This is a genomic window from Brevibacterium antiquum CNRZ 918 (genome assembly GCF_900169145.1).
GTDB classification, from domain to species: Bacteria; Actinomycetota; Actinomycetes; order Actinomycetales; family Brevibacteriaceae; genus Brevibacterium; species Brevibacterium koreense.
The window spans coordinates 1-224898 of record NZ_FXZD01000007.1; the positions used below are offsets into that span (position 1 = coordinate 1).

At 62.3% G+C, this 224898-nt stretch carries 245 protein-coding genes, 4 tRNA genes, 4 pseudogenes and 1 riboswitch (1 of these 254 only partly in view); of the genes and pseudogenes, 179 read left to right on the top strand and 74 right to left on the bottom strand.

Annotated elements, in window-relative coordinates; all coding sequences use genetic code 11:
- Positions 1-68: 68 nt before the first annotated feature.
- Positions 69-470 (bottom strand): hypothetical protein, encoded by a 402-nt coding sequence (locus BANT918_RS10720; protein WP_101620245.1) that lies wholly within the window; start codon positions 468-470, stop codon positions 69-71.
- A 155-nt stretch (positions 471-625) separates the two neighbouring features.
- On the opposite strand from BANT918_RS10720, the gene BANT918_RS10725 reads away from it, so the two are divergent.
- The 5 genes from BANT918_RS10725 (at position 626) to BANT918_RS10745 (ending at position 4450) form a co-directional block, all read left to right on the top strand.
- Positions 626-907: a type II toxin-antitoxin system RelE/ParE family toxin gene (locus BANT918_RS10725; RefSeq protein WP_101620246.1), complete on the top strand. Its 282-nt coding sequence runs from the start codon at positions 626-628 to the stop codon at positions 905-907.
- Positions 882-1202 carry a HigA family addiction module antitoxin gene (locus BANT918_RS10730; protein ID WP_101620247.1) on the top strand — a complete coding sequence of 107 codons (321 nt, stop codon included), beginning with the start codon at positions 882-884 and terminating at the stop codon, positions 1200-1202. Before BANT918_RS10725 ends, BANT918_RS10730 begins: the two co-directional genes overlap by 26 nt.
- A 16-nt stretch (positions 1203-1218) precedes the next feature.
- Positions 1219-1572, top strand: coding sequence for an RES domain-containing protein (locus BANT918_RS10735; RefSeq protein ID WP_233430450.1), 354 nt, complete (start codon positions 1219-1221; stop codon positions 1570-1572).
- Between the two features lie 425 nt (positions 1573-1997).
- Positions 1998-2363, top strand: coding sequence for a Cd(II)/Pb(II)-sensing metalloregulatory transcriptional regulator CmtR (cmtR, locus tag BANT918_RS10740; protein ID WP_101620249.1), 366 nt, complete (start codon positions 1998-2000; stop codon positions 2361-2363).
- 68 nt (positions 2364-2431) lie between these two features.
- Positions 2432-4450: a heavy metal translocating P-type ATPase gene (locus tag BANT918_RS10745; protein ID WP_101620250.1), complete on the top strand. Its 2019-nt coding sequence runs from the start codon at positions 2432-2434 to the stop codon at positions 4448-4450.
- Positions 4451-4868: 418 nt separating this feature from the next.
- Here the strand turns inward: BANT918_RS10745 and BANT918_RS10750 are convergent, their stop codons facing one another.
- Positions 4869-5501, bottom strand: a complete 633-nt coding sequence (locus BANT918_RS10750) for a class I SAM-dependent methyltransferase (RefSeq protein WP_101620251.1) — start codon at positions 5499-5501, stop codon at positions 4869-4871.
- Between the two features lie 424 nt (positions 5502-5925).
- Between BANT918_RS10750 and BANT918_RS10755 the strand changes: the two genes are divergently transcribed.
- Positions 5926-6156: an alpha/beta fold hydrolase gene (locus tag BANT918_RS10755; RefSeq protein ID WP_101620252.1), complete on the top strand. Its 231-nt coding sequence runs from the start codon at positions 5926-5928 to the stop codon at positions 6154-6156.
- 34 nt (positions 6157-6190) lie between these two features.
- Here BANT918_RS10755 and BANT918_RS10760 read toward each other — a convergent pair whose 3' ends face one another.
- The 7 genes from BANT918_RS10760 to BANT918_RS10790 form a co-directional block, all read right to left on the bottom strand.
- Entirely contained in the window at positions 6191-7399 is a 1209-nt protein-coding gene (locus BANT918_RS10760) for a N(5)-(carboxyethyl)ornithine synthase (protein ID WP_101620253.1), read from the bottom strand.
- Positions 7400-7510: 111 nt separating this feature from the next.
- Positions 7511-8494, bottom strand: coding sequence for an ArsA family ATPase (locus BANT918_RS10765; RefSeq protein ID WP_101620254.1), 984 nt, complete (start codon positions 8492-8494; stop codon positions 7511-7513).
- The gene (locus BANT918_RS10770; RefSeq protein ID WP_418904347.1) at positions 8485-8790 is read right to left on the bottom strand and encodes a cory-CC-star protein; all 306 of its coding nucleotides are present in this window, start codon (positions 8788-8790) and stop codon (positions 8485-8487) included. The genes BANT918_RS10765 and BANT918_RS10770 overlap by 10 nt, the downstream gene beginning before the upstream one ends.
- Before the next feature lie 3 nt (positions 8791-8793).
- Positions 8794-10521, bottom strand: coding sequence for a carbon starvation protein A (locus BANT918_RS10775; protein WP_101620255.1), 1728 nt, complete (start codon positions 10519-10521; stop codon positions 8794-8796).
- Positions 10522-10627: 106 nt separating this feature from the next.
- On the bottom strand, positions 10628-11131 hold the full coding sequence (locus BANT918_RS10780; protein ID WP_101620256.1) for a DinB family protein: 504 nt from the start codon (positions 11129-11131) through the stop codon (positions 10628-10630).
- Positions 11132-11197: 66 nt separating this feature from the next.
- Positions 11198-11638 (bottom strand): alternative ribosome rescue aminoacyl-tRNA hydrolase ArfB, encoded by a 441-nt coding sequence (gene arfB, locus BANT918_RS10785; protein WP_101620257.1) that lies wholly within the window; start codon positions 11636-11638, stop codon positions 11198-11200.
- A gap of 42 nt (positions 11639-11680) precedes the next feature.
- Complete coding sequence (locus tag BANT918_RS10790; RefSeq protein ID WP_101620258.1) at positions 11681-12256, bottom strand: 1-acyl-sn-glycerol-3-phosphate acyltransferase; 576 nt, start codon at positions 12254-12256, stop codon at positions 11681-11683.
- A 79-nt stretch (positions 12257-12335) separates the two neighbouring features.
- Between BANT918_RS10790 and BANT918_RS10795 the strand changes: the two genes are divergently transcribed.
- On the top strand, positions 12336-13532 hold the full coding sequence (locus BANT918_RS10795; RefSeq protein ID WP_101620259.1) for an MFS transporter: 1197 nt from the start codon (positions 12336-12338) through the stop codon (positions 13530-13532).
- Positions 13533-13637: 105 nt separating this feature from the next.
- On the opposite strand, the gene BANT918_RS10800 is transcribed toward BANT918_RS10795, so the two are convergent.
- Positions 13638-14186: a GNAT family N-acetyltransferase gene (locus tag BANT918_RS10800; protein WP_101620260.1), complete on the bottom strand. Its 549-nt coding sequence runs from the start codon at positions 14184-14186 to the stop codon at positions 13638-13640.
- Positions 14187-14375: 189 nt separating this feature from the next.
- Here BANT918_RS10800 and BANT918_RS10805 point away from each other — a divergent pair, with 189 nt between their 5' ends.
- Positions 14376-15062, top strand: coding sequence for an SDR family oxidoreductase (locus tag BANT918_RS10805; protein WP_101620261.1), 687 nt, complete (start codon positions 14376-14378; stop codon positions 15060-15062).
- A gap of 79 nt (positions 15063-15141) precedes the next feature.
- Here BANT918_RS10805 and BANT918_RS10810 read toward each other — a convergent pair whose 3' ends face one another.
- Positions 15142-15795, bottom strand: a complete 654-nt coding sequence (locus tag BANT918_RS10810; protein WP_101620449.1) for a dihydrofolate reductase family protein — start codon at positions 15793-15795, stop codon at positions 15142-15144.
- Between the two features lie 84 nt (positions 15796-15879).
- Between BANT918_RS10810 and BANT918_RS10815 the strand changes: the two genes are divergently transcribed.
- The 3 genes from BANT918_RS10815 to BANT918_RS10825 all read left to right on the top strand — a co-directional run bounded on the left by BANT918_RS10815 (position 15880) and on the right by BANT918_RS10825 (position 17306).
- Entirely contained in the window at positions 15880-16380 is a 501-nt protein-coding gene (locus BANT918_RS10815) for a winged helix-turn-helix transcriptional regulator (RefSeq protein WP_101620262.1), read from the top strand.
- A gap of 96 nt (positions 16381-16476) precedes the next feature.
- Positions 16477-16809, top strand: coding sequence for a VOC family protein (locus BANT918_RS10820; protein WP_101620263.1), 333 nt, complete (start codon positions 16477-16479; stop codon positions 16807-16809).
- Between the two features lie 2 nt (positions 16810-16811).
- Entirely contained in the window at positions 16812-17306 is a 495-nt protein-coding gene (locus BANT918_RS10825; RefSeq protein WP_101620264.1) for an SRPBCC domain-containing protein, read from the top strand.
- Here BANT918_RS10825 and BANT918_RS10830 read toward each other — a convergent pair.
- Positions 17235-18122 carry a carbohydrate kinase family protein gene (locus BANT918_RS10830; protein ID WP_101620265.1) on the bottom strand — a complete coding sequence of 296 codons (888 nt, stop codon included), beginning with the start codon at positions 18120-18122 and terminating at the stop codon, positions 17235-17237. The genes BANT918_RS10825 and BANT918_RS10830 overlap by 72 nt on opposite strands.
- A 121-nt stretch (positions 18123-18243) precedes the next feature.
- Between BANT918_RS10830 and BANT918_RS10835 the strand changes: the two genes are divergently transcribed.
- From BANT918_RS10835 to BANT918_RS10855, 5 genes are read left to right on the top strand one after another with little or no spacing between them, the layout of a single operon-like run.
- Positions 18244-18702 (top strand): DUF2695 domain-containing protein, encoded by a 459-nt coding sequence (locus tag BANT918_RS10835; protein ID WP_167389448.1) that lies wholly within the window; start codon positions 18244-18246, stop codon positions 18700-18702.
- Between the two features lie 35 nt (positions 18703-18737).
- Positions 18738-19877 (top strand): nucleoside hydrolase, encoded by a 1140-nt coding sequence (locus BANT918_RS10840; protein WP_101620266.1) that lies wholly within the window; start codon positions 18738-18740, stop codon positions 19875-19877.
- Positions 19874-20737: a histidine kinase gene (locus BANT918_RS10845; RefSeq protein ID WP_101620267.1), complete on the top strand. Its 864-nt coding sequence runs from the start codon at positions 19874-19876 to the stop codon at positions 20735-20737. The genes BANT918_RS10840 and BANT918_RS10845 overlap by 4 nt, the downstream gene beginning before the upstream one ends.
- Entirely contained in the window at positions 20738-21553 is an 816-nt protein-coding gene (locus BANT918_RS10850) for an energy-coupling factor transporter transmembrane component T family protein (RefSeq protein WP_101620268.1), read from the top strand. It begins immediately after the preceding gene.
- Between the two features lies 1 nt (position 21554).
- Positions 21555-23042, top strand: coding sequence for an ATP-binding cassette domain-containing protein (locus BANT918_RS10855; RefSeq protein ID WP_101620269.1), 1488 nt, complete (start codon positions 21555-21557; stop codon positions 23040-23042).
- A 51-nt stretch (positions 23043-23093) separates the two neighbouring features.
- Here BANT918_RS10855 and BANT918_RS10860 read toward each other — a convergent pair whose 3' ends face one another.
- On the bottom strand, positions 23094-23384 hold the full coding sequence (locus tag BANT918_RS10860) for a YrhK family protein (RefSeq protein WP_101620270.1): 291 nt from the start codon (positions 23382-23384) through the stop codon (positions 23094-23096).
- A 153-nt stretch (positions 23385-23537) separates the two neighbouring features.
- Here BANT918_RS10860 and BANT918_RS10865 point away from each other — a divergent pair, with 153 nt between their 5' ends.
- The 4 genes from BANT918_RS10865 to BANT918_RS10880 all read left to right on the top strand — a co-directional run bounded on the left by BANT918_RS10865 (position 23538) and on the right by BANT918_RS10880 (position 26395).
- Positions 23538-24326, top strand: a complete 789-nt coding sequence (locus tag BANT918_RS10865) for a hypothetical protein (RefSeq protein WP_101620271.1) — start codon at positions 23538-23540, stop codon at positions 24324-24326.
- 143 nt (positions 24327-24469) lie between these two features.
- On the top strand, positions 24470-24931 hold the full coding sequence (locus tag BANT918_RS10870) for a VOC family protein (RefSeq protein WP_101620272.1): 462 nt from the start codon (positions 24470-24472) through the stop codon (positions 24929-24931).
- 73 nt (positions 24932-25004) lie between these two features.
- Positions 25005-25700, top strand: a complete 696-nt coding sequence (locus tag BANT918_RS10875) for a PepSY domain-containing protein (protein ID WP_101620273.1) — start codon at positions 25005-25007, stop codon at positions 25698-25700.
- A 62-nt stretch (positions 25701-25762) separates the two neighbouring features.
- A complete protein-coding gene (locus BANT918_RS10880) occupies positions 25763-26395 on the top strand; it encodes a thymidine kinase (protein WP_101620451.1) in 633 nt (210 codons plus the stop codon).
- 10 nt (positions 26396-26405) lie between these two features.
- Here BANT918_RS10880 and BANT918_RS10885 read toward each other — a convergent pair whose 3' ends face one another.
- Positions 26406-27050 carry a mismatch-specific DNA-glycosylase gene (locus BANT918_RS10885; RefSeq protein WP_208618086.1) on the bottom strand — a complete coding sequence of 215 codons (645 nt, stop codon included), beginning with the start codon at positions 27048-27050 and terminating at the stop codon, positions 26406-26408.
- Between the two features lie 70 nt (positions 27051-27120).
- Between BANT918_RS10885 and BANT918_RS10890 the strand changes: the two genes are divergently transcribed.
- Positions 27121-27624, top strand: coding sequence for an SRPBCC family protein (locus tag BANT918_RS10890; RefSeq protein WP_101620274.1), 504 nt, complete (start codon positions 27121-27123; stop codon positions 27622-27624).
- On the opposite strand, the gene moeB is transcribed toward BANT918_RS10890, so the two are convergent.
- From moeB to thiO, 4 genes are all read right to left on the bottom strand, one after another.
- On the bottom strand, positions 27562-28782 hold the full coding sequence (gene moeB, locus BANT918_RS10895; protein ID WP_101620275.1) for a molybdopterin-synthase adenylyltransferase MoeB: 1221 nt from the start codon (positions 28780-28782) through the stop codon (positions 27562-27564). The two genes, BANT918_RS10890 and moeB, sit on opposite strands and share 63 nt — an antisense overlap.
- Positions 28779-29546, bottom strand: a complete 768-nt coding sequence (locus BANT918_RS10900; RefSeq protein WP_101620276.1) for a thiazole synthase — start codon at positions 29544-29546, stop codon at positions 28779-28781. The genes moeB and BANT918_RS10900 overlap by 4 nt, the downstream gene beginning before the upstream one ends.
- Before the next feature lies 1 nt (position 29547).
- Positions 29548-29796, bottom strand: coding sequence for a sulfur carrier protein ThiS (gene thiS, locus BANT918_RS10905; RefSeq protein ID WP_167389446.1), 249 nt, complete (start codon positions 29794-29796; stop codon positions 29548-29550).
- On the bottom strand, positions 29793-30977 hold the full coding sequence (gene thiO / locus BANT918_RS10910) for a glycine oxidase ThiO (protein ID WP_101620453.1): 1185 nt from the start codon (positions 30975-30977) through the stop codon (positions 29793-29795). The genes thiS and thiO overlap by 4 nt, the downstream gene beginning before the upstream one ends.
- Positions 30968-31070: riboswitch (TPP riboswitch) on the bottom strand. Its footprint overlaps the gene before it by 10 nt.
- A gap of 23 nt (positions 31071-31093) precedes the next feature.
- On the opposite strand from thiO, the gene thiE reads away from it, so the two are divergent.
- Both thiE and BANT918_RS10920 read left to right on the top strand, forming a co-directional pair.
- Positions 31094-31762, top strand: a complete 669-nt coding sequence (gene thiE, locus BANT918_RS10915) for a thiamine phosphate synthase (protein WP_101620454.1) — start codon at positions 31094-31096, stop codon at positions 31760-31762.
- Positions 31763-31798: 36 nt separating this feature from the next.
- Positions 31799-32740 (top strand): 2-dehydropantoate 2-reductase, encoded by a 942-nt coding sequence (locus BANT918_RS10920; protein WP_101620278.1) that lies wholly within the window; start codon positions 31799-31801, stop codon positions 32738-32740.
- Here BANT918_RS10920 and BANT918_RS10925 read toward each other — a convergent pair.
- Positions 32694-33272, bottom strand: a complete 579-nt coding sequence (locus tag BANT918_RS10925) for a histone deacetylase (RefSeq protein ID WP_101620455.1) — start codon at positions 33270-33272, stop codon at positions 32694-32696. The genes BANT918_RS10920 and BANT918_RS10925 overlap by 47 nt on opposite strands.
- Before the next feature lie 500 nt (positions 33273-33772).
- Between BANT918_RS10925 and BANT918_RS10935 the strand changes: the two genes are divergently transcribed.
- Positions 33773-35044 carry an alpha-hydroxy acid oxidase gene (locus BANT918_RS10935; protein ID WP_101620279.1) on the top strand — a complete coding sequence of 424 codons (1272 nt, stop codon included), beginning with the start codon at positions 33773-33775 and terminating at the stop codon, positions 35042-35044.
- Here the strand turns inward: BANT918_RS10935 and BANT918_RS10940 are convergent.
- Complete coding sequence (locus BANT918_RS10940; protein WP_167389449.1) at positions 35022-35609, bottom strand: TetR/AcrR family transcriptional regulator; 588 nt, start codon at positions 35607-35609, stop codon at positions 35022-35024. The genes BANT918_RS10935 and BANT918_RS10940 overlap by 23 nt on opposite strands.
- A 154-nt stretch (positions 35610-35763) precedes the next feature.
- Between BANT918_RS10940 and BANT918_RS10945 the strand changes: the two genes are divergently transcribed.
- From BANT918_RS10945 to BANT918_RS10955, 3 genes are all read left to right on the top strand, one after another.
- Positions 35764-37053: an FAD-dependent oxidoreductase gene (locus BANT918_RS10945; RefSeq protein WP_101620280.1), complete on the top strand. Its 1290-nt coding sequence runs from the start codon at positions 35764-35766 to the stop codon at positions 37051-37053.
- A gap of 61 nt (positions 37054-37114) precedes the next feature.
- The gene (locus BANT918_RS10950; protein ID WP_101620281.1) at positions 37115-38590 is read left to right on the top strand and encodes an amino acid permease; all 1476 of its coding nucleotides are present in this window, start codon (positions 37115-37117) and stop codon (positions 38588-38590) included.
- Between the two features lie 92 nt (positions 38591-38682).
- A complete protein-coding gene (locus tag BANT918_RS10955) occupies positions 38683-39642 on the top strand; it encodes an iron-siderophore ABC transporter substrate-binding protein (RefSeq protein WP_101620282.1) in 960 nt (319 codons plus the stop codon).
- 32 nt (positions 39643-39674) lie between these two features.
- Here the strand turns inward: BANT918_RS10955 and BANT918_RS10960 are convergent, their stop codons facing one another.
- Positions 39675-40133: an NUDIX hydrolase gene (locus BANT918_RS10960; protein ID WP_101620283.1), complete on the bottom strand. Its 459-nt coding sequence runs from the start codon at positions 40131-40133 to the stop codon at positions 39675-39677.
- A gap of 61 nt (positions 40134-40194) precedes the next feature.
- On the opposite strand from BANT918_RS10960, the gene BANT918_RS10965 reads away from it, so the two are divergent.
- From BANT918_RS10965 to BANT918_RS10995, 7 genes are all read left to right on the top strand, one after another.
- Positions 40195-40383, top strand: a complete 189-nt coding sequence (locus BANT918_RS10965; RefSeq protein WP_208618087.1) for a hypothetical protein — start codon at positions 40195-40197, stop codon at positions 40381-40383.
- A gap of 23 nt (positions 40384-40406) precedes the next feature.
- Positions 40407-41195 carry an alpha/beta fold hydrolase gene (locus tag BANT918_RS10970; protein ID WP_101620284.1) on the top strand — a complete coding sequence of 263 codons (789 nt, stop codon included), beginning with the start codon at positions 40407-40409 and terminating at the stop codon, positions 41193-41195.
- Positions 41196-41327: 132 nt separating this feature from the next.
- The gene (locus tag BANT918_RS10975) at positions 41328-42236 is read left to right on the top strand and encodes a sulfurtransferase (RefSeq protein ID WP_208618088.1); all 909 of its coding nucleotides are present in this window, start codon (positions 41328-41330) and stop codon (positions 42234-42236) included.
- Complete coding sequence (locus BANT918_RS10980; protein ID WP_101620285.1) at positions 42236-42730, top strand: SufE family protein; 495 nt, start codon at positions 42236-42238, stop codon at positions 42728-42730. The genes BANT918_RS10975 and BANT918_RS10980 overlap by 1 nt, the downstream gene beginning before the upstream one ends.
- 85 nt (positions 42731-42815) lie before the next feature.
- Positions 42816-43883, top strand: a complete 1068-nt coding sequence (locus BANT918_RS10985) for an iron chelate uptake ABC transporter family permease subunit (RefSeq protein WP_208618089.1) — start codon at positions 42816-42818, stop codon at positions 43881-43883.
- Positions 43880-44986, top strand: a complete 1107-nt coding sequence (locus tag BANT918_RS10990; protein ID WP_101620286.1) for a FecCD family ABC transporter permease — start codon at positions 43880-43882, stop codon at positions 44984-44986. Before BANT918_RS10985 ends, BANT918_RS10990 begins: the two co-directional genes overlap by 4 nt.
- A complete protein-coding gene (locus BANT918_RS10995; protein ID WP_101598422.1) occupies positions 44983-45843 on the top strand; it encodes an ABC transporter ATP-binding protein in 861 nt (286 codons plus the stop codon). The genes BANT918_RS10990 and BANT918_RS10995 overlap by 4 nt, the downstream gene beginning before the upstream one ends.
- A 65-nt stretch (positions 45844-45908) precedes the next feature.
- Here BANT918_RS10995 and BANT918_RS11000 read toward each other — a convergent pair whose 3' ends face one another.
- The 3 genes from BANT918_RS11000 to BANT918_RS11010 are packed head-to-tail and all read right to left on the bottom strand — an operon-like array spanning position 45909 to position 47755.
- Positions 45909-46973, bottom strand: a complete 1065-nt coding sequence (locus BANT918_RS11000) for a DUF808 domain-containing protein (RefSeq protein ID WP_101620287.1) — start codon at positions 46971-46973, stop codon at positions 45909-45911.
- Positions 46974-47294 carry an META domain-containing protein gene (locus tag BANT918_RS11005; RefSeq protein WP_101620288.1) on the bottom strand — a complete coding sequence of 107 codons (321 nt, stop codon included), beginning with the start codon at positions 47292-47294 and terminating at the stop codon, positions 46974-46976. It lies immediately after the preceding gene.
- Complete coding sequence (locus tag BANT918_RS11010) at positions 47291-47755, bottom strand: META domain-containing protein (RefSeq protein ID WP_101620289.1); 465 nt, start codon at positions 47753-47755, stop codon at positions 47291-47293. The genes BANT918_RS11005 and BANT918_RS11010 overlap by 4 nt, the downstream gene beginning before the upstream one ends.
- 245 nt (positions 47756-48000) lie before the next feature.
- On the opposite strand from BANT918_RS11010, the gene BANT918_RS11015 reads away from it, so the two are divergent.
- The 3 genes from BANT918_RS11015 (at position 48001) to BANT918_RS11025 (ending at position 52505) form a co-directional block, all read left to right on the top strand.
- The gene (locus BANT918_RS11015; RefSeq protein WP_101620290.1) at positions 48001-49074 is read left to right on the top strand and encodes a S1 family peptidase; all 1074 of its coding nucleotides are present in this window, start codon (positions 48001-48003) and stop codon (positions 49072-49074) included.
- Positions 49031-49915 carry an LPXTG cell wall anchor domain-containing protein gene (locus BANT918_RS11020; RefSeq protein WP_167389450.1) on the top strand — a complete coding sequence of 295 codons (885 nt, stop codon included), beginning with the start codon at positions 49031-49033 and terminating at the stop codon, positions 49913-49915. Before BANT918_RS11015 ends, BANT918_RS11020 begins: the two co-directional genes overlap by 44 nt.
- Before the next feature lie 271 nt (positions 49916-50186).
- Positions 50187-52505: an LPXTG cell wall anchor domain-containing protein gene (locus BANT918_RS11025; RefSeq protein ID WP_101620292.1), complete on the top strand. Its 2319-nt coding sequence runs from the start codon at positions 50187-50189 to the stop codon at positions 52503-52505.
- Between the two features lie 85 nt (positions 52506-52590).
- On the opposite strand, the gene BANT918_RS18020 is transcribed toward BANT918_RS11025, so the two are convergent.
- Entirely contained in the window at positions 52591-53571 is a 981-nt protein-coding gene (locus BANT918_RS18020) for a GNAT family N-acetyltransferase (RefSeq protein WP_324761571.1), read from the bottom strand.
- Positions 53572-53607: 36 nt separating this feature from the next.
- Here BANT918_RS18020 and BANT918_RS11040 point away from each other — a divergent pair, with 36 nt between their 5' ends.
- From BANT918_RS11040 to tpx, 6 genes are all read left to right on the top strand, one after another.
- Entirely contained in the window at positions 53608-53835 is a 228-nt protein-coding gene (locus tag BANT918_RS11040; protein WP_233430451.1) for a hypothetical protein, read from the top strand.
- A gap of 36 nt (positions 53836-53871) precedes the next feature.
- Positions 53872-54705: a thioesterase family protein gene (locus BANT918_RS11045; protein WP_101620293.1), complete on the top strand. Its 834-nt coding sequence runs from the start codon at positions 53872-53874 to the stop codon at positions 54703-54705.
- Positions 54706-54798: 93 nt separating this feature from the next.
- On the top strand, positions 54799-55191 hold the full coding sequence (locus BANT918_RS11050; protein ID WP_101620294.1) for a VOC family protein: 393 nt from the start codon (positions 54799-54801) through the stop codon (positions 55189-55191).
- Complete coding sequence (locus tag BANT918_RS11055) at positions 55188-55706, top strand: DinB family protein (protein ID WP_101620295.1); 519 nt, start codon at positions 55188-55190, stop codon at positions 55704-55706. The genes BANT918_RS11050 and BANT918_RS11055 overlap by 4 nt, the downstream gene beginning before the upstream one ends.
- Before the next feature lie 72 nt (positions 55707-55778).
- Positions 55779-56771, top strand: a complete 993-nt coding sequence (locus tag BANT918_RS11060; protein ID WP_101620296.1) for a DUF368 domain-containing protein — start codon at positions 55779-55781, stop codon at positions 56769-56771.
- Positions 56772-56930: 159 nt separating this feature from the next.
- Positions 56931-57431 carry a thiol peroxidase gene (gene tpx, locus BANT918_RS11065; protein ID WP_101620297.1) on the top strand — a complete coding sequence of 167 codons (501 nt, stop codon included), beginning with the start codon at positions 56931-56933 and terminating at the stop codon, positions 57429-57431.
- A gap of 38 nt (positions 57432-57469) precedes the next feature.
- Here tpx and BANT918_RS11070 read toward each other — a convergent pair whose 3' ends face one another.
- Positions 57470-58186, bottom strand: a complete 717-nt coding sequence (locus BANT918_RS11070; protein ID WP_101620298.1) for a PIG-L deacetylase family protein — start codon at positions 58184-58186, stop codon at positions 57470-57472.
- Between the two features lie 115 nt (positions 58187-58301).
- Between BANT918_RS11070 and BANT918_RS11075 the strand changes: the two genes are divergently transcribed.
- Entirely contained in the window at positions 58302-58970 is a 669-nt protein-coding gene (locus BANT918_RS11075; protein WP_233430452.1) for a hypothetical protein, read from the top strand.
- Here BANT918_RS11075 and BANT918_RS11080 read toward each other — a convergent pair.
- A complete protein-coding gene (locus tag BANT918_RS11080; RefSeq protein ID WP_101620299.1) occupies positions 58967-60178 on the bottom strand; it encodes an NAD(P)-binding domain-containing protein in 1212 nt (403 codons plus the stop codon). The two genes, BANT918_RS11075 and BANT918_RS11080, sit on opposite strands and share 4 nt — an antisense overlap.
- Positions 60179-60256: 78 nt before the next feature.
- Between BANT918_RS11080 and BANT918_RS11085 the strand changes: the two genes are divergently transcribed.
- Complete coding sequence (locus BANT918_RS11085) at positions 60257-61756, top strand: DHA2 family efflux MFS transporter permease subunit (RefSeq protein ID WP_267892100.1); 1500 nt, start codon at positions 60257-60259, stop codon at positions 61754-61756.
- A 39-nt stretch (positions 61757-61795) separates the two neighbouring features.
- Here BANT918_RS11085 and BANT918_RS11090 read toward each other — a convergent pair whose 3' ends face one another.
- The 3 genes and pseudogenes from BANT918_RS11090 to BANT918_RS11100 form a co-directional block, all read right to left on the bottom strand.
- Entirely contained in the window at positions 61796-62287 is a 492-nt protein-coding gene (locus BANT918_RS11090) for a hypothetical protein (RefSeq protein ID WP_101620301.1), read from the bottom strand.
- Between the two features lie 374 nt (positions 62288-62661).
- On the bottom strand, positions 62662-63303 hold the full coding sequence (locus tag BANT918_RS11095) for a hypothetical protein (RefSeq protein WP_145996976.1): 642 nt from the start codon (positions 63301-63303) through the stop codon (positions 62662-62664).
- Between the two features lie 134 nt (positions 63304-63437).
- Positions 63438-63938: pseudogene (locus tag BANT918_RS11100) on the bottom strand (HhH-GPD-type base excision DNA repair protein); the annotation flags it as partial.
- 27 nt (positions 63939-63965) lie between these two features.
- On the opposite strand from BANT918_RS11100, the gene BANT918_RS11105 reads away from it, so the two are divergent.
- The 7 genes from BANT918_RS11105 (at position 63966) to BANT918_RS11135 (ending at position 70704) form a co-directional block, all read left to right on the top strand.
- Positions 63966-65504, top strand: a complete 1539-nt coding sequence (locus tag BANT918_RS11105; protein WP_096177394.1) for a recombinase family protein — start codon at positions 63966-63968, stop codon at positions 65502-65504.
- A 289-nt stretch (positions 65505-65793) separates the two neighbouring features.
- Positions 65794-66096, top strand: coding sequence for a helix-turn-helix domain-containing protein (locus BANT918_RS11110; protein ID WP_096177393.1), 303 nt, complete (start codon positions 65794-65796; stop codon positions 66094-66096).
- A 182-nt stretch (positions 66097-66278) separates the two neighbouring features.
- Complete coding sequence (locus BANT918_RS11115) at positions 66279-68045, top strand: Rep family protein (RefSeq protein ID WP_096177392.1); 1767 nt, start codon at positions 66279-66281, stop codon at positions 68043-68045.
- Positions 68042-68575 (top strand): plasmid mobilization protein, encoded by a 534-nt coding sequence (locus tag BANT918_RS17555; RefSeq protein ID WP_205677238.1) that lies wholly within the window; start codon positions 68042-68044, stop codon positions 68573-68575. The genes BANT918_RS11115 and BANT918_RS17555 overlap by 4 nt, the downstream gene beginning before the upstream one ends.
- On the top strand, positions 68572-69663 hold the full coding sequence (locus BANT918_RS11125) for a relaxase/mobilization nuclease domain-containing protein (RefSeq protein WP_096177391.1): 1092 nt from the start codon (positions 68572-68574) through the stop codon (positions 69661-69663). The genes BANT918_RS17555 and BANT918_RS11125 overlap by 4 nt, the downstream gene beginning before the upstream one ends.
- The gene (locus BANT918_RS11130; RefSeq protein WP_096177390.1) at positions 69596-70153 is read left to right on the top strand and encodes a hypothetical protein; all 558 of its coding nucleotides are present in this window, start codon (positions 69596-69598) and stop codon (positions 70151-70153) included. Before BANT918_RS11125 ends, BANT918_RS11130 begins: the two co-directional genes overlap by 68 nt.
- Entirely contained in the window at positions 70150-70704 is a 555-nt protein-coding gene (locus BANT918_RS11135) for a hypothetical protein (RefSeq protein ID WP_133067128.1), read from the top strand. The genes BANT918_RS11130 and BANT918_RS11135 overlap by 4 nt, the downstream gene beginning before the upstream one ends.
- A gap of 47 nt (positions 70705-70751) precedes the next feature.
- On the opposite strand, the pseudogene BANT918_RS11140 reads toward BANT918_RS11135, so the two are convergent.
- From BANT918_RS11140 to BANT918_RS11150, 3 genes and pseudogenes are all read right to left on the bottom strand, one after another.
- Positions 70752-70859, bottom strand: a pseudogene (locus BANT918_RS11140) (Fe-S cluster assembly protein HesB); the annotation flags it as partial.
- Between the two features lie 84 nt (positions 70860-70943).
- The gene (locus BANT918_RS11145; RefSeq protein WP_096177388.1) at positions 70944-71330 is read right to left on the bottom strand and encodes a DUF3021 family protein; all 387 of its coding nucleotides are present in this window, start codon (positions 71328-71330) and stop codon (positions 70944-70946) included.
- A 100-nt stretch (positions 71331-71430) separates the two neighbouring features.
- Positions 71431-71529, bottom strand: a pseudogene (locus BANT918_RS11150) (Fe-S cluster assembly protein HesB); the annotation flags it as partial.
- 55 nt (positions 71530-71584) lie between these two features.
- Here BANT918_RS11150 and BANT918_RS11155 point away from each other — a divergent pair.
- From BANT918_RS11155 to BANT918_RS11180, 6 genes are all read left to right on the top strand, one after another.
- Positions 71585-71965 carry a YchJ family protein gene (locus BANT918_RS11155; RefSeq protein WP_101620303.1) on the top strand — a complete coding sequence of 127 codons (381 nt, stop codon included), beginning with the start codon at positions 71585-71587 and terminating at the stop codon, positions 71963-71965.
- A 134-nt stretch (positions 71966-72099) separates the two neighbouring features.
- A complete protein-coding gene (locus BANT918_RS11160; protein ID WP_267892104.1) occupies positions 72100-72279 on the top strand; it encodes a DUF2087 domain-containing protein in 180 nt (59 codons plus the stop codon).
- Positions 72280-72316: 37 nt separating this feature from the next.
- Positions 72317-72826, top strand: a complete 510-nt coding sequence (locus tag BANT918_RS11165; RefSeq protein WP_101620305.1) for a phosphoribosyltransferase — start codon at positions 72317-72319, stop codon at positions 72824-72826.
- A gap of 10 nt (positions 72827-72836) precedes the next feature.
- Positions 72837-74144: a carboxylesterase family protein gene (locus tag BANT918_RS11170; RefSeq protein WP_233430454.1), complete on the top strand. Its 1308-nt coding sequence runs from the start codon at positions 72837-72839 to the stop codon at positions 74142-74144.
- 54 nt (positions 74145-74198) lie between these two features.
- Positions 74199-75281, top strand: coding sequence for a winged helix DNA-binding domain-containing protein (locus BANT918_RS11175; RefSeq protein ID WP_101620306.1), 1083 nt, complete (start codon positions 74199-74201; stop codon positions 75279-75281).
- Positions 75282-75288: 7 nt separating this feature from the next.
- A complete protein-coding gene (locus BANT918_RS11180; protein WP_167389451.1) occupies positions 75289-76224 on the top strand; it encodes a diacylglycerol/lipid kinase family protein in 936 nt (311 codons plus the stop codon).
- Positions 76225-76286: 62 nt separating this feature from the next.
- Here the strand turns inward: BANT918_RS11180 and pdxT are convergent, their stop codons facing one another.
- The gene (gene pdxT, locus BANT918_RS11185) at positions 76287-76868 is read right to left on the bottom strand and encodes a pyridoxal 5'-phosphate synthase glutaminase subunit PdxT (RefSeq protein ID WP_101620308.1); all 582 of its coding nucleotides are present in this window, start codon (positions 76866-76868) and stop codon (positions 76287-76289) included.
- On the bottom strand, positions 76865-77746 hold the full coding sequence (gene pdxS, locus BANT918_RS11190) for a pyridoxal 5'-phosphate synthase lyase subunit PdxS (RefSeq protein WP_101620309.1): 882 nt from the start codon (positions 77744-77746) through the stop codon (positions 76865-76867). The genes pdxT and pdxS overlap by 4 nt, the downstream gene beginning before the upstream one ends.
- A gap of 168 nt (positions 77747-77914) precedes the next feature.
- On the opposite strand from pdxS, the gene BANT918_RS11195 reads away from it, so the two are divergent.
- Both BANT918_RS11195 and BANT918_RS11200 read left to right on the top strand, forming a co-directional pair.
- A complete protein-coding gene (locus tag BANT918_RS11195; protein ID WP_101620310.1) occupies positions 77915-79345 on the top strand; it encodes a PLP-dependent aminotransferase family protein in 1431 nt (476 codons plus the stop codon).
- Positions 79346-79376: 31 nt separating this feature from the next.
- Positions 79377-79784 carry a hypothetical protein gene (locus tag BANT918_RS11200; protein WP_101620311.1) on the top strand — a complete coding sequence of 136 codons (408 nt, stop codon included), beginning with the start codon at positions 79377-79379 and terminating at the stop codon, positions 79782-79784.
- A 47-nt stretch (positions 79785-79831) separates the two neighbouring features.
- Here BANT918_RS11200 and BANT918_RS11205 read toward each other — a convergent pair whose 3' ends face one another.
- From BANT918_RS11205 to BANT918_RS11215, 3 genes are all read right to left on the bottom strand, one after another.
- A complete protein-coding gene (locus tag BANT918_RS11205; protein WP_101620312.1) occupies positions 79832-80476 on the bottom strand; it encodes a 4'-phosphopantetheinyl transferase family protein in 645 nt (214 codons plus the stop codon).
- A 3-nt stretch (positions 80477-80479) separates the two neighbouring features.
- Positions 80480-80950 carry a LapA family protein gene (locus BANT918_RS11210; RefSeq protein ID WP_101620313.1) on the bottom strand — a complete coding sequence of 157 codons (471 nt, stop codon included), beginning with the start codon at positions 80948-80950 and terminating at the stop codon, positions 80480-80482.
- 89 nt (positions 80951-81039) lie between these two features.
- Positions 81040-83268: an NADP-dependent isocitrate dehydrogenase gene (locus BANT918_RS11215; RefSeq protein ID WP_101620314.1), complete on the bottom strand. Its 2229-nt coding sequence runs from the start codon at positions 83266-83268 to the stop codon at positions 81040-81042.
- Positions 83269-83408: 140 nt separating this feature from the next.
- On the opposite strand from BANT918_RS11215, the gene BANT918_RS11220 reads away from it, so the two are divergent.
- The 5 genes from BANT918_RS11220 (at position 83409) to BANT918_RS11240 (ending at position 88263) form a co-directional block, all read left to right on the top strand.
- Positions 83409-84050 carry a thymidine kinase gene (locus BANT918_RS11220; RefSeq protein WP_101620463.1) on the top strand — a complete coding sequence of 214 codons (642 nt, stop codon included), beginning with the start codon at positions 83409-83411 and terminating at the stop codon, positions 84048-84050.
- A 63-nt stretch (positions 84051-84113) separates the two neighbouring features.
- Positions 84114-84881, top strand: a complete 768-nt coding sequence (locus tag BANT918_RS11225; protein ID WP_101620315.1) for an alpha/beta fold hydrolase — start codon at positions 84114-84116, stop codon at positions 84879-84881.
- Between the two features lie 37 nt (positions 84882-84918).
- The gene (locus tag BANT918_RS11230) at positions 84919-86499 is read left to right on the top strand and encodes an SLC13 family permease (protein ID WP_101620316.1); all 1581 of its coding nucleotides are present in this window, start codon (positions 84919-84921) and stop codon (positions 86497-86499) included.
- A 29-nt stretch (positions 86500-86528) separates the two neighbouring features.
- Entirely contained in the window at positions 86529-87599 is a 1071-nt protein-coding gene (locus tag BANT918_RS11235; protein WP_101620317.1) for an NADH:flavin oxidoreductase/NADH oxidase, read from the top strand.
- Between the two features lie 7 nt (positions 87600-87606).
- Positions 87607-88263 carry an MBL fold metallo-hydrolase gene (locus BANT918_RS11240; protein WP_101620318.1) on the top strand — a complete coding sequence of 219 codons (657 nt, stop codon included), beginning with the start codon at positions 87607-87609 and terminating at the stop codon, positions 88261-88263.
- Positions 88264-88297: 34 nt separating this feature from the next.
- Here BANT918_RS11240 and BANT918_RS11245 read toward each other — a convergent pair whose 3' ends face one another.
- Entirely contained in the window at positions 88298-88837 is a 540-nt protein-coding gene (locus tag BANT918_RS11245; RefSeq protein ID WP_233430455.1) for a hypothetical protein, read from the bottom strand.
- Positions 88838-89136: 299 nt separating this feature from the next.
- On the opposite strand from BANT918_RS11245, the gene BANT918_RS11250 reads away from it, so the two are divergent.
- The 7 genes from BANT918_RS11250 (at position 89137) to BANT918_RS11280 (ending at position 100826) form a co-directional block, all read left to right on the top strand.
- Positions 89137-90942, top strand: coding sequence for an ABC transporter family substrate-binding protein (locus tag BANT918_RS11250; RefSeq protein ID WP_101620320.1), 1806 nt, complete (start codon positions 89137-89139; stop codon positions 90940-90942).
- Between the two features lie 102 nt (positions 90943-91044).
- Positions 91045-92589 (top strand): ABC transporter permease, encoded by a 1545-nt coding sequence (locus tag BANT918_RS11255; protein ID WP_101620321.1) that lies wholly within the window; start codon positions 91045-91047, stop codon positions 92587-92589.
- Positions 92586-93617, top strand: coding sequence for an ABC transporter permease (locus BANT918_RS11260; RefSeq protein ID WP_101620322.1), 1032 nt, complete (start codon positions 92586-92588; stop codon positions 93615-93617). The genes BANT918_RS11255 and BANT918_RS11260 overlap by 4 nt, the downstream gene beginning before the upstream one ends.
- The gene (locus BANT918_RS11265; RefSeq protein WP_101620323.1) at positions 93617-95545 is read left to right on the top strand and encodes an ABC transporter ATP-binding protein; all 1929 of its coding nucleotides are present in this window, start codon (positions 93617-93619) and stop codon (positions 95543-95545) included. The genes BANT918_RS11260 and BANT918_RS11265 overlap by 1 nt, the downstream gene beginning before the upstream one ends.
- A 227-nt stretch (positions 95546-95772) precedes the next feature.
- A complete protein-coding gene (gene typA, locus BANT918_RS11270) occupies positions 95773-97683 on the top strand; it encodes a translational GTPase TypA (RefSeq protein WP_101620324.1) in 1911 nt (636 codons plus the stop codon).
- A 40-nt stretch (positions 97684-97723) separates the two neighbouring features.
- Positions 97724-99055: a PIG-L family deacetylase gene (locus BANT918_RS11275; RefSeq protein ID WP_101620325.1), complete on the top strand. Its 1332-nt coding sequence runs from the start codon at positions 97724-97726 to the stop codon at positions 99053-99055.
- 13 nt (positions 99056-99068) lie between these two features.
- Positions 99069-100826 carry a VanW family protein gene (locus BANT918_RS11280; RefSeq protein ID WP_101620326.1) on the top strand — a complete coding sequence of 586 codons (1758 nt, stop codon included), beginning with the start codon at positions 99069-99071 and terminating at the stop codon, positions 100824-100826.
- Positions 100827-100883: 57 nt separating this feature from the next.
- Here the strand turns inward: BANT918_RS11280 and BANT918_RS11285 are convergent, their stop codons facing one another.
- The gene (locus tag BANT918_RS11285; protein ID WP_101620327.1) at positions 100884-101957 is read right to left on the bottom strand and encodes a GNAT family N-acetyltransferase; all 1074 of its coding nucleotides are present in this window, start codon (positions 101955-101957) and stop codon (positions 100884-100886) included.
- 200 nt (positions 101958-102157) lie between these two features.
- Here BANT918_RS11285 and fdxA point away from each other — a divergent pair, with 200 nt between their 5' ends.
- The 3 genes from fdxA (at position 102158) to BANT918_RS11300 (ending at position 105094) form a co-directional block, all read left to right on the top strand.
- On the top strand, positions 102158-102481 hold the full coding sequence (gene fdxA / locus BANT918_RS11290) for a ferredoxin (RefSeq protein ID WP_101620328.1): 324 nt from the start codon (positions 102158-102160) through the stop codon (positions 102479-102481).
- 3 nt (positions 102482-102484) lie between these two features.
- Positions 102485-103606, top strand: coding sequence for a succinyldiaminopimelate transaminase (dapC, locus tag BANT918_RS11295; protein WP_101620329.1), 1122 nt, complete (start codon positions 102485-102487; stop codon positions 103604-103606).
- A gap of 204 nt (positions 103607-103810) precedes the next feature.
- Positions 103811-105094: a citrate synthase gene (locus tag BANT918_RS11300; protein ID WP_101620330.1), complete on the top strand. Its 1284-nt coding sequence runs from the start codon at positions 103811-103813 to the stop codon at positions 105092-105094.
- Positions 105095-105390: 296 nt separating this feature from the next.
- On the opposite strand, the gene dapD is transcribed toward BANT918_RS11300, so the two are convergent.
- Positions 105391-106335: a 2,3,4,5-tetrahydropyridine-2,6-dicarboxylate N-succinyltransferase gene (gene dapD, locus BANT918_RS11305; protein WP_101620331.1), complete on the bottom strand. Its 945-nt coding sequence runs from the start codon at positions 106333-106335 to the stop codon at positions 105391-105393.
- Positions 106336-106378: 43 nt separating this feature from the next.
- On the opposite strand from dapD, the gene dapE reads away from it, so the two are divergent.
- The 6 genes from dapE to BANT918_RS11335 all read left to right on the top strand — a co-directional run bounded on the left by dapE (position 106379) and on the right by BANT918_RS11335 (position 111103).
- Positions 106379-107545, top strand: a complete 1167-nt coding sequence (gene dapE / locus BANT918_RS11310) for a succinyl-diaminopimelate desuccinylase (RefSeq protein WP_101620332.1) — start codon at positions 106379-106381, stop codon at positions 107543-107545.
- 50 nt (positions 107546-107595) lie between these two features.
- A complete protein-coding gene (locus BANT918_RS11315) occupies positions 107596-108372 on the top strand; it encodes a TIGR00730 family Rossman fold protein (RefSeq protein ID WP_101620464.1) in 777 nt (258 codons plus the stop codon).
- Complete coding sequence (gene folP / locus BANT918_RS11320; protein WP_208618090.1) at positions 108369-109268, top strand: dihydropteroate synthase; 900 nt, start codon at positions 108369-108371, stop codon at positions 109266-109268. Before BANT918_RS11315 ends, folP begins: the two co-directional genes overlap by 4 nt.
- A 31-nt stretch (positions 109269-109299) precedes the next feature.
- Complete coding sequence (locus BANT918_RS11325; protein ID WP_101620333.1) at positions 109300-109569, top strand: DivIVA domain-containing protein; 270 nt, start codon at positions 109300-109302, stop codon at positions 109567-109569.
- Positions 109566-110801, top strand: coding sequence for a hypothetical protein (locus BANT918_RS11330; protein ID WP_101620334.1), 1236 nt, complete (start codon positions 109566-109568; stop codon positions 110799-110801). The genes BANT918_RS11325 and BANT918_RS11330 overlap by 4 nt, the downstream gene beginning before the upstream one ends.
- A 131-nt stretch (positions 110802-110932) precedes the next feature.
- Complete coding sequence (locus BANT918_RS11335; protein WP_101572516.1) at positions 110933-111103, top strand: DUF3117 domain-containing protein; 171 nt, start codon at positions 110933-110935, stop codon at positions 111101-111103.
- 123 nt (positions 111104-111226) lie between these two features.
- On the opposite strand, the gene BANT918_RS11340 is transcribed toward BANT918_RS11335, so the two are convergent.
- Complete coding sequence (locus BANT918_RS11340; RefSeq protein WP_233429323.1) at positions 111227-111889, bottom strand: O-methyltransferase; 663 nt, start codon at positions 111887-111889, stop codon at positions 111227-111229.
- Positions 111890-111901: 12 nt separating this feature from the next.
- Entirely contained in the window at positions 111902-112234 is a 333-nt protein-coding gene (locus BANT918_RS11345; protein WP_101620335.1) for an MGMT family protein, read from the bottom strand.
- A 131-nt stretch (positions 112235-112365) separates the two neighbouring features.
- Between BANT918_RS11345 and BANT918_RS11350 the strand changes: the two genes are divergently transcribed.
- Positions 112366-112839, top strand: a complete 474-nt coding sequence (locus BANT918_RS11350; RefSeq protein WP_101620336.1) for a twin-arginine translocase TatA/TatE family subunit — start codon at positions 112366-112368, stop codon at positions 112837-112839.
- 9 nt (positions 112840-112848) lie between these two features.
- Here BANT918_RS11350 and BANT918_RS11355 read toward each other — a convergent pair whose 3' ends face one another.
- From BANT918_RS11355 to BANT918_RS11370, 4 genes are read right to left on the bottom strand one after another with little or no spacing between them, the layout of a single operon-like run.
- On the bottom strand, positions 112849-114291 hold the full coding sequence (locus BANT918_RS11355; protein WP_101620337.1) for a polysaccharide deacetylase family protein: 1443 nt from the start codon (positions 114289-114291) through the stop codon (positions 112849-112851).
- A gap of 5 nt (positions 114292-114296) precedes the next feature.
- Positions 114297-115421: an Mrp/NBP35 family ATP-binding protein gene (locus tag BANT918_RS11360; protein WP_101620338.1), complete on the bottom strand. Its 1125-nt coding sequence runs from the start codon at positions 115419-115421 to the stop codon at positions 114297-114299.
- A gap of 41 nt (positions 115422-115462) precedes the next feature.
- The gene (locus BANT918_RS11365; protein ID WP_101620339.1) at positions 115463-115996 is read right to left on the bottom strand and encodes a DUF1003 domain-containing protein; all 534 of its coding nucleotides are present in this window, start codon (positions 115994-115996) and stop codon (positions 115463-115465) included.
- 2 nt (positions 115997-115998) lie between these two features.
- The gene (locus BANT918_RS11370) at positions 115999-117273 is read right to left on the bottom strand and encodes a magnesium transporter MgtE N-terminal domain-containing protein (RefSeq protein ID WP_101620340.1); all 1275 of its coding nucleotides are present in this window, start codon (positions 117271-117273) and stop codon (positions 115999-116001) included.
- Positions 117274-117465: 192 nt separating this feature from the next.
- Between BANT918_RS11370 and BANT918_RS11375 the strand changes: the two genes are divergently transcribed.
- Positions 117466-119397, top strand: coding sequence for a calcineurin-like phosphoesterase C-terminal domain-containing protein (locus tag BANT918_RS11375; RefSeq protein WP_101620341.1), 1932 nt, complete (start codon positions 117466-117468; stop codon positions 119395-119397).
- A 147-nt stretch (positions 119398-119544) separates the two neighbouring features.
- On the opposite strand, the gene BANT918_RS11380 is transcribed toward BANT918_RS11375, so the two are convergent.
- Both BANT918_RS11380 and BANT918_RS11385 read right to left on the bottom strand, forming a co-directional pair.
- Positions 119545-120615 carry a P1 family peptidase gene (locus tag BANT918_RS11380; RefSeq protein ID WP_233430456.1) on the bottom strand — a complete coding sequence of 357 codons (1071 nt, stop codon included), beginning with the start codon at positions 120613-120615 and terminating at the stop codon, positions 119545-119547.
- A 2-nt stretch (positions 120616-120617) separates the two neighbouring features.
- A complete protein-coding gene (locus BANT918_RS11385) occupies positions 120618-122132 on the bottom strand; it encodes an aminopeptidase P family protein (RefSeq protein ID WP_101620343.1) in 1515 nt (504 codons plus the stop codon).
- A 79-nt stretch (positions 122133-122211) separates the two neighbouring features.
- Between BANT918_RS11385 and BANT918_RS11390 the strand changes: the two genes are divergently transcribed.
- Positions 122212-123069 carry a PHP domain-containing protein gene (locus tag BANT918_RS11390; protein WP_101620344.1) on the top strand — a complete coding sequence of 286 codons (858 nt, stop codon included), beginning with the start codon at positions 122212-122214 and terminating at the stop codon, positions 123067-123069.
- A 33-nt stretch (positions 123070-123102) separates the two neighbouring features.
- Here the strand turns inward: BANT918_RS11390 and BANT918_RS11395 are convergent, their stop codons facing one another.
- Both BANT918_RS11395 and BANT918_RS11400 read right to left on the bottom strand, forming a co-directional pair.
- Positions 123103-124083 (bottom strand): acyltransferase, encoded by a 981-nt coding sequence (locus tag BANT918_RS11395; RefSeq protein WP_101620345.1) that lies wholly within the window; start codon positions 124081-124083, stop codon positions 123103-123105.
- A gap of 261 nt (positions 124084-124344) precedes the next feature.
- Entirely contained in the window at positions 124345-125814 is a 1470-nt protein-coding gene (locus BANT918_RS11400; RefSeq protein WP_101620346.1) for a DEAD/DEAH box helicase, read from the bottom strand.
- A 61-nt stretch (positions 125815-125875) separates the two neighbouring features.
- Between BANT918_RS11400 and BANT918_RS11405 the strand changes: the two genes are divergently transcribed.
- Positions 125876-126508 (top strand): ferritin-like fold-containing protein, encoded by a 633-nt coding sequence (locus tag BANT918_RS11405; protein WP_101620347.1) that lies wholly within the window; start codon positions 125876-125878, stop codon positions 126506-126508.
- A 126-nt stretch (positions 126509-126634) separates the two neighbouring features.
- On the opposite strand, the gene BANT918_RS11410 is transcribed toward BANT918_RS11405, so the two are convergent.
- The gene (locus BANT918_RS11410) at positions 126635-126856 is read right to left on the bottom strand and encodes a DUF3107 domain-containing protein (RefSeq protein ID WP_101620348.1); all 222 of its coding nucleotides are present in this window, start codon (positions 126854-126856) and stop codon (positions 126635-126637) included.
- A 90-nt stretch (positions 126857-126946) separates the two neighbouring features.
- Entirely contained in the window at positions 126947-127540 is a 594-nt protein-coding gene (locus BANT918_RS11415) for a TetR/AcrR family transcriptional regulator (RefSeq protein ID WP_233429325.1), read from the bottom strand.
- Between the two features lie 97 nt (positions 127541-127637).
- Between BANT918_RS11415 and BANT918_RS11420 the strand changes: the two genes are divergently transcribed.
- Both BANT918_RS11420 and BANT918_RS11425 read left to right on the top strand, forming a co-directional pair.
- Positions 127638-130916 carry a PD-(D/E)XK nuclease family protein gene (locus tag BANT918_RS11420; protein WP_101620349.1) on the top strand — a complete coding sequence of 1093 codons (3279 nt, stop codon included), beginning with the start codon at positions 127638-127640 and terminating at the stop codon, positions 130914-130916.
- A complete protein-coding gene (locus tag BANT918_RS11425) occupies positions 130916-134137 on the top strand; it encodes an ATP-dependent helicase (protein WP_101620350.1) in 3222 nt (1073 codons plus the stop codon). Before BANT918_RS11420 ends, BANT918_RS11425 begins: the two co-directional genes overlap by 1 nt.
- Positions 134138-134162: 25 nt before the next feature.
- Here BANT918_RS11425 and BANT918_RS11430 read toward each other — a convergent pair whose 3' ends face one another.
- Positions 134163-135290 (bottom strand): aminoglycoside phosphotransferase, encoded by a 1128-nt coding sequence (locus tag BANT918_RS11430; RefSeq protein WP_101620351.1) that lies wholly within the window; start codon positions 135288-135290, stop codon positions 134163-134165.
- A 106-nt stretch (positions 135291-135396) separates the two neighbouring features.
- On the opposite strand from BANT918_RS11430, the gene nudC reads away from it, so the two are divergent.
- Both nudC and BANT918_RS11440 read left to right on the top strand, forming a co-directional pair.
- Entirely contained in the window at positions 135397-136374 is a 978-nt protein-coding gene (nudC, locus tag BANT918_RS11435) for an NAD(+) diphosphatase (RefSeq protein WP_101620352.1), read from the top strand.
- The gene (locus BANT918_RS11440; protein ID WP_101620353.1) at positions 136371-138410 is read left to right on the top strand and encodes an ATP-dependent DNA helicase UvrD2; all 2040 of its coding nucleotides are present in this window, start codon (positions 136371-136373) and stop codon (positions 138408-138410) included. Before nudC ends, BANT918_RS11440 begins: the two co-directional genes overlap by 4 nt.
- Here the strand turns inward: BANT918_RS11440 and BANT918_RS11445 are convergent.
- Entirely contained in the window at positions 138387-139289 is a 903-nt protein-coding gene (locus BANT918_RS11445; protein ID WP_101620354.1) for a hypothetical protein, read from the bottom strand. The two genes, BANT918_RS11440 and BANT918_RS11445, sit on opposite strands and share 24 nt — an antisense overlap.
- A 516-nt stretch (positions 139290-139805) precedes the next feature.
- Between BANT918_RS11445 and BANT918_RS11450 the strand changes: the two genes are divergently transcribed.
- Positions 139806-140363 (top strand): M48 family metallopeptidase, encoded by a 558-nt coding sequence (locus tag BANT918_RS11450; protein ID WP_101620355.1) that lies wholly within the window; start codon positions 139806-139808, stop codon positions 140361-140363.
- On the opposite strand, the gene BANT918_RS11455 is transcribed toward BANT918_RS11450, so the two are convergent.
- Both BANT918_RS11455 and BANT918_RS11460 read right to left on the bottom strand, forming a co-directional pair.
- Complete coding sequence (locus BANT918_RS11455; RefSeq protein WP_101620356.1) at positions 140341-140910, bottom strand: NUDIX hydrolase; 570 nt, start codon at positions 140908-140910, stop codon at positions 140341-140343. The two genes, BANT918_RS11450 and BANT918_RS11455, sit on opposite strands and share 23 nt — an antisense overlap.
- The gene (locus tag BANT918_RS11460) at positions 140911-142341 is read right to left on the bottom strand and encodes a zinc-dependent metalloprotease (protein ID WP_101620357.1); all 1431 of its coding nucleotides are present in this window, start codon (positions 142339-142341) and stop codon (positions 140911-140913) included.
- 171 nt (positions 142342-142512) lie between these two features.
- Between BANT918_RS11460 and BANT918_RS11465 the strand changes: the two genes are divergently transcribed.
- Both BANT918_RS11465 and BANT918_RS11470 read left to right on the top strand, forming a co-directional pair.
- Positions 142513-143652, top strand: coding sequence for a PDZ domain-containing protein (locus BANT918_RS11465; RefSeq protein ID WP_101620358.1), 1140 nt, complete (start codon positions 142513-142515; stop codon positions 143650-143652).
- Between the two features lie 32 nt (positions 143653-143684).
- Complete coding sequence (locus BANT918_RS11470) at positions 143685-146660, top strand: UPF0182 family protein (protein ID WP_233430467.1); 2976 nt, start codon at positions 143685-143687, stop codon at positions 146658-146660.
- 126 nt (positions 146661-146786) lie between these two features.
- Here BANT918_RS11470 and BANT918_RS11475 read toward each other — a convergent pair whose 3' ends face one another.
- The 3 genes from BANT918_RS11475 to BANT918_RS11490 all read right to left on the bottom strand — a co-directional run bounded on the left by BANT918_RS11475 (position 146787) and on the right by BANT918_RS11490 (position 148519).
- Positions 146787-147782, bottom strand: coding sequence for an ABC transporter substrate-binding protein (locus BANT918_RS11475; RefSeq protein ID WP_233430458.1), 996 nt, complete (start codon positions 147780-147782; stop codon positions 146787-146789).
- Positions 147783-148013: 231 nt separating this feature from the next.
- Positions 148014-148087, bottom strand: a tRNA-Met gene (locus BANT918_RS11480).
- A gap of 358 nt (positions 148088-148445) precedes the next feature.
- A tRNA-Met gene (locus BANT918_RS11490) sits at positions 148446-148519 on the bottom strand.
- Between the two features lie 188 nt (positions 148520-148707).
- On the opposite strand from BANT918_RS11490, the gene BANT918_RS11495 reads away from it, so the two are divergent.
- Positions 148708-149256 (top strand): YceI family protein, encoded by a 549-nt coding sequence (locus BANT918_RS11495; RefSeq protein WP_101620361.1) that lies wholly within the window; start codon positions 148708-148710, stop codon positions 149254-149256.
- Between the two features lie 140 nt (positions 149257-149396).
- Here BANT918_RS11495 and BANT918_RS11500 read toward each other — a convergent pair whose 3' ends face one another.
- The 5 genes from BANT918_RS11500 to BANT918_RS11520 are packed head-to-tail and all read right to left on the bottom strand — an operon-like array spanning position 149397 to position 154373.
- On the bottom strand, positions 149397-150668 hold the full coding sequence (locus BANT918_RS11500) for an aminotransferase class I/II-fold pyridoxal phosphate-dependent enzyme (protein ID WP_101620362.1): 1272 nt from the start codon (positions 150666-150668) through the stop codon (positions 149397-149399).
- Between the two features lie 43 nt (positions 150669-150711).
- Positions 150712-151518, bottom strand: coding sequence for a histidinol-phosphatase (gene hisN / locus BANT918_RS11505; RefSeq protein WP_101620363.1), 807 nt, complete (start codon positions 151516-151518; stop codon positions 150712-150714).
- 9 nt (positions 151519-151527) lie between these two features.
- Positions 151528-152565 (bottom strand): ribosome small subunit-dependent GTPase A, encoded by a 1038-nt coding sequence (gene rsgA / locus BANT918_RS11510; protein ID WP_101620364.1) that lies wholly within the window; start codon positions 152563-152565, stop codon positions 151528-151530.
- A gap of 1 nt (position 152566) precedes the next feature.
- Complete coding sequence (gene aroA, locus BANT918_RS11515; RefSeq protein WP_101620365.1) at positions 152567-153883, bottom strand: 3-phosphoshikimate 1-carboxyvinyltransferase; 1317 nt, start codon at positions 153881-153883, stop codon at positions 152567-152569.
- Complete coding sequence (locus tag BANT918_RS11520) at positions 153876-154373, bottom strand: DoxX family protein (RefSeq protein ID WP_101620366.1); 498 nt, start codon at positions 154371-154373, stop codon at positions 153876-153878. Before BANT918_RS11520 ends, aroA begins: the two co-directional genes overlap by 8 nt.
- A 149-nt stretch (positions 154374-154522) precedes the next feature.
- Between BANT918_RS11520 and BANT918_RS11525 the strand changes: the two genes are divergently transcribed.
- Positions 154523-155179 (top strand): sigma-70 family RNA polymerase sigma factor, encoded by a 657-nt coding sequence (locus BANT918_RS11525; RefSeq protein ID WP_418904357.1) that lies wholly within the window; start codon positions 154523-154525, stop codon positions 155177-155179.
- Positions 155176-155448: a mycothiol system anti-sigma-R factor gene (gene rsrA / locus BANT918_RS11530; RefSeq protein ID WP_101620368.1), complete on the top strand. Its 273-nt coding sequence runs from the start codon at positions 155176-155178 to the stop codon at positions 155446-155448. The genes BANT918_RS11525 and rsrA overlap by 4 nt, the downstream gene beginning before the upstream one ends.
- Positions 155449-155532: 84 nt before the next feature.
- Here rsrA and BANT918_RS18110 read toward each other — a convergent pair whose 3' ends face one another.
- From BANT918_RS18110 to BANT918_RS11540, 3 genes are all read right to left on the bottom strand, one after another.
- Positions 155533-155607, bottom strand: coding sequence for a 50S ribosomal protein bL37 (locus BANT918_RS18110; RefSeq protein WP_371860662.1), 75 nt, complete (start codon positions 155605-155607; stop codon positions 155533-155535).
- Positions 155608-155729: 122 nt separating this feature from the next.
- Positions 155730-156344 (bottom strand): GDSL-type esterase/lipase family protein, encoded by a 615-nt coding sequence (locus BANT918_RS11535; RefSeq protein ID WP_101620369.1) that lies wholly within the window; start codon positions 156342-156344, stop codon positions 155730-155732.
- Positions 156341-160108, bottom strand: a complete 3768-nt coding sequence (locus tag BANT918_RS11540) for a multifunctional oxoglutarate decarboxylase/oxoglutarate dehydrogenase thiamine pyrophosphate-binding subunit/dihydrolipoyllysine-residue succinyltransferase subunit (protein WP_101620370.1) — start codon at positions 160106-160108, stop codon at positions 156341-156343. The genes BANT918_RS11535 and BANT918_RS11540 overlap by 4 nt, the downstream gene beginning before the upstream one ends.
- Positions 160109-160209: 101 nt before the next feature.
- On the opposite strand from BANT918_RS11540, the gene BANT918_RS11545 reads away from it, so the two are divergent.
- The 30 genes and pseudogenes from BANT918_RS11545 to murA all read left to right on the top strand — a co-directional run bounded on the left by BANT918_RS11545 (position 160210) and on the right by murA (position 191619).
- Positions 160210-161667, top strand: coding sequence for a GuaB1 family IMP dehydrogenase-related protein (locus tag BANT918_RS11545; RefSeq protein WP_101620371.1), 1458 nt, complete (start codon positions 160210-160212; stop codon positions 161665-161667).
- 131 nt (positions 161668-161798) lie between these two features.
- Positions 161799-163127 (top strand): hemolysin family protein, encoded by a 1329-nt coding sequence (locus tag BANT918_RS11550; RefSeq protein ID WP_101620372.1) that lies wholly within the window; start codon positions 161799-161801, stop codon positions 163125-163127.
- Positions 163127-164182 (top strand): hemolysin family protein, encoded by a 1056-nt coding sequence (locus BANT918_RS11555; protein ID WP_101620373.1) that lies wholly within the window; start codon positions 163127-163129, stop codon positions 164180-164182. Before BANT918_RS11550 ends, BANT918_RS11555 begins: the two co-directional genes overlap by 1 nt.
- A gap of 277 nt (positions 164183-164459) precedes the next feature.
- Positions 164460-165497: a M15 family metallopeptidase gene (locus BANT918_RS11560; protein ID WP_101620374.1), complete on the top strand. Its 1038-nt coding sequence runs from the start codon at positions 164460-164462 to the stop codon at positions 165495-165497.
- A 101-nt stretch (positions 165498-165598) separates the two neighbouring features.
- Positions 165599-165674: transfer RNA gene (locus tag BANT918_RS11565), tRNA-Arg, on the top strand.
- 82 nt (positions 165675-165756) lie between these two features.
- Positions 165757-166522, top strand: a pseudogene (locus BANT918_RS11570) (ABC transporter ATP-binding protein).
- Complete coding sequence (locus tag BANT918_RS17755; RefSeq protein ID WP_233430459.1) at positions 166519-166962, top strand: hypothetical protein; 444 nt, start codon at positions 166519-166521, stop codon at positions 166960-166962. Before BANT918_RS11570 ends, BANT918_RS17755 begins: the two are co-directional and overlap by 4 nt.
- A complete protein-coding gene (locus BANT918_RS11575) occupies positions 166959-169067 on the top strand; it encodes an FtsX-like permease family protein (RefSeq protein WP_233430461.1) in 2109 nt (702 codons plus the stop codon). The genes BANT918_RS17755 and BANT918_RS11575 overlap by 4 nt, the downstream gene beginning before the upstream one ends.
- A 45-nt stretch (positions 169068-169112) precedes the next feature.
- Positions 169113-170288 carry a CynX/NimT family MFS transporter gene (locus tag BANT918_RS11580; RefSeq protein ID WP_101620375.1) on the top strand — a complete coding sequence of 392 codons (1176 nt, stop codon included), beginning with the start codon at positions 169113-169115 and terminating at the stop codon, positions 170286-170288.
- 97 nt (positions 170289-170385) lie between these two features.
- Complete coding sequence (locus BANT918_RS11585) at positions 170386-171288, top strand: DALR anticodon-binding domain-containing protein (protein ID WP_101620376.1); 903 nt, start codon at positions 170386-170388, stop codon at positions 171286-171288.
- Positions 171288-172712 (top strand): diaminopimelate decarboxylase, encoded by a 1425-nt coding sequence (gene lysA, locus BANT918_RS11590; protein WP_101620377.1) that lies wholly within the window; start codon positions 171288-171290, stop codon positions 172710-172712. Before BANT918_RS11585 ends, lysA begins: the two co-directional genes overlap by 1 nt.
- Positions 172713-172755: 43 nt before the next feature.
- Complete coding sequence (locus BANT918_RS11595; protein ID WP_101620378.1) at positions 172756-174063, top strand: homoserine dehydrogenase; 1308 nt, start codon at positions 172756-172758, stop codon at positions 174061-174063.
- Between the two features lie 2 nt (positions 174064-174065).
- The gene (thrC, locus tag BANT918_RS11600; RefSeq protein ID WP_101620379.1) at positions 174066-175154 is read left to right on the top strand and encodes a threonine synthase; all 1089 of its coding nucleotides are present in this window, start codon (positions 174066-174068) and stop codon (positions 175152-175154) included.
- Complete coding sequence (thrB, locus tag BANT918_RS11605) at positions 175151-176086, top strand: homoserine kinase (RefSeq protein WP_233429491.1); 936 nt, start codon at positions 175151-175153, stop codon at positions 176084-176086. The genes thrC and thrB overlap by 4 nt, the downstream gene beginning before the upstream one ends.
- A gap of 197 nt (positions 176087-176283) precedes the next feature.
- Positions 176284-178431, top strand: a complete 2148-nt coding sequence (rho, locus tag BANT918_RS11610) for a transcription termination factor Rho (protein WP_101620381.1) — start codon at positions 176284-176286, stop codon at positions 178429-178431.
- Position 178432: 1 nt separating this feature from the next.
- Positions 178433-179512, top strand: coding sequence for a peptide chain release factor 1 (gene prfA, locus BANT918_RS11615; protein ID WP_101620382.1), 1080 nt, complete (start codon positions 178433-178435; stop codon positions 179510-179512).
- Positions 179469-180434 carry a peptide chain release factor N(5)-glutamine methyltransferase gene (prmC, locus tag BANT918_RS11620; RefSeq protein WP_233429490.1) on the top strand — a complete coding sequence of 322 codons (966 nt, stop codon included), beginning with the start codon at positions 179469-179471 and terminating at the stop codon, positions 180432-180434. Before prfA ends, prmC begins: the two co-directional genes overlap by 44 nt.
- A gap of 54 nt (positions 180435-180488) precedes the next feature.
- A complete protein-coding gene (locus tag BANT918_RS11625; protein WP_101620469.1) occupies positions 180489-181139 on the top strand; it encodes an L-threonylcarbamoyladenylate synthase in 651 nt (216 codons plus the stop codon).
- Complete coding sequence (locus BANT918_RS11630) at positions 181140-182249, top strand: MraY family glycosyltransferase (RefSeq protein ID WP_101620384.1); 1110 nt, start codon at positions 181140-181142, stop codon at positions 182247-182249.
- The gene (locus tag BANT918_RS11635) at positions 182246-182692 is read left to right on the top strand and encodes a hypothetical protein (protein WP_101620385.1); all 447 of its coding nucleotides are present in this window, start codon (positions 182246-182248) and stop codon (positions 182690-182692) included. The genes BANT918_RS11630 and BANT918_RS11635 overlap by 4 nt, the downstream gene beginning before the upstream one ends.
- 206 nt (positions 182693-182898) lie before the next feature.
- Entirely contained in the window at positions 182899-183711 is an 813-nt protein-coding gene (gene atpB, locus BANT918_RS11640; RefSeq protein WP_233429489.1) for a F0F1 ATP synthase subunit A, read from the top strand.
- Between the two features lie 81 nt (positions 183712-183792).
- Positions 183793-184017 (top strand): F0F1 ATP synthase subunit C, encoded by a 225-nt coding sequence (atpE, locus tag BANT918_RS11645; protein WP_101620387.1) that lies wholly within the window; start codon positions 183793-183795, stop codon positions 184015-184017.
- Between the two features lie 19 nt (positions 184018-184036).
- Positions 184037-184588 (top strand): F0F1 ATP synthase subunit B, encoded by a 552-nt coding sequence (locus BANT918_RS11650; RefSeq protein ID WP_101620388.1) that lies wholly within the window; start codon positions 184037-184039, stop codon positions 184586-184588.
- The gene (locus BANT918_RS11655) at positions 184588-185394 is read left to right on the top strand and encodes a F0F1 ATP synthase subunit delta (RefSeq protein ID WP_101620389.1); all 807 of its coding nucleotides are present in this window, start codon (positions 184588-184590) and stop codon (positions 185392-185394) included. Before BANT918_RS11650 ends, BANT918_RS11655 begins: the two co-directional genes overlap by 1 nt.
- A gap of 83 nt (positions 185395-185477) precedes the next feature.
- A complete protein-coding gene (gene atpA / locus BANT918_RS11660; protein ID WP_101620390.1) occupies positions 185478-187112 on the top strand; it encodes a F0F1 ATP synthase subunit alpha in 1635 nt (544 codons plus the stop codon).
- Between the two features lie 31 nt (positions 187113-187143).
- Positions 187144-188076: a F0F1 ATP synthase subunit gamma gene (locus BANT918_RS11665; protein ID WP_101620391.1), complete on the top strand. Its 933-nt coding sequence runs from the start codon at positions 187144-187146 to the stop codon at positions 188074-188076.
- A 27-nt stretch (positions 188077-188103) separates the two neighbouring features.
- Positions 188104-189552 carry a F0F1 ATP synthase subunit beta gene (atpD, locus tag BANT918_RS11670; RefSeq protein ID WP_101620392.1) on the top strand — a complete coding sequence of 483 codons (1449 nt, stop codon included), beginning with the start codon at positions 188104-188106 and terminating at the stop codon, positions 189550-189552.
- 3 nt (positions 189553-189555) lie between these two features.
- The gene (locus tag BANT918_RS11675; protein WP_101620393.1) at positions 189556-189816 is read left to right on the top strand and encodes a F0F1 ATP synthase subunit epsilon; all 261 of its coding nucleotides are present in this window, start codon (positions 189556-189558) and stop codon (positions 189814-189816) included.
- Positions 189817-189838: 22 nt separating this feature from the next.
- A complete protein-coding gene (locus BANT918_RS11680; RefSeq protein ID WP_009884056.1) occupies positions 189839-190306 on the top strand; it encodes a DUF2550 domain-containing protein in 468 nt (155 codons plus the stop codon).
- Positions 190306-191619 carry a UDP-N-acetylglucosamine 1-carboxyvinyltransferase gene (murA, locus tag BANT918_RS11685; protein WP_101620394.1) on the top strand — a complete coding sequence of 438 codons (1314 nt, stop codon included), beginning with the start codon at positions 190306-190308 and terminating at the stop codon, positions 191617-191619. Before BANT918_RS11680 ends, murA begins: the two co-directional genes overlap by 1 nt.
- A 3-nt stretch (positions 191620-191622) precedes the next feature.
- Here murA and nucS read toward each other — a convergent pair whose 3' ends face one another.
- On the bottom strand, positions 191623-192318 hold the full coding sequence (nucS, locus tag BANT918_RS11690) for an endonuclease NucS (protein ID WP_101620395.1): 696 nt from the start codon (positions 192316-192318) through the stop codon (positions 191623-191625).
- 30 nt (positions 192319-192348) lie between these two features.
- On the opposite strand from nucS, the gene BANT918_RS11695 reads away from it, so the two are divergent.
- Positions 192349-192645, top strand: a complete 297-nt coding sequence (locus BANT918_RS11695; RefSeq protein WP_233429488.1) for a hypothetical protein — start codon at positions 192349-192351, stop codon at positions 192643-192645.
- A gap of 126 nt (positions 192646-192771) precedes the next feature.
- Here the strand turns inward: BANT918_RS11695 and BANT918_RS11700 are convergent, their stop codons facing one another.
- The gene (locus BANT918_RS11700) at positions 192772-194343 is read right to left on the bottom strand and encodes a cell division protein (protein WP_101620396.1); all 1572 of its coding nucleotides are present in this window, start codon (positions 194341-194343) and stop codon (positions 192772-192774) included.
- A gap of 227 nt (positions 194344-194570) precedes the next feature.
- Here BANT918_RS11700 and BANT918_RS11705 point away from each other — a divergent pair, with 227 nt between their 5' ends.
- The 4 genes from BANT918_RS11705 (at position 194571) to BANT918_RS11720 (ending at position 196738) form a co-directional block, all read left to right on the top strand.
- Positions 194571-195761, top strand: coding sequence for an acetyl-CoA C-acetyltransferase (locus tag BANT918_RS11705; protein WP_101620397.1), 1191 nt, complete (start codon positions 194571-194573; stop codon positions 195759-195761).
- A gap of 55 nt (positions 195762-195816) precedes the next feature.
- The gene (locus BANT918_RS11710; RefSeq protein WP_009884061.1) at positions 195817-196131 is read left to right on the top strand and encodes a thiamine-binding protein; all 315 of its coding nucleotides are present in this window, start codon (positions 195817-195819) and stop codon (positions 196129-196131) included.
- A 185-nt stretch (positions 196132-196316) separates the two neighbouring features.
- Positions 196317-196523 (top strand): hypothetical protein, encoded by a 207-nt coding sequence (locus tag BANT918_RS11715; protein WP_009884062.1) that lies wholly within the window; start codon positions 196317-196319, stop codon positions 196521-196523.
- A 141-nt stretch (positions 196524-196664) separates the two neighbouring features.
- Positions 196665-196738: transfer RNA gene (locus BANT918_RS11720), tRNA-Arg, on the top strand.
- 57 nt (positions 196739-196795) lie between these two features.
- Here BANT918_RS11720 and BANT918_RS11725 read toward each other — a convergent pair.
- The 4 genes from BANT918_RS11725 to BANT918_RS11740 all read right to left on the bottom strand — a co-directional run bounded on the left by BANT918_RS11725 (position 196796) and on the right by BANT918_RS11740 (position 199092).
- Entirely contained in the window at positions 196796-197968 is a 1173-nt protein-coding gene (locus BANT918_RS11725; protein ID WP_167389452.1) for a tyrosine-type recombinase/integrase, read from the bottom strand.
- Positions 197961-198314, bottom strand: coding sequence for a hypothetical protein (locus BANT918_RS17410; RefSeq protein ID WP_101620399.1), 354 nt, complete (start codon positions 198312-198314; stop codon positions 197961-197963). The genes BANT918_RS11725 and BANT918_RS17410 overlap by 8 nt, the downstream gene beginning before the upstream one ends.
- 99 nt (positions 198315-198413) lie before the next feature.
- Positions 198414-198740 (bottom strand): hypothetical protein, encoded by a 327-nt coding sequence (locus BANT918_RS11735; RefSeq protein WP_145996978.1) that lies wholly within the window; start codon positions 198738-198740, stop codon positions 198414-198416.
- Positions 198733-199092, bottom strand: a complete 360-nt coding sequence (locus tag BANT918_RS11740; protein WP_101620401.1) for a helix-turn-helix domain-containing protein — start codon at positions 199090-199092, stop codon at positions 198733-198735. Before BANT918_RS11740 ends, BANT918_RS11735 begins: the two co-directional genes overlap by 8 nt.
- 193 nt (positions 199093-199285) lie before the next feature.
- On the opposite strand from BANT918_RS11740, the gene BANT918_RS11745 reads away from it, so the two are divergent.
- The 49 genes from BANT918_RS11745 to BANT918_RS11950 form a co-directional block, all read left to right on the top strand.
- Positions 199286-199543: a helix-turn-helix transcriptional regulator gene (locus BANT918_RS11745; protein ID WP_101620402.1), complete on the top strand. Its 258-nt coding sequence runs from the start codon at positions 199286-199288 to the stop codon at positions 199541-199543.
- Positions 199540-200100 (top strand): GIY-YIG nuclease family protein, encoded by a 561-nt coding sequence (locus BANT918_RS11750; RefSeq protein ID WP_145996979.1) that lies wholly within the window; start codon positions 199540-199542, stop codon positions 200098-200100. The genes BANT918_RS11745 and BANT918_RS11750 overlap by 4 nt, the downstream gene beginning before the upstream one ends.
- Positions 200101-200159: 59 nt before the next feature.
- Positions 200160-200672 (top strand): hypothetical protein, encoded by a 513-nt coding sequence (locus BANT918_RS11755; protein WP_101620404.1) that lies wholly within the window; start codon positions 200160-200162, stop codon positions 200670-200672.
- Entirely contained in the window at positions 200669-201358 is a 690-nt protein-coding gene (locus BANT918_RS17245) for a hypothetical protein (RefSeq protein WP_145996980.1), read from the top strand. Before BANT918_RS11755 ends, BANT918_RS17245 begins: the two co-directional genes overlap by 4 nt.
- 1 nt (position 201359) lies before the next feature.
- On the top strand, positions 201360-201608 hold the full coding sequence (locus BANT918_RS11770; RefSeq protein ID WP_101620407.1) for a hypothetical protein: 249 nt from the start codon (positions 201360-201362) through the stop codon (positions 201606-201608).
- Positions 201605-201745 (top strand): hypothetical protein, encoded by a 141-nt coding sequence (locus BANT918_RS17415; RefSeq protein ID WP_167389453.1) that lies wholly within the window; start codon positions 201605-201607, stop codon positions 201743-201745. The genes BANT918_RS11770 and BANT918_RS17415 overlap by 4 nt, the downstream gene beginning before the upstream one ends.
- Complete coding sequence (locus tag BANT918_RS17420) at positions 201742-201882, top strand: hypothetical protein (protein ID WP_167389454.1); 141 nt, start codon at positions 201742-201744, stop codon at positions 201880-201882. The genes BANT918_RS17415 and BANT918_RS17420 overlap by 4 nt, the downstream gene beginning before the upstream one ends.
- Positions 201879-202139 (top strand): hypothetical protein, encoded by a 261-nt coding sequence (locus BANT918_RS11775; protein WP_101620408.1) that lies wholly within the window; start codon positions 201879-201881, stop codon positions 202137-202139. The genes BANT918_RS17420 and BANT918_RS11775 overlap by 4 nt, the downstream gene beginning before the upstream one ends.
- The gene (locus BANT918_RS11780; protein WP_101620409.1) at positions 202136-202321 is read left to right on the top strand and encodes a hypothetical protein; all 186 of its coding nucleotides are present in this window, start codon (positions 202136-202138) and stop codon (positions 202319-202321) included. The genes BANT918_RS11775 and BANT918_RS11780 overlap by 4 nt, the downstream gene beginning before the upstream one ends.
- Positions 202318-202557 carry a hypothetical protein gene (locus BANT918_RS11785; RefSeq protein ID WP_101620410.1) on the top strand — a complete coding sequence of 80 codons (240 nt, stop codon included), beginning with the start codon at positions 202318-202320 and terminating at the stop codon, positions 202555-202557. The genes BANT918_RS11780 and BANT918_RS11785 overlap by 4 nt, the downstream gene beginning before the upstream one ends.
- A complete protein-coding gene (locus BANT918_RS11790; RefSeq protein ID WP_101620411.1) occupies positions 202554-202742 on the top strand; it encodes a helix-turn-helix domain-containing protein in 189 nt (62 codons plus the stop codon). The genes BANT918_RS11785 and BANT918_RS11790 overlap by 4 nt, the downstream gene beginning before the upstream one ends.
- Positions 202735-203004: a hypothetical protein gene (locus tag BANT918_RS17425; RefSeq protein WP_167389455.1), complete on the top strand. Its 270-nt coding sequence runs from the start codon at positions 202735-202737 to the stop codon at positions 203002-203004. Before BANT918_RS11790 ends, BANT918_RS17425 begins: the two co-directional genes overlap by 8 nt.
- Positions 202997-204043, top strand: a complete 1047-nt coding sequence (locus BANT918_RS11795; protein ID WP_167389456.1) for a YqaJ viral recombinase family protein — start codon at positions 202997-202999, stop codon at positions 204041-204043. Before BANT918_RS17425 ends, BANT918_RS11795 begins: the two co-directional genes overlap by 8 nt.
- Before the next feature lies 1 nt (position 204044).
- The gene (locus BANT918_RS11800) at positions 204045-204815 is read left to right on the top strand and encodes a hypothetical protein (RefSeq protein WP_101620413.1); all 771 of its coding nucleotides are present in this window, start codon (positions 204045-204047) and stop codon (positions 204813-204815) included.
- Entirely contained in the window at positions 204812-205120 is a 309-nt protein-coding gene (locus BANT918_RS11805; RefSeq protein ID WP_101620414.1) for a hypothetical protein, read from the top strand. Before BANT918_RS11800 ends, BANT918_RS11805 begins: the two co-directional genes overlap by 4 nt.
- A complete protein-coding gene (locus tag BANT918_RS17430) occupies positions 205117-205299 on the top strand; it encodes a hypothetical protein (protein ID WP_167389457.1) in 183 nt (60 codons plus the stop codon). The genes BANT918_RS11805 and BANT918_RS17430 overlap by 4 nt, the downstream gene beginning before the upstream one ends.
- Positions 205296-205601 (top strand): hypothetical protein, encoded by a 306-nt coding sequence (locus BANT918_RS11810; protein ID WP_101620415.1) that lies wholly within the window; start codon positions 205296-205298, stop codon positions 205599-205601. Before BANT918_RS17430 ends, BANT918_RS11810 begins: the two co-directional genes overlap by 4 nt.
- A complete protein-coding gene (locus tag BANT918_RS11815) occupies positions 205601-205837 on the top strand; it encodes a hypothetical protein (RefSeq protein ID WP_101620416.1) in 237 nt (78 codons plus the stop codon). The genes BANT918_RS11810 and BANT918_RS11815 overlap by 1 nt, the downstream gene beginning before the upstream one ends.
- On the top strand, positions 205834-206136 hold the full coding sequence (locus BANT918_RS11820; protein ID WP_101620417.1) for a hypothetical protein: 303 nt from the start codon (positions 205834-205836) through the stop codon (positions 206134-206136). Before BANT918_RS11815 ends, BANT918_RS11820 begins: the two co-directional genes overlap by 4 nt.
- Positions 206136-206801 (top strand): DNA-methyltransferase, encoded by a 666-nt coding sequence (locus BANT918_RS11825; protein WP_101620418.1) that lies wholly within the window; start codon positions 206136-206138, stop codon positions 206799-206801. The genes BANT918_RS11820 and BANT918_RS11825 overlap by 1 nt, the downstream gene beginning before the upstream one ends.
- Positions 206798-206947, top strand: coding sequence for a hypothetical protein (locus BANT918_RS17435; protein ID WP_167389458.1), 150 nt, complete (start codon positions 206798-206800; stop codon positions 206945-206947). Before BANT918_RS11825 ends, BANT918_RS17435 begins: the two co-directional genes overlap by 4 nt.
- 99 nt (positions 206948-207046) lie before the next feature.
- Positions 207047-207205 (top strand): hypothetical protein, encoded by a 159-nt coding sequence (locus tag BANT918_RS17440; protein ID WP_167389459.1) that lies wholly within the window; start codon positions 207047-207049, stop codon positions 207203-207205.
- Between the two features lie 45 nt (positions 207206-207250).
- Positions 207251-207652: a hypothetical protein gene (locus BANT918_RS11830; protein ID WP_101620419.1), complete on the top strand. Its 402-nt coding sequence runs from the start codon at positions 207251-207253 to the stop codon at positions 207650-207652.
- Between the two features lie 11 nt (positions 207653-207663).
- Positions 207664-207828 (top strand): hypothetical protein, encoded by a 165-nt coding sequence (locus tag BANT918_RS17445; protein ID WP_167389460.1) that lies wholly within the window; start codon positions 207664-207666, stop codon positions 207826-207828.
- Between the two features lie 121 nt (positions 207829-207949).
- The gene (locus BANT918_RS17450; protein WP_167389461.1) at positions 207950-208117 is read left to right on the top strand and encodes a hypothetical protein; all 168 of its coding nucleotides are present in this window, start codon (positions 207950-207952) and stop codon (positions 208115-208117) included.
- A gap of 83 nt (positions 208118-208200) precedes the next feature.
- Positions 208201-208941 carry a hypothetical protein gene (locus BANT918_RS11835; RefSeq protein WP_145996981.1) on the top strand — a complete coding sequence of 247 codons (741 nt, stop codon included), beginning with the start codon at positions 208201-208203 and terminating at the stop codon, positions 208939-208941.
- A gap of 3 nt (positions 208942-208944) precedes the next feature.
- The gene (locus BANT918_RS17935; protein ID WP_267892102.1) at positions 208945-209073 is read left to right on the top strand and encodes a hypothetical protein; all 129 of its coding nucleotides are present in this window, start codon (positions 208945-208947) and stop codon (positions 209071-209073) included.
- The gene (locus tag BANT918_RS11840) at positions 209066-210361 is read left to right on the top strand and encodes a replicative DNA helicase (RefSeq protein WP_101620421.1); all 1296 of its coding nucleotides are present in this window, start codon (positions 209066-209068) and stop codon (positions 210359-210361) included. Before BANT918_RS17935 ends, BANT918_RS11840 begins: the two co-directional genes overlap by 8 nt.
- A 17-nt stretch (positions 210362-210378) precedes the next feature.
- On the top strand, positions 210379-210933 hold the full coding sequence (gene ssb, locus BANT918_RS11845) for a single-stranded DNA-binding protein (RefSeq protein WP_101620422.1): 555 nt from the start codon (positions 210379-210381) through the stop codon (positions 210931-210933).
- A gap of 11 nt (positions 210934-210944) precedes the next feature.
- Complete coding sequence (locus BANT918_RS18115; protein WP_418904418.1) at positions 210945-211163, top strand: hypothetical protein; 219 nt, start codon at positions 210945-210947, stop codon at positions 211161-211163.
- 92 nt (positions 211164-211255) lie between these two features.
- Positions 211256-211456, top strand: a complete 201-nt coding sequence (locus tag BANT918_RS11850) for a hypothetical protein (RefSeq protein ID WP_101620423.1) — start codon at positions 211256-211258, stop codon at positions 211454-211456.
- On the top strand, positions 211453-211830 hold the full coding sequence (locus BANT918_RS11855) for a hypothetical protein (RefSeq protein ID WP_101620424.1): 378 nt from the start codon (positions 211453-211455) through the stop codon (positions 211828-211830). The genes BANT918_RS11850 and BANT918_RS11855 overlap by 4 nt, the downstream gene beginning before the upstream one ends.
- 236 nt (positions 211831-212066) lie before the next feature.
- Positions 212067-212414, top strand: coding sequence for a hypothetical protein (locus BANT918_RS11865; RefSeq protein ID WP_101620426.1), 348 nt, complete (start codon positions 212067-212069; stop codon positions 212412-212414).
- Entirely contained in the window at positions 212407-212991 is a 585-nt protein-coding gene (locus tag BANT918_RS18120) for an HNH endonuclease signature motif containing protein (RefSeq protein ID WP_101620427.1), read from the top strand. Before BANT918_RS11865 ends, BANT918_RS18120 begins: the two co-directional genes overlap by 8 nt.
- A gap of 400 nt (positions 212992-213391) precedes the next feature.
- Positions 213392-213694: an HNH endonuclease gene (locus tag BANT918_RS18125; protein ID WP_101620429.1), complete on the top strand. Its 303-nt coding sequence runs from the start codon at positions 213392-213394 to the stop codon at positions 213692-213694.
- 204 nt (positions 213695-213898) lie between these two features.
- Positions 213899-214396, top strand: coding sequence for a terminase small subunit (locus BANT918_RS11885; RefSeq protein WP_101620430.1), 498 nt, complete (start codon positions 213899-213901; stop codon positions 214394-214396).
- Positions 214393-215916, top strand: a complete 1524-nt coding sequence (locus tag BANT918_RS11890) for a terminase large subunit (RefSeq protein WP_101620431.1) — start codon at positions 214393-214395, stop codon at positions 215914-215916. Before BANT918_RS11885 ends, BANT918_RS11890 begins: the two co-directional genes overlap by 4 nt.
- A 103-nt stretch (positions 215917-216019) precedes the next feature.
- Positions 216020-217963, top strand: coding sequence for a phage portal protein (locus BANT918_RS11895; protein WP_101620432.1), 1944 nt, complete (start codon positions 216020-216022; stop codon positions 217961-217963).
- A gap of 4 nt (positions 217964-217967) precedes the next feature.
- On the top strand, positions 217968-218837 hold the full coding sequence (locus tag BANT918_RS11900) for an HK97 family phage prohead protease (protein ID WP_145996982.1): 870 nt from the start codon (positions 217968-217970) through the stop codon (positions 218835-218837).
- Positions 218812-219987 (top strand): phage major capsid protein, encoded by a 1176-nt coding sequence (locus BANT918_RS11905; RefSeq protein ID WP_167389462.1) that lies wholly within the window; start codon positions 218812-218814, stop codon positions 219985-219987. Before BANT918_RS11900 ends, BANT918_RS11905 begins: the two co-directional genes overlap by 26 nt.
- Positions 219988-220079: 92 nt before the next feature.
- Positions 220080-220277 carry a hypothetical protein gene (locus BANT918_RS11910; RefSeq protein ID WP_101620435.1) on the top strand — a complete coding sequence of 66 codons (198 nt, stop codon included), beginning with the start codon at positions 220080-220082 and terminating at the stop codon, positions 220275-220277.
- Positions 220277-220801, top strand: coding sequence for a hypothetical protein (locus BANT918_RS11915; protein WP_101620436.1), 525 nt, complete (start codon positions 220277-220279; stop codon positions 220799-220801). The genes BANT918_RS11910 and BANT918_RS11915 overlap by 1 nt, the downstream gene beginning before the upstream one ends.
- The gene (locus tag BANT918_RS11920; protein WP_101620437.1) at positions 220798-221157 is read left to right on the top strand and encodes a hypothetical protein; all 360 of its coding nucleotides are present in this window, start codon (positions 220798-220800) and stop codon (positions 221155-221157) included. The genes BANT918_RS11915 and BANT918_RS11920 overlap by 4 nt, the downstream gene beginning before the upstream one ends.
- Before the next feature lie 2 nt (positions 221158-221159).
- Positions 221160-221405 carry a hypothetical protein gene (locus BANT918_RS11925; protein WP_101620438.1) on the top strand — a complete coding sequence of 82 codons (246 nt, stop codon included), beginning with the start codon at positions 221160-221162 and terminating at the stop codon, positions 221403-221405.
- Positions 221402-221830 (top strand): hypothetical protein, encoded by a 429-nt coding sequence (locus tag BANT918_RS11930; RefSeq protein ID WP_101620439.1) that lies wholly within the window; start codon positions 221402-221404, stop codon positions 221828-221830. The genes BANT918_RS11925 and BANT918_RS11930 overlap by 4 nt, the downstream gene beginning before the upstream one ends.
- Positions 221831-221916: 86 nt before the next feature.
- On the top strand, positions 221917-222486 hold the full coding sequence (locus tag BANT918_RS11935) for a hypothetical protein (RefSeq protein ID WP_101620440.1): 570 nt from the start codon (positions 221917-221919) through the stop codon (positions 222484-222486).
- 105 nt (positions 222487-222591) lie between these two features.
- Positions 222592-222906, top strand: a complete 315-nt coding sequence (locus tag BANT918_RS11940) for a hypothetical protein (protein ID WP_101620441.1) — start codon at positions 222592-222594, stop codon at positions 222904-222906.
- Positions 222906-223328 (top strand): hypothetical protein, encoded by a 423-nt coding sequence (locus BANT918_RS11945; RefSeq protein ID WP_101620442.1) that lies wholly within the window; start codon positions 222906-222908, stop codon positions 223326-223328. Before BANT918_RS11940 ends, BANT918_RS11945 begins: the two co-directional genes overlap by 1 nt.
- Before the next feature lie 2 nt (positions 223329-223330).
- On the top strand, positions 223331-224898 hold the 5' end (the start) of the coding sequence (locus BANT918_RS11950) for a tape measure protein (protein WP_145996983.1). The gene runs 2167 nt beyond the window's last position; the window shows 1568 of its 3735 coding nt (coding positions 1-1568); it begins with the start codon at positions 223331-223333; its stop codon lies beyond the right edge, outside the window.

Below are 224898 nucleotides of genomic sequence, written 5' to 3' on the forward strand. Positions count from 1 at the left end.
CACGACATACACCCCTTGACGGTGTAGTCCATGCCCCCGGCTGTTGACGCAGCGCGGGGGCCCTTACGTCACCCGACCCTACCCGGCAGACCGGCCCCGTCCATCGGCATCAAGATGGATACCCCTTTTGGGATTACTCCGAGGTCGCAAAGCTTGTGTGCCTGGGCGAAGACGAAGTCGAAGTCGGCGCCCTGCGCTGACAACGACGCCGGCTTGCCGGGATGACGCGACAGTGACCGGATGGTGTGCTCGGGTAGCAGTGTGTGCACCAAACCGTCGGCGATCACACGCAGCAGATGCCGGTGCAGTTTCGCTTCTGCCCGGTCGATCCCGGCGTCGGGATGTTCCGCGTCAATGATCGCGTCTGCCAGACGCCGTTGCCACTGCATGGCATCACCCTTGACGGGCAGCGCCGCCAACTCGAGTAATAGCGTGCGCCGGGTCTGTGCCCACGCTTCCGAAACGGACATGCTTGCATTATTGCCTCCTAGCAACCAGATACTCGCGCGGACTCGCCAAGCGTAGGCTGCTGCTCGCGAGCTCAAAGGTTATTTGGTTACGGAACGCGGTGGAGTTTCGGTTTAACGTATAGCGTTAATGACGGCGTCCGTTATACACTGGACTCGTGATCAGATCGTTCGGCAGCAAGGACGCCGAGCGCATCTGGCATGAGCAGTACGTCAAACGGGTTGACTGGAAGGTGCAGCGGGCGGCCCTGCGGAAGCTCGAGTTGATCCATGCGGCGAAGAATGTCGAGGACCTCCGGGTCCCGCCGGGCAACCGCCTGGAGCGTCTGACTGGCGGCCGCCGCGGGCAGCACAGCATCCGGGTCAACGCGCAATGGCGTCTCTGCTTCGTCTGGAGAGAGGGAGGTGCGGACAATGTCGAACTCGTCGACTACCACTGAGAGCGACTTGATCGAGCCGATACACCCGGGGGAGGTCCTCATGGAAGACTTCATCGAGGGATTCGGGATCACGCAGAACAAGCTCGCCGTGTCCATCGGCGTGCCGCCGCGGCGGATCAACGAGATCGTGCACGGCAAGCGGGGCATCACGGCCGATACCGCGATCCGTCTGGCGCGGTACTTCGGGACGTCCGAGGAGCTCTGGATGAACTTGCAGTCGAACTACGAGCTGCGGCTCGAGCGTCGCGCTCTGTGCGGCAAGCTCGCCGCGATCACGCCACTAAAGGTCGCATGAACGGCAAAGCTGCATGATGATGCGCACCATTCGCGGGGTCTTCTACCGTGCGATTGATCCAGAGTTCCGTGAGTTCGCGCTTGGGGGATCACGTTCGGCGGGTCGATACTCGAGGCCCGACGAACCGACCCTGTACCTGAGCTCGTCGGTCGCGGGCGTCAACGCTGCGATGATCGCCCACAAGGGCGTGCGGTCGCCGTTGCTCGAGATCCTTGAGGTCGATGTAGAGGCATCCCACATCGTCGACCTCCGTGATCCTGCTGCTCTAGAACGGGTCGGAATTGATCTGTCTGATGCTCTCGCTCCGTGGCAGACGGTCGCTTCGTCTGGTGGCATCCCAGCGTCGTGGATGGTCGCTGATGCTGACTGACGCGGGCAGCGAAAGAGGTTGGTCCATGCCGGAACGCGGTGGAGTCCAGAATCAACGTGTGAATGAACGATGCGAGTGGGGCGAGCGACCAATCAGGTGGCCGACCCGAACTCGGGTTGGGGGCGTTTTCGTCGTAAACCGGGCGGCGCGTGCACGAGTTGTGGAATGGGTCATTGCCATCGCGATGGGACTGTGCACTGATCCTTCGAGTGCGTGATCCTCAATCATTGTTTCGCTGCTCGCTGCATATCGCTGAGGCGCACGTGAGCTCTGCCCGCTCGGCGGTGGCTCGATTCCGGTCGTTGGTAGGTTCGGGGTTGTCGCTCAGAGCAATATCACCAAACTCTGCATCAGTCCCTAACTTTGCCACTCCGGCCACCATCTGCGCGTAGAGGATAGGTCATCGATTGCTGTATGGTCAGTGTATGCTGACTATTGCTTCGCGGGTAGAAGTCATGAACCGGCTCGGCCGCGCCATGGCGGACACGACTCGCTCTCGCATCCTTCTGGCCCTCCTCGACGAGCCCGGATACCCGGCGAAACTCGCCCGCGAGTTGGAGCTGACGCGTACGAACGTGTCTAACCATCTGTCCTGCCTGCGGGGCTGTGGCATTGTCGTATCCGAGCAAGAGGGGCGCCAAACCCGGTATGAGATCGCCGACCGCCACATTGCTGCGGCGCTGACCGCGCTGGTCGACGTGACGCTGGCAATCGATGAGAGTGTTCCTTGCCTGGACCCGCAGTGCACGGTGCCGGGTTGTCGCGCAGCCTGCGAGGGGGAATCGCAGTGAGCGACGAGTGCTGCGGGGTCGATGAGCCGATTCGTCCGAAGAGGAGCAGCCGTCGAACGCTCCTGCGCATGCTTGACGGGGGCGCCTCGAATTCCTCGGGAGATGCCTGCTGCGGCGGCGAGGAGGCTGCGGATGTGAGGCGCGATGAGGGAGATGCGTGCTGTGGGCCTGACCCAGTACGAGGCCCGTCAGAACCGGGCGAGGAGCCTGAAGCCCGCCCACAGTGGTGGAAAGATGCTGCCCTGTTGCCCTCGGCGATCTCGGGGGTGTTCCTCCTCGTCGGGTATGTGCTGGTCTGGTCAGGCCTGGATATCTCTGCACTGGTGACGCAATGGATTGCTCTGCTGGCCGGCGCCTGGACGTTCGCGCCCGGCGCGGTGCGCGGACTGCTCCACGGACGGCTCGGTGTCGGTTTGCTGATGACGATCGCCGCGGTCGGCGCGGTGCTGCTCAGCCACGTTCCCGAGGCTGCCGCACTGGCGTTTATCTTCTCCTTGGCAGAAGCTTTGGAAGATCGCGCGATGGCTCGCGCGAAGGAGGGTCTTCGCGCGCTGCTGGCTCTGATCCCTGAGACTGCTCGCATCTCCCAGGAGGGAGGCGACACGGTCGTTCCGGTGGCAGATGTGCGCAAGCTCGATCTCCTTAGGGTCGGCGCAGGCGAGCGTTTTGCGACTGATGGTGTCGTCGTTGAGGGGCGGTCCAGTATCGACGCCTCCGCTGTCACCGGGGAGTCGATCCCCGTCGAAGTCGGGCCCGACGAACCAGTGCCCGCAGGGTCTGTCAACGGCTCAGGCTCACTGCTTATCGAGGCTACGGCTGACGGGCGTGAGAACTCGCTGACCCAGATCGTCGAGCTGGTCGAGCAGGCACACGCCCGTAAGGGAGAGCGCGCCCGGCTGGCTGACCGTATTGCCCGGCCCCTCGTCCCTGCTGTGCTGGTGGCCGCCGGACTCGTGGCGCTGTTCGAGGTTGTCGTCGGCGACCCCTGGACATGGGTCGAGCGGGCGCTCGTCGTGCTGGTCGCCGCCTCACCGTGCGCGATGGCGATCGCCGTGCCCGTCACCGTCATCAGCGCTATCGGCTCAGCGTCCAAGTTCGGTGTGGTCATCAAGTCAGGGGCCGCCTTCGAGCGCTTCGGCACCCTTCGCACAGTCGCGTTCGACAAGACCGGGACCCTCACGCAGGGCCATCCTCAGGTGACCGAGGTCCGCACCGTCAGCGGAATCGCCCGTGAGACCTTGCTGACATGGGCGGCCGCAGTTGAAGCGGCCAGCACGCACCCGTTGGCCTCCGCCATCAGCGCCTCCGTGCCCAATGCCCAGGTGGCGAGTGATGTGAGTGAAGACGCGGGGCGCGGAGTTCTCGGCCGTGTCGACGGGCGCGTGATCAGGATCGGCAGCCCCAGGTGGATTGATCCGGGTGGTCTGCGTACCGATGCTGATGAGCTGGCTGAGGCCGGCATGACCGTCGTGGTGGTTGAAGCCGACGGGGGAACCGTGGGCCTGATCGGCGTGCGCGACGAGCTCCGACCCGAGGCCGCTGAAACCGTGCGGATGCTCCACGCTCAAGACATCAACACTGTCATGCTCACCGGAGACGACGCCCGCACCGCCCGCGCGCTGGCTGTCGAGGCCGGCATCGATGATGTGCGCGCCGAACAGCTCCCGACCGACAAAGCCGACGCGATCACGCGCTTGACGGCGGAGCGCCCGACTGCGATGGTCGGCGATGGCATCAACGATGCCCCCGCGCTGGCGTCTGCGACCGTGGGCATTGCTATGGGAGCGACGGGCTCCGCGGCCGCGGTGGAGTCGGCCGACATCGCCTTCACCGGCCACGACCTGCGACTGCTCCCTGCCGCCATTGCTCACGCCCGCCGAGGCAGGCGCATCATGACGGCCAACATCGCCCTGGCGCTGGCGATCATCGTCGTCCTGTTCCCTCTCGCTTTGTTCGGCGTGCTCGGTCTGGCCGGTGTCGTTCTCGTCCACGAGGTCGCCGAGGTCGTCGTAATCCTCAACGGCGTCCGCGCCGCGCGCAAACCGGCTGCGGTGCGGGTGCACGGCGCGATGGCACAATCGGTATAACCATGCGCCTGATCGTGGCCTGCTCGTCTCGGGACGGACACGATGGTCGCTGAGGTGTCATTCGACTGCCGACAGCGGTGGAGTTCCGATTCGACGGCTGTCGTTATTGCCGTATTCCGTCCGAAGTTGATTCCGTGATCGGATCGTCTGGCGCCAAATGTCGGGAAACTGCCTGGGTGTGAGCAGCACATCAAGGGCGGTGATCGAAAAGCACAGAGAGTGGGGCGGCGCGTGCTGCGGGGAATAGGCCGTCGAGGGCACGCCGCTGAAGGTTGCTTGAAGACTCGGCTGGGACACGCGGGGGCGGACCACACCTGTACAACACACCATGGGATCGAACGCGGAGTTTTCGCGTCTCGCAGATGCCGCTGTGCCGGCCCCGAACACTGTTGACGAGCAGCCTGCAGCAGGGCTGGGGTCAGGGCATCGTTCCGCAGGCGGCCTGGATGTGCCCGCCGCGAAGACTGCGGACCTGAACCTGGCGCGCGTCGCGCTGCAGGAGCTGCCACGGTTTGGCCTCGATATCAGAACGGCCCATTGAGCAGGCAAGTCGTGCCAGCGGAGTGAACACCTGAGCCCACCCGGTCGGTTTCTGCATGTCGACCACACACACCCGAGCCCCGGGTTTCGCAACGCTTTTGATTCGCCGCCAGGCGGCGTCAGGATCGCCTGTGACGCTGAGTGCGTAGGTCGCCAGCACTGCGTTGATGTGATCGGCAGGGAGCTGGTCGGCGGTGAAGCAGGTCGCGTCGGCGCGAACCAGGGACACATTCGTCCACCTGTTCCGGTCGATGCGGTCGTGGGCGACGCGCAGCATGTGCTCGCTGCGGTCGAGTCCTATCACTCGCCCTGTTGGACCCACTGCCGTTTTCAGGCGTTCGAAGTTCAGGCCGGTGCCACAGCCAACGTCGAGCACAACCTCGCCCGGCTGCAGACCCAGCATTGCAATCCCAGCGACGCGGCCGGTCCGGTAGAAGACCTCACCCGAAAACAGGTCATAGAACCGTGCACCAGATGTGTAAGGGTCCCACGAGGAACGGTGTTGTGCCATGTTGCCAGGCTACGCCGACGAACTCTACAGGTTCTGTGTGCGCGGTCACCGACGTCGCGGCTTGCGGTCGCCCTGGTCAACTTGGCTCGCCGTCCTTCCTCCGTCATCGGGGCGCTTGGCTGCCACGTGGTGATCGATCGACACGACGAGGTTCGCGACCGGGTGACATTGGCTGCACCGCGGATGATGAACGCAGCTTGTGACGGCGAAGCCTCAGCCAGCACCTGGTGTTATCGTGCCATACGGCTTCGATGAGAGTGAACGGCGTCGAGCTCGGTGTGGAGAGTTTCGGTCGCGATGAGGATCCCCTGCCCGACCACGATCAGGCCATCTTGTCGAGCCTGTTCGCTCGCCCGGCGCCGGACGAAACTGGGAGTGGCCCCTCGCCCGGGAGAGGCAACGCCACGAGGTGAACCAGTTGGGCATGATCTTCTCTCGACTCGACTGCTCACCGCGCTGGCGTGAGCGCTCGGGCAATCTGCGAATCCCGACTCTGATCGTCCGCGGCCGAGCGGACCTGTTCTTTCCTGTCGGTCACGATGAAGCCCTCGCAGCAGCGATTACCGGCGCGCATCTGCTGCTCCGCGAGGAGATGGGAACACTGGGGCCAGGGGGAGCGAGCGGTGCGGTCACTACGGCAATGCTCGCTCTCTGAGGGGCGAAGCAATGTTCGCCGTTGTGGTGCGGGCTCAGCCCTCCCCGGCAGCACGGGGATGCGGGTACTCGGGCTTCCGGTCCTGAAAACTCAGGATGTACGGATTCTTGATCACTCCGCCCTCGATTTCGATGGCCCGAGAGATGGTGGGAATCTGTGCCCACGCATCCGGTCCTTCCAGGACTGTGCGGAGGTAGGGCAGGAGTGCTTCGCTGACCTCCCACGTGGCCGAATTCCACAGGTACGACGGACTGTGGTCGACGGCGTAGTAGCTGATTCCCTGGCCGACGGTGAACATCGGGTCGTCGAATGTGGTGGGTTTCGCCCATTCGAAGCCCATTCCCTCATCGCACGAGACGTCGATGATCAGGCTGCCTGGGGTGAATTCCCTGAGATCCTCTGTGCGCAGGTAGGTCATCGGCGCGGAGACGTCCTGGAGCGTGCAGTTGAGCACGATGTCGTGTGAGGCGAGGAAGGTCGGGAGCAGAACGTCGCCGTCGTCGGTGACCACCGTACTCAGATGGGTGGGACCCTCGTCGGTGTTGAGCTGGGTGATGTGTGCGCTGTGGATCGGCGATCCGACGGCTGCGGCCCCTCGCTGGGTCAGCACTTGGATGTCGTAGATTCCCTGTGCCTTGAGTGCGGTCACGGCACCACGTGCCGTCGCACCGAATCCGATGACGACCGCGCTGAGTCGTGGGCCGTAGTCACCGGTCGAACCGCGGAGGCTCAGAGCGTGCTGGACAGAACAGTAGCCAGCGAGCTCGTTGTTCTTGTGGAACACGTGCAGACTGAAGTCTCCCTGACGTGTCCAGTGGTTCATCGCCTCGAACGCGATGAGTGTGAGTCGGCGGTCGATCGCGGTCTGTGTCATCTCGGCATCTTGGACACAGTGCGGCCATCCCCACAGGATGCGGCCTTCGGGAATGGACTCCACATCGTCGGACTGGGGCTTGGGCAGGAGCAGCACCTCAGCGGAGGCGATCACCTCGGAGCGTTCCGCGACTCGTCCGACACGCGCTTCGATATAGCCGGGTTCCAGTTGGAAGTCGGCACCGTAGCCGCGTTCGACGATCATCCGGGCTCGGACCTCGGGGTCGATGCGGTCGAGGTGATGGGGATGGATCGGCAGTCGCCTCTCGTTCTCCATCGAGGAGTCGGCGAGGAGGCCGAGGCTGAGCAGATCGTTGTTCGGCGCGTCAATGTTCGCCGAGGTTCTGGTCGGTTGAGCGGTGCCGGGCATCCGGCCTCCAATCGTCGTGGAACTGCAGTCAGCTCCTCTTCGACTATACGCGCAACCGCCTGGGATCTGACCTTCTGCCGAATCAGGCCCGATGCGAAGCGGTGAGAGCGCTCAGGACAGCAGGTGGGCGAAGTCCACGAGCGCCTGGCTTCCCACCAGCTCACCTGGCATCAGCGGGAGCTCAGACAGAGGAATGTCGGGCAGCGTCAGCTTCACGCGTTCCACCTGTGAGTCTTCGGCGTCGCGGCGGTCCCTGAGCAGCTGACCGGCATCCGCGGGCGAACGCCGATTAGCCACCAGCGCCGACAGTGGGATCTTGATGTCCGTGAGGGACTTCGCCAGCTCCAGGGTCTCGGCAACGGGCATTCTCTCAGGGGTGAATACGATGAGGAAGCCGGTCCGTGCCCGGTCGGTGACCACCGTGCGCAGATTCTCGAAACGGTCCCGGCGCTGAATCAGGGTCCGACGCAGCTGCGCATCCGCCTCGGTCGAAGGATCATCACCGGATGTCCCTGCAATGCTGCGCATCGCCGCCGAATAGCGTTCTGAGCGGTCACGGTTCTTCAGCAGCGACTCTGTCCACGTCGTCAGCTGCGCAGGGAGGGCGAGGAGCCTGAGCGTATGTCCCGTCGGCGCGGTATCGAAGACAACGAGATCGTAGGCCTCCATGCCCAGTGCCGCCGCGTCGGCGACACGTTCGAGGACAGCAGATTCGAAGCTGCCGGGAGCCTCGCGCGCCAAAGCGAGGTGGCGTTCGGCATGGGGACGCATGCGTTCGGGAAGCATCCGCTTCATCGTGCGTTCGACGGAGGCCAAGTGTCGTTCAAGCGTCGCTTTCGGATCGATCTCCATTCCATCGACATATCCGCCGGAGGTGTCGTTCTCGGTGAAGCTGGTCAGTCGCACGGGTGCGTCACCGACCTCACGGTCCCAGAGGTGCCCGAGGTTGTGGGCAGGGTCCGTGGAGACGACGAGAACTCGTTTGCCGCGCAGTGCGTGAGCCACGGCCAGGGACGAGGCGACCGTCGTCTTCCCGACGCCGCCCTTACCACCGACGAAGACCACTCGGAGGCCGTCTATTGATTTCAGCAGCATGCGATGTGGTCCAAAGGTGAGTCGGGCATGCCCATGCGACGATGCCATGCGTGGAAGTCCTGGTAGAGGCTGGGGAGGAACTCAGCCGTGTAGTACGCGGCGGGATCGGGCACACCGAGTGCTTCGCCCAGAACGATCAGGGTGAAGAAATCATCCTCATTCTGCTTCTCCCGGGCGAACATCTGACGGTAGGGCCCCTTGTAGAACTCGTCCAAACCGTCACGGAACGCGGCCCAGCGCTGAGCGAGTTCCCTCGTCCAAGGCTGAGCCGCGTCCATGCCGCTGGTGTCAGGCAAACGTCATACCTCTTCGCGTACCGCTTCGAGCTGCTCATCGGCATCGTCGGACTCCGGCGGTTCCTTACGAGCCCGGATGATCGCCTTGATGCCTTCGATCGCGACGAACACACTGCTGATGATGATGATGCAGTCGATGATGAACAGCAGCCAGTCAGCGCTTCCCGGGGCCGCGAAGCTGAAGAGCTGATCGATTGCTGCCCAGAACGACATGACGAACACGATGGCCAGCGGGATGAGCGCCGGCCACGGGTTGCGCCGCTTCCGAATCAGCATCACCGCGAGGATCATCAGCGTCAGTGATGCCATCAGCTGGTTGGTGGTGCCGAAGAGCGGCCAGATGCGCAGACCGCCTTCTCCTCCCAGCCCCTGTGAGAAGGTCAGACCCATGCCGAGCACGACGACGACTCCGGTTGCGGTGTACTTGCCGATCTTGAGGTTGACGCGTTCGCCCATCTCCTGGACGACGAACCGCATGAGTCGGAATCCGGTATCGAGCGAAGTCGCAGCGAACAGCACTGCCATCGTGGCGAGCAAAGTGGTGCTCAGCGACGCAGGCAGGCCCAGTCCGGATTCCATGAGCATGCCACCGCCCTGGACAAACGACTGCACGCCGGCTTGGCCGAATTCGCTGTAGAGCTCTTTCCATTCGGCAACCGTGCGCAGCCCGGCGGAGATCGCAATGATCGTGCCCAGTGCCAGGAGGCCTTCGCCGACGGCACCGAAGTAGCCGACGAATCGGGAGTCAGTCTCTTTGTCCAGCTGTTTGGAACTGGTGCCCGAGGAGACCATGCCGTGGAAACCGGAGATCGCGCCACAGGCAATCGTGACGAAGAGGAGCGGCACCATGCTGGGAGTACCCTCGGGAACGTTCATGTTGATGGCCGGTGTCACGATGTTGTGGGCACCGTCGGTGACGAACATGCCGACGACCACCGCTCCGTAGAGCAGGATGAGGCCGATGAACAGCTGAACGCCGTTGATGTAGTCGCGTGGCTGCAGCAGCACCCACACCGGAAGCAATGACGCGAAGGCTCCGTAGACGAACAGCGTCAGGATCCAGAAGACCGTCGGGGTCATGCCGAGGAACGTCTCCGGCAGGACGACGGGAACAGCATTGCCGAGGGCGATGAGACTGTAGAGCGCGATGACGCCCACAATGGTGACCCACACCAGTGGCATGCGCAGACGATAGACGGCCAGGCCGACCAGCAGAGCAACGCCGATCGCACCCCAGGTCGGAATGACCGCAGTCGGAGTCGAGATGAGCAGGCCGGTGATGACGACGGCGAAGGCCGCGATCACCATGAGCAGAAGGATGAAGATCACGACCAGGAACAGGCCGGCTCCGCGTTTGCCGATGTAGCGGCCCGACAGGGCACCGATCGATTGACCCTTATTCCTCACCGAGGCCCACAGTGCACCGAAATCGTGCATCCCGGCGAAGAAGACCGTGCCGAGTGTGACCCAGAGGAAGGCGGGGACCCAGCCCCAGATCAGCGCGACGGCCGGACCGACGATGGGTGCGGCTCCGGCGACCGAGGTGAAGTGGTGGCCCCAGAGGATGAATTTGTTGGTGGGGACGTAGTCGACCCCATCTTTGAGTTCGTGGGATGGGGTGCGGAATTCGTCATTGAGGCGATACACGCGTTTCGCGAGGTACTTCGAATACACGAGGTATCCGAGTGCCAGGATCGCGAGACCGATCACCATCAGGAGGACGGGACTCATCAAGTATGCCTTTCGTCATTGCGTCATTGCGCAGACGGATTGAGGTTCAGCCGTTGCTTTCCGTCAGTGTACCAACATCAGCGTTTCGTTTGAACTTCCTCAGCATTCAGTGTGAATGAGTGATGGCTCCTGCGGCGTAGGCGGCCTGGCCGACGTGGACTGCGGCGTCATCGACGATGGAGACCAGTCGCGCGCCGCGGGTGACCGGGGGAGTCCAACTGTCATCGATGACTTCGCCGAGGGCGGAGTCCGTGAGGCTCTCGACATATTCACTCAGCGCGGTGAGGGTGGCCTCCAGGTAGGCGACGAGCAGCTGCTGGTCGGTGACCCTGATCTGGCTGGCCTGCTCCGGGGAATGACCGAGGCCGACAGTGTCACCGAGGTCTCCCAGCTCGAATCTCGGCCGGAACTGCTGCCACTGCTGTGCCGCGCCGGTGAGGTCGGACAGCTGAACGTCGACCTCACGTCCGCTGTGCCACAACAGCCAGGCGATGGAATTGGGGTGGTCGGCCGGATGTGCGTTGAGTTGGGTTGCGGTGAGGTGGGGGAGTCGTTTGGCCGCATCGACAGGTCGCTGGGCCATGTCGGTGAGAATCTCAATGCTGTTCATAGGGCCCATTGTGCTCTTCGGCACCCGAGTTGTCATTCGGCGACGAGGCTGGCGTCGGCAGAGGTGTCAATCGAGTTGCGGTCGTCGACGATTGCGCTTGATCTCGGAGCGACGACGCTCGGCTCTGACCCTCCGACGACGAGAGTTCCTCGACGGTCGAGTCGGTCGGCGATCGACGGGCGGGGCGAGAGCCTCTCGGAGAAGTTCGGCCAGTCGCTGCCTGGCGGCGTTGCGGTTGCGCAGCTGAGATCTCTGCTCTTCTGAGCTCACGGTCAGCACCACCCCGGAGAGCTTGGCAGAAAGCCGTTGGAAGACCTGCTCCCGTTGTGCCTCGGTCAGCACGGTCGTCGTTCCGATGTCGAAGCGCAGCTGCACCCGAGAATCGGAGGTGTTCACATGTTGCCCACCAGGACCCGACGAGCGAGAGAACTGCTCCGTCATCTCGCCGGCGGGTATCACGAGGCCATGGGGGATCCCCGGTCCGGCCGGCACGCGCAGGTCGTCCATGGCACCCAGTCTACTCGGGGCAGACTCCCATCCGGTACTCGTTCAGTCGGTCTCGAGTTCCTCGCGCAGGCGTGGTTCGACGCGGTTCTCGGGGCGGATGCCCGACTTGTCCGCGTAGAACGAGCGGATGCGATCCATGTCCGCAGTCACATTGCCGGTGACCTCGATCGTGGGTCCGAGCCCGGTGGTCAACGTAGTCCGATCGACGAAGCCGAGGGTCACCGGCATTCCCGTCTGTTGGGCAATGCGGTAGAAGCCCGACTTCCAGTGGGTGTGCCCCTTGCGGGTTCCATCGGGGGTGACGACGAGGCCGAAGACGTCACCCGAATGGACTCGGTCGATCATCTCGGCGACAACACGTTTCGGATCTGCACGGTCGACGGGAATGCCGCCGAGCCCACGCATGATCGGACCGCGCCAGCCGGTGAACAGGCTCTTCTTCCCCAACCAGTGCACCTCGATACGTTGGCTCCAGGCGATCGCGAGCATGACGACGAAGTCCCAATTGGAGGTGTGCGGAGCCCCGATGAGTACGGTGGGTCGATCCGGTGCCGGCTGGGTGACAAGCTTCCAGCGGCTGAAGGTCCAGAAGGCACGGGCAGCGAGACGTCGGAGCATGCTCACTACCGTAGAGCATTGTCGAGTCCGCAGCTCCCAGCCCTCTACACGTGGCGCCCGTCACTATAGGATGGCGGGAATGTCACTCCCTCGCGCATTCAGGATTCTGTGGACGGCGAATGCCTCCTCGAACCTTGCCGACGGGTTGGCCTTCGTCTCGATGCCGCTGCTGGCGGCATCGCTGACCGAGGATCCACGGCTGGTCGCCGGCCTCGCGACCGTCTATGGACTGGTCAGACTGCTGGTGACCGCGCCCGTCGGCGTGTGGGTCGATCGGACGGATCGGCGGACACTGCTGGCGCTGGCGAATATTCTGCGCGGCACCGGCGTTCTTGCGCTGGCACTGTGCATCCACCTCGGCGTCGGTGGTCTTCTCCTGCTCTATGCAGTCTTCGCCCTGGTCGGAACTCTGGAGAGCGTGGCTGACAACGCCGGCGTCTCGCTGGTGCCTGACTTCGTTCGCGCGTCTGAGCTGGATCGGGCGAACGGACGCATCTCGGCGACACAGCTTGTGGCGGATGAATTCCTCGGCCCTCCGCTGGGAGGGTTGCTCTTCGCCTTCGCCGCCTCGGCGCCGATCTTCGCGATGGGTGGGCTCTGGGCAGCGGCCGGAGCGATCGCCCTTGCCCTGCCTGTGCGCAGACGGAAGGCGGACCTGGTTTCCGAACCACGACAAGCCTCCGTCTGGCACGAGGTGGTCACGGGCTCACGCTGGCTGCTGCAGAATCGGACGGTCCGGGGCCTCGCCCTCATCGGGGGACTGGCGAGTGTGGGCTACATGCTTCCGTTCTCGATTCTCGTGCTCTTCGTCCAACGGCAGCTCAACCTCGGCGATGTCGGATATGGTGCGATTCTGGCCGTATCTGCTCTGGGTGGACTCGTCGGCTCCGGCCTCACGGCGCGAATCCGCGGACACATCGGATATCGCTGGACGATCGTTGCCAGCCTGGCCACCGGAGCCGCCTCACTGCTTGCCCTGGCCCTCACCACGAACCCGATCCTTGCCGCCATCCTGCTCGCCGTCTACATCTGCCATGCGGTCGTCTGGGGAATCTGTGCCACCTCGCTGCGTCAACGTCTCGTCCCGGATGAGCTGCGCGGTCGGGTCAACGCCAGCTCACGCATCATCGGTCTGATCGGACTCACGCTAAGTTCGGCGATCGGCGGAGGACTCGCCCTCATTCACATCGCTTTGCCCGTGGCCGCGGGCGGTGTGGTGTTCGCACTGTGCTCCGTGATCGCGATGCGTCTCATCCGGGCCGACTCAGCTGCCTGAACGGGGAGACTGCAGCCGGAGCAATCCGACAGGGACGATCACTGCCACCGCCGTGAGCATCGGTCAGGAGTCTGGCTCCGCTACGGTCGAGTCGCTGAAACGCAGTCAGCGCATCACAGGTCGACTGGGATATGTGCGGCCTATTTCACTGAATCCGGCCCGAAGGAACATTGACACGGTGCCGGTGAAGACAGCGGAGGGAGCAGAGGAGCCGCGAAGGGCATCGACGTCGACTGGATGACCGTCGATAGAAGATGCACCATGCTGAAATGCCCACTCGGCCCCACCGCGCAGAAGCGCCACCCCGACCCCTTTGCCTCGATGCTCCCGTCTGACGACGAAACACGACACCCACCACGCAAGGGCAGCGTCATCGAGGAGCTTCGACAGGGCACGATTCTCGACAATGCCGGGCAATGAAGCTCGGGGAACAACCCTCGTCCACCCGGCTACCTCTCCATCGGCCAGTGCCAGGAGTCCGACGGGCACCTCTGTCTGCTCGATCTCCCGACGCAGTGCCGTCCGATTGTCGGGAGCATCGTGTCGACGGAACCGTTGACACCAGCATGAGTCCGGGTTCTTCTCACGGGCCCCGTAGACATGTCCCACTCGCGGCCAGAGATCCGAGGTCGCAGGTACGATGTCGAAGCTCACAGTACGACCCGACGGTCTGTTGTGCGGGTCTCGACGGCGCTGTCACTGAGCGGAGTCATCATCGCGTCCATGGCACTAGGGTACAAGCGCCTGTATGCCGTCGGCATCGGCCGACGGGAATAATCGAGCGCCGATATTGGCTGTCGTGAGAGTAAGCGTCACCAGAAGATAGCGACGAAGGAGAAGTACATGTCTGATGCAGACCGCGTAATCATTCTCGGCGGACACGGCAAGATCGCACTCATGGCCACACCCAAACTGAAGGAAGCTGGGTACTCGGTGGATTCGGTCATCCGCAACCCGGACCAGACCGCCGAGGTCGAGGCCGCAGGTGCGAACCCCGTTGTCCTCGACATCGAAACAGCCGACACCGACAAGCTCGCCGAGCTCTTCACCGGTGCAAAGGCTGTGGTCTTCTCCGCAGGTGCCGGAGGTGGCAGCCCCGAGCGCACGCGTTCAGTCGACTTCGAGGCGGCCAAGCGCTCCATCGACGCCAGCGCCCAAGCCGGAGTCGATCGGTACGTCATCGTGTCCTACTCGACCGCAGCAATCGACCTTGATCGTGTGGATCCCGACAGCTCGTTCTACCCCTACGTCGAAGCCAAGCACGGTGCCGATGAGTACCTGCGTGCCAGCTCACTCGACTACACCATCCTCGGTCCCGGCGGACTCACCCTCGAACCGTCGAATGGCAGCCTGACTCGGGCCGATGATCGTGGCGAAGTTGACGGACAGACGCCGGAAAGCGACTCGAAGGTCACCTCACGTGAACTCGTCGCCGACGTGATGACGCACGTCATCGCCAAGAACGCCGCAGTCGGAGAGACCGTGAACTTCTACGACGGTGACACTCCGATCGCCGATGCCGTCAAGTGACACCAGTCTCTAGCTGATAGACGGTTTCGATGTGCACCTGCACGCAGGCGGCACGACAAAAGGCAAAGATCGGGCGGGTTCAGGGCGAACCTGCCCGATCTTTTCTGTTCCACAGCTGATGGGTCAGGCCACTCGCGGAACCGATCGTTTCGACGCTGAACCGGTCTTCGACTCCGTCGGCGCCCTCCCACAGCGAGGTTCCGTGCCCCAGGACGATCGGCACGATCGCCACATGCATGAAGTCCACAAGGTCAGCGGCGAGGAACTGCCGCACCGTCGATGGTCCGCCGCCTATACGCACGTCGAGGCCATTCGCTGCCTTTTTGGCCTGCTGCAGAGCCTGATCCGGTGTGACGTCAATGAACTCGAAACTAGTCCCGTTCGGGAAGCGCATGGGTTCACGCCGATGATGGGTGAGGACGAAGCAGGGGGTTTTGAACGGAGGTTCCTCACCCCACCAGCCACGCCACCCGTCATCAGGCCACGGCCCTTCCTGCGGACCGAATTTCTTGCGCCCCATGATCTCGGCACCGATGCCCTGTCCCCACATCGCGAACAGTCCACGATCGAGGGTCACCGGAGCATCGACACTATGGATGCCCTCTATGCCATGGCCGTCGAACCAGCCGAAGAAGGCCTGAGCGTCTCCGATGGGCTTGTCGAAAGTGACGTAGTCGCCAGCGGAGAAGCCGTCGAGTGAGACGAATTGGCTGTGCACGCGTGCACGAAACATGATCACTCCGATGTGATTGGCAGCGAGAATTGTCTCCAGCGTAGAATGCGGTGATTGTAGAATGCAACCAGTTAAGGGGATGATGTGCGAAGCGAACCGCGCTCGGGCTGTGCGATCAATGCCGCCGTCGAGGTCCTGGGGGACTCGTGGAGTCTGATTGTGCTCCGAGATATCGTCTTCGGTGGCCGGCGGTATTTCCGTGAGTTGCTGACTCTCAACGATGAGGGCATTGCCTCGAACATGCTGGCCGACCGTCTGCGCAAACTCGTCGACGAGGGTCTGCTGACCCGTGCGGATGCCGTCAGAGGGCAGCGGGTGGCCTATTCCCTCACCGAGGCGGGGATCCAGGTCGTTCCGGTGATGGTCGCACTCGGCACCTGGGGGATGAATCATCGCGCCACCACGCCCGAGCTCACGGTGCGAGCCCGCATCCTTGCCGAATCGCCCGAGCTCGTCGCTGACCTCATGAGCGAACTGCGCGAGGTCCACCTCGGCGCTGCCCGCCCTGATGCGGTTCAGCCGCGGGCCTCGGCACGGCTGCAGGCTGAGTATGAGGCGGCTCTCGGGGGCGAGGCAGACGCTTGAGGGGAAGGTCTTGTCGCGAAGGACGATCCGTGGTTGTCTTGAATAAGCGATTGCAGAATACAACTGCTCGACACAGCCGATCTCATAGGAGCGACCATGTTCACGGGTGTCGTGGCCAACGCCACCGTCAAGGATTCGAACCGCGCACAGGATTGGTATACGAGGCTGTCCGGTCGAGAACCTGACACGGCACCGATGGCGGGGCTGATCGAATGGCACCTCGGGCCGGGAATCGGCGTCCAGATCTGGGCCGATCCCGATCGCGCCGGATGCTCGAGCGTCGTCATCCACGAATCAGTTCTCGACGCCCTTGCCGATCGGCTCACCGCCGTCGGCTTCGAACATGGGGGCCCGGAGCCAGGCGGTGGGCAGCGGATTCTGCGGATCACCGACCCGGACGGCAACCACATCGTCTTCGCCGGTGAGTGAATATGCATCCGCTGACCGAGACCCTGCACCTGACAACGCACATCGCCTGCCCCGTCGGCGAAGTCTGGTCGGCATTCGCCGACACCGATGTGAGACAGCAGTGGAGCGTGCCCGCTGGTGAAGGCCTCAACTATGACTACGACGATTTCCGTACGGGCGGCAGTGCTCGATACCGGTGTGGGACCCCGGGCGAATTGCAGTTCAGCGCCGCCATTGACTATGTCCGCGTCGAAGAGCAGTCGTATGCCGTTCATACGGATACCGTGTGGCGCGACGAGGACCTTCTGGCCACGGCCCTGATCACCTGGACCTTCTCCGCGGTCCCGGAGGGAACGAGAGTCTCGATCGTCGACCAGGTCGTGTCGTTCGTCGGCACCGGCATGATCGACGGCCACCGTAACGGTCACCGAATCGCCCTTGAGCAGCTAGGCGTTTTCCTCACTAGCCCAGGGGAGGTCGGCACCGGCGCGACCCACCGTGATGGCAGCCCGTCGTGAGGCATTCTCACCGAGGTGCGCAAGCGTGTCCTCGTTCATGTCCTCGAGTCGTGGATGGGTGCCCTGCAGATCGTGCACAAGGGAGGTCATGAAGGAATCTCCGGCGCCGATGGTGTCCCTCACCTTCACGGCCCCTGCCGGAACCCTCACCCTCGCCGAGGCGGTCGAGAGGATCGAGCCCTCCGATCCGCAGGTCAATGCCACCGCTTGGGCCCCGAGGCGAAGGATCTGATCCATCTGAGCATCGGAACTCTGCCCGGGGTAGAGCCAATCCGCGTCGACATCACTGAGTTTGATGACATCAACCCGTGAGGCGAGGGACTCGAACCGAGCCAGCGCCTGCTCCTGGTCGCCGATGATGGTGGGCCGGATGTTGGGGTCGAAGCTCAGCAGTGCGGAGGAGGCTCGTCCGCGCTGGAGAAGCGAATCGACGGCAGCGGCACCGGGAGAGAGGAATGCTGCAATCGAACCGACATGGATTGCCGACCAGTCTGCGCTCTCGACCAGCGACGCATCCGGAGCCCAGCGCAATGAGAAATCGTATTCGGCAGAGCCGTCCGGCGACAGCCGTGCCCGAGCCGTCGAGGTCGAACCAGTCGGGCGCGCATGCACCCGAACAGCCGACTCCCGAAGATGAGCCAGAAGGTACCCGCCGTGAAAGTCATCTCCGACATCGGTGAGCAGCTCAACGTCGGCACCAAGGCGGCCAAGGCCCAGTGCGACGTTCGCCGGAGCTCCGCCCGGGGCATAGCGATCCGGTGCTCCGGCCGAGGAGACGATGTCGATGAGAGCCTCACCGACGACAAGAATGCTCATGGGCTCGATTCTAAGCGCACAGAAGACGATCGAAGGCCTCATCAGCGCTAATAGGACAGATTTCGGTCAGGGTACGACGTTGATTGTGTTTCGTGTCAGTGCCGTCTGGAATCGTTGCCGCATGGACAAAGACACCATGGAGTCAGAAGTCAGAACGATCGTCGATGCAGCCTCAGCTCGCATCCTCACTCCGCGGGAGGGAGAGTGCTTGGTCTGCTATGTCTTCCGCCAGCTCGGCGAATTCGGCTGCGACGGGACACCTCGCTTCGCCCTGACATTTCGGGACCGAACAGCGCCTCGGGCCACTGCGCTGATGGAACGCTTGGGCAGCATGGGCGCCTGCTGCTGTGACTGCGAGGTATTCAACAACGCCTACACATTCGCATCACGCCCGTGGATCACCGGTGCTGCGTTCGGTGCGGACATCGGCACAGGGTTCGAATCTCCAGAGCCAGTCGACCTGCGTGAGGAGTTCGGTATCAACGAGCCGCCCGCGAAGGTCTTCTACCTGTGCTGCCAGTTCGTGCGTCGGGGCTCGACGCAGCCGTGCCCGAACTGGGTACGAATGGGTCGGTGGTGAGAAGAGGGAAGCGAGACTCCGGCAGAATAGGGCACATGTCTCCACGCCTGCCGCTGTTTCTCGACTGTGATCCCGGAATCGACGACGCCATCGCCCTCGGATATCTGCTGTGCCAAGACGACGTCGACATCATCGGCATCGCAGCTTCAGGCGGCAACATGTCCACCGCGCAGGTCAGCGTCAATGCCCAGGGCTGGCTCGAACTCGCCGGACGTACGGATATCCCCGTCCACCCGGGAAGCGAGTTCCCCTCTGCTTGGCCCTCGGAGGACACCGACGGCCAATCCGCGATGTCGCCCAATGTCGAACCCGAATACGCCGACCTCACCCACGGACCCGCGGGGGCCGGATATGCTCAGCTTCCACAGTCGGCGACACCGGTCAGTGCCATCAGCGCCGCTCAGGCCTGGGTCGACGCGGCACGGTCTCACCCCGGTGAACTCATCGGAGTGGTCATCGGACCGACGACGAACCTGTCCCTGGCCCTTGCCATCGAGCCCGAACTGCCCCGCCTGATGAGACGACTCTTCATCATGGGCGGTGCCTTCAACTATCGCGGGAACACTCGGCCGACCACCGAATGGAATGTCACCTTCGATCCCGAGGCGACGGCGAACGTCATCTCCGCTTTCGATCACGCTCAAACTTCTCAGGCCCTGCCGGTGATCGCCCCGATCGAAGCCACCGAAGCTCTTGAGATGACTCCTGCACGGTTGAGAGAGATCCTCGACGGGGCACTGGAACCTCACGACGAACAAGAGGAACCGTCCGCCGTTGGTGAGACATGGAGTCATTGGCTGGCCCAGATGGCCGAAGCCCTGCGCTTCTACTTCGAATTCCACGAATGGGATGGCCTGGGCTACATCGCCCACATCCATGACCCTTTCGTCCTCGCCTGCGCGCTCGAATGGGCACGCAGCGACGAAGTCACACCCACCTCGGCGGGCAGCGACGCACCCATTGTGAACGGAACTCGAGGCACACTGCCCTGGGCGACGACGATCTGCGCGCCCGTCGACGTCGAACTCACCGGTACACTCACACGTGGCGAAACCGTCGCCGATTGGCTGGGACGGTGGGGGAAGGGCGTCAACGCCGAGATCATTTCCACGATCGATGCGCAGACCTTCCTCGACCACCTCGGCGAGACACTGAGCAAAGGACCCCCATCATGACCATGAAATCCCAACAGTCTGGGCAGGGGCCGGCACACACCGTCGGTCCCGCACAAAACCAGAGCATTAAGAATGACAAAAGCCATACACTTCCGCTGACACTGACCTTCCTCGGCACACTCGTCATCCTCGGCACCTATATCGCGGTCCTCCTGACGCAACCGGCCAACCTCGGCACCGATCTGGGACATACGACCCTGTGGGTCATCCTCGGCTACCTGGTCGGAGGAGTTCTCCTGGCAGCCGGCACACTGCCGCTCATCCCGCGCAGCATTCTCGCCCTCATCCCTGTCGCCATCGCCGCCAACATCGTCATCGGGCAGGTCGTCGGCAACGTCACCCCCATCCCGCTCTACCTCGACTCGATCGGAACCGTGATGATCGGCGTCCTCGCCGGCCCCGCAGCCGGTGCATTCACCGGCATCATCTCCAACCTCATCTGGGGAGTCACCCTGAGCCCCAGCGTCATCGCTTTCAGTTCTGGGGCGGCCTTCATCGGTGCCGCAGCAGGGTGGGCCGCACGGCTCGGTGCCTTCCGCACCCCCTGGTTCGCCGTCATCACCGGGGCGCTCGCGGGAATTCCGGCCGGAGCGCTCGGCGCCCCCGTTGCCGCCTACGTCTTCGGCGGCGGTCTGGGCTCGGGCACCGGCGGCGTCGTCGCCATCCTGCAGGCAGCGGGCCTCGAAATGCTCAACGCGACCTTGGCGCAGAGCCTGTTCTCCGACATCATCGACAAGGCGCTGATCTTCGCTTTGGCCTATACGGTCGTGCGCACCCTGCCTCGGCGAATCCTCGACCGGTATCCGTTCACCGACCACAGTCTTTCGCGCAGTTCCCGCGCACCGGTGCGGGTCGGCTGAATGACCGCGACTGTTCTCGACCGGGAACAGCAGGCCAGGCACCGACTTCATCCAGTCACGGAGATCATCGTTCTCGCATGCTCTCTGCTGCTCGTATTCGGCATCCCGTCTCCGGTCGTGCCCACCGCCATCATCGCTGCCACGTTTGTCGCCGCGGTGGCTTCTCCCACGGTGAGACTGCGCGCCTGGGCGATCGGCGTCGGTGTGCTGTGCCTGCCGACGCTGATCGTCCTGTGTCTCGTGCAGGGTCTGTTCTACCCTGGCGCTGAGGTGAGCGTTCTGTGGGAATACGGTCCAGCCCAGCTCACTGTCGAAGGTCTGGCGATCGCCGTTCAGATCTGGTTGCGGGTCACTGCGCTCGTGTCCCTGAGCGCATTCTTCGGTCTCGGCGCCGACTCGGCGCGCCTCTTCGACGGGCTGCGGGCCCTGCGACTGCCCTCGTCGGTGGCCTATGTCTGCGCCTCTGCGATTGGCCTCATCCCGCTCATCCGTACCCGTACTCAGCAGATCATCGAGGCCCGTGCCAGTCGTGGTTGGGACGTCAGCAATTGGACGGTCCGTACACGGCTGCTCCCGAGCATCGTCACCGGCCTGTTCACCTCCGTCCTCATTGAGGTCGAACAGCGTCATGACGTGCTCGAACAACGCGGCCTCGGAGAAGCAACACAGGCGACGTCACTGCAGGATCACCACGACGGGCCGGGCCAACGATTGTTGCGCCGAGGTGTTCCCATCCTCACCTGCGTCCTCGTCGTGTGCTCCGTGGCCGGTGTTCTGCCCCTGCCCACTGCCGACCAGCTGATCGGGGGTGTCTGAGATGATGTCTCTCGAACTCCTCGGAGCCGGCTTCACCTACCGCGGCGGCGCCTCGGCAGCACTGACCGGCATCGACCTTCGCCTGGCCCCAGGACAGATGCATGCGATCCTCGGACCGCTGGGCTCGGGCACGTCCACTCTGGGTAGGCTGATCACAGGATTGTTGAGCGACCGTGGAACCAGCGTGGGGCGCATCCGCGTCGAGGGGGCTGCGGTGATGCTCGGCGATGACCCCGAGGCGCAGCTGAGCGGAATGACGAGCCTCGTCGGTGATGAGGTCCAGCTGCCTGGGCGGCTGCATGGTGATGAGGTCTCGGTGGTCGAGGAGCGTGCGCGGCAGGTCCTGCGCTCACTGGGCATCGGCGATCTGTGGGGGCGACGCCTCGACACTCTCTCGGGTGGTCAGCGGCAGCTGGTCACACTGGCCGGGCTGCTGACCGTGAATCCGTCGCTGCTGGTCCTCGACCAGCCCTCACTGTCCCTGGATCCCGACGCTCGGCGGCGCCTCGGCACGGTGCTGCGGGCTTTCTGCTCCGCTGGAGGCGCGGTTCTCATCACCGCCCATCAGTTCGACGAGGTGACTGAAGCCTGTGACCACCTGAGCGTTTTGGATTCCGGTCGGCTGATCACGACCGACATCTGTCTTGCAGCCCACGAGCTTGAACGATGCGGGATCTGGGACACTCGACCACGTGAACCACATGAGTCATATGAGCCACGCGGGCAGGACCCCTCTGAGCCAGTTGGATCGACTGCTCCGGCAACTGTCGCACTCTCCGTGCGCGGGCTGACTGTCGCCCGGGCTGGGGCCACCGTCCTCAAGCACATCGATCTCGACGTCGCATCCGGTGAGATCGTCACGATCAGGGGATCCAACGGTGCTGGGAAGTCCACCCTCCTGCGCAGCCTCGCCGGTCTCCTCGGAGCTGGAGACCGAACATCGGGCATGATCACCGTTGATGGCAACGGAACCCGGGTCAGCCTCGGTGATGCTCGCGCGCATGAACGAGCACAGCACCTTGGCTGGGTGGGGCAGGACCCGGGCAGTCAGCTTTCAGCCGCGACCGTGCGCGATGAGCTTTTGCATGCCGTGCCCCTGCCCTCACACAGACGCCGCGACCGGGCAACGATCCGCGCCCGGCGACAGGCGGCGGTCACCTCGGCCATGGAGACGACTCATCTGGACACGGTGAGTGAGACCCACCCCTATGATCTGAGCATCGACCTGCGCAAGGACCTGGTGATGGCTTCGGCGCTCATCATGAGCCCGCGGATTCTCCTCCTCGACGAGCCGACTCTGGGCAGAGACGGCAAGGCCATCAACAGGCTGAACAGTTTCATCCGGGATTTCCTCCGCCGAGGCGGGTCCATCCTGGCCACCACCCACGACCGGCGATGGGCCGCAACGACAGCGGATCACATCCTGGAACTGGACGAGGGGCGGCTGCGTGAGGACCGGGAGACCGGGGAGAGGGCAGGAGGGGGATGAGAGGACCGAATCTGCCCCTCCCTCAAGTCGAGGTCACTTCAGCCGGTCAGTTCAGAAGTCGTACGTGGAGTCCGCAGTCGGGGTTTCAGGTCCGTGGATCTTCTGCAGGTGCACGTGTCTGATCAGGCGGATGACGGGACGGATGAGCATCTCGACGCTGCCCAGGACGAATAGGCAGGTTCCCGTGAACACCCATTTGTCGGAGAAGAACATGAAGCTGCCGATGAGGAACCAGATGCCGATGAGAACATCGTTGACGATGCTCAACACCTGATACCGCTGACGGACGACGAGTTCGTCATGGCCGATGCGGATCGTCAGAATGTGGTCGTCATCGGTCATATCGTCCTCCTGGGATGAATTCGCGTGGGACCGATCCGCTGGCGCGAGACCGCGACACGTCCCTGATTCGGTGTTACGTGCGACCAGCGCTGCTTGACCATATCCTCAGACGTTTGCCTCTGCCGTGTCAGTGCCGCGTCGTAGCGTGAGGTCATGGATAAGAACCTGAATTCGTTTGATGCACTGTACGCCGAAGTCGGCAGTCACAGATCCGTGATGCCATGGGACGAGCTGCTCGGCTTCGTCCGCCGATTTCCCCAGATTGCCGCGTTCAACGCGGCTCTCATCGCGCAGCAGAATGCCGGAGCAATCTTCGTCGAAACAGAGCACGCTTGGCAGCAGAAGTACGGCAGGCTGCTCAAGGACGAAGCGGTGGCGCTGATCGTGCTTCACCCCTTCGCTCCGGTGCGCTTCGTCTATGATGTCGAAGACACTCACGGGCCTCCAGTCCCCGATGCCGCGATCAACCCATTCAAAGCAGTTGGTGCACCAACGTGGGACGGGCACCGTCTCGTCATGGATGTCCTTCACCGAAAGGGCCTGGATCTCGCCGGCCTGCCGAAGACGCAGAGTCCCACGGTGAAGTTGCGGCACGTGCTCGATGAGCTGGCGCTGGTCTTTGCCGGCCATCGCGGAGCCTTCCCGAAACTGGGTATAGCCGCTGGTGAGACAGACATCGACGGAAGACAGGCCCGCTTTGAAGCCGAATGCATCACCTGGTTGATAGCCGGACGCCTCGGTCTGAAAATGGCGGCAACCGGATCGTTGAAGGGCTATCTCAAGCACGGCGAACTCTTGCCCCCACTGTCCAGGGACAGGGTCCTGCACGCGGTGAATGCCATCGAGAAGCTCTTTGGTGGGGCACTGAGATTCGCTCAGATTGTCCGCGAGGACGTACCGAGCCTGTTTCCGCTGACCGAACAGTGGTCTCTCTCGTCATAGCCGGTGACACCCACCTGCTGGTACTCGGCGGGAACCCGTGAACCGACCTCTGCAGCTCCCTGGTCAACTGGGCGTTGGACGAGCAGTGGCCCTTGTTGGAAAAGCAGGTATCCTTGATCGAACTATCTCAATGAGGAGACACAATGAGCCGAGCAGTTCAGATCACCTTCGATTGCCACGACCCGATCAAGCTGGCCACCTTCTGGGCAGAGACGCTCGGATATGTCATCCCTGGCCCACCTGGCGTCAGGCTGGACGCCGGCGATGATCCTTTTGCCGCATGGCACGAATTCATCTCGGGTCTGGGCATGAATATGAAGCCGGAGGACTTCCGTGCTGCGATCGAGGATCCGCAAGGACGCGGCCCCCGAATATTCTTCCAGATCGTGCCTGAGGACAAAGCCGTCAAGAACAGAGTCCATCTCGATGTGCGCGCGGCTCCCGGGCTGCAGAATCACGAACGGATGCAAGCGCTGGAAGACGAATGTCGCCGCTTGCAGGACCTAGGTGCACAGCGACTCGAGCGGGTTGATCCCAACCCGCCGATGGAGATTGGATTCATCGTCATGGCCGACCCCGAGGGAAACGAGTTCTGCCTCGACTGACGAGGGCTCTCACCAGCATGAGAACCCTCTGAGAAAGGGGCGGAAAGCGTACCCCCTTGCTACGGTGAAGAGTATGAAGACACAGAGATGGGCCACGCGGGCCGCTGCAGGGACCATGATCCTCGCCTTCGCCCTCACCGGCTGCTCAAGTGAGGACTCAGGCGAGGATCAGACCTCGGGAGCCGAGGACCAGGCCTCGGAGACAGCCGAGTCTCAGAGCGAATCAGGCGACGACGCCGAATCTGGCGACGACGATGCCAGCAGCGATGACGGCGCTGAAGATGCGAAGTCGCAGGACTCGACGACATCCGGCTCCTCAGGGTTGGCCAGTGACGCCGATCTGAGCAAGGAATCACCATCGGTGACCCCTAAGGATGCCATTGCCACCGCGAAGAAGGAAGGAAAGGACGGCACCGTACACGGCATCGAACTCGACTTCGACGAACGCGACAAGGCATGGCAGTACGAGGTCAAGATCATCAACACCACCACTGACTTCGACGTCGAGATCGACGCCGAGACCGGTGACGTCGTCGACGTGGAGAAGGACTCCACGGACGACAAGGAGAAGGCCATCGACCTGAACGACCCGATGACCTTCGACGAGGCGCTCACACTCGCCCAGGACAAGGCCTCGGGTCGACTCGAAGGGTGGAAGCTGGAATCAGACGATGGTCGTATCGAATACCAGTTTGATTTTGATGACAAGGGCCAAGAGATCGAGGTCTCCGTCGACGTCGAATCGAAGAATGTCACCGTCGACGACTGACCACTGCCGCCTCCCGGGCACTGTCAGGACGCAACGTCGCGGCGTAGGCTGGCGCCATGCCCATGCACCCAGTAGCTTCGCCACGGCCGTCGGGGCGTCTCGAGGTCATCGCCGGCCCCATGTTCTCCGGCAAGTCCGAGGAGCTCATGCGCCGAGTCCGGCGAGCAAAGATCGCTGGTGTCAACGTCCTCGTCCTCAGCCACTCTCTCGACACCCGTTCCGATCTCTCGGCGATCACCTCTCACGACGGGATCAACATTCCCGCCGTGCCCGTCGGTGACGTCAGGTCCCTCGGCGAGGTGGCTCGCGCAGAGGATTATGATCTGGTGGCCATCGATGAGGCCCAGTTCTTCGGGCCTGACCTGGTGCCGACCGTATTCGAATTCGTGGAACGTGGTGCCACCGTCATCGTCGAAGGGCTGTGCGTGACGTTTGACGGCGAGCCCTTCGAGCCGATGCCGACATTCATGGCCGTAGCCGAGGACGTCCTCAAACTGACTGCGGTGTGCACGATCTGCGGCAGGGATGCCGTCTTCCACCAACGTGTGGGCACGCCCGGCCTCACGGCTGAGGGCTCGGAATCCCGTGCCACAGACATCGATGCCAGCCATATCGGGGGTCTTGATTCCTATGTCGCACGCTGCCGGGAGCATTTCGCTCCGACGCCTGAGAAGCGAATGGTCCCGATCGTGTGAGAGAAGATGGTCAGTCCTTGATGCTCTCCCACACCCCACGCCAGATCCGGGCCAGGTCCGGAACCTGATAATGGGCATTGAGGCCGCTGGGCTGAGGCACGACATGAAGCGCGATCTCCTCGGGCCAGCCATCGATGAGAGACGTGTCCTGTTTGCCGAGGTGAGCCTTGGGCTGTAGGTATCCGATCCGGAACGAAGTGATCCCAGCGACCGCGACCACCCGAGGGCGGATGACGTCGAGTCGGCGGACAAGCCTGGCCGCACCGTCGCGCAGCTCCTGCTTGTCCAGCTCATCAGCCCGCGCCGTGGCTCTTCCGACGAGGTTGGTGATGCCGATGCCGCGTGCCAGCAGCTGTGCCTCGTCTTCGGCGGCGAGCCCCAAGGAGGCATCGACAAGATGATCGGTCAGACCCGCCTGATGCAGAGACGGCCAGAAGCGGTTGCCCGGTCGGGCGAAGGGCGCATTGACCGCGGCCGTCCACAGGCCCGGGTTGATTCCGACGATGAGCATCGACAGCTCACCCGGGCGCTCGGGGAGGACATCATCGATGGCGTCGGGATTGTCATTGGCGAACTCAGCGAGGTCGCCCTTCGTCGGCTTTCGTCCGCCTAAGGGCGACGGTCGCCGGGAGCTGATGAAATTTTCCTCAATCACGCTGTCCACACTACCGTCGAGTCAGACCGGACGAATCAGCGCCCGCCGACTCAGCACCATCGGGAGACCCATGACCTACGAACACGGGCAGCAGCCTCATCAGCACGTGCGAACGCACGCCGGCGAGTCCGCACCCTTCCACTTCGAGAACAGGTGGAGGGTCAATGCTCGTCTGGCAGACGTATGGTCCGTGCTCTCCGAAATCGAGTCGTGGCCGCAGTGGTGGCCGGGCCTGCCAGTCGCGGTACCCGCCGATGACGAGATCGTGCCCGGAAGCCGCGCCGACATTCAGGTCGACAGCCCGATCGGTGTGACGTTGAGTTTCGGCATCGAACTTCAGGACACAGACCCGCCGAACTTCGTGATGTTCTCCGCCGCCGGCGACCTGAGAGGGACCGGTGTGTGGTCGCTGCAGCAGACGGGCCCGATTACCACGATCAGCTCCGTGTGGTGCGTGACCACCCGGCGCATGTCCATTCGCATGATGCGTCCCGTGGCAACGTGGATGCACTCACGTGTGATGAGCGCCGGGCACCACGGTTTGGTCGCACGACTCAACCGTCTCATGCCCTGAGGCCGACCAGGCATCGATGCCGCCGGTCAAGGACCTCAGACGCACGGACTCCGGTGCCGCGTCGCGCAGCAGCTGCACGGTCTGAGCGGAGCGAGCCCCCGACTTGCAGTGGATGACGATGTTGGCAGAGTTCAGTTCAGACACCGTTTCTAGCGCCTTCCACCCCTTAACCTGCAGCACGCACAGCGGCAGGTGGACGGATCCGGGTATAGCCGCCAGCTGCCGCTCCCATCCGGCACGCACATCGATGAGGAGGCTGGGGGAAGGATCAGCCAGATACTCGTCGACACTGATCTCGTCCTCCCGATCTGCACCGTCATCGTCTGGTTCAAAACGGTCAGCGGCACAGGCCAGCGTCACCTCGGCGAGGTCGGTGACCGGTTCGCGGTCAGGGTCGGGTGAGAACCTCAGCGTGGAGTAGTCGGACTCCAGTGCGTCATAGCGCAGAAGGCGACCGATCAGCGGTGTGCCGATGCCGCAGATGAGTTTCACAGCCTCCGTGGCCATCGCCGAACCGATGGTGCCGCACAGCACCCCGAGCACACCGCCGTCGGCACAGTTGGGTACGGAGTCGGCCTCGGGGATGTCGGGAAACAGGTCGCGCAGCAGCGGCCCATGCCCGGGAACGAAGGTGCTCACCTGACCGGCGAAGCGAAAGATCGTGCCCCAGATGAGTGGGGTGCCGGTGAGTTCGGCCGCATCATTGGACAGGTACCGGGTCGCGAAATTGTCTGCACCGTCGAGGACCAGATCATGGGCACGAAACAACTCGAGCGCATTGTCGGGACTCAACCGCTCCTCGACGGTACGGACCTCGAGCAGCGGATCGAGACGCAGCAGGGCATCACGGGCGGAATCGACCTTGGCCCGCCCGATATCAGCCTCGCGGTGAAGGACCTGGCGCTGCAGGTTCGAAGCTTCGACCACATCATCGTCGATGATCGTGATCGAGCCGATCCCGGCCGCGGCCAGATAGTGCAGGACCGGTGCCCCCAAACCTCCCGCACCGACGACCAGCACCGAGGCGGCCCGGAGTCTGCGCTGTCCCTCGACTCCGATCCCCGGCAAGCTCAGATGCCTGGCGTAGCGGTCGAGCTCCCGCGGGCTCAGAGAATCGGTCGGTTCGACCAGCGGACCCGGATTGTTCGCCGCATTCATGCCGGGGTCACCATCCCGTCGAAGGTCGACGAGGCTAGGGCCAACGGTCGTTTCGGGATGCGCCCGGCGTGGGCGGCCAGGTGACCCGACTCCACGGCAAGGGACATCGCCCGAGCCATGGAGCTGGCATCATGCGCCCGGGTCACCGCAGAGGCCAAAAGGACACCGGTGCAGCCCAGCTCCATCGCCAAAGCCGCATCAGAGGCGGTGCCGATGCCGGCATCAAGGATCACAGGCACCTGGGCGCGGGTGACGATCGTGTCGATGTTGTGAGGGTTGAGGATGCCCAGCCCGCTGCCGATCGGAGCACCTGCGGGCATGACCACCGCGACCCCGGCATCCTCAAGCCTCTTGGCCAGGGCCGGATCGTCGTTCGTATAGGCGAAGACCGTGAAACCGTCGAGGACGAGTTCCTCCGCCGCCCGGAACAGCTCCACCGGATCGGGCAGCAACGTCTCCTCATCGGCGATGACCTCGAGTTTCACCCAGTTCGTCTCGAGCGCCTCCCGAGCCAACTGAGCAGTCAGCACAGCATCCCTGGCCGTGTAGCACCCGGCAGTGTTGGGCAGGATGCGGATACCGAGTCGCTGCAGCAGGGCGAAGACCGAGTCCTGGGCATGACCGTCGTAGCGGCGCAGTGCCACGGTCGTAAGCTCGGTGCCCGATGCTTCGAGGGCTTGTTCGAGGATGCTCAGCGAACGTGCGCCACCGGTGCCCATGACGAGCCGTGAGTTCAGGGTCACCTCGTCGACGTTCCAGCTCATATCAGCCTCCCTGCACTGCGGTGACGATGTCGACGCTGTGTCCCTGGGCGAGGGTGAAGTGCGACCACTGTCCGCGCCTGATCACCTCACCGTCAACGGCGACGGCGATGCCCAGTCGGCTGCCGTCGACGGGGGTGCCATCGGCAGCGATGTCCTTGTCGACGATGCCGGAGACGAGGTCCCTGGCCGTGGTGGGACCGGCGAGTGCGTGGGCCTCGCCGTTGAGCGTAATGGTGATGGTATCGGTCACGGATGGCTCCCTGCTGGTTGCTGGATCAAAACGGTGTGCTGTGTCGCCGGTGCGTTGCTCGGTAGGTTCTGTGAGCCGAAGCGTTCTGGTCCCACCGCGGCCAGGGACCCCGATGGCGCCCATGCTGTGTCGCCTCCGGTGGCAAGGTCGGCGGTGAGATCCGAACCCAGTGGGGCAAGGAGGATGCCGTGCCGGAAGAAGCCGGTGGACACCACGCAGCCGGGATCGATGCGTCCGATGATCGGCACATCATCGGGTGAGCCCGGCCTGGCGCGCGTGGTGATGTCGGTGATGTCGCAGTCGAGGATGGCCGGAACAAGCCGTTCGGCATCGCGGAGCAGCTGGTGGACGCCCCCTGCGTTGGTCCCTGACCGACCGTCCTCACGGCTCGTGGCCCCGAGGACGAGTTCGCCGTCGGGACGGGGCACAATATAGACGGGCCGAGCATTGACCAGACCGCGGATCGTGCGAGTCAGCAGCGGCGTCAGGGCCTCGGGTACCCGGAGCCTGATCACCTCACCCCACACCTGGCGCAGAGGCAGGCGCGGAACCCCCGATATGTCATTGCAGGAGCTGCCCGCGGCGACGATGACCTGATCAGCGGTGAGCCTCGTCCCATCCTCGAGCTCGACGCCGACGGTCCGCCCCGCCGCATTGATCAGAGTGTTGACGCGGGCCCGAACGGTATCGTCACGAAGCACCGCTAGCAGTGCGGCGGTGACCCGACGGGGATCGATCGAATGATCTCCGGGGATCGTCACCGCTCCGCACACCCCGGGGGCCAGAGACGGTTCCAGATCCCGGGCTCGGGACCCGGCGATGAGGGAGACGTCGAAACCGCTGGAACGCTGCAGATCGACGAGTTCACGCAGTGAGGCGAGGTCGGCGCGGTCACCGGCACAGACGAACGTCTCGGCCCTCGAATACCCCAGATCATGACCCGAGGCAGCAGCCAGGTCGGCGGCGAAGTCAGGGTAGAGGTCTGCCGAAGCGCGCATGAGCGGATACAGGGGAGACTGCCCCCACACCACCTCAGCGGCCGGGGCCAACATTCCCGCTGCTGCATGGGAAGCACCCATGGCGGGATTAGGATCGACGACGGTGACGCTGACGCCGCGACGACGCAGCTTCCAGGCAGTGGACAAGCCGATGATTCCGGCTCCCACAACAATGACGTGCACGTGCTTCTCCCTCCGGCGGCATCATCCGCATCAGGTTGAACGGTCGGCACACAGCCCTCTCAGCCTCTTTATGAGGCTCCCGCGAACTCCTCTACTCTAGGAGCATGGTCGCAGATATGACAACGGACGCCGCAGTCCGAGACTCAGACAGAGCCTCCCGACTCGCCCGACTTCGCGATGCCAGGCTCTATGTCTGCACCGATTCCCGCAGCGCGCAGGGTGACCTTCCCGAGTTCCTTGATGCCGCTTACGCCGGTGGTGTCGACATCATGCAGCTGCGCGACAAGGGCCTCGAAGCCCGCGCCGAGATCGAAGCACTCGAAGTGCTCAGGGACGCAGCCCACCGTCATTCGAAACTGTTCTCCGTCAATGATCGCGCGGACGTGGCGCTGCTCGTCGGCGCCGATGTCTTCCACGTCGGGCAGGGAGATCTCACCAGCACGCAGGCCCGCGCGGTCCTCGGCCCGGATGTGATCCTGGGCCGCTCGACCCATTCCATCGACCAGGCGCTCGCCGCCGAGGCAGACCCCGAGGTCGACTATTTCTGCTTGGGCCCCGTGTGGGAGACCCCGACCAAACCCGGCAGGCCAGCCATCGGCACTGACCCCCTGCGTGCGCTCGCCGCCACCGCGAGAAAGCCCTGGTTCGCGATCGGCGGGATCTGCGCGGGCGAGCACCTCGCGAAGGTGAAGGCCACGGGCGCGCAGCGCATCGTCGTCGTCCGTGCGGTGACCGCAGCAGATGATCCCGCGGCCGCGGCCACGGAACTCAAAGAGGCATTGTGAGAGCGCACAGTGTGACAGCGAAGGAATCCAACTGACATGGGAGAGCACGCAGTGAAGATACTCATCGCCGGAGCCGGCGCGACCGGCGGGGCATTCGGAACCCGCCTGTTCGAAGCAGATCGAGATGTGACATTCCTCGTCCGGCCTGCCCGAGCAGAGACGATGCGTGCCGACGGCCTGCGATTCGTGTCTCCCGGAGAGGACCGGACGAACCACATTCCCGTCCTCACCGCGGCGGAGTTGGCCACTGCCGAGGGCCCAGGCTCCACTCGTTTCGATCTTGTGATCGTGGCGGTCAAGGCCAACGGGTTGGAGTCGATCATCGATGACATCAGACCCGCCGTGGGTGAAGGCACACGCATCCTTCCGTTCCTCAACGGCATGGCTCAGATCGACCGGCTGGTTGAGGAGTTCCCCGGCCAGGTGCTCGGCGGTCTGGTCAAGATCGTGGGAACGGTCGAGGACGACGTCGTCCACCAGATGACAGACATGGCGATCATGACCATCGGTGAACTCGGCGGGGGAGCAGTTCCAGAACCCGTTGCTCAGGCTCTTGATGTCCCCGGCTGCAGACTGCAGATCATCGACGAAATCACGAACGCACTGTGGGAGAAATGGATCTTCATCGCCGCTGCCGGAGTCGTCACCTGCCTGTTCCGGGCCCCTGTCGGCGCAATCATGGCAGCCGGGGGCCGGCCGCAGGTCATCCGGATCGTCGACGAGCTCGAAGCCGTTGCGGTGGCCGGGGGACACCCGGTGTCGGCCAAGGCCAGGGACATGACACTGTCCATGCTCACCGCCGAGGACTCCTCATTCACCTCATCGCTCTACCGTGACGTGACTTCGGGACTGCCCAGCGAAACCGAGCACATCCTCGGTCATTTGGCGAGCACGGCTGCTGACCTCAGCGTGGAGACGCCCCTGCTCGACCTCACACTTGTGCAGCTGCGGGCTGGGGAATCGCTGCGACAGAGCTGACTTCCTCGGCGCCGAGGCGCAGCATTGTCAGATACGGTTCACCGGGGACGGTGTGGGTGACTGCATCGGATCCGTGCGGAGCCGTGAACGTCACCATCGGGATCGAATCTCTGCGGTCGAGGACCAGAAGAGTCTCGTACTTGCCTGGTCCGACGGAATGGGCAGAACCGACGGGAAGTTCGCAGGCCAGCGCCTCCAGCGGATTGGCAGATGAGGGTGGCCGATTCATCTCCTGATCGGCGACATCGGCGAATTGTTCGGCAGTGATGAGATATGCCTTTGCAGGTGTGGGGCCCGGTACACGATGGTCGTAGAAGGCCATTCCTCCGCCGCCCCACACGGTGGAGCTGCCAGCGAAGTAGATGGATCCGGGAAGTTCGATGCCCATCTCTGCCAACGGCAGATCGGTGTTCCTCGCGCCGGGATAGGTGACGAATGCACCTGGGGGACGGCCGCCCTGCAGGTAACAGGCGAGCCTGTCACGATGCATGTTCGAACCGTAGCTGACATACCACACGAATGCTTGAGACATCTCTTTCATCATGCCACGTCAACGGTTGGCACTGTCCGATCTGCAGTGTCTCGGTGTGCCGTCCGACCGCCGTCTGCTCGAGCCTTCCTCCTGGCCAAGAGCCCGCGCGTGACTTTCGCAACACCGGTGATGGCAAATGCGATTCCGGATCGAGCGGGACCTCCACGACTGAGTGCAGCAGAACGTCGTCACCTTGCCCGTGCTCACGCCTCGTGAGAACGAGTTCTTCAAGCCAACAGCCCGATCTTCGACAAGCTCGGGCTGCACGCGGGGGAGACGATCAGTTGTCGAGTTGCTTCCGTCCTGCATTGCCTCGACCGCTCCTGAGTGGACCGAGATATTCCCACCTATCTCCACAAGTGGAAATATCTCTCATACTGATCCCCGTTCCAGTGAATATGGACCCCTCGCTAGACTCGCAGCTCAGGGACGCCAGCAGCTGCTGGAGGTCGCAGACGTCTCGAGCCCGATCAGATTCAGTGCTGAATACGAGGAGAACGATGAAACGGCAGCTGCCCGACGTGAAAGAACTCGCCCCTCTCCTGCAGTTCGGTCTGCCCAGGCTCGACCGAGTGGCTGCGCGGCTCGACTCCGCTGCTGATATCTGGGACCTGCGTCGTATCGCGAAGCGGGTGACCCCCACAGCTCCCTTCGACTACGTCGACGGCGGGGCACTCGATGAGTACACGCTGCGCAAGAATCGTCAGGTCTTCGCCGATGTCGAACTCCTCCCACGGATTCTGCACGGGGTCGACGCTCCGAACACATCGACGACGATCGCCGGGCAGCACACAGCGCTGCCATTCGGCATCGCCCCGACCGGCTACACGCGGATGATGCATTCCGAAGGTGAGACAGGGGGAGTCAGGGCGGCGACGAAGGCCGGCATTCCCTTCTCCCTGTCAACGATGGGCACACGGTCCATTGAAGAGGTCGCGCAGGCAGCACCGGGATCCACGCGGTGGTTCCAGCTCTACCTGTGGAAGGACCGCGAGCGCAGCCTCGACCTGCTTCAACGAGCCCAAGCCAGCGGGTATGAGACTCTTCTCGTCACCGTCGACACCCCGATCACCGGACAGCGTCTGCGCGATCACCGCAATGGACTCTCTATCCCGCCGAAGCTGACCCTGAAGACCATGCTCGACGCCTCCTATCGTCCCGGCTGGTGGTTCAACTTCCTCACCACCGAACCACCGAAATATGCCTCCTTGTCGAATACCTCGCAGTCCCTGGCCGAGATGACGCGGACCATGTTCGATCCGACCCTCGACCTTGATGACCTCAAATGGATCCGCGAGCAGTGGAAGGGCTCACTCTTCGTCAAGGGAGTCCTCACCGCCGACGATGCCAGCCGAGCCCGGTCCATCGGCGCCGACGGTCTGGTCGTGTCCAACCACGGAGGACGCCAGCTCGATCGCGCACCCGATTCCCTGACTGCACTGGCAGAGGTGCGAGCGGCGGTCGGAGAAGATATGGAGCTCATCCTCGACTCCGGAATCATGTCCGGTACCGACGTCGTGGCCGCGCTGTGCGCCGGAGCGGACTTCGTGCTCATCGGCCGGGCCTATCTCTACGGCCTCATGGCCGGCGGGCAGCGCGGCGTGGAGAAGGCCATCGACCTCATCCGGGCAGAGATACGAACTGCCATGGGCCTGATGGGTGCCCGAACCGTCTCCGACCTCGGGCCCCACCTCGCCAGGGGACTGCCAACGGTTCCCGACTTGCCCGCTGATATCGCAGGGAAGCGCCTCACGCCTGGAGCAGGCGCTTGAGCAGACGGAACTGCTGACCGGCGGCGGACTCCAGGCCGTCGCCGGTCCGGCTGCTGGCCTCGGTCTGGTGCAGCGCCCATTCGTCGAAGGCCGCCAGCATTGTCGCGGCCGCCAGGGCCTGGAGGTCCGCCGGGCAGTCCGCATCGATCGCACCAGTCTCTCGCCCGATGCCCAGCACCGACGAGATCCACTTCCTGTAGCTGTACTCAAGACTGCTGACGCTGGGATCGGCACGATTGGCATGCACGATCCGCCACAGCAGTCCTAGTGCTTGACTCGTCGGCCAGACACGCAGCACATCATCGAACACGCGTGCCGCAGTCGCCCAGAAGTCCGGGATGAAGTCCGGCGGTTCCGGGGGAGTCCAATCTTTCCTCGCTTGCTCGCGAAGCTCATGGACGACCAGCGACAACAAGGATTCCTTGGAGTCGATGACGTGGTAGAAGGAGCTCTTGCTCATCCCAGCTCCGGAGATGATGCCGTTGAGGGAGGCCTGTTCGAAGGGGCTGGAGGCGAATTCCTTCGCGGCGGCGAGGATCAACGCCTGCCGCTTGGTGCTCGACATGCGTGCGAAGGCAGAAGCTGACGTGATCTTTTCCTCTCCATCCCTGGACCACCCGGTCCAGACAATGCTACCGTGATTGGACCAGGCGGTCCACTTCGCATGCTGACTGCGGACATCGTGACCAGTCGAGGAGATGGCGGCGCGAGGAGATGCGATGATCACGGAAATGCCCTTCGAAGAGCAGTATGAGGCCACGGTGGCCGAGGATGTGCGCATTCTCGTCGTGGGCGCCGGAATCGCCGGGATCACGGTCACCCAGCTGCTGCGCAGGCAAAGCAGACACCCGGTGCTCATTGAGCGTTCGCGCGACTCAGAGACGATGACCGATGACGATCATGCCGGATACATGCTCGCACTCATGCCCATGGTCGACCCGGTCTTCGATGATCTCGGTGTCCGCGAGCACTATCGAGAGAACAGCGTGGCAATCGATCGGTACGCATTCCACGCTCATACCGGTGAAATGCTGCGCGAAGACCGTCTGGGACGTCTGCTGGCCCGCTATGGGGAATACAGAGGAATTGCCAGGGGAGAACTCATCGCTGTCCTCTCGGCCGGCACATGTCCCGTCTCCTTCGACTCATCGCTGGTCTCCCTTGCTGCAGCTGACTTCGCAGCCGAGCCTGCAGCCGACTCGGTACCTCGCCCGACCCGGGTGGAGGTACGCACAGGCGTCCACAGCGAGGACAATCATCTGCACAGCGCGGAGTTCGACCTCGTCATCATCGCAGACGGTCTGGGTTCCCACAGCAGACGCCTCGTTCCGGGAGGCTCATCCGAGAGCTCGGTCGACACGGCTTGGGGCGGGTGGGTTGCCTGGGCTCCGGCAGATGCGGATACCGACCAGGTCGACGAACTCTGGGGCGAGGGCTTCTTTCTCGGTGCCTACCCGGTCAAGGGCAGAACCGGAATCTTCCTTGGCGCTCTAGACTCACGGGAACCTCTGGGCGCGAAGCGCTTCGTCGCCGAGGTCCGCAGCAAGCTCACCACGCTGAGTCCCAGGATCGACGCGGCCCTGACCGCCGTCGCTGAGGCAGAGGACCCATATTTCTGGTTGCTCCGAGACTCTCGCAGCGCGCAGTGGGCCACCGGAAACACGGTCCTCCTCGGAGATGCCGCGGCGGGATTCCTCCCCACGGCCGGAATCGGTGCCGGAATGTCGATGGAATCGGCGCGGATGCTCGCGGCATCGCTCGAATCCACCTCACCGGCGCGACTGCCCGCCGCGCTGGCCCGCTTCGAAGCCGTCCAACGACCCAGGGTCGAACAGGCACAGTCCACCTCTCGCCAACTCGCTCGACTCATGTTCTACCTGCCCGGGGCTCTCGCCGGTCTACGGGGGCTCATCGTCAAGCTGGTGAGCGTCAAGTCTGCGTTGGCACCGATCATCGACCTCCTCAAGCACCCGGCCAGGCCGGACGAGGTGCGCAGCCCCGAGAGCTGAATGTGGTAAAAATGGCCGGGGTCCGAACGGGACACCGGTCGCACGACAGTCAAGGGACACGATGAAAGAAGCAGCCACCTTCGCGAGGGAGAAGCGCGAACTCACACGGGGGCTGAAGTCACGGCACCTGCAGATGATCGCAATCGGCGGTGCCATCGGCACCGGACTCTTCCTCGGCTCCGGCGGCACGATCTCACAGGCAGGACCCGGCGGTGCACTCCTGGCCTACGCCGCGATCGGGATCATGGTCCTCTTCGTCATGCAGTCCCTGGGAGAGATGTCGACCCATCTGCCCGTGGCGGGTTCCTTCCACACCTACGGCTCGAAATACGTCAGCCCCTCGTTCGGATTCGCCATGGGCTGGAACTACTGGTTCAACTGGGCGATCACGCTCGCCGCGGAACTCGTTGCGGCCGGAGTCATCATGTCCTTCTGGATGCCCAATGTCCCCTCCTGGGTCTGGGCTGCGATCTTCCTCGCCCTGCTCACCGGACTCAACTTCCTCTCGGCCAAGGCCTTCGGTGAAGGCGAATTCTGGTTTGCAGCCATCAAGGTCACCGCGGTCCTCGCGTTCCTCGTTCTGGGCGTGCTCATGATTGTGGGCATCATCGGCGGCGAGTCGCCAGGCATGAGCAATTGGACGCGAGACGAGGCACCGTTTGTGGGCGGCTGGGTCTCGATCATCAGCGTGTTCATGATCGCCGGCTTCTCCTTCCAGGGCACGGAGCTCGTCGGCGTCACCGCGGGGGAGTCGAGCAACCCGCGCCGTGATATGCCGCGAGCCATCCGCACCGTGTTCTGGCGCATCATGCTCTTCTATATCGGCGCAATCATCATCATCGGCTTCCTCCTGCCCTACTCCGACCCCTCGCTGCTGGCCTCGGCGAACAACGAGGACGTCACCGCCTCACCCTTCACCCTCGTCTTCGAACGCGCCGGAATCGCAGTGGCCGCATCGGTGATGAACGCTGTCATCCTCACCGCGATCCTCTCCGCCGGAAACTCAGGGCTCTATGCCTCGACCCGCATGCTCTATGCGATGGCCAGGGAAGGCATGGCGCCGAGGCTGTTCGCCAGACTCAATGAACGCGGAGTTCCTGTCATGGCGCTGCTGGCCACCGCCGTCATCGGTCTGTTCGGATTCCTGTCGGAGGTGATGGGTGACGGAGGGGGCTACACGTGGCTGATCAATGTCTCCGGGCTCTCCGGGTTCATCGTCTGGGTCGGCATCGCCTGGTGCCATTTCCGGTTCCGTCGCGCCTACCTCAGGCAGGGTCACGACCTCGCGGACCTGCCGTATCGGGCGCCGCTGTTTCCGATCGGGCCGATCATCGCTCTGGTGATGCTGGTCATCGTCATCATCGGCCAGAACGTCCAGGCGATCGTCGAGGGCCGGGTCCTCGAAGTGGCCTCGGCCTACATCGGACTGCCCGCCTTCCTTCTGCTGTGGCTCATCCACCGGCTGGTCACCGGCGCCTCCTCACGCACTGTGGGCCTCGATGAGATGGACGTCGCAGGTCTCGAGATCAAGCCCTAGCTCTAGCGGGATACGGGCTGTCGCACCCGTTTGTCGCGGGGATCCTGCGCATACGTTAAGCTAGGCTTGCCTAACTCACGAAGAAGGATCACATGCGCAGAATTCTCGCCCCCATGCTCGCCTCCGTACTCCTGCTCGCCGCCTGTGGTGGCAGTGGCGGTGGTGAAGAAGAAGCGGTTTCCGGCGCCGTTGTCGACACCAAATTCGGTTCAGTCGAGGTCCCGCAGGACCCGCAGAAGGTCGTGGCCCTGGGGTGGGGAGATGCCGAAACCGCCCTGGCCCTCGGTGTGCAGCCGGTCGGGGCCTCCGACTGGGTGGAGTTCGGCGGCAAGGGTGTTGGCCCCTGGGCCCAGGACCTCTACGACCAGGCACCGGAGATCATCGCGACGATGGAACCCGATTTCGAAAAGATCGCGGCTCTCGAACCCGACCTCATCCTCGACACGAAGAGCTCCGGTGAGCAGAAGCGCTATGACCGCCTCTCAGAGATCGCCCCGACGGTGGGGGCACCTGAAGGTGGAGACAACTACCTGACGACAATGGATCAGCAGGTCGACCTCGTCTCCCAGGCTTTGGGCAGAGAAGACGAAGGCAAGAAGGTGCTGAAGGATCTCGACGAGAAATTTGACGCCGTCCGTGGGGCCCATCCGGAGTTCGACGGGAAATCCGTGAGCGTGGCCGCGAAGACCTCAGAAGGCTGGGGAGCCTATGTCGAAGGTTCCGAACGCGTGCAGTTCATGGAAAAGCTCGGATTCATACAGTCGAAGAATGTCGCGGCCCTCAAACCCGAGGGCTTCACCGCCACCGTGTCCGAGGAGAAGCTCGACGATCTCGACGCGGACCTGCTCGTGGCCTTCCCGATCTACATCCCCGACACTGATATCACCAAGGATGCTGCCTTCAAGCGGATCCCGGCGGTCGAGGATGGGCATGCCCTGGTGCTGACCGAGGACCTCAACGACGTTCGACAGGCATTCTCACTCAACTCGGTGCTCTCCGCCTCGTACGCGGCAGACAAGATGCCCGAGCTCGTCGCAGACGCACTCAAATAGAGGGGCGGGCACTCAACCGGCCGTCGATGCTCTCACATTGCGGCACGCCACGCACCAAGGCCGATATCGATGATGCGGGCGTGCCGCACGCCTGCCAGCGAATCGATGGCCAGCCATTCGGCCCGGTCCGTGGTGCCGTCGACCTCAAGAGTCCCCAGCGTGCCGGCGGTGACGCGAGCCTCATAGACGATCCGAACTCCCTTGAACGGACGTGAGGCTGACCTGCGACGGGAGGAATTGCTGCGGTGCTCCGTGAATGTGTGAGTCGTGAGCGGGCGCACCAGCTCGGCGTCGAAGCCCGTCTCCTCTTTGATCTCGCGGATCGTGCCGGCCTCGATGCTCTCATGGAACTCGATTCCACCGCCGGGCAGAGTCCACAGCGCATGGGCCGGTTCTTTGCCGCCGTTGAACCAGCTGAGAAGGATTTCCCGGTCCTGGTTGACGATCACCGCGTACCCGGCCAGTCGTGTGTCGTAATCGGAGAAGTGCATGGACTCAGCCTACCTGTGAGTATCTCTTCCCACGCCGAAATGGGGTGAATAGGCTGGTCACATGCCTGCAGCGGCGAAATTCCCCAACGAACGCATCATCTGCACACGCATGCTTGACACCCCCATCCACGCGATCGTCGCTGTGCTGCGTGATCCCACCCGACACCGCGACACCGAACCCACCCACTGGGTGCGAGACGCGATCGATCCCGCCCTGATCACCGACACCGGGCAGCAGATGACCCGCTGAGACGTCCCGGGTAGGCTGGTGGCGTGACTGAGATCGCCAGCAGACTCATCGGCAGCACCGGTGAGCGCATCGTGTTCCTCCACGGCCTCTTCGGCCGTGGCAAGAATTTCACCTCCATCGCCAAGGCCCTCGAGCCCGACTACTCGAGCCTGCTCGTCGACCTGCCCAACCATGGTGATTCGGGATGGACCGAGGAGTTCAGCTATGTGGACATGGCCGACTCCGTGGCCGCGATGATCGCCGAGGTGACCGATCCCGATGACCTGCCCGTGCACCTGGTGGGGCATTCCCTGGGCGGCAAGGTCGCCATGATCCTGGCCCTGCGCCATCCGGAACTCATCGACCACCTCGTCGTCGTCGACATCGCTCCCACTGTTGGCGGCTCCCTCGGAGTGTTCGAACATCTGCTCTCGAGCCTGGCCGAACTCGATCTCGACGAGATCGATTCGCGCACCGCTGCGGACGAAGCCCTGCAGGAGAAGATCCCCGAGGACACGATCAGGGGATTCCTGCTGCAGAACCTGCGCACCACCTCGGCGGGGTACGCCTGGCAGCCCAACCTCACCCTGCTCCATGAGAGTCTGCCCGCGATCGGGGACTTCCCCGAGACTGGGGAGGCGACCTTCGACGGTCCCGTGCTGTGGATCGCCGGTGAGACATCGGACTACGTCTCCCGCGACGACCTGCCCCTCATGCGTTCCCTCTTCCCCCGCGCATCTCTGCTCACCATCAAGGGATCGGGCCACTGGGTCCACTCCGAGCAGCCGCAGACGTTCATCTCCTCCCTGCAGGCGTTCTTCGCGCGCCGATGACACCCCCGACCTCACCTGCGCCCACCCCCGGGTCGGCACACGGCTGAAGAGGAATATGCTGGTGGGAAGTGGCGTTGAGCCACACAGAGAGCCAATGAGCCACATCATCACAATCTTCACGAGGAGGAACGAGTGAGCACAGCGATCCCAGCCGATTCCACGGCCAAATTCGCCGAATACGCAGACGGATCACGACTGGTCAGCACCGAGTGGGTGGCCAAGCACACCGGTGAACCCGGACTGGTCATCGTCGAAAGCGATGAGGATGTCCTCCTCTATGAGACCGGGCACATCCCCGGCGCGGTGAAAATCGACTGGCACACCGAACTCAATGACACCGTGACCCGCGACTATGTCGACGGTGAAGGCTTCGCCGCGCTCATGTCCGCCAAGGGCATCTCACGTGATGACACGATCGTCTTCTACGGCGACAAATCAAACTGGTGGGCTGCCTACGCGCTGTGGGTCTTCTCGCTGTTCGGCCACGAAGACGTCCGTCTCATGGACGGCGGGCGTGCCAAGTGGCAGGCCGAAGAACGCGAACTGACCACGGAGAAGCCACGTCCCGAACCGACCGAATACCCGGTCATCGACCGTGATGACACAACCCTGCGGGCCTTCCTGCCCGAGGTCAGAGACAGCCTGGGCAAGCGTCCCCTCATCGACGTGCGCAGCCCCGAGGAATACAGCGGAGAGCGCACCCACATGCCCTCCTACCCCGAAGAGGGTGCACTGCGCGGCGGACACATCCCCAGCGCAGCCTCGGTGCCCTGGGCGAGGGCCGCAAACGAGGATGGCACCTTCAAATCGGCAGAAGAGCTCAAGGCCATCTACACCGATGAAGCCGGGCTCGGCACCGCCGACGAAGTCATCGCCTACTGCCGCATCGGCGAACGCTCCAGCCACACCTGGTTCGTCCTCCAGCACCTGCTCGGCTACAGCAACGTCCGCAACTACGACGGTTCCTGGACCGAATGGGGCAACGTCGTCGGTGTTCCCATCACGAAGGGGACCGAACCAGGGGAGGTGCCCAGCCGGTGATGACTGCTGACACACACGCATCCGAACCCGAGAACTCGGACCTGCCGGAGAGCCTGCGGGAGATCGTTGCGGACTTCGCGGAAACAGAATCCAGCGACCGACTGCAGCTGCTGCTCGAACTCGCAACCGAGCTGCCCGAGCTGCCACCGCGCTACAGTGATCACCCCGAGCTGCTCGAGCCGGTGCCCGAATGCCAGTCGCCGATCTTCCTCGTCACCGAGGTTGAGAATCCCGAGCAGGGGGAGCAGGCGGTCGTGACGCTGCACTTCTCTGCGCCTCCCGAGGCGCCGACGACGCGTGGCTTCGCCGGGATTCTCCACGAAGGGCTCAACGGCCAGACCGCCGAGGTGGTCCTGTCCATCCCCGCCGACCTGCCTCTGCGCCTGTCGATGACCGAGTTGGTCAGCCCCCTGCGTCTGCGGGGGATGAGCGGAATGCTCTCCCGGATCCAGCGTCAGGTCTCCGAGAGGATCGGCAAGATCACAGGCCAGTGATCGGGAAATCGTTTGGATGAGCCGAAGTTTTCGACTAGATTGTGGTTAGCCTGCCCTTAATTAGTCGATGCTAAGGAACCCTCCGATGACCGGTCTCGCCACCACCGCCTCGGCGAATCCGTCTGAGGTGAGCGGTCAGAAGGCGAGCCGGGCACTGAAAGTCAAAAGAGCCGTCGGGCTCGTCGTGGCGATTCTTGCATTGGTTGTCGTGGTGCTGGCGTCATTGGCCATCGGCACCCGAGACACGCCGGTCTCGGAGGTCCTCGGAGCGTTCTTCGATCCCAGCGGCAGCGACGACCAATTGGTCGTATTGGAACTGCGTCTGCCCCGGACCGTGCTCGGCATCCTCGTCGGCATGGGACTGGGCTTGGCCGGTGGTCTCATCCAGGCGCTGACTCGCAACCCTCTTGCCGATCCGGGCATCCTCGGCGTCAACGCCGGAGCCTCCTTCGCGGTGGCCATCGGCGTCGGGTTCTTCGGAATCACGTCGATCAACGGCTACATCTGGTTCGCCTTCCTCGGTGCCCTCGTGGCCACGACCGGCGTGTACATCATCGGCTCCTCCGGTCGGAACCACAGCGTCGACCCGATCCGCCTGACCTTGGCGGGAGTCGCGGTCGCCGCGGTCCTGACGGGACTGACCAAGGGAATCCTGCTCACGAACGAAAGAGCCTTCGACGCCTTCCGGGCATGGGACGTCGGAGCCATTGCCGGTCGCGGCTTCGATACGATCTACGCGGTCGCCCCATTCATCATCGTCGGCATCGTCCTGGCATTGTTCCTGGCCCACTCGCTCAACGCGGTGGCACTGGGCGACGATCTGGCTGCCAGCCTGGGCACCTCGGTCAATCGCACCCGCATCATCACCATTCTCGCGGTCACCCTCCTGGCCGGTGGCGCCACCGCTGCCGCCGGCCCGATCGGCTTCATCGGACTGATGATTCCCCATATCGCCCGCTGGATCGTCGGACCCGATCAGAGATGGATACTGACCTATTCGGTGATTCTTTCGCCCATCCTGCTTCTCATCTCCGATGTGCTCGGGCGTGTGGTGATGAAACCGGGCGAACTTCAGGTCGGCGTCGTCACCGCCTTCGTCGGGGCACCGGTGCTCATCGCCCTGGTTCGCAGAAAGAAGGCGAGCGGACTGTGAAATCGTCGAACTCACCGCTTCGTGGCGCCACTGAATTCGTTCCAGGACGCCGCGCCCTGCCGGGGGAGCGGATCAACTTCGGTCGCCCTATGCTGCGAGCCTTCGGCTTCCGCATCGATCTGCGCGTCGTGGTCACAGCCGGCATCGTCACGCTTCTGGCCCTGGGCTGCGGGTTCTTGGGACTGCTGCTCGGAGAGTTCTCGCTGACTCCCAGCGAGGTCTTCCAAGGACTGTTCGGCCAGGCCGACAAAAGCATCGTCAACACCGTCGTCGGACAATGGCGGGCACCGCGCATCATCGCTGGAATCGTCCTTGGGGCGGGCCTGGGAGTCTCGGGCGCGGTGTTCCAGTCCCTGACCCGCAACCCTCTGGGCAGCCCCGACATCATCGGTTTCTCCACCGGTGCCTACACCGGCGGCATCCTCACCATCATCGTCTTCGGCTCCAGCTTCATCTCCACCGCCTTCGGAGCGATCATCGGCGGCCTCCTCACCGCCATCGTGGTCTACCTCCTGACGTGGAAGGGCGGCGTCCAAGGCTTCCGGCTCATCATCGTCGGCATCGCGCTGACTGCCATGCTGAACGCCTTCAACACCTGGCTGATTCTGCGCGCCGATCTCGACCTCGCGATGGCAGCAGCCACCTGGGGAGCTGGAACACTCAACGGCATGGGGTGGTCGACCTTCCTGCCGGCCGCCATCGGCACTGTGCTCCTTGCCCTGGGATGTGGTCTCTTCTCGCGCGGCCTGGGGACCCTGGAACTCGGCGATGACACCGCTAAGGCACTCGGTGTCCGCAATGAACCCGTTCGTGCCGGTCTCCTCCTGGTGGCCGTGGCTCTCGTCGCCGTCGTCACGGCGGCCGCGGGACCGATCGCCTTCGTCGCCCTTGCCGCCCCGCAGATCGGGCGCAGAATCGCGAGATCCCAGGGCACCAGCCTGCTGTCTGCGGCGGCAGTCGGAGCGCTCCTGCTCGTGGCCGCGGACCTCATCGCCCAGCACGCCCTGGGCGAGACCCAACTTCCCGTCGGAGTCGTCACCGTGTGCATCGGCGGCATCTACCTGATCTGGCTCCTCATCCAAGAAGCTCGGAAGGCACAATGAGCATCTCACCTGGCACAACGGACACGACTGACACGACGGATAAGGCGGGGCCGGTCACGGCACCGCTGGCGGCGCGCGATCTCGATCTCGCCTACGACCATCGGCACGTCATCGCCGACCTCGATGTGGAGATCGCACCGGGCAAGTTCACCGTCATCGTCGGCCCCAATGCCTGCGGGAAGTCGACGCTGCTGAGGGCACTGGCCAGATTGATGAGTCCGGCGAAGGGCACGGTGCTCCTCGACGGCGGAAACATCGCAAAGCTGAAGACGAAGCAGATCGCCAAACGCTTGGGACTGCTCCCGCAGACCTCGATCGCCCCCGACGGCATCACCGTAGGTGAACTCGTGGCTCGCGGACGTCACCCGCACCAGTCGTTCCTCAAGCAGTGGACTGACGAAGATGAGGTCGCAGTGCTCTCGGCGCTGCGTGCAACGAACACCGAAGTGCTGTCCTCTCGTCAGGTCGATGAGCTCTCCGGAGGTCAGCGGCAACGGGTCTGGGTGGCGATGGTGCTGGCGCAGGAGACGCCGCTGATGCTCCTTGACGAACCCACGACGTTCCTGGACCTGGCCTTCCAGATCGACCTGCTTGATCTGTTCGCCCAGCTCAATCACGAACACGGCCACACCCTTGTCGCAGTCCTCCACGACCTCAACCAGGCCTGCCGATACGCCGATGAGATCATCGCGATGAAGAACGGCGCGATCGTCGCCCAGGGTGCACCGGCCGAGATCATCACGACCGAGCTGGTTCACCAGGTATTCGGCATCGACTGCACCGTCATCGACGACCCCGTCACCGGCGCACCCATGATTGTTCCCGGTAAGCCGAAGAAGACCTTCGCTGATCGCTGAGCCGGCAACAGCGCGGCAACTATATGAAGAACTGAAGGAGTCGAACTCAGTTCTCCCCGAATCCTCTACCTGTCTGTGGCGTCCTCGGCAGTGCCTGATTCAGCGTTCTCGTCTGCGCCTGCGGGCGCCTTCCTTTCGTTTGATTCCTTGCTCCGGTCCGTAGTTTCTTCGTCGTTTTTGTCCCCGGACTTCATCAGTGCTGTGATGCCGATGGCGATTCCTGCCACGATCCCTCCCCAGATGGCGCCGAGGATGAGCGAGAAGAATGTGTTGACCAGCCAGCCGAGGAATCCTCCGACGCCGGCGATCATAGCTATGGGCGCTTCGAGGTGGTGGACGAAGTCGTAGAGAATATGGAGGCCGAGTTCGTCTGTGCCGATGAGGATGATGTGTCCGCCGACCCAGAGCATGGCGAAAGTGCCGATGACTGATAGCCCACCGAGGAGTTTGGGCATCGCCTGGACGAGGAACCGGCCGAACTTCTGTGTGCCCGGCTTCTCCTCCTGTGCCATGTGCAGGCCGATGTCGTCCATCTTCACGATGAGGGCCACAGAACCGTAGACACCGACCGTGATGGCCAGGGCCACGATGACCAGGATCATGGCCCGGGGGAGCAGGGCCTCACTGGTCACCTCGTTGAGGGCGATGACCATGATTTCGCAGCTGAGTACGAAGTCAGTGGTGATGGCCGAGCGGACGATCTTCTTCTCAGCGTCGCCGTCATTCTTTTTGCCGTGCTTGGACTCCTTCTTCGGCTCTTCGTGGTGTTCGACCCACCCGAACTTCTCGAAGATCTTCTCCGCACCCTCGAAGCACAGATAGGTGCCACCGACCATCAGCAGCGGAGTCAGCAGCCACGGGAGGAATTCGCTGAGTAAAAGGATGATCGGCAGGATGATGAGGATCTTATTGATCAGCGAACCCAAGGCGATGCGTTTGATGATCGGCAGTTCCCGCTTCGGGTCGACCCCCTCAACGAATTTGGGGGTCACTGCGGCATCGTCGACGACGACACCTGCGGCTTTGACTCCTGCCCGAGATGCGCCGGCGGCGACATCATCGAGGCTGGCCGCCGAGAGTTTGACGAGTGCCGCCACATCATCGAGGAGTGCGAACAGACCGCCGGCCATTTATCGTCCTTCGTCGGGTTCGACCGAACTGTTATCCCTGACCAGCTCGCCGATGTGGTTGCCGCCGTGGTCGAAGACGGTGAGTACGTCACCGTCGGCCTCAGCGCGGTGGACCCGCCCTACCCAGGCCTCCATGCCCATGACGGCGCGCTGCGTGGTGGCGAAGGGTTTGATGACCGCTCCTGGACCTTCAGCACCCCACGTGGTTGAGATTCGATTTCCGCCATCGCTGCCGGTCAACGTTCCATCCTCGTCAAACTGGAGGAACGCTGAGGACCCGTCTTTTGTGCTGATCCACTTGGCGTTGACTGAATGAGTCATTTGTCCTCTTTCTCCAGTCCGCCGACGACCTTCCCGCTGGAGTCGGCGATTTTCATGACATCACCTTCGATGGTTGCCGATGATGCTTTGGACAGCCATGGGTCCACTCCCGCACATGCTTTCTGGGTCGTGGTGAACGAGGTGATGAGGACTTTGTCCCCGTCGACTTCCCACGTCGTCTGGATCCGATTGCAGCCGTCGGATCCCTTGACCTGTCCGTCTTCGGAGAATTCGAGGAACGGGTCCCCAGCTTCAGGGGAGGCCCATTTGCCGGTGGGATCAAGGCCAGCAGAGTCCGCCGAATCCGAGGGAGTGCTGGATTCCGTGGGGGCGGAGCTGGCTGGTTCGCTGGGTTCGGAACCTGTCCCACACGCCGCCAGGGGTAGGACGAGGCCAAGAACAGCAACTCCGATTACCCGTCTGAACGTAGCTGAAGGTCTGTTGTCAGTGAGGTTGAGCATGCACCGATCATAACGGCCAGCCTTGAGCGCTTCATGGAGAACGCGGCATACCGCCTGCCAGTTCAGGTTTTGTACGTTGTGTTCACGATCAACATGCATTGTGGTTGCTTCCGATCGTTGCCAAACCGTAATCTTTCATGTGGTTGAAAGACTGTTCTCAGATATATCCGCGCAATCATTGACGTGCTGGACGAAGAGGGCACAGGCGACAGCAACAGAAGATCCGATCAAGGGAACCCAAGAGTATGCAGAAGAAACTCGTGCAGAGTTCGCTGGCACTGACCGCCGCCGCGGCGCTCAGTCTCGGCAGTGCGTTCGTCGCATCCCCTGCAATGGCCGACAACGGCTCGCAGAAGCTCGATGTGCAGAGCGATGCCCAGGTGCAGAAGGCACTGTCAGACGTCGAGGGCGTCAACGCCTACGGCGCTAAGGGCGGTCAGCTCAACATCGGTGTCGAGAAGAAGACATCCGAGATCAAGGATCTCGAAAAGAAATACGAGAACATCAACGTCACCGACGGCGTCAAAGAACTCAAGCGCCATGCCAAGAACGATGTCGTCGGCGGTGCGGGTTACCTGGCAACCGTCGGTGAGGGTGCTGGCGCCTGCTCGACCGGATTCTCCGGCTGGGATGGAGACGGGAACCCGGTCGTCCTGACCGCTGGTCACTGCTCGAAGATCATTGAAGAATCTGGCGAGATCACCGGAGACAGCACTGTCGATGAGACCGAGGAGCCCAAGAGCGCTCCTGCCAATGGCGGAGATGGCTTCCAGCGCTCCGACAGCGGCGTTCTCGGCGAGTGGGGCTTCCACAGCTATGGCAGCGGGGATCTGCTCGATGGCACTGAGAGCCCGGATACGGCCAAGGACAGCGATATTGACTTCGCGGTCATCAAGGTCGACGAGTCGAAGTACGCCGCCAAGAACGGTGTCACCGACTGGACTAGCGCCGACTCGAACGATCTGTCTTCGAGCCTCGAAACCGATATCACCAAGGTCGGCGCGCACAAAGACGGTACCGTCCAGAAGTCGGGCCGCACGACCGGCCTGACCGAAGGCGAGGTCGACTCCGAGTACAACGACAAGTTCGACTACGCGAATGTCGGCGGATACTGGGTCCACGGATTCGGCGTGACTTCCCCTGGGTCTGATCCGTTCTCCGCTCCGGGCGATTCCGGTGGCGCCGTCTTCCAGGGCGACACCGCTGTTGGTGTCATCTCTGGTGGCGGGCCGCTGGACGATGGTTCCAACCGTCAGTTCGGTTGGGTTGCCGACCTTGACAACTCTCTGGCGCAGTCGGGGGTGGACTTTCAACCTTGAGAAGCCAGGCGAGGAGACCCCAGAGGCTCCGTCGGCGCCAAAGGCCAAGGACCAGACCATCGAGCCCAAGGGCGATGTGATCGGCAAGGCTGAGGCTGGCGCCAAGGTTGAGGTCAAGTGGGAAGCTGCTCAGGGCACCCAGGCAGCCGGAGACGATTCCGAGACGGTCAAGGCCGACAAGGAGGGCAACTTCGAGGTCGAGGGCCCGAAGGCTGAAGGCTCATACAACTTCTCCGCTACCGCCACAGTTGATGGTCAGGAATCCAAGACCACCGAGTTCGATGTGACTGTAGAGAAGGAAGAGACCGAGACTCCTGCTCCTGCCGAGCGCGAGATCAACGTTGACCCCAAGGAAATCGTTGCTTCCGACTTCGTGAAGGAAGACAAGGGCGTGACTGTCACGGTCAAGAGATTCGACGAAGGCGAGAAAGTGACACTGAAGGTCGCTTCCGGTCCTGAAAACGTTGAAGGCATCACTCTCGACGAGACCGCGAACGAGAACGGTGCAGCTGCCTTCTCGATCTACGGCACGAGCGAAACCGATCCTTCAGTCTACCTCGGCAAGTACGACTTGAACGTCACCGGAGCCAACGACACGGATGACGAGAAGGCTCTTGCAGGCTCGTTCACCGTTGTCGAAGACGAAGAGGGCAACGGCGGCGGTAACGACGGCGGCGATGACGGCGACAATGGCAACAAGGATGACGACGGCAATGGTGACGGTGGATCTGATCTGCCTCGCACCGGTGCTGAACTGACCGGCCTCGCTGCCGGTGCCGGACTCCTCGTTGTTGGTGGAGCCGCAGTTGTTCTGACCATGCGTCGGAACAAGAAGAACTGAACATAGCTCACCCGATCAGCCAATGATCGTCTGAGAGTTCACACGAGCGCCCCTGGTCGTCGGACCAGGGGCGCTCTGTATCGGTGGGTGGGCGCTAGAACCTCCTCGGCCTCCTGCGCGAATTAGTTCAGCAACGCGGTTGTTTCGTTCATTTAGTTCACAGTGTGAAGGGTAAATTCTTGGTAGTCGCTGTACGTAGCCCGTAACCTTACCGTGACCAAGGTCATCAAGTTGTGATATTGCAACCTCCTGATAAGAGAAACGGAAACGTATGCAGAAGAAATTCGTGCAGAGTTCGCTGGCACTGACCGCCGCAGCGGCGCTGGGATTGGGCGGTGCGTTTGTCGCTGGTCCAGCTGCCGCCGACAAGCCAGACCTGAATGTTAAGACCGATACCGCACTGCAGACCGCGGTGCACAAGAACCTCGCGGACAAGAACGGCGAGTTGGCTTCTGAAGTCGGCCGCTTCGGCGTAGAGGGTGACACCCTGGTGTTGGGAGTGTCGGAAAAGACAGACAAGGTCAAGGAACTCGCGTCGAAATACGACAACGTCGAAGTCATCGTAGATCCAAAATTCGCTGAAGCTCAGCCTCAGGACGCTAAGGACCTCGTCGGTGGGGCTGGCTATCTGCTGAGTGTTCCCTCGGACGAGAGACTGATTAGCGCCTGCTCGACCGGATTCGCTGGTTGGGATTCCTCCGGCAACCAGGTAGTGCTGACCGCTGGCCACTGCGCAGTAGATGCCACAACTGGCGCCGAGGACAAGATCCTCGAACTTGAGAAGCCATCCGACGCCGAAGCAGCCGGCGGAGAGGGCTTCCAGCCGGCAGGCACGGGAGCCCCGGGTACATGGGGATTCCACCAGTACGGCTCTGATATGGTCGACGGTCAAGTCGTTGACGAAGACAAAGCGATCGATTTCGCTGTCATTAAGGTTGCAGCCGGTTTCACCAGCAAGGCAGAAGTAACCGACTGGACCACTGCCACGTCTGACGACCTGTCACAGAGCACGACGGAGATGGCGCAGGTTGGTACCGAAACGCCTGGCGCGACCATCCACAAATCGGGACGTACGACCGGTGTCACAGAAGGAACAGTCCTGGATGACCCCGAAGCGCTCGAGTATGCGAACATCGGTGGCCGCGCAGTTCACGGTTTCGAAGTGACCGACGGTGCAAAACGATTCTCTGACCATGGCGATTCCGGCGGTGCTGTCTATCAGGGTGACACCGCAGTCGGCGTCATCTCGGGTGGACCAGAAGCAGGCGGGTGGTCATGGGTTGCTGACCTCGACAACTCGATCGAAAAGTCGGGCGAGAGTTTCACGTTCGAAGACCCCAACGAGACACCTGAAGCTCCGGCCGCTCCGGCAGTCGTAGATCAGACCATCGAGCCCAAGGGCAACGTGACAGGCAAGACCGTCGCAAATGCTGAAGTCAAGGTTTCCTGGACCGGTGCTGCAGACGGTAAAGCTACTGTCAAGGCCGATGCCGACGGTAAATTCTCCGTTGAAGGGCCCTCGGCAGAAGGCTCCTATGATGCTAAAGCAGTTGCGACCGTCGACGGTCAGAGCTCTGAGGCCGCTGCATTCAAGCTGACGGTCAAGGCTGCTGACGTTCCGGAAGTACCTGAAGCACCAGTCGTCGAAGACCAGAAGGTTGACGAAGGCGGACAGATCACTGGTAAGACGGTGGCCAATGCGAAGGTCGAGTTGAACTGGAAGCCAGCAACTGACAACCAGTCCGCTGTCAAGACCCAGGCCGCAGCAAATGGTTCTGTGACAGTCACTGCTGACGCCGAGGGCAACTTCACGGCAGAAGCACCGGCAGAAGCCGGCACGTACGACTACACTGCTACAGCCACCACCGAGGCCGGCACTTCGAAGGCAACTTCGTTCACTGTGGTTGTTGAAGAGGCCGACGACGCTGCAGATGCCGCCGATGGTGATGAAGCAGAAGCTGACGACGACTCGGCCGCCAACGGCGAAGACGCAAACGCTAAAGCTGACGCCGATGGCAACGACTCCAACGCCGGTGCGGACGCAGACGCAAAGGACGCAGAGTCCAACGCTGACTCCGACGGATCGAAGGACGGCGAGGCTCCGGCCGAGCGTGCGATCAGCATCTCCCCCAAGGAAGTTGCTGCTTCTGACTTCGTGAAGAAGGACAAGGGTGTGGCGATCACCGTCAAGGGCTTCGACGAGGGCGAAAATGTCTCTCTCGAGGTTGTTGCCGGGCCGGAAAACGTTGAGGGCATCACGCTCGATGAGACCGCGAACGAGGACGGCGTCGCCGCCTTCTCGATCTACGGAACCAACGCATCCGATCCTTCGGCCTACCTGGGCAAGTACGACGTGCAGGTGACCGGAGACAACGACACGGACGATGAGAAGGCACTGGCCGGCTCGTTCAGCGTGGTTGCCGATGAAGATGGCAACGGCGGCGGAAGCGACGACGGTGACGGTGGAGACGGTGGATCTGATCTGCCTCGCACCGGTGCTGAACTGACCGGCCTCGCTGCCGGTGCCGGACTCCTCGTTGTTGGTGGAGCCGCAGTTGTTCTGACCATGCGTCGGAACAAGAAGAACTGAACATAGCTCACCCGATCAGCCAATGATCGTCTGAGAGTTCACACGAGCGCCCCTGGTCTTTGGACCAGGGGTGCTCTTCTTTTGGTCAGAGCTTCACAAATGCGCGAATATCTGATTTGGCGGATGCGGAGGCTTCGCTGAATCCCAGCGATTCGTAGAATTGCTTCTGCCCCGGCTCGGCATCGGTGAGCAGAACCTTCTGCCTCACTCCCTCAAACGGCATCAGGGCACGGGTGACGAGTTGCCGGCCGACACCTCGGCGATGGTGCTCTGGGTGGACGAGGACATCCTGCAGGTACACGATCGAACCGAAATCGCTGACGACACGTGCGAGGCCGATCGGCTGGCCATCACGCCGGGCGGATACGACATGAGCAGAGGACAGCACACTCGAGTGGAGGGAGACAGGGTCCTGTGTATATGCCGTCCAGCCCACCGAACGATAGAGATCGACGAGTTCCGTGGCCTCAGGGACAGAATTCGATGTGTAATCCACGTCTTCCCCGACCTGAGGTGTGAACATCGGGAGGTCGTGCCAATGGACATCGACCGAGGACCCAGTCTTCCATTCCTCGCGCAGAATGGCATAGGCGACTGAGTCCCTGGCCATCTGACCCTTCACGGGCCATGCTCGTCGATAGTGCGCCTCCTTCGACCAGCCGGCACGAATGAGGGTGGACCGCATAGCGACATTGTCGTCGCGAGTGTGATCTTCGAACCGATCGACGTCCATGGTCATGAACACATGATCAGTGACGGCGCGCAAACACCCGACGCCGAGTCCCCTCCCGCGAAACTCCGTTGCCAAGCGCAGATCGAACATAGGTGTGTCATCGGCGAGATCTTCCAGGCGAACATATCCAATGACGCCCAAAGTGTCATGGCGGAGCCAGAATGCTTCGTTTTCATCATTGCGAAAAGCGCCCGAATCAATCAGTTCCTCGACCTTGGCCACAGTCCACTGCTCTGAGTGCACGTGGAAGGGGAACGTGGTGCTGGTGAAGAAGTTGATGAGATGCTGACGATCGGCACCACTGGGATCGAGACGTGACAGGGAAATGCTCATGGGCACCAGACTATCCGGACGCAACAGGACAGGGGAGTGACGGCGTTGAGCCTCGACGGTGATCCGTTCGACTATCGCATCACGAAATCAGGCATGCTCATCATTGTTCGTGGCGGGCGAACCGTGATGGAACTCGGCGGACAGAAAGCGGCGGCCCTGATTCCAAAGCTCGGCTGCGGCCATGACTCCGACCAGCAGCTGCTGGCACGTGCGACCGGTAACTATCGCCGAGGCAACGAACGCCACAATAGGCGACCCCACTGAGCGGACGATTGTTCAGTGCTTGGTAATGTGGGTCACATGAGTCAAACGAATCTGCACGAATCGAGCCTGAGTGAGTTCGAATCCGCCACTGCAGTCACACGCCACTCGGAATCCGCCTTCACCGCCGAGGTCGACGGCGAATGGAGCGTAGCCGGAGCGGTGAACGGGGGATACCTCCTCGGCATCATCGCGCAGACTCTGCGCCTCAACAGCCCAAACGCTCCCGACCCCTTGGTGCTCTCTACCTACTATGTGGGTCCCAGTCAGGGAGGAGTCGCAGACATCACCACGCGCATGATCCGCGAAGGCCGGTCCAGTGCCACCTTCGCCGTGGACTTGGCCCAGAACGGCGCCCCGAAGATCACCGCGCTGGCAACGATGGGCAACCTGGAAGGTCTGCCCGAGGATGTCGCAACCACGGCCAACCCGCCCGAGCTGCCGGAACCGGATCAGTGCATCAACGTCGCCGAGGCGCCCGGAGACTTCGTGAAGTCCGCTCCCTTGATCGAACGCTACGATATGAGGCTCGATCCCGACACTGCCGGCTTCGCAGCCGGGCGGCCCAGCGGCCGTGGCCTGTTGCAGGGCTGGATCAGGTTGGCCGACGGCACCGAACCAGATGCGCTGTCGCTGCTGGCATTCCTCGATGCCTTCCCGCCGGTGATGTTCGACCTCGGCCACTTCGGCTGGGCTCCGACGATGGAGCTCACCGCTCATCTGCGCGCCGTGCCAGCGCCGGGCTGGATCAAGGTGAAGTTGTATACGCGCAATATCGCCGGCGGCATGTTCGAAGAGGACTGCGAGCTCTGGGACTCTGCGGGACGGCTGGTCGCCCAGTCCCGGCAGCTGGCACGGCAGCCACGAGGCTGAGACCTGCAATGTGACAGTATTCCTGACCTCGAGTCAGGTCTTGCGTCTAGAGTTTGAGTTCAAGACGACAGCACCACGAAAGGACCATCGGCCATGGCGTCCCTGTCCTCGCTGAGCATCACCTTCGACTGCAAAGACGTCGAAACCCAATCGATTTTCTGGGCCGAACTCCTCAGGGCCGACCTCGACGAGGGTGCGAACGAGTTCGTCGCCAGCATCGGCGGAGTCCACAACGCTGAATCGCCGACACCGGGCATGCTCTTCCTCAAGGTCGCAGAACGTGGCGAGGGCAAGAACCCGCTGCACATCGACCTTGATGATCCGCACTATCCTGCCGATGTCGAACTCGCCGTGGCCTTGGGCGCCCAGAAGGTGGCATCGTTTGCTGAGTTCGGCATCGAATGGACCACATTGAAGGATCCTGAAGGCAACGTCTTCGACATCGGCCGCAAGGCACCCACAGACGAGAGCGAGCCAGGCGCATGAGCCTCCCGCCGGCTGACCCCACGGAAGCACCACATGAACGGCAGGGCCTCGAAGAGTTCCTAGACTACTATCGCGCGGTAGTGCGCAGAAAGGTCGAAGGGCTGGAATCGAGCGACCTCAACCGAACTGTCGCGACATCCAGCCTGACTTTGGGCGGCATCATCAAACACCTGAGCTTGGTCGAAGAAGCCTGGTTCGTCGAAGACATCCTCGGTCAGGAACTGCCGAAACCGTGGTCTGCCGTCGACTGGACTGCACAGCCCGACTGGGACTTCGAGAGCGCAGCCGATGACACTCCCGACTATCTCCTGGACCTGCATGCCAAAGCATGTGAGCAGTCGCGGCAGATCTTGGCCGGAATCGCCGACCTGGACACGCTTGCGGCACGGAAACCATCCCAGGGCGATCGATTCAACGTCCGGTGGGTCCTCATCCACTTGATCGAGGAATATGCTCGACACGTCGGCCATGCCGACCTTATCCGCGAGAGCATCGACGGGGCCGTCGGCGACTGAGGCCATCGTCTCACCGGACACGCCACAGGCATGTAGCGATCGTCCAGATCCCTCACTTAGGGTTGAACCATCATGTCGAACAGCACAGCTGAGCCATCAGAGACCCAGTCCCCAGCCAGATCCAAGGCCTTGATCCCACTGGATCTGCTGCGCGGATTCCTGATCGGCAGCGCCGAACTCGTCCCTGGCGTCTCCGGGGGAACGATCGCGCTGGTCACCGGAATCTACGATCAGCTCATCGACTCTGCCGCCCACGTCGTCGGCGCGGCCAAGACCCTTATCACCGGGCCGAATCGGGTCCAGGGGGCCCTCAGCGAGCTGCGCCGCACCGACTGGTTTCTCATCATTCCTGCCCTGCTGGGCATGGCGACTGCCGTTCTTACCATCGCCGGCGTGATGGAATCGTTCGTCTCCAGCAATCCCGAACTCTCCCGCGGTCTGTTCTTCGGGCTTGTGGCCGCCAGCATCGCTGTGCCCTTGCAGATGCTTCCACGCCGCACTGCACGCCAGCCTGTGATCGGAGGGGTGCTCGCCCTTGCGATCCCCGCCGCACTTGCGTTCTGGATGACGGGATTGGCAGGGGGAGCCAACATTGAGAACCCGCCCTTGATCGCAGTCTTCTTCGCCGCTTCCGTCGCGATCTGTGCCCTCGTCGTGCCCGGAGTCTCCGGATCCTTCCTTCTCCTGGCAGTGGGCCTGTACTCAACGACTCTCGGTGCCGTCAGCGACCGTGACTTCGTCTATCTCGGGGTCTTCGGACTCGGTGCCGTGCTCGGTCTGGCTGTGTTCGTCAACATCCTTCGTTACCTTCTTGGCAACCACCGGTGGTGGACTCTCCTCGTGATGGCGGGGCTGATGCTGGGTTCCCTCCGTGCGCTGTGGCCGTGGCAGGCAGCCGCCGAGGGAGAGGGCAAAGGCGCAGGTGACCTGGTCGGCCCCTACGATCCGACGATGGGTCCAATTCTCCTTGCACTGCTCGGGGCGGTTGTCGTCGTCATCCTCATCGTCGTGGAATCGAAGTTCGCGTCCAAGCCCAAGCCGAGCCGTTCAGACCAACGACGGTGAGAACACGGTGCGTGGTGGCCATACGCGAGCTGCCCATCGAGGACGAGTGGGGCAACGGCGCACGCTGTGATTGGGTCTGATCCGCAGCCTCTCGTGTCGGTCATCTCACGTAGGGTGGGTACTGACAGCATCGATCACGATTGAAAGAGAGCGCGAAGCATGGCGACCACAGCATTTCAGGGAACACCGGTCAAGACCGTAGGCAACCTTCCTGACAAAGGTGTGCAGGCACCGGCATTCAGCCTGGTGGGCAACGATCTCGGTGAAGTGAATTCCCAGGACACAGCTGGTAAGCGTGTTGTGCTCAACATCTTCCCGAGCGTGGACACCGGTGTCTGTGCCGACTCGGTACGTAAGTTCAACGAACTCGCCGCGAGCCTGGAGAACACCACGGTCCTGTGTGTGTCCAACGACCTGCCCTTCGCACAGGCGCGCTTCTGTGGCGCCGAAGGCATCGAGAACGTCGTCACCGCATCAAGCTTCCGCAGCGCCTTCGGCAAGGAATTCGGTGTGACCATGGTCGATGGCCCTCTGGCCGGGCTGCTGGCTCGCTCAGTCGTCGTCCTCGACGAAAAGGGCACCGTCATCCACAAGCAGCTGGTCGATGAGATCGGCACCGAACCTGATTACGACTCGGCGGTCGCCGCACTCGGCGCCTGAGTGAGTCAGGCCCGGTCACCGATTCGGTGAGCCGGGTGCTACATATCGAATACCTGCACGGGCAGCGCGTACTTCACGCCTGCCCGTGTTCCGGCTTCCGAGGTGATTCGGGGGATCATGTCCGAGGGGGCCGGATGGTCGGGGAGCGCCTCGAGATAGACGGTATGAGCCTCCAACGAGCGCACGGCCCGGTCGACGTGTTCGTCGTCGAGGACGACGGCATGGGTGGCATCAGCCATGTTGACCAACAGCCTGTCGGCCTTCCACGCCTCGAGGCCGTCGTCCTTGAGGTCGGTGAAGACCCACGGATTGTCGGCATCGCGGATCGCATCGACTGTCGCGATGCCGGCTGCCCGATGGTCGACATGGTTCAGTCCCCAAGGCATCTTGAGTTCCCAGTTGGTCACCATCACGGCGTCGGGCTTGAACTGACGGATCTTCTTGGCGATCGCACGCCGAAGTTCGTGGCTTGGCTCGAGGAGGCCGTCGGGGAAGTCAAGGATTTCAAGGTCCTCAACACCGACGATCGTGCATGCCTGTCGTTGCTCACCCTCTCGTAGGGGAACAACCTTCTCAGGGTTCATTTCGCGGATTCCGGCTTCCCCACGAGTCAGGAGCAGGTAGGACACGGCCCTTCCCTGGTCGGTCCATTTGGCCACGGCCGCGGAGGCACCGTATTCCATGTCGTCGGGGTGGGCGACGATGCACAGGAGGCGATTGACATCATCGTCGTCGAAGATCGGAAGCTCAGTCATAGTCTAAAGGCTAAGCCCCGCCCGACAGTTGTGCCAGTGCGGGCTGCGGTCGCTGTGGGTACCATGTGAGTGGCTGTGTCCAAGCAGCGCCACTCCACCGTTCGAAAGCAGGCCCATGCATCGGAGTCTCCTCCTGGCAAGTGTGATCGTGCTGGGCCTGTCCCTCACCGGATGCTCAGCACTGCGTGTGAGCACAGCAGAGGGCGATTCGCGACCGGTCAGCGTCGGCATCGATGACGGTTCCGTAGGAGAGACGCCCCAGGAGACCGACACTCCTGCGATTCCTGCGGGGATGACCCAGGTGAGGGTCGATCTGGGCCCAGAATGCCCGATCAAGGTACAGATGGCCATGGACGGCGAATGGAACGATGATCTCGCCTACGACAGCTATCAGCTCTACAGCCGCGATCACGGAGCCATCATCACCGTCAACTGCTATGAAGCAGGCGACGACACGGCACAGAGCATCATCGATACGGCACAGGAACAGACCTTCGGGGAATCGCGATCGAGCGTTTTGGAGGAGACGTCCGGGACAGTGACCGGTGGCGTCTACTGGACAGTCCACGGGCTGCTCGCCCGCCAGGAGATCCGTGCTATCGACGAATCCGAGTCTGTGCTTTTCGGAGCAATTGCCGGAATCTCCGTTGACGGTCGACTGTACAAAGTCAGCGTCGAGATGGTCACGGTGACAAGTGACCAAGCCACCTCCGACCTCTACGCGCAGATGTTGCCGACCGTCAGCTTCGCCGATCAGGTCCTTGATTCGCCGGCTCTGTCCTAAGTGCGTGCCCGCGGTGCCCCTGTGCGCCGTTTGAGCAGTTCTCTGGCCGCGATCCGTCCCGCTCGTGTGGCGCCGACCGTTGAGCTCGCGGAGCCGTATCCGACGAGGAAGATTCGGCGGTCATCCTTGACCGAGACCTCTGTCTCCATGGAAATTCCACCGTCGGGTGTGCGCAGATGCAGCGGTGCCAAATGGTTGAGGGCGGCCCGGAATCCGGTGTTCCAGAAGATGACGTCGACCTCTTCGACACGTTCTTGGTCGAAGGGCTGCCAAGACTCAGGCAGAGCCAAATGGTCACTTGCCGAGGGTCCAAGCCCCTCCGAGGTCGTCTGTGCTTCGCCCACCCGCCCGGGGAAGTGCACCCCATGGGGCAGGATCGCATCGAACATTCCACGCGAGACGAGAACCTCTGATTCGACGCCGTCGCGGAAATCCTGGCGGACAGGCAGGCCGGTGGTGCGCACGACACTGGCCGGGGCAAGTCCTGCCAAGGTGCGCGACCGCACGGCACGTTCGACCTCGAGTCCCCATCTGCCGTCGAACTCTCGCGAGGTGAAGTTCGGGGGCCGGCGCGTGGCCCACAGCGTCTGGGTCACTGTTGCGAGTTCGAGGAGGAACTGGGTTGCGGAGATGCCGCCGCCGACGACCAAGGTCCGCAACCCCCGGAAGTCCTCGACATCGCGGAAATTGGCGGTGTGCAGTTGGCGGCCCTCGAATTCGGCGATGCCGGGCACGAACGGAACGTAGGGATGAGTCCACGTTCCGGTCGCATTGATCAGGTACCGGGCCGAGAGGGGAATACGTTCACCGTCGATCTTTGTCGTGATCTCCAACGGCCCGGAGCCGGGGGTGGGGGAGTTCACGGTGACCACCTCTGCGGGGCGGACGACGCAGAGTTCGAGTTCGCGTTCGAAACGCGAATAGTAGTCGGAGACCACCGCCGAGGCGGGTACTGAGGGATCCGGTGTGCCCAGGGGGAATCCCGGCAGATCCGCCACATGGTTCGTCGACCCCAACGTCAGGGAATCCCACCGTTCACGCCACGCGCCGCCGGGTCCGGACCCGGCGTCGAGGACGATGAAATCCTTGCCAGGCACCAGTCCATCACGCCAGAGATAATGGGCGGCCGAGAGCCCAGCCTGGCCCGCGCCGATGATGACGATCGGCCAATGGGAATCGACGAGCAACTCCGAGATTCGGCACACCATGTTGCCATTGTTTCAGGTTCTGGCCGCCTGCGGACCATATGAGTTGACCGGGGCGCGGATCAGGATAAAGCTTGGTCGGTGAGCAATCAAGCAGATACTTCGAGCAATCCGTGGCATGCCCTGTGGGCATTGTGTATCGGCTTTTTCATGATCCTCGTCGACTCGACCATCGTATCCGTGGCGATGCCGGACATCATGGAATCGCTGCATGCGGACATCAATGCGGTCGTGTGGGTCACCTCGGCGTATCTGCTCGCGTATGTCGTGCCGTTGCTGATCACGGGCCGACTGGGAGACAGGTTCGGGCCGAAGCGTGTGTACATGGTCGGGCTCATCGTCTTCACAATCAGCTCCCTGTGGTGCGGACTGACAACCACCGTGGGTGCACTGATCGTGGCCCGCGTGGTGCAGGGACTCGGTGCGGCAGCGATGACGCCGCAGACTATGGCCGTGATCACGCGGGTCTTTCCTGCCGACCGTCGTGGGCCCGCAATGGGGATGTGGGGCGCGGTCGCCGGGATCGCGACGCTGGTCGGCCCCATTGTGGGAGGGCTCCTCGTGGACGGTTTCGGATGGGAGTGGATCTTCTTCGTCAACGTTCCCGTCGGAATCATTGCTTTCGTCCTGGCTTGGAGACTCGTGCCGCGTTTGGAAACGCATGCCCACAGCTTCGACTGGCTGGGGGTCGTTCTCTCAGCCTGCGGCCTGTTCCTCTTGGTCTACGGCATCCAGCAGGCGCACGGAGTCAGGTGGGGCCCGCTGATCGGGCCCATCACCGTCCCCTTCGTCATCGGCGGGGGAATACTCTTCCTCATCGGATTCGTCCTGTGGCAGAAGTACACACGCGCCGAGGTGCTCGTTCCCCTCTCGCTGTTCAAGGATCGCAACTTCACCTTGGCCAGCATCGCAATGTTGACAGTGGGCTTCGGCATCACCGCGATGATGTTCCCACTGATGCTGTGGGCCCAGACTGTGCTGGGATATTCGCCCACCCAGTCAGCGCTGCTGGTGGCACCGATGGCGATTCTCTCCGGGGTGCTGGCCCCGTTCGTGGGCAAGATGGTCGACCGGGGAAGTCCGCGTGTCTTTGCCGGCATTGGCTTGGGGTCGTTCTCCATCGCACTGTTCTGGATCGGCTCGATTCTGGGCTCGGACACGTCGCCATGGGTGCTGATGCCGCCGATCCTGCTTCTGGGTGTGGCCAACGGTTTCATGTGGGCACCGATCAGTTCGACGGCGACTCGAAACCTTGCCCTCCATCACGCCGGTGCAGGCTCGGGTGTGTACAACACCGTGCGACAGATCGGTGCGGTGTTCGGCAGTGCTGCGATCGCCGTGGCGATGGAGTCTCGTCTGGCCGCCAACATCGACGACGCTAGCCGGATGACCGGCGGCTCGAGGGCGGAGGCTGCCGGCGGTCTGGCAGCAGGCGGCGGTGGCGCGGGGATGCCGGAGGCAATCGCCACCGGGTTCGCTCATGCGATGGGCCAGTCCCTGTGGTTGCCGGCAGGGCTCATCCTGATCGGTTTCGTCGCAGTGCTGTTCTTCGAAAAGCCGAAAGTCCGGGTGCGGGGCTGACTTGTTTGTCGGGCGTTCTTAGCCGAAATCGGCTGAGGTTCAGTTGCAGTCGGGCCCTCGCGGGTTCATGTAGCAGTCCTCATCGACAAGATAGCGATGGAAGCGGTAGACATCGATCGATATCTCGTTGCTGGCCACGTGAGCGAACCCATCGATCGGCAGCCAAGGCCCACCGTCCACAGAGAACTCCCCGCTGAACGTCGCAGTCATACCAACAGTCTTCGCTCCGGTCTTCTGGTAGTCATGCCCGATCTGCGGTTCGTCGCCGGGCCGTGGTTTTGATCCGGACTTCGAGGTTGTTCCGCCGGTGTCGTCACCGAAATCCCAGTGGTACTTCTCAGGGGTGACCTTCACTGTCACCGCGTACGTCAACAGCGTCATGTCGATATAGCTGGTGCCCGCATCCGTCCAGAAGGCAGCCGGTTTGCCGATGACGGCCCAATCCTTTGGCCAGGCATGAATCGTCGGAGCTGGAATGTCGAAGGTCTGGAACTGTGACTCAGGAATACGGGTGGGTGGTTCCGGCCGCACAGGCGCGCCGCCACCGCCGGGGCCCGGGCCGGGGCCAGGCAAATCCGCACAGATATGACCGACTTCTTCGAAGACGCAATCAGGCAGTCCGCCTCCACCACCGCCGTTCCCACCGTCTCCACCGCCGGAACCGGGGCCCTCGCCACCACCGGACCCGCCCCCGCCGCTACCTCCGCCGTCGGATCCGCCCCCTCCGGGGGCCGGAACTGGCGGGGGAGGTGGAGCTGGGTTACCGCCGCCTTCCCCAGGAGCGTCAGCCGAGCAATTATTTATATTTCTCATATCGCAGTTCGGTCCGGCTACGGCGGGTAAGGGGACCAGAATCGCGGCAATTAAACTTACGAAAATAGCGATAGCGATGTTGATCTTTAGCCTCAGCATCGCTTCTCTTTTAAGGATTGTTCTGCGACTCGCCAGCCGCTAGAAGTCTTCTCGATCGTGTGTTCCATTGTGACGAAGTCCGAATTCGACGTCGTATCTGCTTCGTCCGTTGGGTGCAGAGACCATTCGGTCAAGTCGAAACAGAAATTCACAGAGACTATGTTCACGTCTTTCGAGCCATCTGCACTTTTGACATCGTCGATGGCTATTTTGCTTGGTGAGATGTTCCCAGCGAATTGATAGGTGCCGTCCTTGACGACTTGGGCATCACCTTTAATTGACTCCAACGCGTCTCCACTGGCGAATTTCGGAAAATCGTCCGCAGTCTCAAAGTTGCCCGAATAGGCAGAATTTACCGATCGGAAAAACCCCTCGAACGCGACCAATGCCCCTTCGACGGCTTCCGTCTCCTCAGGACTCAGATCAAGCTCGGTCTCGTAGGCGGGGATCGTGGGCTGCGGATCGGCAGCAGGGGATGCCGCCGTAGGATCCTTGGCGGGCAGAGTCGATGTCGGTGCAGCCACAGGGGAGTGGTCTTCGCATCCCGACAGTACAAGCGGCAGTGCCAGTGCGGCTGTCAGTGCAATGCTCGTCGTCGTTCGATAGCGGATACGTCCGCCAAGTCCAGTTTTCATTCCACGCCTCTGTGGTCGAGAACTCCGGCGCCGATGTACGAATCGCGCCCGGAATCTCTACATTATGCGAGAACTGTGACTTTGAGAACAGGCGAAGTTGAATCTGTGGATAACCTGCCCGCGAGTGAGCGGAGCTACTTCTTGGCTGCTTTCGCGGCCGCCTTCTGCTGCTTCTTGAAGGCGCGGACTTCCAACAGAGTGTCCTCATCGACCACATCGGCGATCGAGCGACGGCTGTCTGCAGTGCCGTAGTCTCCAGCTGCCTCGCGCCATCCATCGGCGTTGAAATCGAATTGTTTGCCCAGGAGGGCCAGGAAGATCTTTGCCTTCTGCTCACCGAAACCAGGCAGCTTCTTCAAGCGTTTGAGGACCTCGGGACCCGTCGGATCTCCGGACGTCCAGATCGCTGCAGTGTCAGCGTCATATTCGTCGACGATCTCTGCTGCCAGCTTCTGCACTCGCGTCGCCATTGACTTCGGGAAACGATGCACTGCCGGTTTGATCGAGAACTTCTCCAGGAACTCATCCGGATTCATCTCAGCAATCTCGACCACATCGAGCTTGCCCAGACGCTCAGCAAGCTTCGCTGGTCCGGCGAACGCAACTTCCATCGGCACCTGCTGGTCGCACCACATATTTTAACCATGTAGTAGGCTCGGTTTATGGCTGAACTGGTATGGGGCGGGTACGCCCGAATCTCGGAGGATCCTCGCGACGAGAGGTCTGGCGTCCGGCGGCAGCGCGAGGACATCGACGCCGAGATCGTCAGGCGCGGGGGTGAGTCGCTGGACGAGGCACGTTTCTATCTCGAAAACGACACATCTGCCTACAAGCGCAAGCGAGTGACGATCACGGACGAGTACGGCGAGCAGCGGCAGGCGTACCGCGTCATCCGTCCCGTCTGGGCTCAGGCGCTCCGCGACCTCCGCGCCGGTGTCATCACGGCTCTCGCCGTCTACGACCTGGACCGCCTCGCCCGCGACCCCCGCGACCTTGAGGACGCCATCGAGGTCGTGCAGCACCACGGCTCACTCATCATCTCGGCCACATCGGCGGGGACCGACCTCATGTCAGACTCGGGCCGGGCGATGGCCCGGGTCATGGTGACCATGGCGCAGAAGTCGAGCGCCGACACGGCTCGGCGAGTGGCCCGGGCTCATCTGGAGTCGGCTCATGAGGGCAGGCCAGTGGGAGGCTCCCGTCCATTCGGGTTCCTCGCTGACAAGGTGACCCACTGCCCCGTCGAGGCCCCTCTCGTCCGTAAGGCAGCGCAGGACATCATCGACGGCGCGTCCATCCGCGGCATTGCCGAGGAGTGGGCCGCGGCCGGGATCAAGACTGTTCGCGGCGGTGCCTGGAATCGCTCGGTGATCCGTCACATGCTCTCGAATCCGAGGCTCGCCGGTTGGCGCGTCCATCAGGGCAAGATCGCCACAGACAGGGACGGGAAGCCAGTCCGCCTCGTCCAGCCTCAGACGTTGGCGGTCGTCGGGGAGGACGGCAAGCCAGCTCGGGCGAAGAACCCGCGTGCGGGTGAGCCCGTCGAGCCGCTGCTCGATCAGGACACGTTTGATCGACTCCAAGAGGCTTTGGTCAGGCCTGATAATCGCAAGGTGAAGCCCCGAAGGGGTGCCCGGCGCTATCTGCTCTCCGGGCTCGTCCGTTGCGCCGTGTGCCATCGGCAGATGTACGGCAACCGCTGGGGTGAGACCGGCGGCGAAATGCGGTTCTACTACGTTTGCCAGGGCGGAGCGGATGACAAGCACGCGGTCAGCGTCTCGGGGCACGGCACCGACGCCTTCCTTGAGCGAGTCGTGCTCGACCGGCTGGCCGTCGAGGACATGGAGCGCCCTGCGCCGGAGTTTTCCGGCGACGGTCGGCTCGCCCAGGTGAAAGAAGCGATCACGGAGCTGATGAGTGTGCATCGCACGGGCCTGCTCTCGGGATCGGTCGTGTTCCCCCAGGTCCAGCAGTTGCAGGAGGAGCAGGAGCGACTGGAGGCCGAGCGCGGCGAGTTCATCCGCGCCACCGCAGGGCCGACCACAGCGAGGGTCACGCCCGAGGTGTGGGCAGGCATGTCCACGGATAAGCGCCGGGCCATCGTCGAGACTCTGATCGAGGCCGTCCTTATCCATCCGGGGCGGCAGCGTCAGAACAAGCTCGACTATGACCGGATCGAGGTCGTGTGGCGACAGGACTAGCGCTCGTTCGCGCTCGGCGTTGACACCGCTTGACATGAACATTAAGATCGTGAGTAATCTTGATGACGATCTCAAAACTCGGGATCGTCGGCCTCGTAAATCCCGCGGGGCCGGAGGGAGAGCCTGGACCGGGGTGGGATTGCTCGGTTGATGACTTTGATCATCACGTGCCTGCGCGACGGAGCAGGGATGCCGACAGAGCCTCGAGGCGAAGGTCGCCGGGCTGGGGTGCCGATTGACCCCGGTAACGCTCGTCACAGACGGATGAGCTGTTTACCGGAGGTTTGTCATGTCCGCCCTCGTCGCGGATTCCGTTCAGCAACTCGTCAGTCTTCAGAGCGCCGTTGACCTCGGCTACGGGGCGTACTCGACCCTGCGCCGGTACATCGCAGACGGTCGTCTCCCCGCGGTCAAAATCGGCTCCCGTCTCAAGGTGCGCAGGGCCGACCTCGACGCCCTCGCCGTCTCCGCCGGGCCTGTCGCAGCGACGGAGCTTGACCGGGCCGTCGAGCGAGTGCTCGCCTCGGCCCCTGCTCTCACCGACGCGCAGCGTGAACGCCTCGGTCGTCTCTCTGTCGGTGATAGCCGATGAGCGGCCGCCGAGCACGCGCCCAGCGCCGTCAACCTGCTGACCTTCCCCTGTCCCCCAACCGAGGGAGCGCAGCAACCGAGGGCGGGAGCGAAACGACGGTCATTCTTGGTTCTGAGGATGAAGTCGTTTCAGTCGTTTTCGGCCCCTCAGACAGCCAAAGCTCCAGGTCAGGCGGGGGGACCATGGGCTTGTGTCCCCCCGCCAGCAACGAAGTCGTTTCAGTCGTTTTTGATGGCTCCGAGACGAATTCGACGTCGGTCGGCGAGCTGCCCGAGACGCTTCGTCTGCTCGATCTCGTGGGTACCGACGAAGACCCGTACAAGGAGGGCGGCGCGTGGGCCTACGCCGAGGAACTGGGAGGTCGCGTCTTCTTCATCACGCAGAACGAGCGCTATACGGATGGTCGTGTGCTGCTCGACGAGGCGCAGATCGAGCGGGCCGTCGCGCGCAAGGGCATCACGCGCTGGGCGTGGGTCAAGCACGACAAGGACGTGATCTCCGAGGACGACGTGAAGCGGAACCCGGCGGCCGTGCTGGGCGATCCGAAGGCTGACGGCTATCACGTGGCCGTCGAACGCAAGTCGTTCGCGAGCGTCGGTCAGATCGCCCGTCTGTTCGGGGTGTCGCCGAGCCAGGTCGAAGTCAAGCCTCAGGGGTCCTTCATGGACCTTGTCGAGTATTTGACGCACGAGCATCCGAATCAGCTCGCGAAGGGCAAGCATCACTATGCCGACGAGGAGGTGCACGCGAGCTTCGACTGGCGTCCAGCTCTGGACGACCACAAGCTGGCACGGTCTGCGAAGGCCGGTCAGCGGGCAAGTCTCAAGAAGCGTGACGCGATCCGCGAGGCCGTGATGCTCGGCGAGATGACGCTGAAGCAGGTACGTGAGAACGAGCGCGCGATCTACATCCAGGACCTGGAGAAGCTGCAGAAGCTCCGCCAGGACTTCATGCTGCACCAGCCTGCGCCACGGCATCGGATGAACTACTACATCGGCTCTCCCGCCGGTGCCGTGCGCAAGGGACGGACGGGCAAGACGCAGCTCGCGAAGCTCTTTGCCCGGATGCTCTACCCCGATCTCGAAGCCGACGAGTGCTACCACGTCGCGACGGATGCCCGCGTGCCGCTCCAGAACTACAAGGGGCAGCCGGTGATCATCTGGGACGACTACAGCGTGCCCGGTCTCTTGGCTGCACTCGGCAGCCGGGAAGGCGTGTGGCAGGTCTTCGACGATCACCCGAGCGCGAGCGACGCGAACATCAAGTACGGCTCCGTGCGGCTCGTCCACGCAGTGAACATCATCGCGAAGACGACGCCGTACGCCGAGTACCTCGATGGCCTGGCCGGTGAGTACACCGATGCCAGCGGCAATGTGCACGAGGCCGAGGATCGCAGTCAGTCGTGGGGCCGTTTCCCGGTGGTGTTCGAGGTGACGCCGGACAGCATCGAGATGCTGCTCAATCGCGGCTTCGCAGACGACACCGACGACTTCCTCGCCTACCAGAAGGTCGCCCGGATGAGGGCCAGCATGAAGGCCGTGTGCAGCGGACTCGACGCAATCGAGAGCGATGAGGAGCGCGAGGCCGCGACGTTCCAGGTCGGCGAGGTGCTCCTGCGCCCGATCATCGATCAGCACCGCGCTCTCCAGCCGGTCGCCGATCGTGCGGGTGCGGATGTCGTCGGTGAGTTGCTCGCCGGGATCGAGGTGCTCGACGGCGAGGCGCTGGAGCAGGCGGACGCCGAGCACGCGGCCGAGGTGCACGCCGCGGTGCTCGATGGCGTCGCCGTCGAGGAGGAGCAGCGGCGGCAAGCGCGGCTGGCATCGCAGCGCGAGGAATTGACCAAGGTCAACGAGCATATCGGGCGGCTCCGCGAGGCCGGGTTTTACGAGCTTCCGCAGTCGAGCAGGCGCGAAGTTCTCGACATTATCGAAGGCGGTGCGTCATGAGCGCCGCCGAGACCCGCGACGCCGTGCGTCGCACCCCCTCGCCCGCAGGGAGCGCAAGCGACCGAGGACGAGGGCCAGCGGCGATTGACGACACGAGCGCCAGCGCTGTGTCGGACAATCGCCCTGCTGGCCGAACCCGTCACCATGTCCAGGGAGTCGAGCGCGCAGGCACTGATTCGCCCCCGGCGAATCGTGCCGCGCGGCTCGACGTCAGGCTCACGGCCGCGGAGCGCGAAGCGATCCGTCGGCGGGCCGACCGCCTCGGGACCGCGCCCTCGGCGTGGGTCCGTGCGACGGTACTCGATGCTCTCGATTCCAGGGGCGGGCATGTCGAGGCGATGGAGGCCGCAGCGGCCATGGCGCCCAGTCCCGAGCTGGCGGCAGCGGTCGAGCAGCTGCGCCGGGTCGGGGTGAACTTGAACCAGGTCCTGCGCCGTGGAGGTGCGGTCGATGACCGTCTCCTCGGCGCAGTCCTCGGCGCTGTCGATGAGGTGCGGTCTCGGCTCGGGGACAGGGTGCAGCTGTCATGAGCACGTGTAACGTCCGACCGTCGAAGTCGGCCGCGGACTCGGTGGGATACGCCCTCTACGGCCGTGGGGATGCGGAGCGTGCCGAGCACCTCGCGAACGGTACGAACCGGGCCGCGGAGTTCAGCTGCTCGGTCGGGTCTGCCGAGGATTTCGTCGCCCGTGCCGAGGCGCTGTCGAAGGCTCACGGCCGCAAGGTCGAGTTGTACTCGTACACGCAGAACTTTCCTCCGGACGAGTTCGACGTGAACAGCCCCGACGATGTTCGACGCGTTCACGAGCTGGGGGTGAAGCTGGCGAAGCGGCTGAACTCGGCAGATTACCTCGTTGCGACGCATATTGACTCTGCCGCTGGCCATGCGCACAACCACGTGTACCAGATCAATCACGACCGGCTTACCGGTAAGGCGCTCAAGCGCAACACCTCGTGGAAACGGGGTCTTCGGTGGACAAACGACAAACTCATGAAAGATGAGGGCTGCCGGGTGCTGCCGTCGCCCGAGCGGCCCCCGCTCGACTGGTCTCAGAGGCGTGAGGAGTTCGCAGTCGGAGGTTTTGAGCGCGAACTCGGTGACCGTGTTGCCGACTCGTTGCGCGACCCCCGCTCCGTCTCCCGCGAGGCGTTCACCGACGTGCTTTCGGAGCACGGCGTCACCCTCGCGGAGACGAAGCGGGACGGCCTCACCTACAAGATGCGCAGGTCTGACAACGGGAAGATCGGCAGGCGTAAGGCATCCGGTCTCACTCCTGAATTCACCGCCGAAGGTACACAACAGATTTTCGAGTTTCACAGCAATAGCAAGGAAAGGGAGAAGCAGGACGATGGGTATTTACGAGGATATGAGCAACGAGAGGATCGAGCAGCAGCAGGCCTCGACCTCGCCCGCGCACGACTCGAACTCGCAGAGGCTGAGGCAGGTCGAGGAGCAGGTCGCCGAGCAGGGGGTCGCACTCAAAGAGACCGTGCAGACGCTCACGCGGCTGCGTCTGAACGGGAACGGAGCTTCGGCCGACGCCGAGGTCGTGGAACGGCTCGCAGCGTCTCTGGAGGCTCTGCGAACCGAGGGCGCGACCGAGGTCGCTCGCTCTGAGGCCTTCGCGAATCAACTCGTCGCCGATCTCCGCGGCCGCACGTCCGTGACCCTCGACAGCTCCGAGGTTGCCCGGATCGTCGGCGACGACGTGGCCGAAGCCGTCGCCGAGGCTGTCAAGCCCCGCATCGAGGCGCTGCGTGCCGAGATGGAGAGGACGGCGACCTCGATCCGTGAGGTCATGGCGTCGAACCTCAAGGCGATCGATAAGCGGATGACCCGGGCTGAGGCCGTGCAGGAACGGGTCGTGGGCATGCGGGCCGTGCTGACGCACGCCGGGGCCGCGGTGCTCCCGTTCGCCCTCGTCGCATTCGTCGCGGTGATCGGCGTCCTGTGCGGCTTCGCCGCCGTGCCCACGGTGACCGGTGCCGAGGGCTTCGGCCGGGTCGCGGTGATCGGCGGGTGGATCGTCGCGTTAGGGCTGTTCGTCGGGGTCGTGATCCTCGGCGGGGCGAAGCTTGCGCAGAAGTTCAGGGAGTGGTCGCGGTGACGGCGCAGGGCAAGACTGTACCTCTCGTGCACCTCGGCGCTAAGGCGTCCCCGGAGGATCGGCGCAGTCGTCGGCTCATCGTCATTCGCGACAGCCTCGGCCGCCACTCGGTGCAGCTCAGTCGCCTCGACCCGCTCGCGGTCGGTCAGCGGAGCCTGTTGTTGTCGAAGCACACGCAGAAGCTCAGCCCGGCGCAGATCGAGGCCATGGAGAGTTGCGTCGAGCCCTGGCAGCACGTGACGGTGCCGTTCCGCGGTTCGAAGGTTGAAGTGTTCGCCGTCGTCGGCGACCTCCTGCCTCGCGGCAATGATGGTCACATCGCGGGACGGTTGCGGTCGTCGCCCGAGCACATCGGCCCCGACGTGCTCGTCCGCCAGCGGCTCGCCGTCGAGGTGGGTCGACTCGTTGCCGACCTCCGCGGCCGGGCCAAGGCCGAACGGGTCCGGGTTGAGGGGGACGGCTGGGACGATGATGAGGGCGGATTCGAGACGAGCCTCGGCCTCGAACGGTATCGCCGCGACGAGGCCGACGAGCGGCAGTTCGGCGGCTGAGCCTAGGCTCAGCGCTCGGGACCCCGTTGCAGTGCGCAGCAGGGTCCCGTTCTACTGACGGCACTTGAGTCCAGGAGCATGCCGATCAGCAGCGCGAGCGGGTTGTCGGTGAGCAGGGCGTCGGCGGCGGTGTCTCCGGTGATGCGAAGGGCCATGACATCGAGCGTAACTCGCATCGAAATTGAAATCCCGAAAATCCGGATGGTTGTGACCGGGCGACGGCGTGCAGTGCCGTGTGGCTAGGCAGAGTCCGAAGAAGCGACCTTGCTCCGCCTGTAGAGGAGGCGCGTGATGATGAAGCCGATTCCCCAGCCGACGACGCCGAACCCCACAAATGTGCCAACAAGGGCGAGCACACCGGTACTTGCGTTCAGGTCAAACCAACCGCTGAAGATCAAGCAAGGAATCACAGTCCCGGCCATCACAGCGGTATGCACGATGGTGCGTTTCAGCAATGACCAACGATCGATGTCATAGATCGGGATCGCGGCGATCACGACTCCGACGATGACCCCCACCGTACGCGTGCCGCGCGCCTGGGCAGGATCATCGATCGCGAAAGAGAGAGCCAGCATGATGACCAGCGTCAACACACCTGACAGCAGGAACCGGACAGCTCGCTTCATACACCCAGGATAGGCGATGCAGCAGATGGGCTCGATCACCCCCAAAAGAGGGGAAGCGCAGCCGCCGCGCCAGTATGGAATCAGCTCCCCATGGTCAGCGCACCTGCTGGTCGAGCAGCATGCCCGTCAGCAGGGCAAAGGAGTCATCGGCGAGGAGGGCATCGGCTTCGGCATCGCCGGAGAGGAAAACTGAGCTCATCCGTCCATAGTGGCATGTAACCAGCCAGCAAGCACCTCAGAGATACCATCGGATCATGATCTGCCCCTGTTCTGGAACGCCGCCCGGCGCCGACTATGACAACTGCTGCCGTCCTGCCTTGGACTCAGAGACATGGCCAACAACAGCTGAGGCGCTTATGCGCTCCCGCTACACCGCGTTCGCCCGCGGAAACGAAGACCACCTCTTTCGCACCTGGCACGCCAAGACCCGGCCCGCCGACATCGGACTCGACACCGACACCACGTGGTTGGGCCTGGAAATCCTGGGCACGACAGAAGGATCGGAATCCGACGAAACGGGAACTGTGCACTTCCGAGCAACATGCCGGGACCACCTCGGCGAGCACACCCTTGAGGAGAACTCCTCATTCGTCCGCAGGGGCGGCCGGTGGGTCTACCTGGATGCTCTCGACTGATCGACCTTCGCAATCGGCGCAGGGGAGAGCCCCCTCGGCCGAAGCTGTCACGGTGATCCACTGAGCGAGTCTCGTACTGGAGGGAGACTTGGGTGCTCAGGATCGAACGTTCATGACCGGGCTATCTGGTCTCTATCCCCTCGAAGCGCAAGACACTGGTCGTGATTCTGGTGGAGATTCTCACAGCGTTCGAGATCGGCCGGATCTATGGCGAGAGGGACGTCAACACAAGCCTGAGTGCAGCGGGAGCCACGTCCAAAAAACGGCAGTCTTCGAAACGTTTCTGCACTGAGTCACCGACCGCGTATCCTTGAAGCTCGGGAAAACAACGGGCATTCACAAGGAGTCTTCATGGGCCAGGCATACCACGCCGATTCGAACGATCTCAATGACAAAGAGATCCTCACGTGGGACACATTCGGCACGTCGGCCAGGGACATGGCGCAGACCATCGCCGACTCCGACTACGACCCCGAGATCGTCATCGCAATCGCCCGCGGCGGCCTGCTGCCTGCCGGTGCACTGGCCTACGCGCTCGGCCTCAAACTCTCCGACGCCATCAATGTCGAGTTCTACACCGATGTCCATGAGACTCTGCCCGACCCGATCCTCCTGGCACCGATGCTCGACATCGAAGCCATCAGAGGCAAGAAACTGCTCGTCGTCGACGATGTCGCAGACTCGGGCCGCACCCTCGCCCTGGTCCTCGAGCTGCTCAAGAAGCACGGCGCCGAAGCCCAGTCCGCAGTGATCTACGCAAAGTCAGCCTCCATCATCGACCCGGACTTCGTGTGGAAGCGCACCGATCAGTGGATCGTCTTCCCCTGGTCGGCAGAGCCCCCGGTCGTCGCCTCCAAATAGGCGGCAGTCCATGTTGAACGCCTGGCGGGATGTCGATGCGCCGTGCGGTCGGGTCAGAGCCTACGTCGACGGCAAAGTGATCCGAGCTCGGGGCATCCGCTATGCCCGCGCGCAGCGTTTCTCCCGTCCCGTCGATGAGCCTCCCGTTGACATCATCGACGGCAGACATCCCAGCCCCGGAAGTCCGCAGCACCGACGCGACCCGAACGCGGGGATGACCTTTGATCAGCTTGGGGGCCTGCCCACCAGCGAAGACTGCCTGCGGGTGAGCGTGACATCTCCCGCGAACACGGGCGACGACGTTTCGGCACTGCCTGTGCTCGTGTGGATCCACGGCGGTGCCTACGTCGCTGGCGCAGGTGACGCGGCAATCTACGATCCGCACACCCTCGTCGAGGAACAGAACATCATCGTCGTCTCGGTCACCTACCGCCTCGGCGTTCTGGGTTTCTTGGGAACAGGTAAGCCCGAACATGCCAACCTCGGCCTCCTCGACCAGATTTCGGCACTGCGGTGGGTCCAGCGCAACATCGCAGCATTCGGGGGAGACCCGCACAATGTCACGATCGCGGGGCAGAGCGCCGGTGCTGACGCCTGCGCTCACCTCATGATCGCCGAGGCGACCGATAGCCTCTTCCGCCGCGTGATCCTGGCGTCGGCGCCACTGGGACTCGCCGGTGGCACCGAACCGATGAATTGGGCCATGGCGAAGGTCGCCGAGAAGATCGACCCCGAGGCCAGCGTCGACGATATCCTCGCCGCACAGGACGAAGTGCACAAGGCTGCATTGGTCGGCGGACTGCACGCTGGCATGTGCTTCGGCGTCCACTACGGCGCCTATCCGTTGCCGGCGAAATCCGACGCCGCTGCCGCATGGTCAGAAGCCGCACGCAAATACGATGTGCTCATGACCCGCACGGAACGCGAGATCGCCTTCTTCGCCGGTTTCGTCCCCGCCTTCCGGCGTCTGCACGACCGCCACCTGACCTCCCCGATGCTCGAATCGCTGATCTCAGGCATCACCTCGGCGGTCTACACTCGTGCGGCTAAAGAATTCTACGATCGGCACCGCATGTCTGGAGGTCAAGGCACACGCCTCCTCATCGTCTCTCGCGGCGACGGCAGCTTCTTCGACGCCGCGCACTCCGGGGACCTTCCTCTGCTGTTCCCTGGCAACATCTGGCACGACAGCTTCCTCGACTACGGCCAATCGGCACAGATCGCGGGTCCAGAGCTGCGCAATATTTGGGGACGTTTCGCGACCTCGGGCGCATTGCCGCGGGTTTCCGTGCCCGGGCTCATCGACATCCTCGGCTGATCTTGCGGCAGTGAGACGCCGGTTCGCGTCAGTGCCGTGGACTATCGTTGGCTCATGGACTCACACCAGGTCTCAGCCGCCCGCTTGATCTCCCAGGGACTCATCGATTCGCCGCGATCGGAAACAGCCACGGCCCAGTCGGTCGCCCGACATCTCGGGTGTGTCCAGGCTCAGGCGTTGGGTGGTGCACTGGTCTCGATCGCGCTGCGCACTGGATCCTCGGTCGCTGCCGTCCGTGAGGCGATGGACTCTGGGAACATCATCCGAACGTGGACGCAGCGAGGCACGATTCACCTGGCCACGGCTGAGGACCTGGGCTGGATCCTCGGGCTGACCGGACAACGGACCTTGAAATCTGTGGCGAAGCGGCGTGAGTCCTTCGGCATCGACGATGCGATGGTCGACGATGCCGCACAACTGGCCGAAGAAGCGATCCGCGACCGTGGGCCCCTGACCCGCCAAGAACTGCTCGATGCCTTCGAACCTCTGCAGGCGGGCAAGGAATACGGGCACGAACGCTACCTCATCACCACCCTGGCGCTGCGCAACATCATCGTTCAGGGACCGATGGTCGAAGGCAAAGATGATATGAAATACGTCCTCACCGCAGACTGGATCCCGAACCCTGTCGAACTCGACGCCGAGGCCGCCGTGCACGAATGGATGCGACGCTACGTCCTCAGCCACGGGCCCGTGACCATCGACGACGCCGCACGGTGGACGGGACTGCCCAAAACACCCGTGCGCACAGCCATAGCCGCAGCGGTAGCCGAAGGCGAGGTCGTCGAGGTCAGCATCGACGGCCGTGAGCACTTTCAAGCACCCGAGTTGGCAGACCAGCTGCACGAGAGCCGCTCACGGGCGAATGAACTCCTCCTGCTGCCTGGATTCGATGAGATCATCCTCGGCTACAAGGATCGCAGCGCCACCTTGGACCCGGCGCACGAGAAGCTCGTCGTCCCCGGTGGCAACGGCATGTTCAAGAACACCCTCATCGACGGCACAAAGGCTCAGGCAACGTGGAAGCGTTCACCGCGCAAGACCGGACCACGCCTGATCATCGAACCCTTCGGCGGTGATGGCGTCGACCGTGACCGCGCCGAGGCTGCTGCCGCCTCTCACCCCGCCTTCGCCTGAGGCTGCGATGAAGGTCGGAATCCTCGTCAACCCCAAACATGCACAAACCATGCGCGCCTATGCCTGCCTCGTCGAGATCCTCAAACGGGAACGGATCACGTATCGCAGCGCCACAACGACGCGGCAATGGCCGGGGGCCGAACAGTCGAAGCAGATGCTCGACTGGGGCGCAGATCTGATCGTCGTGCTCGGAGGCGATGGCACGCTGCGCGCCAGCGCTCCGATCTTGGCTGCTGCCGAGGTGCCAGTGGCAATCATTCCGACCGGCACCGCGAATGTCCTGTCCAGGCACATCGGAATCCGCTCGGCTGAGCACGCACTCGGCTTGGTCGAGTCTCATCTGGGGTCCATCCCACTGCGCAGTTGCGAAGTTCCCGTCAACGAGGCCCACTGCCTCACCGCTGATGGTCCGCGATGTGAACAATTCCTATCCATGGCCGGGATCGGAGGAGATGCGAGAGCCATCGCAGGGCGAGCCGGTCTGCCGGGTTTCCTCGGGTATGCCTGGGGCGCTGCCCGCGCGCTGTTCGCACCACTTATCAACGTCGAGATCGCAGGGCCGCAGCTCGAGGCCCCGACTCGGGTGTGGTCGGTGATGGCGTCGAAGACGGCTCGACCTGCAGGTCCGATTCCGGTGTTCGACCACGCCGAGGTGAGCGCAGGAGAACTCGAGTTCCTGGCCGTCGCCCTCACCACGACGAAACCCCGCCAGCGCCTCGTCGATTGGGCGCGGGTGGGGTGGGACTGTGTGAACAGGCGCCCGGCAACGAACCCCTCACTGCACTATTGGCGAGGGACTGAACTCAGCATCAGTCTCGATGGTCCCGCACCGGTCCAACTCGACGGCGACCTCATCGGTGATTGCCGCCGGCTGGACCTGCGGGCCGGAACCAGTTCGCTGAGAGTCCTAGCGCCGGGCCGGCGTGGACTCGTACTCAAATAGCGCTGCTTCCTCTGGGCACACGAACGTGTCGGAGATGACTCCAACTGCGCGAACCCGGAACTTTACACGGTCGCTTTGAGGCTGTGCAGGAATTCTTCGTGGATCCGCATATCCGTCCCGAGCTCCGGATGGAAACTACCGCCCCAAATATTTCCCTGCCGCACCAGCACCGGTACCTCAGCGTAATCGGCGAGCACCTGGACATCAGTGCCGAGATTCAAAATCTGTGGGGCTCGAATGAATGTCGCTTCGAATGCGCCGTCGAGCCCGGTGACCTGCACAGGTGCACAGAACGATTCCCGTTGCCTGCCGTAGGCATTGCGGGCCACCGTGACATCAAGTCCGCCGAGGCGATCGAAGCCATCCAGCGAATCGTCCGTGAGCCGATTGGCCAGAAGAATGAGTCCCGCGCACGTGCCGAAGACCGGCAGACCAGCACTGATCTTCTCCTCGAGTGCGGGGAAGAGCCCAGTGGTGGCAGCGATGCGCACCATGGCCGATGACTCGCCACCGGGCAGAATGATCGAATCGATGCTCTCGAGGTGCTCCGGTCTGGTGACTTTGCGGGAGGCCACCCCCAGGGAGTCGAGCACGCCGAGGTGCTCTCGGAAGGCTCCCTGGAGGCTGAGGACGCCGACAATCACCAGCCGCGCTCCGCCAGGCGGTGGGGTGCTGGAACGTCTGCGACGTTGATGCCGACCATCGCATCGCCGAGTCCACGGGAGGCTTTCGCCACTGCGATCGGATCATCGAAGTGAGTGGTCGCCTCGACGATGGCTTTGGCGCGAGCCTCGGGGTTGCCGGACTTGAAGATGCCGGAGCCGACGAAGACGCCGTCGGCGCCCAACTGCATCATCATCGCAGCATCGGCCGGAGTGGCGATGCCGCCGGCGACGAAGGTCACGACGGGCAGTCGCCCCAGTCCGGCGACCTGCTTGATCAGGTGGTATGGGGCCGCGTGCTCCTTGGCCGCGACGTAGAGCTCATCCTCGCTTTTAGCACCCAGTGCTCTGATCTCGGAGTTGATGGTCCGCAGGTGGCGCATCGCCTCGGAGACGTCGCCGGTGCCTGCCTCACCCTTCGAGCGGATCATCGACGCGCCCTCTGTGATGCGCCGCAGTGCCTCGCCGAGGTTGGTCGCACCGCAGACGAAGGGCACCTTGAAGACGGACTTGTCGATGTGATTGACGAAGTCTGCGGGGGAGAGGACCTCTGATTCGTCGATGTAGTCCACACCGAGAGTCTCGAGGATCTGAGCCTCGACGAAGTGCCCGATTCGGGCTTTGGCCATGACCGGAATCGATACGGCAGCGGTAATACCGTCGATGAGGTCGGGGTCGCTCATCCGGGCCACTCCGCCCTGAGCGCGGATGTCGGCGGGCACGCGTTCGAGCGCCATGACCGCCGAGGCGCCTGCAGCCTCCGCGATGCGTGCCTGCTCCTCGTTGACGACGTCCATGATGACGCCGCCCTTGAGCATCTGGGCCAGGCCGGTGTTGAGCAGGGTCTGTGTCTGTGTCATTGTCGTACTTTCCGTTCGTGGTGAGCCCGATGTGAGCAAGCATGGTGAGCCCGATGGGCCGGGCGAATTGATCGGTGAGAACGGCCGTTCACCACAAGACTAGATCCACGGGTGGCTCAACAAGAGTGCCAGAAAACATGAAAAGTTTTAGGCCAGTATGATCGGGGCATGTCTCCTGCTCAACCGACGCGTCCCACTGTTGCCCAGTCGGAAACGCTTCTGCTCCGAGCCGACGGAATTGCGCTGCCCATCGACATCGATCGGGACGTCTCGACGTCGCTGCCTGATCAGCTTGTGGCCGAGATCAGGCGACTCATCGCCGCCGGGGCGGTTCGTCCCGGCGAACCGGTGCCTGCCAGCAGGCGTCTGGCCGCCTACCTCGATGTCTCTCGTGGGACCGTCGAAACCGCTTACGCCCAACTCGTCGTCGAAGGCTTCCTCGTCACAGCCGAACGCTCCGCGACACGGGTGAACCCGGAGCTGCCGAGCACGCCGCGCACACGCAACCCACGGATGCGCTCACCGCAGGTCCCACGACGCAGGCTGCGCAGCTTCGTCGACCTGCGTCCCGGCTTCGGCGGCGACAACCCACTGCAGGAGCCCGCATTCCGCAGGGCGTGGCGTGATTCGCTCGACATCGATCCTGGTCCGATCGATCCGCTCGGCCAGCCGCAGGCCAGATGGGCGATCGCCGACCACCTGCGCCTGACGCGGGGGATGAACGTCGACCCTGATGACATCATCCTCACCAGCGGGTCCCGTGATGGGCTTCGTCTGCTCCTCACGACGGGAGTTGAGGGTGCGATCGGCGTCGAGAACCCCGGGTTTCCGGGTCTGCGTCAGGCCATGTCCGACCGCGATCTCCGGCCCATCGACACGACACACCTGGCCGATGGCACTCCTGACCACCTCGGCGCGGTAGTCGTCACCCCCAACCATCAGTTCCCGCACGGAACCACCATGCCCATCGACCGGCGCGTCAAACTTCTGGAATGGGCGCAGGCGACCGGCGTCATCGTCATCGAAGACGACTACGACAGTGAAGCCCGCTACACCCGCACCGTCGTGCCCACCCTCTACGATCTCGCGGAGTCCACAGACACTTCGGCCCAGGTGGTTCACATCGGCACCTTCTCGACCTTGCTGACCTCGGCCGTATCCACCGGGTACATCATTGCCCACGGGGACATCGGCCACCGTTTGAGCAGCATGCGCACCGCTCTGGGCCCGGCCTTCTCACCGGTCATGCAGACAGCGATCGCGTCCTATCTGAGCTCGGGAGGATTGCGGCGGCGCATCTCGCGTGGGCGGCGCAGACTCAGAGCTGCCGAGGTGGTCGTGGCCGAAGTGGGGGCGATCCCCGGTCTCGTCCACGAAGGTCGGACCCTCGTCATCGAGACGCGAGCGACCACTGCGGCACGGCTTCGCACCGATCTGGCAGAGCGAGGGATACTCGTGGCTTCGCTGGCGGCCGGATGGAGTGCGGACAGCGACGTCAGACACGGTATCGTCATCGCCCACTCGAACGTGGAAGCCGCCGTGCTGCACCAGGCGTTGGAGACGGTGCAGTCTTTGTTGAGCGAGCGTGGCCAGAGATGATCAGGCAGGAGCGGTTGAGTAGGATCGGAGAATGATGAAATTCGGGTTCGTCGCCGATGGCGTTGCCAAGCTGCTCATCGCAGTCGCTCTCTGCGCATTTCTTCCCGCAGTCGAGTCATTCCTGCTCGCACCCAGGTGGCTGGCGATCACGGCGACCGTCCTGCTCTTCCTCAGCGCCGCCACGGAGATCTCCTATGGTGTCCGCAAAGGGGAGAAGCGCTATGTGAAGTACCTTGCGATCTTCGACTCGCTCTGGGTGGTCTCGACGATCATCGCCGTGATCTTCGCCCTCGTCGGCAGCCCGGCGTCAGGCTTCATCTGGTTCGGCTTCACTGGGCTCGGCTCGCTGGCCATCGCCATCGTATTCACCACTGGAGCCAATGGCCCCGACTTCGCCGAAGACGAGAGTTCTGACGGGACTTCAGTATCGACCGACTGAACACACCTGGCGGCTGAACACAGTGAGTAGCTGAACCGGACTTAACCTCAGCGGTTGAACGCGATGGCGGCGTGATAGCCCGCAGGCAGTCCGGACTCCAGGTCGAAGATCTCGACGTCGGGGTGCGGAGAGTTGGGTGAGGCAGCGGCGCCGATGTAGTCCATACCTGGGTCGCGTGCCAGGCCCGTGCTGAGAGCTTTGAGGAAAGCTTCCTTCCGTGCCCAGACACGGACGAAGTCGGTCGCCAGCTCGGATTTCGGGACCTGTTTGAGTTCGGACTGTTCTTTCGGGTGAAGCAGCGACATCGCCTCGGCTGCGACCGCGTGTTCGGGCACAGCTTCGAGGTCGATTCCGATGGGATCGTCGGCGACAGCCACGAGGACTAAGCGCCTGGCTCGCGTGACGGAGAACTCGCATTCCTCGACTCGTGGTTTGCCGGCCGAGTCGAGACGGATATCAATGTCTGCTGGGTCGCGGTCAAGGTGCGTGCCGAGGACGTGGCGAAGAATTACCCGCCCTGCAGCCCAGGTGGCTGCGGCATCGGGTTCGAATTCACTCGCATAGTTCATCTCCTGCTTCGTCAGCGAGGAGAGATCGATGCGTGCCCATTCGGCCTCAGCGTCAGTGTCGGCGAGGACGATGGTGGAATCGAGCTGGGTCGGCAGGAGCGTGAAACCGGGGTGGGACTCCATGTATCAGCGGCCCAGAGCCTTCGTGATCTTCTTGAGCTTGCGATTGAGCACGAAGATCCGCACGGATCCGATGATGCCGGCGATGAAGATGCCGCCGATCGCGGCGAAGAGCATGGCAACGCCCAGCGGCAGCTGGAACTGCCAGCCGAAGTACTGGAAGTCGGCGGGGACGTTGTTCTGCAGAATGAAGATGAGCAGGAGCACGACGATGGCGGCGCCGAGGATGAGGGAGACCCACATTCCCGCCGACATGCCCGAGCCACCCTTGAGCTGAGACAGGTCGGCATTCTTGCCTGCAGGAGTCGGTTCCTGGCGCTGCGCCGGTTCCGTCTGCTGTGTCGGATCAACCTGCTGTGTCGGTGCGACCTCGCGGGTGTTCCCGGTTGCCGGATCCTCGTCGCCGAGCACGGACTGTGTCTCGGCTAGCAGCTCTTCGGGCGTCTGAGATTCGCCACGGGGGTCTTGAGTACTCATGCGCCCATCATAGTCGCTGATGGGCGCATGAGTCAGGTGATGCGGCGTCTGACCTGAAGAAGTGAGATCAGATGCGTGTGTCGCTCAGATCAGACCTTCGCGCTCAGCGAGGAGATGATCTCGTTGAGTGTTGCCGAGGGACGCATGGCCGAGTCGAGCTTCGCCTCGTCCGGGTAGTAATAGCCACCCAGGTCGACCGGGCTGCCCTGCACCTCGAGAAGTTCGGCCGAGATCTTCTCGGCGTTGGTCTCGAGTGCTTCAGCGACAGGCTTGATGGCCTCGGCCAGTGGTTCGTCAGTGGTCTGCTTGGCCAGGTTCTGTGCCCAGTAGAGGGTGAGGTAGAAGTGGCTGCCACGGTTGTCGATCTCGCCGACCTTGCGTGACGGCGACTTGTTCTCTTCGAGGAATGTGCCGGTCGCAGCATCGAGCGTGTCGGCAAGCACACCGGCACGGGCATTGCCGTGGACGTTGAACTCGTGACGGAACGATTCGGCCAGGGCGAGGAACTCACCGAGGGAATCCCAGCGGAGGTGGTTCTCCTCGACCAGCTGCTGGACGTGCTTCGGGGCCGAACCGCCGGCACCCGTCTCGAAGAGGCCGCCACCGGCGATGAGCGGAACCACAGAGAGCATCTTCGCCGAGGTGCCCAGTTCCAGGATCGGGAACAGGTCGGTGTTGTAGTCACGTAGGACGTTGCCGGTCACCGAGATGGTGTCCTTGCCCTCACGGATGCGATCGATCGAGAACTGGGTCGCTTCGACCGGGTTCATGATGCGGATGTCGAGACCCTCGGTGTCGTGATCGCCGAGGTACTCTTCGACCTTGGCACGCAGGTTGCGGTCATGGGCACGGGTCTCGTCGAGCCAGAACACGGCCGGAGTCTCGGAGAGGCGGGCGCGGGTGACGGCCAGCTTGACCCAGTCGCGGACCGGGACGTCCTTGGTCTGGCAGGCACGCCAGATGTCACCGGCGGCGACATCATGGGACAGAATGACCTCACCGGCGGAGTTGACGACCTCGACGACGCCGTCCTGGGCGATTTCGAAGGTCTTGTCGTGGCTGCCGTACTCTTCGGCCTTCTGGGCCATGAGTCCGACGTTGGGAACGGTGCCCATCGTGGTCGGGTCGAAGGCACCGTTGGCACGGCAGTCCTCGATCACAGCCTGGTAGACACCGGCGTAGGAGGAGTCTGGGATGACGGCCAGGGCGTCCTGGGTCGCATCGTCCTTGTTCCACATCTTGCCGCCCACGCGGATCATCGCGGGCATTGAGGCGTCGACGATGACATCGGAGGGCACGTGCAGGTTGGTGATTCCCTTATCGGAGTTCACCATCGCCAGGGAGGGACCTTCGGCCATGCCCTTGTCGATGCCTGCCTTGACGCCTTCAGCGACATCGGCTGGAAGTGCGTCGAGCCCGCCGAGGATGGCGGCCAGTCCGTTGTCGGAGGTCAGGCCCGCCTCGGCGAGGGCAACACCGTATTCGGCGTAGACCTCGGGGAAGAACGCCTCGATGACGTGTCCGAAGAGGATCGGGTCGGAGACCTTCATCATGGTGGCCTTGAGGTGGACGGAGAACAGGATGCCCTCGTCCTTGGCCCTTGCGATCTGAGCCCTGAGGAACTTGTGGAGTTCGGCCACATCCATCTTGGTGGCGTCGATGATTTCGTCAGCGAGGACAGGCAGCGATTCCTTGAGCACAACGGTCTCGCCCGAGGCAGGACGCAGGCGGATGGCCAGGGTGTCATCGGCCGGGATGACAACGGACTTCTCATTGTCACGGAAGTCACCCGAAGCCATGGTGGCGACATTGGTCTTCGAGTCAGAGGACCAGTCACCCATCGAGTGAGGGTGGGCCTTCGCGAAGTTCTTCACAGCCTGTGGGGCGCGACGGTCGGAGTTGCCCTCACGCAGGACCGGATTGACTGCTGAACCTTTGACCTTGTCATAGCGGGCCTTGGCATCGCGCTCATCATCGGTCGATGGCTCGTCCGGGTAGGCGGGCAGTTCGTAGCCCTGCGACTGGAGCTCGGCGATGGTGGCCTTGAGCTGGGGGACGGAAGCCGAGATGTTGGGCAGTTTGATGATGTTGGCTTCAGGGGTTTTGGCCAGATCGCCCAGTTCTGACAGAGAATCAGGGACCTGCTGGTCCTCGGGGAGGCGATCGGTGAACTGCGTCAGCACACGCGCGGCGAGGGAGATGTCGCGGGTCTCGACCTTGACACCCGCCGAGGTGGCGAATGCTTCGATGATCGGCTTGAGCGAGTACGTCGCCAGAAGCGGTGCTTCATCGGTGCGCGTATAAATGATTTTGGCCATGGTGATGGACTACTCCACATCGTCTCGGGGTTTGACCTCACCATCCTACCGTTGACCGTCAGCGGCGCAGCTTCCCGGTAGGGTTCTGTCTCGTCACGAACAACAAGAGAATCATTACGAACGACAAAGAGAGGATGACGGTGGCCAAGCTCTACTTCCGTTATGGGGCGATGAATTCCGGAAAGTCGACCGCTCTCCTGCAGGCCGCCTTCAACTACGAGGAGCGCGGCCAGCGAGTGCTGCTGGCCAAACCTCACATCGACACGAAGGGCGCCGGTGAGATCGTCTCTCGTCTTGGCGTGACCCGGGAAGTCGACTTCCTCATCCCCGCTGGCTCCGACGTCGAGACAATCTACGGCGAGCACGCGGACTACGTCGATCATGATGCTCTGCTCGAATCCATCGACACCCCCAAAGCACGAGTGGCCTGCCTGCTCATCGACGAGGCCCAGTTCCTCGAACCGCTCCAGGTCGATTCGCTCATGCGCATCGCCACCAACGCCTCGGTGCCGGTGATGTGCTATGGCATCCGCACCGATTTCCGCACCAAGGCCTTCCCCGGTTCGGGCCGACTGCTTGAGATTGCTCACACTCTGGAGGAACTCAAGACGATCTGTCGCTGCGGCCGCAAAGCGATGTTCAACGGCCGCCTCGTCGATGGCCAGTTCATCTTCGACGGTGACCAGGTCGCCATCGACGGCAACGCGGTGACCTACGAATCATTGTGTCCACGCTGTTATCTCGAGTACTCGGGCGGTAGGCTCAGTGCGGTGGTCTCCTGACCGTCGAACTGCCCTCCTGACCTCGAACATCACATCTGATCTCGACACTTGCTAGGAGCTCTCTTGCGCATTTGCGTCCACCCCCTCAACGACAATCCGGGCTCACCGGTCATCGTCTTCGGAAACGCCCTCGGCACCCGAGCCTCCCTCTGGGCGGCAGTCGCGGCCAGGTTGGCCGACGACTATCAGATCTATCTCTCCGACCTGCCCGGCCACACCCATCCTCGAACAGATGAGGCAGACGATTTCACGCTCTCGGACCTCGCGGCGGGCCTCGTGTCGAGCCTGGCTGAACTGGGTGTGGAGAAATTCACCTACTGCGGAGCCTCGATCTCCGGCGGCATCGGCCTGACGCTGGCACTCGACCACCCCGACTCGCTGACCGGCCTCGTGGCCTGCTCGACGGCGACGAAATTCGGCACCGCCGATACCTGGGCAGAGCGCATCAAGGACGTCGAGGAGGACGGAACCCGCGGCCAGCTCGACGACACCGCCGACCGGTGGTTCGCCGCCGGCTTCCTCACGGAGGACATCGCGTCTGGACCGGCTGTCCTGACCGATCTTGCAATGATCGATGATGCCGCCTACATCGCCTGCGCACGGGCCCTGACCCAGTACGACGTGACCGGCCGCCTCGAAGCCATCTCCACGCCGACCCTGTTCATCGCCGGCGCGCAGGATCCCGGCTGCACCCCCGAAGCCATGACCGAGCTCTCGGCACAGGTGACCGACTCCACGATTGCCGTCGTCCCTGACGCGGCCCATCTGCCCATGGTCGAACATCCGGACCTCGTCTTCGACCACATCGAACAGTTCTTGAGTAAGGTGTAGCCCACCAGCATCCGACATTGCTCGATGAGGAGCGCAGATGACTCAGGACAAGAATTCATCCACGGGCGGCTCAACCGAAGTCGGCGAACTCTCACCCGGAGAACGAGCGCCCAGACTGGCTAAACGCACCGTCCGGATCCGGTGGACCGGCTTCCTGCTCGGACTGATCCTCTCCACCCTCGTCTATGCCATCATGCCGGGCGACCTTGACCACGGAGTCAGACTCACAGCGGCAATCGCCGTGCTCATGGCTGCCTGGTGGATGACCGAAGCGCTGCCGATCGCCGCCACGGCTCTGGTTCCGCTCGTCGCATTCCCGGTTCTCGGCACAGATATCGAGATGAAGACCGTCGGTGCCTCCTACGGTAATCCGATCATCTTCCTCTTCCTCGGCGGCTTCCTCATCGCTCTGGCGATGCAGCGCTGGAACCTCCACCGCCGAATCGCCCTGGTGACCCTGAGCATCATGGGAAATAAGCCTGGACCGATGATCGCCGGCTTCATGATCGCCACCGGATTCGTCTCCATGTGGGTCTCCAATACCGCCACTGCCGTGATGATGCTGCCGATCGGGATCTCGGTGCTCATGATCGTGAGCAAAGTCGTCGGCGGTGCGATTGCCGCCGACGCTGACCGGGCCGACTCCGGCAAGGACTCCGGCCTGGGTACGGCAGTGAGATCCAACTTCGGCACTGCCCTCATGCTGGGCATCGCCTATTCCGCCTCGATCGGGTCATTGGGAACCATCATCGGCACCCCGCCGAACCTGTTCCTGGTCGGATACCTCGAGGAGAACCACGACATCTCCATCGGCTTCGGCCAGTGGATGCTCGTGGGTGTTCCATTGTCGATCGTCATGATGATCATCGCCTGGTTCCTTCTCGTCAAGGTCCTCTTCAAACCTGAGATCGATGAGATCCCCGGCGGCAGGGAGCTCATCCGCGACGAATTGAAGAAGCTCGGCCCCATGTCCACCGGCGAGAAGCTGGTCCTGGCCATGTTCATCCTCGCCGCAGTCTGCTGGATCACTCAGCCGCTGATCTTCGACGAGCCGCCGATCAGCGACGAAGGCATCGCCATGGCCATCGGCCTCCTCCTGTTCCTCATCCCCGGCGGGGCCAACCGCGGAGTCAAGCTGCTCGACTGGGACACCGCGGAGAACCTGCCCTGGGGTGTGCTGCTTCTCTTCGGGGGAGGATTGGCGCTGTCGGCACAGTTCTCCTCCTCGGGTCTGACCGAATGGATCGGCAAATCGACCAGCGGGCTCGGGGTGCTCCCGACGATCCTCATCGTCGCCATCTTCGCGACCATCATCCTGTTCCTCACCGAACTGACGTCGAACACCGCCACCGCAGCAACGTTCATCCCCGTGGTCGGCGGAGTTGCGATGGGGCTCGACCTTGACCCGCTGCTGCTGACCATCCCCGTAGCTCTGGCGGCTACGTGTGCATTCATGCTGCCGGTGGCGACCCCACCGAACGCAGTCGCCTACGGCTCCGGCTACGTCACTGTGGGGCAGATGATCAAGGGTGGTGTGCTGCTCAATGTCATCGGGATCGTGCTCATCACGGCGACGGTCTACCTGCTGGCCATTCCAGTATTCAACATCATGCTCTGAAAAGTGGCGAACCTTGGCAGACTGGTGCCATGACACTTCTCTTCTCACCCATGACATTGCGCGCCGCCGAGATCGCCAACCGTATCTGGCTGGCCCCGATGTGCCAGTACTCCTGTGAGGCCGAAGACGGAATGCCCGGCACCTGGCACCTCGTCCACCTCGGGGCACGCGCCCAGGGCGGATTCGGGCTCATCCTCACCGAGGCCTCAGCGGTGTTGCCCGAAGGCCGGATCTCACCCCAGGACGCAGGCATCTGGAACGACGACCAGGCCGACGCCTGGTCGTCCATCACCGAATTCGTCCATTCGCAGGGCAGCCGGATCGGTGTCCAGCTGGCACACGCAGGCCGCAAGGCGAGCACCTATCGGCCCTTCGGGGGCAACCCCCGGGGCAGCGTGCCCGAGGCCGAGGGAGGCTGGCCCACCCTCGGCGCCAGCGCCATCGCCTACCCCGGCTACGAAACACCACAGGAGATGACGAAGGACGACATCGCCGAGGTGGTCGATGCCTTCGCCTCGGCCGCGGCCCGTGCCGTCGGTGCCGGGTTCGACGTCGTCGAACTCCACGCCGCCCACGGCTACCTGCTTCATTCGTTCCTGTCTCCGCTGTCAAACGAACGCAGCGATGAGTACGGCGGCGACCTGACCGGACGTTCGAGGCTGCTGACTGAGACCTATCAGGCCGTGCGTGCAGCAGTGGGGGAGAACGTGCCCGTTCTGGTCCGTCTCTCCGCCAGCGAATGGTGTGAAGGCGGCTTCGACATCGCCGAAGCGGTCGGGGTCTCCCGTGATCTCAGAACCCGTGGTGTCGACCTCATCGACGTCTCGTCCGGAGGCAACTTCCCGGTCAAGGTGCCCGTCGGACCCGGCTACCAGGTACCGCTGTCTGCCGCGATCCGGGCAGAAGGAGTGAGCACCGGCACCGTCGGCCTCATCACCGATCCGGAACAGGCCGAGACGATCCTGGCCTCGGAGCAGGCGGACGCAATCTTCCTGGCCCGGGCAGCGCTGCGCGAACCAGCCTGGCCGCAGCGAGCAGCCCACGATCTCGGAGTCGAACCGGGACCGTATCCACCGCAGTACACAAGAGGAGCATGGTGAACCGACAATGACGAACACTATCGAGACCGAACACGTCGTCATCCGCAGCATCGCGGTGTCCGACATGGCTAACAACGTCTACCTCATCACCGCCAAGGAGTCGGGAACACAGGTCCTCATCGACGCCGCAGACGATGTTGACGCAATCAAGGAACTCATCGCCTCCGCTGCTGAAGACACCTCGGCGGACCCAGTCCTGCAGGCGATCATCACGACACACCAGCACTGGGATCACATTCGAGCGCTGCCGGCCACCTCGGCGGCATTCCCCGACGCGATGACGATCGCAGGCAGCGACGATGCGGAGGCAATCACAGCGGCCGAGGGCGTGGAGATCGCACGAGCGGTCGATCATCTCGACGTCGGAGACTTCGGCGGGTTCGTCCTTCAGGCGATCGGACTGCGCGGGCATACTCCGGGGTCGATCGCGCTGCTGCTGCGCGATGGGGCAGAGACCATCCTGTTCTCCGGCGATTCGCTGTTCCCGGGCGGGCCCGGGAAGACATGGAGCAGGGAGGATTTCGTCTCACTCCTGGACGACCTTGAGGACAGGGTTTTCGCACAGCTGCCCGACGAGACTCGGGTGCTGCCCGGACACGGTGATTCCACTACTCTGGGCGAGGAGTGGCCGAAGCTGGAGGACTGGCGCGAACGCGGCTGGTGATCAGTCGCGACGACTCATCAGGGTGGTCGAACGATCAGCTGGGTAGGGCGGCGAATCCGAAACCAGCCCAGACGACGGCAACCACGAGTGCGGCGATGATGCCGAGGTTCCACGACGTGGTGATGGTGCGTTCGCCTCGCGGGTTCGACAGCTGCGCATCGCTGAGTCCGGAATGATGGTCGAGCACGGTATCGACGGCGGGATTGGGATTGTCCATCAGCCTGCGGACGCCGTGCTCGTCCCTCTCCATCTTCTTGCCCCTGCCTGCCAGGGGCCACGAAGAGAAGACCTTCTCATGGGTACGGACCCCGAGTCCGAAGTGGATGTCGAACCCATCGACGTGGTTCCAGGGGATGCGGACCGACTGCAGCGGATTGATCAGCGCAAGCTCCCGGTGGCCCAGCTCGACGCGAGGAAACCGATAGAGCGCATAGACAACCGTGACGACGGCGATCGGGATACCGGCCACGGCGAGGCCCCTGAGCGTGAAGTCACCGATGGCGATCGACCCGACCCCCACTGCACAGAGCGCGGCGATGACGAAGAAGAGCACCGTCGAGCTCGTTGTGCGCACAACTCTCGGCTGATTGTTCCCTGCATTGCGATCTATCTCACTGTTAACCACCTCAACATCCTATCCACTGAGACTGCAGGTTGTGTGCATGTTCCCTTGATCTCGAAACGGTAACGATTGTGAAATTTGCTCAACATGTGGACTCAGTCACAGTGTTGAGTGAATTAGCTTTGAGGCATTCCATGTGAAAAACATGAACGCGATCACACTCCCGACCAGGGAGTGCTCGATCGCACCGCGCCCCGGATTGTGGGCGTGGCTACACAGGCGAAACAGCCTCATGACAACAAGGAGAGAACGTGAACAAGCGCTTCCTCGCGGCCGGAGCCTCAGTTGCCGCAGCAGCAATGGTGCTCACTGCGTGCACACCCCCCGGCGGCGGAGACGATGAGAAGTCGTCAGAGAAATCGAGTATCAACATCGGATGGAACGAATCCTTCCGATCGATGAACACCTTGACAGCCAACGGCAACGCCGTCTCGAACTCCATTCTCACCTACATGATGAATGACAATTTCAAGTATTACGATGACAAGCTCGAGCTCCAGGACGGTTCACTGGGCTCCATCGAACAGGTCTCCGAAGACCCACTGAAGGTCAAGTACACCTTCAACGACGATGCCAAGTGGTCTGACGGCACTCCCGTTTCTGCAGCTGACCTGGCGCTGACCTGGGCGGGACAGTCGGCGAACTTCAATACAGTCGAGGCGAACAACGCTGACGATGGTTCGGTCAAGAAGAACGACGAGAAGACCGTCTACTTCGATGCGGCAACCGCAGGCTCAGCTCTCATCAAGGACTTCCCGGAAATCTCTGACGACGGCAAAGAGGTGACCTTCAGCTACTCCAAGCCCTTCGCTGACTGGGAGGCCGAGCTCGGACAGGGAGCCGACGGTGTCGGCGTCCCGGCTCATATCGTTGCCAAGAAGGCTCTCGGGATTGACGATGCTGCAAAAGGCAAGCAGGCTATCCTTGATGCGCTCAAGGACAAAGACACCGAGAAGCTGTCCAAGATCTCAAACACCTGGAACACCGGCTTCGACTTCACCTCGATGCCAGAGGACGAGGATCTTCTCGTCCACAGTGGGCCGTACAAGATGACCGACTTCAAAGAGGGCCAGTACGTCACTCTTGAAGTCGATGACAAGTACACGGGACCGGTCAAGCCGAAGGTCGACACCGTCACAGTTCGCTACAACGGCGATCCGATGGCCATGATTCAGGCGATCGAAAACGGCGAGGTCGATATGACCCAGCCGCAGGCCACGGCCGATGTTCTCTCGGCAGCTGAGGACCTTGACGGCGTCACCGTTGATGCGGCCGACGGCGCGACCTATGAGCACGTCGACTTCACCTTCGACAACAAAGGTCCCTTCGACCCTGAAGGCAACGGTGGCGACGAGGAGAAAGCGAAGAAGGTTCGCCAGGCCTTCCTCCAGACCGTTCCTCGTGAGGACATCGTCGACAAGATCATCAAGCCGCTGAACCCAGATGCTGTGACCCGCGATTCTTTCTCACAGATTCCCGGTTCGCCGATGTACGACGCAATCACCTCGAAGAACGGTGTCGAAGAGGCCACGGAGGTCGATCCTGAGGCTGCGAAGAAACTCCTCAAAGAGGCGGGCGTCGAAAGCCCGGCCGTCCGCATCATGTACGACAACACGAACTCGCGCCGTCAGCAGGAGTTCCAGCTCATCAAGGAATCGGCTGAGAAGGCCGGCTTCAAGGTCGAGGACGTCGGAGATGTCAAGTGGGGCACCCGCCTCGGCGATGGCACCTACGATGTCTCACTGTTCGGCTGGCAGTCCGAAAGCACCGGAGTGACTGAGAACGATGCGAACTTCCGCACCGGGGCTCAGAACAACTACGGCGGCTACTCGAACAAGAAGACGGACAAGATTCTAGACAAACTGCTCGTCTCGAAGGAAGACGAGCAGGAGGAGCTGCTCACAGACCTCGAGAGCCAGCTGACTGAGGACGCCTTCGGTGCTCCGATCTTCCAGTTCCCCGAGCTGACGATCTACCGTGACAAGGTCAAGAACGTCAAGTCCACGGCTGTGTCACCGACCATGTTCTGGAACTACTGGGAGTGGGAGACCAACTGATCCGCACCTGACGCGGTCGGTTCTCCTTCACCCCCCAACGGCTGTGGGGATCACTGTGTGGTCCCCACAGCCGCGTTTTCGGAAGACTGAAACGGACACTCCATGACAAGATTCATTCTCAGACGACTCCTCTCGACAGTACTCGTGCTGTTGGTCGTGACCTTCGTCCTCTACCTCCTGCTCAACGTCGCCCTCGACTTCTTCTGGGATCTGCGCTCGAGCACCTCGCCCAATATCGCGGCACTCTACGAATCTCGCCGCAAGCTCCTCGACCTCGACACCCCCGCGATCGTGCGCTACTTCAAGTGGCTGGCTGGCGTGGGCGGCTGCGTGGTCGGGCAATGTGACTTCGGCGTCGCGTGGAAGTCCGGCCAAGAGGTCACCTCGCAGCTGCAGGGAGCGATCGTCAACACGGTCAAGCTCATCACCGCCTCGACAATTGTGGCGATCATCCTCGGCATCGCCGTCGGCATGGTCTCGGCGATTCGCCAGTACTCCGGCTTCGACTACTTCATCACCTTCGTTTCATTCCTGCTCTATTCGCTGCCCGTGTTCTGGGTTGCAGTTCTGCTCAAACAGTACGGCGCCATCGAGATCAACAACTTCATCAACGACCCGACGCTGAGCAGCTGGTTGCCGGTCATCATCGTGTGCATGGCCATGGGGCTGTTCTGGATGGGTGCCTTGGGCGGTGGTGGAAAACGCAGACTCATCACCTTCCTCGCCGCCACGGCAATCACCTTCGCGACGGTGTACTACATCCTCGCCAGTGGTTGGCTGCAGCAGCCGAGCATCGGCATCATCGGTGTCATCGTTATGGGTGCAGGCGCCGCAATTGTCATGACCTTCCTGTCGACAGGACTGAAGAACAAGCGCGTGCTCTACGCCACGCTGACGATCGCTGTCATCGGAGCTTTGATCTACATGCCTCTCCGGTACCTCTTCTACTACCAGGAGATGAATTGGCTGTGGATGTTCGGACTCCTCGTTGTGACGATCGGCGTGTCCGTCGCTGTGGGTCTTGCGTTCCGCGGACCCGATCCCTGGGACACTGCGCGGACGACCTTCTTCACCGGTGTGATCATCGCCGTCATCATCTTCGCCGACCGCGTGTTGCAGGGCTGGGCCGACTATTCGAACCTCGCCGCGATCAACAATCGTCCGATCGCGACGATCGGTGCGTCGACACCCAATATCGACGGTGATTTCTGGATCACGAGCCTCGACACATTCACCCATCTCCTGCTCCCGTCGATCGCCCTGATCCTCATCTCCTTCGCCTCCTACACGCGCTACACGCGCGGTTCGATGCTCGAGGTCATGGGCCAGGACTACATTCGCACGGCTCGGGCCAAGGGGCTCAACGAGCGGACCGTCGTCATGCGCCACGCTCTGCGCAATGCGCTGCTGCCGTTGGCATCGATCATCCCTGTCGACATCATCACCATGATCGGTGGGGCCGTGATCACGGAGACGATCTTCGGCTGGAACGGCATGGGCAAGCTCTTCATCGATTCGATGAGGCAGTCCGAACTCGATCCGATCATGGCCTACATCCTTATCACCGGCCTGCTCGCCATCATCGCCAACCTGGTCGCGGACTTCCTCTACGCTGTCCTCGACCCCAGAATTCGAGTGAACGCATGAGTACCGACAACGACAATCAGACTGCTCTCGCCCTCGACGACGTCGGGGACAACGCGATCGAAGCCAAGGAAACAGAAGGTCTGTCGCAAGGCAAAATCGTCTTCCGGAAGTTCCTTCGCCACAAGGGTGCGATGATCAGCATCGGCGTCTTCGCCTTCGTCGCGCTCTTCGCGTTCAGCTCGGTGGGGTTCGGCCCGATCCCAGGATGGTGGATTTACAACCACACCGCTTCGGGAGCGATCGTCAATCCGGGAGGCGCGCCGACATGGTCGTTCTCGAACTTCTTCTCGCCTGGGGACCATCCCTTCGGACAGGACAACATCGGTCGGGACAACTTCGCCCGAGTGATGAAGGGGACGCAGATCTCGATCATCGTCATGATCATCATCGGCCTCGTCTGCCTCGTCATCGGCACGGTCGTCGGAGCACTGGCCGGCTATTACCGAGGGTGGATCGATTCGCTGCTGATGCGGGTCACAGACGGCTTCATCATCCTGCCCGTCATCGTCATCGGTTCCATCCTCGGAAAACTGGTCGGGGGTGCCAGCGGTCCGCTGCTCGGCCTGGCGCTCGGTGCCATCCTCTGGACCGGACTGGCACGGCTCGTCCGCGGTGACTTCATGTCCCTTCGCGAACGCGAGTTCGTCGATTCGGCGCGCGTGGCCGGAGCCAGTGACTTCCGCATCATGTTCAAGCACATGCTGCCCAACGCCATGGGCGTCATCATCGTGAACACGACTCTGGTGATGAGTCAGGCGATCGTGCTCGAAGCCGCACTGAGCTACCTCGGCTTCGGCATCAGCCCGCCAGGAATCTCCTTGGGCCAGCTCATCAGCGAATACCAGACATCCTTCGCCACACGCCCGTGGCTGTTCTGGTGGCCTGGCCTGTTCATCATCGTCATTGCACTGTGCGTGAACTTCATCGGAGACGGTTTGCGCGACGCGTTCGACCCCCGAATGAAGACCATCCCGAGCTGGAGGAAGATGAAGAAGGCCGAGCGCATGACGCAGAAAGGGGCGAAGTGATGACTGAAAAGACAAGCACACCCAAAACACCGATCCTCGAGGTCAAGGACCTGGGCGTCAACTTCTGGGTCAGCGACGAATGGTGGATGGCTGCTGAGGAGCTCAACTACACGGTCAACGCGGGTGAAGTCCTCGCAATCGTGGGCGAGTCCGGCTCGGGCAAATCGCAGTCGAGCATGTCGTTGCTGGGCCTGCTGCCCAGCAACGGCCGGGCCACAGGCTCCGCCAAGATGGGCGGTACCGAACTCATCGGTATGTCGCAGGATAAGATGCAGCAGATCCGAGGAAACGAGATCTCCGTCATCTTCCAGGAACCCATGACGGCGCTCAACCCGGTCTACACGGCAGGTTTTCAGATTGTGGAGACTCTGCGCGTGCACCTGGACGTTGGTCCCACCGAGGCCAAAGAGCGGGCTCTGGAACTCATGCGTCTCGTCGAGATCCCGGATCCGGAGGAGCGGTTCCATTCGTTCCCCCACCAGCTCTCGGGCGGACAGCGACAGCGCATCATGATCGCACAGGCTCTGGCCTGCCAGCCGAAGCTGCTCATCGCCGACGAGCCGACCACCGCCCTCGACGTCACCGTCCAGGCTGAGATCCTCAAGCTCATGCGTGAACTGAAGTCGAAGCTCGACGCCGGCATCATCCTCATCACCCACGATATGGGTGTGGTCGCCGATATGGCCGACCGCATGATCGTGATGAAGGCTGGGCGCGTCGTCGAATCGGGCAATGCGGAAGAGATCTTCTACAACCCGCAGCACCCGTACACGAAGCAGCTCCTCGAGGCCGTGCCGCACTTGGGCGCAGGGACCGGGGGACAGGACTACGAGACTGAGCTCACCGAGGCTCATTCCCCTTCTTCGGACCACGACTCGGATGGTCGTCCGAATCCTCACACCGACGGAGGGCGCACGCCAGTCGGGACCAAGGCTCCCGGATCCGCCACCGTCGCCGAGGGCGGAGCGAATCGGACCGACGACCTGGCGGTCGAGGCCAAGGAGATCGCAGAATCCGGTCAGCCCAGCTTCGACATCGGGATGGACTCTACGGAGACCTACTACCACCCCGGGTCTCAGGCCGACTTCTCCAAGCCTTCGGCTCTGCAGCTGCGCGATGCTGCGATCGAGTATCCGGCGATCGGACGGAAGAAGGCGTTCCGCGCCGCACACCACATCAACCTGATGATCGCTCCAGGAGAGGTCGTGGGGTTGGTGGGTGAATCCGGTTCTGGCAAGACGACGATCGGTCGTGCCGCGCTGGGGCTCCTGCCCACTGTCGAAGGCGACATGGTCGTCAACGGCAAGAGCATCAAGGGCCTGAGCAATAAGGCGATGCGGCCCCTGCGCAAGGAAGTCGGGATCGTCTTTCAGGACCCGGGCTCCTCGCTCAACCCGCGCCTGCCCGTGGGTGAGTCAATCGGGGAACCCCTGTATCTCCACGAGGGGATGAAGGGGCCGGCTCTGAGCAAGAGCGTCGAAGAGCTGCTGACCGCAGTCGAGCTGCCCACATCGATGCGTAACCGCTATCCGCACGAACTCTCGGGTGGTCAGCGACAGAGGATCGGCATCGCCAGGGCGCTGACCCTGCGGCCGAAACTGCTCATCGCCGATGAGCCGACCTCGGCACTGGACGTCTCAGTCCAGGCGAAGGTCCTCGATCTGTTCGAAGGTCTGCAGCAGGAGTATGGGTTCGCGTGCCTGTTCATCAGCCACGACCTGGCTGTCATCGAACGCATCGCCTCCCGCATCGCCGTGATGCGCCACGGCTACCTGGTGGAGATCGGGGAGAGCTCGCAGGTCGTCACCAGCCCGGTTCATCCCTACACCCGGCGGCTGCTGTCGGCGGTCCCGGTCCCGGACCCACGGGAGCAGCGCAAGCGTCGTGAAGCCAGGGACGCCGTCCTCGAGGCCACAGCCAACGCCTGATTTCGGGTCAGGGCAGCGCCCGGTACGGGCATTCGGTGGTCGCAGTGGAGGAGTCAGATTCGCTTCCGAGCGGATTCTCACTCGACGCTGCGACCACCGAATGCATTCACGTTCGCATTCCTCTTCCACGGTTTTGACTACCACCGGTCATTTCCGGTTGGCGGGTGGCCGTATAATGGTCTGTTGGGTCCGCACCGGACCAATCTCTCTAGCTCATAAGGTTCTTGATGACTGAAGCCATCACGCGTCGGGAAAACCGCCGCAACGTCGCAATCGTCGCCCACGTCGACCACGGCAAGACCACTTTGGTCGATGCCATGCTCCGCCAGACCGGTGTATTCAGCGAACACGGTGATTTTGCTGAACGCGTCATGGACTCCGGAGACCTCGAACGCGAGAAGGGCATCACCATTCTCGCGAAGAACACCTCGGTTCTCTACAACGGACCGTCTGCCGGTGACGACCACATCGTCATCAACGTCATCGACACGCCGGGTCACGCCGACTTCGGCGGAGAGGTCGAACGCGGCCTGTCCATGGTCGACGGCGTCGTCCTCCTCGTCGACGCATCCGAGGGACCTCTTCCCCAGACCCGCTTCGTGCTGCGCAAGGCGCTGGCCGCGAAGTTGCCGGTCATCCTGCTGATCAATAAGACCGACCGTGCCGATGCTCGCATCGACGGAGTTGTCGAAGAATCCCAGGATCTGCTCCTCGGCCTCGCCTCCGACCTCGCGGACGAAGTTCCCGATCTCGACGTCGACTCGGTCCTCAACGTGCCCACCGTCTTCGCCGCGGCCAAGGTCGGTGCCGCCTCTCTCGAGCAGCCTGCCGATGGTGAGGCCCCGTCCAACCCGGACTTGGAGCCACTGTTCAAAACGATCCTCGAGACCATTCCGGCTCCGGAGATCAACGATGACGACATTCTCCAGGCTCACGTGACCAACCTCGACGCCTCGCCGTTCCTCGGCCGTCTTGCTCTGCTGCGTATCTTCGGTGGCACCCTGCGCAAGGGCCAGCAGGTCGCCTGGGCTCGCGGCGATGACATCAGCTCAGTCAAGATCACCGAACTTCTTGAAACCCAGGGCCTTGACCGAGTCCCGGCCACCGAGGCGTCTGCCGGCGATATCGTCGCCGTGGCAGGTATTCCTGACATCATGATCGGTGACACACTCACCGACTTGAACCACCCGAAGCCCATGCCGGCGATCACCATCGACGATCCTGCAATCTCGATGACTGTGGGCATCAACACCTCGCCACTGGCAGGTCGCGAAAAGGGCACCAAGGTCACCGCTCGCATGGTCAAGGATCGACTTGATCAAGAACTCGTCGGCAACGTCTCGCTCAAGGTTCTGCCCACCGAACGCCCCGACGCCTGGGAAGTTCAGGGACGCGGAGAGCTCGCTCTGGCCATTCTCGTCGAGCAGATGCGCCGCGAGGGCTTCGAGCTCACTGTGGGCAAACCACAGGTCGTGACCAAGAAGGTTGACGGCAAGGTCCACGAACCCTTCGAAGAACTCCAGATCGACGTTCCCGAAGACTATCTCGGCGCCGTCACCCAGCTCCTGGCCGCTCGCAAGGGCACCATGTCGACCATGACGAATCACGGCACCGGCTGGGTTCGGATGGAATTCACCGTCCCCGCACGTGGACTCATCGGCTTCCGCACGCGCTTCCTCACGGAGACGCGCGGCACCGGCATCGCGAACTCCTTCTCAGCCGGATATGGCCCCTGGGCCGGCAACATCGAGTTCCGCATCAACGGATCCCTCGTCGCCGACCGTCCAGGTTCTGTGACCCCGTACGCGATGATCAACCTGCAGGAACGCGGCACATTCTTCGTGCAGCCGACCTCGGAGGTCTACACGGGCCAGATTGTCGGCGAGAACTCTCGCGCCGACGACATGGACGTCAACATCACGAAGGAGAAGAAGCTGACCAACATGCGTTCGGCCTCGGCAGACTCCTTCGAGAACTTGACCCCGCCGCGCAAGCTGACCCTCGAGGAAAGTCTCGAATTCGCCCGCGAGGACGAATGCGTCGAGGTCACACCCGGAGCAGTGCGCATCCGTAAGCTGGAACTCGACCCGAAGGAACGCGCGAAGACCTACGCCAAGATGCGTAAACAGAACGCGTGATTTCTCACACCGTAGTATGACCTCGAGCGCTCAGGACCCCATGACCGTCGTACCCCGCGTCCTCTTCGTGCATGCTCATCCCGACGATGAGACGATCACGACCGGAGGCACCATCGCCGCGCTAGTCGGCGAGGGGGCACAGGTCACGGTCCTGAGCGCCACACGAGGCGAGGCCGGCGAGGTCATCCCCGCCGACCTCAAGGGGCTCGAAGGGAATCGGACCGGCCTCGCCCGCGTCCGGGAATCAGAGGTCGCCGAGGCGATGGCTGCTCTGGGCGTGCGTGAACACCTGTTCCTGGGTGGCGATGCCCACACCTTCGAAGACTCCGGCATGGAATGGGGCGCCGATGGCCACGCTGTCGCGGCTTCCACCATGCCGGCTAATGCTCTCTGTGCCGCCGAACTCTCAACCGTTGCCCGCTACATCGCCGCCGTCATCGACAACATCCGCCCGCATGCGGTCATCACCTACGCCTCCAACGGGGGCTATGGTCACCCCGACCATGTGCGCGTCCATGAGGCCACCGTCGTCGCCGTCGATGCCGCTGCCTGGAGGATCGGGCGACTGCTGTTCGTCGATGTCCCCGCCGAGGCGGCCCGCGAAACGTTCGACGCTGATCAGCCCGGATTTGCCGAATCCGGTTTCTCACCGGCGCAGACGATCCCGACCAAACCACCCGTGAGTGAGATCGTCGTCGCCCAGGACATCTCTTCGGTCCTGGGGGCCAAACGCGCGGCCTTGGCCGCCCACCGCACCCAGGTGACTGTGTCCGGGGCTTTCTTCGCCCTGTCGAACGGCATCGGCATGAAGATCGTCGACCACGAGTACTACTCCATCGGCGCAGGAGCACCCATCTCCGCCCAACGTCTGCTTTCGGGTCCAGCACCTCACGTGCTCGCTGACCTCGATATCGACGTCTGCGAAACGCAGGCCTCGGGTACCGCCGCCGCTGCCTCGCCTCTTCGTCGCCGACGTCGCAAACCGAAGAAGCCTGGCTTCTTCGCCTTTGCCCATGCGGTGGTGCTGGCTGTGCTCATCGGCTTCCTCGGCGCAATGCAGCACCTCAACGTGAGCGTCTTCGACCTGGCGGGCGCCACGGTCATTCTGCCCTGGGGGCTGGCCCTGTCCCTTCTCCTGGCTGCCTGTGGACTCTGGCACCTCAAAACGATGTATCTGAGCTCCTCACCGATGCTGATCGCCGCATTCGTCATCGTCATCCTCTCCTATGTCCTCGGTCAGCCGAAGTGGCTGCCCGGCGCGGACATCATCGTGACCGGCACGCTGCGTTCAGCGGCCTGGCTGATCGGTCCGATGCTCATCGCCGCCATCTTCGCGTTCGTCAAGGTGCGGCGGCCCGAAGCAGCACGTTAGAACCGGGAGAATCATGCCCACGCAGACCCTGTCCCCTTCTTCACCGAACCCCGGCGGGCGCCCGCGGGATGCTGCGGAGACTCCGAAGCGGAGAACGTGGCTGATCGCCGTCTTCATCTGCCTCCTCCTCGCTGCCATCTACCTGGTGGTCGGGTTCCTCACCGGACGTGTCCTTACGCCGGGAACAACAGTCGTCGGCGTCGATATCGGCGGCCAATCCACCACCGCTGCCGAAGCGACCCTGCGAGAGGAACTCGGTGACAAAGCGGGGAAGAAGATCGAGCTCAAGGCGGGAAAGCCCACCGCCGCACTCGACCCCGAAAAGGCGGGCGTCAGCTTCGACATCCCGGCGACCATCAGCCGGGCCACCGGATTCACCCTTGATCCGACCATCATCTGGGACCGGCTCTTCGGTGATGACGAAATCGAACCGGTCATCAACATCGACAATGAAACATTCGAGAAATTCACCGGCAAGGTGACGAAATCCCTCGAGATCGAACCAGTCGACGCCGAAGTCAGCTTCGTCAAGGCCAAGCCGGAGATCAAAGACGGCGCCAGCGGTCAGACCGTCGATGCCGGACAGGTGCGCAGAGCCATCGAGGATTCGTGGCTGCGAACCGGGGACGCGCTGCCGGTGACTGCAACCGACGTCGAACCTGACATCACCACCGCTGAGGCGAAGGATGTTGTCGACGGATTCGCCAAGGACGCTGTGAGCAAGGACCTGAGCGTACGGGCGGAACCTGCGAAGGACGCCGACTCGGATGTCGATGCCGGCGATCTGACGATCAGCTCGACAACGATCGCGAAGACCCTGACATTTGCACCGAAGGACTCGAAGTTGACCCCCGTCTTCGACGAGGAGGACCTGCAGAAACGTGTCCTGGCAGCGAACAAGGACGTGGGCAAGCCCGCCAAAGATGCAAGTTTCACGATCAAGGACGGCAAGCCGCAGGTGGTGGAGTCCGAAACGGGAATCGGCATCAAGAAAGACGAACTGACCAAGGCCGTCACCGACGCCATCACGGGCGAGACCGACAAGCCAACGGTCACGCTCGACTCCGTGAAGCCGGACTTCACCACGAAAGATGCGAAGAAGGCCGATGTCTCCGACGTGATGTCCGAATTCTCAACAGGCTATTCCTCGGAACCCAACCGCGACACCAACCTCAAGGTCGCTGCGAAGAAGGTCTCCGGCACAGTCGTTCAGCCAGGGGAGCAGTTCTCCCTCAACGAAGCCATCGGAGAGCGCACGGCGGCCAACGGATACAAGGCTGCAGGAGTCATCTCGAATGGCCAGATGAAGGAGGACTTCGGCGGGGGAGTCTCCCAGGTGTCGACGACACTGTTCAACGCCGCCTACTTCGCCGGCTTCGACCTCGACGAACACCAGGCGCATTCGCGCTACATCTCCCGTTACCCGGAGGGCCGGGAAGCCACACTGGACTGGGCGACGATCGACATGAAGTTCACGAACACATCGAAGCAGCCGATCGTCCTCGACATGTACCTATCCGGCGGAGAGGTCCACGCAAAGGTCTTCGGTGACAAGAAGCTCAAGGTCGACTCGGACTCCTCGGACCGGTACAAATACAGTTCGCCCGGATCCATGACCGATTCGGGTCCCGAGTGCAGGCCTCAGTCTCCAAAGCAGGGATGGTCGATCAAGATCACGCGGACGATAGAGGACATCGAGTCGGGTAAGACGTCGAAGGACTCATTCGTCACCGTCTATCGTCCGGTGAACAAGGTTGAGTGCAAGGACTGATCCGCGTCAATCGCTGAGGCCTCTGAGCCGCTGATGAACTTGGGGCGCTGACGAACTTCAGCCGCGGCTGGCGAACCAGGACCGGTGACGGACTGTGGCACCAAGTGAGGTGAAGAGGTTCAGTGAGGCTTCATTGCTCGCCTCCACATCAACGAGGTAGGAGCGGACTCCTCGCTGCGACAGCAGGGCTGCAGCAGCCCTGGCCACGGAACGGCCGGCCCCCCGCCGGCGCAGATCGGGACGGGTGACGAGATTCGTCAACACGCCCCATTTGCTGCGTTCGACGATCCGGGCACTGGCCACCATCGACCGACTGCCGTCCGGACGATCGGCGAAGGCCGTGACGAACTCACACGGATCTGAGGCTTCGATGAGCCCACGGAATGCCGCATCCGAGCCCGGATCGCGCTCACTCGTCCAGGCCGCATAGTGCATGGGGCTCGGCTCTTCGCTGACGTCGATCGACAGCCCGGGTGCGGCCGCATCACCGGGATGCGCCGCTCCAGCAGCCGCCTCGGCGGTGGAACCGGCCAGCAGGAAGACCGGTTCGGACGGGGAATAGCCGCGGGCCGAAAGCAGTGGTGCCAGACCTTCGCACGCCGGGGCCAGTGAACTGGAATCCTCGCTCGAATAGATCTGGATGCAGCTTGGCTTCTCCCGTGCTGAGTACCAGGCCTCGACCGCATCGAGGCTCTGTTCCCAGTCCATTCCGGTGTCCGTGACGGGCAGGCAGCTGTTGGCGCGTCTGGTCACCGATTCGGAGCTGCGCAGCAGCCAACCCTTCTGCAGCAGGCCGATGTCATTGGCATCTTCGACGCTCTCGTTGCGCAGATTCTCCATGTGCAGCCAGGAGATGTCCTGCGGCAGCCATGCCGCGGCCGAAATCCTGCGCAGGTCGACGGCGGAGACGATCTCGTGGGTGCGACCCGATTTGGTCGGTGCTGGTGGAACTTCGTGGACGAGCATGATCTGCTCTCGGGTGATCCGAATCGGACCGCGCTTGGTCCCGATCTCCACCGATGATTCGTCTGCGCTGTTGACGACGCCGAGGGCATCCGAGGTCGAGTGCGTATCACCGGGCTCGAGCGAATACCGCACGACCACTCTTTTGCCGGGCTGCAGATCGTCCACTTGTCGCCTTCCGCCGAAACGTCTTAGAGTTCTTGCACCTCCAGCCTAATCCAGGGTGTATCGCAGCCGCTGCAGGCGTGACGGGGGACACGAATGTGAAAGCAGGATCACGTCGACCCGATGGGACCCTGCTGTGCCAGTAGGCGTAGTCTTAGGCTGTATACGTGCAATCTCGTTGAGTCTTGATAGGAGTCGAACTCGTGACGTACATCATTGCCCAGCCTTGTGTCGATCTGAAGGACAAGGCCTGCATCGACGAATGTCCGGTCGACTGCATCTATGAAGGTGAGCGCAGCCTCTACATCCACCCAGACGAATGCGTCGACTGCGGTGCCTGTGAGCCGGTCTGCCCTGTGGAGGCGATCTTCTACGAAGACGACACTCCGGAGGAATGGTCGGAGTACTACAAGGCCAACGTCGAATTCTTCGATGAGCTCGGGTCACCCGGTGGCGCCGCGAAGTTGGGCAACACCGGCCTGGACCACCCGATCATCGCTGCCCTGCCCCTGCAGCAGCACGACTGAGCCATGTCCTCTCGCTTCGGCCTCAACCTGCCCGACTATCCATGGGATCGACTCACCGAGTTTCGCAACCGTGCCGCAGAGCATTCCGACGGTGCCTGTGACCTGTCCATCGGCACACCGGTCGATCCCACTCCACAGGTCATCCAGTCTGCGTTGGCAGCCGCCAGTGATGCCCATGGCTACCCGACGACGGCGGGAACGGATGAGCTGCGAGAGGCCATCGCCTGGTGGTACCGGAACTGGCATGGGGTCACGCTCGACCCCGCAGCCGAGGTGCTGCCCACGATCGGTTCGAAGGAACTGGTCGCATGGCTGCCCACCCTGCTGGGGCTGCGCCAGGCGGGTTTGGACGTGGCCTGCCCCTCGGCGGCCTACCCGACCTACGAGATGGGTGCCACCATCGCCGGTGTCAATTGCCGTCGCCTCGACGCGGCAGACGTGGCCGCCGGTGCCCCCCTCGACGGGATCGGTCTGCTGTGGATCAACACCCCGGGCAATCCCACGGGCGAGGTGCTCGACACCGACACCCTCGCCGAGGTTGTCCGCCGTACGCGCAGCGCCGGAGTCGTTCTTGCCTCCGACGAATGCTACGGACTGCTCAACTGGGAATCCGAGTCACCGGCCCCGAGCATTCTCAACGCCACTGGGGGCGATCACAGCGGTGTGCTCAGCGTGTATTCGATGTCGAAGCAGTCCAACCTCGCCGGGTACCGTGCGGCCTTCGTGACCGGAGACAGCCAGCTCATCGGCGATCTCACCAAGTCGCGCAAGCACGCCGGCATGATCATGCCGTTTCCAGTTCAGGCGGCGATGGTCGCCGGTCTGCGAGACACTGCTCACGTTGTTGAGCAGAAGGAACGCTACCGGGCACGTCGGGACCTGCTGCGCAGCGGACTCGAAGCCTACGGATTCCGCATCGATCACTCGAGCGCCGGGCTGTATCTGTGGTCGAGCGCGAACGTCAACTGCTGGGACTCGCTGTCGGACTTGGCAGACCTCGGCATCATCGCCGGTCCCGGCGAATTCTATGGTGATGCTGCCACTGAGCATGTGCGCATCGCGCTGACAGCAAGCGATGAGCGCATCGGCGCGGCCGCGCAGCGCTTGCACAGGGCAGCCGGCTGAGGCGTTCGACGGCCACAGGGCTGGTCACGTGAGTATCCGAATAAGCCCCAGAGAGCCCTCTGTACGGCCAGTTCAGGCAGGTTACCGACCAGTTCGTGTACGTGGCTGTGATTTTCTGATTCTTACAGTTATCGGTAGTCTTTGAGGGAATTGTGCAAGATGCCTCAGGAAGTTCTTGAGGTGGGTTGAGGCTGAGGAGAACATATGCCATCGGATGCGAGTCTGCAGGTCGGGGACACGGAACTGACGTTGCCCGAGGTGACTCCTTCCGCGGGCAACAACGGATATCGCATCGGCTCCCTGCTGAAAGACACCGGTGCGGTGACCTATGACCCAGGGTTCGCCAATACGGCATCAAGTTCCTCGGCCATCACCTATATCGATGGTGACGCAGGAGTTCTGCAGTATCGCGGCTATCCCATCGAGCAGCTCGCCGAGCATTCCAACTTCGTTGAGGTCAGCTACCTGCTCATTCACGGAGAACTTCCCACTCAGGAGCAGTTCGACGCATTCGACGGTCGGCTGCGCGGACACACCATCGTCCACGAGGATCTGCGTCGCTTCTTCCGGGCCTTCCCCTATGACGCGCACCCGATGCCCATGGTGGCAGCTGCGGTCGCGGCTTTGTCGACTTTCTACCAAGATGACCTCGACGTCTTTGACGAAGGTCAGGTTGACACTTCTACATTCCGCCTGCTTGCGAAGATGCCGACGATCGCGGCCCTGGCCCATCGCAAGAACATGGGGCTTCCGGTCATTCATCCGGACAACTCCCTGAGCCTCGTGGAGAACTTCCTGCGGGTGAACTTCGGTGTTCCCGCAGAGGAGTACGAGCCGGACCCGTTGGCCGTCAAAGCCATGGACCAGCTCTTCATCCTCCATGCCGACCACGAGCAGAACTGCTCGACCTCGACTGTTCGACTCGTGGGCTCATCGCAGGCCAACCTGTTCCAGTCGATCTCAGCTGGCGTCAACGCTCTGGCCGGGCCGTTGCACGGCGGCGCGAACTCTGCCGTGCTTAAGATGCTGCAGGAGATCTCGGCCTCCGACGACGGTCCGGAGAAGTTCATGGAACGCGTGAAGAACAAGGAAGACGGCGTTCGTCTCATGGGCTTCGGTCACCGTGTGTACAAGAACTATGACCCTCGCGCGAAGATCATCAAGAAGACCGCCGACGAGGTCCTGGCTCGCTCCGGAGGCGACCCGCTGCTCGAGGTGGCCCAGAAGCTCGAAGAGATCGCTCTGGCCGATGACTACTTCGTCGAACGCAAGCTCTACCCGAACGTGGACTTCTACACGGGCCTGATCTACAAGGCGCTGGGGTTCCCGACGAACATGTTCACGGTGCTCTTCGCCGTCGGCCGTCTGCCGGGTTGGATCGCCCAGTGGCGCGAGATGATCAACGACCCGGAGACCAAGATCGGCCGTCCGCGCCAGATCTACACGGGTGCCTACTCGCGCGACTACAAGGACATGAACGACCGCTGATCTCACGGCCGGTGCTCACAGACACCGCCGGTGTTCAGTCCTCCACGCTTCAAATACGTCCTACACTCAGCACTGCTTCAAACCGTTGCAAGACGGTGATGAGCAGCTGAGTGTAGGACGTATTGTCAAGTCGGCCTGGGCCGCTCGTTCCAGCGAACCATCCGGGGGCTGTTGGGCGCTGAGACATGCTGAGGCTGAGGCACGACGAGGGCGCGCCCACTTTCGCGGACGCGCCCTCGTCGGTGTCGCTTCAGAGTGTCCTCAGCGAACTGAGCCTGAGCGAGTTGAAGTGATGCTCAGTGCAGGTCGGGGTTGAGCTCGATGCCCTTGGACGAGCGTGAGATCGCCTCGACAGCGCCGGTCACGGAATTGCGGCGGAACAGGATGTTGTTCTGACCGCTGAGTTCGGAGGCCTTCACGACCGTCTCGTCCTCACCTGGAACGGTGACGCGAGTGCCGGCGGTGATGTATAGTCCGGCTTCGACGATGCAGTCGTCTCCGATGGAGATGCCCACGCCGGAGTTCGCACCTAGGAGGCTGCCGTTGCCGATCGAGATGCGGTGCGTGCCGCCGCCGGAAAGGGTGCCCATGATCGAGGCACCGCCGCCGATGTCGGAGCCGTCGCCGACGACGACGCCCTGGGAGATGCGTCCCTCGACCATGGCTGATCCCAGCGTGCCGGCATTGAAGTTGACGAAGCCCTCATGCATGACGGTCGTGCCGGAGGCCAGGTGTGCCCCGAGGCGGACGCGATCCGCATCGGCGATGCGCACACCGGAGGGAATGACGAAGTCGGTCATGCGCGGGAACTTGTCGAGGCCGTAGACGGCGACGGGGCCGTTGGCCAACAGCTTCGCGCGGGTGGCCTCGAAGTCCTCCGGAGAGCAGGCCCCCGCGGAGGTCCATACGATGTTCGCGAGGTGGCCGAAGATCCCGTCGAGGTTGATGTCATTGGGAGCAGCCACACGATGAGACAGTGCGTGCAGACGCAGGTAGGCGTCGGCCGCCGAAGCGGGACCGACGTCGAGGTCGATCGTCGTGGTCACGACCTCGGTCCGGGTGCCTCGGGCTTCGTCGGCGCCCACGAGCCCATCGAGCCCGTCGGTGTTCGCGCGGGAGGCGGCGGTTGCCTCGGCGGCGTCCGGGGTCTCTCCCGTGCTCAGGGTGGGGTACCAGGTGGTGAGGACGGAGTCATTGTGCAGGGTGGCCAAGCCACGTGCGGAAACTATGCGTTCTGTCATGCCACCAAGACTAGTCGGTGGCGGCAGTACTAGGCTAAGCGGTATGACTGTCGATCCATCTGCTGAGACCGAATCCGTTTTCACTCCCACCGGTGACCTGGCCGACTACCTGTTCGAGGCTCTCAATGACCCGGCCGAGCTCACGGGTCGCCTGTGTGCCATCGAATCGGTGTCCGGCAATGAGACAACGATCACCGATGCCGTCGCCGAGGTGCTGGAGCGTATCGGTGCCGGACCCGGTCCGGAACTGGAGGTTCTGCGCGACGGCGACACCATCGTGGCCCGCACACGGGTGGGTCATTCCGAACGGATCGTCGTCGCCGGCCACCTGGACACGGTTCCCGTGGAGAACAACCTGCCGCCTCGACGCACACACCTCGCCGGCGGCGACTACACCGACGACGAAGTCATCTGGGGCAGGGGCGCCTGTGATATGAAGGCCGGGGTCGCGATGGCACTGGTCACCGCCGCGAATCTGCGCGAACCGAACCGTGACGTCAGCTGGGTCTTCTACGACCACGAGGAGGTCGACGCCTCCCTCAACGGACTCGGCCGGGTCACCCGCAACCATCCCGACTGGCTGGGCGGTGATTTCGCTATTCTCGGTGAACCTTCGAACGCTTCCGTCGAGGGCGGCTGCAACGGCACCATCAGGGTCAACGTGTCTACGACCGGGGTCCGCGCTCATTCGGCTCGTGCCTTCATGGGAGTCAACGCAATCCATGCCGCTGCAAAGGTGCTGGGGCGCCTGGCCGAACACGAAACCGGAACCGTGAACGTCGACGGACTCGACTACCGTGAGTCCCTGTCCGCCGTGTCGATCTCCGGGGGAGTCGCGGGCAACGTCGTTCCCGATGCCTGCACGGTTGCCGTGAACTACCGTTTCGCCCCGAACAAGTCCGCGGCCGAGGCAGAGGGCTTCCTGCGCGAGTTCTTCACCGGCTTCGACGTCGTCGTCACGGACGCGGCTGAAGGTGCCAGACCCGGCCTCGATCGCGCGATCGCTCAGGATTTCATCGACACCCTTGGCGTCTCACCTGCACCGAAGCTGGGATGGACCGATGTCTCGCGGTTCAGCGCACTGGGAGTTCCCGCCGTGAACTTCGGGCCCGGCAATCCCCTGTACGCCCACAAGTCCGATGAGCACGTCGCCGTCACCGAGGTCGAAGAGGCCAGCCGGACGCTGCGCGACTACCTCGAAGGGCGTTGAGGCCCGTGAGCGAGCACTCTCCGTCCACCGGTGAGCCAACTACCGGCGATCTGGTCACAGGCGAATCTCCCGGCGACGACTCCGCGCCCATAGATGCGGCGTTCTACAGCAAGGGCCCGCTGCGTCTGCGCGGCTCTCAGGTGCCGACGACGACCACGGACCAGCGCCTGCTCGAATCCCGTGGAACCTCCGACTGGGTCCACGAGGACCCCTGGCGGGTGCTGCGGATCCAATCCGAATTCGTCGAGGGCTTCGGATCCCTGGCAGAGATCGGACCGGCCGTGTCGATCTTCGGCTCAGCCCGGCTGAGTGCAGACACGCAGGCCTATCAGGATGCCCGCGAGATCTCTCGGCGCATCGCCGCCCGCGGTAACGCGATCATCACCGGTGGCGGACCAGGCATCATGGAAGCCGGCAATCTAGGTGCTCGGGAGGCCGGGGGAGTCTCGATCGGCCTCGGCATCGAACTGCCCTTCGAATCCGGCCTCAACGACCACGTCGAACTCGGCGTGAACTTCCGCTACTTCTTCGTTCGCAAGACGATGTTCCTCAAATACTCACGGGGCTTCGTCGTCATGCCCGGCGGCTTCGGCACCCTCGACGAACTCTTCGAAGCCTTCACCATGGTCCAGACCGGCAAGGTCACCTCCTTCCCGATCGTGCTCTTCGGCGTCGCCTACTGGCAGGGCCTCATCGACTGGATGACCACGACCCTGGTGGCCGAAGGCACCATCAACGACAGAGACATGAACCTGTTCACCCTGACGGACGACATCGACGAAGTCGTCGACATCATCGGCACCGCGATCGACGGAGCCGGACAGTGAGGGACGCAGCGGAACCGAGCCCTCACCTCGGCGGCTTCGACTTGGCGCTGGCCCGGCCGGGCAATCCTGCCATCATGGCCGTGATCAACCGGACCACGGACTCGTTCTACGAATCCGCGTCCACCGCCGAGGAAGCCATCGACGCCGTCGAAACCGCCGCGCAGGAAGGTGCGCATATCGTCGACATCGGAGGAGTGCGGGCCGGTCGTGGCCGGGAGATATCCATCGCCGAGGAGATCGACCGTGTCTGCCCCGTCATCGAAGCCGTCGCTCACAGCCACCCCAACGTGCTCATCAGCGTCGACACCTGGCGACACGAGGTTGCTCAGGCGGCCTGCGCCGCGGGTGCGGGACTGCTCAACGACACCTGGGCCGGTGTCGATCCCGAGCTCGCGTCCGTCGCGGCGACGAATGGCGTGGGCATCGTCTGCTCACATACGGGCGGTCTGTCTCCACGCACCGATGCCCACCGCAACCGGTACGGTCTGACCGCCGGTGAGGTCGTCGACCGGACCCTGGCCGGAGTGATCGGGCTGGCCGAAGCCGCACTGGATGCCGGTGTCGCGGCTGAGAAGATCATCATCGATCCGACGCCGGACTTCGGAAAGAACACCTATCAGTCACTGCGGCTGCTGCGCGAACTTCAGCGGTTCACCGAAACCCGATTCCGGGTGCTCCTGGCCATCTCCCGCAAGGACTTCGTCGGCGAGGCCATCGGCGGCGTGGAACCGGCGCAGCGTCTGCACGGAACGATCGCTGCCACCGCGCTGGCCGTGGCCGAGGGTGCCGCGATGATCCGCACCCACGACGTTCGCGCCACGGCAGACGCCATTGATGTGACCCTGGCGATCACCGGAGATGCGGTTCCCAAACACACCGTGCGCGGCCTGCGCTGAGCAGACGAGCCCACTGTGAGAAAATGACGTTATGCCATTGTGGATTGTGATCGGAGTGGCCGCGGCGATCTTCGTGCTCGTGATCGTGCTGGCGGCAACATTCAACGTCTTCTCCGCCGAATCCGCCGAGGAGACCGAGGCAGCGTGGCTGCCCCTGGCTCACGACTTCACGCCGGAGGATCTCGACGGACTCTCTTTCCGGCCCGCGCTGCGGGGCTACCGTATGGAAGACGTCGACGATGCGGTGAGAGTTCTGCGCACCCGCATCCTCGAGCTGGAAGCCGCACGCGGGCAGCAATGAGCAGAGCCCACGACCTCCCCGGAATCACCCTCGCCTCCGAAGTCTTCAGCTCCTCCCGCTTGTCTCGGTTGAGCACCCTGTTCCTCACCCTGCCCGTGTGGGTCCAGGCCATCGCCGTCTACTTCGTCTCACGAGTCGTGAGCATCTCGATCTTCGCTGCTGTCCTCAAACGCCAGGATCCGGCGAACTGGTCCTCAAGCCCGGTCACCACCACCCTCAACGACTTCCTCAACTTCTGGGACGGCGGCTGGTACGGCCGAGTCGCGAAGGAGGGCTATCCGAGCATCCTGCCGGTCAACGAGACGGGAGCAGTGACGGAGAACCAATGGGCGTTCTACCCGCTGCATCCGGCCGTGGTCGGCAACCTTTCGAGCGTGACCGGCTTGAGCTACGAGGTGATCTCACCAATCGTCTCGACGGTCGCGGCCGGGCTCGCCGCCATCGTCATCCTGGCGCTGTTTCGCAAATACACCGACCCGGGGCAGGCTCTGACGGGTCTGGCTCTCGTCATGTTCTTTCCTCCGGCAGCCATCTTCTCCACCGGGTATGCGGAGTCCCTGACGCTCCTCCTGCAGGCCACCGCGCTTTTCCTCGTCGTCGAACGACGCTACCTGAGCGCGATCCCTGTCGTGTTCCTGATGGATCTGTCCCGCCCCATCGGTGTCGCCTTCTCCTTCTTCATGCTGCTGCACCTCATCGACCGATTCGCTCACCGCAGGCAGGATGCGTATCCCGCCGCCGAGGTGGTCCGATCCTGGACCTTGGGTGTGCTCTCGTGCGTCGCGGCCCTCCTCCACCCCGCTCACGCGTGGTTGACGACGGGGTCGGTGACTGCGTACACGGACACCGAGGCTGCATGGCATACGGGGGAGTCGACTTACCTGGTGCAGTGGCTGGCTCAGGCCAACAGCCTCATCGGTCCGCTGGGCCCGGTGCTCCTCTTCGTCGTCATCGCGGGAATGCTGGCGCTGATCTTCTCGCCGGCGGGGGCGAGGATGGGCAGAACCATGCAGTACTTCTGTTTGGCCTACGGTGTCTACCTGCTCATCTTCTTCACTCCGCAGACCTCGACGCTGCGGCTTCTGCTGCCGCTGTTCCCGATGGCGCTGACCCTGTCGCTGGTCCGCTCTCGTGGGTACAGGGCGGCGGTGCTATGCGCATTCATCCTGCTCCAGATCGTGTGGGTCGCCTACCTGTGGCATTTCACCCCACCGGCAGATCTGCCGCCCTGAAGGCCCTGACCAGATGTCGGAATTCGGTCGAGTTACCCGTCCTTGACCGGATCATGGAATAATCATAGGTACAACATTCGGTCCATCGAGCGTGAACCGTCTTTGCAGGATCAACGGAAGGAAGAGCCCACATGGCAGCCCAGAAACCCCGCACCGGCGACGGACCTCTGGAAGTGACCAAAGAAGGTCGAGACATGGTGATGCGGCTTCCAGTCGAGGGCGGAGGCCGTCTGGTGATCGAACTCAGCAGAGATGAAGCCACAGATCTGCGTGACACCTTGGCCGAGACCTTGGGTCAGTGATCAGCACAGCACCCTTCCCCAGCTGAGCGATCAGCTCAGCAAAACGAACAGCAGAGACTTCGCAGAGTCTCTGCTGTTTTTGCATTCACAGCCGTGTCGGACCGTTCAGCCTCGGGCGACAGTTCAGCGCAGTGTCTTCTGCACCATCAGCAGGCCCTGGCCGATGGGCAGCAGGACGCGTTCGAGGCGCTCCTGTTCGGCCAGACGGTTGAGCAGTCCACGTGCCGCCTGTGTCCGGGGCGAACGGTCAACGGGATCGGCCACACCGCCCTTGAGCAAGGTCTGGTGGATGACGAGGAGCCCGTGCGCGTCGAGCAGACGAAGTGCAGGCTCGATCATGCGTTCGAGGTTCGTCGGCTCCGAGTCGATGAACACCATGTCATAGGCGCCCGGTGCCAGGCGGAGGAGGACGTCTTCGGCGCGTCCGCTCATCAGGCGCAGACGGCTGTGTCGGATTCCTGCCATGTCGATGAGGTCACGGGCGGCGCCCTGAGCTGTGGAATTCGTGTCGATCGAAGTCAAGATCCCCGCTTTGGGCATTCCCCGCAGCAGCGCCAATGTCGAGGTGCCTGCCCCTGTGCCGACTTCGACCGCGGCCACAGGGGTGAGCAGCCGGGCCAGAAGGGTCAGCGTCGACGCCGTCGTCTGCGACACCGGGGCCAGACCGTTTTCGTGTGAGAGGGCCCGTGCGGCATCCAGGAGCGGGTCGGGCCCGTTGTACTGTTCGGAGAAGGTGAGATCACCTGCATTCTCGCGTGACAATCGACCCTCGCTTTCGGCTGACATTTGGTTCTCAGTCTAACTGCTCCCGGGGTCGATTCCGTGGGTTCGCCACAGCTCCTCGAGATCATCGATGTCGATGAAGGCCGACCTGCTCACCTTCTCATGCGTGTGCGGGGTGCCCTCGTCGTCCCAGCGCCCGCGAGCGGTGGGCAGCAGAGCCTCCGGCAGCACCCCCGCGGCGTTGACGACCCTCCACCAGGTGACGTTGGAACCGAATTCCTTCATCACCCGTCCGACGTAGCGTGGCGAACAGGAGGCGACCAGTCCGACGGTTCCGTAATTGACCACGTGGCCCGTGGGCACGAGTTCGACGATGCGCAGCACTCGTTCCACCACCACCTCGTCCATGCGCTCAATTCCCTTCTGTGCTCTGCTGCCCCGCCCTCGACACTCAGGTGTCCGAACCGGCCTGCGGTGTGTAAGCGATCCTGTGCTGACCGTGAGTCGAGCTTACTGCGGTGCACGGTAGACTTGTTCTCATGTTGGGTATCAACGGCACCGAGATGTTGATCCTGGTGGTAGTGGCTCTTGTCGTCATCGGGCCCAAACGCCTGCCCGAATACGCGCAGAAGCTGCGTGAACTCGTGCGCCAGATGCGTCGCATGGCTGAGGGCGCGAAGGACAGCGTGCGTCGTGACTTCGGGGATGACTTCAAGGACGTCGATTGGCAGAAGCTGGATCCACGTCAGTATGATCCACGCCGAATCGTGCGCGAGGCGCTCGTCGAAGAGGACTCAGCCATCCGCGAGTCCAAGCTTCGGGAACAGCCGACGGTGGCCAGCGATCAGCCCGCTCCGGCGATCGACGCAGGTTCCGAAAGTTCCCCGGACGCTGCTGGGACCGCAGCTGCGAAGTCTCGCCCACAGACCCTCTCGCCAATCGAACGCTTCCAGGCTCAGGCCGTCATGCGTGACCGCTCCATCACCGCTCCCTTTGACACCGAGGCGACCTGAACCATTCGATCAGTCCTTGTGCACCGTGGGATGTTCGGGGGTCGAGCACAGTTCGTCACCGTAGCCGCGGCAGAAGTACGAGCCGCCCTTCTCGAATTCGATCCCTTCGAACAGCTGACTGACAGTGACCGGGTAGAGGCCCTCGTCCGCGACTGTCCTGAAGACCCCCGGTGCCGCATTCACCGTTGTCGGATGGATCGAGTGCATGAGGACGATGGATCCCGGTTCTGCATTGTCTCTGACCGCGGCGATGGTCCGATCGGAGTCCTTGTGCTTCCAGTCACCGGTGTCGACATCCCAGATGATCGCCGGTCGATCGAGTGCGGAAGCGGCCGACTTGTCGAGTGCGCCGAAGGGCGGTCGCACGAGCGGCGGCGCTTTCGACACCGCCATTTCCAGTATCTTGTCGGTCCTCTTGACCTCGGCCTTCACAGTGTCGGAATCCGTCCGGTTGAGCCGAGGGTGGGAGTACGTGTGGTTGGCGACCTCGTGTCCTGCTGCAGAGATCCTCTTCACTGTCCCGGGGTCAGCGGCGACCCGCCTGCCCACGAGGAAATAGGTGAGCCGGACCTGCGCCGATTCCGCCTCCATGAGCAGCCTGTCCTCGACGTCAGGTTCCCCGGGCCCGTCGTCGTAGGTCAGGGCCACGCAGGGCAGCAGCGCGCACGAATAGTCCGGGTCCCGGACATCGGCGCCCTCCGGCAGTGCGAGTGGGGTGTGCAGGGCTTCGGCGACGCTGGCGCCCTGCGGCGTGAGATCCGAGGGGGCAACCGGCTCGCCGTCGATGGTCAGTTCACCGAATTCGTCGGCGGCCACCTCGGCAGGGTCGATTTCCGAAGTGAACATCTCCTGGGCTTGGACTGTCGTGTCGTGGGCGAGGTCCGTGAGCACTGCCCAGGTCTTCGTCGTCGGGGAATGCCTCGTCAGCGACGAGATGAGGAAGCTCCCGCCGGCAGCGATGATGCGATTGCTGACGTTCACATCCGCAGCACCTGCACTGCCATCGCCACCGCCGTCGTCGTTGCTCGAGGCGGTCGTGGGGCTATCGAATGCCGTGGGCTCCCAGCGGTGGGAGGGAGGAGTCGCCACGGGGGAGAAGGCCTGATGGCTGCCGAAGCCCCCAGCCGATCTGATGGTCTTTAGGAGTGCTGTCTCTGTCGCCGCGTTCAGGGAGTGGGCACCAGGCAGTCCGAAGAGGTGGATATTCAGTCTCGGATCCCGTTCGGCGTCGACGATCGCATAGCTGCTGATGGACTTCCTCAGGATGTCGAGGTTCTTCTCGGCCGTGACCTCGTTCCCCTCGTCGGGTGCGCGGTCGGTTCGTTCCGGACCGGTGCGAGCGGGGCTGTCCCGGGAAGGGCCGACCACGACGCAACCGGCGGTGAGAGCCAGCACGGAGCAGACGGCGAGCAGTGCGAGAGTGCGGCGCAGATGTGTCAGGCGCGGGATCAAGCGGATCAGACTGGGCTGAGGCCCAGAGACCTGCCGGACAGACCACGTGAGCGACGAGCCAGTGTCGAGGCGAGGGAGGCGAATTCGCGGGCGGCGGGGGAGTCGGGCTGTCCCAGAACCACAGGAGTTCCGGAGTCCGACCCTTCCCGGACCTGCGTATCGAGGGGCACCTGGGCCAGCAGGTCGACCTGGGAGCCGATCGTCTCGGACAGGTTCGCGGCCACCTGGGCACCGCCTCCGGAGCCGAAGACCTCCATTCGGGTGCCATCAGGCATCTCCATCCAGGACATATTCTCAATCACACCGGCCAGTCGCTGATCGGTCTGCGTGGCGATCGAGCCGGCGCGTTCGGCGACCTGTGCGGCAGCCTGCTGAGGTGTCGTGACGACAAGGAGCTCCGACTCAGGCAGCAGCTGCGCCACGGAGATCGCAATGTCACCGGTGCCCGGAGGCAGGTCGAGGAGGAGCACGTCGAGATCGCCCCAGAAGACATCGGTGAGGAACTGTTGGAGGGCGCGATGGAGCATCGGTCCGCGCCACACGACAGCCTGATTCGGCGGCACGAACATGCCGATGCTCATGACCTTCACGTCATGGGCGACCTGCGGGATGATCATGTCATCGACACGTGTCGGTTTGCCCGAGAGTCCGAGCATCCCCGGTATCGAGAAGCCGTAGATGTCGGCGTCGACGACGCCCACGCGCAGTCCGTCCTGGGCCAGGGACACGGCAAGGTTCGCGGTGATCGAGGATTTGCCCACACCGCCCTTGCCTGAAGCGATGGCATAGACCTTCGTCAGGGAGTCGGGCTTGTTGAATGGGACCTCGCGGCTGGTGCCGCTGCCCTGGAGCTTCTCGCGCATCGCGGTGCGCTGCTCGGGAGTCATGGTGCCGAGGATCACCGATACATCGGTGACACCCTCGACCTTCGACACCGCAGCCGTCGTGTCCTTCGTGATCGTGTCTTTGAGGGGACAGCCGGAGATGGTCAGCAGAACGGTGACGGTGACGTTCCCGCCGTCAATGCTGATCGACTCGACCATGTCGAGTTCGACGATGCTGCGGCGGATCTCCGGGTCGATGACGCCTGTCAGAGCTTCCCGAACTGCGTCCTCGGATGGGCCACCCATGTTCACGTCCTTTCTCGTCCCGTTCAGTCTTCGCGGGGTCTTCAGCCTACCTGTTCGTCGTTGTCCCGGTCACTTCGGACAGGATTGCTGACGGGTCCCTTCGCATCTTCGTCGAGCTCCTTGAGCAGGTCCCTGAGCTCGGAGCGGATGAAATCGCGTGTGGCCACTTCACGCATCGCGATCCGCAGTGCCGCGACCTCACGAGCCAGGTACTCGGTGTCGGCGAGATTTCGTTCGGCCCGCTGCCTGTCGTGTTCGAACTCGACGCGGTCACGGTCGGTGCTGCGGTTCTCCGCCAACAGGATCAGCGGCGCAGCGTAGGAGGCCTGCAGGGACAGGATGAGAGTCAGGAGCGTGAAATTCAACGACCGGGGATCGAACTGCCAGGATTCCGGCAGGAGTGTGTTCCACACAAGCCAGACGGCGCAGAACACGGTCATTCCCACGAGGAACGCGGGAGTGCCCATGAACCGGGCGAATCCCTCGGCGCCACGTCCGAAGGTCTCCGGGGACATTGCGATGTTGGGGAGTCTGCGTTTGCTCGAACGGGGTACGTCGAAATCGTCAGCAGCCACAGCTATCCCCTCCTATGATCATCGCGACCGGTGACACGCCAGTCGTCAGGCAGCAGCTCGTCGAGGACGTCATCGACGGTGACCACTCCGATGAGGTGGTCGTTCTCGTCGGTGATCGGCACCGACACCAGATTGTACGCCGCCAGCAGCTTGGTCACCTCGCCGAGAGGCGAGTCCGCTGGCAGCGGTTCGACCTCCGTGTCGAGCATGATGCCGACGGCTTCGTGTGGAGGATGGCGCAGCATCTCCTGAATGTGGACGATGCCCAAATACTTGCCCGTCGGAGTCTCGATGGGCTGTCGGCAGACGAAGACCGCTGCCGCCAGGGCCGCGGGAAGATCCTCCCGTCGGACATGGGCCAGCGCTTCGGCGACGGTGGTCTCCGGGGTCAGGATGACCGGTTCTGTCGTCATCAGCCCACCGGCGGTGTCCTCGTCGTAGGACAGCAGGGTACGCACATCCTCGGCGTCATCGGGCTCCATGAGGGTGAGGAACCGTTCGGCCTGCTCATCGCTGAGCTCGCCGAGGAGGTCTGCCGCGTCATCGGGTTCCATCTCCTCAAGGACGGTCACCGCGCGCTGTGTGTCGAGGGCGGAGAGGAGCTCGACCTGCGTCTCATCGGGCAGTTCCTCGATGACATCGGCCAACCGTTCGTCGTCGAGGGCACGGGCGACCTGAAGACGGCGCTCTGGACTCATCTCGAACAGGACGTCTGCGAGATCGGCCGGCTTCGTGTCCTGATAGGCCGCGATGAGCTGTGTGGCCTCCTGATCGACGTCGGAGTCGGCCGGGTGCTCGGTGTCGGTCCAGGAGACCTGCATCGTCTCACCGCGGCGACGGAAGGCTGAGAACGCACTGCGCTCTTGTACTCGGCGGACGAAGAGGCGAGTCACTTCCCAGTCCTTGTTCACCTGCTGTTCGATGCCGACATCTTCGATCTGGATGGGGGAGTCGTCCTCGCGCAATCGCAGGCGACGGTCGAGGAGGTCGTTGACGACCAGCGTCTCCGAGCGACGCTGTTCGAAGCGCCGCATGTTCACCAGTCCGGTGGTGATGACCTGACCGGAATCGATTGATGTCACCCGGCCCATCGGCACGAAGACGCGTCGTCGGCCCGGAACCTCGACGACAAGGCCGATGACGCGGGGAAATTGCCGCATGGTTGCCCGGTAGACGATGACGGCGTCCCGAACGCGTCCAACCTGGTCTCCCAGAGGGTCGAAGACCGGGACGGCGATGAGGCGCGCGACGAAGACTCTTTTCGGTGGACCACTCATGCTCTCAAGCCTACGGGGTCATCGCCGTCGTGTGCGCGAAACGCGGCCGGACCACTGGCTGCCGGCAGGTGGCATGCACCCATCACCTGCCGTTCATCAAGCGGCCTTGCCTCAGTCATTGAGGATTCTCTCAGCCTCCCTAGGGTCTCTTCTCGGCAGATCGTCCCACTACTCAAAATAGGAGACCCACGTATGTCCGAAAGACGACTTCGTCCAAATGCGGCGACGGGACTCAGCGCCTGGGCCGCTCTCGCCCTGATGGCGCCGGTGGTGAGCGCAAGCTCCGCTTTGGCAGTCGAGGCCCCTGCTGAACTCTATGCAGGCCACGTGCAGGTGGACCGCGCCCAGGCCGCTGACTCAGAGACGCTGCGGGGTCAGGTATTCGACGACGTCAACGAGAACTCCAGGCTCGACGGAGACGAAACCGGGATTCCCGGTGTCGCCGTCACCAACGGCGTCGACGTCGTGCAGACCGACGGAGAAGGCAACTACGAGCTGTCCGTTCGTGACAATATGACTGTCTCCATCACCCAGCCGTCGGGCTGGCAGGTCCCGGTCGACTCCGACAACTTCGCCCAATTCAGCTACAACCATCTGCCGGAAGGGTCCCCCGGGGACTTCGAATACGGCGGGATCGAGCCCACGGGGGAGACTCCGAGGGCCGTGAACTTCCCGATGATCGAGTCGGAGTCGACCGCCTCGGCGAAGCAGGACTGCGCGATCGCCGCCGATACGCAGGCCTATGACACGACCGAAATGGGCTACGCCCGCGACGGCGCCGTTGGCGACCTTGCCGATCGTGACGACTACCAGGGCTGCGGGGTCCTCCTGCTCGGCGACAATGTCGGCGACGACCTCAGCCTCAACGACGAACTCCGCGACATCTACTCGACCATGAACGGGCCTGTCAGGGCGGCCCCCGGCAACCACGACCAGGACTACGACTCCCCGGACGATGCACACGCACTCGACACCTTCCGTGCCCAGTTCGGGCCCGACCACTTCTCCTACGACGTCGGCAAGACGCACTTCGTCGTCCTCGACAGCATCGAGTACTCGGGTAACCAGTCGACGAAGAAGTACAAGGAGAAGATCGGCGAGGAACAACTCGAATGGCTGGGCAACGATCTGAAGAATGTGCCGAAGACCGCCCACGTGGTCATCGCCACGCACGCGCCGATCGTCACCCACCAGCAGGTCGTCGTCGACGATGCAGCCAACCTCTACGATGTCATCGCCGACTACCCGAACGCGGTGACGATCGGCGGTCACACGCACACGCAGGAGAACCTCATCGCCGGCGAGCAGCGTGAGGAGTGGGCGGCCGAGGGCATCGACACCCTCTCCCACACCCAGATCGTCGCCGGCGCGGTCTCCGGTGACTGGTACTCAGGCGGGCTCAACGCCGACGGACTTCCCTATTCCTTCACCCGGGACGGATCGGAACCCGGCATTCTCACCCTCGAGTTCGACGGCGCTGACCGCAGTGAGCGTTACACTGTCCGCAACGAATCCGATGACCACCAGATGCTGCTGGGCGTGAACTCACCCGGATGGCGCGACTGGGCGCAGCAGACCCAGGACTGGCAGGACGAGAACAAGGCAGGTGACGAGCCAGAGGCGATGTCCGAGCGCGTTGTCACCCGCGATGATCTCAAGCAGGGCGATACGTGGCTGACCTCGAGCTTCCTGGCCGGCACCTCGGACGCACGGGTCGAGATGAGCTTCGACGGCAAGGCGAACGCTGTTGCCGAGCACACCCAGCCCGGCCGTGGCGAGTCGCTGGCCAAGGGATGGGAATACTCCGATCCGTACACGACTTCGCAGAACCTGCGCACATCGGGAAGCGTCGGTCAGACCAGCTCGCACCTGTGGCGTGCAGAGATCCCGTCCGACCTCGACCTGGGCACGCACAGCGCCGAGGTGACCGGCATCGACCGCTACGGTCGTGAATACAGGGAAACTATCCGCTTCACCGTCGTCGAGGACGAGGCCGCAGCGGCTCAGACCTCGAAGAGGCAGCTGGCGAAGGACGGGTTCAGCTCTGCACAGGAGACGAAGATCACCGAAGACGAGCGCAAGGGGCTCGATTCCGATGAGGCTCGTAAGGCTGACTCGAACTGATCGATTCCCCTGAGCGAGGCTGTCGAATCAGATTCGCACAGGACGGGGCGGGCGCCGGCATCAGTGATGTCGGCGCCCGCCCCAGTCTCTGCCTGCGCTCGGCGGTCCGGGCCGCAGCTGTGATCCGGACAGGCCGGTGTGATCTGCTCAGGCCAGCGCGGCGAAGGCCTCTGCAAACTCGGGGGCGACATCGCTGAGCGTCGGCGGCTGACCCCACGAATCCTCCACAGGTGCGGCAGCGACGTGAGCGTCGATGATCGCCAAGCTCAGGGCATCCGCGGCCGCGGCGGTGATCGAGACTTGGTCGAGTGTCGAGGCCGCGAAGTCTTCAGGCAGGCCCACATCACCTGTGGCGATGCCGAAGACCGTGTCGCCGTCGAAGAGCGTGTGTGAGGGGCGGATCGCCCGGGCAATGCCGGCATGGGCACCAGAGGCCATGCGTGTGACCTGTGCAGGATCCAACGCCGCGTTCGTGGCGACGATGGCAATGGTCGTGTTCTTCGCCGAGGTGGCCTCCGCCGTGGATACGGGAGCCGCGGGCAGATGCCCGATCTTCGGCAGATCGAACCCATAGGAGCCCAGGAGTGGGTGAGCCCACAGCGTGCCATCGGAAGTCCCGATCGTCCCGAGCGGGTTGGCCACCACAAGCGCAGCTACGGTGTAGCCGCTGGGCAGACGGATCGAGACCGAGCCCAATGAGCTGCGCATGCTCTGCATTCCCGACCGAGCACCAAGACCCGCGCCGAGGCTGCCCCTGACTGCGGAGGCCTCTGCCCCATCGTGGGTGGAGCGAAGGGCCGCACGGGCCGCCATCGCTCCGTCGACGTCCGTGGGCGGACGTGCCGAGCCATCGCCTCGTCCGAGGTCGAAGATCGCGGCAGCCGGGACGAGGGGAATGACCGTGTCGGCAAGGCCCGGGGCGGGGAATCCACGGCCTGCCTCGGCGAGGGTGCGAACGACACCGCTCACCGACGCCAGCCCCAGGGCCGAGCCGCCGGTGAGGACGATCGCATCGGCACCATAGGAATGGGTGCCGGGGGCGATGACGTCGGTCTCATGGGTGGCCGGCCCGCCGCCGCGGACGTCGACGCCGACCTGCGCACCCGGTGGAGGCAGGACGGCAGTGACCCCGGTCAGCCGATCCGGGGCGAACTGACCGGCGTGGCCCACAGCGATTCCCGGGATCTCCAGGATTCCCCGACCCCGGATCGGGCCCATGCTCATCGTCCCTGGACCCAGGCCTCGACATCGGCGCGGGCGCGCGGAAAGCCTGCCGAGAGGTTTTCGACACCGTCGGAAGTGACGAGGACGTCGTCTTCGATGCGCACACCGTTGCCGCGGAATTCCTCAGGCAGGAGCAGGTCATCGGTCTTGAAGTACAGGCCGGGCTCGATCGTGAAGACCATGCCGGGTTGCAGCACCGCATCGAGATACATCTCTGCCCGAGCCTGAGCGCAGTCGTGGACGTCGAGTCCCAGGTGGTGGCTGGTTCCGTGCACCATCCAGCGTCGGTGATGTTGGCCTTCCGGCGACAGCGACTGGGCTGCAGAGACCGGCAGGATGCCGAATTCTTCGAGGCGGGTGGCGATGACTTCCATCGCCGCTTCGTGGATCTCGCGGAACTTCACCTCACGGTTGACATGGTCAGCGGCGACGGCGAAGGCCGCGTCCGAGGCATCGAGGACAGCGTCGTAGATCTTCGCCTGGACCTCGGTGAAGGTTCCCGAGACCGGGAGCGTGCGGGTGATGTCGGCGGTGTAGAGGGAATCAGCCTCTGCCCCGGCATCGACGAGGACGAGGTCCCCGGCCCGGACCGCACCGTCATTGCGGATCCAGTGCAGGGTGCAGGCGTGGTTGCCGGCGGCCGCGATCGTGTCGTAGCCGATGCCGTTGCCATCAGTTCGGGCAGCTGTTTCGAAGGCGGTCTCGATGACGCGTTCACCGCGACGATGAGCGACCGCGGTGGGCAGAGCGGCGACGACGTTGTCGAAGCCGGAACGGGTGATGGCAACGGCTTCACGCAGAGCTTCGACCTCGTGCTCGTCCTTGATCAGTCGCAGCTCGGACAGCAGCTGGGCCAGTTCGACATCGCCGGCCTCCGAGATCTCGAGATCGGCCTGCACCTGGGTGCGGGCGACATCGATGACCGAGTCGATGCGGACATCGGCTTGGCGGACCAGTCGGAGGGAGATCGCACCGAGGTCCTTTGTGATCGCATCGTCAACTGTTGCGGAGCTCTCGGTGGCGATGCCCGTCATCGTCGACATCGCCTCGAGGTCGGCGCGGGGCCCGACCCAGTATTCGCCGTACCGGGAATCGGAGAAGAACTCGACGGTGTCCGAACCCGCGCGGGGACGGAAGTACAGGGTCACGCTGTGGGTGTCGTTCTCGGGTTCGAAGACGAGGACGGCATCCGGCTCGGAATCGGCTTCGAGGCCGGTCAGATGGATGAATGCCGAGTGGGCACGGAAGCGGTAGTCGGTGTCGTTGGACCGGACCTTGTGGCCGCCGGCCGGGATGACGAGTCGTTCACCGGGGAAGGCCGCGGAGACCTTCGCCCGACGTGCGGGAGTGAATCCGGCTGCGGCCAGAGCCTGGGCGTCGAGCGGCGTGCGGTCCCATCCCTCGGCAACGAAATCACGGAATGCCTGCGAATTGGGGCGATGGGAACGGTTGTTGACGCGATCGTCAAGGGCCTGGGTCTTCTCAGTGCTGTCTTCATTGTGGGCTGTCATACGTCCATTCTAGGCACTGTCTGCAGACCTTGCTGGGACGAGTACGATCATCGCCGGTGACTGCGGATAGACTGGGCACATGGTCATTGATCTCCATGTGCACACTGCTTTCTCGGACGGGACTCAAACCCCGTCCGAACTCATATCCGAAGCGTCGATGGAAGGCATCGACGTACTCGGCGTCACGGACCATGACACCACCGCCGGGTGGGCGCCAGCGGAAGCTGCCGCCAGGGTCTACGGCCTGGGTCTGGTCCGGGGAATGGAGATCTCGTGTCGGCACGAGGGAATCAGCGTGCACCTGCTGTCCTACCTCCACGACCCCTACGACACCGGCTTGGCCGCGGTGGTCGAGGAGACGCGACGTGCCCGTCTTGACCGCACACACCTCATCATCGACCGTCTCGCGGAGGACTATCCCATCGACATGGATGCGGTCCTCGCGGTCTCCGGTGAAGATGCGACGATTGGTCGACCCCATATCGCCGATGCTCTGGTTGCCGCAGGCCTCGTGGAGTCGCGCACCGAAGCCTTCGCCTCGATCCTGTCCAGTCACGGCAAATACCATGTCAGCCTGCCGACGATCGATCCCATCACGGCCATCTCACTGATCCGAGAGGCCGGGGGAGTCTCCGTCTTCGCCCACCCGCGCGCCGCGATGCGCGGCCTGGTCGTCCCCGATACGGCGATGGCCGAGTTCATCGCAGCCGGTCTCGACGGTCTTGAAGTCGACCATCGTGACAACCCGCCGAAGGAACGTGAGGTCATGCGCAGGCTCGCCAACGACCACGACCTCATCATCACCGGGTCAAGTGACTACCACGGCACCGGAAAGCCCAACCGGCTGGGCGAACACGCGACGACGGACCACATGTTCGCCAAGCTCCTCGACCGTGCCAACTCCCGTCCCGGGGGAGTCGACTTCATTCAGAGCTGAGACTTGGCCGCTGCCGGCTGCTGGTTGCCGGCTTCAGCCGAGAATCCTGCGCAGGCGCAGCTTCCCCCACGCCATGCTGAGTGCGTAGGACAGGGCCGCGGTCAGCCCGAGGTAACCCAGATACTGCACGACCAGCAGCAGAGGCGAGGCTTCGATGACGAAGAGGTGGCTGAAGAAGAGTTCGAGGAAGAACACATGCACGAGGAATGCGCCGAATGAGGCCGCAGCCAGCTTTGTGAAGAAACGTTTCGTGCCTTCGCCCAGCTCGATGCGGGAGATGATGAGGATGACGCTGATCGCCAACCCGACGATGAGCGGATTCGCATTGGCAATCGGGTACGAGTAGTTCGATTCCCACCAGAAGACTCCGAGTGCGCAGACTCCGAAGGCGAGTACGAGCGCCCACATCGGCGGACGCAGATCCTTCGCATAGTGGATGAAGAATGCGCCCATGCAGAAGTACACCACCTGGTAGGTCGCAAAGCCCCACTTCCATGCGCTCTGGGTGGAACCGAGCTGCTCGAGCACAAACGGAGCCCAGACACTCGAACAGGCCAGGACGACGGCCAGGGCAGCAAGCTTCCACGGCCGCTGCCCGCGCCAGAACAGCACGAGAGTTCCGAAGACGAGGGTGAGAGGGATATAAGCGTAGAGGTACCAGAGATGGAACGCAGGCCGGCCAGCCTCGAGGAAGGTTCGGACCAGATCGTGGCGAACGTCGACACTGTCGGTGTTGAAGAGATTGAAGCCGAGGATGAAGATGATCGACCACGCGAACAACGGCACGAGGTGACGGATGATGCGGTTCCAGACCTTCGCCCCTGACCGTGGAGGCGCACCCACGAGGGTTGCCCAACCGGCGATCATGAAGAACATCGGGACCGCCCACGGATTGACCGCCTCGGCGAGGTGACCCAACAGCCAGGCATGATTGTTGTCCGCCTCCTCACCGCGTCCGATGAGGACTCCGCCGGAGTGGCCGACCATCACGGTCAGTCCAGCCAGGACGCGCATGACGTCGACGTCATCGCGGTGGCCCCGGGAGGCGAGAGGAGACTCTTGAGACCGTATCGGTGGGCGGATTCCATCCGGTGGTGCTGTTTCGACGGACTCCGCGTCCGGCCGGTGTGAACCGAACAAAACTCACTCTCGTTCATGCTTGACGACATGGGTTCCACCATTGTCTGGGCATGAATTGAACGCAAGATGAACGAGCGGCCCCGACCGCTGTGGTCGGGGCCGCTGTTCGGATGTGACTGGTTCTGGCTGTGACTCCTATTCCGCGGAGGTCTGGCCGTCGCTGGGGGCACTGGAGGTGCGTCCCACAGGCTTGCCGCCACGGGTGCGTCGACGTTCGCGGTTGCGTCGTGGCTTCTTCGTCCCTTCGTCACCGGCAGAAGATCCGCGGTGGCCAGAGGAACTGCCTCGGCGCTGTTCCGATTTCTTGGGACCTGCGTGGTCCTCAGAGCCTTCGGTCTGCTGCCTGCGCAGACGGCCCTTCGTTCCCTTCGGAATGGAGAGGTCGGCGAAGAAGTGCGACGACGTCGAGTAGGTCTCGGCGGGTTCATCGTGGTCGAGTCCGAGGGCCTTGTTGATCAGTCGCCAGCGAGGCATGTCGTCCCAGTCGACAAGGGTTACTGCGATGCCCGTATTGCCAGCGCGGCCTGTGCGGCCGATGCGGTGGACGTAGGTCTTCTCATCGTCTGGGCACTGGTAGTTCACGACGTGGGTGACATCGTCGATGTCGATTCCGCGTGCCGCGACATCGGTGGCGACGAGCACGTCGACCTGACCGTCACGGAAGGACTTCAAGGCCTTCTCACGCTGTACCTGACCGAGGTCGCCGTGCAACGGTTTGACTTGGAAGCCCCGGTCGCCGAGTTCCGCGGCGAGCTTGTCTGCGGTCCGTTTGGTCCGGGTGAAGATGATGGTGCGTCCACGTCCCTCGGCCTGCAGCATGCGGGCGACGAGTTCGCTCTTGTCCATCGAGTGGGCACGATAGACGAACTGCGCCGTGTTCTTGCCCAACAGCGACAGATCTTCGTTGTCGTGAGCGCGAATATGCGTGGGGCGACTCATGTAGCGCCGGGCCAGGGTGATGACCGCGCCGGGCATGGTGGCAGAGAAGAGCATGGTCTGACGGTGTGCGGGCACAGCGTTGATGATCTTCTCGACGTCGGGCAGGAACCCGAGGTCGAGCATTTCGTCGGCCTCGTCGAGGACGACCGTGCGGGCCTTGTGCAATCTGAGGACCTTGCGCCCGTAGAGGTCGAGGAGACGACCGGGAGTGCCGACGACTACATCGACACCCGACTTGAGCTGCTTGATCTGCGGGTCGAAATCCATGCCGCCGTAGATCGTCATGATGTCGATGTCACGCTGTGTGGAAGCGGTCACGAGATCGGCGGCGACCTGCTTGGCCAGCTCACGGGTGGGCACGACGACCAGAGCCTGGGGGAGGCGTGTCTCGGCGCTGTCACTGCCGATCTCCGGTGTGTTCTCGGGATCTGCTGGGGCAGCACCATCTTCATTCTTGCCGACGACACGCTGCAGGAGAGGAATGCCGAAGCCCAGCGTCTTGCCAGTTCCGGTCTTCGCCTGTCCGATGATGTCGGCTCCGGACAGTGCCACCGGCAGCGTCATCGCCTGGATCGGGAAGGGATGTGTGATGCCCTTGGCAGCCAATGAGGCTACGATCGGTCCAGCGACTCCAAGTTCAGCGAAATCTGGTTCTGTCTCCGCCATGTTTCAAACTCCTTTTAGCGCCTTCGCGCTCGTGATGGTCGTGAACCGGTACTCTTGAGTTATGCCCGATTCTGCCCCATTGGCCGGTAATAATGCTGCTACGCTCGCACTTCTGGCGTTCGGCGAGCTGACCGCTTTCGAACGAATGGCCACCAATGCGACCACCGCTGTGCACATGGACGATAAAGTCACTTTGGCGCGGCTGGCCTCTCTGTCCTTTGCGAACTTCGAAGAGCTCTCGCAGCACATCAGTCGATTGGGCCAGGACGCGGTCGAGCTCTGTCAGCATTTCGAGCCGACCTTCACCGTGCTGGCTGAACGGACTCGTCCTCGTGACTGGCACGAAAGTCTCATGAAGGGATTCGTCTTCGACGGAATCATGAATGACTTCTACCGCACGGCCGTGGATGAGCTCAGCGAGCCCGAATACAGCCTGGCAATTACAATTCTCGATGATACACGTGCGACCGATTATGTGCGCAATCGCCTGACACTCGACGTCGCTGCCGATACTCAGCTGGCCTCGCGTCTGGCGCTGTGGGGACGGAAGCTGGTGGCCGAAACACTGGGTCGCGCGCGCAGCCTTCTCACCGACCCCTTTCTCGGCATCGATGAGGAGCTGGTAGTGGCATCGATTCCGGCAGTGACAGCCAACCACTCGAAGCGGATGTCAGCCCTGGGACTCGTGGCCTGAGACTGCCCGAATTCGGTATTTGAATAGGTTGGGGGCCCGGTGAGAAACCGGGCCCCCAACCTATTCACGGGGAATTCACCGAGATGCGGCGCTCATCCTGACACGATGCTGGGCGCAGGCATCCGTTCAGGCACCGAACCCGACGCGACGGGCAGCTTCCGTGCCGATCTCGACATAGGCCAGAGCGGAAGCCGGGACGAATACCTGGCGTCCCTTCAGGTCTGTGAAGGACAGCAGCGATTCGGCCTTGACGGATTCTTCGAGGCGCGCGGCCAGATCCTTCGGGGTCTCGTCGGATTCCATGACGATTTCGCGCGGTGACTGCTTGACGCCGATCTTGATTTCCATTGTGCTCCTTGTACGGGTCGTGGTGTGATTCGTCCTCAGCATAACGTCAGCGAGGCCGTGTTTTCTTCCCGGTCAGGTCAGAGCTCCCGGTCACTTCGTGGTGAAGGACTGGAGCCCGCCCCAACTCATCTGTGTGAGCAGGCTGACAGCGGTGTCAACGTCGATCTGCGGCGTCGTCTCGAGCTGTTTGACGACGACCTCGGCAGTGCCGATGAGAGTCCGGCACAGCATTCGGGCCTGGATGTCATCGAGACCGGTGTAGCTCTTCAGCGCCGTCATGACACGTGAGGCAGACCGATCTCGCAGGTTGCGGATTCGCTCCTGCGCCTGCGGTTCGTAGACATCGGAGTTGAAGAGGATGACGAACTCCTCACGGTGGGAGACAACGAACTCGAAGTAGGAACGATAGGTGGCACGGACCTTTTCATGCGGATCAAAGGTTGATCCGATCGCGGCATCGAGAGTCGACTCAAGGTGCGCTGCGGAATCGTCGATGAGTGCGAGGTAGAGATCTTGTTTCGATGCGAAGTGTTGGTAGAGGACAGGCTTTGAGACTCCAGCCGCCTCGGCGATCGTGTCCATTGAGGTGGTCCGGTATCCGCGAGTCGCAAAGACAGAACGTGCCACCCCCACCAACTGGTCACGGCGCTGTTCACGGGGCAATCTCTGTTGCGGACTCGACATCCCATCATGCTACGCGAAAACCAAGTCCAAGGCCCGCCAACGCGGTCGATGTCGGCCGCGTCGACCTCATGTCCGTGGCTCATGATGAAATACGAGTATGGATGAAGTGACTGAGGGTATCGGCACGAAACTGCTCGCGGGGAAGTCAGTGACGGTCGTCGGTCGCCCTGGGACGGGCAAGACAACGATGCTCGAATCCGTTTACGCGCAGCTGATGTCCGCTGTCAGTCCCGCAGCGGTGCTGGTTCTCACGCCCAATCGTGATCATGCCGACGTGCTGCGCAATCGCCTCGCCGTACCCAAAGACGCCGTGCTGGCGTCTGCGCCGGCGCGAAGCATCTCATCGTTCGCCTACGGAATTGCGCGCGCAGCTCACACGACGCAGACCGGCGATGACCTCGAGTTCATCTCGGGCGCCGATCAGGACGTGTTCCTCGCCGATCTCCTGGCCGGCCACGAGCTCGGCCACGGCCGTGGGCCTGTCTGGCCGGCCGAGATCACAGCGGAGGTGCGATCGACCTCGGCGTTTCGGACCGAGGTCCGTGACTTCCTGAACCGAGTCATGGAGTTCGACTTCGGTGTGCGGGTTCCTGCTCCGGCCGCCGGCGGTGGACCCGATCGGGCTCCCGAGTTCGTGTTCGATTTCGGACGCAGTGTTCTCGATCGTGCGCTTGAGCGGCATCATGATCCGCGGTGGGAAGCTGTGGCCCAGGTTCTCGACGAATACCTCGACATCATGAGCATGCCCGGCTATGGAGGAACCGACTCTGCGACTGTCCTGGCGCGAGCAGCGTTCGAAGTTCTGCGTGAACCCGCCGAGGTGACCGCGGGCCGAGCCTGGACCTTCGCTCCCGATGTGGTGCCCGCAGTTGTCCTTGCCGATGGAGTTCAGGACTTCCCCGCCGCGAGCTGGGGTCTGCTTGAGCAGCTGCGTGAGCGCGGGAGTGCTCTGGCGCTGTTCGGCAGTCCAGAGACCGTGACCGGACGCTTCCACGGAGCGGATGCCTCGATCATTGATCGCAGTGCTGCCGATGACAGTTTCACAACCGTGGTCCTGCCCGAGGTGAAGAGCACGGGATCCGACATCCTCGACGTCAGCGATGACTTCGGTCGCCGCATCACCACACGGTGGGGCCTGCACCATATGCCGCGCCTCAGCAGTGGGCCAGACATCTCAGACGACAGCTCGGCTGTCGCTGATGTTTCCGACGAGGCCGCCGCCCAGGCAGCAGACGACTCTGTCTTCACGTCCGTGCGTCACGTGCCTGAGACGGTGGAGACCCACGTGTTCGAGGGAGCCGCTTCGAGCTATCGGTACCTGGCGCGGAGAGTGACGAACTTCGTCGAAGACGGACATGCGTGGTCGGACGTGGCCGTGCTGTGTCGGAACACGTCGACAGCCCGAGTCGTCGCGAACGAGCTGAGTGCTTCAGGCGTGGCGACCGCGAATATCATGCAGCCTCTCAGCATCGACCCGGCTACCGCGCCGCTGCTCGAGCTGCTCTCACGCACCCCGGACTTCGCTGACGACGAATCGATAGCTGCACAGGCTCTGGCCTTAGCCGGAAGCGTCTATGTCCGCCTCGACCCGGTGCAGATCAGACGATTCAAGCGCGTGGTGAGGAAGAAGTTTCCGGCACCGAACAGTTCGACCTCCCTGGCACAGGCGCTGCGCAGCGATGTCGACGGCTCATCCCCGACGGGACTGACCACGATCTCACGGATGCTGCGAGCAGCGGCCGAGGTGCGGTCGGTCGACCCGCACCAGGCACTGTGGATGATCTGGGAGGCCTCGGGCGTCGCGGAGAAGTGGCAGTCAGAGGCGCTTCGCGACCCGGAGTCCGTGGCCAATTCGCACCTGGACTCGGTGCTGCGGCTGTTCACCTTGGCACAGAAGATCTCCGATCGTGGAGGATTCACAGCGCGCTCGTTCGCCGGGATCGTGGCAGAGCAGGATATTGCGCAGGATTCCCTGGCTGCAAGGGCCGGGACCGACGACCACGTGCAGGTCGGCACACCGTCATCCCTGGCACATCTGCGAGTGCCGCTCGTCATCATCGCCGAGGTGAACGAAGGGGTATGGCCCAACCCGAAGATCCGTGGCGGCATCCTCGGACTCGACGATCTCAGCGCTGTGCTGGCAACCGGTGAGACCGCGAGTGGTGACCCGGGTTACCACTCCCACGCCAAACGGAAGAATCTGCGCGAAGAGGGCGAACTCTTCTATACGGCGCTGACCCGCGCCGAAGAACACGTCATCGTCACCGCAATCTCTGATGCCGAGAGCAATCCCTCGCCCTTCTTCGACGTGATCGCGGCGCGAACAGCGAAGGGCACTGAGGATGCAGACAGTTACGCGATCACTCACGAGGACGAACTTCTGCCGCTGTCTCTTGCGGAGATGGCCGCACACACTCGTGCACGGCTGCTGAGGGCTGCCGCGGACCCGGGACAGAAAACGCCCGTAGAGGATCTGGAGAATGTGCAGGACTGGGCTCAGCTGATGGCGGCACTGACTGCCACCAGCACCACGGTCGAACCACCCGAACAGTGGCGCGAAACCGAAGACATCACCTCCTCCGAGCCTCTCTTCACCTCCGAAGACACGGTAAGAGTGTCTCCGTCCCAAGTCGAGACCTTCACCGACTGCTCACTGCGGTGGTTCCTCACCCGCAATGGAGGAGATAGACCAAGCTCTATGGCGCAGAGCCTGGGAACGATCATCCACGCAGCGGCGGAGAACTTCCCAACGGGCCCGACCTCGGCAATCCGCGAATACGTCGACACGGAATTCACGACGCTCGAATTCGACGCGGAGTGGGAGCGGGATCGCGAACACACCTTGGCGATGAAGATGGCTGACCGCCTCGGCGAATACATCAAGACCGCGCCTGGCGAACCCCTCGGTGTCGAAGCCCAGGTGTATGCCACCGGGGTCGATGACAAAGGCCAGGAGTGGAAGGTCACCGGGCGCGTCGATCGGCTCGAACAAACACACGACGGCATTCGGATCGTCGACTTCAAAACCGGAAAGAACGTCGTCAAAGGTCAGGAGATGCCCCGTCACGCACAGCTCGGCGTCTATCAGGAGGCGATCAATTCCGGGACCATCACCATCGGCGAAGACCAGATCATCGACGCCAAAGCGTATGGAGCCGAACTCGTGTTTCTGCGGAATTCCAAACAGACGACGAGAGAGCAGTCCGCGCTTGAGATCGATGAAGATCCGGGGTGGGCCCGAGACCTCATCAACGTTGTCTCCGATGGCATGCGAGCCGCCGAGTTTCCAGCCCGAGTCGAACCTCAGAAGTGTCTGAGCTGTCCTGTCCGCACCTCCTGCCCGGCAATCGGGCCACAGACCTTGGAAGAGTCCTGATGCGCTTCACCGCAGAACAACTGGCCCGCCTGACTGCCGCCGACCCTGCCCAGGCATTCCCGCCGAGCGAAGAGCAGCGCATTATCATCGAAGCCGACCCTCAGCAGTCGATGAAGGTCACTGCCGGCGCCGGCTCAGGCAAGACGACGGTGATCTCCCAGCGGGTCGTGTGGCTCGTGGCCAATGGCTTCGTCGCGCCTGAGGAGATCTTGGGGCTCACCTTCACTCGGAAGGCCGTAGGCGAACTGGGCGGTCGGATCAGGGTGCTTTTGGCCCGTCTGCGACACAGCCTAGGACTGGGCGCCGACACGAGCCTTCCTGGTCTCGACAATCCCACGGTCTCGACCTATAACTCCTATGCGGCTTCGATCGTCAGCGAGCACGGAGTCAGCATCGGCATCGAACCCGAGACAGTGCTGCTTGATGACGCCGCTGCTCATACGATCGCCGGCTCGATCATCGACTCAACCTCAACAGAGGAGATCCCCGGCGACTTCGCACGAGAGACGATGATCACAGACATCATTTCGCTGGCAGCAGCGATGAATGACCACGGTCGCGACGTCGACGAGGTCACGGACTATCTTGACCAGTGCCTGCAGGCATTGGTCTCAAGCAAGGGCAAGCCCGTGGATCCCAACGGTCGGCGCGCCAGGCTCGAAGCCAAGATCAAGACAGCGAAACTGGCCGACGCATACATGAGCGCCAAACGTCGCAACTTGTCCATGGACTTCTCGGACCAGGTTCGCTTCGCCCAGCGCATCCTCGACGAAGTGCCGGCCGCCCGCAGTGCGGAACAGCAGCGGTGGTCAATCGTTCTCCTCGATGAGTTCCAGGACACGTCGGTTGCTCAGCTGAAACTGCTGCGCGATCTGTTCCGATCCACAGCGGTGACAGCTGTGGGCGACCCCAGGCAGGCCATCTACGGTTGGCGCGGCGCCAGTGCCGACAACATGATCCGCTTCTCCGCGGACTTCGACAACGTGTCGGCGCTGACGCTGAGCACCAGTTGGCGCAACGACCACACAATTCTGACGGTCGCCAACCGGACAGCGGACGGATTGGCCGGGAGCCAGGAAAAGCCGCTGTCGGCTCGCGCAGGCGCAGGAGATGGTCGCGTGGCCATCGACATCAGCTCGGGAGCACATGATCCGGACTTCCTCACTGTCGGACTCAGGTCACTGACAGAATGGGTCGCCACTCTTCCCACAGGGTCATCGACCGCAGTCCTGTGCCGCAAACGTGCCCATTTCGCGCCGGTTGCCGCGGCGCTGGAGACTGCGGGCTACGCCGTTCACGTGCATGGCTCATCGGGTCTCCTGAGTGACCCCTACGTCGCTGATCTGCGAGCAGTGCTCACTGCAGCCGTTGACCCGATGGCCGGGGACAGTCTGATGCGGCTGATCAGCGGACGTCTGCTGGGCCTCGGCGCCACAGACATCGCCGCTCTGCAGGCGTTCACCCGGAAGCAGAACGATTCGAGACTGACCGAGTTCAGGGGAGAGAGCCCTGACGGTACCGGAGTCGTGCCCGAGGCCATCGACCACCCGACGATCGTCGAGGGCCTTGACGAACTCGTCGACCTCTCCGACGCACTCGCAGGGTCGGCAAACATCGCTGGCGCACAGACTATGGTGGATAACTTCCGGAATTCGGGCCTGAGCTCGATGGCGCTTGACCGACTGGTGAGGTTGGCACGGGCTCTGCGATATGTCCGTTCCGGTTCTGGGACCATCGCTTCGATCATCCGTACCGCGATGACCAAAACCGGAGTGGACTCCGACATCTGGGGGCTGAGCGATTCGCTGCGCAACCTTCACCGCTCAGCGATCGACTCCTTCCTGTCCGCAGCCAGCCAGTACTCGGCAACCGACGACCAGCCGTCGGTTCCGGGTTTCCTCGAGTGGCTGACCCTGATGGAGGCGAAGGACGCATTGAGCGTGGCCGAGCCGAATTCGGCCTCCGACGCGATCGACATCATGACGGTCCACGCCTCGAAGGGACTGGAGTTCGACGCGGTCGCTGTGCCGTCGCTGGTGGTCAAGGACTTCCCGACGGAACCGCGGGACAAAGAAGGGTGGATGGAGAGAACAGCTCTGCCGTACCCGCTGCGGGGCGATCGTGCACATCTGGTTGACTATGATCTTCGCACCGCCGACTTCGACACAAAGAAGGCACTCGACGAATGGGTCAGCGAATTCATCAAACCAGCGATCGCCGAGGCACATGAGGAAGAAGAACGGCGCCTTGCCTACGTAGCGTTCACCCGCGCCAAGCACTACCTGTGGTTGGGTGCGGAGCTGATGGGAGCCAGAGCCAACCCCGACGAGCCATCCCCGTTCCTGACCGAGGCGATCGAGGTGCTGGAACGCGATGTCGATATGCCTGAACCTGCCGAGGAGTCCGCTGAGGACCGTGTCGAGACTAGCATCTGGCCCGTACCGCGAACAGATCGTGTGTCCACGGCTCGACAGGCGGCTGAATGGGTCAGCTCCGCTGCGCCAGCGGGCCTTGAAGAGCTGGTGCAGAAGCCGGGCCTCGTGGGCGAGTACGCCCGACAGGCACTGCGGATCAGCAGACGCCCAGGCACAGGCAACACCGGAAACGTCCCGGATCGGCTATCGGCGACAGCTCTTGTTTCGTGGCGCAGAGACCCACAGCAATTCATCACCCAGACACTGCGCCCCATTCCGAATCCGCCGAGCCGAGCCGCAGAGATCGGGACCACTTTCCACTCCTGGGTCGAGCAGCATTTTGGGCAGGCGAGCATCGACATTGATGACGAACAGCAGGCCCAGGCCATCGACAGAACGACGATCGAACGTCTGCAGCAGACGTTCATCGGCTCCGAGTTCGCGAGCAGGCACGCCGACCACATCGAGATGTCATTCGAACTCGTCCTCGGGCGGTTCAGAGTTCCCGGCAAGATCGATGCGGTCTTCATCACCGGCGATCACGCTGAAGTCGTCGATTGGAAGACCTCGAAACAGCCAGAGGAGAAGACGCTTGAGGTGATGAAATGGCAGCTGGCTCTCTACCGCTTCGCCATCCAGCGGGTACACCCCGAGATCACCAAAGTGACGGGAACCTTCTACTTCGTTGGCAGCGACGACATCGTGAGGTTCACTGCGCTGCCGGAGGAAGCAGAGATCATCACGTGGTTGGAGGCCAATGACAGCACATGGGGCGGTGAAGTGGTCCGAGCGGAGAGAAAGATCTGATTCCCAGTTCAGAATCAATTCAGGATCATGGGCGATGAATGCCATCGGTCGGTTCAGCTTCGTCCGGTTCAGTATCCTCGTCGATGACGTTTTCGGACTCCGCCGCGAGTCCAGCATCGGGCTCCGACTCGGACTCTTCTGGCAGCACGACCGCACCTGGAGTTCCCTCATGGTCGTTGTCTGCGTCTGCCGGGCCGGGGGGAGCGGTGCTGGGCTCCGCAGTGTCCTTCGTGTCCTTCGAGAACAGGACGTCGTTGAACGAGGACAGAAGTTCCCCTGCGTCCTGTATCGCCTCCTCGTCGCCGGAATCCACTGCTTCGAGCAGCCAGTCGAGGACAGCGAACTCGGCCAGCAGTTCGGCACGAGTGATCACATGCTCGTCTGCGCGAGGTCGCGAGTTTCTGTACTCGCTGAAGAAGGTCGGTACAGCGGCAGGGTCGATGAGCGCCGAGGCTGCGGCAAGATCGATCGCAGGATCGGACACGCGCAGTCGCTCGATTCCCGACAGCGCGAGCACACGCTCCTGGTCGGTGTAGACACTCGTCTCGTCGATCGCACCGTGGATGGGGGTGGCGAGGAAGCGCCAGAGGGAGACCTGCTCGAACTCCTCTTCCCAATGTTGGAGCAGATCCGCCGGCACCCGGCCGGTGGCCGCGGCCTGATCGAGCCTCTCCAAGATCTGAAACTGAAAACGAGACGGGTCTTCGACGGGGAACCCCGCCTCGGAAATTGATTCCGGCGCTGCAGAATGCAGGGTGGCCAGAGCCTGAGCCAACGAGCTCGCCCGTGCGACGTCAGCGATTGCCTGATCGCTCACAGGGGCACCAGGCAATGGCTCGATAAGTGTCACGGTGATCGGTGCAGAAGTGCCGAAGTAGTCGGCCTCGACCTCGGTGATAGCGCGCAGATGAGGCCAGGTGAATCCGGCATGCGGATACATCGTGTCGTAGATCCGAGCTGCTTCGGCTGCGGAGCCGGTGTCTGCGGACCGATCAAGACTCGTCTGGGCCGTCGCCACCAGCTGCTGCTGGCCATCGTCAAGCAGAACTCTGATTCCCAGCCCCAAGGACGGCAGAGGGATCCATTCCGTCGGGGAAAAGCCTTCGAGCATCGTTGCCGCGACAGCTGCCAACTTGAGCGCCTTGGTATTCACCCTCCCCAATCTACCGTCTGGCACCCGCTGGAGATCGGAGATTCGGCTGTTGAGCGTGTCAGCACCCACACTTCCCGCGTCATGACCCTGAGTTATCGTGGAGGACATGAAGCCACTGCCACCCGTGAAGCCGATCAGTCTGGCCCGCCATGGAATCGATCGCGACCATCTCTCTCGTGGTCAGGACGGTGACCTGCAGGAACTGTGGGCCAGCGGAGCAAAACCCGTGTTCGAGCATCGTGGGGCACTCCTCGTGGCGGCGGGGGGCCTGTTCATCAGTGATTTAGTCATGGTGCCCGGGCAGCAGACCGAGATCTACCTCGGCCGTGACGACGAAGGTGTCCGGTACATCGGGGTCTCCCTTGATGATTCTGGTCGCAGTCAGCTCGACACGTCGCTGGCGACCTCCCGTGCCCGCGACGCCACGGATCTGCTGACCGCACCGGGGGAGGGCATCGACAGCGCCGAACCAGTATGGTTGCCGCTGCGTCAGCTGGCAGAGTCTCTCGACGACGTGCAGGTGTCCCTGGCGTGTGAAATCGTTGGCCTGGGCAATTGGCACAGAGCCCACCAGTTCTCGCCCCGCACCGGACGACCGACTCGTCCCGCCCGGGGAGGCTGGGTGAGAATGGATCCAGACAATGGCAGCGAACACTTCCCCCGCACGGACCCGGCCGTCATCGTCCTCATCATCAACACGGACGAGGCCGGGGTGGAAAGAGTGCTGTTGGGCAACAACGCCGCGTGGGAAGCTGACCGGTACTCTCTGCTGGCCGGATTCGTCGAACCCGGTGAGACCCTGGAACACGCAGTCATTCGCGAGGTGTTCGAAGAGGCCCACGTCGAAGTAGCGAACCCACAGTACCTCGGGTCCCAACCCTGGCCGTTCCCGTGCTCACTCATGCTCGGCTTCTCAGCTGAAGCGCCGAGCCTCGAGTTCGCTGCTGATAAGGCTGAGATCGCCACCTTGACCTGGTTCACCCGGGAGGAACTGCGCGCGGCCATCGAACGTGGCACGGTCCGGGCCCCCGGACTCGTATCGATTGCCGGGCAGCTCCTCTACAGCTGGTTGGACAGCATTTGAACGCTCAGGCCGCGGCACTGCTCGATGCTCTCGATGCGGAGCAGAAGGAGGTCGCCACCCAATTCTCAACACCTGTGATCGTCCTGGCCGGAGCCGGGACGGGCAAGACACGTGCGATGACTCACCGCATCGCCTACGGCATTGCCACCGAGGTGTTCCCTCCCAACCACGTTCTGGCCCTGACCTTCACAGCTAAGGCAGCAGGAGAGATGCGATCGCGTCTGCGCGACCTTGGGGTTCCTGCCGTCCAAGCCCGGACCTTTCACTCCGCCGCACTTCGTCAGCTGCGTTTCTTCTGGGATCGATTCGCGACAGGCGACTTCCCCCGGATCATTGACAACAAAGCCGGGATCCTCGGGTCAGTGCTGCAGGGAATGGGGATCGAGACCAGCCGGGAATTGAATCGAGATGTGGCCTCCGAGCTCGAATTCGCTGCCGCGTCCCTTCTCGGAGTCGACGACTATGCCACCCAAGCCGCCGGGCGCGACCTTCCCGGACAATTGGGCGTCGAAGACATGGTGCGCATCTTCGAGGCCTACAGCGAAGCGAAGACACGCGGTCGGCTCATGGACTTCGAAGACGTTCTCCTCGTTCTGGACGGAGTGCTCGCAGAGTACCCCGCCATCGCAGCAGACATTCGCGACCAGTACCGGCATTTCGTCGTCGACGAGTTCCAGGACGTCTCGCCTCTCCAATACGATGTGCTCTCACGCTGGCTGGGACCACGGGACAACCTCTGTGTCGTGGGTGACCCGGCCCAGACGATCTATTCGTTCGCCGGAGCAGATTCTTCACTGCTGAGGACACTCGATGCCTCACTGCCGACGTCGACGACTATCCAGTTGGTGCGCAACTATCGGTCGTCGAAGGCGATTGTGTCCACGGCGAACAACCTGCTTCGGCATACGTCCCGGACTGCGCTGACCCTGCGCACCGACAATCCCGAAGGCCAACAGCCGACAATGACCGAGTACCCGACCGATGACGCTGAAGCCGCCGGTGTCGTCAAAGCGATCTCTGCCGAGATCAATGCCGGCCGCCGTCCGCGAAACGTCGCGGTGCTGTTCCGCACGAATGGTCAGAGTCCCGCTTACGAGCAGGCGCTGGCCGCAGCCGGAATACCGTATGTTCTGCGAGGCGGAGAGCGGTATTTCGCACGCAAGGAGGTCAAAGAAGCCGTGCTCATGCTCAAGGCGGCCCGCGCCACCTCGAGCGGCAGGCCCCTGCCGGAGGTCGTCGCCGAGGTGTTGGTGTCCCTGGGCTACTCGAGCAAACCACCTGCAGCCGGAGCAAGTCGACAGAAATGGGAATCTCTGAAGGCTCTGGTCGATCTGGCGGAAACCCACCAGTCAGGATCTGAACTGCCGGTGCCAGTGGAAACGTTTCTCGCTGATCTCAGCGATCGTGCCGAACACCAATTCGCTCCCGACATCGAAGGCGTCACCCTGGCCTCATTCCACGCGGCCAAAGGTCTCGAATGGGACAGTGTGCACCTCGTCGGGCTCAGTGAGGGCCTGTTACCCATCAGCTATGCCCAGACGCCGCGGGCGGTCGCTGAGGAGAGGCGCCTGTTCTATGTGGCGCTGACCCGCGCGGGCAGAGACCTCAGCTTGAGCTGGTCGCAGTCACGGCATGATTCCAAACAGCGACCACGCAAAGCGTCCCGATTCCTCAGTGAGCTCGGTCGGGTCGATCCATCAGTGGGTCACGGCCGTCGGACTGCGACCTCGGTGGCGATGAATCGCTGCAGATCGTGTGGCAAGGTGCTCGTGTCCCAGGTCGACCGAGCTCTGTCACGGTGTGCGAACTGCCCTGCCGACATCGACCTCGAGCTCCTCGACAGGCTGCGACGATGGCGGGTACGCGTGGGCCTGGAACAGGGGCTTCCGCCCTACCTTGTTCTCACCGACACATCGATTTCGGCGATCGCGGAGATCAGACCGCAGGACATGGCGTCATTGGCGAAGATCCCAGGCGTCGGCGCGACCAAACTCGAACTCTATGGGTCAGGGTTACTGAGCCTGCTCGTGGACTAGGTCGAAGTGTGGGACGGAAGCGCGGCACTGGCATCGGGGATGGAACGCCAGAGTCTCGTCGGTCCCGATGCCTGTGGCCAGTGAGACGTTTCTGTGTACCGGGACTGTGTCTGGGCGCAGCAGAGATCGTCTGAGGATCTGGACGACGTTGAGTGCGCCGAGCGCCCGTGACAGGGGGTCGCTGAGACTCTCACGGTCTGGGAGGGCTCGGATATGGGGGTACTGGTCCAGCCAGGAATCATCGGCGTCCTTCTTCCGCAGGCAGTCGCAGATGGCGCAGGGTGTCGCCCCGGGCTGGATGAGACCGGTGACTTCGAGAGAGTATTCCCCGATCACGACCTGGCAATGGGGGACCTCGCGATCTGTGAGCCAAGTGGCGGTGTGAATGTCGGGGACGAGGTACGAGGTCGTGATCACCAGCGGTGAGGACAGCAGATCGAGGTCTTCGACGCGATGCTGTTCTGCGATGGCGAAGCCTGAGGCTGAGAGATACTGTTCGGTGATTGCCCTCAGCGGCCCCACCACCAGGATCGGGGAATCACCGAGGAGCCTCGATACACGATCGGGTGAGAGGGTGAAGATCTGTGCAGTCGCCAACAGTGGCGAATTCTTCGTCATCTTCTCGGCATCAGAATCGTCGGGAACCATGACACCTGCTTCGCCGAGCAATGTGATCAGCGAACTCGCCCGGCCCAGGTCGGTACCGAGATCCTGTGCTCGAGAGTAGTACTGTGCCGAACCGACACCCATTTGCAGTTCCTCGACGAGAGCGACATCTGCTGGCAGGAGCCCGTCAATGAGGACAGGATCATCGACGCCGAACTGCACACACGATGGTGACCGCCATGTGATCGGCACACTGGGAAAAATCCGGAACATGTCTCCACCTCGCCTCGAACGCCTCGGACTTCCACAGTAGTGAAGGTGGAGGAGATCTGCCATGGACCAGGTCGATCTGTGGAAAACCCTGTGGACGACAGTTGAGGGCAGGCCAGAAAATACATTCCGACATACCCTCAACCGCTGTGTGCCCCAGGCGCTCGCGGAGACTCGTGCAGCTTCCCCTTCCGCACGGATCCCCGGGTTTTCCGGGGTCAATCATAGAACCTATTCTGCAATTGCCGCACCGTCAATGTCGGTTTATGCACAGACCAGTCAACAGCGTGTGGATAACCTGTGGATATGTCGCTATGAGTTGTGGAGAAAAGATGCCTTGAATGATTGTGCGCAGAGCTCACCAGAGAGTGAAAGCGTAGGTCACTTCCGTTTCCGGCGGCCTCAACAGACAACTCGGCCTGTGGACAGCTCGACGCGCAGTCCGGAATGACGATACTCAGGAAACTCACAAGGAGAGGCGAATGAAGCAACGGCTGTCGAATTTCCTATGATGGGTGTGTGGCAACTCAACAGCGATGGACCGAAGAGGACGTGCTGCGGGCGATCGCCCGTGGTGAGATCGAAGTGCGGCGCTCGGCGCGCCGGAAGAAGACAATCTCGGTCTCAAAGGAAGTGGATACGTACGTTCTCAGCACGCCCGTGAGATACAGCGTGGAGCACAACATTCGGTCGTTGACCGATCTGTTCAATCGCCTTGCCGCCAGGGGCCATACTTCGGCGGCGGATCTCGTCGCATTGGCAGATGAGTTGAACCAGCGCTATTTCGATGGTCGCCTGCGTCCGCGCTCGATCAGGTGGGTGACGAATCAGAACATCAGTCGGTGGGCATCGACGACGACTTCAACAGGGGACATCAGGGTCTCCCACCGTCTGCAGACGGTGCCTCGTTGGGTGTTGGAGACCGTCATCGTCCATGAACTCGCTCATCTGCAGATCGGTCCCCATTCCAGGGCGTTCCACGAGCTGGCGGACAGGCATCCCAGGCAGGCGGACGCGAAGCTCTACCTTGAGGGCTTCAGTGCGGGAGAGCAGTTCAGCCGCGGTGGCGGTCGCTGACTTCCCGTGATTCCACACCCCTCCGGTAGAGCTCTGGCAGTCGCACGACGAGATCGGGCATGAGTGAGGTAGGCAGTGCAGCGAGCGGGAACCACTTCACCGCCAGAGATTCGTCGGAGACGACGGGAACATCGTCCACGGACGCGACCGCGGCGAACACCACATCGAAGTGACGTTCGCATGCACCGAACGAGGCCGAGAGGTCATGTACATGGAGATCGATCGGATTGGGCGAGAACCAGGCCAGCCGGCTCAGCCCACTTTCCTCTATTGCCTCTCTGCGCGCAGCGGAGCGCAGGCTGTCATCCTCGGCCTCGAGGTGCCCCCCGAACTGACCCCAGAGGCCAGCCTTGCGGTGGTGGTTGAGAAGCACGGACTCCGTGTCGGGGTCGAAGACGAGACAGCTGGCAGTGACATGCTCAGCACCCGCCTCGCGGCGCAGCGCAGCGTCACCGACGGAGACGAACAGACGCTCGAAGTCGAGCGCGAAGTCAGTCGGTGCCGACGTGGCGCCAACCTCGGCGCGGGCGGTGTCGAGGCAAATCATTCAGTTCTCGCTGCGGCCGCCGGTCTCATCGTCGTCGTCTGCACCATCGTCGGAATTCGACCCGGAGTCGGAATCGGCATCGTTCTGCGGCCCTGAGTCTCCGCCGGTTTCCGTGCCTTCGATACCTTCGGCGAGAATACGGTTCAATGCTTCGTCAAGAGTCGATTCGCTGGTCCATTCGGCATGTCGGCGTTCGGAGTAGCCCAACGGGTCGTCCAGGTCCTGCGTCGTCGGCAGAAGGTCGGGGTGGGAGAACACTTTGTCCCTGGCCTCTGTGCCTCCTTGCGTCTCGAGATACCCGAACAAGGCCGCAGCGTCGCGCAGACGCCGGGGATTGAATTCCAGGCCGACCAACGTTGAGAACGTCTTTTCGGCAGGACCTGCAGTGGCTCGGCGGCGGCGCAGTGCCTCACGGATCTGATCGCGTCCGGGAAGATGCGCAGATGCGGAATAGACGACCACGTCGACCCACCCTGCGATGACTGCGAGGAGGTTCTCCAGATTCGTCAGTGCCTTCTTCTGGTCCTCGGTGGTCGGAGGATTGAACAGACCCTGACGGATATTGTCACTGAGATCGGAGATGTTGGACGGATCGATCTGCGAGGCCATGTCCTCGATCTGTGAGGTATCGACCTTGAGTCCCTGCGCATAGCGGGTCAGTGCAGTCTCGACCTGAGCGCTGAGCCAGGGGGCACGCTCGAACAACGCGAGATGCGCGAGCTCCTGAGCGGCAAGGTAGATCCTGACCTCCGAGGCATCGACGTCGATCTCGGAGGCGAATTTCTCCACATTGGTCTCCACGAGCACTGCGCTGTCGTGAGGCAGCAGGGGCAGTCCCACCTCGGTGCCGGTGAGAACGCTCTCCGACAATGCACCCACGGCCTGACCGATCTGCATTGCGAACATCGAGTCGCTCATGGAGCCGAACATCGACGAGGCTCCGGCAAGGATGCCCTTCATCTCTGCTGGCACCTGAGTCTCGAGAGTCTCTGTCAGGGCAGAGGACATGTTCTCCTTGATCGGGAGAACGAACTTCTGCCACCCGGGCATGGTCTCGCTGACCCATTCCGCACGCGTGAGAGTGCGCGCCGTTCGGTTCGCCACGGACAGTTCGGTCGCCTCGGCGAGCCACAGTTCGGCAAGTCGGAAGGCGTCTGTGGTCGCCTTGGCAGATTCCTCGCCCACTGCGGGGTCGGGGGTCGGAACCGCCTTCTGCGCGATCGATATCGCCTGTGCCTGGGAATCGGTACCCTGCCCGAAGAGACCCTGCATCTGGTTCATGATGGTCGACATCATCGCAGGATCGATCTGGAAGCCCTGCGAGCCGGCATCGCCGTCCTTGTCCTGGCCGGAGCCGGGACCGTTCGCTCCGAAGAGCATTCCGAAGATCTGTTCGAATGGATTCTGCTCGTTGTTGTTGTCATCGCTCATTTTCTCAAAGCCCCCAAGAATCGGTTTGTCTTCTACGTTAACGGTTCCGGATGTGGGAAGCTTCCCAATTCCGGGAGGTTTCGGATGATGTTCGCACCGGGCGAAAGGAGTCTGTGAAACTCACGGTCAGGTTTCAACTAGACTGGTTGGGCGGTGCAGCGAAAGGAACACATGACAGCTAATGCCCATCGGGCCGTGCCGGTGCCCGCAGCACCGACGCGTGGCGACACTCGACGACGCGTTCCACGTCTGACCACGACTTCAGGGGTCATGACCTACATCCTCATCGCTCTTGCGATTTTGCTGCCGGTGCCATACATGTTGCAGCTGCCTGGACCGGTGTTCAACACCCTCGGTGACTATCAGGGCAAACCCATGATCGATGTCTCCGGTGCCAAAACCTACCCGACCGATGGTCGCATCGATATGCTCACGGTGGCTGTGAGCGGCGGTCCGGGGCGTGACACCTATGCTTCGCAGGCTCTGGGCGCTCTGCTCCACGGCAAGGAGACGGTCATCCCCACCGAGGCCTATTATCCCCTTGAGACGACGCGGGAGGACGTGGCTGCGTCCAATGCGGTGGAGATGTCATCCAGCCAGGATGTGGCCGTGGCCGCGGCGATGGGGCAGCTTGACAAGCCGTATAAGGTCCATCTTCTCGTCGGTGAGGTCGTTCCCGACTCACCCGCCGAGGCCAAACTGCGCAAGGGTGATCGGATCATTTCCGTGAACGGGAAGAAGCTGGACTCTGACCCGGCAGCTGCTCGGGTCATGAGCGAGACAGTGCAGTCCTCCGACTCCGTCGACCTCGTCGTCGAACGCGGTGACGAAGACGTCGACGTCGCAATGAAACCCGAGGCGATCGATGGACGCAATGCCATCGGCATCAGCATGAAGCAGGACTTCGAATTTCCCATCGACGTGTCATTCAACGTCGAAGGCATCGGCGGGCCCTCCGCCGGCACGATGTTCGCACTGGCGATCATTGACGAACTCACGCCTGGTGCCATGACCGATGGGAAGCACGTGGCAGGAACCGGCGAGATCGATCCTGCAGGAAATGTGGGCCCCATCGGTGGTGCCCGACAGAAGGTAGCAGCCTCTACTGCGCAGGGGGCGAAGCTCTTCCTTTCGCCCGCAGATAACTGTGCAGAGGTCATCGAGGCTGCTGAACAGTCCAAGATCACGGTGGCGCGCATCGATACCCTCGATGATGCGCAGAACGCCGTGGAGCAGTACGCAGCCGGAGACACTTCAGATCTCAAGAAGTGTCCAGCCGGCGGCGCCGACAACAACGAGAAAGGGCAGTAGTGAGCTCTCCGTCCTCACCCACCTCCGCACGAATGCCGACGAACCGGCCCAGACGTTCGCCCCTGTTGCTCACTCTCGTGTCAGTGGCGATTCTGCTCGTCGCTTTCATCGCGTTCACGCAGGTGTACACCGAAATCCTGTGGTTCAAGCAGATCGATGCCTCGCAGGTGTTCCGCACCATGTGGTTCACGCGCGGACTGACGTTCCTAGCCGGATTCGTCGTCATGGCGGTCCCCGTGTGGCTGAGCCTGCACCTGGCTTTCCGCAATCGTCCGGTGTACGCGCCGACGACTCCGCGCCAGGAGAACCTCGATCGGTACCGTGAAGCCATCGAACCGCTGCGCAAAGTCGCGACCTTCGCGATCCCAGCGGTCGTCGGTGTCCTCAGCGGAATCACCGCGTCCGCACACTGGAACACCATCCTTCAGTGGATGAACTCGACCTCCTTCGGGTCGCAGGATGCTCAGTTCGGGATGGACAAGTCGTTCTTCGTCTTCGTCCTGCCCGGTCTGCAGCTGATCGGAGATCAGGTGGGGATGGCGGTTCTGCTGTCGCTCATTGCTGCACTTGTCGGGCATTATCTCTTCGGCGGCATCCGTCCTGGGGAGCAGAAGGGTGTCGTCCTCACGAAGACCGCCCAGTGGCAGCTGGGAATCACTGTCGGCGTCCTGATCCTCGTACAGGCAGGTCGTCTGTGGCTCGCCCGGTACGAACGACTGACGGCGACCGGTGGCATCGTGCCCGGTGTGACCTACACCGACGACAGAGCGGCGCTTCCGGCCATGGCCATCGTCGCGATCGCGGCGGTGCTTGTGGCTTTCATGTTCGTCTATACGGCTTGGAAGGGAAACTGGCGGATCTCGCTCATCGCGACTGCCACGCTCATCGTCCTCGGCGGAATCTCGATCATCGCCTATCCCGCGATGGTTCAGCAGTTCCAGGTCAGTCCTTCCCAGCAGAGCCTGGAATCCGAGTACATTCAGCACAACATCGATGCGACTCGTGACGCCTTCGACTTCAACGACATCGATGTGACTCCCTATGAGCCGAGCACGAGCGGCGAGAAGGGCGCACTGCGTGCAGACGCTGAGACCGCTGCGTCGATCCGTCTGCTCGACCCCAACCTGGTCTCGGATACGTTCCGGCAGCTGCAGCAGGTCAGGCCCTACTACTCCTTCCCCGAGCAGCTCGATGTCGATCGGTACAACATCGACGGCGATATGCGCGACACCGTGATTGCGGTCCGTGAGTTGGCCCCAAGCTCGGTGAACAACCAGAGCTGGTACAACCGTGCGATCGTCTATACCCACGGGTTTGGTGTCGTTGCCGCCAATGGCAACCAGCGCAGCCCCGATGGTGAGCCGTTGTTCATGGAGTCCGACATTCCGCCCAAGGGCGAGTTCCCGGACTACGAGCCGCGCGTGTACTTCGGTGAGAGCTCACCGGACTACTCGATCGTCGGCGGCGAGAAGGACGCGACCCCTCGAGAGCTTGACTACCCCTCCGATGAGGACAGCGGTTCGGGCCAGGTGAATAACACGTTCAGCGGCAACGGCGGTCCATCCTTGGGCGGCCTCTTCAACCGCCTCGCCTATGCTCTGAAGTATCAGGACGAGCAGATCCTCCTCTCTGATGCAGTCAACGACGAATCACAGATCCTCTATGAACGTCACCCACGGGAGCGCGTGCAGAAGCTGGCACCGTTCCTCAAGATAGACGGCGATCCATACCCGGCTGTCGTCGACGGCAAGATCAAATGGATCCTTGATGGTTACACGACGGCAGACGACTACCCGTATTCGACGCCTCAGCCACTGCAGGAGGCGACCGAGGACTCGGTGACGGCGACTGCGCCCAACTCCGTGGCCACTCTTCCGGATGAAGAGGTCAACTACATCCGGAACTCGGTCAAAATCACGGTCGATGCCTACGACGGCAAGGTCGACATGTTCCAGTGGGACAAGGAAGACCCCGTCCTCAAAACGTGGATGAAGATCTTCCCTGACCTCATCAAACCGTCTTCGGAAATGTCGGGCGACCTGATGAGCCACGTGCGGTATCCGGAGGACCTGTTCAAGGTACAGCGCGATCTGTTGACGATGTACCACGTGACTTCGGCCAGTGAGTTCTACACCGGCCAGGACTTCTGGACGCTGCCAACGGACCCGACGAAGAAGACCAGCAGTGGTCTGACTCAGCCTCCGTTCTACATGACCCTGCAGATGCCGGGTCAGAAGGTTCCGTCGTTCTCGCTGACGAGTTCCTACATTCCGGCTCGCTCCGATGAGGGCCAGGCTCGGAACAACTTGACCGGATTCCTGTCTGCGGATGCTGACGCCGGCGATTCCAAGGGCGAGGTGGCGGATGGCTACGGCAAGCTGCGACTTCTGCAGCTGCCGCGCAACACGACGGTACCCGGTCCTGGACAGGCGCAGAACAACTTCAATACTGCCCCGGATGTGCAGCGCAGCCTGAACCTGCTGCGTCAGGGTGAGTCTGAAGTTCAGAACGGCAACCTGCTGACTCTGCCCGTCGGTGGCGGTCTGCTCTACGTTCAGCCCGTCTACGTCCGGTCTGCCGGCGACACGTCCTACCCGCTGCTCCAGCACGTGCTGGTGGCCTTCGGCGAGGACATCGGGTTCGCTCCGACCCTGGATGAGGCTCTCGACCAGGTCTTCGGCGGCGACTCAGGCGCCAAGGCCGGTGACGCAGGCACCGAGGACAGTGGTGCAGGCGAGTCAGGCGGATCAGGCAGCGGTGGCGACTCCGCAGCTGCGCCTGACGATCAGAACCTCAACGATGCGCTGGAAGAAGCCAAGAAGGCGATGGAGGATTCGGACGCGGCCCTCAAGGAGGGTGACTTCGAGAAGTACGGAAAGGCGCAGGATCGCCTGAAGAACGCGATTGAGGATGCGGTGGCAGCCGACCCCTCTCTCGCTAAGGACGGTTCAAAGGACGGAGCTTCTGCTCCGGCCAGTACCCCTGCCGCTGAGGGTGGAGACAACTGACGCCTGACACGGTCGACGCTGAATGAGCCAGGCCCCTGGGATCCGATCGGATCCCAGGGGCCTGGCTCATGTGCGGGAGGTCAGTGTGCGGGTGAGCACACCCGGGCGAGCAGCCGCTCTGCCCGGTCAGTCAGTCAGGTACCCTTCGAGGTCATCGACGATCTGCCCCGCTCCGATGGGACCCAATCCGAGGAACCATAGGTCGTCTTCGACCCGGAAGGCTCTGTCGTCCTCGACGGCCGGCATTCCCGCCCACTGGCTGCCGGAGAGCGCTGTGGTCTCACCGGTTGCTTCAGGGTCACCATAACTGGTGTAGAAGACATAGTCGCCACCCGCCTGGTCGAGGTTCTCCGGAGAAATCTCCACCGCAAGTTCAGCAATGTCCTGTGCCTCAGGGCGGGCGAGCCCGGCATCGTCGAGGATGACACCGATAAGGGATTTGTTGCCGTAGAGTCGCAGCCTCTCGGGCATGAAGCGCACGAGCGAGATCGTCGGGTTGCCATCGACCGCGTCGTCGAGGTCGCCGGTGGCTCTCGTGTACCCGTTGAGCACGTCTGTTGCTTCATTTTCCATACCCAGTGCTTCGCCGACGAGCAGGAAGTTCTCCTTCCACGGGAATCCCGGCCGAATTGAGAACACCGTGGGCGCGATGGAATCGAGCTCTTCGTGGAGCGTGTCAGCACGCAGCTGGCTGCCAAGAATCAGATCCGGTTCGAGTTCGGCGATCGCCTCCAGATCGAGTTCGTTGATCGTTCCCACAGTGTCAACGTCTTTGACCCGATCAGCAAGATAGGAGGGCACCGGGTGTGCCCCCTTGGTTGTGACCATACCGACGGGCGTGATGCCCAAGGCCAGGACATCGTCGAGCTCACCGGTGTCGAGGACGACGACGCGCTTGGGCTGCTCTGCAATCTCGGTGGTGCCACTGGCATGTCTCACCGTGCGTGGAAACACTCCGGGCTTGGCATCGCTTCCCAGTTCGGCGGTCTCTTTATCGGCAGTGGCAAAGTCCTCGCCACCGGTGGCGACATCCTTCTTACCGGTGCCCTCATCCTTGCCGTTGTCGGCGCCTGAGGTGCAGGCGCTGGTGAGTAGGAGGACGGACAATGCGGTTGCGGCCACTGTGCATCTGCTGCGGGAAGATAAGTTAATAAGGTAAGCATAACCTTTGCGCCGGGTATGTTCAGCTGCTCCCAATGCGCTGGATGGCCATATTCACGCGTGGTCCGAGGAGCTCGATTCCCTCGGAACGCAGCAGATCCGCGGCTGTCCCTGCGTGGCAGGAAGTCAGGTCGAGGATGAATATGAAGAACCCCCAGCCGGTTGAACTGACTGGGGGTTCTGCCACTTTCGTGGCGGGGGGAGGATTTGAACCTCCGACCTCCGGGTTATGAGCCCGGCGAGCTACCGAACTGCTCCACCCCGCGGCGTTTGTTTACTCGGTAAATACTACGTCCTTGCAAGTCAGAAGCATAATCGGGTTGTAATCTGCGAAATGGTTCCCTGCCGGCATCGCAGCGTCAGCCCCACTGCAGAGCCTGGGTGTGAGTCGGGCGCTGCTGACGCAGGACTGCAGCGCAAGGGTCATCGGTTGGATGGAGAGGTAGTCGTCGAGCACGCGAATCATTCCGAGTGAGGATAACTGCTTGAAAGGGGAGCGTTGAGGTGAGCAATGACGAGAGGGCCGTGGATTAAACGGCGCATGGCGTTGTGGAACGCGATCTGGTCAGATACAAAAAATGTGCCGCGACACCGAGTGAACGACGTCGCGACACATTTACAACGTGGCGGGGGAGGGATTTGAACCCTCGACCTCCGGGTTATGAGCCCGGCGAGCTACCGAACTGCTCCACCCCGCGTCGTGTTCTCCACCCTACAGGAGCTGTTTCTTGCAGGCCAAATCGAAGTCGGGTGACGTCCGCCACATGTCCACCTGCTGCCGACCTGAGGCCCTCAGTCTGAGGGTGATCCCGGTCCAGTCTTGTCGATAGTTGAAATATCAACTATGATGATTTTGTAATTCAATGTTCAACGAACAGGAGAAATCATGATTGCTCTTCCACAGGGACTCACCGCAGGAATCTGGAACATCGACCCGGTGCATTCTGAATTCACGTTCACCGCCCGCCACGCCGGTGTCTCGAAGGTCCGCGGACACTTCGAAGACATCGCAGGCAGCGTCAACGTCGGTGATACTCTCGAAAGCAGTACGGTCACCGCTGAGGCTGACGTCGAATCGATCACCACACGCAATCCCCAGCGCGACGGTCACCTCAAGAGCGGTGACTTCTTCGAAGCCGAGAACAACCCCAAGCTGACCTTCAAATCCACCGGGATCAACGCCATATCCAACGATGAGTTCGAACTCGTCGGTGAACTCACCATGCGCGGCGTGACCAGGGAAGTCACCTTCGCCACCGAGTTCAGCGGAGTTGCCACCGATCCCAACGAAAACCAGGTTGCGGGCCTCTCGGCAGCTGCCACGGTCGATCGCAAGGACTTCGGCATGGAGTTCAACGCTGTCCTCGGCGGTGGCGAGCTGCTCGTCTCCAACAAGATCAAGATCGAACTAGAACTCGAACTCGTCAAGGCCTGAACTGCCAGGCGGTGCCACAGACGTACGGGCACTGAGGCATATGCAGTGAATAGGGCCGGGGCCGATCGCAGCTACGCGATCGACCCCGGCCCTATGTGTTCTTGGCAGCTCGTTCTGTGTTCAGCACAACGCTGGTGAAGTCAGGTCTGCCTCCGCAGCGCATCGGGATCCTGGGTCAGCTCGGCGGCGAGTTCGTCAAACAGCTGTGCCCCGCGAGCGACATCCGCTGCAGACTTGCAGAATGAGTAGCGAATGGATGACCTGTACGCCGTGTGCGCAGGAGATCCCGCCCGACACAGGGCAGGAACGGGAATCCCGACGATCGAGTACCGTCGCGCCAGCAGGTCGTTGAGTTCGAAGGCGTCGAGGTCAGTCAGGGCAGAGAAGTCGACGACGGTGAAGTACCCGGCGGCCGGCGTTGACGCGATCGCTCCTGGAACGGCACGACATGCCGGCACCAAGACGTCTGCTCGCTGCTGCAGTGATGATCGATTCTCAGCCACGAAGGTCGAAGCTCCGGACAGTGTGCGGGCCAGTCCCACCTGCAGAGGACCGCTTGCGGTGAATGTGAGGAACTGTTTGACCGTCTGGATGGCTTCTCTGACCTCGGGCTCAGCGATCACCCATCCGATCTTCCACCCAGTCGTGTTCCAGGACTTTCCCGCCGAGGAGACTGTGACGACTCGTGCGCTGTCGTCAATGGCCACCGCCGGTGCCACATGGGGCGTGCCATCGAGGATCAATTGTTCATACACCTCGTCGGTGAGTACCCAGGCGTCTGCGGCAACTGCTGCATCACCGATGCGAGCCAGATCCTGTGCGCTGAACATGAACCCTGTCGGATTGTGGGGAGTATTGATGAGAATGATCGAGGGGAGGCAGCCGGGGGCTGTCACAGCCTCGTCGAAGCTGGCCCAATCGGGCGCGAATCCGCCCTCAGTGGTCGGCAGGATCGGCACGGTGACCAGTGATCCTCCTGCAGCGGCGATTGCCGCCGGGTAGGAATCATAGAACGGCTCGAAGGCGAGAACGGTCCCGCCCTGGGGCAGCAGGGCCAGAATGGCGGCGGTGAGGCCCTCTGTGGCCCCACACGTGTAGAGCACATGCTGGGGCGACACCTCATGGCCGAAGTCTTGAGACCGCTGTTGGGCCACGGCCTCGAGGAGTGCTGGAAAGCCCTGACCTGGTGCGTATTGGTTGAAGCCCTCACGCATAGCGTCGGCAGCGGCGTTGATGAGCTCGGCAGGGGCATCGGTTCCCGGGGCGCCCTGTCCCAGATTTACGGCTCCGGTATTCGCAGCCAATGCCGTCATCTGTCCGTAGATCGTCTCGCCGATCGTTCCGTCGGCGTTGATCAGACCGGCCGCACCGGCCATCGAATGCCAGAGATCGGCACGCATCACATCGGGCATCTGTCTCCCTTTTCTTCAGAGATGTTTGGGCTTCGGCGAGAACTCACACCGGAGTAGGGGCCGGAGGCGTGGCAGGAGTGATTCGGCCCAGTGCATCAAGGGCACGTTCGTGCAGGCGCGAGTTGCTGGCCAGGGCATTGCCGCCGAAAGGTCCGCTGACGCCAGCTGTGTTCGTGAACGTCCCACCTGCTTCAACAACGATCGGAACCAGCGCACCCATGTCGTAGAGCTCCAGCTCTGGTTCGCATGCGATGTCGACCGCGCCCTCGGCCAGAAGCATGTATGAGTAGAAGTCGCCGTAGCCTCGAGTCCGCCACAGACGATCACAGAGACCGAGGAACTCGTCGAGGACCCCGAGGTTCTTCCACCCGGACAGCGACGCGTAGGACATCGAGGCGTCTTCGAAGGAATCGATGTCAGAGACATGGATGCGCTTGGCCGCTTCTTCCAGCGCCGAGGTGAAGGCACCTTGACCGGCCTCGGCCCACCAGCGTCGGCCCAGGGCAGGGGCGGAGATCATACCGATGATTGGTGTCTTCCCGTCGTACAGGGAGATCAGAGTGGCCCAGATCGGAACACCGCGGACGAAGTTCTTCGTGCCGTCGATCGGATCGATGATCCACCGCCTGGGGGAGGACCCGTGGGAACCGAACTCTTCGCCCAGGACACTGTCCTCCGGTCGTTCGGCGTTGAGGCGTTCCATGATTGCTGACTCCACCGCACGGTCGCATTCGGTGACGGGAGTCAGGTCGGGTTTAGTCTCGACTGTGAAGTCCTGTGCCACGAAATGACGGTAGCTGATGGAGTCCGCGAGATCGGCGAGTTCGGTTGCCAGGTCGAGATCGTTCATTCCTCCACCTTATCCAGTTGTGGGCAGCAGCCTGCGCAGTGACTCCAACCGTGAGACTCCACCGGGGCCCGCGTTGCCGGCGCTGACCCAGGCGTCGAGCCGACAGCCCGGCGCATCGGCGTGATGGGTGCAGCCGCGTGGGCACTCGGCAGTGGCTCCGACGAGCTCCGGGAAGGCCGAGATCAGCGTCTCCCGATCGACGTGGGCCAGCCCGAAGCTGCGCACGCCGGGCGTGTCGACGAGCCAGCCACCACCGTCAAGACGAATACAGATCGCAGAGGACGAGGTGTGCCGACCGCGCCCGGTAACGTCATTGACGTGGCCGGTGGCTCTCTCAGCGCGGGGAACCAGGGCATTCATCAGGGTCGACTTTCCGACACCCGAATGCCCGACCAGGACGCTGATCTGGCCTTGTAGGCGATCGAAAACCGTCGCATCCGTCAGCGTACCGTCGGGTCTGAGCCCGGAGGACACGATCTCCACTCCGGTCTCCGAGAACCGCTCGATGATCTCATCGGCCGGTTTCAGATCGGTTTTGGTGACGATGAGCAGGGGAGTGATGCCGGCATCGAAGGCCGCCGTCAGGGCCCGATCGATGAGCCCATATGAGGGTTCGGGGTCCTCGGTAGCTGTGACGATGGCCATGACGTCGACATTGGCGACGATCACGCGTTCCGTGGGATCCGTGTCGTCGGCGCTGCGGCGCAGCAGGGTCCGTCGCTCGGTGATCTCGACCAGGCGCGCCAACGATCCCTTGCTGCCCGAGGTGTCGCCGACAAGTTTGACGATGTCGCCGGGGACCACTGCGTCTTTGCGCAGGTGGGAGGCTCGTACAGCCGTGACGTCGGAGGTGGCTGCACTTGTCCGGGGGGAATCACGGACGTCGCTGGTGTCATCGGAGACGACTACTCGATACCGTCCCCGGTCAACGGCGGTGACGAGTCCGTCGATCGCTGCGTCGTGGTTCGGCCTGTTCTTCGTCCGCGGTCTGGAGCCGCGTCTGCTTGGGCGAGGGCGGTAGTCCTCGTCGCGGTAGATCCGTGCCATCTCAGGCGCGCCGACTCAACATGTCTTCCCACAGCTGGGTGAATTCCGGCAGTGTCTTCGCCACGGTGTCGGCATTCTCGATGACCAGTCCGTCGATGTGCAGACCGAGAATCGCTCCGGCCATGACCATCCTGTGATCGTTGTAGGTATGCCACGTTCCGCGGCGCGGAGTCGAGCCCGTGATCGTCAGAGACGTCGGTTGTTCGTTGACGTCGACGCCGATGGCTCCGAGCTCGCGGCGCAGGGCCGAGAGCCGATCGGTCTCATGCCCGCGGAGATGACCGATTCCAGTCAGATTCGACGTGCCATCGGCCAATGCCGCCAGGGCAGCGATGACGGGTGTGAGTTCACCGACGGCAGAGAGGTCGAGGTCAACGGCTCGCAGAACGTCGGGCCCTTGGACTCGCAGACCGTTTCGGTCCAGGGTCACGGTGCCGCCGAAGGCCTCGGCGATTGCGCGGAACCCATCTCCGGCTTGTGTTGTATGGGCAGGCCAGTCGGAGACGGTGACATCTCCGTTGGTGGCCAGAGCAGCGGCGACGAAGGCTGCGGCGTTGGACAGGTCCGGTTCGACGTGGACGTCGAGTCCGCGGGGGAGGCCCGGTTCGACGATCCATCGTTCGGGTTCGGGCTCTGTGATGTCGACCCCCGCATCGGCGAGGACTTCGAGCGTCATATCGACGTGAGTCCGGCTGGGCACGGAATTGCCGCAGTTGACGAGCTCGATCCCCAAGGGCATCACCGGGGCGGCCAGGAGCAAGCCCGACACAAATTGGCTGGAGGCGCTGGCGTCGATCTCAAGGTGGCCACCGCGAAGGTCGGACTGCTCATGGATCGTCATCGGCAGCAGATTGTTCTCCGCAGTGATGGAAGCGCCGAGGCGGGTCAAGGCATCGATGATCACCGACATCGGCCTGACCCTGGCCTGTTCGTCGCCGTCGAGGACGATCTCACGTCCGGTGGCTGCGGCGAGCGGAGGAACGAAGCGCATCACGGTTCCGGCCAGACCGCAGTCGATGGTGACCGGAGGCCCTTCGCGGTGTGCGGAGAAGTCAATGGGAGTGATGTGCAAGTTGCCGTTGGCTTCGTCGATGTCGGCGCCGAGCGCTCTCAGAGCTTCGACCATGAGCAGGGTGTCACGGCTGCGCAGCCACCCGCGCACGATTGACTCGGACTCGGCCAGTGCGGCGAGGACGAGATAGCGGTTGGTCAGGGACTTCGAACCGGGCACGCTGACATTCGCGGTGACGCCGCCACCGGCGACAGGAGCAAGCCAGTCGCCGGTGGCGGGTGCAGTGAGATCGGGTGTGTCAGTCAACGCCAAGCGCACTCATTGCCTGTTTCGAGGTGTCTTCGACCGAGGACCAGAGATCTTCGGCGGCATGCTGCGTGCGCCACCAGAGTCCTGGCTTGCCTGCAGTGTCGACACTGGCCAGCAGCGCGCCGCCGAGCATCGAGGTGCGGATCAGGGTGCGCTCCGTGCGCGCCTGTTTGTCTTCTTTCGAGGTTGCCTTATCCGCTGCGATACGTTCACCGACGGTGTCGAGGAGGTAGGTGCCGACGAGGATCGTGGCACTGACGCGGGGGAATCTGCCGATAGCCAGCAACGAGCCTGCAGCGACCTGAGCCGCTCCAGTGGCGCGTGCCAGGGTAGGAGCATCGATGGGCACATCGATCTGTTTGCGTGCCATGTTCAGCAGCGGACCGATTGACGCGGCCGCTGCTTCCGGGCGGCGCAGACGGTCGACTCCGTTGCTGATGTAACCGGCGGCCAGCATGGGCCGTGCGAGGAATCTGATTGGAGACACTATGGTCCTTCCTACGTGTCGGGCATCTCATTGGCAAGCATAACCGCTGTCTGGGAATAGTGGGGCCTCGCCCCGGTGTTGAATCAGAGAACACGCACCGGTGAGGGCGATCTTGCCGGTGCTGAGTCGAAAGGCAGAAGGAGAAGTCTGTGAACGCCACTGCCGTCCTAGAGAGAACGGGCGTACCATTGACTACGATGACCGAATCAGTCAAAGAAGTCCCCGAGACCAAGGCCGAGCGTTCGGCCCGTTTTGAGCGTGACGCTCTGGAGTATCTCAATCAGCTCTACGCGGCTGCATTGCGAATGACCCGAAACCCTGCTGATGCCGAGGACCTCGTCCAGGAGTCCTACGCCAAGGCCTATGCCGCGTTCCATCAGTACAAGCCGGGAACCAACCTCAAAGCGTGGCTGTACCGGATTCTGACGAACACGTTCATCAACAACTATCGGAAGAAGCAGCGCCAGCCGCAGGAAAACGGCAGCGAGGACATCGAGGACTGGCAGATCGCCCAGGCCGCGAGTCATTCCTCCTCCGGTGGTCGCTCGGCGGAGCTGGAAGCTCTCGACCATCTGCCCGACTCCGACGTCAAAGATGCGCTGTCAGAGCTTCCAGAGGATTTCCGCATGGTGGTCTACTATGCCGATGTTGAAGGTCTGCCGTACAAGGAGATCGCTCAGATCATGGAGACGCCGATCGGCACCGTGATGTCGCGTTTGCACCGTGGACGTCGTCAGCTGCGTGACTTGCTGGCCGACTATGCCGCGGATCGTGGCTTCTCCAAACCCGCGGGAGGTGCGAAATGAGCGAGGAATGCTGTGAGAGCCTGCGCGCGGAATCTCTGACGCGCATCTACCACTATCTTGACGGAGAGCTGACGACGACGGAGATCCGCGAGATCTCCGTGCACCTCGAACAGTGTCCGTCGTGCCACGACGAATACGAGATCGAAGCACTGCTCAAGGAACTGGTGCGTCGTTCCTGCAGTCGCGAAGAAGCACCAATGGGACTGCGGGAGAAGATCCGCCAGCGGATCGCCACCGAGCAGTCGGTCTGGCCCGGCTCAGGGGCGTAGCCGCCTGAACCAAACATACGAAAGAGGGCGGGGAGAGTGAACACTCTCCCCGCCCTCTTCTTTGTCTCGGATGATTCGAAAGAATCAGCCGAGTGGACGCTTTCCGTGGTTCGCCTTGTTACGGCGACGGTCGTGACGCTTACGGCTGCGCTTGCTCATAACTACACTCCTTCAACTAGATCAACTAGATGCTTCATTCTTTCATGGCCCCTGTGCCTGGGCAAAGTGTCACTCAGGTCATCAGGATCAGACTCAGGCGGCTGGGTTCGGCTGCGCGGAGATCAGGAATCGCCCATGGCATCTTGGACACCGAGCCACGGGAACCAACCACGGTGGAGCACCAGCCAGGCGAGCAGACCGTAGCCTTCCTGTGCAGGAAGATGATCGCGCGAGGATGCGATCTCACGCTGCCACACGGGATGCCCGAGCAGAGGCGTGAACGTATCGACATAAGCGATGCCGCGTCGCTTTGCGACGTCCGAGAAGCTCGTATTGAGCTCAGCAATCGCACGATTCCGTTCGGAGTTGTACTCAGGGGGAGGCCCGATCACGAACGCCGAGACTTTTCTTGCCAGCGCCTCGTCGAGCACATTGGCCACGTCGAGACGGGCGCGGGCAACGGAACGACCGGAATCGAGGTCGCCTGACCCCAAAGCCAGAACCAGCCGATTGTCACCGTCGGAGGTGAACCTCAGGGACGCCTCGGCGATGGTGCGAGCATGCAGACCTGAAGAGTCCTCGTGCGGCACCGCCAGTGGAAAGACTCTGAGTTCGGGAAGGCTGGGCAACGTCCTGGCCGTGACGCGTCCGACCCATCCGAGCCCACGACCGTCGCCGTGACCGGCGACCAGAGGGCCACCGACCACAGCAACGGTCGTCGGAGTCACGGAGCTCACCGGCGGAAGATCCTGTCGATGACTTCCTGCTGCTGGACTTCGTGGACATGCTTGAGCCCGGTGGCAGTCGCAGCGGAGGCAGTCCGTGAGATGACAGTGAGTTCACGGTCGCCCAGCAGCTGTGGCATATTCAGTGCCATGAACGGCCAAGCACCCTGGTTCTCAGGCTCCTCCTGTGCCCAGACCAGCTGTGCGCTGGCAGGGTACCGGTCGAGCAGAGCCGTGATGGAGTCCTCATCAAGAGGGTAGAGCTGTTCGACGCGGACGAGTGCCGTCGTCGTGTCTTCACGCTTCTCCCTCTGAGCCAGGAGCTCCCAGTAGAGCTTGCCGGAGACCATGACGACACGGTCGACCTGCTCGGGATCGACGACTGCATCGTCGATGACGGGCTCGAAAGTTCCCGTGGTGAAGTCCTCGGGAGAGTTCGCTGCGGCCTTGAGCCGCAGCATCGACTTCGGCGTGAACACGATGAGCGGGCGTTTGTTCGTCGTCATCGCGTGGCGGCGCAGCAGGTGGAAGTATGACGCACCGTTCGATGGCAGGGCCACCGTCATGTTCGACTCGGCACACAGCTGCAGGTAGCGCTCAATGCGAGCTGAGGAGTGGTCGGGGCCTTGACCTTCGTATCCGTGGGGCAGGAGCATGACGACACCGGAGTTCTGCTGCCACTTCTGCTCCGAGGACGAGATGAACTCGTCGATCACCGATTGGGCGCCCTGAGCGAAGTCACCGAACTGAGCTTCCCAGGCGACCAGGGCATCCTGACGTTCTACCGAATAGCCGTATTCGAAGCCGACCGCCGCGTACTCGCTCAAGAGCGAATCGTAGACCCAGAACCGGGCCTGTTCGTCGCTGAGGTTCTGCAGCGGCGTCCACTCGTTGCCGTTGTCGGCGTCGATGAGCACCGAATGGCGCTGCACGAATGTGCCGCGACGCGAGTCCTGGCCGGCGAGGCGAACGGGAATTCCGTCCATGAGCAGCGAGCCGAAGGCCAACAGCTCGGCGAAGCCCCAGTCGATGCCGCCGGACAGCGACATCTCCTTGCGCTTCTCAAGGAGGGCACGCAACTTCTTGTGGATGGTGAATTTCTCTGGAACAGCGGCGAATGTTGCGCCGATGTGCTGCAGAGTGTCGGTGCTGATCGCGGTCTCGGCATTGTTGAATGCTTCGATGTCGCTGGGCACGTGCGGAGCGTTGAAGGCATCGCCGTCGTAGGAGCCGGTTTCGGCTTCCTTGGTCTCGGCGAATGCTGATTCCAGTTTCGACTGGTAGTCCTTGAGCGCTTCGCTGGCTTCATCGTCGGTGATGCATTTCCTACCGACAAGCGATTCGGTGTAGAGCTTGCGCACCGAACCCTTCTTCTCGATGAGGGAGTACATCAGCGGCTGCGTCATCGATGGGTCATCGCCCTCGTTGTGTCCGCGACGACGGTAGCAGACGAGGTCGATGATCACGTCGCGGTTGAATTCCTGACGGTATTCGAACGCAAGCCGTGCGGCTCTCACGACGGCTTCGGGGTCGTCGCCGTTGACGTGGAAGATCGGTGCGTTGATCGACTTCGCGACGTCGGTGCAGTAGAACGACGAGCGAGCCGAGGCCGGAGGCGTGGTGAAGCCGACCTGGTTGTTGATGATGATGTGGATCGTTCCACCGGTCCGGTAGCCGCGCAGCTCCGAGAGGTTGAGGGTCTCGGTCACGACACCCTGACCTGCGAATGCCGCGTCGCCGTGGACGAGGACGGGAAGTACGGTGAATCCGGCTTCTCCCTGGTCGATGAAGTCCTGCTTGGCGCGCACGATGCCTTCAAGGATCGGATCGACAGTCTCGAGGTGGCTGGGATTGGCCGCGACATACACATCGGTCGAGTTGCCTGCGGGTGAGGTGAAGGACCCCTCGGTGCCCAGGTGGTATTTGACGTCACCAGAGCCCTGGACGCTGTCGGGAGACATCGTTCCGTCGAACTCACGGAACATCTGCGCATAGGACTTGCCTGCGATGTTGGTGAGCACGTTGAGACGTCCGCGGTGCGCCATCCCGATGGCGACCTGTTCCATGCCGGTGTCTGCCGACTGGTTGAGGACCTCGTCAAGGAGGACGATGGCTGATTCGCCGCCTTCGAGGCTGAAGCGCTTCTGCCCGATGTACTTCGTCTGGAGGAAGGTCTCAAAGGCTTCGGCTGCGTTGAGGCGGCCGAGGATGTGTCCCTGCTCAGAGCGTGTCAGCTCCTGATGCGGAACCTCGATCTTGGCCTGGAACCAACGGCGCTGCAGCGGATCGGCGATGTGCATGTACTCGAAGCCGATGGTGCGGCAGTAGCTCTCGCGCAGGAGTCCGAGGATGTTGCGGAAGGGCATCATCGGTTTGGCACCGAAGCCGCCGGTGGGGAACTCACGTTCGAGATCCCACAGGGTCAGTCCGTGTTGGTTGATGTCGAGGTCCGGGTGCGAACGCTGCCGGTACACCAGCGGATCGATGTTCGCCATGAGGTGACCGCGCGTGCGGTAGGCGTCGATGAGTTCGATGACGCGGGCGGTCTTGTTGACATCGTCCTGGTCTTCAGCGGAGACGTCGGGAACCCAGCGCACGGGTTCGTAGGGCAGACGCAGGGACTCGAATACATCGTCGTAGAAACCGTCCTCACCGAGGAGGTAGCTGTGGACGAGCTTGAGGAACTCGCCGGATCCTGCACCCTGGATCACGCGGTGATCGTAGGTGGAGGTCAGGGTGAGCACCTTGGACACGGCCAATTTGTTGATCGTGTTCTGGCTGGCACCCTGGAACTCCGCCGGGTAGTCGAGCGCACCGACACCGATGATGCAGCCCTGGCCCTTGGTCAGACGCGGCACGGAATGCACGGTTCCGATTCCACCGGGGTTGGTCAGCGAGACGGACGTGCCTGCAAAGTCGTCGGCTGTGAGCTTGCCCTGGCGAGCCTTGTCGACGAGGCCGTCGTAGGCGTCGACGAACTGGCGGAAGGTCAGGGTCTCAGCCTTCTTGACGCTGGGCACGAGGAGCGTGCGCGAACCGTCCTTCTTCGGCACATCGATCGCGAGACCGAAGTTGATGTGAGCGGGGGAGACCTTCACGGGCTTGCCCTCGCGCACATCATAGGAGACGTTCTGCGACGGGAAGTTCTGCAGGGCTCGGATGACGGCGAAGCCGATGAGGTGGGTGAAGGAGACCTTTCCACCGCGGGTCCGTTTGAGGTGTGAGTTGATGACGATGCGGTTGTCGATGAGGGCCTTGGCCGGCAGCGCACGCACGGACGTAGCCGTGGGCACCTCGATCGAATCGTCCATGTTCTTGGCGATCAGCTTCGCCGGACCGCGCAATGGAGTCACGGTCTCTTCGGGAGCTGGCTTGGACTCGGTGTCCTTCACGACGACCTTGGGCACGGACTTGGTCTCGGCCTTCAGAGTCTCGGACTGAGCTGAAGACGGGGAGATTCCGCGGGGGCTGTCATCCGCAACGGAGTCTTCTCCCGACGTGTCCTCGGTGGACTTGTCGGGTGTCTTCGCAGGAGCTTTCGAGGCGGACTTCGCTTTGGTCTTTGCGGCCGGCTCGGTGCCGGTCTTCGCTGCGGGTTTGGCGTCGGCAGTCTTCGCTGCTGCTCCATCCCCGTTCTTCTCGTACTTGTCGAAGAACGGCCACCACGATTGGTCGACGGAGTTCTTATCGGACTTGTACTGTTCATACAATTCCTCGACCAACCACTCATTCGACCCGAAGTCATCGACGGTGCGGTTCGGAGTATTGACGGACACGGCGTTGATCGCCTACTTCCTGATTCAAGAATTGCTGCTTAACGACATGACCAGCCTAACGCGATGTACCCGAGTATGTCCGCATAGGGGACAATAGTGTCATGCGTTTCATCTCAAATGACCAGAATAGCGATCTGACGTACTCGGATGTATTCCTGGTTCCCAACTCGTCCTCACTGACCTCCCGGTTCGACGTAAATCTGTCGACGACCGATCCGACCGGTTCCACGACGCCGATCGTGGCTGCAAACATGACTGCCGTGTCCGGTCGTCGAATGGCTGAGACCATGGCTCGCCGAGGTGGTCTCGCGGTTCTGCCGCAGGACATCCCGCTGTCCGCGGCCCAGGACACTATCGCGTGGGTGAAGAGCCGAGATCGCGTCTTCGATTCGGCACTGCGGTTCTCCCCGGAGGACACTGTGCTGAGCGCACTGCACGTACTGGCCAAACGCGCTCACGGTTTCGGAGTCGTCGTCGATGAAGCCGGGAAGCTCGAAGGGGTGATCGATTCGACGAATCTCAAAGACGTCGACCGGTTCACTGCGGTGTCTGCGCTGCTCGAATCGTCCCCGCACGTCATCAGGGCCACGGACATCGATTGGTCTGATGGCGCGCAGCTGGAGTCTCTGTTCGAGTCCATGAACGAGGCCCGGACCCCATTCGCCGCCGTCGTCGATGACCGCGACAGGGTGCTGGGATCCCTGACTCCCAAGTCGCTGCTGCGCTCCTCGATCTACGCACCCAACCTCGATGACCAGAACTCACTGAAAATCGCTGTGGCGGTCGGAGTCAACGGCAACGCCGTCGAACGAGCCACTGCCCTCGTCGCAGCCGGTGCCGACGTGCTTGTCGTCGATACTGCACACGGCCATCAGGTGAAGATGCTTGACACCTTGAGCGCGATCTCGGCGGCAGATCTGGGAGTGCCCATCGTCGCGGGAAACGTCGTCACCGCTGACGGCGTTCACGACCTCGTGTCGGCCGGTGCTCAGATCATCAAGGTCGGTGTCGGCCCCGGTGCGATGTGCACCACACGCATGATGACGGCAGTCGGCCGTCCGCAGTTCTCGGCTGTTCGCGAGTGCGCCGAGGCGGCCAGGGAATTGGGCGCTCATGTGTGGGCAGACGGGGGCGTTCGCTATCCCCGCGATGTGGCGCTGGCCCTTGCCGCAGGTGCATCGCAGGTCATGGTCGGCTCGTGGTTCGCAGGCACCCATGAATCCCCGGGAGATCTTCTCGTCGACGGTGAGGGTCGCAAGTACAAGGAGAGCTTCGGCATGGCCTCGGCGCGGGCAGTGGCGAACAGAACTCGGACAGAGTCGGCATTCTCCCGCGCACGCAAGGGCCTGTTCGAAGAGGGCATTTCTTCGTCGACGATGTACATTGACCCAGAATCTCCTGGAGTCGAGGACCTGCTCGACGGCATCACTTCGGGCGTGCGCAGCTCCTTCACCTATGCAGGAGCCCGCACCCTCGCGGAATTCGCCGAACTCGCCACGGTCGGAGTTCAGAGCGCCGCGGGATATGACGAAGGCCGACCGCTGTCTCGGAGTTGGTAAGATCTAGCCATGCACAGTGACAGTCCCAGCCGGCGGGAAGCCGGCGCCCCAGACGATGACCCTCACCCCCTGAGGTTCGATCGCATCACGCACCGTGATCTCCTGTCGGCGGACGGCAGGGAACGTCGCTGATGGAATGGCTGTACCTTGCGTTCGCACTCATCCTGATCTGTGGCACCGGCGTCTTCGTCGCTGCTGAGTTCTCCCTCCTCACACTCGATCGTCACACTGCGGACAAGGCGGTGGAGGACGGCGTGGTCGGAGCCAAGACTCTCCGCCGTTCGATGACCCATCTGTCCACTCAGCTGTCTGCGGCCCAGGTGGGCATCACGATCACCACGCTTCTGACCGGTTACCTGATGGAGCCGTCTCTGGGCAAGCTCTTGGCTCCGGTGTTCGAATCGATGGGTGCCAGTCCGGGGCTCGCTGCCCCGATCGCGCTGACGATCGCACTCATCCTGTCCACGATCCTGTCGATGATCTTCGGCGAACTGGTGCCCAAGAACCTGGCGATCGCTGTGCCGTTGGCCACTGGTCGCATTGCCGCGCCGATGCAGTACGTCTTCTCCGTTGCCTTCAAACCCGTGATCAGCGTGCTCAATGGAACCGCGAACAAGATCCTGTTGTCTGTGGGCATCGAGCCTCAGGAAGAGGGCTCGGTCGGCCGCTCTCCCGAAGAGCTCACATCTTTGGTACGTCACTCCGCAGAGGAGGGAATGCTCGATGAGCAGACGGCTGATCTGCTCGAACGGACTCTGAGCTTCTCCGAGCGCACCGCGGAAGACGTGATGACTCCACGCACCCGCATGTCATCGGTGGTCAAGGACACGACCGCGCGAGCGATCATCGAGCAGGCACGGGAAACTGGATTCTCCCGATTCCCGGTCGCCGGAGAAGACAAGGACCATATCGTCGGCGTCGTCCACGTCAAGCAGGCCTTTGCGGTTCCGCTGGCGAATCGCGACGATGCATACGCCGGAGGTTTGATGACCGCAGTGACCGAGATTCCTGAAACGCTCCTGCTCGATCCGCTCCTGATGGAACTTCGAGCCAAGGGCCTGCAGCTGGCCGTTGTCGTCGACGAGTTCGGAGGCACAGCCGGTGTCGTAACACTCGAAGACGTCGTCGAAGAACTCGTCGGCGAGGTCGCCGACGAACACGACCGGATGCGAGTGGCAGCACGGCCTGCCCGCGACGGCACATGGATCGTTCCCGGACAGCTTCGTCCCGACGAAGTCTCGTCGACGATCGGGCTCGAGATACCCGAAGACTCCGATTATGAGACGTTGGCGGGTTTCGTCCTCAAAGAGTTGGGGCGGATCCCAGAACCTGGGGATCAGATCCGCACTGATGACGCGCTGATCCGCGTCGAACGGATGCACGGTCGCCGCATCGAACGATTGCGTATCCTCCTTCGGGCGACCGACGCAGCCGGCTATGAACAGGGTGGTGAGTTCTGATGAGCGCTGACTGGTTGGGCCTCATCTGGCTTGTCGTCCTGCTCCTGGGCAACGCCTTCTTCGTCGCAGCCGAATTCGCTGTGGTCGCGGCCAAACGCTCGCAGCTCGAGCCCCGAGCGCAGGAGGGGTCGACCGCTGCGAAGACCGCTCTCTACGCGATGGAACACGTCTCGGTGATGCTGGCGATCTGCCAGCTCGGAATCACCGTCTGCTCCCTGCTGTTGGGCAACGTCGCGGAGCCGGCTATTCACCATCTGCTGTCCGGACCGCTCGAAGGACTTGGCATTCCGGCAGGTCTGTCCTCGACGATCTCCTTCATCCTGTCCCTCGGTGTCGTCACATATCTGCACGTGGTGATCGGGGAGATGGTGCCGAAGAACATGGCTCTGGCAGGGTCAGCTCGCGCCGTGATGCTGTTGGCACCCCCGCTCGTCTTCCTCTCCCGAGTCTTCGGCTTCGTCATCAAACCGCTGAACGGTTTGGCCAACTCGATCCTGCATCTGTTCAAGATCGAGGCTCGCGACGAGGTCAACGAGGCGTTCACGATCGAGCAGGTAGAGTCGATCGTCGCCGAATCGAAGCGCGAAGGTCTGCTCACCGATGACACTGGACTGCTCAAGGGTGCGCTGGAGTTCAGTGACAAAACAGCCGCCGACATCATGGTGCCCATGTCCGAACTCATCACGATCTCGTCAAGTGTGACCCCTGATGAGCTCGTCACCATGGTCGGAAAGACCGGATTCTCGCGGTATTTCGTCACTGACAAAGACGGGTCTCCGCAGGACTATCTCCATATCAAGGACGTCCTCTACGCCGACAGCACGCTCGAATACAGTGCACCGGTTCCCGCGAAGAGATTTCGCCCTCTGTTCACGGTGACAGCAGGTGATGAAGTGGAAGAGGCCCTATCCCAGATGCAGAAAGTCGGCATCCACGTGGCCAGGGTCGTCTCAGCGGAGGGAGACGTGCTGGGTCTGCTCTTCCTCGAAGATGTCTTGGAAGAACTCGTCGGGGAAGTCCAGGACGCCATGCAGCGGAGCCGATACCAATACTGAGCATGACATCACGCACAGACGGCCGTGGATCTGTGACATGCGTCATCCACTTGCCCACTGCTTTGTAACAATATGTTACTAAACGCCCCTCCCGGAGCGCGTAAATGCGCGTTATATCGTGCTCCGGTCGGGGCAGAATCATGTGAAGTCCCAGGTCACACGCCAAGCGTGAGCATAAAGTGACAATCTGTAACGAGGTCGTTATAGTGTTGTGACATAAGGTTTTCGTTCGCCGAGATAGATGGCGGCCGAAATACGGACAACAGTACGGAGTAATATGTCGAGTGAGTCCTCGACCGCAGAGGCGCAACCGGTTCGCCGTCGCGATCTGCGCAAGCAGCATACGTCCTCGTCGGTGTCATCTGTCTTCTCCAAGCAGGACGCGACATCGGTGTCGCATCACTCGGATCCGACTCCAGCAGCACCCCTTTCGCCGCGTCGCGCAGCGATGGCTGCAGAAGCAAAGGCGGCCGTCGGATCGCCGCGTCGGGCGGCAATGGCCAAAGAAGCCTCAGCTCGTCCCGCTCACGGTGGTTCGGCCTTCGTCGCCGCTCGGATGGGCAGTCGCGGATCGGACGGATCTCTTCTGCGCTCGGTGCGTCGGCGCCGCGTGACGACCTTCTCGGCTTTGGCCACTGTCTCTGTGACAGGAACCGCGATCGCGGCCGTCATGGTCGCCGGCAACATGAGCGGCAACCAGGAAGTGAAGGTCGACGAGACCGCTGCCGATACCCAGACTCGCGTCATCAACTCCGAATCCGTCTCGGCCGATATCAAGGCAGACGACGAGAAGACGAGCATGGCTATCGGCGCTCCGAGCGCCAAACAGACCAAGGTGGAGGCCGCTTCGCGTGCCATCACGAAGACTGTACTTCCCGGATGCGAAGGCGAAGCACCCAAGGGCGAGGCGTCGAATGGCGAGGTCCCCGAGGACTGGCTGTGCGAGATCGGCGTCGGCAAGCACAAATTGCGCTCTGACGCTGCGGTGTCGTTCGCCAAGATGAACGCCGCGTTCAAGAAGGACACAGGCAAGGAACTGGCCGTCACCGACTCGTATCGGTCGCTGGAATCTCAGATCTCCGTCGCGGAACGCAAACCCGGATTCGCTGCTCGCCCCGGCACCTCCAACCACGGTTGGGGAATTGCCCTTGATCTGGGTGCGGGAACTCAGAACGGAACCGGTGCGCAGTATGAATGGCTCGTGGCCAACGCTGAGAAGTACGGCTGGGAGAATCCGGACTGGGCGAAGCGGAATTCCTACGAACTCTGGCACTGGGAGTACGTCCCGGGACGCAAGGACATGAAGGGCGCCTGAACCTTAAGAGACGGTGCCGACAACCGCGTGCAATCGAGACTCGATTGCACGCGGTTTCGTTTTGGGAAGCACCACAGGTCGGTGATAGCATTGCATCCGTTGCCCGCGTAGCTCAGTGGATAGAGCGTCTGCCTCCGGAGCAGAAGGTCGTAGGTTCGAATCCTGTCGCGGGCACCACACGCCGCCCTCCTCATCACCAGAGGTGGGCGGTTTCTGCTACCGCCGACTAGGGTGGCCCGTACCGAACCTCAACCAGCTGATGAAGGCCGTGATGTCGATTCCTGCGGACGTGACGAGCGCCGATGTTGTGCTCAGCGCACACTCCGTGCGCAAGAGCTTCGGCCGCGGCGACACCACTGTGACGGCCCTCGATGGCATCACGGTGAACTTCGAAGCCAGCAGATTCAGCGCGATTATGGGACCTTCGGGTTCAGGCAAATCTACCTTCATGCATGTCCTCGCTGGCCTCGACAGAGTCGACTCCGGAACCATCACCATGGGTGGCCAGGACATCACCGATCTCAACGACAAAGAACTCACCAAGATGCGGCGTGACCGCATCGGATTTATCTTCCAGGCGTTCAACCTGGTTCCCACGCTCAGTGCCGAACAGAACATCGAACTGCCCGTGTCCCTGGCGCGTAAGAGGATCGATCCGGAATGGAAGGCAGAAGTCGTTGAGCGGCTTGAGCTGGGGGACCGGCTCAAACACCGCCCGCACGAACTCTCTGGAGGTCAGCAGCAGCGCGTTGCCGTGGCTCGCGCCCTCCTGACTCCCCGATGTGATCTTCGCCGACGAGCCCACAGGCAATCTTGATTCGCAGGCGGGAGCTGAGGTGCTGGCCCTGCTGCATGGAGCAACCACCCGCTATGGACAGACGATCATCTTGGTCACTCACGACCCCGTGGCCGCCTCACACGCCGATCGAGTAGTGCTCCTCAAAGACGGGCGTGCTGGAGGAGAAGTGCATCAGCCGACCAAAGAATCCGTGGTCTCGGCGCTGGGTGAGCTGAGCGATCTGTGATCGCAGTTGCTCTGGCGGAGATCCGAATCCACTGGGCGCGATTCCTCGCGGTGGGTCTCGGCATCGCTCTGGCGGCGGGATTCGTCGTTTCAACCCTGATCCTCAGCTCTTCGCTGCAGGCGAGCCTGAAGGAATCCGTCGGGCACACATTCTCCAAGTCTGACCTCGTCATCGTCCCGGGCCAGGACGTCTTCGTCGACGGGCAGGAGGTCTCTCCTCTGAAGAAGCCTCTGGAGCAGGCTGATGGAGCGAGCACGGTGGCCGTCCATGCTCGCACGACGACGATCGGCCGGGGCCAGTCATTCTCCGAGAGCACGTTCGCTCTGACTCCTGCACCTGAGGATTCGGGCCTGGACACGTTCTCCATCACCGACGGCACCCGCCCCGATTCGATCACAGACCTGGTCCTGGCAAGGCGACTGCAACAGATCTGGGTGTGAGCATCGGCGATGAGATCCGCTTCTTCGTTGACTCGGTGTCCGTGGCTCCTGACGATGATTCGATGCCCATCTATCGGGGACCGAGCCAGAGCGACACGATGTTCACCGTCGTCGGTCTGGCCTCGATGGGAAGCAGTCCGGCGACTGCAGGCATGCACCGTGGGATGACGACCTCGGCGAGCTACCAGGAGTACTTCGCTGCGCAGGGGAATGTCGTCGCGCTCCAGGTCGCTCTTGACGAGGGTGCTGGCCCGGCTGCGGTCCGCACTCGCCTGCAGACGGCGATCGATGATTCAGCCTTGCAGGGAAGCCTGGAGGCGATGACCGTCGGCGATGCCATCGACGTCAAGGCTCAGCGACTCTCCGGCGGCAACGAGGTCATCACCTGGCTGCTCCTGGCCTTCGCCGGCATCTCCGTCATCGTAGCGATACTGGTGGTGTCCAACACCTTCTCCGTGATCGTGGCCGGGCGCAGACGCGAACTGGCGCTGTTGCGCTGCCTGGGAGCCTCACGCCTTCAGCTCTACGGGTCTGTGGTCACAGAGGGGGCCTTGGTCGGGTTGCTGGGGTCGATTGTCGGTGCGGCTGTAGGGGCAGGCTTCAGCTTCGGCCTCGCGGCAGGGGCGAAGCAGATCTGGCCCAACGAGTTTGAATATCTGAGCCTGAGCGTTCCAGCCTCGGCCCTGTTGATCGGCATCGCCGTCGGGGTGCTTCTCACTGTGCTCGCCACCATCCGACCAGCTCGCAGTGCCATCGCGGTGACGCCGCTGGAAGCGCTGCAGCTCGTCGACGAGTCCCTGTCTGCTTCGCGCTACAGCAGGCTGCGTCACATCTTCGGGTGGTCGAGCATCGGCCTCGGAGTCGTGCTCCTTCTCGCCTCGGTCTACCTGATCGAGAGATCACAGGTGTGGATCCTGGGCGGAGCACTCGGGGGCGCACTTCTCGTCTTCGGGCTTATCCTGTGCTCGGTGACGATCATTCCGCCCATCGTCGGGGCGATCGGCGAACTGATCTTCAGGCCCTTCGGCATCCCGGGTCGACTGGCGACCCTGAACACCCTGCGCAATCCCCGTCGAACAGCGGCGACAGCAACCGCACTCATCATCGGTGTCACCCTGGTGGCAACCATTCTGGTCGGTGGAATGTCGACGAAGGCAACGCTGGGTTTCGGCCTCGACCAGCGTTATCCCGTCGACATCGCTGTCCCGCTCGACACCGCGGTCGACCGCGACGAAGCAGGTGGCTTACGTGACATCGCGGGCGTGGAGGCCGTCGTCGTCGCTCATCGGGCACAGGTGCTCGGCGAACACGGGGATCCACCCCCGGAGCTCTACGTCATCGATCCCGATTCCGCGCGGACCGTGCTCAGCAAGGGCGCCGAGGCACCGGTTCCGGGGAAAGTGCTCGTCCCCGACGATTTCACTCCCGACAGCATCCGCATCAAGGGCCTCACCGAGGCGACGGTTCCGGTTGAAAAGTCCGGCGACTCGAGCCTGGTGTTCTTCACCACCCCAGATGTCGGCAACGATCTGGGCGTGTCCGCAACCTCCACTTCCGTTCTAATCAAGGTCGATCCGAATGCCTCGGTCGCCGACATATTCCGGATCCAACAGGATGTGGCCGAAGAACTCGACGTCACCAGTGACGACGTGAGCGGTTCTGCAGTGAGCCGGGGCCAATACTCCGAAATCATCGACGTCCTCCTCATAGTTTCTGTGGCCCTGCTGCTCATCGCGGTCCTCATCGCCTTGCTCGGTGTCTCAAACACGGTGAGCTTGTCGGTGATCGAACGTCGGCGCGAGAACTCTCTGCTGCGGGCGCTGGGCCTGAGCATCTCCCAGCTCAGGTCGCTCCTCGCTCTCGAAGCCACTCTCATCTCCTCAGTGGCGGCACTCATCGGTCTCCTCCTCGGCGGGGCACTCGGCATTGTCGGCACCCGGCTGATCTCCCACGACTATTCCCATCGGCTCATCGTTGACTGGTCGCTTCCCGCCACATTGGGCATCCTGCTGGTGGCGATCCTCGCCGGCCTGCTCTCCGCCTTGGCACCGGCCAGACGGGCCGCACAGCTGTCACCGGTCGAAGGACTCAAACAGGAGAACTGACCCCGCCGAGGCTGATGCAGTGGTGAGGATGATAGAAATGCAGGCATGAAATCTGCGTGGGCATCTGTTCTGATCGTCATCGGAATCGTTGTCGCCGCATTCAACTTGCGTCCAGGCGTGACGGGACTGTCACCTCTGCTGGATGCCATGGGCGCCGAGATCCATCTCAGCGCGGTCTTCCTGGCAGTCATCGGAATGCTGCCGCCGCTGCTCTACGGAATCAGCGGCTTCATCACACCACGGCTGTACAACCGCTTCTCTGGTCTGACGATCTCTCTGGCAGTCATGATCATGATCACGGCGGGTCTGGGCCTGCGTGCGGTTGTCGACTCTCCCGCGATCTTCCTGGCGCTCAGCATCCTCGCACTCCTGGGCATGGGCATCGGCAATGTGGTTGTGCCACCGATCGTGAAGTCCTACTTCCCTGATCGTGTCGCACTGATGTCGACAGTGCACGTGGGCCTGCTGCAGCTGGGGACATTCATCCCCCCGCTCGTGGCAGTGCCTCTGGCGTCGAAGTTCGAATGGCGTGGGTCACTGCTCGTGTGGGCTGCGTCCGCAGCAGTGGGGATCGCCGTCTGGGTCGTGATCGTCGTGCTCAAACCTGCACCCCGTTCTCAGGTCTCGGCCACAGTCGTCGGCGGAAGCGAACTTCTGCGACTGGTCAAGACCCGTCGTGCCTGGGCACTGATGACGATGACCGGGCTGACCTCCTTCAACAACTTCATCCTATTCACATGGCTGCCCACCCTGCTGACACGCTCGGGCTTCGACCCGGCATTCGCGGGAGCCATGCTCGCCCTTGTGACCGCCATTCCCCTCGTCCTCGGGTTCGTCCTGCCGCTTCTGGCACAGAAGATGTCCACCGCTTCACCGATCGTCATTGCCTTCTGCGGCTGCCTGGCCGCCGGGTACCTCGGTCTGTGGCTCATCCCCGAAGTCGCACCAGTGCTGTGGACGGTCCTGTTAGGCATCGGAATCTCGACGTTCCCACTGGCCCTGACCCTGATCACCCTGCGCTCTCGCAGCGCCGACGCCTCGGCAGCGCTGTCGGGCTTCGTCCAAGGCGGCGGCTATCTGATGGCTGCCACCGGCCCCCTGATCTTCGCTTTCCTGATCCAGAATTTTGACGCTACGTGGCCCGCCTATGCCGTGGTGCTGGCCTCCATCGCGGTGAAGTTCGCAGTCAGCTTCTCCGCCTGCCGCCCCGGCTCGATCTGATCTGGGCACCCCACGAGCCGAGAGGATGCTGAAGACGATGCTGAGGACTATGACACCTGATTCGCCGTCGACAACCGGACACGAGTAATCTGATCGAGTGACCCCGGAACTTCTGCAGACCGCTCTGGCGCGTGCGCTGGCGAGCGCCGCCGCCGCACGTGGAATCGACAGCGGGCCTGTTGCGAGCCCGCACCTTCGCCGGTCGCAGGCACAGCGTCACGGGGACTGGGTCTCGACAATCGCACTGCGCAGTGCTGCGACTCTGCACACCGAGCCCAGGAGCCTGGCAGAGGAGATCGCGGCAATGCTGCGTGACGACACCGGAGTGACCCGAGTCGACGTCGCCGGCCCCGGGTTCCTCAACATTTCAGTCAGTCCCAGCAGCCTCGCCCAGATCGCCGCTGACATCGTCAGCGCCGAGACGGCATTCGGTCCAGATCACGACACGGCAGCGCGTATCGAAACCACAGTCAACTGTCGCCTCTCCTCCAGCTGCGAGCTGCAGGCTCTGCACCCCGCTGTGGGGACCGACGTGCTTCGCTTCACGGCCGCACGTGGCGCCGCAGTGTCATCGCATCTGGGCGATATGAGATTGCTGCGCAGAGCCCACCCGGACAACCCTGTGTACCTCGTCCAGTTCGCCCACGCCTCAGCCTGCCGAATCGAACGCCGTGCAACATCGGCTGGAATCGACGCCTCCGACTTCGACCCCTACACCCTGACCGATGACACTGAGACTGCGCTGGCTGCAGCGCTGGCCGACTTCATCGCCACGACGGGCCGCGCCGCCTCCCTCGGCGAACCACAGCGCATCACCTGCCTCCTCGAAGCCGCATCTCAGCTGTTTCTGGACTGGGTGGACGCATGCCCTGTGACACCGAGCGTCGACGAGGACATCACGCGACTCCACGCTTCCCGGCTGGTCCTCGACCGAGCCGCCATCATCGTCCTGACCACAGGACTTCGACTACTGGGCGCCTGCGCCCCGGAGAGGATGTAATGCCTGCCCACATCGCCGGCACCTTGCACGCCACACCCGCACCCGTGTGGTTGCCCTACCCCGAAGACGTCAACGCGCTCCTGCCCAGCCTGTGGTCGGACAACGTGACGAAGTCCGACTCCGGTGTCCTCACCGTCGCCGGGCACACAGTCACCGACCTCGCCGAACGCTACGGAACCCCGACCCTCGTCATGGACGTCGCTGACTTCACCGCCCGGGCCGAGAACTACGTCAGCGCCTACTCGGCCGCCTTCTCCGCAGACAAGGGCCTGGCCGGAGTCGACGTCTTCTACGCGGGAAAGGCATTCCTGTGCACCGCTGTCGCTCGGTGGGTTCATGAGGCAGGCCTTGGTCTCGACACCTGTTCCCTGGGAGAGATGATGGTGGCCCGGGCAGCAGGAGTTCCAGGCGAACGGGTCGGTCTGCACGGCAACAACAAGTCTGTGGCCGAGCTCGAATATGCACTCGACTACGGTGTGGGACGGATCTTCGTCGACAGCCTCGACGAGATCTCCCTTCTCGAATCGATCGCGGCCGCCAAGGGCACCGTTGCCCCGGTGATGCTGCGGGTCACGGTGGGAGTGGAGGCCCACACCCACGATTTCATCGCCACAGCGCATGAGGATCAGAAATTCGGTCTCTCCGTCTCCGCCGGAACCGCGGCGAGGGCCGCAGGGGCCGTGGCGAACTCATCGCATCTGCGTTTCGACGGCCTCCACTCGCATATCGGCTCGCAGATCTTCGATATTTCCGGCTTCCAGGTTGCTGCCGCCCGTGTCCTGGCTCTGCGAGCAGAGATCATGGCCGAACACGGTGTCGATCTGCCCGATGTCGATCTGGGCGGTGGCTTCGGCATCCGCTACACCTCACAGGACACCCCCATCCCGGTGGCTGAGATGGCTCAGGAGCTCGCCGAAGTGGTCGCCAAGGAATGCCGCGGTCTGGGCACGAACGTGCCGCGGATCTCCATCGAGCCCGGACGCGCGATCGTGTCACCGTCCATGTTCACCCTCTACCGGGTCGGCACCGTCAAAGACGTCGACACCGACAATGGCCTGCGCACCTACGTCGCCGTCGACGGGGGGATGAGCGACAACATTCGGACAGCTCTCTACGATGCTGACTATTCGTGTACCTTGGCCAATCGGAACTCCAGTTCCGAACCCACCATCGTGCGCGTCGTGGGCAAGCACTGCGAATCCGGTGACATCATCGTCCGAGACGAATACATGGGATCCGATGTGTCCTCCGGCGACCTCGTCGCAGTCCCGAGCACCGGTGCCTACTGCCGGTCATTGGCCAACAACTACAACCACCTGCCCAAACCAGGGGTCCTGGCCGTGACAACGGATAAGGTTGAGTGGATCGTGACGCCCGAGGACTACTCTCAGATGTTGCGCAGCGATCCGGGAATGAACGTTTGAGAGCGGGTATGAGTGCCATTGAAGACAGCGAAAAGGTGAACAGATGCAGGCTTTGAAAGTTGCCATGCTCGGATGTGGAGTCGTCGGCACCGAGGTCGCCACCCGCATCCAGAACCGGAGCGAGGCTCTGGCCGAACGGATCGGTGCGCCTCTGAAACTGAGCGCAATCGTCGTCCGCGACACCTCGAAGCAGCGCCCGGGGATCGACCCGAGCCTGCTGACGACCGATGCGGAGGCGGCCATCGCCGACGCCGATATCGTCATCGAGTTGATGGGAGGCATCGAACCTGCCAAAACGCTTATCCGCTCGGCACTCGACCACGGCTCCTCCGTCGTCACCGCCAACAAGGCTCTGCTGGCCGCTAACTACGGTGAGCTCATGTCTGCGGCGGACACGGCCGGTGTCCGTCTCGAGCACGAAGCCGCCGTCGCCGGTGCCATTCCCATCATCCGTCCCGTCGGCGACTCTCTGGCAGGGGACCGGATCGACCGAATCATGGGCATCGTCAACGGCACCACCAACTACATCCTCGATCAGATGGATTCCGAAGGCTGGAGCTTCGACGAAGCGCTCACGACCGCGCAGGAGCTGGGATACGCCGAGGCGGACCCAAGCGCTGACATCGGTGGCCATGATGCCGCTGCCAAGGCCGCGATTCTTTCGTCACTGGCTTTTCACGCCCCTGTCTCGATCGACGATGTCCACGTTGAAGGCATCGAAGACATCACACCGGAGATGGTCGCCACGGCTCGGGACCAGGGATTCGTCATCAAACTCCTCGCCGTCTGCGAACGCGTCAGCGAATCGCCCGCCGGGCCGGGGCTGTCCGCTCGCGTCTACCCGGCGCTGCTGGGACGCAGTCACCCTCTTGCAACAGTGCGCGGAGCCTACAACGCGGTCTTCATCGAGGCCGAGGCTGCTGGGTCGCTGATGTTCTACGGGCAGGGGGCCGGCGGCGAACCGACTGCGTCTGCGGTCCTCGGCGATGTGGTCTCAGTGGCCCGTCGCAAGGTTCTCGGTGGTCGGGGCCAGTATGAGCGTCCCTTCCACGAGGACTCGACCATCCTGCCGATATCGGCGATCACCACCCGATACCACATCACGCTCGACGTGGTCGATCGCCCGGGCGTCCTCGCCGCAGTCTCCGAGATCTTCTCCAACGAGGGCGCATCGATCGAACTCATGCGCCAGACCGTGGGAGAAGTCGACGACCAGGGCACTCAGCACGCGAAGCTCGTGCTCGCCACCCACTCGAACACCGACGCGATCCTGCGGGAGACGGTCGACCGCCTCGGCGGCCTCACCGTGGTACGCGCCGTCAAATCCGTGATCCGTGTAGAAGGACAGTGAGAATGACCGAGTTTCCCAAAAAGCACTGGCAGGGAGTTGTCGAGGAATATCGCGCCCTTCTCAATATTGCCGAGACCACACCGGCTGTGACCCTGGGCGAAGGCGGGACACCGCTCATTCACGCGGAGAAGCTCAGCGAGCTCACCGGAGCGAACGTGTGGGTGAAGTACGAAGGCCTCAACCCGACAGCGTCCTTCAAGGACCGGGGCATGACGATGGCCATCACGAAGGCAGTGGCTCAGGGTGCGAAGGCCGTGATCTGCGCGTCGACAGGCAACACCTCGGCCTCGGCAGCGGCCTACGCCACCAAGGCCGGACTCACCTGTGCCGTGCTGGTGCCCACCGGCAAGATCGCTCCGGGCAAGATGAGCCAGGCCATCGCCCATGGGGCCACACTGCTTGAAGTGGACGGAAACTTCGACGACTGCCTGACTCTGTGCCGGAAGCTCTCCGAGTCCTACCCAGTTCACCTCGTCAACTCCGTCAACCCGGATCGCATCGAGGGACAGAAGACTGCGTCCTTCGAAGTCGTCGACGTCCTGGGCGACGCCCCCGACATCCACGTGCTGCCTGTGGGCAACGCGGGCAATATCACCGCGTACTGGAAGGGCTACCGCCAGTATCAGGAAATCGGAGCCGCCACACGCCTGCCGCAGATGTGGGGCTTCCAAGCCGCCGGTTCGGCCCCGATCGTGCTCGGCCACCCCGTCGACGAACCCGATACGATCGCCACGGCCATCCGGATAGGCAATCCGGCCAGCTGGCAGCAGGCCGTTGAGGCCCGCGACTCCTCCGGTGGAGTTATCGACTCGGTCACCGACGATGAAATCCTGCGCGCGCACAAGATCCTGTCCAGGGAAGAGGGAATCTTCGTCGAACCCGGTTCGGCCTCTTCGGTGGCTGGACTGCTGAAGATGTCCGAGGCGGGCAAGGTCCCTGCCGGGGCGACGATCGCGGTCACCGTGACCGGTCACGGCCTCAAGGATCCCAGCTGGGCACTGCACACGGCTGACGGTTCCGAGATCGAGCCGAAGCGGGTCTCCGTCGATGCCGTCAGCGCGGCACGGGCTCTCGGGCTCGAAGACAGATGAGCGTGAGGATCCAGATCGAGGTTCCGGCCACCTCGGCGAACCTGGGCCCCGGTTATGATGCCTTCGGCCTTGCTCTCGGGATCTTCGATACGCTGACTCTGACGATCCATGATGACCCTGTCGACCCCAGCACCTGCGTGAGGGTGACGGGGGAGAGCGCTGAGACTCTGCCGACGGATCGGTCCCATCTCATCATGCGGGTGATCGGTGATGTGCTCAATGCAGAGTATCCGGAGGCCCCCGCCGGCCTGGGGGAGCGGCTCAGCTTGGACTGTGTCAACCGGATACCCCATTCTCGCGGCCTGGGGTCCTCCGCGGCGGCGATCGTGGGCGCCATTGCGCTGGCCGGTGAGGTCGGCGCTCACGCCGGAGGTCAGAAGCTGAGCAGGCAGCGTGTGCTTGAGCTCGCCTCCGAACTCGAGGGCCACCCCGACAATGCGGCCCCTGCCGTCTCCGGGGGACTGACCATCTCCCTGCCGGATCCTGCGCGCTCGTGGCAGGTACCGGCCAACACCATCGCCGAGGTGACCGTGCTGGTGCCCGACGTACGTCTGGACACGGAGATCGCTCGAAGCGTGATCCCTGCTTCCATCGAACATGAGGTCGCCGCAGAGAACTCCGCGCGTGCCGGACTGCTCATCCATGGCTTCGTCACCGATTCCTCGGTTCTGCTGGAGGCCACCGCGGATCGTCTGCATCAGGAATTTCGACGTGATGCGTATCCCGAGTCGATGTCACTCGTCGATGCTCTGCGCGCCGAGGGTCTGCCCGCCGTGATCTCGGGTGCCGGACCCACCGTCCTCGTACTCGCGAGCACGGTTCCCCCGGCACTGATCTCAGAAGCGGTGACACTCGTTCACACCTCCATTGACCTCGGCGGATATCGCCTCAAAGAAACGAAACAGACATCGGATTCGCGTGAACGCCGTTGAGCACGTAAACTAAGAGTGTTCCGTCAGTGATCGGATTCTGCGGTATGCATCGCGAATCCACTGACTTTTCACAAATTCTGGAACGTCTCCTGCTCATTCTTAGGCAGGTTATCTTTCACAATGCACCGTCAATGGTGTTTCCGTCGCCGTGAGTAAACGGCTCTTGCCGCACGGCCGAAAGAGGGAGAAGGACCTTCGTGTCTGAAACCACTACTCAAGATTCCACACCACGCACCGGCAGTCTGACCGCTTTGCGTCTGCCCCAGCTCCAGGAAATGGCAGCGGGATTCGGGATCAAAGGGTACCGTCGACTTCGCAAAGGCGAACTGATCGACGCCATCAACAACCACAATGGCGCACAGGGCGGTTCGGGGCAGGTTCAAGCAGCCCCGAAGACCGCACCGGCCGCTTCCGCAGCCTCCGAGAAGGAAGCCAAGGAGGACAAGCGCGATTCCAATGAAGCGCCCGCAGAAGCCAAACGTCGCCCGGCTCGTCGCAGTGCAGCTGCGACGTCTGATGATGACGCCACCGCCTCGCAGGGCGCAGCTGCTGCAGCGAGTTCGGCTGAGGCCTCCACTGTCGCCGAAACGCCGACCACAGACGACAATTCGTCCGATTCAGCTGGTGAGCCCGACAAACAGCGTTCGCGTCGCGGGCGTTCGCGTTCACGTGGCGCCGAGGCCCAGAACGAGGACACCGGACACAGCTCCGATGACGCGGGTGAGCGGGCAGATCGCAATGATCACGGAAACGGCCGAAATCGTCAGAACGATGACAATGACCGCGAGAATGACCGTAACGATCGAGGAAACGCCCGCGCTCGTCAGAACGACGACAACGACCGCGGGAATGACCGCAACGATCGTGGCAACGGCCGCAATCGTCAGAACGACGACAACGATCGTGGCAACGGCCGCAATCGTCAGAACGACGACAACGATCGCGGGAATGACCGCAACGATCGCAACAGTGACCGCAACGATCGCAACAGTGACCGCAACGATCGCAACAACGATCGTGGAAACGGCCGCAATCGTCAGAACGACGACAACGAACGCAACAACGATCGACGTGGTCGCAACAACAACGATGACGACGATCGTGGCAACCGCCGCGGACGCGGTCGTGACCGTGACCGCAAACGTCGCGGAGGACGCGGCAACGACGAGCCCGAGATCCGCAATGATGACGTGCTCATCCCCGTCGGCGGTATCCTCGACGTGCATGACAACTACGCGTTCCTGCGCACCTCGGGTTACCTGCCCGGCCCCAACGACGTCTATGTCTCGGCCTCGATGGTGCGCAAGAACCAGCTGCGCAAGGGCGACGCCGTCGCCGGTGCCATCCGCCAGCCTCGCGACAACGACCGCAACAGCAAGCGTGAGAAGTTCGATGCCCTGGTGCGACTGGACTCTGTCAATGGTCTGACCGTTGATGATGCCCGCAGCCGTGTCGAGTTCTCGAAGCTGACTCCGCTCTATCCGCAGGAGAGGATGCGCCTCGAGACCACCTCGAAGCAGTATTCGACACGGCTCATCGACCTTGTGACTCCGATCGGCAAGGGCCAGCGTGGTCTCATCGTGGCGCCGCCCAAGGCGGGCAAGACGATGATCATGCAGCAGGTCGCCAATGCGATCAGCGAGAACAATCCGGAAGTCCACCTGATGGTCGTCCTCGTCGACGAACGTCCCGAGGAAGTCACGGACATGCAGCGTGCGGTGAAAGGCGAAGTCATCGCTTCGACCTTCGACCGTCCGGCCGATGATCACACGACGATCGCCGAACTGGCGATCGAGCGCGCCAAGCGTCTTGTCGAAATGGGTTCTGACGTCGTCGTGCTTCTCGACAACATCACGCGACTCGGCCGCGCCTACAACATTGCGCAGCCAGCCTCTGGCCGCATCCTCTCCGGTGGTGTCGACGCGAACGCGCTCTACCCGCCGAAGCGCTTCTTCGGTGCAGCCCGCAACATTGAGAACGGCGGGTCGCTGACCATTTTGGCCACCGCCCTCGTCGAGACCGGTTCCAAGATGGACGAGGTCATCTTCGAAGAGTTCAAGGGCACCGGCAACATGGAGCTGCGTCTGTCGCGCCAGCTCGCCGACAAGCGCATCTTCCCGGCCGTCGACGTCAACGCGTCGAGCACCCGCCGCGAAGAGATGCTGATGACCACTGAAGAGATGAAGGTCATGTGGCAGCTTCGTCGCGTGTTGTCCGGACTCGAGCAGCAGCAAGCTGTCGAACTCCTCATGTCGAAGCTGAAGGAAACCGGGTCGAACGTCGAATTCCTGATGCAGGTGCAGAAGACGACGCCCATGCAAAAGTCCGCCACCGACAACAACTGAGATGGCTGACGATGACACCCTTACAGCCAGCGTCAGCGCACTGCTCGACGAGCATGCACGTCTGCAGTCGGAACTCTCCGATCCTGCGGTGCACGCTGACGCTGGCCGCGCCAAGAAGCTGACCAGGCGCTACGCAGAACTCGACAAGGTCGCTGTGACCGCTCGTCGGTTCGCCCAGCTCGAAGACGACGCCGCCGCCGCGGAAGAACTCGCGGCCGACGATGCCGAATTCGGCGCTGAGGCCACACGCCTGCACGAGGAAGCCTCGGACGTCGAGGCCGAACTCAGAGACCTCTTGGTTCCCAGCGACCCCGACGATGCACGCGATGCGATCATCGAGATCAAAGCTGGTGAGGGTGGCGACGAATCCGCGCTGTTCGCAGGAGATCTCCTGCGGATGTACCAGCGCTGGATCGACTCGCGCGGATGGTCCTCGCAGATCCTGGATGCCACGCATTCTGACCTCGGAGGCTACAAAGACGTGACCCTGGCCCTGAAGGCCAAGGATGACGGTGCCTACGGGTGGGTGAAGTTCGAAGGTGGTGTCCACAGGGTCCAACGCGTGCCCGTGACCGAATCCCAAGGACGCATCCACACCTCGGCTGCCGGCGTGCTCGTGTTTCCGGAAGTGGACGAGCCGGAAGAAGTGGCGCTCGATGACAACGATCTGCGCATCGATGTCTACCGATCTTCGGGCCCCGGCGGTCAGTCCGTGAACACGACGGACTCCGCCGTGCGCATCACCCATGTACCGACGGGCATCACCGCCAGCTGTCAGAACGAGAAATCGCAGCTGCAGAACAAGGAAGCAGCACTGCGGATGCTGCGCGCCCGCATCCTGGCCAAACAGGCCGAGGAAGCCGCAGCCGAGGCCGCGGACATTCGACGGTCCCAGGTTCGCACCGTTGACCGTTCGGAACGCATCCGCACCTACAATTTCCCCGAAAACCGGATCACGGATCATCGGACTGGCTACAAGGCCTACAACCTTGACCAGGTTCTCGCCGGCGACCTCGACCCTGTCATCGGTTCCTGCCGTGAGGCTGACAAAACAGCACGACTCGACGCGCTGGGAGACTGACCTGAATCCGCGCCCGCCCGCTTCCGAAGAGGACGTGTCGACGGTGCTGCGCGGGGCCGCTCAGCTGCTGGCCGACGCCGACGTACCCAATCCTGATCCGGACTCCGCAGCTCTGCTCGCCCACGCATGGGGAATCGAGGCCTCCGACCTGGCGCGCAAACGCCTCTTCGGCGAGACTGTTCCCGCCGGAGTCACCGAAGTCTTCGCACAACTCGTCGACCGGCGGCGTCAGCGGGTCCCACTTCAGCACATCATCGGAGTCGCAGCCTTTCGTCACCTCGAACTGCAGGTCGGTCCTGGAGTCTTCGTCCCCCGCCCTGAGACTGAGCTCCTCGTCACAGAGGTCCTCGAGGAGCTGGACAGGCAACAGAACGCCCACGAGGGCTTAGTCATCGATCTGTGCTCCGGTTCGGGCGCGATCACGCTCTCCCTGGCCACCGAACATCCGCGGCTGGCCATCATCGGCGTCGAGTCCGAAGCCGAGGCCCTGAACTGGTCGCTGAAGAATCTTGCGTCGGTCAACCTCGGTGATTCGAGAGTCGAGCTGATCTCCGGTGACGCGACGAGATTCGCCGATGACCGACCAGACCTGTGGGGCAGGGCCGATGTCGTCGTGACCAACCCTCCCTACGTGCCCGATGACGCTGTGCCCCGCGATTCCGAGGTACGCGAACATGATCCGGCTGCCGCTCTCTACGGAGGTTCGACGGGCCTGGAAATCCCACGACTCATCCTGTTGCAGGCGGAGAAGTTGCTGCGTCCCGGTGGATTCTTCATCATGGAACATTCCGAAGAACAGGGTCCACAAGCCTGCGAACTCATCATGTCCACGGCCAGTCTCAGGCGGGCCGCAACCTACCCGGACTACACTGGACGCGACCGCTACACGGTGGCCCATCGTGTGACAGGGGTCGACCTGTGACCATGGACCACCCGGTTCGGGCCACTGACCACCATGATTCGAAACGGAGAATTCGTGTCGAGACGATTCGACGTCACCCAAAGCGACATCCGTGATCTTGTCCTTGACGAATGTGCCAGGGTCAGCGAAACGGGCAATCTGCTCGTCATTCCCACGGACACCGTGTACGGTATCGCCGCAGACGCGTTCAGCGCCTCAGCTGTCTCCGCTCTGCTTGCGGCGAAGGGACGCGGACGCGACATGCCGCCGCCGGTTCTCGTCCCGCGAGCGGAGACCGTCTTCGGACTCGTCGACGGCGTCGACGAGAGGATGCTGTCGCTGACCGCCCAATTCTGGCCAGGACCGCTGACGATCATAGCCAATGCTCAGCCGTCGTTGGACTGGGACCTCGGCGACACCCATGGCACAGTTGCGGTGCGGATGCCCGACGACGAATACGCTCTCGCTTTGTTGGGCCGTACAGGGCCACTGGCCGTCTCGAGCGCCAACATCTCCGGTCAGCCCGCAGCCACCTCAGCGGATGAGGCGATGGAGATGCTGGGCGACGATGTCGACATCTACGTCGACGGGGGAGCCCGCGTGTCGGGAGTCTCTTCGACGATCGTCGACCTCACCGGAGATGTTCCCCGAATCGTGCGCGAAGGGCCTGTGACCATCGAGGAACTGCGTGACATCGTCCCCGACATCCTCGACCTGGACGGCTGAGTGCGCGCCTACCTCTTCATCCTCATCATCTCGGCCCTTGTGGCCTACCTGTTGACCCCGATGGTCAGGAGGGTCGCCGAGCGCGGCCTCATCTTCTCGCCCCTGCGTGAACGGGACGTGCATTCCGTTCCGACGCCGAGGTTGGGCGGAGTCGCGATGTTCGGAGCGGTGATCGTCGGCCTCATCTTCGCCTCACAGACCCCGTTCCTGCAGAGAATCTTCGTCGATATGGCCCCCATCATCGGCATCGCGGGCGCCGCCACGGTGCTGTGTGTGCTGGGCATCATCGACGACATCTGGGATCTCCACTGGATGACCAAACTCGCAGGTCAGGCGCTGGCCGCGGGCTTCATGGCAATCAACGGAGTGGCGCTGCTGTCGATTCCGTTCGGGGGAGTGATCATCGCATCGCCGCGGATGTCGATCATCATCACCATCCTCGTCGTCCTGGTGACGATCAATGCCGTGAACTTCGTCGATGGGCTCGACGGACTGGCCGCAGGAGTCGTGGCGATCGGCGGCAGCGCATTCTTCATCTATTCCTACGGGCTGGCCCGGGACACATCCCCCGAGTCCTATGCGAACCTGGCGTCGTTGATCACCGCGATCCTCGTCGGCGCCTGCCTCGGCTTTCTGCCCCACAATTTCAATCCCGCGCGGATCTTCATGGGCGATTCGGGGTCGATGCTCATCGGTCTGCTGCTCGCCGCGTCGACGATCCGTGTGACCGGGCAGGTCGATCCGGCATTTCTGGGCGAAGAGCGTGTGTTCGCGACATTCCTGCCCATCATCTTGCCGATTGCAGTGATGTTCCTGCCTCTGCTGGACCTGGGACTGGCTGTCGTCCGCCGACTCATGGCCGGCCAATCACCGTTCTCCGCTGACGCCAAGCACCTTCATCACAGAATGCTCAGCCTGGGACATTCGCATGCCCGGGCAGTGCTGATCCTCTACAGCTGGACCGCACTGATCGCCTTCGGCTCAGTCATGCTGCTCCTGATGTCGTGGGTCTACGTGGTCTGCATCGTCGGCGGCCTGTTCGCCATCACCCTGATCTTCACGTTCTACCCCCTGCGGGTCCGCCAGAAAGCCAGAGAGGAAATCTCATGACCGATGAGTCACGTCGTCAGGAGACCTACGTTCAAGCAGCGTGGACCAGAGTCTGGAGGACCATGTTGATCCGCGGGGCGATCCTCGTCGTGGCTGTCGCCGTGCTCGGAATGGGCATCGGCTACCTGGTATCCGGTTCCAAAGGACTCAACGGCGGTGCTGTCGGCGGGGGACTGGCCGCGGTCTTCATCATCATCACCCTGGTCATCATGTATGCCGGCCGCAACATGGGGTTGACGGCGATCGCCGGATTCTTGGGCATGGGCTTCCTCTTCAAAGCGTTCATCTTCATGATCGTCATCTGGCGGCTCAAAGACGCAATCTGGCTGGACGGAACTGTGGCGTTCTTCACGATCGTCGTGGCCGTGATCGGTTCTTCGCTCGTCGAAGCGCTGACTGTGGTCAAAGGACGCGTTCCCTACGTGGATCCCGACGCGAAATAGGCGAATTCGACGCTTGCGACAGCCCCTGCCAGAGGAGGTACAGTCAAAGGTGATGAATTTGTCGACAGCTCTCTACAATTGGTAGAGTTGTTGCGGTGCTGGAGCCATTCGTTGCTCCATGTCGCTCCTGAACCTACAGCCATGCAACTCGTGTGTGGCTAAGGCCAGGCCATCAAGGCTTTTGACCATGGGAGAGTAAAGGAAACGTGGGAACACTCAACGCTGCGAACACAACGATCCAAGCCGCTGAAGGTGGTTTTCACGCCCCGTCTATGGCGGAGTTCTTCCCCGCCGCGTTCCTCTTCGAAGGCACTCCCTTTGAGATGAACCGCGTGATGCTCATCCGTGTCATCGCCACTGTGGCAGTCGTTGTTCTGCTTGCTGTGTGGGCAAAGCGCATGAAGCTCGTTCCGGGCCGCTTCCAGTCCAGCATGGAGCTGGCGATGGAATTCGTCACCGTCGGAATCGCCGAAGACACCATGGGCAAGGAGCGCGCCAAGAAGTTCATGCCGCTGATCGTCGCGATCTTCTTCGGCATTCTGTTCTGGAACGTCACGAAGCTGATTCCGTTCCTCAATATGCCGGGCACCGGCGTCATCGGCCTCCCAATCGTGCTCACGCTTACGGTTTACGTGACTTATCATTGGGCTGGCATCGCCGAGAAGGGACTCGGCGGCTATCTCAAGGATTCGCTCATCCTGCCCGGAGTCCCATGGCCGATGCATATTCTGCTCATCCCGATCGAGTTCATCACGAAGTTCGTCACCCAGCCGTTTACGCTGGCCATCCGACTCTTCGCCAACATGATGGTCGGCCACCTCCTCCTCGTGCTCTGCTTCTCAGCGACGAGCTTCTTCCTCATCGATGCTGCGAACGGATTCCAGTTCTTCTCGATCATCACCTTCGCCGGCGGATTCTTCGTCTTCATCCTTGAGATGCTGATTGTCGTCCTGCAGGCCTATATCTTCGCTCTTCTCTCCTGCGTCTACATCAACGCCGCGATCTCAGACGACCACTGAGAAACGCCCCTCAATCTGTAACTCCAGATGTTACAAGGGCCGGGCCAACCACCCGGCCGACATATGAAAGGAAAGCATTCAATGGATATGCTCGCTGAAGTCTCCGGCAGTATCAGCACCGTCGGATACGGCCTCGCCGCAATCGGCCCGGGTGTCGGTGTCGGTATCGTCATCGGTAAGACCATCGAGGGCACCGCACGTCAGCCTGAGATGGCCGGCGCACTGCGCGGAAACATGTTCCTCGGCATTGCGCTGATCGAGGCCCTGGCCCTGATCGGCATCGCCACCCCGTTCTTCCTGCCCTGATCAATAAGAGGACTAAACGATGACTCCGGTACTAATTCTTGCCTCGTCTGAGAACCCGCTTCTCCCGGCGTGGTACGACATCATCTGGAGTGCCATCTGTCTGCTGATCGTCTTCCTGGTTGTCTGGAAGTACGTCCTCCCCGCCTTCAACAAAACCCTCGATGAGCGCGCAGAGCGTATCCAGGGTGGAATTGAAAAGGCTGAGAAGGTGCAGGCCGAAGCCGATCAGGCTCTGGCCGAGTATCAGAAGCAGCTCGCCGACGGTCGTGCAGAAGCTGCACGGCTGCGCGCCGAGGCTCAGGAAGAAGGCGCCCAGATCATCGCCAATATGAAGACCCAGGCTCATGCTGAGTCCGAGCGCATCGTCGCTTCGGCCCAGACGCAGATCGAAGCCGAACGTCAGTCCGCCATGGTGCAGCTGCGTTCGGAGGTCGGCACTCTGGCCACCGATCTGGCATCACGCATCGTCGGCGAATCACTGACCGACGATCAGCGTTCTGCCAACGTGGTCGATCGCTTCATCTCCGATCTCGAGTCACAGTCTTCGGCACAGCCGGTCAAGGGGGCGTGATGCTCCAGTCGAGCAGATTGTCCCTGCAGGCCGTTCTTGAATCCGCCAATGCTGAGATCTCACACGGCGATGCCCGTGAGTTCGGCAAGGGCGAACTGGCCATCGTTGCTGTTCTCGCCGAGAACGTGGCGCTGCGCAAGGCCTTGGCGGACTCGTCCGAGTCAGCTGAGAAGAAGCAGCAGCTGCTGCGGACTCTGTTCTCGACTCGGACCACCGAACCCGCTCTGCGTCTGAGCGAACTGGCCGTCGGCCAGCGCTGGGCCAGAACTCAGGACCTGGTGACCAGCCTTGAGGTTGCCGGAGTGACAGCCATCGCTGCTGCTGCTCAGGCATCTGGTCAACTCGGCCAGGTGGAAGAGGAAGTCTTCCGTTTCGCCCGTCTGTGCGAAAGCGAACATGAACTGGCGCGCGCCTTGGACTCCGATGCGTCTGCATCGACGAAGCGTGCGCTCATCGCAGACTTGCTGGCGGGTAAGGCTCAGGCCGACACCATCACACTGATCGAACAGGCAGCTGTGTACCCACGCGGTCTTCGCGTGGCGATGGCCCTCGATCAGTACAGCGACATCCTCGCGGCACGACAGCAGCGTTCGGTCGCTGACGTCACAGTCGCCAAACCTCTGAGCGAGGTTCAGACCCAGAAGCTGACGGCGGCTCTGTCCGCAAGCTACGGGCGTGACCTCGTTCTCAACGTTCAGGTCGACCCCGAAGTCATCGGGGGAGTCCGGGTTCAGGTCGGCGACGAGATGATGAGCTCCACAGTGGCTGATCGCTTGGCCGAAGTGCAGCGCAAGCTCGCTAAGTAAATCGAGGGGCCGGCCAGTCCGGCAGCACAGGCGGCCCACCGGTCGTCGGACACAGTTTTGAGTAAAGGAAGCAGGGAAACCAGATGGCGGAACTGACAATTCGCCCGGAAGAGATCCGGGACGCTCTTGGGAAGTTCGTTGACTCGTACAACCCCGAGAGCTCGGTAAAGTCCGAAGTCGGCAAGGTCGTCACCGCTGGTGACGGAATTGCCCATGTGTCGGGTCTGCCCGGCACCATGGCCAACGAACTTCTCCGGTTCGAAGACGGCACTTTGGGCTTGGCACAGAACCTCGACGAGCGCGAGATCGGCGTCGTCGTCCTCGGAGAGTTCTCCGGGATCGCCGCTGAGCAGAACGTCTACCGGACCGGCGAGGTTCTCTCGATTCCGGTCGGTGACGGATACCTCGGTCGTGTGGTCGATCCTCTGGGTCAGCCGGTCGACGGCCTCGGCGACATCGAGACCGTCGGTCAGCGTGAGCTCGAGCTCCAAGCCGCAGGCGTGATGGATCGTCAGGAGGTGCGCGAGCCTCTGCAGACCGGCTACAAGAGCATTGACGCCATGATCCCGGTTGGCCGTGGTCAGCGTCAGCTCGTCATCGGCGACCGCAAGACTGGTAAGACCGCTCTGGCGATCGACACGATCATCAACCAGAAGACCAACTGGGAGACCGGCGACCCGAAGAAGCAGGTGCGCTGCATCTACGTCGCCATCGGACAGAAGGGTTCCACCGTCGCCGGTGTCCGCCGTTCGCTCGAAGAAGCCGGCGCGCTGGATTACACCACGATCGTGTCCTCTCCTGCCTCGGACCCTGCAGGTTTCAAGTACCTCGCCCCGTACTCGGGTTCGGCTATCGGCCAGCACTGGATGTATGAGGGCAAGCACGTCCTCATCGTGTTCGATGACCTCTCGAAGCAGGCAGAGGCTTACCGTGCAGTGTCCCTTCTGCTGCGTCGTCCGCCGGGCCGTGAAGCCTTCCCCGGCGATGTCTTCTACCTGCACTCGCGTCTGCTCGAACGCTGTGCGAAGCTCTCCGATGAGTTCGGCGGCGGCTCGATGACGGGTCTTCCGATCATTGAGACCAAGGCCAATGACGTCGGTGCATTCATTCCGACCAACGTGATTTCGATCACCGACGGTCAGATTTTCCTGCAGTCGGACCTCTTCAACGCTGGCCAGCGTCCAGCAGTGGATGTGGGCATCTCCGTGTCCCGTGTCGGCGGTGCCGCTCAGACGAAGGCACTCAAGAGTGTCTCCGGCACCTTGAAGATCTCCTTGGCCCAGTATCGTTCGCTCGAGGCGTTCGCGATGTTCGCCTCCGACCTTGACGAGACGACCAAGCGCGACCTGGCTCGCGGTGCACGACTGACCGAGCTGCTCAAGCAGTCTCAGTTCTCTCCGATGGCCTTCGAGAAGCAGACCGTGTCGATCTTCGCCGGAACTCATGGCTACCTCGATGAGATTCCTGTTTCCGACGTGCTCAAGTTCGAAACCGAGCTCCATGATCACATCGAGCGCAAGACCGGCATCTTCACGACTATTCGTGAGACGCTCAAGCTCGATGACGACACCTCGGCAGAGCTGGACAACGTCTTGACGGAGTTCTCCCGGAACTTCGTCAGCTCCGACTCCAGCGGATCCAAGGCCGGCAGTGAAGACACTGCCACCGCCTCATCCGATGAGGTCGAGCAGGAGCAGATCGTTCGGCAGAAGCGTTGAATCTGATCCGTAACAGCGAAAGGAAGAACTGATGGGAGCCCAGCAGAGGGTCTTCAAGCAGAAGATCCGCTCCACTTCGTCCTTGAGGAAGATCTTCAAGGCCATGGAGCTCATCGCTGCTTCACGGATTCAGAAGGCCATTGCACGTTCGCAGTCTGCCGGCCCATACGCCAACGCCCTGACCCGGGCGGTCTCGGCGGTGGCGAGTGAGTCCAATGTCGACCACGTGTTGACGACCGAGCCTGAGTCTGTCACCCGTGCCGCAGTGCTGGTGATCGGCCCAGACCGTGGATTCGCCGGGGCCTACTCGGCGAACCTGCTGCGCGAAGCTGAAGAGCTTAATCGGCTGCTGCGCGGCGAGGGCAAGGACGTTGCGCTCTTCACCGTCGGCGGTAAGGCCCAGAACTACTACACCTTCCGCGACCGTGCGATCGAACAGGCCTGGACCGGCATCTCTGAGATGCCGACTCCCGAGAATGCTCGGGAGATCGGTCAGGCCCTGTTGCAGAGCTTCAATGCCGAATCCGCGCAGAACGGTGTGGATGAGATCTACATTGTGTTCACAAAGTTCGTCTCCAGCGTCAAGCACGATCCGGAATACCGGCGACTGCTTCCGCTCGAGGTCGTCGACGCGGACGAGGTCGCCACCGGCGGCGCGTCCGCACCGGCGAAAGACGCGGCTACGTTCCCTCTCTATGAGTTCGAACCCAGTGCTGAGGCCGTCTTGGATTCATTGCTGCCGCGCTACATCGACTCGCGGATCCTGTCCGCGCTGTTGAGTGCTTCAGCGTCCGAACAGGCTTCGCGTCAGGCTGCGATGCACACCGCGACCGAAAATGCGGATGATCTCATCAAGACCTATACCCGGTTGGCCAACACGGCTCGCCAGGCGGAAATCACCCAGGAACTCACCGAGATCGTCGGTGGGGCCGATGCCCTCGCGGCATCATCAGCCGGCGACTGACCGGCGAGAGCAGAGAAGAAAGAGACCATGACTGCCACAGCTACGGATACCTCCCCGGCGCAGGGCACAGCCCTCGGCCGGATTTCCCGAGTCATTGGCCCGGTTGTCGACATCGAGTTTCCGCTCGACTCCGTGCCAGCGATCTACAACTCACTGTCCACCTCGGTGGAACTCTCCGAAGGCTCGCGCAAGCTGACCTTCGAGACTGCACTGCACCTGGGCAACGGCATCGTGCGTGCCGTGTCCCTGCAGCCCACCGATGGACTGGTGCGCGGCCAGGAGGTCGTCGACTCCGGCGCCCCGATCACCGTGCCCGTCGGCGACGTGACCAAGAACCACGTGTGGAACGTCACCGGTGACTGCCTTAACCTCGAAGACGGTGAACAGCTCGAGATCAGTGAGCGCTGGCCGATCCACCGGACGGCTCCCGCCTTCGACGAACTCGAGTCGAAGACCGAGATGCTCGAGGTCGGCATCAAGAGCATCGACCTCCTCACCCCGTATGTCCAGGGTGGAAAGATCGGCCTCTTCGGTGGTGCAGGCGTCGGCAAGACCGTGCTCATCCAGGAGATGATCTTCCGCATCGCACACAACCACAGCGGCACCTCCGTGTTCGCCGGTGTGGGTGAGCGCACCCGTGAGGGCAACGACCTCATCATGGAGATGGACGAAGCCGGCGTGTTCAAGGACACTGCCTTGGTCTTCGGGCAGATGGACGAGCCGCCGGGCACCCGACTGCGCGTGGCGCTGTCGGCACTGACTATGGCGGAGTACTTCCGCGATGTCCAGAACCAGGACGTGCTGCTGTTCATCGACAACATCTTCCGGTTCACGCAGGCCGGCTCCGAGGTGTCGACCCTGCTGGGTCGTATGCCCTCGGCCGTGGGCTACCAGCCGAACTTGGCGGACGAGATGGGACTTCTGCAGGAGCGGATCACCTCGACGCGTGGTCACTCGATCACCTCGATGCAGGCGATCTATGTTCCCGCCGATGACTACACTGACCCGGCTCCGGCAACGACCTTCGCCCACCTCGACGCGACGACCGAGCTCAACCGCGACATCGCCTCGCGCGGCCTGTATCCGGCCATTGATCCATTGACCTCAACATCGCGTATTCTCGATCCGCTGATCGTCGGCGAAGAGCACTACCGTGTCGCCAACGAGGTCAAGGCCATTCTGCAGAAGAACAAGGAACTGCAGGACATCATCGCCATCCTCGGTGTCGATGAACTCGGTGAAGAGGACAAGCTCGTCGTCCACCGTGCTCGTCGCATCGAGCAGTTCCTGTCGCAGAACACCTACACCGCTGAGAAGTTCACGCAGGTGCCCGGTTCGACAGTTCCGCTGGCCGACACCATCGAAGGGTTCTCGAAACTCTGCGCCGGTGAAGTCGATCACATCCCGGAACAGGCGTTCTACAACGTGGGTGGGCTTGACGACGTCATGCGCAACTACGAAGAGATGCAGAAGTAAGCCATGGCTGTCCTCGATGTGAACGTCGTAGCAGCCGACCAACAGGTATGGGCTGGTGAGGCCAAGCGCGTCATCGCCCGTACCTTGGACGGTGAGATCGGCATCCTGCCAGGCCATGAGCCTGTTTTGGGTGTCTTAGCCGATGGTGAAGCGCGTATTCTCACGACCTCTGAGGAGACCATCCGGGTTCAGGCCGATGGTGGATTCCTGTCTGTCGAAAATAATCGTGTCATCATTGCCGCTGATCAGGCCGAACTTCTCTGATCTGTCAATTAAACTGGCAACCGTGAACCCTTCCGTCCTGCTGATCGTTCTGCTCTCGTTAGTGGGACTCGCTCTTGCGCTGATCGTCGTCGTGACGATTCGACGCAGGTCGATTTCGAAGCTGTCCGGTGCTTTTGACTGTTCCATCAACGTGGGCGAGGAATCCTCTTCTCGCCCACGTTGGCGTTTGGGTGTAGCAGTGTTCTCGGTGGCGTCACTGGACTGGTACCCGGTATTCGCACTGACTCGCCGGGCCGCTGTCCGTCTCCCGCGTGCCGATCTCGATATTCTCGTGCGCCGCAAACCCACGTCCGGGGAGCAGTATTCGGTGCTGCCCGACGCCGTGGTGGTGGACTGTTCCTATGGGAAGGCCGACGGCCGACCCCGCTCCGTATCTCTGGCTATGGACACCGAGTCGCTGTCCACGATGGCCTCATGGCTGGAATCATCGCCCCCCGGCTTCAACCCGACGATGGGAAGGTTCACCTGATGGATGTCTTTCGCTTGACCGGTCCGAGTCGACTGCGCGGCGAAGTCGATATCAGGGGAGCCAAGAACAGCGTTCTCAAACTGATGGCGGCCAGTCTGCTGGCGGTCGGCCGGACGACTATCACCAATGTGCCCGCGATTCTCGACGTGCGCATCATGGTCCAGCTCCTCACCCGGCTTGGTTGCAACGTCGATTACGACGCCGATCATGGCATCGTCAGCATCGATGTACCTGCCGAAGTCGGAATCCAAGCCGACTACGAACTCGTGCGTGCGATGCGAGCATCGATCTCCGTCCTTGGCCCCCTGACCGCGCGGATGCGCTCAGCGCATGTGGCCCTTCCCGGCGGCGACGCGATTGGCTCGCGGGGTCTGGACATGCATCAGGCCGGTCTCGAAGCTCTCGGGGCAACGGTGCATCTAGACCACGGCTACTTCGTCGCGGAGGCCCCGAGTGGTCTTCGCGGAACGGACATCGACCTCGAATTCCCCTCCGTTGGTGCGACGGAGAACCTGGTGATGGCGGCGACGCTGGCCCATGGTGTGACAACGATCTCGAACGCGGCCAAAGAGCCGGAGATCGTCGACATCTGCACGATGCTGGTTGATATGGGTGCCCAGATCAGTGGGATCGGTACGTCCGACATCACGATCACGGGTGTCGACGAACTCCGACCGGTCGAGCACCGTACGGTGGGGGATCGGATCGTGGCCGGAACCTACGCTTTCGGCGCCGCTCTTTCCGGCGGTGATGTGATCGTGAAGGGCGTCGGACTTGAGCTTATGCCCAATATCGCGATCAAACTTCGCGACTCGGGCGCCACAGTCGATGACCTCGGTGACATTGATCTGGGTGACGGCACTCGTGGGAAGGGGTTCCGCGTCATCGGTGCCGAACGTCCGCACGCGATTCGTGTCGCGACGATGCCGTTTCCCGGCTTCCCCACGGATCTGCAGCCGTTCGTCATTGCCCTGAATTCGGTATCTGATGGTGTCGGACTGCTGTCGGAGAACCTGTTCGAGGCCCGCTGGAGGTTCGTCCAGGAGATTGCTCGACTGGGTGCGAAGGTTCGAGTAGACGGTAACCATGCCCTGATCTCCGGTGTTGACAGTCTGTCCGGCGCCGAGGTGGAAGCTTCAGACATCCGCGCCGGTGCCGGCCTCGTGATGGCGGGGCTGCGGGCCGTGGGAATCACCGAGGTCTCCGGCATCGACCACATTGAGCGCGGCTATGAGAACTTCGTGTCGAATCTGCGCAGTCTTGGCGCCACCATCGAGCGCGTCGAAAAAGCCGACATCCTCAGTTTCGAATAGAACTCAGAACAGGCGTGAGTCGGGGTCGTCCATACCGCGCAGTGCATCGTAGTCGAGGACGACACAGCGGATTCCACGATCCTCGGCCAAGGTTCGGGCCTGAGGTTTGATTTCCTGAGCGGCGAACACTCCTCGCACCGGTGCGAGCAGCGGGTCCCGGTTCATCAGCTCCAGATACCTGGTCAGCTGCTCCACGCCGTCAATGTCGCCCCGGCGCTTGATCTCCACGGCAACCGACTTGTGGCCGTGGTCTCGGGCGAGAATGTCGACGGGTCCGATGGCCGTCATATATTCGCGCCTGACCAGGCTGTAGCCGTCTCCGAGAGTCTCTATATGTTCGGACAGCAGTTCCTGCAGGTGGGCTTCGACCCCATCTTTGACCAGACCGGGATCGATACCGAACTCATGCTGGTCATCGCCGATCACCTCGGCGATGGAGATGACGAGCTTGTCACCGGTCTTGGCCTGTGACACCGTCCAGATCTCGGCCAGCCCAACCTCTGTCTGTTCCTGGCTCGGATCAGTGACGGTGATTGAACACGGGGGTGTCATCCAGTTCAAGGGTTTGTACGATCCGCCATCCGAATGGATGAGGATCGAGCCGTCGGCCTTGAGCATGATGAGACGGGTGGCCATGGGCAGATGGGCGGTCAGACGACCGGCATAATCAACGGAGCACTTAGCAATGACGAGACGCACGCGATTTACCCTACGTGAGAGAATGGGCAGATGCCACGATCTACCTCCTCGCGTCGCAAAAACAAATGGCGGCAGGCCCCACGCGAACTCTCCGACTCCGTGAATGGGCTGCGCACAAGCCGAGATCTGCCCGACGGGACGTGGTCGGTGCAGAACGTCGCCGGCAATTCTCAGGGCAAGGTCTATGTCTGTCCCGGGTGCGGGCAGGACGTTCCATCGTCGACGGCGCATATTGTTGCCTGGCGGCAGGCCGCCCGATATGGCACCGAGGTGGGCGTGGATTCCCGTCGTCACTGGCACACGAGATGCTTTCAGAGATTCCGGTGACGGCGTCGGCTGTCGGCTGACCACAGATCGGGATCTGAAGAACCAGAGATCAGGATCCGAAGAAGGGGCCAGTTCACTGTGAACTGGCCCCTTCTCAAGTGTGCGGAATGCTGGAGAGTGCGGACCTCAGCGCAGCGAGTTCCTCGACCGCGATGCCTTGCCCTTCTTGTTCTTGGCACCTGAAACCTGAGCGTCGATGGCTATCGTGTCAGCGTCGGTGGCCCCATTGGGCAGCTCGGAGCCCTCTGCTTCCTCAGCGCCGTCTGTCGCGACAGACTCCTTGGCGTCAGACTGAGTTGCCTCAGACTCTGTTGCCTCGGTTGAGACGTCTTCGCCCGATGGTTTCGCGGTGACCGTGGAATCCGCAGATGTGGCTGTGTCGTCGGCGCTGTCCGCACCTTTCGCGCCGGCATCCGCGTCGTCGGCAGCGATGTCGTCAGGCTCGTCTGCGTCCTCGGGGTCCTCCGCCAGAAGATCGGCGAGCTCCTGCTCATCGGCGATCTGTTCGGTGGCATGGGAAGCGGACTCGGCCTTGGCCGGGTCGACAGAATCGCCGCCCATCACACCGGGCATGGCGAACAGCGAACGGAGCTGATCGAGCTGGGCTGTGATCGTCTTTCGCTGCTTGGTCAACAGGTCGACCTGAGACTGGGCCGATGCCACGTTGCGCTTGGCTTCGGCGGCGGACTCTTCGATAGTGGCTTCGGCCGTCGCCCGGGCCTCGCCGATGAGGGTCTGTGCACGAGTCTTGCCGTCGGCAATGATGTCGTCAGCCTTCTTCACCGCATCCGAGCGGGTCGTCTCTGCCCTTTCCGCGGCTTCTTTAGCCTCAGCATCGGCCTTCGCCGCACGTGCCTGAGCCTCGTCGATGAGCTTCTTATTCTCAATCTGGGCGGAGTCGTAGCGCTTCTTGCGATCAGACTCGGCCGCCTGGCGCTTGCCGGCCAGCTCGACATCGAGTTCGTCGGCAGCCTTCGTCGATGCCTCATCGCGCGCTTTCGCCGCGGCGAGGAGTTCGTCGGCCTGTGCTTGAGCGGTGCTGATCGACTCATCGGCTTGAGTCTTGGCTTCGGCCCGCAGATCGGCAGCCTGCTTCTCTGCGGTGGCCTTGAGCTCGGCGAGCTCATGCTCGAGGCTCTCACGGGCTTCCTTCGTGGCTGCCTCGTTGGCTTCCTTGGCTTGGTTGTATTCGCGTTCCGCAGTCGCCTTGAGCTCGGCAGCACGCTTTTCGGCGGCCTTCACCGTCTCGTCGGCGCGCATCTCGGCCGAACTGATGATCGCATCAGCCTCGGATCGGGCATTGGACAGAGTGTCGTTGCTCTCTGTGTGCATGCGTGCCCGGGCAGACGCGGCTTCGGCACGTGCTTTGTTGCGGATCGTCTCCGCATCGGAGTTCGCCTGAGACAGAGTCTCACGTGCCTGGGACTCCGCGATCTTGAGCAGATGGTCGATGCGGCTTCCGGGAGGGCCAGACGCCTCGGCGCTGTCATTGGCGGCCTTCTTCAGCTGAGCCTTCGCCTCAGAGAGTTCACCGGCGATCTGAAGTTTCGCGCGATCAGCGTTGATGACCTGGCTGCGGGCATCGGAGAGGGCCTTACGAACGGACTCGACCTCGGTTCGCAGCTGCTGCAGGCGAGAATCAACTTCACTTTTTTCGTAGCCGCGCATCGCTGTGCGGAATTCTTCGCTGGGCGTCACTGAAGTGGACTCCTGTCGTGTCAAGGGATGTGGTCTCATCTTCCACCCCTACTCTAACGGACGCACCATGAGTGTGGGGTGCGAATTCTCAAGTGTGGACACGTCCTGTCACGTTGTGACACGGCCCCCGTGACCGAGGCCACAGACAGCTCGACTACCCTTGGAGCAGGAAGCATTTCACCGAGTTCTCTGCGCTCGAGCAGGGTTCAAATACCTGAGGAGGAAATATGGCTGAAGCAGTGATCGTCGCGGGTGCGCGCACACCATTCGGACGTCTGCAGGGTGGCCTGTCGTCGCAGACAGCTGTGCAGTTGGGCGGCAAGGCTATCTCCGGCGCACTTGACCGCGCAGGGATCACCGGCGAGGACGTCGAGTACGTCATCATGGGGCAGGTTCTGCAGGCCGGGCTCGGTCAGGGACCTGCGCGACAGGCCGCGGTTGAGGCCGGCATCCCGATGCGCGTGCCGGGTGTCACCGTGAACAAACTGTGTCTGTCGGGCATCAACGCGATCACACAGGCTGCACAGCTGGTGCGGGCAGGGGAATACGACGTCGTCGTCGCCGGTGGGCAGGAGTCGATGAGCCTGGCTCCCCATCTGCTGGAGAAGTCGCGCTCGGGCTACAAATACGGTGACATCGTGGTGAAGGACCATATGGACTACGACGGCCTGTGGGACGCCTTCACCGACCAGGCCATGGGCGGACTGACCGAAGACGCCAACGCCGGAGACTTCGAGTTCTCCCGCGAGGACCAGGACGCCTTCGCAGCTCGTTCGCATCAGCGCGCGGCAACCGCCTGGGAGTCGGGCCTCTTCGGCGATGAGGTCGAACCCATCACCATTCCCGGCCGCAAGGGCGATGTGACCGTGTCCAACGACGAAGGTGTGCGCGCCGAGACCACACCGGAGTCGATGGCCAAGCTGCGGCCAGCCTTCCGCAAGGATGGAACCATCACCGCCGGAAACGCGTCACAGATCTCCGATGGAGCATGCGCCGTCGTCGTCATGTCCCGGGAGAAGGCCGAGGAGCTCGGTGCCCCGATCCTCGCTGAGATCCGCTCCCATGGATGGACTGCCGGTCCCGACTCCTCTCTGCAGCATCAGCCCTCGCAGGCGATCCAGGCAGCTGCAGAGAAGGAAGGCGTTGCCGCCGATTCCTTCGACCTCTACGAGATCAACGAGGCCTTCGCCGCGGTGGGCCTGGCCAGTTCGAAGGACCTGGGCGTTGACCCGGACAAGGTCAACGTCAATGGTGGCGCAGTGGCACTCGGCCACCCGATCGGAGCGTCCGGGGCACGCATCGTGCTGACCCTGGCCCTTGAACTCCAGCGCCGAGGTGGCGGAACCGGTGTCGCCGCGCTGTGCGGTGGCGGAGGACAGGGAGACTCGCTGATCATCACTGTGCCCGCCCAGAACTGATCCCAACCGCATTTGACCCTGAGTACAACGGGTCACGATCCAAGAGGAGAGCATGATGCTCGTCGCATTCTCCGTCGCTCCCAGCGGCGGTGACAACACAGACGCGTCGGTCCATGACGCGGTAGCCGCTGCTGTGGAGGTGGTCCGACGTTCCGGGCTGCCGCACCGAACCGATTCGATGTTCACCACGATCGAAGGCGACTGGGACGAGGTGTTCGCTGTGGTCAAGGAGGCCACCGACGTCGTCGGCGAATTCGGTCCACGCGTGGCGTTGGTGTTGAAGGCCGATATTCGTCCGGGATACACGGGGGAGATCGATGGCAAGCTCGAACGTCTGGAAAAGGCCCTCGACGCCCGCGGCGGCGACTGATCGACCCTCGGCGTCACCGTCGAGGCTCGCCGGTCGCAGCACATGGATCGCCGCACCGGAGCCAGGAGGTGTGGGGCGGGAAGTACCCAGCGGTAAGTTGGGCGCAGCGGAAATTTTCGGGGAATTCATAGTGACGTAGGTCTCATTCAGGTCTACTCTTTTCTTAAGAAAGAAGGAGATGAACAATGAACGGGTCCACCTATTTCACTACAGCCACCGCACTGACGATGGTTGCCCTGCTCGGTTTCATGGCCGCCGGCTTCTTTCCGGTCATCGTTGACTTTGCCTTCGCCATCGAAGCCGTGGCCGTCATCCTGGCTCTGACCGGGCTTGTGATGGTTGCGTTCGTGACCGTGCGAAAGTCACTGGAGCGTGCCGCTCGACTGTACTGATGCAATGCCCGATCGTCGCGTGATTCACAGTGGCGACGCAGCTTGCTGACAACGGCCCTTGTCGAAGTTTCGGAGTTCGTCTCCGAGGCTTTGACGAGGGCCGCTTTCTGTTCTGGATCACGAATCGGTTAGGATATTTGAGCCTCCGTAGCTCAGTTGGATAGAGCAACCGCCTTCTAAGCGGTAGGTCGCGGGTTCGAACCCCGCCGGGGGTACTGCTGACCAGGAACGGGACATGTTCCGAGGGTCACCGGAAACAGTGAATGACACGCTTACGACACGCTTTTGATAAACGAATCAAGCACTCCGACAACCTCGACTGGGCCCATATTCGACTGCTGAACGTAGTGCTTCGACGTGACCCCGACCTCGGAGTGTCCAAGCTGCTGGGACGCATTGTCCAAGCTGTCCGAGTTGTAGACGGCGGTCGCCACGGTCTTCCTGATGGTCTTCGGGCTCACCCAATCCAGCTCGGCCAACCTCCGCACCTCCCGGAACCGCCGGCGGATCCCTGACGTGTCCCACCACCCGCCAGCCTCGTTCGGGAAGACGGGGGAATCGTCCGAATCATCGAGTGCTTTCTTGCGATGCTTTCTTAGCGCCTCGGTTGCGAACCTCGGTAAGTAAAGGACACGCTCGCTCGAGGCCGTCTTCGTCCGCTCCTGCCGCGACACTCCCACTTCATCAAGCGTCACGATCGCGGAGACCGTCATCGTCGCCGGCACGCCCGACAGGTCCACATCAGCCCAGCGCAGTCCAGCGAGCTCACCGATGCGCACGCCGGTGCCGAGCATCACATCAATGGCGGCCGCGATCTCTCGACGCCACGGGCGCGTGGATCTCGTCGGCATGGCCTCGAAGTCGCGCGCCCCCTTGCGCAGCGCCTGCACTTCACTGGCGGTCATGGCCCGCACCGGCTCTGCGGTCGCAGTCTTGACCTCAATGCCGAGAGCCGGGTTCACCGACACGGCGCCGAGACGCAGGGCCAGCCCGAAGCCTTGACGCAGGACGCCGGCCACCTGTCGGGAAGTCTCCACGCCACGCTTGGCGGCCACAGCCTGCACAGCCGCATCCAGGCGGGCTGTGGACGCTTCGACAATGCGCAGACCGCCCACATGCTCACCGGCGATGCCAACAGCGCGTGCATGGGCCTTCCGCGTTGTCTGCGGTGGATTCTTCGCCGCCGTATACCGGGCCAGCCACTCATCGAGCAGATCAGAAGTCCGGGACTCCGGCAGGAGCGTGCCGGAACGGTCCGCCGTGGACATGTCCGTGAAGTGATCGAGTAGTGCCTGCCGCGCAGCGCCCTTCGTGGGCCGGAAGCGGGAGAAGACGCGGGTGCGCCCATCCTTGCCCCGGTAGCGTGCCGCGGCCCTGTACCGGCCCTTGACGCCCGTGATGCCAATGTCACCCCAAGCACCAATTGGAAGCGGCGGCCTAGCCACGACCCTCACCCCTAGCAAGGCGGACGGCAAGCTCAGCGACCAGCCGGAAATCCTCATCGCTGAGATGTTCAAGCTCATCAGCAATGTTGACAAGACGATCAGACGACCGCCAATCAGACGGCATTAGCCCCGCGGACTCAATCGCGGCCAACTGCACCTCCCGCATGGGGATACGCAGGCCCAGCGAGATCGCCTGCACGTTCTCAGGGCTCGTCGTGAACTGGTGCGTGGAGCGGGTCATCCACGCAATCGTGGCTTTCGGGATCCTCGTCGCCTTCTCCATCTCGGCGAACGATAATCGTTTGAGTTCCTTGTGCTGTTTCAGAAGTATCGGGAGCGTTGGCATGGGCTCATCCTTTAATGTGCGTGTGGACAGTCTGGTTGATCGGGTGGTCGGATTGGATGATGCGCAGACAGGTGTACGGCGATGAGCACCGCGGGAGGGTCACTGCTCTGGCGACTCCTTGAGCGCGTAAACCTCCAGGGACCATTCGCCGATCTGCTCGGACGGCTGCGGCTCATACCCGCGCTCACGGGCACCCTGGACGAGATCCTTGATCTTCACGCCCGTGTGCATCAGGTAGAACTTCACCACCGGCGAACCATCGAACAGCTCATCCAGGCGCTCCTTGATGACCTTCGGATTCTTCGAGGCCCTGCGCATGGAGGTCAGGCTCGGCGCCCCGGCGATTGTGCTCGGCGCTTCCTGGGTGGCACCGCCGAGGATCTGCATCCACCAAGGGATTTTATTGAAGCGGCTCATTTTAGCCATTGTCTTGCTCCTTGTCTTGAGGGTGATTAGTGCGCGCCAACTCGCGAATTAAGTCGTCCACGAGGCGGCGCTGTGTTGCAGTGAGCTTATCCGAAGCCGGGTCTGGGATATACGGTTCGCGGCCAGTGTCAGTAGCGGCGCGTATAACCTCCGACACCGGAACATCGAACACCCGAGCGAAGGCGACCAGTGTCGCTTCGTTTGGTCGGCTTGGATGCCGGCCGCTGAGATAGCGGGAAACATTGCCTTTCGATATCGGAACACCAAGCTCTTCTGATTTAGCGACGATCTGCGGCTGATTCATACCTCTCTGTCTACGTAGGCCACTCAGTAGCTCCGATAGTCGACTCATGTCATTTACCTTCCACGATAGGAGGGGGCGACACAAGTCTAATGTGTGCTTGCTCGACACAAAGCACGACCGTGTAATTCGCTCTACGGCGCGGAAGTTCAGAAAGTTTCAGGAGAGGCTTGCATATTCCTAGTCACATGGCCTAGAGTTCAAAGTGTTCACGGAGAACAAGAAACTTTAAGGAGTGGGTGACATGGCCACCAAGTACGAAGAGACAAGACGCGGGTTCACCGCTCGTCCTCACAAGTCGCAGATTCGCACGTTGATGAAGTTCCAGCGATGGACGAACGCAACCCTGGCGATCAGGGCAAGTGTCTCGCCCAGCACCATCGGCAATATGCTCGGCTCCCGCAACTGCTGCACACCAGAGACCGCGGGGAAGGTTGCGAAAGCCCTCGGTGTGGAGACTGAAGACCTTTTCACCATCGAGCGGATTAGGTACGCGGCGTGATGGAGGCGCTCGACCTGAACGTCCAGAGGGCGCAGCAGCACATGGAGTCAATGTCCAACCTGACCCCGATGATCGAATCGACAATCTCTGAGGCTATTTCAGCCAAGGCCAGCGTTGATCAGGCCGGGGCCAGCGTGAACAGGGTCATGCAGAAGCTGATTGATATTCAGCAGCAGATTGTCCGGCTCGAGTTAATCAGGGACGCAGATACAGAAGATCCTGCCCGCGCTATCCGTGAGGCCCTTCGCGTGGAGGACATAATCAGGCAGTTCGAGTCCGAGTCGTTCGTCTACTTTATCGAAGCCGGCGACTACATCAAGATCGGATTCTCCCATGACCCCATCATCAGGCTCGGGCAGATCCGCGGAGGCCACGGATCAATCAGTCCTGAAGGTCTTTCAACGAAGAGCGCCCGAATCCTCGCAGTCGAGCAGGGCGGCATATACGACGAAGGAATTCTTCACCGTCGTTTCGCAGAGTACCGAGTGGCCGGCGAATGGTTTAAGAAGAACGACCGCCTCGCTCGCTATATCCAGTCAATCTCATCACCCGCATAACAAAACGGCCCCCAGCTGCGCGAACAGCTGAGGGCCAGGATCCCGAAAGGAGCAACAACATGAGCAAGCTTACCAAGAAAGCGTCAGCCGCGCTGTGGGATGAGCTGCGTGATGGTTTCCTCAACATCGAGAAGACCATCATCAAGATCATCGAGGCGAAGGCCTGGGAGCCTCTGGGCTACGCCACCTTCGCTGAGGCCTGGGCAGACCGCATGGACGGTGTGCGACTCGCCGGTGAGGTTCGCGCACACGTCGTCTACGCGATGCTGGCTGAGGGTGAGGCGGTCGAGGCGATCTCGGCCAGGACCGGGATCGGCACCGGGTCAGTGAAAGACCTGAGGCGGCAGAGGTCGAACGGTGTTCCGCCCGAGGCGGCGACACTGGTCCGCCAGCACACTCGCGGCCACCAGCGTCCTCCGTATCGGCTGATCGTGGAATTCTCGCCTGACGAGCGTGAGCAGTTCGCTGAAGCCTGCAAGCGGTTCGACCTCGACATGACCACCGAGGCGACCGAGGCTATCCGCGCCCACTTCGCTCGGCTGGCCCAGCTCACTGACAAGAAGGCGTCATGATCGAGCGTGAGTGCGCGCATTGTGGACATCCGTTTGTGGTGAGGTTCCCATCGCAAGAGAAGCGATATTGCGACCGTGACTGCTATAGCCAGTCCCGAAAAGGCCAGCGTAAGCCGATTGAGCATGGGACACGAGCGGGGGCTCAGGCGCACTACAAGCGAGGCGAGAAGCCTTGCAATGAATGTCGAGACGCAGCAAACGCCGCCTATCAGGAGCGTGCTCACGTATATCAGGCGAATGTGCGTGCTGCGCGCCGTGATGATCCGGATCGATTCAAGACATACGGCAAGCGTGCGTACTGGAAAGATCCGGAAAAGCGCCGCCAGGAGCGACGGAACTACGTCGCCAGGAACCGCGATGCAGTGAATGAAAAAAAGCGCCTCGATCGAGTCGCGAATGCAGATCAGGTCAGCGCCCGCGTCGCGCAGTGGCGGGACGCGAACCCCTCGATGGTCGAGGCGAAGGAGCGCAAGCGTAGGGAGCGGCAGCGCATAGCGACCGAAAGGGCCAATCGAAATTTTACGCGATGGACCCCCGAAGAGGACGAGTTGGTCCTTACATGGGTCGGTGGGGATCTTGAACTTGCATTCGCCCTTGGCCGCGGTTATCACTCCATCGCTAGCCGACGACATAACCTCCGCAAGTGCGGCCAAATCTCAACATCAACCAATCACAAGGAGAACTGAAATGACTGATTACACGAAGTTCTACGAGGGCGATCTGCGGGCGGCGCGAAACGTTCTCAACGAGAGGATCGCGGAACTCATCGCCAACGGCCCCGAGACCGCCCACGATGAGATGAAGCTCCAAAAGTTCATTGAGCGCAGGGATGCGATCGTCAAGCTGATGCCGAGCCGTGTCAATGGATCTAAGAGAGTGAAATGGGGGACACCCCTGCTGGACGCCGCGAAGCGCAAAGCCGAGGGCGAATCATGACCATCCCCGCGATCTACTCCCAGCCAGTCGCCGGTCTCGAGAACTTCCCCGTGTCGGGTGACGACCTGGCGGTGACAAAGCATTTCCTCACGATCGTCGCCGACAACGAGGCCGCAGCGAAGGAGCAGACGCCATGACTGAGGTCATCATCGTCGGCACCGCAGTCACCATCATTTCCGCAGTCGCTCTCGGATTCTTCGTCGCCCTCGGGTGGGCGCAGTACACGCGGGACCGCGACAAATTCACCAACAGCCAGAAGAAGGAAGACCAATGAAGACACTCGCAACAATCAAGGCGGTCGGTGCCGGGGTCACGGCCCTGTATCTCGCAACCAGGACCGCCGAACTGGCCCGATCGAAGGAAAACAGGACTGAGGTGGAGAAGCGGACCGCCCAGCAGTACGCCTACGCAGTCGACGAGTTCATGAAGGCAGTCGAGAAGGCGACGGAGCCATACCCGAAGCCGGAGGCGTACCTCAACAACTACATGAGGAACGTTCGTACCGTCTTCCACGGGAGTGACAACTCATGACCACCGTCTACGCCCGCCGGCGCCTCATCGCCCTGTGGCTGCCGTTCATCATCATGGGCATGAGCCTCTACCTCTACAGCTACACGCTCAGCTTCACCTTCAATGGCTTGTCGCTGCTCGGCCTGGGAATCACCTGGCTCGGCGTCTTCGCCTCAGCCTACGACGCAGGGGAGGACTCATGAACTCGCTACCAGGAAACCCTTACGCCGAGTGCCACCAACACCGCCCCGGAGTCACCGAGGACAACGAGCAGTGGGCAATCGCCCAGGCCACTCTCGCCCTCGCATTCGAGCAGCGGACGGCGAACCTGATCGCGATAACGAACCTGCGTTGCGTGCTCGCAGGAGAAGGCGCTCACCTTGACGACGAGACGCAAGCGCTGCTCGCCGAGCGCTTCGGGCTATCGGAGGACTCATGACCGTCCTCACTCGCCGATTGCTCAACTGCCACGAGGTCGCGGAGTGGCTGGGGATCCACTTCCGCGGCGTGTACGAATTACGCAAATCGGGAGAACTCCCCGCGATCCCCATCGGCGGGTCGTGGAGATTCGACCCCGACGACGTACAGGACTACATCAATAGGAAGAAGGAAACCCATGCTTGACTACAACAGCTTCTACCCGGACTACAACGCCGAGCCGTACAGGAACATGACCGCTGGCCAGCGCGAACGAATCACGGCTCTCGAAATCGCCGCCAAGTACACCGTGCCCGCTGCGGAGCACCTGACAGGCAGGTATGTGCTCGACGGCACTCACTCAGTGTCCAGCATGTTCGATAGCCAGACGATGCGACTCGCGCAGTGGATCGTCGACGGAACCGACCGCGACGAAATTGACGTGGACGCGGAGGATGATGATGCCTGAATCAGCAGTCGATTGGAAAATCCCAGCCGCAACACTCGCCCTCCCAGCGAAACAGGAACACACGCAAGCCTGGCATGACCTGCGCGCCACAGGCTACACAGGCACTGACGCGGCAACACTGCTCGGCGTGAACAAGTTCGAGACCGTGCGTGACGTGTTCGACCGCAAGACCGGCGCCGTGGCTAACCAGGTGGACGAGACCGGCATCATGCGTTTCGGGTCCTACATGGAACCGACCCTGGCCGCGCTGCTCGAAGACGAGACGGACCTCAAGACCAGGAACGCCGGCACCTACCAGAACAAAGACAACCCGCTTCTCATCGCAAACGTCGACCGGCTCACCTCGGACGGCGGGATCGCGGAGTTCAAGACCGCCGGCATGCGCTCGGAGAACGGGCGCATGTGGGAGGCGGGAACGGTGCCGGGGCATCCCTATATTCAGTGCAATCACTACTCGCTGACCATGGGCCGCGGCCCCATCTACTTCGTCGTCGGCATCCGCAACGACCGCCTTGACTACGACGGCGTTCCCAGGCGCGCCTACAACGATTCGTGGTTCATCGAGGCGGCCCTGCTCGACACGATCATTGTCGGACCCATCGAACCCGACGAAGCAGTCCAGCAGCGCATCCTCGACGCCGTAGCCGCCATGGACCGGGCCGTGAAAGCCAATGACCCGTCCATGATCGTCTGGCCCGAATCGTCCGCCGCTGACGACGTGTGGCCGGTGACCGAGGCGGGCACGAGCATCCAGGCCGCATTCGGGACCGTGGATCTCGTCAAGCGCCGCAATGAGGTCGACGGGGCAATCAAGGAGCTGACGAAGGAGAAGAAGACCATCGACGAAGGGCTGAAAACCCAGCTCGCCGGCCACGAGACCCTGACGGACGGTGAGCGTGAACTCGCCACCTACAAGACCGTGACCTCTAACCGCTTCGACCAGAAGGCATTCGGGGTCGACCACGCCGACCTCGCCGCCGAATACACCAGGCCGTCCGAATCCAGGCGGTTGACCGTGAAGAACATCAAGGAGAACTGAAATGACTGAACTCGACACCATCAACAACAACGCCGGAGCCCTCATCGACCAGGGCGGAGACCTCGCGATGACCGCGGCTAAGCTCGCCGACGCTCACAAGATCGCTGCGGCCCTGTGCAACACCGCCATGGTCGGACCGCACTTCAAGGGCAAGACCGATGAGGCGGCCGCGGCGATCATGTACGGCGACCAGATCGGGATGAACGCACTCGCATCCCTGCAGAACGTCTTCGTCATCTCGGGAAGGCCGGGGCTGTACTCGCGGACCATGGTCGGCATCGTCCAGGCCAAGGGGCACACAGTGCGCACCGTCGAAGAATCCGACACATCCGTAACCGTCGCCGGAGTCCGCAAGGGGTCCAAGCATGAGGAAGTCGTGACATGGACGATCGAACGCGCCGAGAAGGCGGGGTACACGTCGAACAAGAAGTACAAGACGGAGCCACAGGCGATGCTCTATGCTCGCGCCGCTGGCGACGTGTGCCGGCGTATCGCCCCGGACGCGCTGCTGGGCATGGCTTACGCGGTCGAGGAACTCGAACAGGATCCCGACACGCGAGTCACGTCCACCGTCGTCAACGCGAAACTCGACCCGGCGCTGGGGGGCAGCAAGCCAACCGCTGACACGACCGACACGCTCGAACTCCTGGCCGAAACAACCACCGTCGAGGAAATGAACGTGCTGTGGAACGGCCTCGACCCACAGACGCAAGCACGCGTTCAGGGCGACTTCGACGCCCACTCGAAGAAGATCGGCGGGCAGGAGTCATGACCTACACCCGGAAGCCACCGCAGTCCCGCGAGGTTACGTTCCGCGTCTCGTGGGTCGAGGAACCGATCACGATGCTCGCCGTGAACTCCATGCCCACTGAGGCGCTGGTGCCGTTGACTCGCGACGACAACCCGGAGCCGATCATCAACGCCATGCCCGACGAGATCTCAACGCTACTCACGGCCTCGTCGGGGCAGGAGTTCCAGGAGTTCATGAAGTCCTGGGGCGCAGCCAGCGAGAAGGACGACAAGGACGCACGACGCACGGAATCAATGTTCGAGCGTCTCATCCGGGGGCTGTCATGAAACCCCGCCCCGCCCACCTTCTAATCAGGAAGGTGGGGGTGCGGGGCTGGGAGGTCCGTGTCGTCGTCGCTGACGGCGGATGGACCATAGCCACAGTCGGCACCGCCGCCGAAGCCGTAGCGATCGCCGTCGAGAGAATCCAGGAACGGCAGGCACGAATGCAGGAGGTGACGTCATGAGCTTCATCAAGATCACCACCATCCACCCGGACGGGCGCGAAGTCATCGGCATCACCCAGCAGGCGAACGTCACCGCACAGGAGGCGTTCACCCGCCGCGCCGTGAGAGCGGGAGTCGCCAGACAGCCGCACGACGCCGTGAGAGCGGGAGTCGCCAGACAGCCGCACGACATCGACAGGTCGACGCTCACCATCCGCCTCCACCCGACCGAGGTTGTCGACTACGAGCAGCTACTCGAGTACGCGGAAACGATCGAAGCATTCGACGTCATCCAGCCCGGATTATTCGAGGTGACGGGGTGATGTGTGACTTCGAGTTTGTGAAGTACCTGCTCGCCCCGTCACTGTACGGCCGCAACGTCCTCGACCCTGCCGTGCAAGCCGACCTGGCGGCACGGCGGGTCATGGGCATCCGAGCCCGCGTGAAATTCGAATGCACCGGCGAAGGCGTCCACGTCGTCGGTGGGGGAAGCTCACGTGTTATCCGCTGGGAAGACCTCGACCAACTGACCATATTCGACGAATTGGAGGAAGCGTGAAGGCTTTCGGGAAATCTAAATCCAACCACGCAGAGGCGGAAGCGGGAAACCGCGATGCTCATGCAGGCACACGCTCAGTGAACGAACTAACTGTCGGAGATCTACGCGAGCAGCTCGCGGAAATCGACCCCGACGTGAAAGTAAACATCGTCATCGGCGACTGCGACGACGACCAGTATTCGGGGTGGAATGGCGAATTGTTCTCGTGGAACAGGGGAGAGGAATACGTGATCCTATTCGGCCACGTGGAAGACAACATGGAAGCATCCGTGCGAGAAGCCTATCCGGAGAATTTCTGATGAGCATCTACTACCAAGATGACCAGGTGACGCTATTTCTCGGGGACTGCCTCACTGAGCATCGGGAGTGGTTGGACGCCGACGTGCTAGTGACCGACCCGCCGTATGGGGGAGGTTTCCGCAGCCGGCACGGATGGAGAGACGGGGAGGCCAGCAAGATACGCGTTGCCGGGGACAAAAACACAATCGCCAGAGACGAAGCACTCGAAACCTGGGGCGAGAAGCCAGCACTCGTCTTCGGGTTCTGGCGCAGGCCCATGCCAGTATCAACGCGGCAGATGATCATTTGGGATAAGCGCGGCGGAAACGGGTTCTCAGGCGACTACACGATGCCCTGGGCCGATGCTACCGAACAGGTGTATGTACTCGGCCGGGGGTGGCAGGGGAAGCGTGTGCCGGCCATCTACTCGATCCCCAGCCTGCACTCTGCATCGCCAGAACGATACGGGCACCCCACCCCGAAGCCCGTGGTGCTGATGGAGGCGCTGCTCGAAAAATGCCCGGACGGGAGAGTCGCAGATCCGTTCGCGGGGTCCGGGGCCACCCTCGTTGCTGCCAAGTCCGCGGGGCGCAAAGCGATCGGCGTGGAGGTCGAAGAGCAATACTGCGAGATCATCGCCACGCGCCTCAGTCAGGGAACGCTCGACTTCGGAGATGCCTCATGACCAACTCACTCGGATTCGCGAACACAGTCGCCTACTACGAACCGATCAACGAGATCCCGGCCAAGGACACCGACGCCGTGAAGCGCATGGCCGAGAGCACCGAGGACCGGGAAACAATCCTCGCCATGCTGGGAATCACACCATGACCCGCACACCTGACCGAGACCGACACCTCGGCGGCAAGTTCGCCGCCAAACAACGCATGGCCCGCTACCGGGAATGGAAGAAGAAACAGGAGAAAGATGATGACGAAGACACAGGCCAGAGAAGGACACCGCAGATTCGCGGAACTCGCGCAAGCAATCGGCGACAGGACCGGACTCGACCGGATCAGCCAGGGACTCCACCCGTTCAAAAATGAACCCATCGACACCGAGGACTGGCCGGGTACGGAAGCTGCATAGTCATATCTGCATCGTCTAATCCCACCACACGAAAGGGGTAGCGCCATGACTCAGGCAGCACCCGCGAGCGTCAGCACCATCGTCGTCGATGTGCCAGACAATGAGTGGATATCGGCCAACTCCCGGCTTCACTGGCGGCCCGAGAGGCAGCGGAAGATCGCACTGCGCAACCGCGGCCTGTTCCTCGCCCGGCAGACGCGCCTCGCCATACCCACACCCTGCCGCCTCGTCGTTGAGGTCGGACTGCGCACCCACGGCAGAGCGGACCCCGACAACTGTGCGCCCACGGTCAAGTGCTTAATCGACGGCATGGTCCAAGCGCGGGCACTTGTTGATGACAGCAGCGACCATATCGTCTCCACCACCTACGAGCGCGGGCCCCGTGTCACCGAGCAAGGGTGGCGGCGCATCACCCTTAAATTCATCCACGAACACGTCCCGGAATAAGGAGCACCATCATGGTCAACAGCATCGGATTCCTCTCACACGGAAGCCTCGGAACACACGCCCTCGAAGACGTGTCCAACACCGACGAACAGAAGGCCCAGGCGACCGCTGTAATCAAGTCCTGGGAGCCTGACAGTCACGCCGACATACTCGACATGCTGGGCCTGGCGAAGTGACATGCGTTCAAAAGGATTGTGCATCGTGAGTGGTACCGTTAGACGCACAGGGAAAAAGATCGCCCCGGCACGAGCGGACAACTCGTGTGATTCCGGGGCTGACCACTTGAAAGGAGTGGCTATGGACAGCGTATCGCATTCGCTGACCCTTCAGCAGGCATTCGAACGCAATCAGCTTGCGCTTTCAATCCTCTCTCATCGGCAGGATGAGCGTGCCGTGGAGCAGGCGATCTCAGCACTCAAGGGCGCATCGGTCGAAGAACTCATGGCCCGCGAAGGCGATGCCTAATGGCACGGATTCGTACGCTTAAGCCGGAGTTCTGGGACTCACCATCTACAGCACAAGCGGACTTGGCTGTTCGGCTGACTTTCATGGCGATGTGGAACTGGGCTGACGACTCCGGACACGGCACTGCAAACCTCAAGGAACTGGAGGCTTTCGTGTTCCCAAATGATGACGTGGCCGAGCTTCCGCGCATGAGTGCCCGAAATTCGGCAGGTAGCGCCCGAACCTGGCAGAGCTTTGCCGAAGTCTGCGGAGAGGTAGCCGAAGCCTATGGAGTGGTGTTCTACAAGGTGAAAAACCGTCCCTACTACTGGATCACCAATTTCAAGGATCATCAGTCGAAACACTTCCGCCTGGAGTCTAGGTATCCACGCGTCGATAAGGGGCAAATATACGACGTGACCAGCGGAAACGTTATTCCCCAGGAAGATGCCGGAGCGCAACTGGCCCTCGTTCCAGAAGAGAGTGCCCGAAATTCGGCAGACTTCGGGCCGAGTGCGGCCCTTGTAACAGGGGAAGAGGGTAACAGGGTAATAGGGGATATGGATGCTTCGTTGAACGAAGAAGAAGCGCCCAAAGGTCGCAAGCGACCGGCCACCCAACTCCCCGACGACTGGACGCCCAGTCAGGACCACTGCGACAAAGCAGTACAGCTAGGACTCGACATTGACGAGCAGGTCGAACGATTCCGCAACCACGCAGCAGCCAACGACAGACGGCAAGCATCCTGGAACGCTTCCTTCTCCAACTGGCTTCTGCAATCGAGCAAATACCAGAACGAATCCAATCGCCAGACCGGCGACCCCAACGCCCACCTGTGGAGGTAGCAAATGAACGATGACGCAATGATCTTCGCCGCGGTCAAGATGATCGAATCCGTCCGCGACGACGAAGAAGCCATCACCCTCTGCCACAGCCTTCTCGACCTTGCACTCAGAATCGGAGACACCAATGACTGACGAATCCCAGAGAACCATCGAACTCGGAATCCTCGGCAACGTACTGCTGAAAGACGGCGAGACGCTGGAAACCCTATCCGCCGCCGCAGAAGACTTTCACGAACCCCGCTACGGTTCACTGTGGGAAACCTTCCAGCAGATGAAGCGAGACGGACGGCCAGTGAACATCGCCACCGTCATGGCCGAAATCGCGAAGGACAAAAACCTGCAGCGACAGCTCGGGGCCGACGAGCTGTCGACGATGCTCCGAGAAGCGCCGATCACCATCGTCGCTGAAGAGTACACACGGATCCTCGCCGAGAATGCTGCACGGCGTCGTCTCATGCTGGTCGGGTCAACGCTGATCGACATGGCCCAATCGGGTGAAGATTCCGAGTCCATCGTCGCTCACATCCAGTCATCGCTAGAAGCCGTGGAATCACGATCGCCTGTGGCTATCAAGCCGATGTCCGAAGAAATGTGGGACACCATCAAGGAGATGGAGCAGCCGCCGCGATATGTGGCCACACCCTGGCAGGAGCTCAACGACCTTATTGCCGGCTGGCGACCGGAGGCCCTGTACGTCATTGGAGCCCGACCGGGTAGCGGCAAAACCCTAGTCGCCCTGCAGGCCGCCGTGCAGGAACTTCAGTCCGGTCCCGTGCTCATGTGCACGCTGGAAATGGGGCGCGGCGAAATCCACAAGCGCGTGTTCTCCCAGCTGCTCCACATCCCCCTCGGCCACGTTCTCAACTCGAACATGTCAAGGTCCGAGTGGGAGCGTCTGAAGGGGATCAAGGCAGACGGTCTTGATCAGCTCTACATCAACGATGACGCGATGCTCACCGTCGAAGGCGTGAAGCGCCATGCCACCGCACTGAAGCGCGGACCCGGCCTGTCAATGATCGTCGTCGACTACCTGCAGCTCATGGGGTCCACAGACAAGCGCGATCAGGGACGCAAGCGCCACGAAGAGATCGCCAGGTGGACTAGGTCGCTGAAGATCCTGTCGAAGACGCTCGGCGTGCCGGTTGTCATTCTGTCTCAGCTCAACCGTGAATCCACAAGAGGCTCAATGCCCGGCCTCGCTGACCTTCGCGAATCAGGGGCGATCGAGCAGGACGCCGATTGCGTCATCCTCCTGCACCGCGAAGACCCCGACCCAGGCACGCCGCTCAATGTCGCCGTGGCAAAGAACCGCCAGGGCCGGATGGGGAACTTCTCTCTCGACTGGGATGGGGAGTTCGCTCAGGTTCACGACCCGCAATTCAAGCCATCATTCGCAACCAACCGCGCACTATCCGCCTAACCGAAAAGGAAGACATCATGGCTAACGAAACAAAACTCACGATTCAGGGCAACGCGACCTCCGATCCGGAGCTGCGCTTCACACCGAATGGAGTCGCCGTCGTCAACTTCACGGTGGCGAGCACCCCGCGGTTCTTTGACAAACAGACCAACGAGTTCAAGGACAGCGAGACGATCTTCATGCGCGTCACCGCCTGGCGTGACCTCGCGCAGAACGTGGCCGAGTCGGTCCAGCGCGGAACCCGCGTCATCGTCACCGGGAACCTGAAGCCGAACAGCTGGGAGAAGGACGGGGTGAAACACTCCACGTTCGAACTCGCTGCCGACGACGTGTCCGTGTCCCTGGTCAGGGCGACCGCTGTGGTGACGAAGAACCCGAGCGCGCAGGGCAACCGCCCACCACACCCAGCCGATCAGCAGCAGTCGTCGGGATGGGGGAGTAGTTTCGGCGACGATCACAGGAGACTACTCGCGGAAGCACGTGGCGACGGCCAGCAGCAGGCCCAGCAGGCCACGCCGGGCACCGACCCGTGGGGGACCGACAACCGCAACCCGGATGAGCCGCCGTTCTGAAAGGACGAATCATGAAAACCACTTGCACCGAATGCTCCAAGACCTGGGGCGGCATGAGGGCGGAACACTGCTGTGCCTGCCATGAGACCTTCTCGGGCACATCGTCAGGCGATAAGCATCGCCGCGGCGAGTACCCGAACCGCACATGCTCCACTGATGATCTCGTGCATAATCCGAAGCGTGACCTCTGGCAGCTGCCCGGAACATGGTCGGAACGCGATCACAGCTAGGATTTCCGGCGCTTTCATGCCTGGACTGGACAATCTCACCACTCAACAAAACAATCGCCTTAAATGGCCGAAATCAAAGAATCGAGAAGACCATGCCCCAGCTACCCCAGAACGTGACCATCGTGACGAAGAACAGCCGCCTGCAACGCCTCGACATCGACGGGGCTGAATTCCCGTGGATGCTCAGCGCAGACGAGGGTATTCAGCTTGACGTCCCAGGCGAAGGGATCGCGAGACTCAGTGTCACCCTGTTCGTCGACGCCGACCGGATCAACTTCAAGGAGGAAGCATGAGAGACCACATCAGCTTGACGAATCAGATACGCCGCGACATTGGTGGCAACCTGGCGCCAACCGTCGCAGTCCTCCGCTGGCTGGACGATCACCCCGACGAGGTGCCCGGACGGACAATCACGGATAGCGAATTCGGCAGGGCCGTGGACAACCTGCTCATATCGGAGTCCGTAGGAGAGTTCAATTCCGGAGTTCGACGCCTTGCCTTGGAACTGGGGCTGACGATCACCTCCGACCCGGAGCCGACGAACGCGGAGAAGGCCACAGCCGATCTTGAGACGTGGGGGATGCTCCGTTCGGGAGCATTAGAGCTTGGCCCCTGGTTGGCTGGTCAGGGATGGGTGAAGGCACCGGAAGAAGACAGTGATGAGTGAGTACACGCCAAGCATGGGAGGAATGCGAGAGGCATACCACCGGTGGGGGATTGTCAATGAGAACGTTGTTGCACCTAGTGAGCTGGATGCCGAGTTCGACCGCTTCATTGAGCAAGTCCGAGCCGAAGCCTGGGACGAGGGATATGAGACGGGATGTTCGTCTCCGTACGGAACGGCCACACCGTCGGGCAAGCCGTATGACCCTGAACCCAACCCGTACCGGATCGAGGGGAAGCATGAGTGACGAGTCCAACTATCAACGAAACCGTACAAGTTCGGATGACGAACTACGGGACAGGATCGCGGGCATTCTGGCAGACACGTATTCACCAGGGGGTCGGGGCGTGCAGTTTGAAGACGTGGTAGCGGCCGAAGCAATCATTGACCATATCCGCACCGACGAGGCGGTCGAGCGGGTGGCGCGGCTGCTGGCGTGCCTGGAACCCGGCGAGGAATGGCCGAGCAACGAAGCCCTCGGCGGCAACCTCACTGGCACCAGAGACCACGAGTATCGGGACGGCATGCGGGACCAGGCGAGAGAAGCGATTGACGCACTACTCGGAACAGGAGGCTCAAATGATTGACCGGGAGCGGAGGGCCATCGAAGGCATGAACGGACGCTACTCAGTCAGCAGCGACGGGCGGGTCAGGTCGAATGTATCGAATTGCGAATTGCGCCCAACAGTGAACAGCAAGGGTTACAGGATCGTGAGGATGGCGGACCAGCAAGGCGGAAAGGTGCGAAACAGGCGAGTTCACGTTCTCGTCCTGGAAGCATTTGATCGTCCGCGTCCAGAAGGAATGATCACGCGGCACCTCAACGGAGACCCTGGGGACAACCGGATTGAGAATCTTCGGTGGGGAACACATTCGGAGAACGAGTATGACCAGATCCTGCATGGAACACACTGGGCATCGTCGATAACGCACTGCAAGAACGGCCACGAGTACGCCAAGACGGGCGTCACATTCCACAGTGGCGGGAAGTTCAAGGTGTGCCTCCAGTGCCGTCGTGAGCGCCAGGAACGCAACCGTGAGGCCGAGCGGCTATCCCAGAGGGAGAGGTGGTCAAAGCGTACTGCCGTTGAGTGTGAGGTGTGCGGCAAGAGCCTCAGGCAGATTAAGCGACACATGGAAACAATGCATGGGAGGGCTGCGTAATGACCACCTCCGACTACATCACCCGCAGATACAGGCAGAACCTCCACAGACCCGACCCCAGACAGCGGGCACACCCAATCGAAGCACCCATCATCTGGACGGCACACCTGCTGGCAGGGGTGGGCCGGGGTATGGCCTGGGTGGTGGGGGTAGTGGCCCAGGCCAGACAGGGCAGGGGGCAGGCACCCCAGGGTGGGCAGGGGGTGGGCCATGCTGGCCGGGGTAGGTAGGGGGTGGCAGGGGTACCGCCGGTGGGCACTGCGGTGCTGGCGCTGGGTGCGCGTGCTCAGGCCACAACCAGTCCCATGGATCGCAAGCGGTCGAGTGTTCCAAGGCGCAGGCGTCAAGACGTGCGTCACGCAGGAACCTTACGGTGAGATGCTACTGAAGGATCAAGACAATGAGTGATAGCAAGTACGGATCACGACACCGCAAGAACCGTGACGCATACAAAGGCCACGACAACGTGCGTTGCTGGTTGTGTGGCGATCTCATCGACATGAGCTTGAAGCGAACAGATCCAATGTCCTTCGAGCTCGACCACAAGAAGAGCGCAGCCAAGTTCCCCGAGCTCCGATACGATCCTGCAAATACTGCACCCTCTCACCGGCAATGCAACCGCGACAAAGGCGCAGGCGACCCGAAGCCGGGGCTGACGAGGACGTCACGCGATTGGAGTCGGAAGCGTGAACGCGATGAGTAATCGGGCCGGCGAACGAATAATGAAAACGGAAAGCGTTCGGCGTGTCCGGTTGACAAACTCGACGGGGAAGGGGAGGTCGAATGTTGAAGCTCGTGATCACGCGACACAGCGCGCCGGGTAATAGCCCCTCTCTCCAGCGACCCACCCTGCCCATGTACCCATGTCAATCCACCACGCCGAACTTTCGAAAGGTACACTTGAGCCATGGCTAAATCGTCCAATTCCACCAGTCGGAAGGGTGGCCCTGTTGTCTCGATCACTTCGGTGGGCGAGGCCGGCGGCGTGCCTCTCGATGGGACGCTGCTTGAGTCGGCGAGTCTCGAGGAGGCTGTGGAGAATGCGATCGGTCAGATGGATTGGTTGCAGGCGACTGATCGGGCGATGGTGGAGCTTGCGCTGTCCTACGCTCGGCAGATCGACATGGCGAATTTCGTTGCTCTCGATGCGTCAGAGCGGCTGAAGAATCTAGATCCTGACATGGAGCCGGAGGATGCGAAGGCGTTCATGGACACCGCGAACCGCTCCCTGGCCGCCGCCGGCAAAGCGTTGTACCTTGGACCCCACCTGCACAACGCCATGCGCTCACTTGGTGGCGACCCGACCTCGCGGAAGGAGATCACCGGGGGTAGTGCTGAGGCGGCGGCCCCGGCCGATCCCCTGGCGGCGATGAGGGCGCAGGCTCGCGAGAGGAAGCGGGCATGAAGGACGACTCTTCGGGGTTCCGTGATGAAGACGGCGTGCTGTGGGGCGCTGAGGTGCCCCGCGTGTTCACTGCTCCGCTTCGTGAGCTGACTCCTGAGACGTCTCTGGGCTTCGAGGTCATTGACTTCGCTGAGCAGGTGCTCATGATTAGCCTGTATCCCTGGCAGCGCTGGTGGTTCATCCACGCCTTGGAGCTTCTGCCGGATGGCTCCCCGCGGTTCAGAACGATTGTTCTGATGATCGCGAGGCAGTCCGGTAAAACCCTCGTCGTGCAGGTGCTTACCCTGTGGGCGGTCTTTATGCGTGCGGCGCTTGTGGGCGGCGTGGCGCAGAAGGAGGACGTCGCAAAAGAGATTTGGCGTGACGCGCTCCAAATGGCCCAGGACCGGGAGTGGTTGGCTCCGGAGATCGTGCAGGTCGTTACGGCGAATGGTTCGGTGCAGTTCCGGTTGTCGAATGGCGGCAGGTACAAGATCAGCGCCGGCGGGCGCAAAGCGTTTCGCGGCATGACGATTGACGGCTTCGCGATCATTGACGAGCTGCGCGAGCAGACCGACTGGGGGACCTGGGGTGCGATCACGTCGACAACGAAGGCGACCCGCACGGGCCAGGTGGTGGCGATGTCGAATGCCGGCGATGCGGCGAGCGTGGTGCTGCGGTCCCTGCGCGATCAGGCGCTGGAGTCTATTGACGATGGTTCGGCTGACACGCATGGGCATTTCGAGTACAGCGCCCCGGAGGATTGCGATAAGTACGATCGCGACGGCTGGGCCATGGCCAATCCTTCCCTGTCGTGGAATCCTGCCCTGACGGAGCGGTCGATTCTGGCTGAAGCGAAGACAGCGCCGGAGGACGTGTTTCGCATGGAGCAGCTGTGCCAGTGGTGGACGCGCTCCGCGGAGTCGATCTTCCCCGGTGACACGTGGCTGTCGAAATTGGATCCTGATTCGTTCATCACTGATGACTCACCACTGGTGCTGTCTGTGGCGGCGTGGCAGAAGGAGGGCACGATCGGGCGTGCGTCGATCTGTGCGGCTGGTCTGCGCCCTGACGGTAACCGGCATGTCGAGGTCGTCTCGGCGCGCCCTGGCTTGGATTGGGTAGTCGATCGCGTGGTGGAGCTGTTCGAGGATTCCGAGGCGCAGTCGGTCGTCATCCAGGCGCGTGGCGCTGTCGCTTCGAGGTGGATCCAGGATCTGCGTGACCGTGGAGTGAACGTGCTCGAGCTTGGTGGTGGTGACATCACGATCGCTCACGGCAGCTTCTATCAGTCGATCATTGCCGATGAGAAGGCGTCGAAGCGCACGTTCCATATTGGCCAGGAGAACCTCACGTTGGCCGCGAATGAGGCCCAGATCAAGCCACTGGGCGGTCAGTGGGTATTCGATCTCAATCACGACATTGTCGACGTCACCCCGGTCGTCGGATGCGCTCAGGCTCTGCATGGTCTTGAGGCGTCTATGACGACTGTTCGACGCCGTTCAGCTTACGACGATGGTGGCGGCCTTCTGGTCGTCTAAGGAGATGAAAATGACGTGTTCGCAGTGTTGTTCGGATTTTGGGCGGGTGTCACGGTATTCTGTGGGTACCCGTGCCAGGTCGACCGAGAGTGTGGTCTAGGGCATGGGTATTCTTGATTTGTTCCGGCGGTCGCCGGGTGGGACTGCGCCGAATGGTGCCCCGGTGGAGTTTGCGCCGACGTTCATGTTCTCTGCCGAGGACGTCAACGACGTCGTGTCGGGCCTTTATGCGTTGTCGCCGGAGAAGATCTACGAGAAGACGTCTGACCTGCGCACGGTACTCGATTTTCGGGCGCGCAACTTCTCTCAGATCGGCATGCATGCGTTCGAGATGCAGAGCGACGGCGGCCGTGAGCGTGTCCGCGATAGCGTCTCGGCCAAGGTTCTGAAGCGTCCGGCGCCGGGGATGACGTGGCCGGCGCTCATGTGGGCGGTGTGTCTCGATTTTGATCTGCATGCTGAGGCGTACCTGCTGTTCAATCCGAAGGTTCCGGCGCTGGTGCATATCCCGGCCCGTCGCGTGAGTCTCACGTCAGGTAGCTGGGAGATGGGTGATTTCAAGGCCGCGGTGTCGTCTCCTGACGGGTCGAAGACTGTGGAGGTCGGCGCTGAGGCGCTGATTCCGATTCGTCTTTACAATCCGGGCGGTAAGTCGCCTATGCAGACGCTCAAGGACGTTATGGCTGAGCAGGCGGCGGCGCAGTCGTTCCGCCTGAAGACGTGGCAGAACGGACACCAGACGAATCGTTACATCACGCGCCCTGCCGATGCTCCTGATTGGACGCCTGAGTCGCGCAATCGGTTTGTGGAGGACATGCGCCGCTTCCGGTCCGGTGGTGGCTCTGAGGGTGGCTCGCCGCTACTCGAGGATGGGATGCAGTTCAAGTCCGATCAGGTGAAGGCCACTGAGGATCAGGTCATGGAAATGGCGAAGCTCTCCCGTGAGCGGTATGCCTCAGCCTATGGCGTGACGCTTTCGATGCTGGGCTCTGGTGAGGGTGTGACGTATGCGAACCTGCGCGAGTACCGGCAGATGCTCTACTCGGAGACCCTGGGCTCACTGTTTTCGACGGTGGAGGCGGCACTGAATTCGTTCCTGCTGCCTCTGGCGGATCCGGGTCGTGATGACTTGTATCTTGAGTTCAATCTAAAGGAGCGTCTGAAGTCGGATCCTGCCGATCAGGCGAAGATCTATCAGGCGTCGGTGGGTGCGCCGATCATGACTCGCAATGAGGCTCGCGCTCGGGAGAATCTGCCGAAGGTTGACGGCGGTGACGAGCTGATCACGCCGCTCAACGTCGTCACTGGCTCGGTGGCGTCTCCGCAAGATACGGACGGCACTGAGGGGCAGCTGTCGGCGTCAGGGCATCGCGAGATGGTGGTGCCGGGAAAAGCTCGGGGACGGTCGACGACGGTGGATCGGAAGCAGTCTGATGTTGAAGCTGTCGAGTCCGTCCTGCTGTCCTACTTCGGTCGTCAGCGATCATCGGTGCTCTCGGAGCTCGGCGCGGGGGCGACGGAGCTTGACTATGAGCGCTGGGACACGGAGCTGTACCGCGATCTCATCACGGTCATCCCTGGTATTTCGAAGCGTCAGACGGATGCGCTGTTGAATGAACTGGATTTGGATTTCACGTTCGATCCTGTGCGCGCACGGTCGGAGCGGTCGCTGCTGGCTGACCATACGTCGAATATCACGACGGCGAACATCAATAAGTTTCTGAAGTCGGCGGATCCTGCTCACGATTTCGATGTGATTGAGGCCACCCGCTCGGCGCAGTATGCGGATACGATCGTCACGTCGATGAACAATATGAGGTCCGTGGATGTTGCCAAGCAGGGCGCGAAGTCCCTCGGCGGTGAAGCGTACAAGGTGTGGACAACCATGTCGGGGGATTCTCGGCCTGCTCATGCCGCTATGAATGGGGAGCGGGCGAAGGTGGGGGAGCCGTTTTCGAATGGTGCGCAGTTCCCGCGCTCGTCTGTTCTCGGCCCTGCTGGGGTCGCTAATTGCCAATGCCAAATGATTATTTCGATTGAAGGGTGAGACCATGACTACCAAAATGGCGACGAAGGCTCAGGCAGTAGCCCTGAAGTCGGCACCGGACGATGAGGGCACGTTTGAAGCTCTCGTCGCGGTGTTCAATAACATCGACTCCTACGGCGACGTGATCCTCAAGGGTGCATTCGCTGACACGCTCAAAGAGTGGGGCGATTCGGGCTATCCGGTGCCTGTCGTGTGGAGTCATGACAAGGATGACCCGTTCTCCCACATCGGTGTCGTGACTGAGGCGAAGGAGACGGAGACGGGCCTCGTCGTCAAGGCGCAGCTGGACATGGAGAACCCGAAGGCCAAGCAGGTCCACAAGTTGCTCAAGGGTGGGCGGATCAAGGAATTCTCGTTCGCCTTCTCCTACGACATGGAGGATGTGAGCCCAGCGAAGCGCGATAGCGTGGAGGTCCGCGAGCTCAAGAAGCTGAAGCTCTACGAGGTGGGTCCGACGATGGTGGGCGCGAACCCGTCGACTCAGCTCATGGGTGTGAAGTCGGTCAAGGCTGACGACGACCCTGCCCCGACTGACCCTGCAGGAGACCCGGCGCCGGCTGACGATGACACGCCAAATGACGACACTGGTGGTGACGATTGGGCGAAGGCTGCAGAAATTGTGTCTGAGGTGTCCAATCTGCTCACTCAGTTGGGTGATATAATCACTCGTAACACCACTGACGAGGACGACGACGAGTCGGACCCTGATGATGGTGACGAAGCCAGCCGAAGCCAGACTGACGACGACGAGACCACTGGTAAGTCGTCTGAGGTGTCCGCTGATCGGTCCGCTGAAGAACAGAAATCGCTTGCCGCTCTCTATGCGGCCATTCTTCAGGAGGATTCAGATGGATCTCAAAGCTCTACTGACTGAGGCGAAGGGCATTGTTGATGCCCTGAACGCCGGGACCGCGACTGACGAGCAGAAGTCTCGCATGCCGGTCCTCACCACGGAAATCAAGGACGCGAAGGCCGCTGAGGCTGACGCGAAGTCCCTGTCTGATCTCGTTGCCGGTGGCGTCGGGTCCAAGCAGGACAAGTCCAATGACGAGCGCCCTGCGGCTTCTCTCGGTGCGCACGCCGCGGCTGAGTTCAAGTCGATGGGTGCCCGATTCGAGGGCAAGCAGGCCGCATTCTCGTCCACCGAGTTCAAGGCCGCCGGCGACCCGTCGTCTGTGGACACGACCGAGGGTGGCCTGCCGCAGATTGACACGTCCGTCGTGTCGATGCCGCGCACAATCCTCACGATCGCGAGCCTTCTGGCTCCCGGTACTCTCTCGGGTGACACTCTCGTGTACTTCGAAGAGACTGCTGGTGCTGGTGATCCCGATACTGTTAAGCCGGGTGCCAAAAAGCCCTACGTCAACTACGCGTTCAAGCAGGTCCGTGAGGGCCTGTCGAAGATCGCGGGCCTGACTAAGGTTCTCGACGAGATGATGGAAGATTACGGCTTCCTCGTCACCGAGATCAACGGCTCCCTGCTCTACGATCTGTCGCTGAAGGAGGAGGAGCAGCTGCTGTACGGAAACGGCACTGCCCCGAATCTGCTGGGCATCACTGAACGCTCGGGTGTCCTCGCTGTCGATGCGACTGCGGAGACCTTGGCTGACAAGGTGTTCTCGGCTCAGATGCAGGTTCAGCAGGCGTCTCGTCGTCTCGTGGATGGTGTGGTCATCAACCCCGCCGATTACGAGAAGCTGCGCCTGACGAAGGACGGCAATGGCCAGTACATCGGCGGTGGCCCCTTCCAGGGTCAGTACGGTGTCGGCGGTGCTGCCCTGTACCCGCCGCTGTGGGGACTCAATACCGTGGTCACTCCCGCGATCAAGTCGGGGACTGTTCTGGCTGGTGCGTTCAAGGATGCGACTCTGTTCCGCAAGGGTGGCGTGCGTGTCGATGCGGCGAATACCAACGTCGATGATTTCGAGACGAACAAGGTGACTCTGCGTGCTGAGGAACGGATCGCTCTGAAGGTGCCCCGTCCTGCCGCGTTCGCGGAGATCACTGTAGCCGGCGGAGAGTAATCGGTGATCGTTCGTCTGGGGTCGTCCCCTGGTCCACTTTGGGGAAGGTGGACCGGGGTGGCGGCCCCAGCACCATATCTGAGGGAGAAGTCATGAAGAAGTACACGGTCCGCATGGGCGGATATGACATGCAAATGCAGTTGACCGACGAGGATGCTCGTGCGCGTGGCCTGTTGGCCGCTGAGAAGCCGGCCCCTGTCGCCGAGACGAAGATGGTCGACCCGGAAAATAAGGCGGCACCGGAGGAGCCGAAGCGGGGGCGTCCGCGCATTCAGCGGGACGAAGACTGATGCTCACCCCCACCTACGTCAAGGATCACGTGAAGGTGCCTGTCGGTATTACCGATGAGCAGCTACAGGACGTGATTGATCGCGCCACGGACAGGATGCGCAGGTATTGCCGGTGGCACGTGTTCCCGGAGCTCCTGGACGCGGCAACGTTGTCCACGGACGGCTCCCAGTCTGTTCTCCTGCCGTCCCTGCGTGTCGTCGAGGTCAATAAGGTCGAGATCCGCGGCGAAGAGGTCACTGGGTACGGGGTTGACAAGGACGGGCGCCTGCGCCTCGACTGCCGGCGCTTCCCTGACGCCCTGGGCGCGGTGAAGGTGACCATGCTCCACGGGTACGACGAAGACGAGCTCGACGCTGTGCGTGATGTTCTGCTCGGAATGATCGAGCGCGTGACGACCCTCCCTCATTTCATCAAGTCCTCATCTGTCGGTGAGGCGTCGGTGACGTATGGCGTAGACGCGGCTCTGCGTCCCACGTTCGGGGATAAGGAAGTTCTCGACGAGTATCGGATCTTGCTCAAATGATCGGCCCGTGGGGAAATGACACGATCGTCGAGGTGCAGCCGACGTGGACCACGGTGCGTGGCAATCTCGTCGCGGATTGGAAGAACCCGACACGCATCAATCACGACGGCTTCGAGGTCCGCCCTGCTCAGGGTGGGCGAGACTTCGAGCTTGGTGTTGGCATTAAGCGGGTGCGTCGGGTCTATGGGCCACCGAGCGCAGTCATTGACCCGCGTTCACGCATCGAGCTGCCCGACGATGAGGGTCAGTTCACGATCCTCGACGGGCCGAACACATCCAAGTCGGCAGAAATGCTCATGGGTTACGGCGACGGGCCGGGTGTCACGTCGCTGACTGTCGGAATCAAGGAAGGCTGATCATGGCGAAACCATTTAAGCTCAACAAGGACGGCGTGTCCAAGCTCCTGAAGTCGAAGGAGATGCAGGCGGGCATGACTGCCCGCGCCAAGCGCATTGCGGCCGCTGCTGGCCCTGGCCACGCTGTGGAGGAAGACAATAAGGGTGATCGTGCCCGTGCTTCTGTCGTGACCCGTTCCTATGCCGCGAAGAAGGCTGAGGCGAAGGACCGCAGCCTGACTCGCGCAATGCAGGCAGGTCGCGGATGAGTGTCGCGATCTCGTTCCCGTCTGTCCTGGATGACGAGATCAACTACCTCAATACGTCAGGCATCATTCGGGCGGTGGGATCCAAGCCTGTCGACAGGGCGGAATTCTGCCTCATTTGGCTCGGCGGTGGACGGCAGGTCACAAAGATCACCGCCGAGGTCATTCTCAACTTCGAAGTGTGGGTGCCGAAAGATGATGCACTCGCGCAGGTGACCGCGGAGCGCCTCGCCGAGGAAGTCCGCGCCGCTGTCTCGGCTCGGTCCAACGACCATGAGGACGGCATCACACAGTACTCGGTGACATGGCCGGGGTTCCCGGCGAACTTGCCACCACTCGAAGACAAGGAGGGTGCTCAGGCTGAATCCTGGGCGCGTGTCGTCTTCATGGGTCAGATCACGGTCAGGGGCAATAAATTTGTGGCCTAAACTCGCGTCCGTGTCGTCTAATGCGGCCACTCGAATGTATGATTTAATTAACCGCGAACCCATGCCAGGATTCGAAAGGTTCAGCAATGGCCAAGAATTATGATGCGATCCATATTTACGGTGACGAAGCGTCGACCGTATGGATTCGCCGCAAAGGTACTGGCGATGGGGCGATCCCGACCGGGCTCGCGGACCCCACCGAACCCTCCGGCTTCCAGGATGGCGGCTGGCTGTCTGAAGACGGCATCGACCTCGAGGTCTCTGCTGACGTTTCGAAGTTCAAGGCCTGGCAGGGCGGTTCGAACGTCAAGAACCGGGTGACTTCCACGGAGCGCAACTTCAAGCTGCAGTTCCTTCAGGAAGACCCCCTGTCGACGGAGATCTTCTTCGACCATGACGGAATCACCGATGAGGACGGGCTCGCGAAGTACACGATCCCGAAGTCGATCGGCTACTCCGAATGGGAGTTCGTCATCGACTTCAAGGACGCCGGGAAGACGAAGCGACTTGTTGCTACCGCTTCCGCTGGTGAGCGTGGCACGGTCTCGCACAAGAACGATGACATGACCGTCTATGAGGTCACGTTCGACATTCTCGAAGACGCCTACGTCCTCACCGACGACGAAGTGATGGTCGCCGGCATTCCGGAAGTCTAGGGATAACCCACTGATCGGGTGGGGTGGGCGTTTTTTCATTGGCATGGGTGACGCCCGCCCTTCCCTTAAAAACCAATCAGCCCGTGCCAGTAAGGAAGAGAGACCATGCCCGACGTTCCGGCTGGCGCGAAAAAGCCCCAGGACCACAAGCCCAAATCTGCCGACAAGTTCGAGCTCGAATTCGAGGGTGAGTCGTACACGATCACCAAAGAAGCCCTGCTCGATGACCTTGAGGTTGCGGAGTATTTGGCTGAGGACCGCACCGCACCGCTCGCGTTGCGTCAGATCCTCGGCACTGAAGACTACGCACGGTTCAAGAATTCGGTGCGTGACAAGAAGACGGGCCGAGCTTCCGCTGAGAAGGCCGGCGAGTTCCTGGACAAGATGTTCGAGGGAGCGGAAGAAGCAAATTTGTCCTGATGCTCGCGTGGGCGCTGCGGCATGAGCGCGCAGCCCTGACGGCAGATTTCCAACGAGAGTATCGCCTGGACATTGAAGGGCTGTACTCGGGTGAGATTTCGGTTCTCAGGGCGGCGAGGCTCACCGCGAAGCTCCCGCGGGGGTCGCAGTTGTGGAGGGCACTCGGCGGGGCCATGGCGGTCACGGATGAGTGGGATCTGCTGAATGCGATTGAGCACAACATCAGAGCAATGCCGTGGGCCTTCTCCGATTCGAAGGAACGCGGGAAAGCACCAGAACCTATGCCATACCCGGAGATCAACGAGAAGTACGCGCAGGCTTCCGGGACGAAACGACAACGACAGTCTTCCGAAGATTATGTGACCAAAAAGGCTTTGGCCCGGAGGAAACAGCTTCAGGAAGCCCGCGAATCTAAGGGGTAGGCATGGCAGGAGTAGGGGCCAATCTTGGTACTGGCTTCGTTGATGTGGTTCCTTCGATGCGCGGGATCCAGGGGAAGCTGTCGAAGGGTCTGCGCGGGCCTGCTGCGGCTGCCGGTGGCAGTGCCGGTAAGTCGATGGGCTCGCGCATGGCCTCGGCGGCCGGCAGAGCCATTAAGACCGGGGCCGTGGTGGGCGTCGCTGCCACTGGCGCAGCTGTTGGGGCTGCGCTGGTGGGTGGCTTCAAGTCAGCTATCGCCCAGCAGGGCATCCAGGCAACCATGACGGGCCTGTACGACAATGCTGGCAAGGCTGCTGGCACACTCAAGCAGATCAAGGATCTGTCGAAGACTTCCCCCATTGACTACAAGGCATATGGGGATGCGGCTAATTCGCTGGCCTATGCGGGTGTTGAGGGCAAGGGTGCTGTCAAGATTCTCGATCAGGTCGGCTGGGCGATCACTGGTGCTGGCGGCGGGGCAACTGAACTCGACCGTGCCATGCAGGGCCTGCTCAAGGGCGTGAATAACGGTGGCGTCGTGATGAACGACACGCTGGGCATGATCTCCGATTCTGGCTACCCGATCATTGACGGGCTCAGCGCGAAGTTCGGCGTCGGTGGTGACGCGATCAAGAAAATGGCGGCTGAAGGAAAGCTCTCCGTCGAAGACGTCATCGACGTGATGAGCAACAAGTTCGGTCCGCTCGTCGGTAAGCAGATCGACGGCGGCAAGGAGAAGGCGAAGACCTTCGGGGACACGTGGCTGAGGGTCAAGGACAATATCTCTCTGGCTATCGGCGAAAAGATGATCCCGATACTCGAGAAAATGTCACCGATTCTCGGAACGATCGGGGACAAGCTCGCCGGCTGGATTGAGAATGTCGACCTGTCGCCGATGGTCGGATGGTTCGAGGGTATCGGCAAGTGGGCGGGTCAGCTCGATTTCTCATCGTTCGACAATTTCACGAAGTCTCTGAGCGGTGGCGGTGCATCGTCGGCGCTGTCCTCGATCTTCGACTCGGTGAAGAAGCTCGCCCCGGTTTTCGGTGAGCTGTTCGTGTCAGTACAGAAGTCGGCCCCGGCGTTTGCGACTCTGGCGCGTGGTGGTGTCGACCTTCTGGCGGGTGCTCTGAAGTTCCTGGCCGATCACATGGACATGATTGTGAAGGCACTGCCGTTCATCATCGGCGGACTCATTGCCTGGCGGGCCGCGACCGCGGTGCAGACGAAGCTTTTGGCTGTGCAGGCTCCGATCCTTGCTGCCTCGAATGGTCTGCGTCTGACGGCGGCGATCCTTGAGGGTCGGAATGCTCGGGCGAAGATCGCGAGCACGGGCGCAACGGCTACGCAGACTGGCGCCGAGAACGTGGGCCTGGCGACGAAGATCCGCACAGTGGCCGCGACGATCGCGCAGAAGACGGCGACGGTTGCCACGTCGATTGCAACGAAGGCCGCGGCGGCCGGCCAGTGGCTGCTCAACGCGGCCCTGTCGGCGAACCCGATTGGTCTCGTCATTGCCGGTATTGCTGCGCTCGTGGCTGGCCTGGTGTGGTTCTTCACGAAGACGAAGGT

Excerpts from the sequence above, each read along its gene's own strand:
- BANT918_RS10720 (WP_101620245.1), bottom strand. The coding sequence starts at position 470 with ATGTCCGTTTCGGAAGCGTGGGCACAGACCCGGCGCACGCTATTACTC.
- BANT918_RS10730 (WP_101620247.1), top strand. The coding sequence starts at position 882 with ATGTCGAACTCGTCGACTACCACTGAGAGCGACTTGATCGAGCCGATA.
- BANT918_RS10735 (WP_233430450.1), top strand. The coding sequence starts at position 1,219 with ATGATGCGCACCATTCGCGGGGTCTTCTACCGTGCGATTGATCCAGAG.
- cmtR (WP_101620249.1), top strand. The coding sequence starts at position 1,998 with ATGCTGACTATTGCTTCGCGGGTAGAAGTCATGAACCGGCTCGGCCGC.
- BANT918_RS10745 (WP_101620250.1), top strand. The coding sequence starts at position 2,432 with ATGCTTGACGGGGGCGCCTCGAATTCCTCGGGAGATGCCTGCTGCGGC.
- BANT918_RS10750 (WP_101620251.1), bottom strand. The coding sequence starts at position 5,501 with ATGGCACAACACCGTTCCTCGTGGGACCCTTACACATCTGGTGCACGG.
- BANT918_RS10755 (WP_101620252.1), top strand. The coding sequence starts at position 5,926 with ATGATCTTCTCTCGACTCGACTGCTCACCGCGCTGGCGTGAGCGCTCG.
- BANT918_RS10760 (WP_101620253.1), bottom strand. The coding sequence starts at position 7,399 with ATGCCCGGCACCGCTCAACCGACCAGAACCTCGGCGAACATTGACGCG.
- BANT918_RS10765 (WP_101620254.1), bottom strand. The coding sequence starts at position 8,494 with ATGCTGCTGAAATCAATAGACGGCCTCCGAGTGGTCTTCGTCGGTGGT.
- BANT918_RS10775 (WP_101620255.1), bottom strand. The coding sequence starts at position 10,521 with ATGAGTCCCGTCCTCCTGATGGTGATCGGTCTCGCGATCCTGGCACTC.
- BANT918_RS10780 (WP_101620256.1), bottom strand. The coding sequence starts at position 11,131 with ATGAACAGCATTGAGATTCTCACCGACATGGCCCAGCGACCTGTCGAT.
- arfB (WP_101620257.1), bottom strand. The coding sequence starts at position 11,638 with ATGGACGACCTGCGCGTGCCGGCCGGACCGGGGATCCCCCATGGCCTC.
- BANT918_RS10790 (WP_101620258.1), bottom strand. The coding sequence starts at position 12,256 with ATGCTCCGACGTCTCGCTGCCCGTGCCTTCTGGACCTTCAGCCGCTGG.
- BANT918_RS10795 (WP_101620259.1), top strand. The coding sequence starts at position 12,336 with ATGTCACTCCCTCGCGCATTCAGGATTCTGTGGACGGCGAATGCCTCC.
- BANT918_RS10805 (WP_101620261.1), top strand. The coding sequence starts at position 14,376 with ATGTCTGATGCAGACCGCGTAATCATTCTCGGCGGACACGGCAAGATC.
- BANT918_RS10810 (WP_101620449.1), bottom strand. The coding sequence starts at position 15,795 with ATGTTTCGTGCACGCGTGCACAGCCAATTCGTCTCACTCGACGGCTTC.
- BANT918_RS10820 (WP_101620263.1), top strand. The coding sequence starts at position 16,477 with ATGTTCACGGGTGTCGTGGCCAACGCCACCGTCAAGGATTCGAACCGC.
- BANT918_RS10825 (WP_101620264.1), top strand. The coding sequence starts at position 16,812 with ATGCATCCGCTGACCGAGACCCTGCACCTGACAACGCACATCGCCTGC.
- BANT918_RS10830 (WP_101620265.1), bottom strand. The coding sequence starts at position 18,122 with ATGAGCATTCTTGTCGTCGGTGAGGCTCTCATCGACATCGTCTCCTCG.
- BANT918_RS10835 (WP_167389448.1), top strand. The coding sequence starts at position 18,244 with ATGGACAAAGACACCATGGAGTCAGAAGTCAGAACGATCGTCGATGCA.
- BANT918_RS10840 (WP_101620266.1), top strand. The coding sequence starts at position 18,738 with ATGTCTCCACGCCTGCCGCTGTTTCTCGACTGTGATCCCGGAATCGAC.
- BANT918_RS10845 (WP_101620267.1), top strand. The coding sequence starts at position 19,874 with ATGACCATGAAATCCCAACAGTCTGGGCAGGGGCCGGCACACACCGTC.
- BANT918_RS10850 (WP_101620268.1), top strand. The coding sequence starts at position 20,738 with ATGACCGCGACTGTTCTCGACCGGGAACAGCAGGCCAGGCACCGACTT.
- BANT918_RS10855 (WP_101620269.1), top strand. The coding sequence starts at position 21,555 with ATGATGTCTCTCGAACTCCTCGGAGCCGGCTTCACCTACCGCGGCGGC.
- BANT918_RS10860 (WP_101620270.1), bottom strand. The coding sequence starts at position 23,384 with ATGACCGATGACGACCACATTCTGACGATCCGCATCGGCCATGACGAA.
- BANT918_RS10865 (WP_101620271.1), top strand. The coding sequence starts at position 23,538 with ATGGATAAGAACCTGAATTCGTTTGATGCACTGTACGCCGAAGTCGGC.
- BANT918_RS10870 (WP_101620272.1), top strand. The coding sequence starts at position 24,470 with ATGAGCCGAGCAGTTCAGATCACCTTCGATTGCCACGACCCGATCAAG.
- BANT918_RS10875 (WP_101620273.1), top strand. The coding sequence starts at position 25,005 with ATGAAGACACAGAGATGGGCCACGCGGGCCGCTGCAGGGACCATGATC.
- BANT918_RS10880 (WP_101620451.1), top strand. The coding sequence starts at position 25,763 with ATGCACCCAGTAGCTTCGCCACGGCCGTCGGGGCGTCTCGAGGTCATC.
- BANT918_RS10890 (WP_101620274.1), top strand. The coding sequence starts at position 27,121 with ATGACCTACGAACACGGGCAGCAGCCTCATCAGCACGTGCGAACGCAC.
- moeB (WP_101620275.1), bottom strand. The coding sequence starts at position 28,782 with ATGAATGCGGCGAACAATCCGGGTCCGCTGGTCGAACCGACCGATTCT.
- BANT918_RS10900 (WP_101620276.1), bottom strand. The coding sequence starts at position 29,546 with ATGAGCTGGAACGTCGACGAGGTGACCCTGAACTCACGGCTCGTCATG.
- thiE (WP_101620454.1), top strand. The coding sequence starts at position 31,094 with ATGACAACGGACGCCGCAGTCCGAGACTCAGACAGAGCCTCCCGACTC.
- BANT918_RS10920 (WP_101620278.1), top strand. The coding sequence starts at position 31,799 with ATGGGAGAGCACGCAGTGAAGATACTCATCGCCGGAGCCGGCGCGACC.
- BANT918_RS10925 (WP_101620455.1), bottom strand. The coding sequence starts at position 33,272 with ATGTCTCAAGCATTCGTGTGGTATGTCAGCTACGGTTCGAACATGCAT.
- BANT918_RS10935 (WP_101620279.1), top strand. The coding sequence starts at position 33,773 with ATGAAACGGCAGCTGCCCGACGTGAAAGAACTCGCCCCTCTCCTGCAG.
- BANT918_RS10940 (WP_167389449.1), bottom strand. The coding sequence starts at position 35,609 with ATGTCGAGCACCAAGCGGCAGGCGTTGATCCTCGCCGCCGCGAAGGAA.
- BANT918_RS10945 (WP_101620280.1), top strand. The coding sequence starts at position 35,764 with ATGATCACGGAAATGCCCTTCGAAGAGCAGTATGAGGCCACGGTGGCC.
- BANT918_RS10950 (WP_101620281.1), top strand. The coding sequence starts at position 37,115 with ATGAAAGAAGCAGCCACCTTCGCGAGGGAGAAGCGCGAACTCACACGG.
- BANT918_RS10955 (WP_101620282.1), top strand. The coding sequence starts at position 38,683 with ATGCGCAGAATTCTCGCCCCCATGCTCGCCTCCGTACTCCTGCTCGCC.
- BANT918_RS10960 (WP_101620283.1), bottom strand. The coding sequence starts at position 40,133 with ATGCACTTCTCCGATTACGACACACGACTGGCCGGGTACGCGGTGATC.
- BANT918_RS10965 (WP_208618087.1), top strand. The coding sequence starts at position 40,195 with ATGCCTGCAGCGGCGAAATTCCCCAACGAACGCATCATCTGCACACGC.
- BANT918_RS10980 (WP_101620285.1), top strand. The coding sequence starts at position 42,236 with ATGACTGCTGACACACACGCATCCGAACCCGAGAACTCGGACCTGCCG.
- BANT918_RS10985 (WP_208618089.1), top strand. The coding sequence starts at position 42,816 with ATGACCGGTCTCGCCACCACCGCCTCGGCGAATCCGTCTGAGGTGAGC.
- BANT918_RS10995 (WP_101598422.1), top strand. The coding sequence starts at position 44,983 with ATGAGCATCTCACCTGGCACAACGGACACGACTGACACGACGGATAAG.
- BANT918_RS11000 (WP_101620287.1), bottom strand. The coding sequence starts at position 46,973 with ATGGCCGGCGGTCTGTTCGCACTCCTCGATGATGTGGCGGCACTCGTC.
- BANT918_RS11005 (WP_101620288.1), bottom strand. The coding sequence starts at position 47,294 with ATGACTCATTCAGTCAACGCCAAGTGGATCAGCACAAAAGACGGGTCC.
- BANT918_RS11010 (WP_101620289.1), bottom strand. The coding sequence starts at position 47,755 with ATGCTCAACCTCACTGACAACAGACCTTCAGCTACGTTCAGACGGGTA.
- BANT918_RS11015 (WP_101620290.1), top strand. The coding sequence starts at position 48,001 with ATGCAGAAGAAACTCGTGCAGAGTTCGCTGGCACTGACCGCCGCCGCG.
- BANT918_RS11025 (WP_101620292.1), top strand. The coding sequence starts at position 50,187 with ATGCAGAAGAAATTCGTGCAGAGTTCGCTGGCACTGACCGCCGCAGCG.
- BANT918_RS18020 (WP_324761571.1), bottom strand. The coding sequence starts at position 53,571 with ATGAGCATTTCCCTGTCACGTCTCGATCCCAGTGGTGCCGATCGTCAG.
- BANT918_RS11045 (WP_101620293.1), top strand. The coding sequence starts at position 53,872 with ATGAGTCAAACGAATCTGCACGAATCGAGCCTGAGTGAGTTCGAATCC.
- BANT918_RS11050 (WP_101620294.1), top strand. The coding sequence starts at position 54,799 with ATGGCGTCCCTGTCCTCGCTGAGCATCACCTTCGACTGCAAAGACGTC.
- BANT918_RS11055 (WP_101620295.1), top strand. The coding sequence starts at position 55,188 with ATGAGCCTCCCGCCGGCTGACCCCACGGAAGCACCACATGAACGGCAG.
- BANT918_RS11060 (WP_101620296.1), top strand. The coding sequence starts at position 55,779 with ATGTCGAACAGCACAGCTGAGCCATCAGAGACCCAGTCCCCAGCCAGA.
- tpx (WP_101620297.1), top strand. The coding sequence starts at position 56,931 with ATGGCGACCACAGCATTTCAGGGAACACCGGTCAAGACCGTAGGCAAC.
- BANT918_RS11070 (WP_101620298.1), bottom strand. The coding sequence starts at position 58,186 with ATGACTGAGCTTCCGATCTTCGACGACGATGATGTCAATCGCCTCCTG.
- BANT918_RS11075 (WP_233430452.1), top strand. The coding sequence starts at position 58,302 with ATGCATCGGAGTCTCCTCCTGGCAAGTGTGATCGTGCTGGGCCTGTCC.
- BANT918_RS11080 (WP_101620299.1), bottom strand. The coding sequence starts at position 60,178 with ATGGTGTGCCGAATCTCGGAGTTGCTCGTCGATTCCCATTGGCCGATC.
- BANT918_RS11095 (WP_145996976.1), bottom strand. The coding sequence starts at position 63,303 with ATGAAAACTGGACTTGGCGGACGTATCCGCTATCGAACGACGACGAGC.
- BANT918_RS11105 (WP_096177394.1), top strand. The coding sequence starts at position 63,966 with ATGGCTGAACTGGTATGGGGCGGGTACGCCCGAATCTCGGAGGATCCT.
- BANT918_RS11110 (WP_096177393.1), top strand. The coding sequence starts at position 65,794 with ATGTCCGCCCTCGTCGCGGATTCCGTTCAGCAACTCGTCAGTCTTCAG.
- BANT918_RS11115 (WP_096177392.1), top strand. The coding sequence starts at position 66,279 with ATGGGCTTGTGTCCCCCCGCCAGCAACGAAGTCGTTTCAGTCGTTTTT.
- BANT918_RS17555 (WP_205677238.1), top strand. The coding sequence starts at position 68,042 with ATGAGCGCCGCCGAGACCCGCGACGCCGTGCGTCGCACCCCCTCGCCC.
- BANT918_RS11125 (WP_096177391.1), top strand. The coding sequence starts at position 68,572 with ATGAGCACGTGTAACGTCCGACCGTCGAAGTCGGCCGCGGACTCGGTG.
- BANT918_RS11145 (WP_096177388.1), bottom strand. The coding sequence starts at position 71,330 with ATGAAGCGAGCTGTCCGGTTCCTGCTGTCAGGTGTGTTGACGCTGGTC.
- BANT918_RS11155 (WP_101620303.1), top strand. The coding sequence starts at position 71,585 with ATGATCTGCCCCTGTTCTGGAACGCCGCCCGGCGCCGACTATGACAAC.
- BANT918_RS11165 (WP_101620305.1), top strand. The coding sequence starts at position 72,317 with ATGGGCCAGGCATACCACGCCGATTCGAACGATCTCAATGACAAAGAG.
- BANT918_RS11170 (WP_233430454.1), top strand. The coding sequence starts at position 72,837 with ATGTTGAACGCCTGGCGGGATGTCGATGCGCCGTGCGGTCGGGTCAGA.
- BANT918_RS11175 (WP_101620306.1), top strand. The coding sequence starts at position 74,199 with ATGGACTCACACCAGGTCTCAGCCGCCCGCTTGATCTCCCAGGGACTC.
- BANT918_RS11180 (WP_167389451.1), top strand. The coding sequence starts at position 75,289 with ATGAAGGTCGGAATCCTCGTCAACCCCAAACATGCACAAACCATGCGC.
- pdxS (WP_101620309.1), bottom strand. The coding sequence starts at position 77,746 with ATGACACAGACACAGACCCTGCTCAACACCGGCCTGGCCCAGATGCTC.
- BANT918_RS11195 (WP_101620310.1), top strand. The coding sequence starts at position 77,915 with ATGTCTCCTGCTCAACCGACGCGTCCCACTGTTGCCCAGTCGGAAACG.
- BANT918_RS11200 (WP_101620311.1), top strand. The coding sequence starts at position 79,377 with ATGATGAAATTCGGGTTCGTCGCCGATGGCGTTGCCAAGCTGCTCATC.
- BANT918_RS11205 (WP_101620312.1), bottom strand. The coding sequence starts at position 80,476 with ATGGAGTCCCACCCCGGTTTCACGCTCCTGCCGACCCAGCTCGATTCC.
- BANT918_RS11210 (WP_101620313.1), bottom strand. The coding sequence starts at position 80,950 with ATGAGTACTCAAGACCCCCGTGGCGAATCTCAGACGCCCGAAGAGCTG.
- BANT918_RS11215 (WP_101620314.1), bottom strand. The coding sequence starts at position 83,268 with ATGGCCAAAATCATTTATACGCGCACCGATGAAGCACCGCTTCTGGCG.
- BANT918_RS11230 (WP_101620316.1), top strand. The coding sequence starts at position 84,919 with ATGACTCAGGACAAGAATTCATCCACGGGCGGCTCAACCGAAGTCGGC.
- BANT918_RS11235 (WP_101620317.1), top strand. The coding sequence starts at position 86,529 with ATGACACTTCTCTTCTCACCCATGACATTGCGCGCCGCCGAGATCGCC.
- BANT918_RS11240 (WP_101620318.1), top strand. The coding sequence starts at position 87,607 with ATGACGAACACTATCGAGACCGAACACGTCGTCATCCGCAGCATCGCG.
- BANT918_RS11255 (WP_101620321.1), top strand. The coding sequence starts at position 91,045 with ATGACAAGATTCATTCTCAGACGACTCCTCTCGACAGTACTCGTGCTG.
- BANT918_RS11260 (WP_101620322.1), top strand. The coding sequence starts at position 92,586 with ATGAGTACCGACAACGACAATCAGACTGCTCTCGCCCTCGACGACGTC.
- BANT918_RS11265 (WP_101620323.1), top strand. The coding sequence starts at position 93,617 with ATGACTGAAAAGACAAGCACACCCAAAACACCGATCCTCGAGGTCAAG.
- typA (WP_101620324.1), top strand. The coding sequence starts at position 95,773 with ATGACTGAAGCCATCACGCGTCGGGAAAACCGCCGCAACGTCGCAATC.
- BANT918_RS11275 (WP_101620325.1), top strand. The coding sequence starts at position 97,724 with ATGACCGTCGTACCCCGCGTCCTCTTCGTGCATGCTCATCCCGACGAT.
- BANT918_RS11280 (WP_101620326.1), top strand. The coding sequence starts at position 99,069 with ATGCCCACGCAGACCCTGTCCCCTTCTTCACCGAACCCCGGCGGGCGC.
- dapC (WP_101620329.1), top strand. The coding sequence starts at position 102,485 with ATGTCCTCTCGCTTCGGCCTCAACCTGCCCGACTATCCATGGGATCGA.
- BANT918_RS11300 (WP_101620330.1), top strand. The coding sequence starts at position 103,811 with ATGCCATCGGATGCGAGTCTGCAGGTCGGGGACACGGAACTGACGTTG.
- dapD (WP_101620331.1), bottom strand. The coding sequence starts at position 106,335 with ATGACAGAACGCATAGTTTCCGCACGTGGCTTGGCCACCCTGCACAAT.
- dapE (WP_101620332.1), top strand. The coding sequence starts at position 106,379 with ATGACTGTCGATCCATCTGCTGAGACCGAATCCGTTTTCACTCCCACC.
- BANT918_RS11325 (WP_101620333.1), top strand. The coding sequence starts at position 109,300 with ATGCCATTGTGGATTGTGATCGGAGTGGCCGCGGCGATCTTCGTGCTC.
- BANT918_RS11330 (WP_101620334.1), top strand. The coding sequence starts at position 109,566 with ATGAGCAGAGCCCACGACCTCCCCGGAATCACCCTCGCCTCCGAAGTC.
- BANT918_RS11335 (WP_101572516.1), top strand. The coding sequence starts at position 110,933 with ATGGCAGCCCAGAAACCCCGCACCGGCGACGGACCTCTGGAAGTGACC.
- BANT918_RS11340 (WP_233429323.1), bottom strand. The coding sequence starts at position 111,889 with ATGTCAGCCGAAAGCGAGGGTCGATTGTCACGCGAGAATGCAGGTGAT.
- BANT918_RS11345 (WP_101620335.1), bottom strand. The coding sequence starts at position 112,234 with ATGGACGAGGTGGTGGTGGAACGAGTGCTGCGCATCGTCGAACTCGTG.
- BANT918_RS11350 (WP_101620336.1), top strand. The coding sequence starts at position 112,366 with ATGTTGGGTATCAACGGCACCGAGATGTTGATCCTGGTGGTAGTGGCT.
- BANT918_RS11360 (WP_101620338.1), bottom strand. The coding sequence starts at position 115,421 with ATGGGTGGCCCATCCGAGGACGCAGTTCGGGAAGCTCTGACAGGCGTC.
- BANT918_RS11370 (WP_101620340.1), bottom strand. The coding sequence starts at position 117,273 with ATGAGTGGTCCACCGAAAAGAGTCTTCGTCGCGCGCCTCATCGCCGTC.
- BANT918_RS11375 (WP_101620341.1), top strand. The coding sequence starts at position 117,466 with ATGTCCGAAAGACGACTTCGTCCAAATGCGGCGACGGGACTCAGCGCC.
- BANT918_RS11380 (WP_233430456.1), bottom strand. The coding sequence starts at position 120,615 with ATGGGCCCGATCCGGGGTCGGGGAATCCTGGAGATCCCGGGAATCGCT.
- BANT918_RS11385 (WP_101620343.1), bottom strand. The coding sequence starts at position 122,132 with ATGACAGCCCACAATGAAGACAGCACTGAGAAGACCCAGGCCCTTGAC.
- BANT918_RS11390 (WP_101620344.1), top strand. The coding sequence starts at position 122,212 with ATGGTCATTGATCTCCATGTGCACACTGCTTTCTCGGACGGGACTCAA.
- BANT918_RS11395 (WP_101620345.1), bottom strand. The coding sequence starts at position 124,083 with ATGCGCGTCCTGGCTGGACTGACCGTGATGGTCGGCCACTCCGGCGGA.
- BANT918_RS11400 (WP_101620346.1), bottom strand. The coding sequence starts at position 125,814 with ATGGCGGAGACAGAACCAGATTTCGCTGAACTTGGAGTCGCTGGACCG.
- BANT918_RS11405 (WP_101620347.1), top strand. The coding sequence starts at position 125,876 with ATGCCCGATTCTGCCCCATTGGCCGGTAATAATGCTGCTACGCTCGCA.
- BANT918_RS11410 (WP_101620348.1), bottom strand. The coding sequence starts at position 126,856 with ATGGAAATCAAGATCGGCGTCAAGCAGTCACCGCGCGAAATCGTCATG.
- BANT918_RS11415 (WP_233429325.1), bottom strand. The coding sequence starts at position 127,540 with ATGTCGAGTCCGCAACAGAGATTGCCCCGTGAACAGCGCCGTGACCAG.
- BANT918_RS11420 (WP_101620349.1), top strand. The coding sequence starts at position 127,638 with ATGGATGAAGTGACTGAGGGTATCGGCACGAAACTGCTCGCGGGGAAG.
- BANT918_RS11425 (WP_101620350.1), top strand. The coding sequence starts at position 130,916 with ATGCGCTTCACCGCAGAACAACTGGCCCGCCTGACTGCCGCCGACCCT.
- nudC (WP_101620352.1), top strand. The coding sequence starts at position 135,397 with ATGAAGCCACTGCCACCCGTGAAGCCGATCAGTCTGGCCCGCCATGGA.
- BANT918_RS11445 (WP_101620354.1), bottom strand. The coding sequence starts at position 139,289 with ATGTTCCGGATTTTTCCCAGTGTGCCGATCACATGGCGGTCACCATCG.
- BANT918_RS11455 (WP_101620356.1), bottom strand. The coding sequence starts at position 140,910 with ATGATTTGCCTCGACACCGCCCGCGCCGAGGTTGGCGCCACGTCGGCA.
- BANT918_RS11460 (WP_101620357.1), bottom strand. The coding sequence starts at position 142,341 with ATGAGCGATGACAACAACAACGAGCAGAATCCATTCGAACAGATCTTC.
- BANT918_RS11465 (WP_101620358.1), top strand. The coding sequence starts at position 142,513 with ATGACAGCTAATGCCCATCGGGCCGTGCCGGTGCCCGCAGCACCGACG.
- BANT918_RS11470 (WP_233430467.1), top strand. The coding sequence starts at position 143,685 with ATGCCGACGAACCGGCCCAGACGTTCGCCCCTGTTGCTCACTCTCGTG.
- BANT918_RS11495 (WP_101620361.1), top strand. The coding sequence starts at position 148,708 with ATGATTGCTCTTCCACAGGGACTCACCGCAGGAATCTGGAACATCGAC.
- BANT918_RS11500 (WP_101620362.1), bottom strand. The coding sequence starts at position 150,668 with ATGCCCGATGTGATGCGTGCCGATCTCTGGCATTCGATGGCCGGTGCG.
- hisN (WP_101620363.1), bottom strand. The coding sequence starts at position 151,518 with ATGAACGATCTCGACCTGGCAACCGAACTCGCCGATCTCGCGGACTCC.
- rsgA (WP_101620364.1), bottom strand. The coding sequence starts at position 152,565 with ATGGCACGGATCTACCGCGACGAGGACTACCGCCCTCGCCCAAGCAGA.
- rsrA (WP_101620368.1), top strand. The coding sequence starts at position 155,176 with ATGAGCGAGGAATGCTGTGAGAGCCTGCGCGCGGAATCTCTGACGCGC.
- BANT918_RS11545 (WP_101620371.1), top strand. The coding sequence starts at position 160,210 with ATGCGTTTCATCTCAAATGACCAGAATAGCGATCTGACGTACTCGGAT.
- BANT918_RS11550 (WP_101620372.1), top strand. The coding sequence starts at position 161,799 with ATGGAATGGCTGTACCTTGCGTTCGCACTCATCCTGATCTGTGGCACC.
- BANT918_RS11555 (WP_101620373.1), top strand. The coding sequence starts at position 163,127 with ATGAGCGCTGACTGGTTGGGCCTCATCTGGCTTGTCGTCCTGCTCCTG.
- BANT918_RS11560 (WP_101620374.1), top strand. The coding sequence starts at position 164,460 with ATGTCGAGTGAGTCCTCGACCGCAGAGGCGCAACCGGTTCGCCGTCGC.
- BANT918_RS11580 (WP_101620375.1), top strand. The coding sequence starts at position 169,113 with ATGAAATCTGCGTGGGCATCTGTTCTGATCGTCATCGGAATCGTTGTC.
- lysA (WP_101620377.1), top strand. The coding sequence starts at position 171,288 with ATGCCTGCCCACATCGCCGGCACCTTGCACGCCACACCCGCACCCGTG.
- BANT918_RS11595 (WP_101620378.1), top strand. The coding sequence starts at position 172,756 with ATGCAGGCTTTGAAAGTTGCCATGCTCGGATGTGGAGTCGTCGGCACC.
- thrC (WP_101620379.1), top strand. The coding sequence starts at position 174,066 with ATGACCGAGTTTCCCAAAAAGCACTGGCAGGGAGTTGTCGAGGAATAT.
- thrB (WP_233429491.1), top strand. The coding sequence starts at position 175,151 with ATGAGCGTGAGGATCCAGATCGAGGTTCCGGCCACCTCGGCGAACCTG.
- prfA (WP_101620382.1), top strand. The coding sequence starts at position 178,433 with ATGGCTGACGATGACACCCTTACAGCCAGCGTCAGCGCACTGCTCGAC.
- BANT918_RS11635 (WP_101620385.1), top strand. The coding sequence starts at position 182,246 with ATGACCGATGAGTCACGTCGTCAGGAGACCTACGTTCAAGCAGCGTGG.
- atpE (WP_101620387.1), top strand. The coding sequence starts at position 183,793 with ATGGATATGCTCGCTGAAGTCTCCGGCAGTATCAGCACCGTCGGATAC.
- BANT918_RS11650 (WP_101620388.1), top strand. The coding sequence starts at position 184,037 with ATGACTCCGGTACTAATTCTTGCCTCGTCTGAGAACCCGCTTCTCCCG.
- BANT918_RS11655 (WP_101620389.1), top strand. The coding sequence starts at position 184,588 with ATGCTCCAGTCGAGCAGATTGTCCCTGCAGGCCGTTCTTGAATCCGCC.
- atpA (WP_101620390.1), top strand. The coding sequence starts at position 185,478 with ATGGCGGAACTGACAATTCGCCCGGAAGAGATCCGGGACGCTCTTGGG.
- BANT918_RS11665 (WP_101620391.1), top strand. The coding sequence starts at position 187,144 with ATGGGAGCCCAGCAGAGGGTCTTCAAGCAGAAGATCCGCTCCACTTCG.
- atpD (WP_101620392.1), top strand. The coding sequence starts at position 188,104 with ATGACTGCCACAGCTACGGATACCTCCCCGGCGCAGGGCACAGCCCTC.
- BANT918_RS11675 (WP_101620393.1), top strand. The coding sequence starts at position 189,556 with ATGGCTGTCCTCGATGTGAACGTCGTAGCAGCCGACCAACAGGTATGG.
- murA (WP_101620394.1), top strand. The coding sequence starts at position 190,306 with ATGGATGTCTTTCGCTTGACCGGTCCGAGTCGACTGCGCGGCGAAGTC.
- BANT918_RS11695 (WP_233429488.1), top strand. The coding sequence starts at position 192,349 with ATGCCACGATCTACCTCCTCGCGTCGCAAAAACAAATGGCGGCAGGCC.
- BANT918_RS11705 (WP_101620397.1), top strand. The coding sequence starts at position 194,571 with ATGGCTGAAGCAGTGATCGTCGCGGGTGCGCGCACACCATTCGGACGT.
- BANT918_RS11710 (WP_009884061.1), top strand. The coding sequence starts at position 195,817 with ATGCTCGTCGCATTCTCCGTCGCTCCCAGCGGCGGTGACAACACAGAC.
- BANT918_RS11715 (WP_009884062.1), top strand. The coding sequence starts at position 196,317 with ATGAACGGGTCCACCTATTTCACTACAGCCACCGCACTGACGATGGTT.
- BANT918_RS17410 (WP_101620399.1), bottom strand. The coding sequence starts at position 198,314 with ATGCCAACGCTCCCGATACTTCTGAAACAGCACAAGGAACTCAAACGA.
- BANT918_RS11735 (WP_145996978.1), bottom strand. The coding sequence starts at position 198,740 with ATGGCTAAAATGAGCCGCTTCAATAAAATCCCTTGGTGGATGCAGATC.
- BANT918_RS11740 (WP_101620401.1), bottom strand. The coding sequence starts at position 199,092 with ATGAGTCGACTATCGGAGCTACTGAGTGGCCTACGTAGACAGAGAGGT.
- BANT918_RS11745 (WP_101620402.1), top strand. The coding sequence starts at position 199,286 with ATGGCCACCAAGTACGAAGAGACAAGACGCGGGTTCACCGCTCGTCCT.
- BANT918_RS11755 (WP_101620404.1), top strand. The coding sequence starts at position 200,160 with ATGAGCAAGCTTACCAAGAAAGCGTCAGCCGCGCTGTGGGATGAGCTG.
- BANT918_RS17245 (WP_145996980.1), top strand. The coding sequence starts at position 200,669 with ATGATCGAGCGTGAGTGCGCGCATTGTGGACATCCGTTTGTGGTGAGG.
- BANT918_RS11770 (WP_101620407.1), top strand. The coding sequence starts at position 201,360 with ATGACTGATTACACGAAGTTCTACGAGGGCGATCTGCGGGCGGCGCGA.
- BANT918_RS17415 (WP_167389453.1), top strand. The coding sequence starts at position 201,605 with ATGACCATCCCCGCGATCTACTCCCAGCCAGTCGCCGGTCTCGAGAAC.
- BANT918_RS17420 (WP_167389454.1), top strand. The coding sequence starts at position 201,742 with ATGACTGAGGTCATCATCGTCGGCACCGCAGTCACCATCATTTCCGCA.
- BANT918_RS11775 (WP_101620408.1), top strand. The coding sequence starts at position 201,879 with ATGAAGACACTCGCAACAATCAAGGCGGTCGGTGCCGGGGTCACGGCC.
- BANT918_RS11780 (WP_101620409.1), top strand. The coding sequence starts at position 202,136 with ATGACCACCGTCTACGCCCGCCGGCGCCTCATCGCCCTGTGGCTGCCG.
- BANT918_RS11785 (WP_101620410.1), top strand. The coding sequence starts at position 202,318 with ATGAACTCGCTACCAGGAAACCCTTACGCCGAGTGCCACCAACACCGC.
- BANT918_RS11790 (WP_101620411.1), top strand. The coding sequence starts at position 202,554 with ATGACCGTCCTCACTCGCCGATTGCTCAACTGCCACGAGGTCGCGGAG.
- BANT918_RS17425 (WP_167389455.1), top strand. The coding sequence starts at position 202,735 with ATGCTTGACTACAACAGCTTCTACCCGGACTACAACGCCGAGCCGTAC.
- BANT918_RS11795 (WP_167389456.1), top strand. The coding sequence starts at position 202,997 with ATGCCTGAATCAGCAGTCGATTGGAAAATCCCAGCCGCAACACTCGCC.
- BANT918_RS11800 (WP_101620413.1), top strand. The coding sequence starts at position 204,045 with ATGACTGAACTCGACACCATCAACAACAACGCCGGAGCCCTCATCGAC.
- BANT918_RS11805 (WP_101620414.1), top strand. The coding sequence starts at position 204,812 with ATGACCTACACCCGGAAGCCACCGCAGTCCCGCGAGGTTACGTTCCGC.
- BANT918_RS17430 (WP_167389457.1), top strand. The coding sequence starts at position 205,117 with ATGAAACCCCGCCCCGCCCACCTTCTAATCAGGAAGGTGGGGGTGCGG.
- BANT918_RS11810 (WP_101620415.1), top strand. The coding sequence starts at position 205,296 with ATGAGCTTCATCAAGATCACCACCATCCACCCGGACGGGCGCGAAGTC.
- BANT918_RS11815 (WP_101620416.1), top strand. The coding sequence starts at position 205,601 with ATGTGTGACTTCGAGTTTGTGAAGTACCTGCTCGCCCCGTCACTGTAC.
- BANT918_RS11825 (WP_101620418.1), top strand. The coding sequence starts at position 206,136 with ATGAGCATCTACTACCAAGATGACCAGGTGACGCTATTTCTCGGGGAC.
- BANT918_RS17435 (WP_167389458.1), top strand. The coding sequence starts at position 206,798 with ATGACCAACTCACTCGGATTCGCGAACACAGTCGCCTACTACGAACCG.
- BANT918_RS17440 (WP_167389459.1), top strand. The coding sequence starts at position 207,047 with ATGACGAAGACACAGGCCAGAGAAGGACACCGCAGATTCGCGGAACTC.
- BANT918_RS11830 (WP_101620419.1), top strand. The coding sequence starts at position 207,251 with ATGACTCAGGCAGCACCCGCGAGCGTCAGCACCATCGTCGTCGATGTG.
- BANT918_RS17445 (WP_167389460.1), top strand. The coding sequence starts at position 207,664 with ATGGTCAACAGCATCGGATTCCTCTCACACGGAAGCCTCGGAACACAC.
- BANT918_RS17450 (WP_167389461.1), top strand. The coding sequence starts at position 207,950 with ATGGACAGCGTATCGCATTCGCTGACCCTTCAGCAGGCATTCGAACGC.
- BANT918_RS11835 (WP_145996981.1), top strand. The coding sequence starts at position 208,201 with ATGGCGATGTGGAACTGGGCTGACGACTCCGGACACGGCACTGCAAAC.
- BANT918_RS17935 (WP_267892102.1), top strand. The coding sequence starts at position 208,945 with ATGAACGATGACGCAATGATCTTCGCCGCGGTCAAGATGATCGAATCC.
- BANT918_RS11840 (WP_101620421.1), top strand. The coding sequence starts at position 209,066 with ATGACTGACGAATCCCAGAGAACCATCGAACTCGGAATCCTCGGCAAC.
- ssb (WP_101620422.1), top strand. The coding sequence starts at position 210,379 with ATGGCTAACGAAACAAAACTCACGATTCAGGGCAACGCGACCTCCGAT.
- BANT918_RS18115 (WP_418904418.1), top strand. The coding sequence starts at position 210,945 with ATGAAAACCACTTGCACCGAATGCTCCAAGACCTGGGGCGGCATGAGG.
- BANT918_RS11850 (WP_101620423.1), top strand. The coding sequence starts at position 211,256 with ATGCCCCAGCTACCCCAGAACGTGACCATCGTGACGAAGAACAGCCGC.
- BANT918_RS11855 (WP_101620424.1), top strand. The coding sequence starts at position 211,453 with ATGAGAGACCACATCAGCTTGACGAATCAGATACGCCGCGACATTGGT.
- BANT918_RS11865 (WP_101620426.1), top strand. The coding sequence starts at position 212,067 with ATGAGTGACGAGTCCAACTATCAACGAAACCGTACAAGTTCGGATGAC.
- BANT918_RS18120 (WP_101620427.1), top strand. The coding sequence starts at position 212,407 with ATGATTGACCGGGAGCGGAGGGCCATCGAAGGCATGAACGGACGCTAC.
- BANT918_RS18125 (WP_101620429.1), top strand. The coding sequence starts at position 213,392 with ATGAGTGATAGCAAGTACGGATCACGACACCGCAAGAACCGTGACGCA.
- BANT918_RS11885 (WP_101620430.1), top strand. The coding sequence starts at position 213,899 with ATGGCTAAATCGTCCAATTCCACCAGTCGGAAGGGTGGCCCTGTTGTC.
- BANT918_RS11890 (WP_101620431.1), top strand. The coding sequence starts at position 214,393 with ATGAAGGACGACTCTTCGGGGTTCCGTGATGAAGACGGCGTGCTGTGG.
- BANT918_RS11895 (WP_101620432.1), top strand. The coding sequence starts at position 216,020 with ATGGGTATTCTTGATTTGTTCCGGCGGTCGCCGGGTGGGACTGCGCCG.
- BANT918_RS11900 (WP_145996982.1), top strand. The coding sequence starts at position 217,968 with ATGACTACCAAAATGGCGACGAAGGCTCAGGCAGTAGCCCTGAAGTCG.
- BANT918_RS11905 (WP_167389462.1), top strand. The coding sequence starts at position 218,812 with ATGGATCTCAAAGCTCTACTGACTGAGGCGAAGGGCATTGTTGATGCC.
- BANT918_RS11910 (WP_101620435.1), top strand. The coding sequence starts at position 220,080 with ATGAAGAAGTACACGGTCCGCATGGGCGGATATGACATGCAAATGCAG.
- BANT918_RS11915 (WP_101620436.1), top strand. The coding sequence starts at position 220,277 with ATGCTCACCCCCACCTACGTCAAGGATCACGTGAAGGTGCCTGTCGGT.
- BANT918_RS11920 (WP_101620437.1), top strand. The coding sequence starts at position 220,798 with ATGATCGGCCCGTGGGGAAATGACACGATCGTCGAGGTGCAGCCGACG.
- BANT918_RS11925 (WP_101620438.1), top strand. The coding sequence starts at position 221,160 with ATGGCGAAACCATTTAAGCTCAACAAGGACGGCGTGTCCAAGCTCCTG.
- BANT918_RS11930 (WP_101620439.1), top strand. The coding sequence starts at position 221,402 with ATGAGTGTCGCGATCTCGTTCCCGTCTGTCCTGGATGACGAGATCAAC.
- BANT918_RS11935 (WP_101620440.1), top strand. The coding sequence starts at position 221,917 with ATGGCCAAGAATTATGATGCGATCCATATTTACGGTGACGAAGCGTCG.
- BANT918_RS11940 (WP_101620441.1), top strand. The coding sequence starts at position 222,592 with ATGCCCGACGTTCCGGCTGGCGCGAAAAAGCCCCAGGACCACAAGCCC.
- BANT918_RS11945 (WP_101620442.1), top strand. The coding sequence starts at position 222,906 with ATGCTCGCGTGGGCGCTGCGGCATGAGCGCGCAGCCCTGACGGCAGAT.